Source organism: Beijerinckia indica subsp. indica ATCC 9039, assembly GCF_000019845.1.
In the GTDB taxonomy this organism is placed as follows: domain Bacteria; phylum Pseudomonadota; class Alphaproteobacteria; order Rhizobiales; family Beijerinckiaceae; genus Beijerinckia; species Beijerinckia indica.
This window is the reverse complement of the sequence record NC_010581.1, coordinates 3,930,001-4,160,686: the sequence shown is the minus strand read 5'-3', so window position 1 is coordinate 4,160,686 and position 230,686 is coordinate 3,930,001. Positions and strand designations below refer to the sequence as shown.

The window sequence follows — 230,686 nt, the reverse complement described above, 5'->3', positions numbered from 1 at the left end:
AGCAGATCCACGGCAAATGTCGAGGCGCCGAAGCGGCGCAATTGAAACAGGCCCTGCTGCGCAACGATGCAGCCAACCAGAAAATTGATCAAAGTGATGATCGGCACGCTGCGCAAGCCGATGGTCTCGATTTGATAAACGAGGGAAATGCCCCGAAAATGCTGGCGTTGGACGAAACTCTGCGCCAGCGAGGCAATGGCCTCCCCAAGAAAGCTCATGCCACGAAGGGTTTCCCGGCCGGCCTCGACAACCGTCTTGCCCGTTTCCACCAGCGGCGCGACAAAAAAGGAAGCGTTTTGACGCTTGGGCTCTGGAAAAGTCCGGAAATGGGCTTCCTGGAACAGAATGCCATATTCCGGCCGCACATGATCGAGCTCGGTCGAAACGCCCCGCTCGGAAAGATTCCGGCGGGTCCGGTCGATCAACCAGGCGCCAGCCGTATCGAGGCGCTCGACACCGGCGAGATTAAAAACCGCCTTGCGCGCCTTACCCAGCGCTTTGAGAAGATCGGCGGCGGCGCTTTCAAGGCCTTTCGACCACTCAAGCGTCCAATGTCCGGCAAGACTGAAATGCATCGCATCACCGAGCATCTCGCTTGAAAAACTAGGGTTTTGCGGCATGGCCCGATCCCGATCCTGCTCGCGGAATGACCTCGATCTCGTTCGTGGAAGCAAAATCGAGGCACCACCATCAAATCCACAGTGGAAGCCACTCTTGGATAAATTTGACGCGTTTACAAAACGTTAGAGTCGGCCCGGTTGAGCGAGACAGACTCGGGTGCTTTCCAGCGAAGCGAATTCATTCGCGTCGAGAAGAATGCTCTTTCAAAGGCAGCTTCCCCCCACGGATCAATAGATCGTGAAAGGATACGAGCCAGATCTCGACCTGAGCAAATTCGTCGGCATTTGATTAGAATCTATTTCCTATGAGGGAAAGCCCGAAAATCGACGGGCCATTTATCTCGAGCTCTGCCTTTCCTTGACGTGCATTGAAAAGTCTCACAACCTCTCCTTGTGCGGAACTGTTGTCTCCAGCTCAGAGCGCTTCCTGGCAAATAAGGCACGCCGTGCTTTTGGGCGCTTAAATGCCGGCCCCCTTTTTCTTGCGATCGACGATCCACCGACCATGAAGACCGCGTGCCGATGAAGACCGCGGGGCAAGCAAACGCCATCCGCCAGAGACCGATCATGCCCAAGGATGGCAGCAGGTGTCGGAAAAATTTTTTCGACCACCGCACGTCTCGGATACGGTGGAGATTTCGCTGAATTAGGATCGATATCGATGATCATGACCATGTTCACGCCGATCGCTGAAGAGGTCTTGAGAACACATGAACAACAACAGGGCGCGTGATTGCGAATGACAATCACGCGCCCTGTTTTTGACAAACACCGAATGAATGAAAAAACCACGCTTTGCGTGGAGAAACCGACTGCGATCAGGCTGACTTTTGCTGCATTTTCGCTATGCGACGGCGATCTTGCTGCGGCTGATAGGCAATGCGCGAATGATAAGTGCAATAGGGGCCGGTTCCCGGTGCCTTATGAGCGCCGCAGAAACGAAAGTCCGGCTGGGTCGGATCACCGATCGGCCAACGGCAGGTGGATTCCCGCAATTCGAGAATAGTCACACGTTCCGAGAGAGGAACGACGACATCCATTTTCGGAAGTGGTTCTGGAACCGGCGCCTGCGCTTCCACAGGAGCGTCCTCTATTGCGACCGCAAGGACGGTATTACCCACGACCATAGGCATGACCGGTGCCGCACAGGCTTCGATCTTTTGTGTACTATGCTGCGTTTCTTGCGCGATTTCCGGCTCCTGCACGGGCTCCTCATCTTCCGCCGTGGCGGCACCCTTGGTCCGTCCCGACAAACCGAGCCGATGCACTTTTCCGATCACGGCATTGCGCGTGAGCCCATCGGCCAGTTCGGCAGCGATCTGACTGGCGCTCAACCCTTCGAGCCAGAGCTTACGGAGAAGCTCGACCCGTTCATCGGTCCAAGACATCAAAGTCTCCTTGGATACAACTTAATTCCAAACGAACCAGCCGGAAAAGCAACCGGCTGTGCGAGGGGGCAAGATTTTTTCAGGCCACAATTTTTCAGTGCCACAAGGGGCGAACAAGGCCACGTCGCCAGAGCACCGTGATCTTGCAAAAGCGTCTCTTCATGTTCGAAACAAGCCGACGCTCGTTGTTGGCAATGCATTAAACATCAAGAAAAAATAAATCTATTGTACCAACTTCCGTTGGCCCAAACCTGCTTACGAAAATCCGCTGCCTCAGTGCCGAGGACCCGACCCGAGACAGCCGTCATACATGTTTCAACTTTTGCATATAGCTTCGACTTTTTTGACATGAACCCTTTGTCACAAAGACTTCCCCCTTCAAGGGACGGACGGCCACAGATGTGATCGCCACGCTTTGTGACAAGACGTCCATGATGAGATGCGAACGCATCTCGCCGTTGATGGTTGCAGACACAGGCCACGAGCAACGCGTTTCCTGATGTCCTATAGTAAAAAATCCTCCCATGCTTCTTTGAATATGATCATTCGGACGGATTTATTTCACGATCAAACCCTTTGATCTTGGATTTATTCCCTATGCAGCCCTTGGCTCCGATGCTTGAGAGGGGCCATGATTATCCTTCTCGCACCCCGCTCGGCCAGCTTCCAAGCCAGTCCACAAAATTCTGGAATAAGCCCCTTTAATGCCCATGCGATGAGCCATCAAGGCGAAAGATCAAGATATTCCCGTCGGTTATGACGAATATGATCTTTCAAATAATCTCTGACTATCCGCACGCTACACTAGCCGCCGAATCTCCCGCAAGGGTCCTTGGACATTCAAAGTTCTTTTCAACAGGAGGCTTGCATAAAGGTCTCACCTGCTTCGTCTATCGCCCATTCTACGCCTGTCAGCATTGCGCGGAACTGACGCGGCCACGCAAAAATTCATGGTGAAATTCGTGGCGAAAATTCATGACTTGCGCTCGGCAATCGCCGCGAGCTGCTTGCGATATTCGGGCTCGATATCCTGATCGATCGCGCTGGCGCTGGCCAGGAGGAGAGCCGCGATGAAGGGTTGATCATCCCGAGGATCGGCGAGTGCCCCCTCGATGGCTGGTACGCTGACCCTCGGACGCACCAGATTGAACCGTTGCTGCTCGATAGCGCGGCTCCATTGAGCACGCAACCAGACTGCCACGAGCGGCGTGAGTTCATGCACGAAATTCGAGGAACGCAGCCGCTGCAACAGCCTGAGGCCGATATTCCAGATATCGCGCGTATCGATCGCCTTGCCCTCGTAAAGGGTCTTCAAAAATTGCCCAACAGCATCGTCGAGCGTCACGATCGGATCGATCACCTGGATGCAATGAGCGACCGCGGAAGATCCCGGATAAAGCGGACCAAACCGTCTCGACATCTGGGCATGGAGCGCGTCGAGCCCGGGCTTGTCACCCGCCAGCGCCGCCGCAATGCAATAGGCCATGACAGTGTCATCGGCCGTGTTGCGCAGGGATTCCTCCCTGAGATCGGCTTCGGAGAGGGTCGGAATAGGCCCCTTGCCGAGACCGAGCTTATGCAGCTCCGGCAAGACTTTCAGATAGGCCGTCGCCTCGAGCCAGCCAAGAAGAGCTTGGACGAAAGCCGTCGCGTCATGCTGGGTAATCGCCGCATCGATGCGGGCTTTTCTTTGCAGAATTTCTGACATGGTGGTCGCAATATGCCGGGACAGGATTGGAGAACGTCGGATGGGATCACATCTGAACGTCTGATGCTCATCTTTCTGAAGATGCATCAGATTGGTCCCTAAGTGGGAGCCACTTTTGGGTCCGATGCTCTGGTTCGGCAATCTCTCAAGGAAAAATCATACCGTTTCAGTTGAAAAGACCCCTCGCCACAATTTTGTCAATCTCTCTTGTCGATCCCTTCATCAATCGTCCAACCCAGCCCACCCCGCAGCGGGGTTGAGCCCGGCGCCAACCTTTGCCATTATCGCTTCCATCTCGACATTTCCTCGCAAGGGTTCTCGATGATGGATGATCCCGCCACCAAGCCGATAGCCATCGGCATCCCCTGGTACACGCGCGCGGCCTATCCAGATATTCTGGAAATCATGGTCGATAGCGCGACCTTTCCGCGCGATTTCGACGAATGGCGACAGAAGGCCGAGGCCACGGAAATGCGCGTGGAAAGCGAGGGCACCGCGGCCGTCCGGGCCATGATCGATCCTGAGGAATTTCCGCATTGGTGCCATACCCATGGCTTGCGCATGGATGGCGAGGCGCGCGGTAAATTCGCGAGCCTGACGGCTTTCAACGCTGTCAAGAGCGCGCATTAAAGCCTCATCCCGAATGGGGATGTTTCGGGACAAGGCTATAAGAAAAAGAGGTCACTCGTAACACGAGCCTCGACCGCGCTTTGAAAGAAGCAACCCTATGGGCAAGGGTTGCTGTAAATTTGATGGAGGGCGTCGATCCGCTTTTCGAGATCGGCCGCGATCTTCACATGGATCGAGGCAATATCGACCTTCAACTGCTCCATCGTCGTCGCACCGATAATATTGGATGTGACGAAGGGTCGCGATGTCACGAAGGCGAGCGCCATTTGCGCGGGATCGAGGCCGAACTCCTTGGCAAGGGCCAGATAGGCGTCGATTGCCTCGGAGGCGGCGGGCTTTTCATACCGCTGGCCACGATCAAACAAGGTCGTACGCGCCCCAGGCGGGCGGGCGCCCCCCTGATATTTGCCGGTAAGATAACCTTGCGCCAAAGGGGAATAGGCCAAAAGACCCACATTCTCGCGCAAGGCCACTTCGGCCAGGCCGATCTCGAAGGTCCGGTTTATAAGATTATAGGCGTTCTGGATCGAGACGACACGCGGTCCATGCCCCGCTTCGGAGGCTTGCACGAAACGCATCGTGCCCCAGGCCGTTTCGTTGGACAAAGCGATATGACGGACCTTGCCGGTCTTGACGAGATCGCCCAGGATTTCGACGGTTTCCTCGATCGGATTTTCGAGCGGTTCCGGCACGTCCTTGAAGGTCGTCGTCTGGCCGGCGAATAAAGCCAGGGGCCGATCAGGCCAATGCAATTGATAGACATCGATATAATCGGTTTGTAACCGCCTGAGCGAACCCTCGATCGCTGCCTCGATATTTTTGCGGTCGATGCGGGTTTTCGAGCCATCCGGGCGCAGCCAGGTGGCCTCGCCACGTCCAGAGACTTTTGAGGCGAGAATGATCTTGTCGCGATTGCCGCGCGCCTTGAACCAAGTCCCGATGATGCGCTCGGTCGAGCCTTGTGTCTCGGCCTTGGGAGGGATCGAATACATTTCCGCGGTATCGAAGAAATTGATGCCTTGTTCCACCGCATAATCCATCTGCGCGTGGCCCTCGGCCTCGGTATTCTGTTGACCCCAAGTCATGGTGCCAAGGCAAATTTCCGAAACGAACAGATCCGTTCGTCCCAATCGACGTCGTTCCATCAAACAGTCTCCGATCGCGCGGCCGGACGCCTCTCGAACGCCCCGCCACGCCTCTCAGGCATGAAAAACCATCTTATCCATAGATTAAATATCTTATCACGCTGCGCAAGCCAAAAAGCCCTGCTTGATCTCATCTCCCTTCAAGTGGCGACCAATGAAGACGATGCGGCTCACGCGCTGTTCGCCAGGCTTCCACTCACGCTGCAAGTTGCCATCGAGGATCATATGGACACCCTGGAAGACAAAGCGCTTCGGTTCGTCCTTGAACGCCAGAATACCCTTGGAACGCAGGATCGAAATCCCTTCCTTCTGGACGTAATCATTGAGCCAGGGCAGGAATTTTTCCGGATCGACATCGCCCGAGATCGTCAGCGCGACGGATTGCATCTCCTCGTCATGATAATGTTTCAGCCCTCCAGCATGTTCATGATCGTGGGCATGACCATGGTCGTGGCCGTGATGGTGATCATGTTTGTGATCATGATCATGGTGATCGTGGTGATCATGCCCATGATCGTGATCATCTTCCGCATTCAAAAAATCCGGCTCGATTTCAAGAATGCGTTCAAGATCGAAGGCATTACGGCCGATGACGGCATCGAGCGACACGGCGCACTGAACCGTCTTATGCAGCTTCGCATAAGGATTGATCGCCCGGATCCGTCCTTCGACCTCGGCCAGTTCTTCCGCGCTGACAAGATCGGTCTTGTTGAGCAAGATCACGTCGGCGAAAGCAATCTGGTTCTTGGCTTCCGGTGCATCCTTCAGCCTCTGCGATAACCATTTGGCGTCGGCAACCGTCACCACCGCGTCGAGGCGCGCGGCATTTTCCACATCGGCATCGACGAAAAAAGTCTGCGCGACCGGCGCCGGATCAGCAAGGCCAGTCGTCTCCACGATGATGGCGTCGAACTTACCACGGCGTTTCATCAGCCCTTCGATGATGCGGATCAGATCGCCGCGCACCGTGCAACAGATGCAGCCATTGTTCATCTCGAACACTTCTTCGTCGGCACCAACGACGAGATCATTGTCGATGCCGATCTCACCGAATTCATTGACGATGACGGCAAATTTCTGGCCGTGATCCTCGCTAAGGATCCGGTTCAGCAAAGTGGTCTTGCCGGCTCCGAGATAGCCGGTCAGCACGGTGACAGGAATTTTTTCAGCAGGCGTCGGGTCCGCCATGCAAGCCTCCGGAAAGGGATTGGGGGAAAGAGCAGGTGGCGCACCATATCCTACCCGAGCCGCCCAATCCATTTCCTGTTTCGTCAAGCTTACGCTCGAAAGCATCGGACCCTTGAAAGGAACCCTGTTAGACGCTCCGTCTTTCTGAAAACGCATCAGATTGGTCCCAAAAGCGGGAGCCACTTTTGGGTCTGATGCCCTAGATCTTTGAAAACACGTCAGATTGATCCAAAAAGTGGATCCTCTTTCGGGTCTAAGGCTCTAAACTTGCGCAAGGACATTTGTCTGGAACCCGCTTGAAATTTCTCGTAGGAAGCCGCCCATGGCCCCGCTCTCCAAGTCTCCTCCGCCCAGCGGTCTTCTCATCACGGCTTTCGCGGTGATCCTCGCGGTCCTCGCCGCCACAGTCTTGCTCGTTCTGCCGGGGCATGACCCTCTCGGCATTGATTCAAAAATCCGTGAGTCACAACCTGCAGGCCCTCGGATTGGTGGCCCCTTCGTGTTGGAAGCCACTGACGGCCGAACCATAAGCGACAAGGATTTGCTCGGCAGACCCTATCTTCTCTTCTTCGGTTATACGCATTGCCCGGATTTCTGCCCGACGGCACTCGCCGACATGAGTGCCGTCTTCAAGGCAATGGGTGAGAAGGCGCCGGTCACAGGGGTCTTCATCACGCTCGACCCGGAACGCGACACGCCGGCGGTCCTCCGTGACTATCTGTCGAGTTTCGATCCGCGGATCATCGGCCTGACAGGCGAGAAGGACAAGATCAACGCGGTCGCCAAGGCCTTTCGCGTCTATAGCCGGCAAATCCCCGGCCCCAATGGCGATTATACGCTCGACCATACGGGGCTCGTCTATTTGATGGACCGCCGAGGCCAGTTCATCAATGCCTTTAATCTCGGACAAGATCCGCGCGCGGCGGCGGAGGAATTAAAGAAATATTTTTGAAATCAATTCTCCAATAAAAACGGCCCCGAGGATTGAACTCCCTCGGGGCCGTTTTTCTTTGCTCTCGAGGATCAGAAGAAGAAAGTCGTGCCGATCACGAAGGCATCGCTCGAGAGGCTGCCGCCCAAAGCGTTGCGCGAGATCGTATGAATATATTCGCCCTGGATATTGACCCAATCGGTCAGCTTGTAGCGGCCAAAGCCGATCCAGGACGAGTTCGAATGGACCAAGGTGCCATTGCCAAAGCCCGGCTGGTAATCGATCCAGTTCGCGTCGAGATAGCTGGCGCCATAACTGCCGCCAACGGTAAACCGGCCATCGAACGTATAGGCGGCCTGACCGTAGAAACCGGAGGAGTTTCTCTTCTGGCCGTCGATGCTGATACCATCGTAATAAAGGCCCGTGGTGCCGAGGCCGGAACCATAATAGCCATAGCCAACGAGGCTGAGGGCACCGAGATCGAACTTCAGACCGCCGTCGACGGCACTGGTGCGGATATTGGTGCCGGGCGTGAGAAAGACAGCGTCGCCGACTTCCGTCCTGTGCTGCTGCGTGAGACCGTCAACCCAGGCCGTCAGTTTCAAGTCGGGCGTCAACTGGCCCACATATTTGAGCCGCGCCTGGAAACCGGGCTGGTCATGCGCGGTCATAGTGCCAGAAAGGCCAGTGCTGTTGAATTGCTGATAGGGCGAGAAGGCACCGATCGAGAACGTGAAGCCGTAGAATTCAGGCGAGATATAGGTGACCTGTGGAATCCAGTCGGCATAGACGTAGCCAACGCCGATACGGCCGAATGTCGTATTGTGCGGGCTGGCGGTCGCCAGCAACGAACCAGAGCCGAGCAGCGTCTGGTCAAACAAAATAGCGTCAGCGCCGAAGAGACCCAGATCGCGACCGATTTTGACCGTACCAAAATCCGGCGTGCCAATCGTGCCGAAAACCTGACGCAGATCAATGCCCGGCGTACCAAGAGCAACGGCACTGCCCGCATCATTGGCATTAAAGGTGCCCGGATGCGTATTCGTGCCGCTGGTATAGAGGCCGAGGGTAAAACCGAGATCATAACCCATTTGGTGGGTGGCCAGGCTGACGACGAGAGCGCTTGGCAGAAGACCCGCTTGAATCGAACTCGCATTATTGACGTGGCTTCCAGAAGCAGCACCAGCAATGCCGCCCGCGACAACCGCATCGCCTTGAGTTTTGAAGCCATTGGTGGCGAAGAAGCTCAGATCACCGGAGAGTTTAACATCGACCTCACCGATGCGCACGCCAATACCCTTATCGAGACGCGTGACATAGCGATCGTCGGGCACGACGATAACACCTTCCTTGGTCACGACCTTGCGGCCGGGAGGCGCGGCATATTTTTGCTGTTCTTTTTGCTGCACCTCCGCCGCGTGACGGGCTTTCAGCTTGTGAAATTCGCCCTTAGTCAGCACGCCCTTGGCACGAAGCTGTTCAAGCAGTTCGTCGGTGACGTCTGCGAACGCCGGAGCGCTGGACAAGGTCGCGGCAACCAGACCGGCCAAGAAGACTGAGCGTTTATGATCCCGCCGTGAAGACGAAAAACAATCACGAAACATATTGTATATCCCCCCTCCCGTCTCAATCAGGGTCATCGGTAAAGGGCAGGCCATGCCTCTACTGAACACAGACTCTGATCAAGCTATTCTCCTGCTATAGTCAGCAAGTTCCTCGCCTTGTCGAGCCGGGGAGCGGAGATTTTCTTAGAATTGAAGCAAACGTGACAAAATTAGCACAAGCTCAGCCAAAGAGCCTGGAAGTGGAACCTTTTGGGAATCACCTTATAACTTACCAAAGACAGAGAGCCTCGAAAGTCTGCGGCGCGGACTTTCGAGGCTCTCAATTATACTTTAATGATTTAATAATCGCTTAGGCTATCCATCATCAAGAATGCCCTCGCGCGCTGGGACACTTTTCTTGATTCTCTTCGGACGACAAGCTCCCCAAAATGATGCGCTTGCCGCAGACTTTGGCCCGGCCCCCGCGGAAGACTAAAATTTCAGCACCGTGGCCGTCTTGCCGATGACGCTGACGACTTTACCGGGCTTGGCGACGGCCACGGCCCTGTCGACAGGGGGGAGACGGGCATCGAGTGGCCCACCGGCTATTTGCCAGATGGGAGGCTGCACGACACGATGGCGCAGCGTCTCAGACCCCATCAAACCGAAAAACCGGGCAATATGCGATGTGGAGGAAATGCCGACATCGAGCAGGAAGGAGCCACTGGTTTCCCGGCTATTTTCCCCTTGCACATCAAGCGGCACGCCATGCGCCATGCCATCAAGCTGATAATCCTCGACCAGGACGGCCCCCGAAGCCGCGTGCCAGCCGCGATAGGTATAGCCGTCAATGCGACCATAGCGCGGCTTGCCGGTCTCAAGCCCATGCAGATTATGCCATTGTTTAAGGATTTCCGCCGCGTTCGAAAATTTCACCGTCCGATCCGAGGTTCCGTGCCAGATCGATATCCGCGGCCATGCCCCCTTATGTTCCGAAGCCGTGCGAACGAGATCGCCCCAGACCTCGGCGTCGCGTTCCGCGCCCTCGAACATGGCGCGCAGGGCCTCATGCATATTGGTAGCCGCGCCATAGGGCAGCCCGGCAATGATGGCGCCCGCCGCGAACACCTCTGGATAGGTCGCGAGCATGATATTGGTCATCGCGCCGCCGGCCGAAAGTCCGTTGATGAAAATCCGTGACCGGTCGATTTTATGATCGACGACCGCCTTCTCGATCATCTGTCGGATCGACAGGGGCTCGCCCATATCGCGCTGCATATCGCCTGGGTCGAACCAGGAGAAGCAACTTTTGGGATTATTGGCGCGCCGCTGCTCGGGATAGACGAGCACGAACCCTTGCTGATCGGCCAGACGCGACCAACCCGTGCCATGATCATAGCCAGCGGCGGTTTGCGAACATCCGTGCAAAACAACGACCAGGGCCGGATTCGGCGGCAGGTCCTCCGGCACATGGATGAGCATGCGAAGATTGCCGGGATTTGAGCCGAAGTCCTCGATTTCCCACAAGCGGTCGAACGATTCATCGACATCGTCGCGCTGAACATCATTATTCCAGAGGTTTTCCCACTGGCGATGAAAATGTGACAAATCGAAAATGGTTTTCCCTAAGCCAACCATTCGTCTGCCTCCTCAACGAAGGCGGAACGACAGGAGGGATCCATGCGCCAAACCTTCAAATTACAAGAAAACACGATGTCGCCCGCAAGCCTCCATTGGCCAGTGGACCTCGTGCGATTGTTCCTCCCAAATGTGCTGAGTGGTCGCTCGGTGACTCGGAGCAGCCGCTCAATGGGGGAGCGATGGCTCGAACCGATCGGCCCCCAGAGCCAAATTTCCTGGCCTTCGATGGGCCGTTAGGCCCGTGATCGGCCCTTATAATGGAAATGGATGCTGCATTGCACATATCAATGCCGCACCGCGGTAACAAAATAGAGATTGGCAATTTGCCATTAATCGGAGAAAAAATCAAACAAAAGAAACCTATTGAATCAAACGGCCTTTTCTTCCTCCTCGCCAACCGCAATATTCATTCCGGACCACGGCCAAGACAAAGGGTCTTATTCAGCTTCAATTCATACAAGCCGTAAACATTAACTAAGAATTAAGATTGTTACTATATTATTGACTTGCTAAAGTATTTTCATAATGGGGAATATTAAGCAAATCTCGCGGCACGTCAAAACCCCGATAATCGTAATATGACAAAATTGTCATGCGGGTGTGTGCGTTGCACACCGCGTGCCGGACCCGATGTCCTCCTTGTGCTTTCTATCCCTTTCTGCTTGACGGCACGGGTTACGCTCCGGCAAACCCGGCCAGCGCCTGATGCACGAATCCAATCCAGCGCATCCCATCGTGCGTTTACGCATCCAAGGTCCGCACATCAAAGGTTTGCTCAAGGAGGAGGCCCCATGGCCGTTGCCGTTTCGCCGCTTGCCCCCAAAACCTATCCCGATCTTCCTCCCGTGGACGGCGTGCGTTTCGCGACCGGCGCTGCAGGCATCCGCTATCAGGGCCGTACCGATGTCCTCCTCGCCCTGTTCGACAAGGGGACAGAAGTCGCCGGCGTCTTCACCCGCTCGAAATGCCCCTCCGCACCGGTCGATTGGTGCAAGACCAAGCTCGAGGGAGGCAAGGCACGCGCGCTCGTCGTCAATTCGGGCAATGCCAATGCCTTCACCGGCAAGCTCGGAGCCGAAGCGGTCAAGACGACCGCCTCGCTCGCAGCCAAGGCGTTGGACGTGCCGCAATCGGAAATTTTCCTCGCCTCGACCGGCGTCATTGGAGAACCGCTCGACGCCAGCAAATTCGAGGGTGTTCTGGAACCCTTGCGCGATGCCGCCTCCCCCGATGGTGCCCTTGATGCCGCCCGCGCGATCATGACCACGGATACTTATCCAAAGGTCGCGGTGGCGCGAACCGAGATCGACGGGGTTCCGATTGTCATCACGGGCATTGCCAAGGGGGCTGGCATGATCGCGCCGGATATGGCGACCATGCTGTCCTTCATCTTCACCGATGCGCCGATCGACGCGCCAGTGCTGCAATCCCTGCTGACACGCGGCGTACAAGGGTCCTTCAATTCCATCACCGTCGACAGCGATACATCCACTTCCGATACTTTGCTGTTGTTCGCCACCGGTGCGGCCGCGCACCGGGGCGCCCCACGGATCAAGACCAAGGGTGATCGCAAGCTCAAACCCTTTCGCAAGGCGCTCGACGCCCTGCTGCTCGATCTCGCTCATCAAGTCGTAAAGGATGGCGAGGGCGCGCGGAAATTCGTCGAGATCGTCGTCGAAGGCGCGGCGAGCCCGGGTGCCGCCAGGAAAATTGCCCGGTCCATTGCCGATTCACCCCTCGTCAAGACGGCGATCGCCGGCGAGGATGCCAATTGGGGCCGGATCGTCATGGCGGTCGGCAAGGCCGGGGAAAAGGCCGAGCGTGACAAACTCGCCATCTGGTTCGGAGATATCCGCGTCGCTTACAAAGGCATGCGCGATCCAGCCTATGACGAGGCAGCCGTCTCACGCTTGATGCAGGCCGACAAGATCGATATTCGCGTCGATCTCGGGCTCGGCGAGGGAAGCGCCCGGCTCTGGACCTGCGACCTCACCAAAGCCTATGTCGAAATCAATGGTGATTACCGCTCGTGAGTCAGTCTCTGCTTCTCGTTGTCGCCGTGGCGCTGGTCGATCAGGATATGCGCGTGCTGATCGCCCAGCGCCCTCCCGGCAAAACCCTCGCCGGCCTTTGGGAATTTCCCGGCGGCAAGGTCGAGCCGGGAGAAAGCCCCGAGGCGGCCCTAATCCGTGAGCTCACCGAGGAATTGGGTATTACGGTCGCCGAACCTTGCCTCGCGCCCCTGACCTTCGCCAGCCACGCCTATGAGCATTTTCATCTCCTGATGCCGCTCTATATCTGCCGGCGCTGGCAAGGCTTCGTCAGCCCGCGCGAGGGGCAGACTCTGAAATGGGTCGCGCCGCGTGCACTGCGCGACTATCCCATGCCGCCCGCCGACGAGCCTCTCATTTCCGCCCTGCTCGATCTTCTGGCGTGAACCCGATGGAGGCTCAAGCCTCCATCGAAATGATCACCTTCAAGGCTTGTGTACTGGCCGCCTGACCGAAGGTTTCATAGGCATCAAGGATCTGATCCAGCGAGAAGCGGTGGGTGATCAGACGGCTCGGATCGAGCTTGTGCGATTGCACCGTTTTCAAAAGCATGGGTGTCGTCGCCGTATCGACGAGGCGCGTCGTGATCGTGACATTGTGGGACCACAGACTTTCAAGGTGTAGATCAACCTTGGATCCATGCACACCAACATTGGCAATCGTGCCGCCAGGCGCCACAATATTCTGACATAATTCAAATGTTGCAGGAATGCCGACCGCCTCGATCGCAGTATCGACACCCAGTCCCTCAGTCAGGGCCTTCACCTCGGCGGCGGCGTTACCCCCGGTACTATTGACGGTCCGCGTGGCACCAAATTGCTTGGCGAGACCCAAACGATTGTCATCGAGATCGATCATGATGATTTCGGCGGGTGAATAGAATTGCGCGGTCAGCAAAGCCGCCAGACCAACGGGGCCGGCGCCCACAATAGCAACGCTCGAGCCCGGTGCCACTTTGCCGTTCAAGACTCCGCATTCGAATCCCGTCGGCAGAATATCGCTCAACATCACCAAAGCTTCTTCATCGGCACCAGCAGGAATCCGATAGAGGCTCGTATCGGCATGCGGCACACGCACATATTCCGCCTGTGTCCCATCGATTTCATTGCCGAGAATCCAGCCTCCGGTCGTGCAATGGGAGAACATGCCCCTTCGGCAGAAGGAACATTTACCGCAAGACGAAATGCAGGAGATGAGAACCCTGTCGCCCGGCTGAAAAGCCGTGACGCCGCTCCCGACCGATTCGATGACACCGACGCCTTCATGACCAAGGACGCGGCCAGGCTTGCAGGTCGCGACATCGCCCTTGAGGATATGCAGATCTGTCCCGCAAATCGTTGTCTTCGTCACTTTGACGATGGCATCGCCTGGTTCCTTGAGCTCGGGCTTTTGGCGTTCCTCCACCAGCTTTTGTCCTGGACCACGATAGACGAGCGCTTTCATGAGTTCTCCGATGAATGATGGCTACGAACGAGTGTCTGATCAGCGCATGAAGCACATAATTTCGTGAACCTACCGGAATCCATTGTCTTGAGCCATCATGCCAATCGGATCACACGGAAACGGATTGACAAACTGGCCATTTTGCACACCACCCACGGCCGAAAACACGAAGCGCAGAATGGGGCGACCAGCCCGGGGCAAGATTTCTTCTGTAAACCAGCACTTCAATTGATGTGTGGAGAGGAACTCGATGGGCCCCGTCACCGTATTGGATCTGGTTTCCCAGCAAGCGCGCTGGTTGACGCTGCGGCAGGCGACGATTGCGCAAAATATCGCGCAGGCGAATACACCCGGCTTCAAATCGGTTGATCTTCTGCCTTTTGAACAGGTCTATAGCGAAAGCGGCCTGAGGATGACAGCCACCTCGCCCAAGCATCTCGCCGCCGATCCGAATGAAGCCGATTTGACCGCCGGGCACACGGAGGCGGGTTGGGAGACCACTCATTCCGGCAATTCCGTCAGTTTGGAACAGGAACTGATGAAAACCGGCGAAATTCACGGCGCCTATACATTGAATACAAATATAGCGCGCTCTTTCCAACAAATGTTGCTGACAGCCGTGAAGGCCTGATGATGATCGATCCTCTCAAAGCTTCCATGAAGATTGCTGGTTCCGGTCTCGAGGCGCAATCGACACGTTTGCGCGTGATTTCGGAAAATATGGCCAATTCGGAATCGACCGGTACGACAGCCGGCGCGAACCCCTATCAGCGCAAGACGGTAACATTTTCGAGTGAAATGGATCGTCTGTCCGGCCTCGATCTGGTGCAGATTAAAAGCATTGGCAAGGACACCACGCCTTTTCAACGTGAACATGACCCAGGCAATCCCGCCGCAGACGACAAAGGCTTCGTCAAACGGCCTAATGTCAACATTCTGATCGAAATGGCGGACATGCGGGAAGCCAACCGGTCTTACGAGGCTAATCTGCAAGTTCTGAAACAAGCACGCGATTTGTCGACAATGACAATCGATCTTTTGAGGAGTTGAATATGTTGCCCGCGCTTTCCTTGATTGGTCCCGTTCTCGATGGTTTGGCCTCCGTTGCAACCGACGCTGTCGGCAAGACCATCACCTCCATAAAACGGGGGCCAGCCGCTTCCAACATCACCGATTCAGGTACCGATTTCAGCGCAATTCTGTCGCAGGTCACAAATCAAGCCGTCGATAATCTCAAGACCGCGGAAGCGGCTTCGATATCCGGCCTGCAAGGCAAGGCATCCGTGCAACAGGTCGTTGAAAGCATGATGACTGCGCAACAATCCCTGCAAACGGCGATCGCGGTCCGGGACAAGGTCGTTTCAGCCTATCAATCCATCAGCCAGATGCCAATCTAGAGCGTTCTTCCCTTCGGCTGAAGCCCGCAAAGCCCTTGCTCGCGGTGCCCGATACCGAGAGTCGTCATCGGTGCTCTCGGTATCACTCTCGAACTTTCCCTTTCTCAGAGCACAACGAACGTTCGAGAATATTCCTTCGGTCGCTGTTCATGGCCATGAGGTTGAGACCTATTCTTCTCGATCGATTCCGAACTCCCTCGCAGTTGCTCCAGGACACACATCATGAAAGCACTTTCGATTGCCGCGACGGGCATGGCGGCCCAGGACCTCAACGTGCAGGTCATCGCGAATAATATCGCCAATATGAATACAACGGCCTTTAAACGTGCACGGGCTGAATTTACCGATCTTCTCTATCAGGCGGAACGCCTCCAGGGCGTAGCCAATCGTGGCCAAAGCAATATGATTCCCGAAGGTGCGCAATTAGGCTTGGGCGTCAGAACAGCTGCGATTCGTAATCTGCATGTGCAGGGCACGCTCACCAATACCGGGAACAAGCTTGACTTGGCCCTCAACGGGCGCGGCTGGTTTCAGGTCACAAGTCCGGAGGGTGAAACTTTGTATACGCGCGCCGGCGCCTTCAGCACCAATGCGACCGGACAATTGGTCACGACGGATGGTTATCTCGTCAACCCCAACATCACCATTCCAACTGATGCGACGGATGTCGCCGTCAATCAATCCGGTGTCGTTTCAGTGACTCGCAACGGCCAAACGAGCGCGCAACAAATCGGCCAGTTGACCCTGACCAATTTTGCCAATGAAGCCGGTCTGACACCGCTTGGCAGCAATCTCTATCGTCAGACTGAAGCCTCCGGCACTCCGGTGAGCGGCACTCCGGGGGATATTGGCTTTGCGACGATCAATCAAGGCTACCTCGAAACCTCCAACGTCGACCCGGTCAAGGAGATCACCGATCTGATTTCCGCCCAGCGCGCCTATGAAATGAACTCCAAAGTCATTCAAGCCGCCGATGAAATGGCAACGACGATTTCGAAGAACATGGGATAAGATCATGCACCGGAAGCCATGGTTTCTCATATCAAGCTTACGCTTTCTCCCATTGGGTGTCGCGGCGTGTTTGTCGACACTCTCTGCGGTCCATCCCGTGGAGGCTTCCGATGCGCTGGTTCTCCCCGTCCCGACCACCACGATCTATCCAGGAGATACAATCAAGGAAGCCTGGATCATCGAGCGGGAATTTGCCGCCAATTCCACTTATGCCCGAGGCAATGTTCTGACAGAACGCGCCGCCCTCGTCGGCAAAGCCGCGCGCCGCACACTTCTTCCCGGCGTCCCTATTCCCATCAATGCGCTGAGCGAACCCAAAGCGGTTTTAAACGGCGCCAAAGTGCGTATCGTCTTCATGGAAAGCGGTCTGACGATCACGGCTTTCGGCTCGGCGCTTCAATCCGGCAGTGTCGGCGACAATGTCAGCGTACGCAATCTCGATAGTGGCTTGACCGTTTCCGGGATCGTACAAGCCGACGGTTCGATACGGGTGAGCGGCAGCTGATGACAAGAAGAATATTTTCTCTCCTGGCTTGTTGCTGCTTGGCCTGCTTCTCTGTTGCACCAGCCTTCGCCAGTGTCCGCATCAAGGATATAGCGGCCTTGCAAGGGGTCCGGGACAATCAGATCATGGGCTATGGGCTCGTGGTCGGACTCCAGGGAACCGGCGACACGATGCGTAATTCCGTCTTCACGGAACAGTCGATTCAATCCATGCTGGATCGGCTCGGCGTGAATGTCCGCGGCATCAACTTGAGGACGCGGAACGTCGCTGCCGTCCTCGTCACTGCCGATCTGCCTCCCTTTGTACAACCCGGCTCACGCATCGACGTGACCGTTTCGTCTCTTGGAGATGCTTCATCCCTCCTCGGTGGCACGTTGATTTTGACGTCCCTCCTCGGCGTCGATGGGCAAACCTATGCCATGGCGCAAGGCCAGGTCGCCGTCACCGGCTTCGCAGAAACAGGCCCCGCGGCAAGCGTCGTGCAGAATGTACCGACTGCGGGCCGGATAGCCAATGGCGCCCTGATCGAACGCGAGGTGCCCGGCCAATTGCGCTCCATCGGACCTCTTGTCCTGCAATTGCGCAATCCGGATTTCGGCACGGCAGTCAAGATCACCGATGCGATCAACGCCTTTGGCGTTCATAAATATGGCCATGAACTCGCGCATGAGATCGATCAAAGATCCGTCGCCTTGAACAAGCCGGCTAATCTCGGAACCACGCGATTCATCGCTCAAATCGGTGACCTCTCGATCGAGCCGGATACACCAGCCCGTGTCGTCATCGACTCGCGCAGCGGTACCGTCGTCATAGGCCAGGATGTTCAAATATCCACTGTCGCTGTCACGCAAGGCAATCTGACCGTTCGGATCTCCAATGCGCCCGTCATTTCGCAACCTGCCCCCTTTTCGCAAGGGAAAACCGTGGTCGCTCCGATTACCGAAATTGACGCCAATCAGGGCGGCGGACCGATCTCTATCGTGCGCGGCTCCAATTTGCGGAGCCTTGTCGCCGGCCTCAATCAGATCGGCTTGAAACCCGACGGGATCATTTCGATCCTGCAGGCCATCAAATCGGCGGGGGCTCTCCAAGCCGATCTCGTGGTCCAATAGTAAGACACACTTTGCGGACAATGACCGGCAAGGCAGGCGCAAGCTTCGGCTGGCAACATACAGCAAGAGCTAGGATGGATATGATGAATCACGCGTCTGGTTTCGATCGTTTGAAAAGCGGTTTGCTTGCCGGTCTGGCTGTGACTGCAATGATAACCAGTGTCTTCGCCAATGAAGCGAAGAACGGTGATCATATCAAACCCACCGGAAAACAAAAGCTCGAAGACACTATGCCGACGCGGGAAAAATCCGAAAAGACACCTGTCTCCGACATACAAAAATTCTGTCTCAACAATATCGGAACTTTGAAGAACGCACGGCTGACGTGGCAAACCGCGAAACTCGGCGAACTCGAGACACGCTTGAAAGAGCGCATCGCGGAGCTCGACGCGAAGCGCACCGAATATCAGGAATGGATGGCAAAGCGCGAGGACGCTTTAAAGGCCGCCCAGGACAATGTTGTCGCGATCTACGCGCAAATGCGGCCGGAAGCCGCGGCGCTTCAGCTCGCGGCCATGGAGGACAGTATGGCAGCAGCCGTTCTCGCTAAACTCACATCGCGGAAAGCAAGCGCCATTTTGAACGAAATGGACGCCGGACGAGCCGCCAGGCTGGCCAATACGATCGTTGGGCCGGGGTCTTCCCCTCTTGGAAAGAAGTCCTGAAATGCCAAGCTTTCTTATCAAGAACGCCCAGGAAAATCCCCAAGACAATCTCCAGATGGCTTCGATCCCAATGGAAGCCATTCCGATAGAAGCTGTTCGTGCAGAAGTCTCGCCCGCGACCATCCAAAAAAATATTTTCTGGCGGATTGGCCTCAATGGACTTTTGCGAACAGATTCCCTGTCCACCAATCACGAGTCTGTTCCCGAGTGCCACGCCTACGGCAAGCACAAACAGTTCCAATCGATCATGACAAACGGTCGCAACGCCATCAGCGCCGGGGCAAGATCCTGCTTTTCGCTTGAGCGTCTCATTGATCAAAAGATTTCGTTACGGTTCTCCTTCGCCTTCGTCGCCCTCGGTTCAGTGGCGCTTGCGGGATGCGCGGGCGATATACGGGAACTTGGACGAGAGCCAGCCATGAGTGCACTCGGAACCGGCCTCGCTGCGCGAGTTCAACCATCGGCAACGGCCGTTTTCCAAAATGCCAGCATGACGCGGCCGCAATCGATCTGGAATGGGAGCCGAACCGATATCTTCAGTGACCCACGTGCTGCCAGAATAGGAGATGTCGTCACTGTGATGATCTTTATCAATGATCACGCGACATTTGGCAATAATACGGACCGCTCCCTCGAAGCCAAGATCAATACAGGATTCGACTACAAACTCGGCCTCAGCAATCAGACAATCCAGTTCAAGCCGACGATCACATCGGATATTCTTTCGTCGACCCAAGGCCAAGGCGCCATCGACCGTTCGGAGAAAATGCAACTTTCCGTGGCGGCCGTCGTAACGGATGTCCTTCCCAACGGGAATCTCATCATTTCAGGGTCGCAAGAAGTGCGCGTCAATTTTGAACTACGTCTCCTGAATGTAGCCGGTATCGTGAGGCCTCAAGATATCGCCAAGGATAATACAGTTTCCTATGACAAGATTGCTGAAGCCCGTATTTCCTATGGGGGACGTGGCCGCATCATGGAGGTGCAGCAGCCGGCGATCGGTCAACAAATCTATGACCGCTTCAAACCGATTTAGAGCATTAAGCTAATGAAAAAATATCGCTTTTTGGATGAATCGAGTGCGATTCAACAAGTGACCTAACGCCTGCCTCTTCACTTCCGAACGGCATGTTGCAACCGACAAATCCTTTCGTCAGTTCGATGGATACAGAATGGCTTCTCAAGACGTGCCGGCATTGCCGTCTAACCCATCATTATCGCAATCAAAACTGCACCGCTTGGGTGTGTTGGTGGGTCTGACGCTTTTCGCCGGCGCTGTCGGCGCGAGCGTCGGCTATTACCTCGTTTTGTCTATTAAAGCGAAACTGGCAGACACCATGTCGACAATTGAGAAGGAGAATAGTCCGTCGAAATTGGGCGCAAATGTCAATGCCTGGCCCTTACCTCCCATAATTGCCAATCTCGCCGATCCACCCAATTCCTGGATCCGATTGGAAACCGTCATGCTTTTCGACAGCAAAATTGTCCCAAAGCCAGAAGTGCTGTCCATGCAACTCACGACAGATGTACTCGGATATTTGAAGACCCTGTCTGTCGCGCAGCTGGCTGGTCCGAGCGGATTTCAGAATCTTCGCGACGATCTCAACGAACGCGCTCATATCCGATCGAATGGCGCCATTCAGGAACTTGTCATCCAAGCCTTGGTGATCCAGTGAAACGTCTACTTATTGTCAGCTTTCTCATCATTGCCCTGGCACCCGCTGCCTATGCACAAGTACCCGACCTGAGTACACTCGTGCCGCCCGGAAATGGAACTGTTTCGGGTCGTATCATTCAGCTTGTCGCACTTCTGACCATTCTCTCTGTGGCGCCTGGCCTTTTGGTTATGGTCACGAGTTTCACACGCTTCGCGATTGCTCTTTCGTTCCTGCGTTCAGGTCTCGGCTTGCAAAGTACTCCCGCCAATCTGGTTCTGATCAGCCTTTCGCTCTTCATGACATTTTACGTCATGTCACCCGTCTTCGAGAAAGCCTGGGACGGCGGGGTCAAGCCGATGATGGACAATCAGCTGACGGAACAAGAGGCTTTCCCCAAAATAATACAGCCTTTCAGAGAATTCATGAGTGGTCAGGTCCGTGGCAAGGATCTGAAACTCTTTACTGATTTGGCGAAGGAGAACTTTCCCTCGGTGGACCAAACGGGTTCGGAAATAGAATTGCGTATCCTGATTCCCGCATTCATGATTTCTGAGTTGAGGCGTGGATTTGAAATGGGATTTCTTATCGTTTTGCCATTTCTCGTCATCGACATGATCACATCGGCCATTACCATGTCGATGGGTATGATGATGCTGCCTCCGACAGTCATCGCACTCCCAGTCAAGGTTCTTTTCTTCATTCTTATCGATGGATGGAACATGCTCATCGGCAGCCTGGTGCGCTCATATACATAGAGCATGTCTCGTTCAATCAATCTCATGCCTGAGAGTTGAAAAAACATTTATCCAATAGATGGGTCGAGGACAGCGCTCTCGCGCTAAGAGGTTATTCCTTCGGGGTAAAGCTGCTCAGCGCGCGAGGCATTCCCTTATGACTGATGGTAGGCCGTGATCTTTGTAAAAAAAAACGCCAGTGGATCAGAAGACAAACCCTTCTTCGGATCCACTCCGCCCCATCCACCCAAGGCAAGAAGAAAAGACATCCCGTTCAAGGCATCATGGGCGGCACATAGGCAAGCGTATAGCTCAAGAGCCAGAGCAGAAAGACCACCACCGGCAAATGGACGGCAAGCTGGAGAAAGGTAAAACCGACGATGTCGCGTGCCTGCAGTCCTAATACGCCCAGAAGGGGAAGCATCCAGAAGGGATTGATGAGATTGGGCAAGGCCTCACCCGCATTATAGGCCTGCACCGCCCAACCGAGATGGGCCTTGAGATTGACCGCGGCCTGCATGACATAGGGCGCCTCGACCAGCCATTTTCCCCCACCTGAGGGCATGAAAAAGCCGAGCACCGCGGAATAGATACCAACCAGCGGCGCGAAAGTTTCACGGGTCGCCACACTCACAAAGATCGTTGTGAGATGATCGGTCAGTGTCAGGCCGCCAGCCCCCTTGGCGCGGGAGATCAGAAAAGCGATGGCGCTATAGATCGGAAATTGGATCAACACGCCGGCGGTCGCCGGAACCGCCTTGGCCACGACAATCAGAAAGCGCTTTGGCCTCCAGTTCAGCAACATACCGAACAAGAGGAACATCAGATTATAGGAATTGAGATCGGAAATGCCCCGCAAAGCCCCTTTGTGGGCAAATTCATTCACCACCCAGATCATGCCGACGGCGAAGACAAACAAAGTAAGGATCGGGCTATATTCAAGCCATTCCCCCGGCCGCGACCGTGGCGGCAGAATGATGGCGTCGCCATGCGCATCGACACCCATATCCGCCGCTGTCTTCGTCCGTTCACCCAAAGGCGCGGAGAAATAGCAGATCAGGATCGAGGACACGGCAATGGCCCCGAGCATGAGCATGGACTGCCAGAGAAAGATCGTCTGACTGAAAGGCAGCACGCCACTGATCTTGAGCAGGGCCTCCGGCATGCTGGCGGGATTGGCTTGTAATTGCGCCGCCGAAGAACTGATCCCCAAAGCCCATACAGCACCAAGGCCCAGATAAGCAGCCGCGCTCGCCGCCCGATAGTCGAAACGCAAATCCTCGCGTCGGGCCAATGTGCGCACCAGCAAAGCGCAGAATACCGTGCTGAACGCCCAATGCACCAGCGATGTTGTAATCGCGACGATGGCGACAAAGACAATGGTCCCGCGAGCACTTTGCGGAAAGCGGGCCAAGGCTTCGATCAACCAGCTCGCTGCCGGCGAGCGCGCGACACAATAACCTCCGATCACCAGCATCGCCATTTGCATGGTGAAGGGAATCAGCCCCCAAAAGCCATCGCCAAACGATTGCGCCACAGCCTCGATTGGCGTTCCATTGGCCAGGGCGCAAAGCGCGACAATGATCAGCGCCAGCAAAGCGAAAACATAGGCATCGGGAAACCAGCGTTCCGACCAGGCCGTGACGCGGATCGCCACTTTCTCCAGCCAGCCTTCGCGCACCTTCATATCAGGATAAGTCTTCTGCCCCATGGTTCTTCCCCCGCGCCCGCCATCGAGATCGTCGGCAGGTTTTCTCATTGTTTAGCGTGGGCGGAAGCGGCGCGCATTCTTGTCGAAAGAGGGGGTCAGGTCGGCTCCCCTGCACGGCGGTGAATAGCTGGGGGCATGTCACCCTCATTCCGATTCAAAGAGCCACGTCCTGGCCTGGCCGCGAGGCAGGCAGAAAGCGTTTTCGCTTGTGAGAGGCGCGAAGGACGAGGACAGTCAAATGATCCTCTTGACCGGGTTTGGAGGTGACCCGAAAACCGCTTCAGCGCCGGAGCGCGGCAAGGACTGAAGCGCTGGCACGTCCATTGGGTGCGAGGCCGTGGCGTTGCTGGAAATCGCTGATCGCCTGGCGGCTCTTGGTGCCGATCACGCCATCGGCTTTACCATCGAGATCATAACCCTGCCGCATGAGAAGCGCTTGAACCTCCCTCCGCTCGGCACGGGAGAGACCCGGATCATCCGTCGGCCAGGCGGCGACGAGACCCGGCCGACCACGCAGGCGATTCGACAGAAGTGCAATGGCCAGAGCATAGGATTCGGCGGCATTATAGGAATAGATCGCCTCGAAATTGCGCGTCACTAGAAAAGCGGGCCCGGTAGGTCCGGCCGGCAGCAAGAGACCCGCCGGAGTGGCGCCGCTCAGAGGCGCTCCATCCATGCGCCGCAAGCCGCGCGCTGCCCAAGTAGCGAGCGGCTCCTTGCGGGTCCGGCCGGAAGGCCCGGCATAATGAGGAGGCAGGAGCACTTCGTAGCCCCATTCGAGCCCCGGCGTCCAACCACCTTTGCGCAAATAAGCAGCAGTCGATCCGAGGGCATCGGGCACGGAATTGATCAGATCGCGGCGCCCGTCACCGTCAAGGTCGACAGCGGTTCGCAAAAAGGTGGAGGGCATGAATTGCGTATGACCGAAAGCACCCGCCCAGGAACCATTGAATTGGCTGGGTTCGATGTCACCATTCTGGACGATTTTCAGGGCGGCCAGTAATTCGCTCCGAAAATAGGACTGGCGTGGCCCGGCGCAGGAGAGCGTGGTGAGCGAGCGTATGACAGGGCGCGTCCCAAATCCCCGCCCGAAATCCGATTCGACACCCCAAACGGCAGCGATGACCGCCCGGTCGACGCTGAACCGTTGCTCTGCCGTCGCAAAGGCCTGAGCATGACGTTGCATCATTGAACGACCATCATCGACCCTCTCCTGATCGACGAGGCCCGAAAGATAATCCCAGATCGGTGTCTTGAATTCAGGCTGATTAGTGGAAAGCGGGATGATTTCGGGATCGAACTGCACGCTGTCCAGCGTGCGCGCGAGCGTCGCGGACGTGGTTCCCTGGGCCTGCGCATTCGCTCGTAAGGACGCCACACAAGTCTCGAATTCGGCACCCGCTGCTTGCCCTTGTCCCTGTGTCAGCACGATGCCGAGGGCGAGCAGGAGCCAGGCCTTCTCAAACCCTGCCTTTGCTGCTGGCCACCGAGGCCGAAAGCGGGCGATATTTTGCACGTGCATCACGCGATTTTTGTGCATCTGAGATCCAGGTCGTCAAATCCGCCGGGCACCAGCATCCTCATCCCCTCGCCAGACCATCCCCTTGCCAGACAAGGAGATTCCCGACCTTAAGCCGCGAGCAATCTTTGGACTTCGTTGACGAGATCACGCAAATGAAACGGCTTGGAGAGAACCTTGGCCTGTTTCGGCGCGTGATTGTCGGGATTGAGGGCGACAGCCGCGAAACCCGTAATGAACATGACCTTGATATCCGGATCGAGTTCCGTGGCCCGTTTGGCCAGTTCAATCCCGTCCATCTCGGGCATCACAATATCGGTCAGGAGTAATTCAAAAGGCTCCTCACGCAGCCGATTATAGGCCGCGAGCCCATTGTCATGCGGAGACACTTCGAAGCCGGCATTTTCAAGCGCCTTGGTGAGGAAACGGCGCATGTCGTTGTCGTCCTCGGCGAGCAAAATTTTACAATGATCGGAGAGTAGAATGTCGTTCATGGTGGGGCCTCACAAGTGCCTCATCTGAACAAAGCCTGGTAAAAATCCAATGAAGATTCCGGCCTTTTTGCCTCGGTATCTCGCAGAAAGCCGTGTTTCGCTCGGCTCATGCTTTCTCCCTGGCATCTGATTGGACGCATTTTCAAAGATCCGTTGCCTCGGACATGATGCGCGTCGCCATCCATTGGTCCTCGCGCTCGCTTGAACATGCCCGGAAAAGACCGATATTTGCTTCCAACCCAGATAAGGACCCAAATGAGGGACCGGCCGGTTTGGAAAGCAATCGCTATATTGAGTGGACAGAGAGCGACACGCCTGCGACAGTATGAAGATGGCGGGATGACGCAATACTTACCTCTTTCAACCAGGATTGCGGCCAAATCACGGAGCTTGAAAGCGTCTTGAAGGAAAAGGCATGACGTCGGACGATCCTGGCAAGGACACGACAAAAATCCAGCACGGGGAGGAGGCGCGAGATCTCGATTTCAACCCGCCTTTTGAGGTCCTGGAGCCTGAGACGCTGACGTGTCCACTGGTGTTTTCCTCACCGCATTCTGGATCTCTTTACCCACGCCGCTTCCTCGTATCGGCTCGGCTCGATGCCTTGACCCTGCGTCGTTCCGAGGATGTGCATGTCGATGCTTTGTTCCGCGGCGTGGCGGGGCTTGGCGCGCCTTTGATCCGGGCCCATTTTCCGCGCGCCTTTCTGGACGTTAATCGCGAGCCCTATGAGCTCGATCCCAAAATGTTCGACGGCAAGTTGCCCGTTTTCTCCAATACGAGATCATTGCGGGTCGCCGCTGGGCTCGGCACGATCGCCCGTGTGGTCGGTGAAGCGCAGGAAATCTATTTGGGACGCTTGCCCGTCGAAGAAGCCATGTGGCGGATCGACCGTCTCTATAAGCCTTATCATCGCGCTTTGCGGGCACTGCTCGAACGCGCCGAAAAAACCTTCGGCGTTGCGCTTCTGGTCGATTGCCATTCCATGCCTTCGAACACGCAGGCGGGCCTCGGACAAAGCGAGAGTCGCGGCCCCGCGAGCCGCCCCGGAAACCGGCCGGATTTTGTGCTCGGCGACCGCTATGGGACGAGCTGCGCTGTCGATCTTGTGGAAACCGTGGAACAGGCCCTGCGACAGATGGGCTATCAGGTCCAGCGCAATAAACCCTATGCCGGTGGCTTTATCACCGAGCATTACGGCAATCCCGCCACGCATTTTCATGCCTTGCAGATCGAAGTGAGCCGCGGGCTCTACATGGACGAGAGGACCTTCGAACCAAGTCCATGTTTTGCGACTGTTGCGGAAGATCTGACCAGAATGGCGGCGGCCCTGGCGGCGGCAATCGCCGATCGTCGGCCCCAACAGGCCGCAGCGGAATAATCCACCAAAAATATTATCCTGCCCAAAAAGAAAGGAACCGCTCGTGTTGCCACAAGCGGTCCAAGTCAAGGGAGGAAACGCCCAAGGAGGGCATCGGCGGTAACATCGTTACCGCACCGCAACAATATGCATCGGCACCGCAGAAAGAGCAAGCCTTTTTGTAAAGGCGCTTGTCAGAATGCATGGGGTTCGGAGCCTTCGCCACGGGGAAGAGATTCGAAATAAATTATTTATTTCAGTATCTTAGAGAATGTAGAGGACACACGCGGCCGAGAAATGCGCAAAACTGGGCCCTGCATTGTCCTATTTGCATAGGAAACCCTTGAAAGGGATTTATGCGGAGAAGAGAGGAGCCCAAAAGAAAAAACCGCCTGTGTCGCCACAAGCGGTCCAAGTCAAGGGAGGAAACGCCCAAGGAGGGCATCGGCGGTAACATCGTTACCGCGCCGCATCGATATGCCTGTGTGCAGTGCGAAACGCAAGCGCTTTCCGAACAGCCTTGCCTTAGGTGAGCACTCTCATAAAGGCCCTAACCGGTCCCAAATGGATTTAAGAAATAAAATAAATTCAATATCTTATATCATCTCAAAAGGCCCAACGACCGAGAGATGCACGAAACAGGACCCAGGGCTGCACGATGAACATGAGAGTTAGGCGTTCGTGCAAGGGAAGCGGTGAAAAGGGAAACCGCGAAAGGGAACCCAAAAAGAAAAAACCGCTCGTGTTGCCACAAGCGGTGCAAGTCAAGGGAGGAAACGCCCAAGGAGGGCATTAGCGGCAACATCGTTACCGCACCGCAATAATATGACTGTGCAGCGCACAAAAAGCAAGTCTTTTTCAACGGGCCAAGCCTGAGGCACAGGCATGTATCTGCCTCTATTCTCTGATAGATCACATGAAAGAAATTAATAATTCCAGGTGCTTAGGCGTCGACCTGAAAGGCACGCGCTTAGAAATGCGCCGGCCGACACCCTGCATTGCGATATGCGCATGAACGAGCGAACAGGCTTGCCCACGAACGGATTGGCGCAGACGGAAGGCAAGGTCGCACAAGCGGCCCAAAAAGAAAACCGCTCGTGTTGCCACAAGCGGTGCAAGTCAAGGGAGGAAACGCCCAAGGAGGGCATTAGCAGCAACATCGTTACTGCACCGCAATAATATGACTGTGCAACGCACAAAAAGCAAGTTTTTTTCAACGGACCAAGCCTGAGCCACAGGCATGAATCTGCCTCTATCCTCCGGCAGACCATGTGAAAGAGATTAATAATTCCAGGTGCTTAGCGCATCGGCCTGAAAGGCGCATATCGAGAAATGCGTTGCACGATACCCTGCATTGCGATATTCGCATGAACGAGCAACAGCAAAAAGACTTGGCGCAGCCGGACAGACAAGGTCGCACAAGCGACCCAAAAGAAAAAACCGCTCGTGTTGCCACAAGCGGTCCAAGTCAAGGGAGGAAACGCCCAAGGAGGGCATCGGCAGCAACATCGTTGCCGCACCGCAACAATATGACTGTGCGACGCACAAAGAGCAAGCCCTTTCAGGGTTTTTCGCTGCGGCAAGACAACACAGGCCGGGAAAACAGGTTCGGTCCACGAAAATCGGCTTTTGGCGGCTACGACGAGGCTCTTTTCTCCAAAAGGCCAGCCGGAAAGATCCCTTCACCAGCGCTGAAAAGCCTTCGGGCATTTGCTATGGGTTTCGAGAGCTGCGCCGCTCGCGCTTTTTGTTCGCGCGCTCTCCGCAATGTCCGCATGGAAAGGTTGTCTTATGTCCGCCGTCGATTTTGCCGCCTTCGTCGAAAAGCTCGCCGACGCCGCCAGTGAGGCTGTGCTGCCTTTCTTTCGCACCTCTCTCGGCGCGATCGACAAGAATGCTGGCGGCCCCTTCGATCCGGTGACCGAGGCCGATCATGCCGCCGAAAGCGCGATGCGGCAGTTGATAGAGATGACTTTTCCGCGGCATGGCATCATCGGCGAGGAATTCGGCACCATCCGGGAAGATGCAGAATATGTCTGGGTCCTCGATCCGATCGATGGCACCAAAAGTTTCATCGCCGGCATGCCAATATGGGGGACGTTGATCGGGCTCCTGCACCACGGCCAGCCGATCTATGGGATGATGGCCCAGCCCTTCATCCGCGAACGTTTTGCCGGCGATGGCCAACATGCCGAGTGGCGCGGCCCCGGTATCGATCTCGCACTGATAAAACGCACCCTGCGCGCGCGCACCTGCGCTTCGCTTGCCGATGCAATCCTCATGACGACCTCTCCGCTGCTCTATGAACCCGCCAAGCTCGAAGCCTTCCGCCGGGTCGAGGCAGAGGTTCGCCTCTCGCGCTATGGCTGCGATTGCTATGCCTTCGCCATGCTGGCGGCGGGTCACGTCGATTGCGTCATCGAATCCGGCCTCAAGCCCTATGATATCGCACCCCTCGTTCCGATCATCCGTGGCGCGGGCGGCTGCGTCACGACCTGGGAGGGTGGCGAGCCAGCGCAGGGCGGCGATATCGTGGCCTCCGGTTGTGCAGCCTTGCATGATCAGGTCCTGTCTCTTCTGCGTCAGAGATCATGAGTGCGCCTGAAGAGGGACCATCCGCAAAATCAAACGGCTGTCTGGACGATGAGCGGCTCGTCCCGTGGTTTCAACACCTCTTCTGGCGAACCGAGAATGAAATGATCGAAAGCAGCCCAGAATTGTTCGCGATAGCAATCCTGTTCCATCAAGATCTCATGCTGGGCGTTCGGGATTGTCAGGCAATGACCCGTCTTGAGACGACTGGCAAACAGTTCCACCGAACGTGAATCAATGACGCGATCATCGCCAGCGACGAAGATCAGGACTGGCGTTGTAACTCTCGCGGCGAAATCGGGTTTGGCCAGCTTGTGCATCAGACGGAAGGCCGCATGTACCCAGCCAATCGTTGGCACACCCACAGCCAATTCCGGTGCCGCGGCAATCACTGAGGTAAATCGCGAGAAGCGGACCGGATCCGAGGTCAGGACATTTTTCGAGAAGGGCTCGCGGGCAGCAGCACGCGCATAGCGGAAGGGAACGCCGGCACGGCCGAAGCCGCTTTTATGAAGGAATTCAGTCAAAAACCGCATGCCGCGCGGAAAGGACAGGCGCTTGAGCGCAATCATCGGCGCACACAAAACCATGCGTGTGAAAGGAGAAGCTCCGTCATGCGCCTGATCGAGCAGAATGGTGCCTCCCATGGAATGAGCGAGCGCAAACCAGGGCTTCGGACAAAAAGGTGCGAGCACCTGCTGTTCGAAGGCATCGAGATCCTTGCGATAGGATTTGAAATCATCGACGTGACCCTTGCTGCGATTACGCAGCAAGCGTTGCGATAGACCTTGTCCGCGCCAGTCGAGAAGGGCGACCGCGAAACCACGCTTCTGGAGCGCGGCTATCGTCTCGAAATATTTCTCAATGAATTCGGCTCGCCCGCCCAAGATGGCAATGGTCCCTCGCACGCCCCGCCCCGCAGAGTCCTGAGCCGGCCAGCGGGCATAGCGAAGGACAATCCTATCGGCCGTAACAATCTCGCCGACCGTGCCACTGGGCGGAAGAGGATTTTGGTCAGTCGTGATGAATTTCAAGGGCCACCCTCTCAAATCGGCCCCCATGCAATCGATTGGATTCGGCCGCCGGGGCGTGGAGCTTGAAAGGAATTATCATTGTTTTGAATAGTTTCGTTGACAAACGAAAAGAGCGCCGGACTTCATCGAAGGCTGGCGCTCCAGAATCTGTGTGGCAGGATAAGGTGCCGAACGGTCTTACTGACCGCGATAGATCAGCGGCACCTTGGATTTTCCGGCTTCATCGAAGGTGAGCGCCGTCGTCCCCGCCGGATAGCCGTTCTGCTGCAGCAGATAGGCCATGATCTGCACATAATCGTCCTGCTCGAGACTGCCCGGATTGGTTGCCGGCATATTCTGCGAGAGAATGACGAAAATGTCGCTGACGGAGAAGCCAGCCGTTGGCGAGGCGAAGGTCGGCCCTTTCAGCGCCGGTCCCGCGCGCCCGGCCAGGGTCGGCCCGTGGCAGATCGCGCAATTCTCCGCATATTTCTCCTTGCCCTGATCAGCCTGCGCACTGGTGTAGAGCGCGGGCGGAGTGGCACCAGCGGCAGCGGGTGCCGGAGCCGTTGGTTGCGGCGCCGGGGTGGCGGGCGTTGCCGGTTGCGGGGCGGCAGGTTTGGGCGGGGTCGCCTGCGCGACGGCCTCGGCAGGTTTGCCCGCATTCGCCTTATTCGAGCTTTCTGCGACAGCGCCGCTCTTCAGATAGGGCGTGATCACGCGATCGAGTTCACCCGCGCTGGCCAAGGCGATCACGGAATCGTCAAAAGCCTTCGCCGCTGCCGCATGCGGCTCGCCGTAAAGCGCGACCAGATTGAAACGGGCATGAGCCGCATCGAGATCATGCATGTCGAAACGGGCCGTCTCGGCATGGACTGTCTGATAGCTGGCGACGGTTGGGCGCCAGACCATCGCGGCCGACACCTTGCGCGCCACCAGGGCCGCCAGAGCTTCCTCATCCGTCAGATGAACATCCGCATGAAGATTCGGATGATCGATGAAATAGAGATTGGGGGTCGTCTGATACCCCACGGCGACGGCCGTGCCTTTCGGCAATTGATCGAGCGAGGCGGCGGGACTGCCAGACGGCGTCACCAGCACGAAACCGGTGTGCCCATAGGGAGCGGTGGAAGACAATCCAGCCGGCAAAGCATGGGTTTCGGGATCGACGGGGAAACCGAGCACCAAATCACAGCGTTCGGCGAGATCGGCGAATTCATCAAGATCGAACCCATCGTCATCACCGGAACCGTCGAAATAATCGATTTTGACGGTCGCGCCCTCATGCCGCGCAACGGCACGGGCGAGCGCCGCATCCATCGCGGATGTGGGGCTCGCCTTGTCGATGCAGACAGACAGGTTCGCGGCGCTTGCTGTGCCGCCGTACCCAAGTACGGCGGCGAGAGTCGTGGTCCGCGCAAGGCGGATGAAACAGGAGAGAGAAGGCATCATGCCTGCCTTTATTTTTACTTACAATGAAAAGACGTAGAAATGGCCGCCGAGCGGGATGTTGAGAACCCGCGGATCCTTGGCCATATCGCCGCCCCAGATCGGCGTACCACCACCCCAACCGGCGTATATCCCGATATATTGCTTATCGCCGACCTTCCAGGTGCTCGGAACGCCGAGGAAGCCCGAAGTCGCCTGCGGGCTCTTCCACAGAACCTTGCCGGTCTTGGCATCGAAGGCATGGAGATAGCCATCCGCGCTGCCGGAGAAGACGACACCACCCGCGGTGGTCAAAGTGCCGTCATTCCAGGGCAGTTCGGACGGGAAGTCCCAAACCTGCTTGCCGGTATTGAGATCGATGGCCTGCACCGCGCCCCAATGGTTGGGGAAGGCCGGGTCACGCACCACCTTGAAGGATTCGCCGAGGAACGGCAGGCCCGCCCGGTAGCTGACCGCATTACCCTTCATCGTCATGCAGGTATGCATGGTCGGCACATAGGCGATCTGGGTTTTCACATCGACCGAAATCGGCCACCAGTTCTTGCCGCCGAGGAAGCTCGGGCAGGTGAAAATCTCTTTGTTGATGTCGGGGCGCTTGTCCGGGTCGGTGACCGGCTTGCCGTCCTTGAATCCGGTGACCGAAGTGGCCGTGGCGAATTTCTCGCCATAGATCAACTTGCCGTTGGTCCGGTCAATCGCATACAGCCAGCCATTGCGGCTCGCGCTGACCAGGGCCTTATAAGGCTTACCTTCATGGGTAATATCAATGAGCACCTGTTCGTTGGTGCCGTCATAGTCCCAAGTATCGTTGGGCGTATATTGATAGTGCCATTTGATATTGCCGGTGGCCGGGTCGAGTGCCAGGACGGAATCGGTATAGAGGTTATCGCCAGGACGCAATGTGGCGAGCCAGGGTCCAGGATTGCCGACGCCCCAGAACAAAGTGTCCGTGTCGGCATCATAGCTGCCGGTGAGCCAAGCGGGACCACCACCGGTTTTATAAGCGCCTTCCGGCCAGGTGTCGCCGCCGGGCTCGTTCGGAGCCGGAATGGTATGACGCCGCCACACTTCCTTGCCAGTCGAAGCATCGAGCGCCGCAATGTAGCCACGCGCGCCATATTCGCCACCGGAGACGCCGACGACAACCTTGCCCTTAAGCGCCAAGGGAGCCACCGTCATCGCATAACCAACATCCGGTTTCTCTAACTGAGTATTCCAGACGGGCTTGCCGGTCTTGGCATCGAGCGCGACGACACGATTGTCCAGCGTCGCCATATAGACATTGTCGCCATAGAGCGCGACACCGCGATTGACCACGTCGCAGCAGATGGTTTTCAGACCAACGCCCGTCAGATCATGCTTGTAAACCCACAAGGGCTTGCCGGTGCTCGCCTGGAAGGCATGCAGCTCATTCTTAGGCGTCGTGATGAAAAGGTAATCGCCATTAACAATGGCGGGAGATTCATGGCCCATGTCGAAGTCGGTCTTGTAATCCCAGACCTGCTTCAGATTGGCGACATTGCTGGTGTTGATCGTATCGAAGGGCGCATAGCCAGAGCCCGTATAATCACGCCGATACATCAGCCAGCCAGCATCCTTAGCGGCCGCGCCCAGGCGCGCGTCGGTAACCGGCGCGTAAGTCTCTTCGGCGGCAATCGCGCCTCCGGTCAGCATCAACGCAACAGCAAGGCTGGTTGAGCGCAGGAAATTGGAGCGTTTCACGGTATCTCCCTAGAATTTTCTGAGGATCAGGAATGGTAGAAGAGCGGGCTTCCACCTTACGCACTGGGGCTCCGCAACTGATATGCGTGCCATGCATGACTTGGAGACAACATCCGTCTGCTGTTCGCGGAAGCGATCATGGTTCATGATGATTGCTGGCCTCGCGTCCTTTTCACAAACAGCGTTCTTGAAAAAGACTTCCAAACGGAAAGAACAGAGCGGTTTCCACCATGGACTCAGAGTCATAATGATGGAAGCGCCCCGCGCGGGAATTTGACAGTTTCAGCCCTTCGAGGCAACCGATTTTCACTGGCGGAAAGAGGGATAAGGAGCGGTAAATCCCCCTTTTGGTCCTGTTACCAAGTGTCGCAACCGCGCGTCAAAACCGCCCGGTCCGGGGCCATTCAGCCCTCGCGGCCGTCTCCAAACGAGCTCCACGCCATGACATGAGCCCTCAACCAGAATGATCCTGTTAGGAAAAACTTGTTAATTTTCAAATGACTACGCCTTTTGCTCGATCATTCATCATGCGTTGAGAGCATACCCGGAGCAAAAAATGCGTTTTTCCAAGGGAGGAAGAGTCTGTTTGCGATCTTCCGAATCACAAAACCGCGTTTCTATGTATGCGACTAGCATCGAGAATCACAGATTCTCGATGCGTCACTTTTAAACCGTATCCACTTATCCTCATTGAACCGCGACGAGTCGCGCTTCAATGAGGGTGGGTACTAGCGGTCATAAAAACTGACCACGGCAACAGTCTCCGATTTTCGTTCCGCCTCTGAAAAAAGCGAACAAGAGAAGCGCACGATCCGCGATCCTGGGTCGGTGCGGTGGCCAGGGGCTGCATATTCAAATCGAATCATGTCCCCAAACGCATTGACCCCAAAAGTGGGTGTCACTTTTGGGGTCAATGCTCTCGGTCTCAAAGACATTGGGCGAAAACGGAGACCGTTTTCGCCCAATGTTCAAGATTCAAAAATCCAATCGACTCGAATCAAACCTGCGGTTGCGGTTCGAGCCCGGGTTCGGGGCCAGGCTTCGGCCGGCTCACGCCCGTCGTCGGCACTGTCGAGCCACGCGGGGGAACCGGTTCATCCTTCGTCTCGCGGACTGGAGCGCGACCCTGGAGAAGACCGAGGATTTCCTCGCCTGACAGGGTCTCATATTCGATCAGCCCCTTGGCGAGACATTCTAGATCGGCCCGTTTCTCGGTGATGATCCGGGTCGCCTCGGCAAGCCCCATTTCGACCAGGCGCCTGACCTCAGCGTCGATCTTCTGCGAAGTGGCTTCCGAAATATTCTGCTGACGCCCCATCGAATAGCCGAGGAAAACCTCTTCCTGGTTCTCGCCATACATCACCGCACCGAGCTCTTCCGAAAAGCCCCAGCGGGTCACCATGGCGCGGGCCAGTTTGGTCGCCTGTTCAATATCGGATTGCGCGCCCGAGGTGACCTTGTCGCGACCAAAGATGATTTCCTCGGAGACACGTCCACCCATGAGAACAGCAAGCCGCGAAAGCATCTGCTCATAGCTCATCGACAATTTGTCGCGTTCGGGCAATTGCATGACCATGCCGAGCGCACGACCGCGCGGAATGATCGTCGCCTTATGGACGGGATCAGTCGCCGGCACGTTCAAGGCGACGAGCGCATGACCGCCTTCATGATAGGCCGTCAGGGTCTTTTCCTGCTCGGTCATGACCAGCGTGCGGCGCTCCGCCCCCATCATGATCTTGTCCTTGGCGTCCTCGAATTCGACCATGGTCACGACACGCTTGCCGCGCCGGGCCGCCATCAGGGCCGCCTCATTGACGAGGTTCATGAGATCCGCACCGGAAAAGCCCGGAGTGCCGCGCGCCACGGTTTTCAGATCAACATCGGGAGAAAGCGGCACCTTGCGGATATGCACCTTGAGAATACGCTCACGGCCGACGACATCCGGATTGGGCACGACGATCTGCCGGTCGAAACGGCCGGGCCGCAGCAATGCAGGATCGAGCACGTCGGGACGATTGGTCGCAGCAATGAGAATGATGCCCTCATTGGCCTCGAACCCATCCATTTCGACGAGCAATTGATTGAGCGTCTGCTCGCGTTCATCATTGCCGCCGCCAAGGCCCGCACCACGATGCCGGCCAACGGCGTCGATCTCATCGATGAAGATGATGCAGGGCGCGTTCTTCTTGGCCTGTTCGAACATGTCGCGGACCCGGCTGGCGCCGACACCGACAAACATTTCCACGAAATCAGAACCGGAAATGGTGAAGAAGGGCACATTGGCCTCGCCGGCGATCGCCCGGGCGAGCAAGGTTTTACCCGTGCCGGGCGGGCCGACGAGGAGCACACCGCGCGGAATGCGACCGCCCAGCCGCTGGAATTTCTGCGGATCGCGCAGGAATTCAACGATTTCCTGGAGATCTTCCTTGGCCTCATCGACACCCGCGACATCCTCGAAGGTCACGCGGCCATGCGCCTCGGTCAAAAGCTTGGCCTTGGATTTGCCGAAGCCCATGGCTTTGCCGCCCGCTCCCTGCATCTGTCTGGACAGGAAGATCCACACGCCGAAAATGGCGATCAGCGGTAGACCGTTGACAAGCAGAGTCACGAGCCAATTATTGCCGTCGGACGGGGGCTTGGCCGAAATCGAGACGTTCTTTTTATAGAGCATCTGGACGAGATTGGGATCATTCGGGGCATAGGTCGCGAAGGCGCGATTGTCACTGAAATGCCCGCTGATCTCATTGCCGGCAATGGTGACCTCGCGGACATGCCCCTGGTCTACCTCGTTCAGCAATTGGCTGAAGGTAATATCCTGCGTCGCCGTTCGCTGCCCGGGATTTTGGAACAGCATGACGAGTGCCGCCACCAGCAGGATGATGATTACCCAAAGTGCGAAATTCCGGAAGTTCGGATTCATTTCGGTCCCGCGACACGCCACTCGGCTCGAAAGCTTCAGCGTCAGATGATAGAAGGAGGCACTGCTCTAAGGCAGTGCGGTCAATTCAATGTAGGCGCCGGCTGCTCCCTTGCCAAGGACCCCTGAGGGAGGAAGAAGAGCGAAGCAGGGCCGTCTCTCCCTTAAAACAGGCAAAAACCCGGCCGCGCTTCAGCCTCGCGCAAGTTTGCCGCGCGGTTTTTCGGGGCAAAGTTTCAGTTTTCCGCCTGCATCAAGATGCAGGCGGACACCGCCAAGCGTGCTTTTGAAGACCTTGCCCTGGAGCAAAGCGGCCCGCAGGAGGGTACAAAGCGCCTCCAGCCGCTCGAGACGGGGCGGCCGTTCCCGTGCCGTCAAGTCGAGGATCTCCGCTTCGATGAGACGCAGCAGAATTTCCTCAGGCTCCCGGCTGACAAGGGCGAGATCGAGTTGAACGAAGCCGGGCGCCCGCTCGGCGGGCAGACTCGCGCGCAGAGCCGCCGCGCGCTCCGCGATCACAGCCTCGGCCCGGGCGGCACGCTGGCCAAGCCGCAGTAAGGCCGCTCGATCGAGGCCAGCCGAAGCGAAACGCCGCTCCATGCGCCGCAGCCTCGCGCGGGCGAAACGGACATCCAGATTGGATGGATCGGTGAAAAACGGATGCCGGCACGTGTCACAGATCGCCAGCAATTCAGCCTTGGTCATGCCGAGCAGAGGCCGCGCATGCAGCAGTTCGCCGCGCTGGAATAGGCTTTCCATGCCCTTGAGTCCGCGTGGACCGCTGCCCCTCAGCAGGCGAAAAAGAATAGTTTCCGCCTGATCGTCGGCATGATGGGCGGTGACGAGATAATCCGCGCCAATGGTTTCGGCATGAGCGATCAAGAGGCCATAACGGGCATCACGCGCACGCTCTTGGAGCCTGGTCTTGGGCTTTTCCCCCTCCCATCGCAAAATGTGATGCGGGAGCCCGAGCCGCGCGGCCCATTCTGCTACTTGTTCAGCTTCCGCCAGAGAGTCTGGCCGCAATCCGTGATCGACGCTAGCCACGCTGAGGGGCGGCGCCTTCCATACAGCTTCGGCCCATTGCGCGGCGAGCAGCATTAAAGCGACAGAATCCGGCCCTCCCGAGACGGCCAGCAGGACCTTGCGCGCATGTTCGAGAGGGCGAAACAGATCTACGAGCGTCGCGGGCGAGATCAGACCGCCAGAACGATCGGCCATGTGATCGGCCGTGCCACGATTGGACTCTCTGTTGTCCGGCCCTTCCGGAAGGCCAGGATCACCTCGCATGAAGGGACTCACCACTTTGCCCTTTCCGGTCCCATCCTCAAATCCCGTTCTTAAAAACTCCGCGCCGCCTTTACCGCAATCGATCTCATAGAACCATTTCAACATTGCAAGCGCCGGGCTTCCCGTTCGGCGCTGGCTTTCACCTGAGGCGAAGCATTCGGATATTTACGATCGATTTCGCCAAAGGTGGCACAGGCCTGTTCCTTGGCGCCGAGCGCATTGAGTGACTGGCCAAGCCGCAGCATGGCTTCCGGCGCCCGATTCGAATTCGCATAATGCGTCGAGATTTTGAGATATTGCTCAGCCGCTTCACGCTGCCGGCCGCGCTGATAATAAGTTTCGCCGAGATAATAAATCGCGTCAGGCGTTAGGCGGCTTTTCGAATTTTTCGCCAGAAAGGCCGTGAAACTCTTTTCGGCGGCTTCATATTCCTTCTGCCGGAGATAACCGAGGGCGAGATCGTAATCTTCCTTGGTTGGATTGGCGGACGCGGAGGCGATGACGGTTCCTCCGGCGCTCACCACGGGGTCGGGACCAGCATTGCGTGGAGCCGTTGGGGACACGGTATTATCAGACCGCAGGCGACCGCCCGCCAGATCGAGCGGCGCATTGACGGTCTCTGAGGCGCGCTTTGAAGGTGGTGTCGTTCCGAGAGGACGCGGAGTTCCTGGTGCATCGGGATCGGCATCGGGATCGAAGGCATCGCCGCGGCGGCGACTGGAGCGACCGGAATTGGTGACAGGCGTCACGTCCTCGTCGCCGGCCGCCGTCTGGTTCATGGGGGAAGCGGGGCTTTCCGGCCCTTCGCCCCGTTTCTGCCCCCCCTTGAGAGCCGGCGCAACGGGCGCACCATTGCCACGCCCAGCGTTCTCCTGAAGCCGGAAGTCGACATCAGACTGGAATTTCTTCAATTGGTCCTCGAGCCGATGCGTGGAAAATTGCATCTGCTCGAGCTGACCGGTCAATTGCCTGACCTGATTCTCCAATTTGTCGATGCGCACGAGGAGGCCGGCGACATCCTGGCCAGGCGCCCGCCCATAGGCACGATCCCCGCCATCGCTAATATCTCCGGGAGGATAGCCGTAGTTTTGGGCCAGGAGATCGTCACGCGCCGATTCGCCAGAGAAAGCTGCGTTCTGCGCCCCCGCACAATTGACGCCAGCCAAAAAGATCAGGCCAAAAAGACCCGAGGAACGAAAAAGACCCGGGAAACGGGTAGATTTCCCGTTCCAGTCGCTAAAATTTCGCGAAAAACAATGTGGAAAAGGCATTTTATCGAAGATCATAGAATCGATCCAAACCTGTCACGGTGCGGTGGTCCTAGTATCGAGAATCGCAGATTCTCGATCCGTCACTTTTCAAACCGTATCCACTTGTCCTCATTGAATCGCGACGAGTCGCGCTTCAATGAGGGTGGATACGACAGCATCGGACTTTCAAATTGAATCCTGTCCGATGCTCTATCTTTCTGTAAACGCATCAGATTGGTCCCAAAAGTGGGAGCCACTTTTGGGTCTGATGCTCTAGATTAACGAGAACCGAAACGAAGAAAAACCACCACCCGCCTGAATGGTCGAGCGAGAGCCGGGCTAGTCAGGCGGGTGGTGGGAACCTGAAAACGGGGAAGACTATCAGCCTTGTGCCCGTTTCGGCACATTGAATAACGGAACCGGCGCAATAATCTGACTCTTCGGGCCTGACTCGATCCTGAACGAAGCCCCATTTTAGTCTCTATTGATAAAACGCATTTTCCTGCTTGGCCGATTTTGGTTAAGTTGGAGCATGAGGCACGCGACTGTCCCGGTCATTCATGGATTATTCAAATCTTTGAAGGCACTTATTAAAGAATGGGCTGAATGATCTCAACGCGGTCCATGGGACACTCGTGAATGCGCATCGCCACGTCCCATTTTCGCCGCTTATGATGGTCAGGAACCCCATTCGGAGCTTTGTGGGCGCAGCGGCGTTCTGCCCGCAAGAGATCTCGGGCCAAAGACCTGAGGCAAGGGAACTAGGCAAGAACCTCGGGAATGAAAGAGTTCTGGGGGAATTCGCGACACCGGCCCCAAACCACCCCATGTCTTTATCGCATTGATATGATCGAAAGGATGAATTCAGCATGGCTCGCAAGCATTTCGGGACGGATGGAATCCGTGGCCGTGCCAATGCCGCCATCACGCCCGAACTCGCCATGAAGGTCGCCCAGGCGACGGGGGTTCTGTTTCAGCGCGGCGAGCAACGCCATCGCGCGGTCATCGGCAAGGATACGCGGCTCTCGGGCTATATGATCGAATATGCGATGGTGGCAGGCTTTACGTCGGTCGGCATGGACGTGCTCCTGCTCGGTCCGATGCCGACGCCGGCCGTCGCCATGCTGACGCCATCGATGCGCGCCGATGTCGGCGTGATGATTTCCGCCTCCCACAATCCTTATGAAGATAATGGCATCAAGCTTTTCGGTCCCGATGGCTTCAAACTTTCCGACGAGATGGAAGCCGAGATCGAAGCCAAGCTCGACCGCGATGTCGCGCTCAAATTATCGAAACCCGCCGATCTCGGCCGTGCCAAAAGGGTCGAGGGCGCGCAAGCCCGCTATATCGAATTCACCAAGCGCACTCTGACGCGCTCCTTGTCTCTCGAAGGCCTGCGCATCGTCATCGATTGCGCCAATGGTGCTGGCTATAAGGTCGCGCCCGAAGCGCTCTGGGAACTCGGCGCGGAGGTTTTCGCCATCGGCACCGAGCCTGATGGCTTCAATATCAACCGTGACGTCGGTTCGACCGCTCCGGCGGCCCTCGTCAAGAAAGTGCATGAAGTCCGGGCCGACATCGGCATAGCCCTCGACGGCGACGCCGATCGCGTCATCATCGTCGATGAAAACGGCAAAGTGATCGACGGTGATCAATTGATGGCGGCGATCGCGGCGGGCTGGCAAGAAGAGGGCAGACTGGCGCGGCCGGGCATCGTCGCCACGCTCATGTCGAATCTCGGCTTGGAACGCTATCTGGAAAGCATCGGTCTCACACTGGCGCGCACCGCTGTCGGCGACAGGCATGTGCTCGAACATATGCGCGCTCACGGCTATAATCTCGGCGGCGAGCAATCCGGCCATATCATTCTTTCCGATTATTGCACGACGGGCGATGGCCTCGTCGCCGCGCTGCAAGTTTTGGCGCTTGTCAAACGGCTCGGCAAGCCGGTCAGCCAGGTGTGCCGCCGCTTCGATCCCGTGCCTCAGATCCTGAAAAACGTGCGCGTCAATGCCGCACAGTCCTTGGAACAGGATCACGTCAAACGCGTCATCGAGGAAGGCCACCGCAAGCTCGGCAAGAACGGAAGACTCGTCATTCGTCCTTCCGGCACGGAACCCGTCGTCCGCGTCATGGGCGAAGGCGACAATCGTGATCTCGTCGAAACCATCGTCGATGATATTTGCGAGGCTTTGAATGCGGCCACTCCGCTCGCGGCGGAATAACCTTGCGGCCAAAGGAAACAAGCGCCATTTTGCGACGCGGATAAACCTCGGCTTCAGGGCATCCTCCTTTCTGCTGCAGCGGAGGATGCCCTCCGTCACTTTGTTTTAATGCATAATCCTGTCTCAAAACTCCTCCTCCGAGGGTTATGCTTGATGCGAGACATGAATGGTGGCTGTGCTTTCACCCGAAGAAATTGAGCGCTATGGCCGCCATATCCTGCTTCGCGATATTGGTGGCCAGGGCCAACAGAAACTCAAGGCGGCGCGCGTCCTCGTCATCGGCGCCGGGGGGCTCGGCTCACCGCTCATTCAATATCTCGCCGCCGCCGGCCTCGGTGAAATCGGCGTGGTCGATGACGATGCCGTGTCTCTTTCAAATCTCCAGCGCCAGATTCTCCATGGGACGCCGGATCTCGGCCGCCCGAAGGTCGAAAGTGCGCAAGAGGCCGTGCGTCGATTGAACCCGCATGTGGTCCTGACCCCCTTCCCCACGCGATTGAACGGGACGAATGCGCGTGGCCTGATCGAGGCCTATGACATTGTCGCCGATGGGTCGGATAATTTCGCAACGCGCTATCTGGCGTCCGATCTCTGTTTTCATGCCAAACGCCCGCTCGTGACGGGTGCCGTCGGCGCGTTCGACGGCTCTCTAACGACCTTGCGGCCATTCGAAACCGGTCCCGACGGCCATCCGAACCCGACCTATCGCTGTCTGTTTCCCGAACCGCCGCCGGACGGCACAGTGCCGACCTGTGAAGAGGCAGGCGTGCTTGGTGCGCTCACGGGGATGCTCGGCGCGATGATGGCGCTTGAAGTGATCCGCGAGATTGTCGGCTTCGGCGAAGGCCTCGTCGGACGCCTCCTTCTGGTCGATGCCTTGCATCTGCGTTTCGAAACTTTGAATTACCGCTGGGATCCGTCCAATCCGCTGAATGGCGAGCCTCGCGCGGCGTAACGAGCGCCGAGCGAGCAGCGGCACATCTGATGGTCGTTCTCTACGACGATCGATACCAGCGTGGACCGAATGTCTTTTGATGCAGGATGGTGCATGGCTTATGCGTGATGGTGCAAGACCGATGCGGCGGCGTGGTTCACGGATCTGGTGTTCGCTCGCTTTATTGCTCTGGTTCGTCGGTCCCGTCACCGCACCCGTCCTTGCCGAACAGCCACCGCGTCTTGCGCGTGAGGGGCGGTTCCTCCCAGTCCTCGCGACGCATGGCATGGTGGTCGCGCAAGAAAGCATGGCCGCCCGCATCGGGGTGGATATTCTGCAACGGGGCGGCAATGCAGTCGATGCGGCCGTGGCGGTGGCCTTTGCCCTCGCGGTCACTTTGCCGCGCGCCGGTAATCTGGGCGGGGGCGGCTTCATGCTGGTCCATCTCGCCAAATCCGGCAAGACGATCGCGATTGATTATCGCGAAATGGCCGCGGCCGCGACCACGCCTGAAACGTTTCTGAATGCCGAAGGCCAAGCCGATCCCGAACGGTCACGTCACGGCGGGCTCGCTGTCGGCGTGCCGGGCACGGTCGCAGGCCTCGCTCTGGCGCATCGGCGCTATGGCTCCGGGCGCCTCAGCCTGGCAGAACTCGCGGCCCCCGCCATCACTCTCGCCCAAGATGGGTTCGTCGTTGGCCAGGACCTCTCAGATTCCCTTTATTATAATCTCAACGGATTGCGGCGCTGGCCATCGAGCACGCGGATTTTCCTCGACCCCGAGGGCCGGCCGTTGGAACCCGGCCAAAGGCTCGTGCAAAAGGATCTTGCCGCCACCCTGACAGCCATCGGACGCGATGGCGAGGCGGCTTTCTACCAGGGCCCGATAGCGGAAAAAATCGTGACGAGTGTCCGTAAGGCCGGGGGCGAGATGGAGCTCAAGGATCTTGCCGCCTATCGCGCGGTGGAGCGTGAGCCGGTTTCAGGCACTTATCACGGCCATAAAATCGTCTCCATGCCGCCGCCCTCCGCGGGTGGTTCTCACCTTATCGAAATCCTGAATATTCTCGAAGGGTTCTCCCTTGCCAATTACGGCCCGGATTCCGCGCGCACCATTCATCTGACCGGCGAGGCCATGCGGCGCGCCTATGCCGACCGCGCGAAATATCTCGGCGATCCTGACAGCGTCACCATTCCGCTGAACAATCTCTTGTCCAAGACCTATGCATCCCGGCTGAGAAAGGAAATCGACGCCGATCATGCGACCCCATCGGACGCACTCCAGCCGCTCGCACCCCTCCCCCATGAGAGCGACCAGACCACGCATTTTTCGGTCGTCGATGCGGAAGGCAATGCCGTTTCGAATACATATACGCTGAATTTTTCCTTTGGCCTTGGCCTTGTCGCCGAAGGCACCGGCGTCCTTCTCAACAATGAGCTCGATGATTTTGCTGCCAAACCCGGTGCGCCCAATGCCTACGGGCTTGTCGGTGGCAACGCCAATGCGCCGGGCCCACGCAAACGGCCTCTCTCTTCCATGACACCGACCATGGTCTTTGGCGAGAATGGCGCGCTCGAACTCGTCACCGGCTCGCCGGGCGGCTCGCGCATTATCACCATCGTCCTCGGTCTCATTCTCGATATGGTGGATTTCAAGATGAATATCGCGGAGGCCACCGCCATGCCGCGTGTGCATCATCAATGGCTGCCGGATCAGCTCCAGGTCGAACGCGGCCTCTCGACCGATACGATCGAAAAGCTCCAGGAGCTGGGCCATCACGTCAAGGTCATCGACGCCTGGGGCTCGGCGCAGAGCATTGCCCTTGTGCCCGGTTTCCTGATGGGCGCTGCGGATACACGTCAACGCGGTCCCTTAGCGATTGGCTATTAAGGCCAACAGCCGCAAAGAACGGTCCAACGGTCAGTTCTCGTGATCGTTGGAATAATGGTCGATATAGCGCTCGCCCAATTGAGCCAGCGGCAGGATGGTAAAGACATCGGTGGTCTTGAATTGCCAATCGATCACGGCGCCTTCGCCGAAGCGGGCTCCGGCGCGAAGATAAGCCTTGATCAAGGGTGGCAATGAAGCAAGACCACGACGCGGATCCACCGCTTCCTTGTCGAGCATAGCCATGGACAGCGCAGACGTGCCACAGGGCCGGACCTGCCATTCCGCATCGGCCAAAGCATGATGATACAGGAAGCTCAAGGGAAGAGCGAGATTTTTGGGATTGACGCTAGGCAGGCTGGCGCAGCCGATCAGGACATCCACCGCATGATGTTGCGCATAGATCCATAGACCGCGCCACAAAAGTTCGATGACCCGCTTCGAACGATAATCGGCATGCACACAGGAGCGGCCGAGTTCGAGGAACTTCTTGTCGGCATGGCGGGCCAGGAGCGGGCCAATGACGAATTCCGTCTGACTGTAGAAACCGCCATGTTTGAGAGCGATATCGGACAGCAACAGGCGATAGGTGCCAACGACCTTCGGCTTGACGCGGCCGAGACGATTGCGATGCGCGTGATCGATGACGAGCAGATGATCGCAGACTTTATCGAGCGGGCAGAAATCACGCCGTGTCAAGGCTGCGCGCGGATGCGCAATCGCGCCGCCTTCCTCATAGAACACTTTATAACGCAGGCGTTGGGCTTTCTTAATGTCACTCTGATTTCGCGCCAAGCGAATCTCAAAGGAGCCAGAGCTGCCGAGTGAAGGCGGCAAGGGGGCCGACAAACGAGAGGAATTGACGGGTAACTGTCGGACACTATCGGCCGGAGAAGAAATACCACCTTCGTTGAAAAGGCCAAGGCCGAACGCTGAACCGATGGACCACATGCGCCGACATGTCTCAAGAGGAAGCCATCATGGTTGATAAGCCTATGATGCGACGGCTTGATGACACCTGAAAGAAAATTACGAGAGGGATCGAGATCTTGTAAAATGACGCTGAAAGGGCTTGCTTTTTCGACCCATTTCCGTGTCTGTCTCGTGCGTCAACTCCGCATCTTCCTCTGTATGCAGAGGCCTTATCCCATCGGTCATCAAGAATGCCCTCGCGCACCGGTACGCTTTTTCTTTATTCTCTTCGGGTGAAAAAACTTCCCACAATGACACGCTCGCCGATGGACCATTTTTTCACGGGACGAGAGTATCGCATACGCTTTACCTTGAACATCCGGTGCTCTCACATTGTTCATTGAGCAAGGACCATGATCTTCCTCCGACTGTTCGCCCTCGTTCTTGTCCTTGTCTTCTTTTTATGCCTCGCTGTGCCGTTGCAAAGTTTGGCGCGGCGGCGCTATCCGATCGCGACGGCACGCACGACCCAAATCTTCGCGCGGCTGCTGTTGTCGATTTTGCGGATCAAGGTCATATGCAAGGGTCATAGGGAGTCGGATACGGCGCGATTGCTCGTCGCCAATCATGTATCCTGGATTGACATTCTGGCGCTGGCCAGCGTCGAATCGGCCAGTTTCGTCGGCAAACAGGAAATTGCGCGCTGGCCGCTCATCGCGACTTTCGCGAAAGTCGAACAGACCATTTTCATCAACCGGCGACGGCGGCGCTCAATCATCCCCGCCAACAAGCAGATGGCATCCTGCCTCGCCAGAGGCCGCGATGTGCTTCTCTTTCCGGAAGGCACAACCGGAGATGGTCGGGGCTTGTTAAAATTCCACAGTTCGCATTTTGCGGCGCCGGGGCTTGTTCTTACAGCCTTGACAGAACGCGAAAGCGTGCCGGTCCTGCCGCTGGCCATCCGCTATTCCACGCCCAAAGCAGCCTGGGTCGGCTCAATGAGCCTGCTTCCTCACATCTGGCTTGTCCTGAAGGAACAGTCCATCATCTGTGAACTTTTCCACGGTTCCCCGCTGCCTTACACACGCGGAACAAATCGCAAGGTCATGACGCAAAAGGCAAGAGCGATCATCGAGAACCTGCTGACCATGCCGGATGGTCCCCATGATTGAGCCGGCCTCTCTCTCTCTCCAAAGCCGCAACCGCTTTCATGATGCTATCATTGAAAAACCGGGCAGAGAGCAAAAGTCCTTCCGCTCGATACTCCCGTGAGACCAATCGCTCGACGACGATTGTCAAAGCCGATCAAACCGACGCGCCGGCGAGATCGACGTCTTAAAACAATTCACAATCGCCAGACGAAACAGAGGTCTCTCGTCGTGGCGCCGGCTCGGATGCCGCCAATGTCGCGGAAAGCTCCGCAAGCGTCACGACTTGCGCAGCAAAGTTGGGATCGATCCGCCATTGTGGTGGCATGTGGATGGCCAAACCGTTGACGAATTCCGAAAGACAAACGAGTTTCTGAGCGACATGATCGAGATTCTGAATCTCGCGCAAAAAGGCACGATCATGATGATGCCCCTTGACGAGAAGAGGACTGATCAAGATTTGAAATTGATCCATGCTCTTACTGAGATGGGTCATTTCATGACTGACGCGCGCCAGGACTTCGCCGAGTGGCAAGCTGGTCTGTTTGGCTTCCATCAGCTCCGAGGCGATCGAATCCGGTGGGAGAACATGATCATGGGCCATAGTCTGTACCCCTGAAGTAGGCTCATTCGACAAGCCCGGCTTTTTCCTGGCTGAAAAGATCAGAAAAACTCGATAGAGCCTGAATTCGACTGCGGAATTGGAGGAATGGGCTTAGTCGGCGGTAAAAGATCGTCTTGTAAAAAAACCTGCCGGGCGCGACCAGACACCGGCCAGAACTGTATGCGCCGACCACGGGTGCCACGCAAACTGCCGCCAATGATATGAATCCCCTCAACATGCAGGAAATGTTCGGCAAAACCTGCATTCAAAGAACCGATATCGGCCAAGCCCTCGCGCGTGCAGGCGCCACCGAATAATTTCGCCTCGAGCCGATGCCGCCGGCCGCCATGTTGCAGAATGCCATTAAGCAACAGTTCCATCAAATGCGCACCGTAGCGCTCGGCTTCCCCAAATTTCATAGCACCGCTCTGATCCTGAGAACTGTCCTGACCAGGCAGTAGAAAATGATTCATGCCGCCGACCAAGGCAATTGGATCACGGATACAAGCGGCGACACACGAACCAAGCACGGTTGTCAACACCACATCGGGATCGTCGGCAACGTAATATTCTCCTTGGATGACATGAATGCGCCGCTCCATTTCGAGACTCTTCGGCTCAAGATTCTTCAACCCAGGATTTTTGAGCGTCGCGGTCAAGTCAGGCACCTTACCTGTATCCAAAGGCCTGACAGCATTGCGAGACGCGTGATCGGGTCGCGTCATTTGAGCTTCCCAATCACCGCTTCGATCTGGGTCTTGAGAACCGGCACGGTGAAAGGCTTGGCGAGAAAATTATTGACTCCCGCCTGGGCCGCTCGCTCCATCAAGGCTCTGTCACCCTTGCCGGTCAGCATGATGAAAGGGATTTTGCGGGTCTGTTCATGTGCCCTCACTGCGCGCAAAAGGCCGATGCCATCGAGCTTCGGCATGTTGAAATCTGAAATGATGAGATGTGCCGGCTTGCTCGATAGATTTTTGAGTGCTTCCTCACCATTGGAAGCCATTTCAATATCCGCCATACCGAGATCCTCGAGCCCGCCACGAATAAGAAGCCGGCTGGTCAATTGATCATCGACGATGAGCACTCTCACTGCAGCGGCGAAAGGCATTTTTCTTCTCCTTCTAAATTGGTGGCGCGGAGGATTTCGGCCCTGAGTCTTGGCAGGGCGACCTGTCTCTCAACGGCGCCGATTTCGTATGCGGCCTTAGGCATGCCATAAACGAGGGAGCTGGCCTCATCCTGACCAAAGGTGCGCGCCCCACTTTGACGCATGGCGAGGAGACCTTGAGCACCATCACGGCCCATGCCGGTCAAGATCACGCCGACACTGTTGGAGCCTGCCGCCTTGGCAACGGAAGCAAACAACACATCGACCGAGGGACGATGCCCGTTCACAGGATCGGTAGGACGCAAGCGGCAGCGCCAGGGGGTTGAACCGTAAAGAGAGGTTCCAGAGATTTCGAGATGGCACAGCCCGCCGGGAGCAAGATATACGCGGCCCATTTCCAGCAGTGCGCCATCGCTAGCTTCGCAAACCTGCGGCTGGCAAAGGCGGTTCAGCCGTTCCGCGAAGCTGCGCGTAAAGCCCGCCGGCATGTGCTGGGCGATGACTGTGGGAGGGCAATTTTGCGGAAAACCGGACAGAATGGTGATCAAGGCCTCAACGCCGCCTGTCGAGGAACCGATGGCGACGAGGCGGCCACCGGGATGATAGATCTCGCGCGTCGCCGCGAAAGACTCCGGCCGGCTCAAAGGTTCGGACTGTGGCCGCTGCCGCATTGTCGCGCCAGCCGCGGCCTTGACCTTGCTCGCAAGTTCGCCGAACAGATCCACCTCACCGGAGACCGGCTTCGCGATACAATCGAAAGCACCGATTTCGAGAGCCTTGATTGTGGCCGCCGTGCCTTGCGCGGTCAGGTTCGACACCATGATCACCGGCGTCGGCCGCAATCGCATGATCTTCTCGAGAAAGTCGAGGCCGTTCATATTCGGCATTTCGACATCGAGTGTCACCACGTCAGGGTTCAAAGCTTTGATCGCCTGCCGCGCCTCAAAGGGATCTCCGGCTTCACCGACGACATCGATTTCGCGATCGCGACGCAGAACCATGCTGATCAAGCGCCGCATCGTCACGGAATCATCCACAACGAGCACACGAATCTGTCTCATGCATGGGCCTCCCGCAGCCGCCGATAGGTGGTAATGCCATCACTTGCGAAGGCTTGAGCCGCGCCGCCCGCGAGCCGTTCCGAATGACCGATATAGAGAGCGCCATCCGGTTCGAGCAAAGGCACGAAACGATCCCAGATCCGATTTTGCGTCGCCTCCTCGAAATAAATGACGACGTTGCGACAGAAGATCGCCTGGAACACACCTTTCATCGGCCAATCGCCAATCAGGTTGAGCTCACGGAAACTGACCAAGGCGCGCATGGATTCAGCGACCGCGAACGTCTTGCCCTCCTCATCATGGATCGGCGTAAACCAATGGCGGAGAGTCTTTGGCACTGAGGCGAGCGCAGCTTCGCCATAAAGGCCCCGGCGCCCCTCCGCGAGCATGGTCGGATCAATATCGGTTGCCAGGATCTTGATGTCGAAGCGCGGTGCCTCCGGTAAAAGAGCCAATATTGTCAGTGCGATGGAATAAGGCTCCTGACCATTGGAACAGGCCGCCGACCACAGCCTGACCCTCTCGCCGTGCTGAGCGTTTTCAAGAAGGCGCGGCAGAACGCGTGTCCGCAAATGATCGAAATGATGGGGCTCGCGAAAGAAACGGGTGACATTGGTCGTCAGCGCGGCCAGCATATGCTGTCGCTCGTCGAGACCATCATGATGACTGACCAAGGCACAATAATCGCGAAAACTTGTCAGGCCGAGGGCACGTAAACGTTTCGCCAGTCGGGAATAGACCAGCGTCGCCTTTGTGTCCGGCAGATAAATACCGGTGCTGGCATGCAAAATATGCGAGATCCGCTGAAAATCGTCCATGGTCAGAATGAATTCCCCATCGACAAGACCGGCGTCCCTCGTTTTGCTCCCCGAAGCTGGTGCGAGACTTGTCATGCCGCCTCCCGGTCCGGCGCCGGCAGAACCTGGTCGAGAGCAATGAGGCTGATCATCCGACCTTCAACCGCGAGCACACCTTGCACAAAGAGCTTGGCCATTTCCGAAGCGACCTCCGGAGTTGGCTGAACCAGGTCATCGGTGATCGTCAGAATGTCGAGAACGGCATCAACGAGAAGGCCGACGATCTGATGCCCGACAATCGGATGCGCAACCTGCGCGACGATGATGACATGGCGGACCGTCGGTTCGGCCGGGGGGAAACCAAGACGCGCGGCAAGATCGACAATCGGCAGAACGGCGCCACGCAGATTGATCACGCCACGCACGAAATTCGGCGATTGCGGCAAGGCGGTCGCCGGTGTCCAGCCACGGATCTCGCGCACGGACATGATATCGACACAAAATTCCTGCGCACCGATGCGGAAGGCGATGAGTTCCCGTGAATTGGTCTCGTTGCTCTTGATGTCAGTCATGGCCCCTATCCTCATATGATCGCGCGATCATCCCTTCCGAAGGGAGGTTCAGTATGTCGCCGCAAGGCTGTGTTCCGGTGCGGCTTTGAAACAATTCCCGTTCTGATTGCTTTCCAAAATCCCCTGTGGACCGTCCTGAAACACATCCGTCCGGGCGCTCGTGACGATCGATTCGACATCCAGAATGAGGGCGACACGGCCATCACCGAGAATGGTCGCAGCGGCAATGCCCGGCACATGACGATAATTGGCCTCGAGGCTTTTGATGACGACCTGGCGCTGGCCTTGAATGGCATCGACCAGAAGGGCATTGCGCACACCGCCCTCCGTCTCGACGAGGATGACGACGCTGGCCAGGGGATCAGCGGGGACACGGCGATAGGCAAGTTCACGCCCGACATCGATCAAGGGCGTGAATTGATCACGGATGGCGATTACCCGGGCGGCGCCACCAAACCCATGCACATCGGTGGATTTGGGCTGCAAGGTCTCCACTATGGCGGTGAGCGGCACGACCAAAGTTTGGTCCGCAACGGAGACCACCATGCCATCGAGCACGGCAAGCGTTAGCGGCAGGCTCATGGTGAAGGTCGATCCCTGGCCCGGCCGCGAACTGATCGAGATGCGTCCGCCGAGCGCTTGGATCGAGCGGCGCACCACATCCATGCCGACGCCTCGCCCGGAAATGTCGGAAATCGTCGCCGCCGTCGAAAAGCCTGGCAGGAAAATCAGATTGTCGATTTCATCATCAGTCAAAGTGACATCGGCAGAAATCAATCCCTTATCGATGGCGATCTGCTTGACGCGCGGACGGTTGATGCCGGCCCCATCGTCAGCGATCTCGATCACGATCCGCCCCGACCGGTGCAAGGCGCAAAGATGAACGGTCCCTTCTTCCGGCTTACCGGCCGCCAGCCGTTTTTCCGGAGTCTCGAGACCATGATCGATCGCATTACGGATCATGTGGGTCAGAGGATCGGTGAGCCTTTCGATCACGGTTTTATCGACTTCGGTATTTTCTCCCTCCGTCACAAGTCGGACCGACTTGCCGGTCATAGCGGCGACTTCCCGAACCAGGCGCGGCATGCGCTGAAATACGGATTTCACCGGCTGTGCCCGGATCGCCATCACGCTGTCCTGGATCTCACGGGTCAATTGTTCGAGTTCATCGAGGCCCGTCGCAATATTGGTGGCGCGGGCGAGCCCCGCCTCGGTCACACTTTGCGCAAGCATGGCCTGATTGATGACAAGTTCCCCGACAAGATCGATGAGACGATCGACACGATCGAGATCGACGCGGATCGTGGCGGGCGAGAGACCGGCGGTGGTGTTGCTCTCGCGTCGCTCCTGTTCGCGCCGCTCAGGCTGGATCACGCCTTGATCCGATTCTGAAACGGGTTCAGCATGAACGATCTGAGCCTTCTTTTGTTTATCGGATATATCCTGATGGGCATCAGCGGCGGCGAGATCAGGGCTCGTCACATCCGCATACACTTCACTTTTCGCAGCGGGGGTAGCGCATGACTCGATCGTCAGATCGCAATCCCATTCCACGAATTCGAAGATCCCACGCACAGCAGCTTCATCGTGCTGGGTGAGCAGAGTGATGGTGAAGGTGAGGTAGGCGCCCTCGGGATCAAGTTCACTCAGCAGAGGCAGATCGCTGGCATCGCAGACGACTTCCATTTCGCCGAGTTCCTTGAGACCGCGCAAGAGCAGTGCGGTTTCATTCGCCTTGGCATAGAGATCCGGCTTGGGCTTGAAACGAATTGTAAAGAGCGTTTCAGCCGGCTCGTTCTGGAAATCGTCGAAGTCGAGATCATCGAGACACGCCTGAACCGGCTGGAAGGAAAAACCCGCCTGTCCGTCATCGTCATCATTCGTTTCGGCAGAGACACCCTCCGCTTGACCATGGGTGAGAGCCGCAAGATCCTCGATGATTGCCTGCGAACGGCCAGCATCGACCGTGCCGCCGTCGCGCGCCGCGCGCACGAGATCAGCAAGCATATCGGCGGCGCGCAGCAGCGTTTTGAGGACATCTGCGTTCGGCGCCAGCACGCCCGCTCTCAAATCATCGAGCGTGGTCTCGAAGACATGCGAGAAGCGCACAAGATCATCGAGACTGAAAGCGCCCGCGCCACCCTTGATGGAATGAACAGCGCGAAAGACCGCATTCACCGTTTCGGGATCCTTGTCTCCGTCCTGGATTGCCAGCAGTCCATTCTCCAATTCCGCGAGTTGCTCCTCGCATTCTTGGAAAAAGGTCTGCTTGATCGCCATCATCGCATCCATGCCAGGACCTCCTCTCCCCACTCTCGTCAACAGTCGTCTATCTGACTCTTGGAACAAGCCAAGATATTGTCTATATATTTGAAAATAATATTCTTTTAGAAATGGCCAACGAGGCACTCCCGGCGACCTGTTCTATCATGCAGCGACGCGTCGGATCGCATCGACAAGCTTGACCGGATCGAAAGGCTTCACGATCCAGCCGGTGGCGCCGGCACGGCGCGCGCGGTCTTTTTTCTCGGCATCGCTTTCCGTCGTGAGGACGAGGATCGGCACGGCGCGGTGGCGGGCATCCCCACGTACCCCCTTGATGAAACCGAAACCGTCCAGACGCGGCATGTTGATATCGGTCACGATGACATCAGGGATTTCCTGGGCGAGGACCTCGAGCCCCTTCTCGCCATCCTCGGCCTGGAGAACCCTGTAGCCCGCGTCCAGCAAAGTCAGGAGTAGCATGTCGCGCATAGTGCGTGAATCATCGACGGTGAGGACAGTCTTGGTCATGCGGATAGATCCTTATCGAGAAGAACCGCATCCCTCCGCGCAGCATCCACGGAAGCAGGCTCTAAAAGAGCGGCCGGCCGTATGCCGAGGAGTTCGACCGCTTCCAGGAAATCGGGCGAAGGATTGCGGATAGAGAGGGGAATTTCATCGGCCTGCCATGTCGCGACGGCGGACAATAGGACTTGCAGGCATTGACCGCCGATACGTTGCACCTTGGCAGCGTCAATGATGAGGTCCCTTCCCCGACACCCAAGCAGTTCGCTCGCCAAGGGCGTCGCGGCCCTCAGATCAAGGATAGCCGGCAGGTCGATGGTCGCGCTGAGCGCGGAGTCTAAGGGATGATCCATCTCGATGAGATCCTTCCTGGGAGTTTCTCGGCACGATTCTCGGGCTTGAAAGACAAGTGTGCGAATCGGTGGGCATCATCAGAATTCTTCCCAGCCTTCATCGCTCGGCAGGCTTTCGCCGAGCTTGAGCGCTGTTGCCTCGAAAGTCGGGCGTAGAAGGCCTCGTCCCGCCGGCTTCGGCGCGGACGGTCCCGAGGAGGCCCCTGGGGAGGGTGGCGGGCTTGTCAGTGCCGCTCTAGCCTTTGACCGTCCGGTCTCGAGACGCGAACCGTCGGCAAGATCGCGACGGGCTGGATTTCGCTTTGCATCACCCTCCACCGAGCTTGCGGAATCACCGATGCGGAAGCGCGTGATGAGTCGGGAAAGCTCCTCGCCATCATCAGTCAGAGCATGAGCGGCGGCAGTGGTCTCCTCCACCATGGCGGCGTTCTGTTGCGTCACTTGATCCATCTGGTTGATGGCGGTGTTGACCTGATGCAGGCCGGTCGCCTGCTCCTGGGCGCTGGCGGCGATCTCCGAGACGATCCGGTTGATCTCGCTGACCTGGGCCACGATGCGGTCGAGCGCCTTGCCGGTCTCCCCGACCAGATCGACGCCCTGATTGACCTGTGTGCTCGAAGCCTGGATCAGGGTCTTGATTTCCTTGGCAGCCTCGGCCGAACGCTGGGCCAAGGCGCGGACTTCCGAGGCGACGACGGCGAAACCGCGCCCCGCTTCACCGGCTCTAGCCGCCTCGACACCGGCATTGAGGGCAAGGAGATTGGTCTGAAAGGCGATTTCATCGATGACGCCGATGATCTGGCCGATCTGGGCGGAGGATTGTTCTATGCCGCCCATGGCCTTGATCGCTTCGGCGACAACGGCGCCGCTCTTGTCGGCATCGGCCTTGGCTGTGGAGACGACATCGCGGGCATGGGTCGCGCCCTCGGCGGTTTTCTTCACGGTGGCGGTGATTTCATCGAGAGCGGCGGCCGTCTCTTCCAGGCTGGCCGCCTGCTGCTCGGTGCGCCGTGACAGATCATCGGTGGCGCTTGAAATCTCACTCGTGCCGGAGCGGATCGCGTCCCCTTTGGCCCTGACGGTCGTGAGCGTCGCATTGAGCGTGGCAACAGCCTGGTTGAAATCCGTGCGCAGGATCTCCGCGTTCCCGCCAAAAGGCTCCTCCAGCCGTGAGAGAAGATTCCCCTCGGCCAATTGTTTCAAACCATGGCCAAGGGCTTCAATGACGATCTGCTGCGCCCGATGCGCTTCTTCCTCGATCGCGGCGCGTTTCTGGCGGTCCTGTTCGACGCGATCACGCGCCGCCTTGGCCTCGGCATTTAAGCGATCGTTCTCGATCATGCCGCGCTTGAAAACCTCCACAGCCTCCGCCATGCGGCCAAGTTCGTCGCATCGGTCGAGGCAGGGGATCTCTCCAGCGAGCTGCCCATCGGCCAACCGCCGCATGACTTGCGTCAGACTCTCGATCGGTTTGGCAATCACCCGCGCCAGCCAATGACCGATGAGCACGGAGAGCGTCAGGCAGCCGACAGCACCGATGATCAAGGTCGTGCGAGCCGTGGTCAGGGCATAATCCTGCGCCGCCTGCGCCTTGTCCGATTCCTTGTCGATCACCTGCCGCGCTTGGGTGAGAGTGGTTCGGACATTCGCCATAAGATCGACACTATGCGGCAGATTCACCAGCGCGATGGCCTTTTCATAGGTCGCTGGATCATGGCCAAGCGCGATTTCGGGATCACCGACCTCCTCTCGCCAGGCACGGCCCGCAGTCTCCAATTGATCAATGACTTGCTGAATGGCGGGGAAATCAGCGCTATTGGATTTGGCTTTGGCCATTATATCGGCGAAGGTCCGTGTTGCTTCCTGATAGAAGGGAAGCCGGTCCTCGCGATGGTTCAGAAGATAGCCACGTGCCGTCTGCGACTGATAATAGACAGCGCTGCCGCCACGATCGATATCGGCGACCAGGCCAGAAAGCCGGTTATTGAGCCGCGAGGCCTGGTCGAGTCCGTAAAGGGCATTGAAGAGAATGCCGCTGATCAACAAGACGGCGGCGAGAATGCCGGCAAAGCCCAGCAGAAATTTCTGGGCAAGAGGAAGTTTCTTGAACACCGGAAGACCTCGGAATGAAATGATTCCTTTTCGTGACGATGGAAGGCGCCACGGAGATCTTTGTATCGCAAATAAAGATTGACGAAGTACTCTATTATATTCAAGTATTTAATTGAATTATATTAAATTTCTATCTAATAAAAGCCTTCGTTACTTCTGTACAATCGCCGTTTGAGCCGAAGGAGAAGACGAATACAATCGGGCACAGAATAACGCTCTTGCCGATAGGCGACTCTGAAAAAGCGAAAATTCAAGAACGGAAGCAAAGTCACGATCCGCGACCCTCGGTATAAGAGCTCAAACCGCTCAATTCCCCTCAACAACCTCCCGCCCCGACAAAAGCACGGCGATCCAGCGACTCGAAGGATAAGAATCACAAATGGTAAGACAGGCGATCATGATCGGAACGCCGATGACGGTTCCGGGCAAGCCCCAGAGAAAGCTCCAGAAAAACACCGCGAAGACGACAAAAAACGGGGAAATGGCGAGCGCCTTGCCCGTAAACAAAGGCTCGAGATAGCTGCCGATCAGAAACTGAATGGCGGTGATCGTCATCAAAACCAGCAGGGCCGTCTCCAAGGATCCCGTCTGTGCCAAGGCAAAGAGAGTTGGCAGGATGGTGGCGACCAAAGGCCCGATAAAGGGAATATAGTTCAAGGCAAAGGACATGACGCCCCAGGCGGCGGAGAGTTCGAGCCCGACGGCAAAGGCAAAGCCCCAAATCAAGAGGCCCGTCAACAGACTCGCCAAGCTCCGCATCAGCATATAGCGGCGCCATTTGGCACCAATCGCGCCACAAGCGGCGACCAGCCGGCTGCCCCATTGACTCCCTTCATTGCGCACATCAAGGGACTGGAGATTTTTTCTGAACGCATCGGCCTCGAGCAGGCCCATGGCCAGGAAGATGAAGACAAGAAGAGTGAAACCGGCGAGACTATTCGCCCTGACTACGATCCCCTGAAAGACGCGGATCAACCAGACGACATTGAATCGTTCGGCAATCGTGCCGATAACAAAAATATCGTGGTCCTCAAGCCATCTCGCTCCAAAACTGTAGAGATCCTGTAAACGGCCCTGATTCTGGACAAGCCAATGAGTGATCTGTCCTCCTCCCCAGGTAATGAGGGAGGTGAAGGTGATCACGACCGTGAATGTCATGAAAATCGTGACGATGAGCGCGAGGCCACGCGGCAGGATTTTCCGAAGAGCCTGATCGAGCGGCCAGACAATAGCCATGATCAAAAGCGCGAAAGCCATAGGCCCGAACACAGCCGCGGCAAAAAAGAGGGCGGAAACCATCAGGAACAGGCTGAGGAGGGCGCAAGCGGCGCGGATGATGCTGTTGTCCATCACAACTCTCTGATTTGGACCCGTCATCCTGACACCCGTGTCAATGGACGGCTTGAAAAAGCATGATTGCCGCCGCAAGCTAGCGTGCCGATTCGGCATCCATGCAAGAGGAAAGTTTCCAATGTCCGATCTCGTCGTCATTGTCTATCCGACTGAGGAAAAGGCGGAGGAGGTGCGCAAGCGTCTGTTCGCTCTGCAGCAGGAATATCTGATCAAGCTCGGCGACGCGGTGATCGCCACCAAATCTCCCGAGGGAGAAGTCAAGCTGCACCAGACTGTCAATACGACGGCGGCCGGCGCGGTCTCGGGCAGTCTCTGGGGTTTGCTGATCGGTGTGCTGTTTCTCAATCCGCTGCTCGGCGCAGCGCTTGGAGCGGCAGGCGGCGCCGTGGGGGGCGCCTTGACCGATATCGGCATCAATGACGAGTTCATGAAGAAACTCGCCGAAAGCATACAGCCCGGCAGCGCGGCTCTCTTCGTCCTCATCGAGGAGATGACCACGGATAAAGTGCTCGCGCAGATCAAGGATTACGGCGGCACCGTACTGCAGACCTCTTTCGATGAAACGAAGGAACAGGCTCTGCGCAATGCGCTTGCGAGCGCGGCGACGACGCCGATTCCGCCAGCACCACAGGGTTGATTGGCTTCGTCGGATATCGAGAAAACATAGGCTGATTGGTTCCAGCCAAAAGGTGAGTGCGCCTTTGGCTCAGCAAGACGAGCACTCGCCTTGTTTCAAAGTCGGGCCTTGCCCTTTTCATGGAAAGCTCCTTGTTTTTTCAAGGAGCTTTCTGCTTTTTCAAATCCAATTCAGAACTTGGGGACGCTGATCAGCCGAGCGTCGTCGCCATGGCCGGATCACTGATGCTGTCCTTTCCAGTCTCCAGACGGCCGGCGAAACGCCTTTCGAAATTATTATCGCCCACGACCGTAAAATCATACCAATTGCTTGTCCGGGCCAGCGATCGAAACTCTTCAGCCATCCCATAGACCGGCACTTGGAGCGGACTCTGCTCTTGCGGATTTAAATGATCGACGAGCGTGATCTTGGCCCCATAAAAACCGTCCCTGGCCACCTTGATACGCACGCCGCCGTTCTTGGCATCATAGTGCAAGAACACTTTCGGCTCGGGTTTTTCACCAAGCTTGGGCGCCGTGCCCTTGAACGTCCGCACGAAACCATTGGGACCATAGACCCAGAGATCGTAATGTCCGGCATCGCTCGCCAGTGTATCCCAGAAATCGTCGGTGAGCGTTTTCCCCGCTTCCACAGTATAGCGACGCGGAATGCGATCGAGGTGGAGCTTGTCATAGACGTGAAAGACCGCGCCTTGCTGACCGGTGTTATGAAAGGAGAGGTGAAGCTTGCGGTTCCCGACGATATCGCCCCGCACATCCAATTCATAAGGAAGCGCCCGCGAATAGCGCCAGCCGCCCTCCTGATAGAGAGGCTGTGGCGTGGCCGGGGCGTTCGCAATCGGCAAGGTTATTGATTTGGCCTCGATCTGCGCATAATTGCTCATGTCGGGCAGAGCCGGAAAAGCCGCATCGTTTGGATGAACGAAATCAAACGCGGACGTCATATCACCGGAGACAGAGCGATGCCACGGACTGATCGCCGGGATCTCGATGTTGAATCGCTTTTCAAGGAATTGGCCGATCGAAGTATGACAAAAGACTTGTGAATTCACCCAGCCGCCTCGGCTCCAGGGCGATACCACATACATCGGCACGCGAGGACCATGGCCCCATGGTCTCACATTGCCGCTGATCGTATCCCGCGCATCGAGATATTGGGCCTTGTCATCGATGAAATACATACCGGCCACATCCAATGTGGCCTTGCCAGCCAACGTTCCGTCGAGATTATACGAGGGAACAGCCGGCGCCGGTATGTGATCGAACAGGCCGTCATTTTCGTCGAAGGTCAGGAAAAAGACGGTTTCACTCCAGACCGCTGGATTGGAGGTCAACGCCTCCAGAACTTGTTGCGTGAAATCGCCGCCATGGGCCGGGCTCGACGGCGCCCCGGGATGTTCGGACTGCCATTGCGAAGGCAGGACCCAGGACACTGCTGGCAGCGTGCCGTTTTTCACATCGTTGGCCAGATCGGCGAGGGACCAAAGCGACATGCCGTTCTTGTAGATCGAAGACCCGGGAGCGGCCGTCCGGAAGCTTTCGAAGGCAAGGCAGCCATTCATCGCGCCGGTCCAATTGTTGTTGGGATCCTGGTAGATCCGCCAACTGATGCCAGCCTGTTCGAGCACTTCGGGAATCGTCGGCCATTTGAAGGCCGAACCGGCATAGGTATAACCGGGTGTGGGCCAGTGGCCCTTGATCCAGCAGCGCAGATTATTCGGCTCGGAATCGGCGTCAGTACTGTTCACGCCTTTCGCGCGTAAATCCGGGTTGAAGTTCGATCCGGACCAGAAAGCGATGCGATTGGGGTCGGTGCCAGTGGCGACCGAACAATGGTAACCATCGCAGATGGTGAAGGCTTCCGCGAGGGCATATTGGAACGGGATCTCGTTACGAGTGTAATATCCCATCGAATATTGATTCTTGAACACCGGCCAGAAGCCGTATTTGCCCTGGTTCCAGGCCGCTTGTGTATTGGAAAAACTATGCGGCGTGCTCGGGATCAAGGCCGCATTCATCGTGTTCTGATCAAGATGATAAGGCGTGATCTCACGCGTGCCGTCCGACTCGTACCAGACAGGCTTGCCACTTGCGAGCGGGATCGGGAATCGATCGCCGAAGCCGCGAACACCGCGCATCGTCCCGAAATAATGATCGAAAGAGCGGTTCTCTTGCATCAGGATGACAATATGTTTGACATCCTTGATCGTGCCCGTTTTCACCGATGCGGGAATGGCAAGCGCCTTCCGAATGCTCAGCGGCAAAGGTGACAAAGCCGCTGTGCCGGCGGCAAGTCGCACGAAGTCACGACGAGTGGGTTGATCCACGGATAGAGTCCTTGTCTGTCGATGAACAGGCTGTTTGTCAGCCGAGGCAGTCCGTGAACAAGGAGCGTGAAACGCCACCCTTGTTCACTGCTGAGCTTGCGTTAGCCCATTTCTGTGACAGGACTGTATAGTTCCGAAAATTCGCGCCCGATTTCCATCAAGGGAGAACAATGTGTTCATCAGGCCATGCATGACAAACACATGAGACCGCGTACACGTTTAGGTTGTTGATCGCGATAAACTGTACAGACTATTTCGAACACCAAAGACTGCAATCCAACCATTGGATATTCTAATGCTTACGGGATTCACGATAGATCGCTTCCGATATAGGTGATCGAAGGTGTTTATGGGATTGCAGATCGGTGGCGATTGAATACTGTGTTTCAGCCTGCGAGGCAGGAAGAGTGGAATGATAGCCTCGGGAATATCCTCTCATACCAAGTGTCGCGAAGTGCGACTGTTGGTGCCTTTCTGGAATTTTCGCCTTTTCAGGGCTAAGCCGAAAATTCCAGAATGTCCCAAGGCGAGTCCCTCATTCCGGAATCGTTTTCGCCGGAAGGGATAAAAGAAAACGATTTCGGAGCACGAGGTTCATTCTTTAATGAGACTTGGTATCAATGGAAGACCCCCTCATTCTGAGGCATGTGGTGGTGGCTAAAACTCCTGCACGGCCTTGATCAGCGCTTGCGCCTCCGCCGAATCCCATTGCGCAGGCCCCGCCATTGTCGCAATCTCGCAGCCGTCCTTACCGACCAGCATCGTCGTCGGCAGGCCCAAAACCTTGCCGGCCTGACGCAATGTCTGAAAAATCTCGGCCTTGGAATCGGCATAGCGGGTCAGGCTCTTCACGCCGATCTCATCGAGAAAGGCATTGGGTTTATCGAGCCTCGCCGTATCAATATTGACCGCCACGACTTCGAAATTGGGAGAGCCAAGCTGGGCCTGAAGGCGATCGAGAGCCGGCATTTCCTGACGGCAGGGGACGCACCAGGTGGCCCAAAGGTTCAAAAGCAGGGTTTTGCCGGCAAAATCCTCCAGGCTCGCGTCGCTGCCATCCGGCCTGTGGAAGCTGATCTTCGACACAGGCTTTGGAGCCTCCGACAGGATCAGCGCCGCCACTTCTCCATGGATAAGCGGCTTGATCCGCTCCGCCGCCTTGCGGCTGGCGAGACAAGCCTGCTCATCCGCGATGTTTTCCACGGCTTTCTTGCCGCCGGGGGATCTGATCTCGTATAGGGAGATCGCCCCGAGCGCCAGGAGGCACAGCAGCATCAAGGGCAAGGCATAACGGCGCCGGCGGGTTTTCAATGCCGCTGGTTCAAGATTTTCTGTCATTGTGAGAGTCGATCCTGTCCACAAGCCTCTCCCGCCCTTCTTCAGTAGCGATACCAAGAGCTTGATCCAATGAGCAATCAGATGTGGGGCGGCCGTTTCGCGAGCGGCCCCGACGCCATCATGGAAGAAATCAACGCCTCGATCGATTTCGATCGCAAGTTGGCCCTGCAGGATATAGCAGGCTCCAAGGCGCATGTCGCCATGCTGGCTGCGACCGGGATCGTCAGTGCAGCCGATGCCCAAACGATCGACAAGGGCTCGATGCGATCCGCGCCGAGATCGAGGGCGGCACTTTCGTCTTCTCCCGCGCGCTCGAAGATATTCACATGAATATCGAGGCGCGGCTCGCGACGCTCATCGGACCGACGGCAGGGCGGCTGCATACCGCCCGCTCGCGCAATGATCAGGTCGCGGTCGATTTCCGCCTTTGGGTGCGTGATACGATCGATGCACTCGATGCACAGATGCATGACCTGCAACAGGCTTTGGCCGAGAAAGCTTTGGCGCATGCAGGCAGCGTCATGCCGGGCTTCACCCATCTGCAATCGGCACAGCCGGTGACGTTCGGCCATCATCTCCTGGCCTATGTGGAAATGCTCGGGCGCGATCGCTCTCGCCTTCGCGATGCACGCGCCCGCCTCAATGAATGCCCCCTTGGCGCGGCGGCGCTCGCCGGCACGTCCTTCCCGATCGACCGGCACCAGACCGCCAAGACACTCGGTTTCGACCGGCCAACCGCCAATTCGCTCGATAGTGTGTCCGACCGTGATTTCGTGCTGGAAACGCTCGGCGCCGCCTCGATCTGCGCCATGCATCTCTCGCGTCTCGCCGAGGAAATCGTGCTCTGGGCGACGCCGCAATTCGGTTTCGCGGCACTGTCGGATAAATTCTCGACCGGCTCCTCGATCATGCCGCAAAAGCGCAATCCCGATGCAGCCGAACTGGTGCGCGGCAAGGCGGGCCGCGTCATCGGCGCTCTAACGGCCCTCCTCATCGTCATGAAAGGCCTGCCGCTCACCTATTCCAAGGATATGCAGGAAGACAAGGAAGGCACTTTCGACGCCTTGCAAAGCCTGTCTCTGTGTCTGGCCGCCATGACCGGCATGGTGCGCGATCTCAATCCCGATCTCGCTCGCATGCGAGCCGCCGCCGGGGCGGGTTTCGCCACGGCGACCGATCTCGCCGATTGGCTGGTGCGTGCCCTGGGCCTGCCGTTTCGCGAGGCGCATCATGTGACCGGACGCATTGTCGCGCTCGCCGCCGCCAAAAGCGTCGGCCTGGAAGATCTGAGCCTCGCCGAAATGCAAAGCGTCGAATCGCGCATCAATGCGGATATTTTTGACGTGCTCGGCGTCGAGAAATCGGTGCAGAGCCGTAAAAGCTACGGCGGCACGGCACCGGATAATGTCGCGCACCAGGCTCAGGCCTGGCTCGACCTTTTAGCCAAATCCCCGGCCAAACCCGAAGCCTGATGCCCGGGAAACGGCCGGATCTGGAACCCGACGCGCTACGAGCCTTGGCCTTGCGCTATCTCGGCCGTTACGCGGTGAGCGCGCAAGGGCTCGCCGCCTATCTCAAGCGCAAAATCCGCCAGATCGAGACACAGGCGGCGCGGGAGGACCCGAGCTACGAAAAGCTCGATCCGGCTCTCCTGTCAGCAAGGCTCGCGCAAGTCATCGAGCGTATGAAGGAGGTGCAACTCCTCGACGATAAAACCTTTGCCCAGGCGCGCGTCACGGCCCTGCAGAGCAAGGGATTTTCACGCCGGCGGATCGAGGCCGATCTCGCCAGCAAGGGCTTGCGTGACGAGGCCACCACCGAAACGCTCGACGCGCTCGATCCCCTGGAACAGGCGCGGCTTTTCGCGAGGCGCAAAAGGCTGTTTCCTCGCCCAGGCGAGATGCCGGAAAAGGCCGCGAAACGCCGCGATAAAGCGCTCGCGGCCTTGTTGCGGCAGGGGTTTCCCTACCAGATCGCCCGGCAGGTCCTTCTGGAAGGGGAGTAGAGCCCGACCAGGCAATGCACCTGAAGGCGTGAGGCAGAACTGGTGCTGCTTGAAGACGATGCCTGAAGCGAGGCGAAAATTCTCGTCGGCACGATCGGGGATCATGAACTCGTCGATCCGACCCTCTCCAACGAACGCCTACTCTACCACCTATTTCATGAGCGCGGTGTGAAGGTGTTCACGCCTCACGAACGCCAGGACAGGGTCAGCGACAATGGCAAGATCGGCGTGACGTGCGAGTTTTGTTCGACGTTTCGGGGCTTCGAGCCGGAAAAGCTTGAGACGCCCTCGCCTGAGGATTGATCAGATCCTACTCAAACTCTACCTAGCTTGCATCACGCTTATTTCACCGCATGATTTGGTCGTAGTGATCATTGGTTCAATTGTATTTTGGAACGGCTCGTCGCCACCGATTCGGCTATATCGACATTTCTTAGGGTCCGTTTCGAAAGTGCTCGTAACCCAAGGCAAGGCGTAAAAATAGAGGAGCCAAATCGGAAAGTCTCCTCTGGAAACCGATATCTGCATATATCGGTTTGCCGCCCTCAGGGTATGGTTGAACGGATTTCGAAACAGCCTCTTAGGAAAGAAAATCACGACTTCCATTACAATTATGGACCACATTCGATCAGCACAGCAATGGATTTTGCTCGCTCCGCGAGATCGGCCGATTGCAAAAACTGTCCTGCACTCCCAGTTGAGTAGTCCACTCCATTGGCATCAAGTAAATTCGTCAACACGCTTGTCTTGATTGCGAAATTTACATTCTGAGGGACGTCTTTAGTAATCGCAGCGACGTTTATGGCATCCAGCTTTGCTACCACCACGCCCACAATGTTTCCACTTTGATCGAGCACGGGACCACCACTATTACCCGGCTGAACTGGGGCAGATATCTGCAGATAGCGCGTATCATCTCCAAGACCTGCAAGAGCAGAAACAATACCAACAGAAAAATTCCCACTCGTTGCAAGTAGCCCGATTAAAGGAAAACCAAATACAGCAACGTTCTCGCCGATCCGCACACCAACTCTGAGTGGAACCAACGTATTAGGTCGCAAGTCACTTTTCAACAACGCGAGATCATTTGCCGAATCTTGGGTCAAGATTCGAGCAGATATCTTTGGCGACAACCCCGACGTTATCTGCACATCCTTGCAACCGTTAACGACATGAGCGTTGGTAACTATATAGCCTCTCGGCGATACAAAGAATCCAGTACCTGACGAGCCATTTTTGTCAGCGTCCGAATTCTTCGCTTCCGGCAACCTCGCAGGTGGAGACGTTACGGCATTTGGCAGTTTCTGTAGGTTTTGTATTTCGTGCTGCGCACGGTTGACCTCTTGGTCGCCCGGCTCCAATCGCGCAAATAGGCTTAAATCAGCTGTAGCCGCCGCATAATCACCAAGCATCTTATAAGCAAGACCTCGTTCGCGTAACGCGATCGCGTTATTTGCATCCATATCGATGGCATGAGTAAAATCCGCCACGGCTTCATGAGTTTTTTTAGCCGCCACAAACATCTTGCCACGATCAACGAAAAGACCACCATCTTTAGGAGCAAGAGATATTGCTGTTGTGAAATCTGCCTCTGCAAGATCATATTGCTCCAAATCAGTGAGCAACAAACCTCGACTACGGTAAACGAATGAATATGTGGGAGCTAGACGAACTGCTTCCGTTGCATCCTTCATAGCTTCTTTCAATAGTCTCAGTGCTTTGTAAGCGTATTGACGATTGTCATAATAACCAGCGATCTTTGGATTTAGTCTAATGACAGCGGTAAAATCATCCGCTGCCTCCGCAAACCGTTTTAGATCCATGTAAGCGAGCCCTCGCCGGTTGAAAGCCCGTTCCAGAATTTTTGGATCAGTTGTGTGCGAAATCACGAAAGAGCAATAGTCTATCTTTTCGGAAGAAACCTTCGATTTCCCACACTCGGCTATAGAAACCTTCAAATTGCCGGTACTTGCTAACGACGACACAGCGACATCAGTCGTTCGATCCAAATTTTGGATATTTTCTAAATAAAAATTGTACAATGAACCTTTTCGTCGATTATAAACATCACATCTTATGTAATGAAATTTAGTAGCTGGCTTGTTCATTTGGAAATGGCATTCTCCCTCCATTCCGTAATCTGCAATCTCAGCTTGGTTTTTTTGATTAATACGTATAGTATCTATACTTAGATAATAATTCTCTAAGTTTGGCTGCCGATCTTTTCCTCCAGAAACAGAAAATACTGTATTTTCATATGAAAATGAAACTATAGAACGTCCATTCGACAGCTGAGAGTAAATGACCTTTTGGTCACACGGGAAAAAACCTTTAATCAATTGGAATCGGCATGTTCCAGAGAATACTACAAGATTCTTAATCCCGGTTTCTTGCCCTCTAACTTGCGACCAAGGAAAAAGAGTATTTAAAGCGATTGCGAGGTATATTATAATACGCATAGTATTTTACCAATATGATGACGCACAAAGATATAAAGTATCAGGCATGCGAATCGGATCGGATGCTCTAGCCTCTTGAATGAAACGGGTCGATAATCCTGACTTGGTTTTGGATCACCATCCCATCCTGCATGTCCTCCGACCAAAGCGTGTCGCAATCGTTCTGGAGCGCTGAGGCAGCGATCATGGCGTCATAAGTCGAGAGATTGTAGCGCTCGGCGAGGGCGAGGCCTGTTTCATGCGTTTCAAGGGTCATAGGATGGACCTGCAGCAAATCGCGAATCATCGAAAGAAACGCACGGGTCTCCGCCCATGACAGACACATTTTTCGCCGGGCAACATTCGTGATTTCGTTCAGGACTTGCACACTGATCATGCCGCCTTCATTGATGACCTTCTCCGCCTGATCCGCTTTTACAGGATCGCCCGATGCGAGGTAGAGCAAGACATTCGTATCGAAGAAGCTACCGGGCATTCGCCTCATCCCGATCAAACTTGAAATCGGGAGGAAGACGCCCGCGGAAGGCCCGAAGACGCCGCAGCAATTCCTCTCGGCCGGGTTTGCGCGTCACGGCAAATTCTCGCGCATCGGCAATATGGATTTCGATCTCATCCCCCTCTTTCAACGCCAGGGCTTCGACGAGCGCGGCGGGAAGGCGAACGGCGAGGCTATTGCCCCATTTCGCGACCTGCATGATTTCTCTCCTTGGATCTACTTGGAGATCAATGTAGATCAAGAAAGATCTTAATCAAGAGAGGCCTTTAACGCCGGATGAGCATCGAAGAAGGTTCCAAAGAAAAGAGCGCCCCGAAAGGGCGCTCTTGGCTATGTCTTCAATTCTGAATTCTCAAATATGGATCGAGCGCTTATCCACCCCGAGCGCTGCTTCCTTCACGGCTTCCGACAAGGTCGGATGCGCATGGCAGGTGCGGGCGAGGTCTTCCGCTGAGCCGCCGAATTCCATCAGGACGCAAGCCTCGCCGATCAATTCGCCGGCGACGGGTCCGATGATATGGACGCCGAGCACCTGGTCGGTCTTGGCATCGGCGAGGATTTTCACAAAGCCGTTAGTCTGACGCATGGCGCGCGCGCGGCCATTGGCGGTGAAGGGGAATTTGCCGACATTATAGGTGATCCCCTTGGCCTTCAGATCCTCTTCCGTCTGACCAACCGCCGCGATTTCCGGCGACGTATAAACCACGCCCGGAATGACATTGTAATTCACATGGCCATGCTGACCGGCCAGAATTTCGGCAACCGCAATGCCTTCATCCTCGGCCTTGTGAGCGAGCATCGGACCGCGCACGACATCACCGATCGCGTAGATGCCGGGAACATTGGTCGCGAAATGATCGTCGATGACGACACGGCCGCGATCGAGCGTGACGCCCACCTGATCGAGGCCAAGGCCATCGGTGACTGGGCGCCGGCCGATGGAGACCAGAACCTTATCGACTTCCAGCACGATTTTCTCGCCGCCAGCCGCCGGTTCGATCGTCACCTTGGCGCTGCCGCCAGATTGTTCGACCCCGAGAACCTTATGGCCGAGCTTGAAGGTAAAGCCCTGCTTTTCGAAAATGCGCTGGGCTTGTTTGGCGACCTCGCCATCCATGCCGGGCAGGATACGATCCAAAAACTCAACCACGGTCACCTTGGCCCCGAGGCGCGACCAGACGGAACCCAGTTCAAGGCCGATGACGCCCGCGCCGACGACGACCAGATTTTGGGGAACCGCGGGAAGGGCGAGCGCGCCGGTCGAGGACACCACGACTTGCTCATCAATTGTGACGCCCGGCAGCGGCGTGACCTCGGAACCGGTGGCGATGACAATGTTCTTGGTCTCGATGTCCTGAGTCGAGCCGTCCTCGGCCTTGACCTGGACTTTGCCGGGCGCCGTGATCGTGCCGAGGCCGATAAAACTGTCGATCTTGTTCTTCTTGAACAGATAGGCGACGCCGTTGACATTGGCACCGACCGTATCGTCCTTGTGTTTCATCATGGCCGGAAGATCGAGGGTCGGTTTGCCAACCACGACGCCGAAACTTGCGAGTTCGTGCGCCGCTTCCTCGAATTTTTCCGAGGCGTAGAGCAAGGCCTTGGAGGGAATACAACCAATATTGAGGCAGGTGCCTCCAAAGGTCTTGCGCTTTTCGACGACGGCCACCTTGAGGCCGAGCTGCGCCGCACGGATCGCACAGACATAGCCGCCTGGGCCCGTGCCGATGACGACAAGATCGTAAGACATCCCGCTACTCATGGCTGGATCATGCTCATCCTGTGAGGAAGACTCATCCTTCACTTCGGGGCGATGATCGGTTTCAGGGAGAAAGGCGGAGAAAAAGCCCAGGAACGGCCTCATCCCCGCTAGGAAATGATTGAAAAGGGATGAGGGAGACAAAGCCTGAGGGATCGTTTCTTCTTGATCCGTCTTGGGCGGTTCCGTCTCCTTCATGATTTGCCGATCCCGATCAGAGATCGAGAACCAGGCGGGCCGGATCTTCCAGCTCTTCCTTGACGCGGACGAGGAAGGTCACGGCTTCCTTGCCGTCGACGATACGGTGATCATAGGACAGAGCCAGATACATCATCGGCCGGATCTCGATCTTGCCGCCGACGACCATCGGCCGGTCCTGGATCTTGTGCATGCCGAGAATGCCCGACTGCGGCGCATTCAGGATCGGCGTCGACATCAGGGAGCCGTAAATGCCGCCATTGGTGATCGTGAACGTGCCGCCTTGCATTTCCTCGATCTTCAACTGACCGTCGCGCGCCCTTTTGCCATAACCCGCGATCGTCTTTTCGATGCCGGCGATGCTCAATTGATCAGCGTCACGCACGACAGGCACGACGAGACCCTTATCGGTGCCAACCGCAATGCCAAGGTGGTAATAGTTCTTGTAGATGAGATCGGTACCATCGATCTCGGCATTGACGGCCGGAATATCCTTCAAGGCCGCGACGCAAGCCTTCACGAAAAAGCCCATGAAGCCGAGCTTGGTGCCGTGCTTCTTTTCAAAAATATCCTTGTATTTCGCGCGCAGGGCCATGACCTCGGTCATGTCGACCTCGTTGAAGGTCGTGAGCATGGCGGCGGTATTCTGCGCATCTTTCAAGCGGCGCGCGATGGTCTGGCGCAGCTTGGTCATGCGCACCCGTTCTTCACGCGCACCATCTTCCTGCGGCGCGGGCGCACGGGCGATAACCGGGGCCGGAGCCGCAGCAGGCGCCGCGCCCTTGGCGACATAATCGAGCACATCGCCTTTCAGCACCTGGCCGCGTTTGCCGGAGCCATCGATCGCCTGCGTATCGACATGGGCATCGGCCGCAACTTTGGCGGCGGCGGGTGACGGCGGCAGACCCGCACTCGGGGCCGGAGCAGGCGCGGCGGCAGGAGTGGGAGCAGGTGCAAGAGCAGCAGGCTTGGCCGCGGCCGGCGCGGCGCCAGCGCCGCTTTCGACGATCTGTCCGAGCAGGGCACCGACGCCAACCGTGTCGCCATCCTTGGCAACGATCTCACCGAGCACGCCAGCGGCTGGCGCATTGACTTCGAGCGTGACTTTATCGGTTTCGAGTTCGACCAGCGGCTCGTCCGCCTTGACGGCATCGCCCGCCTTCTTGAACCATTTACCGATCGTCGCCTCGGTCACAGATTCTCCCAAAGTGGGGACGCGGATTTCAGTTGTCATAGGATCACGCTTGCCGCCGTGCGGCCTCCTCTTCAAATCAAATCAATCGTCATCGAAATGGCGAAATGGGTTCTCACAGCATGACGGCTAGTATCGAGAATCACGGATTCTCGATAAGCCCCTTTTTAAACCGTATCCACTTGTCCTTATTGAACCGCGACGAGTCGCGCTTCAATAAGGGTGGATACTAGCGCCATCATGCTGCTCACGTTTTATCGAATCTGAGCCTCAGGCCCCGTAGACCTCGTCCATGAAGGCTTTGATCTGCGCCAGATGTTTCGACATGAGGCCGGTCGCCGTCGCGGCGGAAGCCGGCCGGCCGGCATAACGCGGCCGCGTCGCCTTGCCACCGCTTTGTCCGAGCACCCATTCGATATAGGGTTCGACAAAGGTCCAGCCTCCCATGTTCTTGGGCTCTTCCTGACACCACACCACATCAGCTTTCTTGAAGCGCGACAGCGTGTTGACCAAAGCCTTCAACGGGAAGGGATAGAGCTGTTCGACACGCAACAGATAGACGTCATCGACGCCCCGCTGCTCGCGTTCCTCGAAGAGGTCGTAATAGACCTTGCCCGAGCATAGGACGACGCGACGGATCTTGTCGTCCTTGACGAGCTTGATCTTCTCGGCCTTGCCCTGCTCGGCATCGTCGAGCAGCAGGCGGTGGAAGCTCGAACCCGTCTGCAATTCCTCCAGCGTCGAAACCGCACGCTTATGGCGCAGCAGCGATTTCGGTGTCATGAGGATCAGAGGTTTGCGGATGTCGCGCTTCAATTGCCGGCGCAGGATGTGGAAATAATTGGCCGGCGTCGTGCAATTGGCGACCTGCATATTATCCTCGGCGCAGAGCTGCAGATAGCGCTCGAGCCTGGCCGAGGAATGTTCCGGTCCCTGGCCCTCATAGCCATGCGGCAGCAGGCAGACGAGACCCGACATGCGCAGCCATTTGCGCTCGCCCGAGGAAATGAACTGGTCGAACAGGACCTGTGCGCCATTGGCGAAATCGCCGAACTGGGCTTCCCAGAGGACGAGCGCATTGGGCTCGGCCAGGGAATAGCCATATTCGAATCCGAGCACGGCTTCTTCCGAAAGCATCGAATTGATGACTTCGTAATTGGCCTGCTCGTCGCGGATCTGGTTCAACGGCACATAGCGCGCCTCCGTCTCCTGATCGGTCAGCACGGAATGGCGCTGCGAGAACGTGCCGCGTTCCGAATCCTGGCCCGACAGACGCACCGGATGGCCTTCATCGACAAGGGTTCCGAAGGCAAGCGCTTCGCCCATCGCCCAATCGATGCCCGTCCCCGTCTCGATCATCTTGCGGCGATTATCGATCAAGCGACCGATCGTCTTATGCAGATGGAAGCTCTCCGGTATCGTGGTCAGGCGCTCGCCGATCTCCTTCAAGCGCGTGATATCGACACCGGTGCGGCCGCGCCGATCATCCTCGCCATCGACCGCCGGCTTCAGGCCAGCCCAGCGGCCGTCGAGCCAATCGGCCTTGTTCGGCTTATAGGCTTGGCCCGCCTCGAACTCCGCCTCAAGACGCTGACGCCAATCGTTCTTCAGCTTTTCGACCTCGCCATCGGTCACGAGACCCTCGGCGATGAGCTTTCCGGCATAGAGTTCGAGCGTCGTCTTGTGAGAGCGAATCTCCTTATACATGACCGGCTGGGTGAAGCCCGGCTCGTCGCCCTCGTTATGACCGAAGCGGCGATAGCAGAACATGTCGATGACGACCGGCTTATGGAATTTCTGCCGGAATTCGATCGCGATCTTGGCGGCATAGACCACAGCCTCAGGATCATCGCCATTGACGTGGATGATCGGCGCTTCGATCATTTTCGCGACGTCGGACGGATAGGGCGACGAACGCGAGAAGCGCGGATAGGTCGTGAAACCGATCTGGTTGTTGATGATGAAATGCACCGAGCCACCGGTGCGGTGACCCTTGAGGCCGGACAGGCCGAAACATTCGGCAATGACGCCCTGACCCGCGAAAGCCGCATCGCCATGGATGAGGAGCGGCAGGATCTGGTTGCGCTCCACCACATCGTTCCATTGATCCTGCTTGGCGCGGACCTTACCGAGCACCACCGGATCGACGATTTCGAGATGCGACGGATTGGCGGTCAGCGACAGATGGACCTTGTTATTGTCGAAGTCGCGATCGGAAGAGGCGCCAAGATGATATTTGACGTCGCCCGAACCTTCGACATCGTCGGGCTTGAACGAACCGCCCTTGAATTCATGGAAGATCGCGCGATGCGGCTTGCCCATGACCTGCGACAGGACATTGAGACGGCCACGATGGGCCATGCCGAGAACGATTTCCTTGACGCCGAGCGCACCGCCCCGCTTGATGATTTGTTCCAGCGCCGGCACCATGGCCTCGCCGCCATCGAGGCCGAAACGCTTGGTGCCGGTATATTTCACATCGAGGAATTTCTCGAAGCCTTCAGCCTCGACGAGCTTCTGCAGGATCGCCCTTTTGCCTTCCTGCGTGAAGCTGATCTCCTTGCCGGGGCCTTCGATGCGTTCCTGCAGCCAGGCCTTTTCGCTGGGATCGGAAATATGCATGAATTCGAAGCCGATCGTGTCGCAATAGGTGCGGCGCAGGATCGGCAGCATTTCATTGATGGAGGCGAATTCGAGACCAAGCACATTATCAATGAAGATCTTGCGATCGTAATCGGCCTCCGTGAAACCATAGGTCGCCGGATGCAATTCCTCATGATCCTTCGGCGGCGCAAGGCCCAGGGGATCGAGATTGGCATGCAAATGGCCGCGCATACGGTAGGCGCGGATCATCATCAAGGCGCGCACTGAATCACGGGTCGCGCGTTCGAGATCGGCGCCCGAGACCGTCTGCCCTTTTGCTTCGGCTTTCGCCTCACCCTTGGCCTTGAGCTTATCGCCGATCGCCTTTTCGGTCAGCGCCCAATTACCGTCGAGCGCGGAGACCAGTTCGCCATTGGCGGTGATCGGCCAATTCGGCTTTTTCCAAGCCGGACCTTCAGCGCTGATCTGGACCGATCGGCGCTCATCGTTCATGCCCGAGAAGAATTCGCGCCATTCCGGATCGACCGAGGCCGGGTTTTGTAGATAAGATTCATAAAGATGATCGACATAGGTCGCATTGCCGCCATAGAGAAAAGCGGTTTGCGCAAAAGCCTGGTTGGGGGAGGAGCGGCCGGTGCCGCCGCTGCCGGCACCCGTGCCTGTTGCATCTTCATCCTGGCGTGCCATCATCATCTCCTGCAAGTTATTGCAATCGCCCTCGATCTCGCGCCGCGTCTCTTTCCCGAGATAGGCACACCCGAACGCTCGGGCCAGGGTGATTGCGCGTGTTTCAGCAATGATCCTTCGTCATCATTCGGTGATCCCTGCATGGGCCTCGCAACTAAGGTCACGCCCATGAAGCGACTTAACCTTTGCGTCGCACGATCGCGACTTGCGCCAACCTCGGATCAAAAAACCCAGAAATCACGTCTGGCGACAGCTACAGACATGATCTCGGCTCGTGCGGAATGCCGCAAGGCAAAAGCCTTGAACGACCCTCCGCATTAGAATGGTGATCCCGTCCGTCCGGCTTGCCTTGACCGTCACCTTTCACCGTCAAGGCAAACCCGCCAGACTGTACCGTGGCTGCGGCATGAATGCAGAGCATCAAAACCCTGAACACATGCTGACCACGGGCACGGATCTCCGCGCTTCCTCCATTTCACTTTTTCCAGCTGTGCCTCTGGCACCGCTGGTTCAACCCATCCTCTTCATTCAAAGAACATGGCTTGCAAATCGGACACGAAAGCGATGCCTTGAATTCTTACAAGAGCATCAAGGTGCGCATTCATATCCACATACATATACACAATCAGTTCATCGACAAGAACCACTTTAATGAATACTGTAGGCGCTATGCCCGCACAAGCTCGGCCAGTGTATGACCGATCCGCGCTGGCGAGGGCGAAACCTTGATACCGGCGGCTTCCATGGCAGCGACCTTGTCCTCCGCAGCCCCCTTGCCACCCGAAATAATGGCACCTGCATGTCCCATACGACGGCCGGGCGGCGCTGTGCGCCCCGCAATGAAGCCGACCATGGGTTTCTTGCGGCCACGACGGGCCTCGTCAGCCAGGAACTGAGCGGCGTCTTCCTCGCCCGAACCGCCGATCTCGCCGATCATGACGATCGAATGCGTCTTCTCGTCGGCCAGAAACAGTTCCAGAATGTCGATGAAATCGCTTCCCTTGACAGGATCACCGCCGATGCCGACGGCAGTCGTCTGGCCAAGCCCTTCGCGCGTGGTCTGAAACACCGCTTCATAGGTCAAAGTGCCAGAGCGTGAGACAATGCCGACCGAACCGACCGAGAAAATATTCGCGGGCATGATGCCGATCTTGCTGGCACCCGCGGTGACAATCCCAGGGCAATTGGGACCGATCAGCCGCGATTTCGAACCGCTGAGCGCACGCTTGACCTTGACCATGTCAAGGACCGGTATGCCCTCGGTGATGCAGATGATCAGCGGGATCTCAGCATCGATCGCCTCGAGAATCGCATCCGCCGCGCCAGGCGGCGGCACATAGATCACGCTTGCCTCGCAGCCTGTCGCCTGCTTCGCCTGCAGCACGGTTTCGAAAACCGGCAGACCGAGATGCGTCCGACCGCCCTTGCCCGGCGCCACGCCGCCGAGCATTCTCGTGCCAAAGGCCAGGGCCTGTTCGGAATGAAAGGTGCCGTTCCTGCCAGTGAAACCTTGGCAGATCACCCCTGTTTCCTTGTCGATGAGGATCGCCATCAGACTGTTCCTTTTCCGACTGCTGCGACGATCTTCTGCGCGGCGTCGTCGAGGTCATCGGCTGGTATGACATCGAGACCGGAGCGCTCTAAAAGCACTTTGCCGAGGTCGACATTGGTCCCTTCAAGCCGCACCACGAGCGGCACTTTGAGACCCACTTCCTTGACGGCGCCAATAATGCCCTCGGCAATGACATCGCATTTCATGATGCCGCCAAAAATATTGACGAGAATCCCTTTGACCTGAGGATCGGCGGTGATGATCTTGAACGCGTGAATGACTTTTTCCTTGCTGGCGCCGCCGCCAACATCGAGGAAATTCGCCGGATTGCCGCCATAGAGCTTGATGATATCCATCGTCGCCATGGCGAGACCCGCGCCGTTCACCATGCAGCCGATCGTGCCATCGAGGGCGATATAGGCGAGATCGAATTTCGAGGCCTCGATCTCCTTAGGATCTTCCTCGTTTTCATCACGCAGCGCGACAATATCTGGATGTTTGTAGAGTGCGTTCGGATCGAAGGAGACCTTCGCGTCGAGACAAAGAAGGCGCCCCTCCTTGGTCAGCACCAGCGGATTGACCTCGAGCATCGCCATGTCCTTGGCGACGAAGGCTTTGTAGAGAGAGGTGGTGATCTGCGTGATTTGCGCCGCCTGATCACCGCCAAGGCCCAAAGCCACAGCGGCAGCGCGGCCATGGTGTGGCTCGATGCCAGTCACGGGATCGATCGAAAAACTCACGATCTTGTCGGGAGTTTTATGGGCGACCTCCTCGATGTCCATGCCACCTTCCGTGGACACCACGAAAGAAATTCTGCTCGTGGAGCGATCAACAAGCAGAGACAGATAGAACTCACGGGCAATGTCGCAGCCATCCTCGATATAGAGGCGCTGGACCTTGCGTCCAGCAGGCCCGGTCTGAACCGTGACGAGCGTGCGATCAAACATGGCTTCGGCTGCCTGCTTGACTTCGGCAAGGCTGCGCGCCAAACGCACGCCGCCTTTCTCGCCAGCTTCGGGTTCCTTGAAATGCCCCTTGCCACGCCCACCGGCGTGAATCTGTGCCTTGATGACATAGACGGGTCCCGGCAGGGCACGGGCCGCGGCTTCCGCCTCACCGGGCGTCAACACCGGGGCTCCATGCGAAACCGGCGCCCCGAAATCCCGCAAAATTGCTTTGGCCTGATATTCGTGAATGTTCATGCAGGCACTTATGAGGTTGGCCGAAGCCATCGGCGAAGAGTGTCAAACGCCGGCGGCATCCGGCGCGTGGATCACATCAACTCAAAAGCGGCGGCTCTTATGGGCCGTACCCCACTCCTGAAACGCACCCTAAACCACCGGACTGACCTGAAGCTGACCCGATGGCTTGGTGATTTCCACTCGAGCAGAGCGGAAATCACCTTTGCTTATTCCATGACGTCGATCTGAGACGTCACTTCGGAAAGTTCGGAGACTTTTCGAAGAGCCTCAGGCGAAAGCCGGATTGATGGTTTTGCAAGCCTCGACGAGGCCCTGCACGGAGGCGACGGATTTCTTGAACAATTCCTTCTCGGCATCATCGAGCGTGATCTCGACGACTTTCTCGACACCATTGGCGCCGATCACCACCGGCACACCGACATAGAGCTTGTCGACGCCATATTCGCCATTGAGCTGGGCCGCGACCGGCAAGACCCGGCGCTTGTCCTTAAGATAGGACTCAGCCATGGCAATAGCGGAAGCCGCCGGCGCGTAGAAGGCCGATCCCGTCTTGAGCAGATTGACGATCTCACCGCCGCCGCCACGGGTGCGCTTGACAATGGCGTCGAGCTTTTCCTGCGTGGTCCAGCCGATCTTCACGAGGTCGGGCAGGGGAATGCCGGCAACCGTCGAATAGCGCAGCAGAGGCACCATATCGTCGCCATGGCCGCCAAGCACGAAGGCGGTCACATCCTCAACGGAAACCTTGAATTCGTCGGACAGGAAATAGCGGAAACGGGCGGAATCGAGCACGCCAGCCATGCCGACGACTTTCTGCGGCGGAAGGCCGGAGGCTTTCTGCAGCGCCCAGACCATGGCGTCGAGCGGATTGGTGATGCAGATCACGAAAGCATCCTTGGCGTAGGTCTTGATGCCCGCGCCCACCGATTCCATGACCTTGAGATTAATGCCGAGCAGATCGTCGCGGCTCATGCCCGGCTTGCGCGGCACACCAGCCGTGACGATCACGACATCGGCGCCTTCGATTGCCGAATAATCATTGGCACCGCTCAAATGCGCGTTGAAACCGTCGACCGGGGCTGATTCCGCCAAATCCAGGGCCTTGCCCTGAGGCGTGCCCTCGGCAATGTCGAATAAAACAATGTCGCCCAGTTCCTTGAGACCGGCCAGATGAGCCAGGGTGCCGCCGATCTGTCCGGCTCCAATCAAAGCGATCTTGTTACGCGCCATAATTATCCGTCCTTGCTTCGCCGCCGACGTTAGGGCCGGGGCTTCTCGCGGCCTCGCTTATCCTCCCCAATGGCCCTGTCAAGCCATTGGTCGATCACCAATCCACGGAGCGGAGCCCAATCAGGCCCGAGTCTAGCCCCTGGAGTCCAAACTTTTGGAGTCGTGCCCTCTAACGGAATGCCGACTTGGTCGGTGAAGATGTCACCGGCCGCTCATCGGCCGGGAACGAAGCGTGGACATGCTTGTGCCGAAGCTGTTTTTCAATTGCAAGCCACCCGAAAGTCTGAAAACCGTGGCCAGGCTCAAGTCTGTCTCGGCCCGTTCCTCGATTTCGCCTATAAAATCCATACTTTTCATATCGCTGACAAAATCGGCTAAGCGTATTTCGCCCCGAAAAATCGCCTTTTTCTTGGGTTTCTATTTACAAAATTTGTAGCTTGTCATCGCAAACGGAAACGTGATGCCGGCCCGCGCACCGGTACCCGGACGCATCAATAACGGCCTTGTGTCAAGGCGCCCTGTACCAGATCGAGGAGGGTCTGCATCCGCGCCTCCACGCCGGCCCGCGATTCTTCGGCATCGAGCACAATCCCGGCAGGCGACAGAAAACGATATAATGCGTCGAGGACCAGCGCTTTCGCCTTTTTCATATCGGTAATGGCGAACAGACCGCCACTCGCGCCTTCTTCCAAGGTGCGCTGGATCTCGAGTCGGCAGCGGTTGCGATGTTTGCGCGCGATGGGCGCATTCTTGTCATTGGCAGCGAGAAACAGATCGAACAAGGGCGCGTCATTTTCAAGCTTGGCGCGATAAGCCCGATGAATCGCAAAGAGAAGGCGTTCCAGCTTGTCGAAAGCCGGATCAGGCGCATCGGCGATCATGCGCAGGCCCGCTTCAAGAGGTTTTAGCCAAGCGGCGGTAATTTCCTCGATCAAGGCCTCTTTCGAGGGATAATAGCGATAGATATTGGCGTGCGACATGCCGGCTTCCTCGGCGATGCGCGTCACCGTCATCCGGGCAAGACCATGCCGGCGAATATGCTCGGCCGCTATGTCGAGAATGCGGACATCGGTAGTCGGCACTGTCTGGGGTGGCTGGCGAGGGCGCATCGAGATCCGGGCACGGCGGGTTCTGCAGGGATGGTTCGGGTGCAACCATCAGGTCATGCAAAATCCTGCTTGTCGAGAGGCAGCACCCTATCCAGGCGCCCCCGCGACCCTATGCATCAGGTTTCGACCAGTCCCGTCGAGACACCGGAGGCCTGCGAATCGATCGTGCCATGCGGCAAGGCAAGATAGGAAGACGATTGCATTTCGATCAACCGCGAGACGGTTCGGTCGAATTCGAAAGCCTCGGTTCCCCGCTCGGCAAAATAAAGGTCGATGGGCTGCGCCGCCGCCGAGGCGATCAGTTTCACATGCTGATCATAAAGCGCATCGATCAACAGGATAAAGCGCTTGGCGCTGTTGCGCCGATCCGATGCAATGATCGGAATCCGATCAATGAGCACGCTATGGAAATTCGTCGCAATGGCGAGAAAGTCGGTGCTCCCGAGCGGCGCATCGCAAAGATCGGTAAAATCGAAGCGCGCCACATGGGCCTTGGCCTGCGGCACGCGAAGGCTGCGGCCGAGCAATTCAAGCGAGATCGGATCGCCCTGCTCGACACCCGTCAGAGCCTTGAAGGCTTTCGTCATGGCAAGGTCAGCGCGCGCATCGGCGGGCACATAATAGACAGGCTGGCCTTGCAGTTTTTCGAGCCGGTAATCGGTGCGCGCAACGAGACGCACCGGTTCCATCCTCTCCTCGATCAACCGAATGAAGGGCAGGAAAAGGGCCCGGTTGAGTCCATTGGTATAGAGATCACCCGGCGCGACATTGGAGGTTGCGACAATCACCACGCCACGGGCGAACAAGGCCTCGAACAGGCGCCCGAGGATCATCGCATCGGCAATATCGGTGACGGTGAATTCATCGAAACACAGCAAGGCGGTCGTCTCCGCCACGACTTGCGCCACGGGCTCGATCGGATCATCACCCTTAACGAGACCCTTTTTCAGATCCTGTCGCCAGGCATGGATACGGGCGTGGATGCCGGCCATGAATTCGTTGAAATGCAAGCGATGTTTGTGCTCGACGGCGACCGTCTCGAAGAACAGATCCATGATCATGGTTTTGCCGCGCCCGACCGGCCCCCAAACATAGAGGCCGCGCGGCCCGGGCGTCGGTTTCTTGCCCAGAAGCCAGCCAAGCGGCGTCGAACGCCGGGGCAAGCGATAGCCTTCGAGCCTTTCCCGCAAATCATCGAGTCTGCCGAGCACTTCCACCTGCGCCGGGTCAGGTTCGAGAAAGCCTTGTGCGATTTTATCCTTGTAACGGTCGAGAAGAAGGGCGGACACAAAACCTCCCGGGTCATTTTGTCGAAAACCTTGGCACCTTTTCACCTTGGCGCTTTTTTCGCCTTAGCGTTTTTCAAGGAGAAGGGATAAAGGCCGCGCTCGAAGTTGGAAACTGCCATAATTTTGGAATGGAATCGCCTGCCATAGTATCCACCCTCATTGAAGGCGACTTGTCGCGCTTCAATGAGGGCTAGTGGATAAGTTTGAAAAGTGACGTATCGAGAATCCGTGATTCTCGATACCCGTGCATTTTGATGCGAGCGCCAGCTTGCGGCCCGAAAAGAGAGCCCAAAAGGAGAGAAGGTGAGCATCCGGCACTATTCCTGCTTAGCGCTACGTCAGGCGAGACACGAAGAGATCGCAGGGTCATCACCGGAAGCTTGGCTCTATATTTATGCAACCGGTTTATCGTGGGGCCAGCGACTCTGACGGCGAAAGCGAGGGGATTTTATCGGTATGATGTCGCAGGTGCGCTGTCATGCCGAAATTTGGCCCGAAACTCATGGTCGAAAGACAAGCGGCGGCTCGGCGATGTTTGGCGATTTCTGGTTTGATGCCCTAGCCTTGAATGCCCGGGTGAAATCATTAACCATTCGGTGGGATGCTGCCTATTCGGCGGGACCAGCAGGCCGAACCTTGGTGTCTCACCCGATCGGTGACGATTTGTCACGGAAGAAGACCTTCCCTTAAGGGAAGACAAAGCGGACATTCCGCTGACGATCCGTATGCCCGCGCAAAAGGGGATGCCTCGTTTGAGGATCGACCGGCGGCGCGAAAGACTATCTGCCATTGGGCCTCCATCCGGTTTGCGCCAATGGCTTCAAAGCCACGCAACAAATCGCATCGGGAAAGGTTCGCCAATGAGAGGTGGAAAGGGTGTCACGGTTGGAGTGCTCCTGGCCATGGCTTGTGTTCTGACACTCGCCGGATCGCCCAGACTTCGGGCCGCGCCTTTTCTGCAAAAAGATCTTACGCATTTCCAATCGGCACCAATCGTTCCGGTCGTGGTTTTCGGTCGCAACAGCCGCCGCAGCGTGGATGATTTCGCCGCCGATTATCGGCTCGATGCTGATCATCTGCGCCGTGATTTCGTGTCTTCCGGCTTGATCGAATGCGGGCAAGCCCATGGCGCCGGTCAGCTCACCTTGACCAATGATGTGGTGACGACGGCAGCTCATGTCCTCTTCGACGAGCACGGCCGGCCGCGCGCCAAAAACTGCTCTTTCATCATCGAAATGGACGGTAAGCCGGTCAGTGTGCCGATCAATCTCAAATCCGTCGTCGCTGGTTCCAAGGACCCCTATTCCATCGCCGCGGTGCATGATTGGGCCGTCGCCCGTCTCGCTTATCCCATCGAAGGTGCCGTTCCGTTCAGCCTTGCCGAAACCGTTCACGACAATGAGCCCGTCGAATTCGTGGCGCGCGGCCATATCGATTGGGGAGACGGACACCGCCTGTCGATGGAAAAATGCCACCTTCACGATCAGCTCTCGATCGGCAGCGAGGGAACGCGTGAATTTTCCTTTGATTGCGAAACGGGCGACGGGGCCTCGGGAGGCGCGGTCGTCACCACCGCCGACAAGCCGGTCATCGGTGCCATTCTGGTCGGGTGGCGCAGCGATAAGCCGTTCCATTCAGCCCCCTTCTCAAACACGCATTATAATTTTGCTGTCTCGATAGAGGGCGCCTTCAAACAGGCTGTCATCAATGCCGCGACGCATCCGGCGACCGCCGTGGCGACAACGAACCATCCGGCCAAGCTCGCCGCACGGGCAAAATAGAGCATAACCAAAATGCCCCTGCTGGGTTGGATATGGGAGCGCGCCATGGCGCCCCATAAATCGCGTCATCTTTCAGAAACGCGACAAAAGGTCATTTGCCCCAGCGACGAGGATGCAGTAAATTTCTTTACTTGACAGCGTGGCTCCTTCAAAAGCCTTGAAAAGCTTGATGCCGAGCGGTGCCTTTGTCGAGACAGCCTGGTGTTCGGGAGACACACCAGGTCTCTGCAATGTTAGAAGCCTCATACCTTCGCTTTCATGAACCTGTTGCCTTCGGCATTCGCCAATGCCGGAGTTAAACCCATGGATAATTCGGCGTTCTTGATAGGCAGGGACGCAAAACCCGGGAATTGAATTCTTGTCGTCGCCTTTCGCTCATGTCCAGCAATTGCCCCGCGATCCCGTCCTCGGCATTACCGAGGCTTTTGTGGCGGACTCGTCGCCGCGAAAGGTCAATCTCGGAGTCGGTGTCTATCTCGACGAGAACGGTCACGTTCCGCTTCTCGATTGCGTGCAGCAAGCCGAGGAAGAATTGCTGCGCCGCAAGGGACCGCACAGCTATGTGCCAATCGACGGAATCGCGGCTTTCGATAATGCCGTCGCCAGCTTGATCTTCAGCGGAGAGCGTCCCTCGCTCGACGAGCGGCTGGTCACCGTCCAGGCGCTCGGCGGCACTGGCGCGCTCAAGCTCGGTGCCGATTTTCTGCGCACCACCAATCCCTCCGCGCGCATCTGGATCAGCGATCCAAGCTGGGAAAATCATCGCGCTCTCTTCTCCGCCGCCGGCTTCGAGGTCGAAACCTATCCTTATTATCGCGCCGATGGCGGCCTTGATTTCGCTGGCCTGATTCAGACCCTGTCATCTTTGCCGAGCGGCGACATCCTGCTTCTGCACGCCTGCTGCCATAATCCAACCGGGCTCGATCTCGAGCCGTACCAATGGGCGGAGATTCAAGCCCTTGCCGCTGAGCGCGGCGTCATTCCCTTCCTCGATGCGGCCTATCTCGGCTTTGCCGACGGCCTCGACGCAGATCGCGTGGCGATCGATACATTCGCGCAAGCTGGCCTGCCGTTTCTGGTCTCCTTTTCCTTCTCGAAATCCTTGTCGCTCTATGGCGAACGCGTCGGTGCCCTTGCCGTCGTGACCGGCGGCGCCGCCGAGCGCGGGCCAGTTCTCAGCCAGATCAAGCGGATCGCGCGCACCACTTATTCGAGCCCGCCAAGCCATGGCGGCGCTACCGTTGCCACGATCCTGAATGAGCCGGGCCTTACTGCTCTCTGGCACGATGAATTGGCCCTGATGCGCGATCGCATTAAAGCCATGCGCGAGGGACTGGCGGAGCGTCTGCGCGTCCAGGTCCCTGATCGCGATTTCAGCTTCATCACGCGCCAGCGCGGCATGTTTTCTTATTCGGGCCTGTCGAAGGAAGCGGTCGAGATGTTGCGCAGCCGTTTCTCGATCTATGCGCTGGACAGCGGTCGCATCTGCGTTGCCGCTCTCAATAAGGCCAATCTCGATATTGTGGCGGAAGCCATTGCCACCGTTCTGCGCGAAAGCGGAGAACAGAGCCTGGTAGCCTGAGAAAATAGGCCCGAGGTGCGGGAAATAAATTCTGCACCCGGGCACAAAATGGCATAAAAAACGCATGTGCTAAGCTAGGATAGAGCTTATCCAGCTTGGCACATGCGAAAAGCCAGACCATCGACCCTAAAAGGGAGTGCCGCTTTCAGGGGGAATCCGATGGCGTTTGCTGAAATTTAGAGCATTTGCCCGAAAATGTATCTTTGGGCATAAGATATAATTTTGATGAGCAATAAAGAGCCCGGCCTCATTCGGTCCGATCACGCTGCTATTCTTGGGGAAAAAGCGGTAGGTTAGGCGGCGATCGTGGAAGAACGGCCAACGCCAAGGCTCTGCATGAAAGCAGTGATCGCCTGAGTGCGGCGGTCGCAACCGAGTTTTTCTAAAATGGCCGAGACATGGCTCTTGACGGTGCCCTCGGTCAGACCAAGTTCCCAGGCAATCTGCTTATTGAGCAGGCCTCTCGTCATCAATTCGAGAATTTCGAATTGGCGATTCGAAAGGCGACCGAGGCCCGCGGCATGCGGAGCGGCATTGAGAGATTTGGAAATGGAGCGGCGGCCTGCCAGAAGATCGCCGGCCATGTCGATAAAGGCCTGCGGTTCAGCATCGGGATGGATGACGCCAGAGACACCCCGTGTCTCGAGCAGGCGGGTGCCGGTCTGATCCGGAGAAGCAACGATCGCCACGGCGATCCCGCGATTGTGAAGATGGGGCTGGTGCGCGGAATCAGCTTCTTTTTCCAGCACAGTCCAGGTGGTGATGTCGCAAATGACGATATCGCCAGAAGTAGCCTGACCGAGGCTGTCGTTTTCAGCATGCGACATGCTGAAAATGGCATGACCAGCCAAGGGCATGGCCTTGCTGAGGATGGTCTCGATAGCGAGGCGCATCAGCGGCACGCTATGAACAATGAAAATCTTTCCTTTGGGGAGAGGTTTGGACACGAGTGGGAGACCCGGTTTCTCGATTGACTGCAATGTCACGGAAGCAGGATTCATGGTGACCTCCATCGAACGACTAATGTCGTTAGGTAGGCTTTACAAAAAACCAGGGGATGAATCCCTAAAAAAAGGGCCGATTTGCAAATTGCTTGCAAATGACCTTCGCAATGTTACAAATGCGAAATGCGTCAAAAATTTTTTGCCGGAACCCAGATCCGACGCCTCAGGGAGGCTCACGCCCTGACTCAAGGCGCCTTTGCCGAGCGTCTTGGGATCTCGCCTAGTTATTTGAATCAGATTGAAAATAACCAGCGTCCCCTTTCCGCCTCTGTCCTGCTCAGTCTCGCTCAATCCTTTTCCGTCGATCTCAGCGAATTTGCGCAGGAAGATACCGATCGCCTCATCGGCGATCTCAAGGAAGCCCTGGCCGATCCGCTCTTTTCAGGACTGACGCCCAGTGGTCAGGATCTGAAGATGATCGCTGGCAATGCGTCCTGGTTCGCACATGCCTTTCTCCAATTGCATACGGCTTTTCGCCGCACCAATGAACGCATGCAGACGATGGACGATGAGGACATCCTCCATCGGCCGGCGGGCACGGCCTCGGATTCCGGCATGCTCTTGCCTTACGAGGAAGTCCGGGATTTCTTCCATTATCGCGGCAATTACATCGATGTGCTCGATGTCGCGGCTGAGCGAATCGCCGAGGAAGAACTCGGCATCGGCGAGGGGACGAAAGTCAACGAACTCGCGGATTATCTCTTGCGCCGCCATGCCGTGCGCGTCGAATGCGAAAAGGTCGAGCCGACCTCGCGCTTCATGCGCCGCTATGATCGCGTCGGCCGCGTGCTCTCGATCCGGGATGGTCTCGATCCGACGAGCCGGGCGTTTTTGATTGCGCATCAGATCGCCCATCTTGAGGAAGGCGATACATTCGAGGCGATCATCGCCGAGGCCGGTTTCCGGGCGAGCGGCGCGGCCGGCATCACCAGGATCGCGCTTGCCAATTATTTCGCCGGCGCCTTGATCATGCCTTATGAGCGTTTCCTGAATGCGGCGCGTTCGACACGTTATGATGTCGAACGCCTCTGCTTGATGTTCGGTGCGAGTTTCGAACAGATCGGCCATCGTCTGTCCACCCTGCAAAGGCCGAATGCGCGCGGTGTCCCTTTCTATTTCGTGCGCATCGATCGGGCGGGAAATATTCTGAAACGTCATTCATCGACGCGTTTCCAATTTGCTCGTTTCGGTGGCACCTGTCCTTTATGGAATGTGCATGAGGCATTCGAAATGCCGAACCGCACCTTGGTCCAGATCGCCGAAATGCCGGATGGCGTGCGCTATTTGTGTGTCGCCCGTTCAGCCACCAAATCGGTTGGCAGCCATCTCGCGCAACCCCGTCATTACGCGCTCGGCATTGGATGCGAGATCAGCTATGCGCATGATGTTGTCTATTCCGACGCCATCGATCTAAAAACCACTCCGGTCGCCAAGATCGGTGTCAGTTGCCGTATCTGCGAACGCACCGATTGTCCGCAACGGGCAGCGCCGCCGATCGATCGCGGCCTTCTCGTCGATCCGGACCGCCGCGATTTCGTTCCTTTCCGGTTTACATGAATCCCTTCCCGGCCTCTCCCATCCGCAGTCTGTTTATTCTCGGCGGCGCACGCTCCGGCAAGAGTTTTTACGCACAAAGACTGGCAGAAACCTCCGGCTTGCGGCCGGTGATGATCGCCACGGCCGAGGCCCATGATGCGGAAATGGCCGAACGCATAGCCCGCCACAAGAGTGAACGCGGTCCCCTCTGGGGGCTTGTCGAAACGCCTCTCGCTCTGTGTGAAACCCTTGAGCAGAACGCCCATCCCGCCTCCATTCTGCTCGTGGATTGCGCGACGCTCTGGCTCAGCAATCTGTTTTTCCATGAAGCCGAAATCGACACAGCCGTTGCCAATCTCACGGCCACGATTCTCAAACTGTCAGGCCCCTTGATCATTGTCTCCAATGAGGTCGGCCAGGGCATTGTCCCGGACAATGCCCTGGCGCGAAAGTTTCGTGATGCGCAAGGCCGGCTCAATCAGGCTCTTGCGCAAGTCTGCGAGGGTGTCGTCCTGGTCAGCGCTGGACTGCCGCTTACACTCAAACCCGCTCCCCAACCCGCACCTCTCTGGCGCTTTTGAGAAGGCGGAAACCTTATGTTTGATCACACCTAAAATAATAACAAGCTCACCATCATTTCAGTAATCAGCAGCAATTCATAATGTGAAGGTCCGGCTTACCTGGAGCACATCCATTGCGGTACAAAGCCGTCATCCCTGCAATTCAATGGTTCTGTTCGGGGCGAGGGTTTTCAGAAATGCCTCGTCATGGCTGACCACCAGCACCGCACCATCATAGGCTGTCAGTGCGGCCTCCAGCGCCGCGATGCCGTCCAGATCAAGATGATTGGTTGGCTCGTCTAGGATCAGTAGCATGGGGGCAGGTGTGGCCCCGAGGGCGCAGGCGAGACCCGCGCGCAGACGCTCGCCCCCGCTCAGATTGCCCGCCCGGTGCAAGGCATCCGCCGCGCGGAAACCGAAACGGGCAAGTGCCGCATGGGCCATATGCGCATCCGCTGAGGTGTTCAGGCGCAGAAAATTCTCGCGCAAGGACTGAGCGGGATCAAGCAGCTCCACATGCTGATCCAGCAAGGCAGAGGGGACCATGAGGTCCACCCCGCCGCGTTGCGGGGTCAGCTGGCCGGTGATCAGCCTGAGAAGCGTCGTCTTGCCGCTGCCGTTCGGCCCGGCGATGACAACACGCTCAGGGCCGATGATGGTCAGCGACAGATCGCGGATGATGGGGCGGTCGGCATCATATCCCCCGGTCACATTGTCGAGCCGCAGCACTACCTTGCCGGGCGACAGGCCGGTCGGGGGAATATCCATGTGCAGGGGATGCAGAACCTCAATCTTCTCGCGGGCAGCAGAAAACATTTCCTCTGCGGCCTCGCGCCTTGCATCGCGCAAACGGGCGTTTGCGCCGCCCGATGCCTCGGCCCGGCCCTTGGTTGCATCCATCAGAATCTTGGGCTGATCGCCTTTCGCCCTCGCCTTGTGCCCGGCGCTGTCCCTGCGTGCCTTGCGCTCGGCGGCCTGCTGCGCGCGACGGGCAATCTCGGCACGAACCTTTTCCGCATGGGCAAGATTGCGTTGAGCCGCGTCCAGTTCAGTGTCCTTCCAGTGCCGGAAGGCGCTGTAATTCCCCCCATATCTGGTCACGCCAAGCGGGGTCAGTTCTACGATGGCGTCCATTTCCTCCAGCATCTCGCGATCATGGCTGACGATGATCGCCCCAGCCTTCCAGCCCTGGATCAGGTCAATCACGGCCTGACGCCCGGCGCGGTCGAGATTGTTCGTCGGCTCGTCGAGCAGCAGGAAATCCGGCTCGCCAAAGATTAGCGCCGCAAGGGCGGCGCGGGTGCGCTGCCCACCGGAAAGAGTTGCCAGCGAGGTCTGCAGATCAGCCGACAGGCCACAGCGCAGCAAGGCAGCCTCGATCCGCGCGGGCAATGTCCAGTCCGCTTCGACCAATTCATCGGCATCGGCAAGACCGGCTTCTGCCCGATCAAGCAGATCGAGTGCAGGCTGCACTCCGAACAGATCGGAAATGGTGTCGCCGGGGCGTTCCATCGCCTCCTGCCGCATCATCGCAATCGACCCGGCGACCTGCATTTGGCCCGGAACCGGGTTCAGGTCGCCCGCGATCAGACGCAGAAGAGTGGTCTTCCCGGTTCCATTACGTCCGACAATGCCGGTGCGTTCGGAGCCGAAACTCAGGTTCAGGTCGGTGAAAAGCGGGGTGCCGTCAGTCGTGGACCACGACAGATTGGAAAAGGAAACAGATGCAGGCATGGGGCAGAACGTCTCGCAGCGATACCGAAGGGGTGAAGGCGGCGAAGTTCAGGTCCATGTCGAAAGCATCTCCTTTTATCGGATCAGGTCTGACTCAAAATAGGGGGCTTTCGCAGAGCTTGCAAGGTCCGATGCGAATGACGGGTAAGGTCTCGTCGCGACCGAGCAGGAACGTGGAGACACGATCGGTACAGGTAATTGCCGCCTGTCAACATTGCGCAGCTTCTTCGGCTTCGTCCCAGGCTGGGAACCTACGGCTATCGCGCAATGCATTGAATCCTGCATGTGTCGACAAAGAAAGTACCGATCCGTGCGCCATGCTACATCGTGCTCGTGAAGGTGTTCCTTCCCATTATGCACTGCTGCTGATTACCAATAGTGTTTGCGCATAGATAATCGTCATTAAAAGACCCGCGGTGATCACGAACACACGGATCATACGCGCCGGAAGAATACGAATGAGACGACCACCCGCATAGCCACCCAGCAAGGCTCCCGTCAGCATACAGAGTGTTTCCGGCCATCGAGAGCAAAGCCGTCAGGACAATGCCGAGCCCCGCCCCGAAGAAACTGCCATAAAGGGAGGCGCTGGCAAGCGCCGCGAAATCTCCGATGGGAGAAGGTCTTGTTCTGCCGTTTCGTTTATGCGTCCATGATTGGATCTGCGGGGCAAAGGCGAACAGACATGTCGCGAGACCGATAAGGCCCGGGATCGGCAAGACGAAAAGCCGTTCGGGAAGCGCGAGCACCAGCAAGGCGCCCAGGGCCCCTCCAATGATGGCGATCATCAAGGAGAGAATGACAGACTGATCGAAGGGCCGCAATTTTGTCCAGTCCGCCAGTGCCGCGAGCAAATGTCCCGGAGCAATAGCGACCGCATTGGAGGCATTTGCAACGACGGGAGGCAATCCAGCCGCCAGCATGGCCGGGAATGTCAAGAGAGTCGCTCCGCCAGCAATCGCATTGACAAGACCGCCCAACAGCCCCGCGACAAACAAGAGAATAATGATCGTCCAATCCATGGGTATCCAGACCTCGTGGAGGACTATTGGATGCCCATGGAAACAATGTCTGGAACGTTTGTGATCATCGCATGCTTTTGCGATAGGCGTTGGGAGTGGTGCCGAAGGCACACCGAAAATGCCGGCCGAAATGGCTCTGATCCGAGAAATTCAGCTCTGCCGCCAATCCAGCGATTGAATCGCCGCGCTGGAGGCACCAGCGGGCAATATTCAAACGCTCTATGAGACGGGCGGCATGAGGCGGCATTCCGAAATCGCGGGTGCGGGAATAATGAGGCCTTGTTCGGCAAAGACCGTATAGTGCTTGCCTCTGATTTGAAAAGCGCGTGCGCCGGAAAGGACAATCGTCACCTGGGTCTGTGCATGAAAATGCCTCTTGAGTTTTGGAGCGGACAGTCCGCTCCAAAATCCAAACTCGGTGATGATCTCAGCATGATCCAACCAATAGGACCACGCGTTCTGTCGTCCGATGGACATACGTGCTGGTCACGCCTCTCGATCTCGCATCAGTGCGTATTGGCCGTCACAGTCGAGGGTTCAACGGTAAATTCCACGGCATCGATGATTGCGAGGCCAGCCATGGTCATCAAGGACACATGGAAGGGCACGACGACATGCGCCTTTTCAACCGGCGCCAGCCAAGCCTCGATCTCGCGGTTATTGGCCATGAAACGGGTCGATTGCGAGTCAAGCTTGTGGCCGGCGATGGGATGATAGCGGGCGGTACAGACCGCGACCGGGCCGGAGTAACCCTTTGCCGCGACCTCGCGCGTACCGGCATAGGACAAAGCGACATCATAACGGACATAGCCGTCATAAATACGCAAGGTCCGATTGCATGCCGCCGGTCCGACCAGAGGCTGATTGTTGGGCACCGCCATGATCAGGGCGCTGGTGGGATCGAGAATATTGCGCTTCAAGGCCTCGGTCACCGGAACGCGACCCTCCCAATCCTCAAAAGGCGGAGAAATATCCACGGCCTTGACGGTACCCGACTGCAAGCGCATGCGTACGGTCCGGGTTTCCTGTTCGTTACCGCTCGTCGTTGCATAGGACGATGGCAAAATCGCGCCGCGATGCAAATTGCCCGCGGAAGCGAAGGCCAATTTGACATTGGAAACCATAGCGGCCACGCCGGTCAGCCGTGCATTGAGATCGATCTGGTAGTGCGAGGGCTCGACATGACCGGTCGCCACGGCATCCCCGATCTCAAGGCCGATGAGGCTGACGGAATAATGCGCGCGGATCATATCCGCCCTGGCCGGAGCCAGCGTGGATCCAAGGGTGATCGCGCCGAGCCCCAGCGCCAGCAAAGCGTGGCGCAAGAAGCCCGCCTCGCGACAAGGCATTTTGGAGAAGCGCTTGCACCGCAAGGCGCGTCCTCGGCTTGGAAAAGACCAATGAACCATTGCGCAACCGCCGTTGAACCTATCGGAACCTAGCTTTCTGAGCGGCGAATTGGCCTCTTTCAAGGCCGTAATCAATGCCGCCAGGGCATCAAATCATCCAAAAAACAAGTCCGTTTTTGGATGATTTGATGCATTAATAAAGACTTAAAGCATCGCATGCCTCCGCATCAACGAGCGATGCGGCACGCCGTTTTCCTGTCGAAAAGGACATAAGCTTTTTGGCAGGAAAATGCATAAACTTAAACATAAGGCGCATGGCGGCTCTTCGAAAGGGCCCCGTTCTGGCGCCGATTCCTTCACCTTTATCATGTCAGCCATAAAAGACGATTAAGGTTGACGAAACCTTAACCACCGGCGCCCCTGGGAACAGGCTCTGGCTGTCCTTTCGCTTTCACGGAAAATGCTTCAGATTGAGCTTCAGAATAGTCTGAGACACGAAAGCGTCACTCGGACGAAGGTTTTGGCCTCGAGGCCAACCGCATTAGCCAGTATCAGTTTCGGAAGGAAAAGCCATGGCCGCCATTCCCTATCAAACAGCCCTGATCGTCGGCGCCGGCAGCGGGTTGAGCGCCGCCTTGGCGAGGCTCTTTGTTTCCAAAGGCCTGAAACTCGGCCTTGTCGCACGTGATACGGATAAGCTTAAAGACCTGGCGGGTCAAACCGGAGCCAAGCTTTTTCGGTGCGACGCAACCAATCCCGCGGGTGTCGAAAAGCTTTTCACGGAGGTCGACCAGCAATTAGGGGGAGCTGATGTCGTCATCTACAATGTCGCTGGCCGTGTGCGCGGTTCGCTGGTCGATCTCGACCCGAAGGATGTCGCCTTCGCGCTGAATGCCGGGGCCTTCGGCGGTTTTCTCGTCGCGCAACAAGCGCTCAAACGTATGCTCGTCAAACAGCAAGGCGCACTTTTCTTCACCGGCGCAACGGCCAGCATCAAGGGTAATGCCCAATCGGCACCTTTCGCCATGGGCAAATTTGCCCTACGTGCCTTGGCCCAAAGCGCGGCGCGCGAATTCCAGCCACAGAATATCCACGTCGCTCATTTCATCATTGATGGCGCGATCCGTCCTGCAAACGTGCCGGTGTCGCCTGGCCAGCGCGAGGATATGATCGACCCGGATGCGATCGCGCAGATCTATTTCGATTTTCTCGCCCAGCCGCGTGGCGCCTGGAGCTTCGAAGTCGACCTACGCACCTTCATCGAGAAATTCTGAGTTCGGGGTCCAGAATCTGCCCATTTTCGAACTCGATGAGTGCGTGAATAATTTCGTGCCTGTTCCCCAATCATGCTGAATGAGATTACAGGCCTTACAGCCCACACGAGCCTCTGATACCGATCAAGTCATATGATAAAGCGTCTAGTTAAAAACGCAGCCTTTTTTAGATAAATTAGATGCGTTCATAAAGACTTGCAGCATCGCCAATCCGGATGAATGAGCGATGCTGGAGAGCTGGATGCGTGAGCAGATGTGAATGCATACAGCACCATTATATGTCTTCGATTATGATGTAGGCGACACGCTTTCAATTTCTCCCATGACGCTCCCTGACTATGATTCATAGCCAGGGAGAGACAGGGTGATATCGAAATGAAAACTTTTGCGGCAGGAAGCGAACCGGAACAAGCCACATCCATGTCGTGGGAGTTGACCTGCGATTCTTTGAAACCCTTCCCGATTTAATTGCTGTCTACCTCATGACAGCCGATTGGTACGCCCCAGCCCTTGGACTCGGACTTTCTCACTACGGGCTTTCGCCTTCCTTTGAATCGGATATCCGCAAACTTTTGGGCCTTCCGCTTTGCGCCTGACTAACGTCAATTAAATCCATCAAGGTTTTATGTTCTAGCAAGCATTCCTCCCGCCGCTGTGCCTGCTCCAGCCCATCCATGCTGCGACGGAAACGATATTGCTCACACAAAACATTTTCAGCCTGAATACGTTGTCGTTCTGCGAGAATGTCCTTGTGGTGTCCGATATTCTGGAGACTGGCAAGGAGCATTTTTGAATAGGCCACAGAGCCCGCATGACCTTCTTGAAGCAGATCGATGATCCGACGATTTTTTTCTTCGACGGCTTGGACCGCTTGATCAATTTCGTATTTTTTCCATTCCGCGAGGCGCAATAAATTGTGCCTGATCCGTGCGATACGCCGGGCCTTGGCTAAAGGAACATCCATGATCCTATCCTCTGATCAACCAGGCTCGGAACCCGAACATGAAGAGTTCGAACAATTGCGTTGATGTGGCGAAGAACAGAAAAAGGCCTCCGATCAATACGAAAGGCATAGTAATAAAATAGATCGGAATTTGCGGAATCATCTTATTGATCAGACCCACAGCGAGATTAACGATAATTGAGAAAATGATGAACGGCCCCGCAAGCCGGAAAGACAGAAAAAAAGCTTTAGATAGACTATCGGCGACTTGAACAAGATCAAGGCGCGCATTGAAATGATCGATAACCGGCACTGCCTTGTAGGAACCGACCAAACCCCGCAAAATTTCCCAATGCAGGTCCATGATGAACAATAAGACTGTTGCACTCAGCGTGACGAGTGCACTGAGTACGGGCAACGGTTCTTCTTCGTTCACGGGGGCGCCAAGCACATTGGTCATGCCAATCATCATAGCCATGGCATTCGCCGTAGTCTCGAGAGCCGCAAAGAATATTCGCGCTGAAAAGCCGATGAAAAAACCCATCAGACTTTCCGATATCATCAGATGCGCAAGAAGAAGCGGTGTCTCATCACGGAGAGCCGGGCGGACCTCCTCCGCCAGGAACGGAGTAAGCGTCAAAGTCAAAGCGAGAGCCAAGGCAAGGCGAACCTTGAGGGGAATACGGGGGCTTGAAAAGCCCGGCAGCAGCATCACACAGAAGCCGATACGACAAAACAAAATGGTCACGAACAAAACGAGATGCGAAGGCGAAAAGGTCACGAAATCGTCCCGAGAACCTTGATGTCGAGGCCACGAGCAAGCTCGAGATGGGAAAGCACGGGCAGATTAGCAAAGAGCCGTTCGATGACGAGCCTCACATAGGGGCGTGATTCAGGTGTGGCCACGAGCGCAAATTGCTCCCCTTTATCGAGATGATCCCGGATGGCACGTGTCGCCTCCTTGCTGAATTGCTCGACCATGGCGGGATCGAGATCAAATTCGACGACTTCACCCTTGCCATCCCGCTTCAAGCTTTGATGGAAAGCGAGGTCCCAGCGTTGGCCAAGACGCATGATTTTTAACACGCCATTTTCACTCAAATCGCCGCAAATCTGTTGCGCGATCCGCATACGAACATGTTCAACCACCTGCTCGGAACGTCGCACATGCGGTGCGATTTCGGCAACGGCCTCTAGAATAAGCGGAAGATTACGGATGGAGATACGTTCCGCGAGCAAAAGCTTCAAGACCGCCTGCAGACCTGAATAAGAGATTTGCGACGGGCAGAGATCATCAATCAAGCGCTTGTAATCAGGCCCCAGCTGATCCAAAAGCGCGCGCATGTCTTTGTAAGACAAAAGCTGAGACAGATTGCTGCGGATCACTTCGCTGAGATGCGTCAACAACACAGACATGATGTCGACTGGAACAAAATTTTCCTTTCTCACCTCATTGGTAAAAGCTTGCGAGATCCAAAGCGCTTTCATGCCGAATGCGGGCTCACGAGTCTCTTCGAAGGGTAGATCGGGCCTACGACCATCACCGATAACGACAAGCATATCCCCAAGTTTCAATTCATAGGTCGCGACGATCGTCCCATGAATCTTGATCTGATAGGATTTCGCAGGAATCGAGAGACTATCAGACAATTTGATATCAGGAACGATGAACCCATATTGCTTGGCGAATTTGCGTCGCATTTTGGCGACACGATGAGAAAGCTCATTATGCGTTTCGAGCAATTTTGTCGCCAATTGCTTGCCAAGACAGAGTTCGATTTCCGCAGATCTCAGCGATTCCTTGACAGAATTCTTGGCTTCTTTCTCAGCCTGCCGCTCCGCAGCCTCACGTTTGGCCTTCTCTCTTTTTTCGGCCTCGGCGATCCTTTTCGGAATCGTGTTGGCGGTCACCACAAAAACAGCCGCAAGCAGCAAAAACGGCACCATTGGCAGGCCAGGAATGACGGCCAGGAGAACCATCAACAAAGCCGCCACATAAAGCGCGCGGGGATATTTGATGAGCTGATCGAGAACCGTTTGCTCCGCCGTCCCCCTGGTTCCCCCCTTCGAGACGAGTAGCGCCGCCGCCAATGAAACGATCAGCGAAGGAATCTGGGAGACAAGCCCGTCACCCACGGACAGTTTCGTGAAGACATCGGAAGCCTGACTGAGCGGCATATCGTGCCGCGTGACACCAATGACAATGCCACCAAAAATATTTACCGCCAAAATGATAAGGCCTGCGATGGCATCGCCGCGCACAAATTTGGAAGCACCATCCATCGAACCAAAAAAGGAACTCTCTTCCTCAAGTTCCCGGCGCCGCACTTGGGCTTGTTTTTCGTCGATCAATCCAGCTGAAAGATCGGCATCAATCGCCATTTGCTTGCCCGGAATGGCATCCAGCGTAAAGCGCGCGCCGACTTCCGCGATGCGAGTCGCGCCTTTCGTGATCACCACGAAATTGACCGTCATCAGAATCGCAAAGACAATCAGCCCGATGACGAAGTCACCGCTCATGACCAGTTTCGAGAAACCGCCGATAATATAACCTGCGGCAGTCGTCCCTTCCGAACCATGCGACAAAATCAGCCGCGTCGTCGCAATATTGAGAGCGAGCCGCAAGAGAGTCGCGACAAGAAGAATAGTGGGGAAGGCGGAGAAATCCAATGGCCGTTGGATCCATAACGCGACCATCAGGATGAGGACGGAGAGCGCGATAGAAAAAGCCAGGCCCAGATCAATGAAAAAAGCAGGGATAGGAAGGAAGAAAACAGACAGGATAGCGATAATGCCCGCGGCAAATCCTATATCACGGACATTTTTGCCATTCGCTTCGCCGGGCATACTCAATGAAGCATCGACCATGATCAATCCCCAGACGTAACCCCTCTGATTGCGCCTACTTTCGACACTCTAAAGTGCGAAACTTGCCTCAACATGACCTTGCTCGACAGAAAGCTTACGATTGGTATCAGCTCTACACCTCCTTTCATTTTCTCCCGGTTGGACACGTCGCGACGAATACCATCCCTATAATAAGCCGAGGAGCCCCTTTCTGAAGGTAAGCTCGGAACAAGCTAGGACCGTTACTTTCACAATTACCGACTTCAAACGACAGGCTAGAACCGCAATTCATTCTTTGTTGGAACTGGCCGGAAGCGATGTCGAGATGTTGTTGGAACTTCTGGTTCTAGTTTGCAGACGAGGTTCACCATGTCTATTCAGCCGCCTTCCGACATCGTTCTCGACGTTGCTAATGCAGCGGGCCCGATTTCGCCGATAATGGCGCGCGAAAGACTGGGCTCCACCGATGGGTCGTCTTCCACGAATGACGTTCATTTTTCACACATATTGGATGGGGTCGGCTCATCGGAACCCCCATCACATTCATTGCCCCTTTTCCTTCCCAAACCGCGTCTGGAGACGCCTTCGCCCAATACACGGACAAAAGTCTTCAAGGATTTGGAAACTGTGCTGCTCCGCAATTTTGTCGAGGCGATGCTACCGAAAAATACAGAAGATGTATTCGGTCATGGCACAGCGGGCAACATCTGGAAATCTATGATGGCCGATCAGCTTTCAAAGGAAATCGGCAAACGTCTTGATCTCGGAATTGGTAAGGTTGCTGCGACCCGGATGAATTATGCCGGGATGTTTCATTCTTCCCCTGTAGACGACTCTCCATTTTTTAAAGCTGTAGATATTGGATCGTCGAAAACTTGAGACATAAGTGCACCTTGATTGTCTTCCAAGGCGAAGGAAAATGGTATGCGTAATGGTATTATCATGGCTGAGACCAGGATCGATCCTGGCCAAGCCGATCCACATCACTTGGACGATAAACCGCAACAATTTCTGTTTGACGCACTCGTGAACGCCATCGATCGACTCGAGACGATTGTGATGCAGGAGACAAAGATTTTGCGCGAGAATTGCGCGATCAGCCTGCAGGATTTCAATCACCAAAAGACTCAAGGCCTACTCGAACTTCGGCGTGTCATTCGTGGCTTGGAAGGAACACGTTTTGAAACGGAGATCCAGGAACGATTCGCTCATTTGCGCGCTGTCCTTGATTACAATCTGCAAGCCTTGAAGAATCACCTCACGGCGATTGAAGGCATTACGGAAACAATCATCGAAACAGTAAAATCATACGAATCGGATGGAACATATTCCGCCCTCAATATACTTGACAGGCAACAACGATGCTGAGGCTCTTTCTATGCTGCATATGGATCTGCATCGTCACATCCGTCGCCTTTTATGTCGGTAGTACCTGGAGCCTCAGCCGGGCATTACATCCGCAGACACAAGAAATGTCTGGTCATATCGAATCGAAAACGACAGCAAATATCAACGTGCCAATGATCCAAAGCGGAGAATTGGTTGGTTATATCGTGACCAATTTTATTTATAATATTGATCAATCCGATATGAAAAAACTGAACATTTCACCCGAGGTTTTCATTTTAGACGAGGCTTTCCACATCCTCTTTTCGCAGGACATAGACTTTAACCATCTGGAAAAATACCAGATTTCTGCTCTGAAGGAGAGGATCAAGGAGCGCGTCAATCAACGGCTCGGCGGCGATTTCATCAAGGATATCCTCATCAAAGAATTTAACTACATTCCAAAAAGAGAGATCCCTCAGTAACCGCCTGCTGTCCGATGGCCTACCCGAAAACATCAATTTTCGAGATTCACCAAGTGATCGCCGTGGCAAGAACCATATCGATATTGCAGCGACCATCATGCTTCCACTTCCACGGCTTACATCTTTGATGCGCAATCAGGCGGATGTGATTATTGAACCATACGCCGATCGGTACATGTGCTTTTTCAAATTCCATTCAGCCGAAGTCTCATTGGAGGCAGGCCAGAAGAGATATCATTGTCGTGAATAGTCGCTCATCTTTTGATTGTCTGCATCTTCAACCGTCCTTTCCGTGACTTTCATCGTAAAGAATTGTTCCATGACGATAAAAAAATATCTGTTCTTGTCTCCATCCGATCTGGGCTTGACGGTGGCAGGGCTTCTTTTTGCCGTGAGTTCCGTGGCGTTCGCCGCTATCATGATTGCGAAGGAAGTTGGACACCCTCTGTTTTACGGCGTAGACCATCTCATGCTTTTTGCACAGCCGTTCCGTTCCACAGATCACGAGCGGATGATCATGATCGAAAAGCCATCTGTCGATTTCCAAATGACAGGAGCCATCGATTCCTTTTCGCGGATGCAGCCTACTCACCCACAAAAGGAGCAGGAAAGTACGATGTCCCTTACTGGCACCGATAGCCCTTATCGGTTGCAAGTCGCAAGTGACGGCGTGGTCTATATAGAAAACGGCAGCGAGAAAATTATTGCGAGAGAAGGTGTCTTCGTGCCTGGGCAGGGACGCATCCTCCTCGTGGAGAAACGTGCGGGCCATTGGATCGTCGTGACGACACAAGGCGTTTTGCTCGAAGCGGCTTCTTGAAGGCCGATCCGTGTACATGATCACCATTGGGGTCTTTACCGAGCACTCGTGTTTTTTCATCGGCAGAACGTTGAAATGGTGTCGTTTCCGTTTCCGTGGTTTCGTTCACCATCGCTCCCATGAAAGTCATGGCTCATGAGAAGCGCCTGTACGAAAATTTGTCTTGCCTTGGCCTATGAGAAGCGCTCGTCTGGATTACAGGGCGAATTTAGCTGGTGCGTTTGACAACCACCCCGCCCTCAAAAACGGGGAGGAGGATCTTGGCAATGCAACTCGGATTTTTAGGTCTTGGCCATATGGGCCTAGCCATCGCTTCGAACCTTTTGGCCGCCGGTCATCATGTCCGAGCCTGGAACCGCTCACAGGAACCCTTGGCTCGCTTGCAGGCAAAGGGCGCTGAAATCGTCAAGGAGCCCGTCGACGCCCTGCAGGGCGATGCCCTGTTTTCGATGTTGGCGAATGACGACGCCGTCCGTTCCGTGCTCATAGATTCGGGTGCGCTCGCCCAAGCGCGCAAGGGGCTGATTCACGTCAATATGGCGACGATCTCGGTGGCCCTCGCCGAGGAACTGGCCGTGCTCCACGATAGACTCGGCCTTGCTTATGTCGCAGCCCCCGTTTTCGGCCGTCCGGAGGCCGCTGCTTCCGCCAAGCTGCATATTGTCGTTGCCGGCGCACCGAGCCCTGTCGCTTCCATCGAGCCGGTACTGGCCGCCCTCGGTCAGAAAATCTGGCCCGTGGGCAGCGAGCCGAAAGCGGCCAATATTGTGAAAATCGCCGGTAATTTCATGATCGCATCGATGATCGAGACGATCGGCGAGGCTGCGGCCCTGGTCCAGGGCCATGGGGTGACGGCAGCCGATTTTCTCGACGTCATGACCAATAGTCTCTTTGCCGCTCCGGCCTATAAAACCTATGGCGATTTGATCGCGAGGGCTCAATTCGAGCCAGCCGGGTTCAAACTCACTCTAGGCCTCAAGGATGTTCGCCTGGCCTTGGCTGCGGGAGAAGCCGCCCATGTCCCCTTGCCGCTAGGGAGTCTGCTGCGAGATAATTTCCTCGATTGCATCGCGCATGGCGAAAGCGACAAGGACTGGTCGGCGCTTGCGGGCGTCGCCGCCCGGCGCGCGGGCCTTGATGAGCGTGACGAAAAGCGCCCCATTGCCTAGGACCGGCCAAAAAGCCTATAAGACCGACGGCATATTCATCCGACACCCCTGGAGGCGTGGTGTGCCGCTTCTTCTCAAAATCTAACGCCAACATGATCGGCCCGCGCTAACGCTGCGCCGATCAAGACATTTAAAGGATATCCTATGGCCGAGCGTAAAACTCTCGCGGCCACGGTTCGCGGTGGGACAGGCAAGGGGGCCGCCCGCAGCATTCGCCGTGAAGGCCGCATTCCGGGTGTGATCTATGGCGGTGGTGATGCGCCCGAGCCCATCACGCTGGATTATCGTGAATTAAACAAATTGATCTATGCTGGGCACTTTCTCACGACGATTTTCGATATCGAGGTCGAAGGAGCCAAGCAGAGGGTCGTTCCGCGCGATTATCAGCTCGATCCGGTCAAGGGCCAGCCGCTGCATGTCGATTTCCTGCGCCTGAAGCCTGGAGCGACCCTGAAAGTATCGGTGCCGATCCATTTCATCAACGCCGATATCTGCCCCGGCCTCAAAAAGGGCGGCACCTTGAATATCGTGCGCCATGCGATCGAATTGAAGGTCCCGGCCGATGCCATGCCGGATGTGCTGACCGCCGATCTGCATGCGCTGGAAATCGCCGAATCGATGCATGTCTCCGCGATTACGCTTCCCGAAGGCTGCTCGCTCGTCGCCACTGACCGTGATTTCACGATCGCGACCATTGTTCCGCCGGTCGTGATCGCCGAAGAGGCGCCCGCCGCGGCAGCCGGTAAGGGCAAGGGTGGCAAAGGCAAGGCGGCCGCTCCAGCCGCAGCAGCAGCTCCCAAGAAGAAATAATCGGCGATTATCGCAGATCAGATTATGGCAGGTCGAACAGGTCTACCCTATCGGCCTGCCTTTAAAATCAAGGATTGCTAGATCCACATAGACTTCGCCCTTGTCACGGCCCTGTCATGCGGTCTGGCCAAAAGCGGTTCCTGACCAAGACTGGTTCGGCTTTTGCTTTTTTCCTCGTGGATTCGCGGGCCTGTTGCGTATCCTCTCGTTCCTTCACCTGCATCGCCCGATGAGTTTTCATTGGAACATGCTTTTATCGGGCAGGCCGCCATGCTTCTTTTCGTCGGCCTTGGCAATCCCGGCAAGGCCTATAGCGCCAACCGGCACAATATCGGCTTCATGGCCATTGATGCCATAGCTCGGGAATATGGAGCGCCGGCTTTTCGTGCGCGTTTCCAAGGTCTCACCAGCGAAATCACTCTCTCTGGCGAAAAAATCGTCTTGCTGAAGCCAGAGACCTATATGAACGAATCCGGACGCTCGGTCAGCGACGCTGTGCATTTCTATAAGATCGACGCGAGCAGGGTCATCGTCTTTCACGATGAGCTCGATCTCGCGCCCGGCAAGGTCCGAGTCAAAAAAGGCGGCGGGAATGCTGGCCATAATGGGCTGAAATCCATCACGCAGCATATCACCAATGATTACCGGCGCGTGCGCATCGGCATTGGACATCCGGGCATCAAGGACATGGTTCGCCATTATGTCCTTGGCGATTTCTCCAAAACTGAATCGGCCTGGGTCGAAACCCTTTGCCTTTCAATCGCGGTGAATGCCCCATTGCTTGCCAAGGGCGAGGATGAAAATTTTCAGAATAAAATTTTCCATGCGATGGAAACTGCGGGCCTCGCCAAGGATGGCTTGTTCTGACCGGATCCGTGAGTCATGTTTTAAGCCTTTATAAAAACATTAACTTATCGGAAATAGCATCCGCTTTCGGTTGACCCGATGGTCTTGATCGGCCGCTTTCATTCCTAAAAACTGTAGTTCTTTTATACTATCCTTGACCTTTCCAGAGATTTTCCCAAAATTCGCCATGAACCATGAGGATGGGGTGACCTCGAGCGAAAATGGCTTTCTTATCGTGTGAAGAAAATGCGATATTTGCAGAAAGTAGAGAACGGTTTCATAATTATATTGAAATAGGGAAGCATTTTGTTCCCCAACCCGCCAGATAAGCGATTGTTGAAATCGAGCTTGATGGACGTTGAACAGCCGTTCAGAAAAATAGCTCTAGGTCTTTGACATTCAGCAAATAGCCTTGCAGCAAATAGCCTCGCCAAAAGTCTGACTGTGCGTGAAGCTCAATCGAAGGATGATTCATGTTCCCGAAGCCCGTGCCTTTCCTGCAGACCAACACTTACGCCTATGAATCTTCCCCCATGGTCAAGCCCACCGGCTTTCGCGAATATGACGCGCGTTGGCTCTTCGAGAAGGAGATCAACCTCATGGGTGTCCAGGCCCTGGGGCTTGGCCTTGGAACCTTGCTGGCCGAAATGGGCGTCAAACCGGAAGTCGTCACGGGTCATGATTTCCGCTCCTATTCCGCTTCGATCAAGCTCGCCATGGTGACCGGGCTGATGGCGGCCGGTGTGCGCGTGCATGATATCGGCCTCGCTCTTTCGCCCATGGCCTATTTCGCGCAATTCGATCTCGACGTTCCGGCCGTCGCCATGGTGACGGCCTCCCATAATGATAATGGTTGGACCGGCGTGAAAATGGGCGCGCAGCGGCCGGTCACCTTCGGTCCCGATGAAATGGGCCGACTCAAGGAGATCGTGCTTTCAGGCAGCTACCGCTATGCCGATGGCGGCTCCTATCGTTTTGTCGAGGATTTCCCTTCCCATTATATCAATGATCTGACTAATCGTGCGCCGATCAAGCGCAAGCTCAAGGTCGTCGTCGCTTGCGGCAATGGCACTGCCGGCGCCTTCGCGCCTAAAATCATCGAAAAGCTCGGCTGCGAAGTCGTTCCCCTCGATACCGATCTCGATTTCAATTTCCCGCATTACAATCCCAATCCCGAAGACCTGCACATGCTGCACGCCATGGCGGACAAGGTGCGTGAGAGCGGCGCCGATCTCGGCCTCGGCTTTGACGGCGACGGCGACCGTTGCGGCGTCGTCGATAATCACGGCGAGGAAATTTTTGCCGACAAGATCGGTGTCATGCTCGCCCGCGATCTCTCGAAATTGCATCCCGGCGCGACCTTCGTCGTCGATGTCAAATCGACGGGCCTGTTCGCCACCGATCCGGATTTGCTGAAACAAAACGTCAAAGCCGATTATTGGAAGACTGGCCATTCCTATATCAAGCGCCGAGTGACTGATCTGAAGGCGCTCGCCGGCTTCGAGAAATCTGGCCATTTCTTCTTCAACGCGCCGGTTGGACGCGGTTATGACGATGGACTCGTCACGGCGATCCATATTCTCGACATGCTCGACCGCAATCCTGATAAGTCCATGGCCGAGCTCTATGAGGCCCTGCCGAAAACCTGGGGTTCGCCAACCATGTCGCCCCATTGCGACGACGAAAAGAAATATGGCGTCGTGGACAAGGTCGTCGAACGGTTCAAGGCCATGCAGGCTAAAGGTGAAACGCTGACGGGCCAGAAAATCCGCGATCTCGTGACGGTCAATGGCGTCCGCGTTACGACAGAGGATGGAACCTGGGGCCTAGTCCGCGCTTCATCCAACAAGCCGGAATTGGTGGTCGTTGTCGAAAGCCCCGCCTCGGAAGCCAGAATGCGGGAAATGTTCGCCGCCGTGGACGGTGTTTTGCGGGAAAACCCCGAAGTTGGCGCCTATAACCAAACCATCTGATATTAATGGAAACCAGAGTCTTCCCCATGAACTCATGGGGAAGACTCTATGCTTATCGATCAAGCCATGGCCGATGTCGAAATAGCGATCCGGGTCACACCCAAGGCCTCCGCCAATCGCATTGTGGTGGAAACCGCGCCCGACGGGAGCGAGCGTCTGCGCATCTATGTCACGACGGTACCCGAGAATGGCAAAGCCAATCGCGATGTCTTGCGTCTTCTCGCAAAACATCTCGATATCCCGCCGTCCAGTCTGGAAATTATTCGCGGATCCACAGGACGGGATAAAATCGTGCGATTTTCGCGCGATTAAACCATTAGCGCCTTAATCGTCATAATCGATATAGGCAAAAGCCGCATCACGCGGTGTCCCCTCGAGCACACCCCCTTCACGACCGGGCTGCCAGAAAATCACCTCCTCGATCTTGCGAGCGAGAGCGAAATCCTTTTCGGTTATGCCCCTGGGCGAATGGGTCGAAAGCGCGATCTCTATTCCCGCATAAGTCATCTTGATTTCAGGATGGTGCCAGGCGGCCTCGCAAAGATGGCCGACCGTATTGACCACCATTAAGGTCGCCTTCCAGCCGCTGGTTTTGTAGCGGCGGCGGATTGCTCCCTCTGCAAAGAACCAGAAGGGCAGATCCTTGAGCTTCTCTTCGATCTCGGCGGGTTGATAAATATGGTCACGGACCAGCTCGGTCATCTGTTTCCCCCATCGTTTTCCCCAGTGGTGGTGCACCGGTACACAAGAGCATCAGATCGAGCATCCTGAACTTCAGCCACCGCCCTTGCCACTTGTCGTCTCGCTCATCGCCGTCTCGCTCAAGGTGAGCAAGGGGCGGCTGGCGCGTGTTCCCACCGGTCGCTTGCGGATGATTTCAATCCCCACAGAGGCCATCTCGATCACATCGAGTTTTTCGACCCGAACGCGGGCGCGGAAAACTCTTTGGTGCTGCAAAAGGGCTGCGGCAAGCTCTTCCGCGAGGGTCTCGATCACGCTCACATGGCCGCGCGCCAAAAGGAGCCGGACTGCATCAATGATGAGATCATAGGAAAAGACATCGCGTATCGTATCAGCATGATGCGTGATGCGTTGCACGGCGAGATCGACATTGATGCGAACCCTTTGCGCGGCCTTCTGTTCCACCGCGTAAGCGCCGACCGACATAGGCAGGATGAGATCATGGACGAAGACGTGATCAGTCTCGCCGCCCTGCACATCCTCGTCCTCGGACATTTTGCGCCCGGCGAGACGCCAATCCACTTTGCCCGTTTCGGCAATCATCTCATCCTCGCCCGAGATTGATGGTTCGCGTGGAAAGTTTTTTCGTGGAATCAAGGCTCGCACCAAGGCCAGCGCTTCGGGATCGAGGACACCCTGGCGTCGATGCTCGCGACGCAAAGCGCCCCGGAACGACAGAAAGCTGGGCTCAAGGACTAAAAGCCGGGCAATATCCGGAGTTTCAAGCGCTCCAGCAAAACCTGCCGAAAGGCCAGCGGCCTGGCAGGCTTGCACGAATTCATGCAAGGCCACGATGCCATCATGTTTGAGGAGATGCGCGCGGTTAGGCTCCGCGGAATCGAGCATGGCGCCTGCAAAATTTTCAGCAACAAGTCCGGCGAGATCATCGGGCCGCCAGCCGTGCTCACTCAGGAACACCGCAAAAATCCGCGCGTCCGGCACGTGTGACGCGAGACCAGCACACCAGCGATTTTCTTTCCACGGGACAAACAATCGACCGATACCGCTTTGCACCGCTTGGCATGCGCGCGCCAGCATGTCGGGCGCGTCCCCTTCACCAGGGCTCAGCATCAGACCCAAACGATCGGGCCCAAAGCGCTTGGCGAGGGGGCCAAGCAAGCCGGGCTCGACGATACGCCAATCCTCGATAAGGCAGAGATCGGCGCCCGCCGCGAAAGCGCGCTCGATTTCTTCCAGGCTGATGACGCTTGCTTGCATCGCGGTCATTGGACAGGTCTCATAAATCCGCACGAGCGAGCAGAACAGCCACGCGGTACCGGTGCTTTTTTAAGAATCGAAAGCGTCGGCCTCAGGCCGTGACCGCAACCAGCTTTTCTTCAGAGGGTACGATTTCCTCTCGAAAACGGCGCACGATCTCGTGTCCCATGGACCGATCAAGGCAAGCGATTTTCAATCCCAGAGCACCGATCGGCACGGCCCTCGCCAGATCCGCAAGCTTGCGGCGGCAGGTTTCTGGCGAGCCGATAATCGCATGAGTCAGGACATTGTCGAGAGAAACCGGACTGCTGGCTTGGCCCGGCCGGGCATAGTCCCGCATACGCGTAAAGAATCGTTCGAGCGCCGGCACAGCCCTCTTCATCGCTTCCTCATCCGTATCGGCCACGCAGACATTGCGCAAGATGACGAGATCGGGTGTCTCTCCAACACCCGATGCACGATAGGTCGAGAGCAAAGTATTGATCATCGGTGCAGACCAGGCATGGCCCGCCATCAGGCCAAAGCCGCAACGGCCCGCATCTTCCACCGTGTCAATCGAGGCCGAGGCAATCCAGACCGGCAAGGCTTCCTGGCGCGGGCGCGGATAAATCGTCAAATCCTCGACGGAAAACCAGCGACCTTTGAAGGTGACATTTTTTTCCCGCAACAAGGCCATGAGCAGCTCCGTTGCTTCATGAGCTCGCGCGCCGGCTTCCTCGGGGGGAACGCCGAAATGCTGATATTGCGCCGGAAAGGGCCCACCCCGTGCCAGCCCTATATTGAGCCGACCCTTGGCCAGGAGATCAAGCGTGGCAATATCCTCAGCAAGCCGGATGGGATGATGGAGGGGCGTTAGCACCGCCGCCGAGCCGACCCGGATCGTCCGGGTAATACCGAGAAAATAGCCTATCAGGGGTAGGATCGAGGCCGATTGGGTGAAGGAATTGAAATGATGTTCCGACACCCAGAGCTCTTCAAGGCCGCAGGCTTCCGCATGAAGAGCCAGTTCGGCCTGAGCCTCGAAGGCCGCAAAACCTTCGCCTTCCTCCTGTTCGAGATTGGCAAACAGACCGAGCCGCATGACTTCACATCTCCTCAACCGCCGATCGGTGTAATGATAAACGCGGCCGAGAAAAGCACGATCCCGGAAAGGGGGCAACTTTCCGGGATCGGAGATTTTGAAACCGATGCAGTCCTGAAGTCAGGACGCCGCAAGAACCGGTGTCTTGGACACGAAATAGGCATTGACCGAAAGGCAGAACTCCTTCCAGGCCGCCGCTATATCGCGCAGGATGGCTTGCAGATAATCCTTCGAGGGTTTGTCCTCGCCAGGGAAATTCGACAGGGCGCAGGAAGTACGATTGTATTGAATCACCGCATCCAGCAGGAATTGGATGAAGCCGTCGAAGCTCTTCAAGATCTGCGGGGTGAGATCGGAACGGCCCTTTTCGACCATGACCCCCTGCATGTCGAAGGGGATTTGTTCGAGCTGGAACAGAGCCTCGCTGAACACTTGTTCCACGGTGGCGACCATGGCGCGCTGCGTCACGATTTCCTTGTCCGGGCTCGCCATGAGCTTGTTGAGCGTCAGGCGATAGGTTTCAAGGACACTGTTTTGCCGTCCGGCGACCCATTGGGCGAATTGCGCGACACTCTCCACGTTGGAAATCCCTTCCTTGCCGGGTTGCAGAGGTACAACGACCGTGGGCGCGAAACGGCCAACGTCGCGGGCGAGACGGCGGGCGGAATCGAGCGCGCCTTCCATATAGCCGCCGGCATAAGTCGCGGTTTCCGAGCCGCCGAGGAACAATTTGCCGTCCCATAGAACTTGGCGCAGGAACGGATTGCCATAATGGGGATGATCATCCGGCCGGATCTGGTCATGGCGGGTCGCGGTAAATTCCTCGGCCGCCCAATCCTGATAATGCTGTTCGCCATGTTCGTATTCGGGTCCAAACACCTGGCCCATTTGATTGCCCATGAGCATGGGCAGACCAGCCTTGAACGAGGCCCGCAAAGCCGGAGCCAAAGCCAGAAAGCCACCCAATGCGGCACGCGTGCCGGTTGCATCGCAGGCGTCGAAAATTTCGCCGAACACAGCCTGTTCATGGGTGACGAAGGCATTGCCTGATTGGCCTGCCTCACGCCAGCCGGGTTTGTCATAAGCTATGACACCCTTCGCCTCGCCGGCCATCCAGGTATAGGTATCCTGCATGGCGGCGACGAGATTTTCATCAAGGCTCGGCTCGAACCGGACATGTTCCTCGACAATGCGCGGGGGCAAGGCGAGCACCACACGGCGCGCCTCGATGATATTGACGGTTTCGCCGACGCGAAAATGCAATTCGACATGATCACCGCGATCGATGACCACGGTTAAAGCCTGGCCAAGATGGATCGTATCGGCGGGGATTTTGGCGGCGAGCGCTTCGATGACGGAAGCCATGCCGCCCTCGACACGGCGGGCGCCGCCATGGACGCTTTCCACCTCGGTCGGTACCGCTTTCTTGTCATGATCATGAAGGCGCAGGACCGAGCCGGAATCATTTTGCGGAAAGGTGATGAGCCCGAGATCGGCGACGAGTTTGGTCATACCGGGCTGAGTATCCGGCCAATACCAGGTGGGGCCGAGATCGAGCCGCATGCCCGCTTTTTCGGACGGGACAGAAAGAACGCGCCCGCCAAGCCTCGGGCGCGCCTCATAAAGAGCAAAAGACCGTCCCTGCGCTTGCAGGGCCACGGCAAGCGAGAGACCGCATAGACCGCCGCCGACGATGACCGTCTCCAGCATGGGCTTTCTCCAAAAGCTCGAGAAAATAAATCGGAAGTTCCGACTTGCTAGCACGGGACTAGCAATTCCCGCGCCCAAATCCCATGCCGGATACCGGGTCCAGAGACGAGCAGATTAACGCTGCGGGACGATGATCAGGCGTTCGACGGGATTGCCTTCGACAAAATGCGACTGGACGATCTCATCGATATCCTCAGGCTTTTCGGGATGGTACCAGATGCCTTCGGGATAGACGACCATCAGGGGGCCAGCTTGGCAAAAGCTCAAGCAGCCGGTCATGGTCATGCTGACGCCGGGCAATTGCTTGGCTTCGAGCTTTTGGCCGAGCCTCTCCCATAAGGGCTGGGCACCACGTTCCATGCAGCTGCCACGCGGATGGCCGGCCGGCCGCTTCGTCGAGCAGGTAAAGATATGGTATTTGAAGACTTGCGGGACTTCGAGGGTCATCAATCCGTTCCGGTAGGTTGATCGGTCGAATGGGCACCGGGTTTTAAACCCAATGTTTTCCAAGCTCAAACTCGATTAGAACCATTCAAATCCCGTGCCGCTCAAGCTAACCGGCGAGCTCAACGCTTGACCGGGACCAACCAATTATAGCCGGCACCAATCGCCATGAGCACGCTAGTGCCAAGGAAAACGGCGCGCATTCCGATATGGCCACCGACAAAACCACCCAGCAGAGGTCCGACGACCTGGCCGGCATAATGCGCCGACGTCGAATAGCCGAGCGCCGTGCCGACGATCTTTTCGGGAACATTGTGACGGATGACGGCAACGATGCAGGGCAACAGGCCACCAAGCGAAAGCCCCATCAAAAAGCGCAAGAACACGAGTTGCCAACCGGCCGTAACGAAAGCCTGCGGGATGAGCAGAAAAGACGAAACGGCCAAGGCGCCGATAAGAACGCTCCGGTGCCCGATGCGGTCAGCAAGCTTGCCAAGGCGAGAAGCCGAGAGAATGCTGCCGAAAGCCGCTGCTGACATGACGATTCCCGCAACGAGCGTGACCCTGCTTTGACCTCCACCAGCTGGGCAACATAAACGGTGATGATCGGCTCGATGGACATATTGGCAACCATCAGGATCAATCCCGTCATCAGCATAGCGAGGATCGGCCGCTTGTTGGGGATGGCTGACCAACTGGCTCGCGTTTCCGTTTTCTTTGCTTCCGCCGGACGCTTCTCCTCCTTGATCAGGAAAGCCGTCGCGAGAAAGGCAAGAAAGATCACGCAGCCAGCCAGCCAAAAAGTCTCCCGAATGCCGATGAGAGGCGGCAGGCTGCCACCGATCAGGGGGCCGACAATATTGCCCGCCATAATACCGGAAGATACCATGCCGATGGCCCAGCCCGTGCGGTCTTTCGGTGTCTGTGCCGCGACGAGGATCATCGAACCCGAGGAATAGCCGCCGGCTAATCCCGTCAGCAGCCGTAGCGCGACTAATTGCCAGACACTATCGACCATGCCGGTCAACGACATGACGATGGCCATGCCAAAACTCGCACGGACCAGCATGAGTTTGCGCCCATAAGCGTCGCCAAACTGACCCCAAAGCGGCGCGACCAGCGCCGCCGTGAAGAAAGTGGCGCCATAGGCAATGCCCGACCGTTGCACGATGGCTGCCTGGTCCCTGACACCGAGCTGTTCCACATAAAGTGGCAACAATGGCAGGAGCAGAGTCATGGCCACAATGGTGGAAAACGAGCCGAGAAGACAGATGGCGAGATTTCTTCTCCAGTGGGCCGATCCAGACTCCGCCGGATGAATGCTCGCTCTCGCCATATTTTAACCGCCGATATCCGCCTCGATCAAAGCCCGCAATTCCGGCGTCACCTCAGGCGTTTTGCCAAACCAGAGACGGAAGCCCGGCACTGCCTGATGCAGCAGCATGCCAAGACCGCCAACACGGCGCAGGCCGCGCAAACGCGCTTGCCGCAAGAGATCGGTTTCTAGCGGCACATAGACGATATCATCCACGATCGCCTTGGCCGGCAAAGGCGAAAGGTCGATGACAAGCGGCTCCTGTCCCGCCATCCCGAGCGACGTCGCATTGACAAGAAGATCGGCCGTTTTCAAGACATCAGGCAGATCCGCATAGGAATGGCAGGTAATGCGTCCACCACCTTGCATTGCAATCTCTTCGCTGCGTGCCAGCGTGCGATTGACGAGGGCGATTTCCCCCGCACCGCGCCGCAACAGTGCGAAGACCAGGGCCCGCGCAGCACCACCAGCACCGATAATGACGGCTTTTCCCAAATCCTTGTCCCAAGCCGGGACTTCCTGATCGAGGGCGCCGAGAAAACCTTCGCCATCGGTATTATGGCCATGCAATCGGCCATCGCGCAGAAACAGCGTATTGACAGCACCTAATTGCCGCGCTTCCTCGCTCACCTCATCGCAAAGCGCGAAGGCTGTTTCCTTATGCGGCAAGGTCACATTAGCGCCAACGAAACCCTTGCCGCCCAGGTCCCGCAGAAAATCGGCCAGATGCTCCGGTGCTACCTCAATTTTTTCATAAGAGCCGGCAATGCCATAGCGTTGCAGCCAATAATTATGGATCAGGGGCGATCTTGAATGTTTGATCGGATAACCGATCACGCAGACCTTCGGGCCCGGATTGTCTTGTGGCAAAAGATTCATCCCAGAAGGCTGCCTTCATCGCGCAAGAAAGCGAGAAGAGGGATTAAGGGGAGACCCAGAATCGTCGACTGATCGCCCTCGATCTCTTCAAAAAGGTGAACACCCAGATGTTCGAGCTGATAGGCGCCGACGCTGGAAAGCGCATTGGTGCCCGCCGCTTCGATATAGGCCTTGATAAAGACGGGTGAGAGCACACGCATGCGCATCCGCGCAACGGGAACGCCTTCAAACAAAACCCGGCCTCCCCGCGTGACACAGAGCGCCGCGTGCAATTCATGCGTCTTTCCGGAAAAGCGTGCGAGATGATCAGCCGCCTCGTCGAGATCGCGTGGCTTGCTGAAAAGCGCGCCTTCGAGACTGAGAACCTGATCGGCGCCAATCACCAGATGATCCGGCCGGCGCGCGCCGATCGCCAAGGCCTTGGCCCTGGCAAGATGCGCAGCAATGTCGGCAGCCTGCCCGCCTTGGCGACGCAGGGGGTCCTCGACGGCGCGTTCGTCGATCGACGCGTCGAGGCATTCGAAAGGCAAACCCGTCGCAGTCAGCAAATCTCGCCGCGCCTGGCTTTTGGAGGCAAGGACCAGCGGCAGGGGGTTGCGCCACAAATGTTTGGCCGGCGCATCCGCCTGGACCATGATCACCTCACTGAATTTCAGGGCTGGATTTTCAGGAGGCCGCTTCAGCAGCCCTTTTTTGGCGATGGACTTTATAAAGGTCGATGATCGCCGCCGCCGTTTCCTCGATCGACCGGCGCGTGACATCGATCATGGGCCAGCCATTCTGAGCGAAAAGCTTGCGCGATTGCGCCACTTCATCAGCCACGGCCAGTCGATCCACATAGGCGGAATCAGGCGTCGCGTTCAAGGATAAAAGCCGGTTCTCGCGGATCTGCACGATCCGCTCGGGCGAGGCGAAAAGACCGACAACAAGCGGAGCCTTCAACTTGGTCACCGAGCGCGGCAAAGGCATGTTGGGGACGAGCGGAATATTCGCCGTCTTGATACCGCGGTTGGCGAGATAGATGCTGGTCGGCGTTTTAGAACTCCGGCTGACGCCCAAAAGCACGACATCCGCGTCCTCATAATTTTCCGGCAGCATGCCATCATCATGCATGAGGGTGAAATTCAAGGCGTCGATGCGGCGGAAATAATCGGCATTGAGAATATGCTGAGCGCCCGGACGCGGTGTCGAGGCGGTTCCGAGATAGGATTGAAACAGACTCATGATCGGTTGCAGCACCGAGAGGCAAGGCATGCCCAGCGCATGACAGGCCTCGTCAAGCACCTGGGTCAATTCCTGATCGACCAAAGTGAACAGGACAATGCCAGGAGAAGTCTCTATCTCGCTGATGGCCTTATCGAGCTGAGCCCGGGTCCGGACCAGAGGATACATATGTTCGATCGAGGTAATGCCTTGATATTGCGCCGTTACCGCATGGCTCACGGCGATCAGGGTCTCGCCCGTCGAATCCGAGACGAGATGCAGATGAAAAAAGCTGCGTCCCTTGACAGTATCGCTCACGCCGTCCCTTTCCGAAATCCGCCTTGAAATTCGTCTTAAACTTACATTCCATCCCAGCGAATCTTTTAACGAAACCGGCGCCAGCAAAGCAATGCATCCCTGCTTGACAGTCGACCCATGGTTCAAAAAGATTCGGACCGCCTTTTCTGTCGCCAATATTTCATAATTTATTGATAATCTTTAATCGTCAGATGGACGGCTGAGACACAGCCGCATCGGTCGGCAGATATTTCTCGTCTTTTAAGAAAAAAGTAAGGATTGGGGATTACTCTGCATAAGAGTGGATAAGGACCGCCCTCAGCGGGTCGCGGCTGAATTCATCCTCCCTGTCCGGTTTTGAGCGCCAGATTTTCTCCACATTCGTCTTCCTGGGTCTTCCCGCCACGGGCTCCTATGTGAATTGCGGCAAGATCGAGTCTTCCTGTGGATAGACAGCACGCATTGCTCGCGAGCGTCCCCTTAAATTCCTCGCTTTTTTGGAAATCCTCCCTCGGCTCTTTGCGCCTGTGGGTTTGGGGGATAAAAGCATCGGGACGCGAACCCGTGTGCACAGTCGCGAATGAACCCAATTCCCTCCCTAAAAGAAGATAAAAACCCAAATTCAAAGATTCTTTGAATTATTTTGAGGAATATCCTTTTGAAGCCTGCGGACACTTGTCCTTCTCCCTCGACGGGCAAACCCTTGCTCGATGTCTGTCAGGGAAAAATCTTTTCAAAGCCACCCGTATGGCTCATGCGCCAGGCCGGACGTTACCTTCCCGAATATCAGGCGATCCGGGCGCAATCGGCGTCCTTTCTTGATTTCTGCTATAATCCTCTCGCCGCCAGCGAGGCGACCTTGCAGCCGATCCGCCGCTTCGGCTTCGATGCAGCGATCTTGTTCAGCGATATTCTGGTGATTCCCGATGCGCTCGGCCAAAAGGTGCGCTTCGAACAGGGTGAAGGTCCCCGCCTCGAACCGATCGCCACGCTCGACGATTTTCTCCGCTTACGGGAAACCATCGATCTCAACCTGCTCGCGCCGGTATTCGAAACCGTGGACCGCGTCGCGAAGGCCTTGCCTCCTGCTACGGCCTTGATTGGATTTTGCGGCGCGCCTTGGACGGTCGCGAGCTATATGATCGCCGGACGGGGCACACCCGATCAGGCGCCGGCGCGGCTCTTTGCCTATCACCACCGTGACCTGTTCCAGCGCCTGATTGATCGTCTCGTTGCAGCGAGCGTGGATTATCTCAGCCGGCAGTTCGAGGCTGGTGTCGAAATTGTCCAGATTTTCGATTCTTGGGCGGGCGTCCTCCCACAATCGGAATATGAGGCCTGGTGCCTTGAGCCCATTCGCGCCATTGTAGAGGGAGTGCGTCAACGCTATCCTGGCGCGAAAATCATCGGTTTCCCGCGTGGGATCGGCAGCAGGCTGGAAAGTTTCGCGAAAATAACCGGGGTCGATGTGCTGGGCCTCGACACCAGCGCGGAACTGACCTTTGCGGCCGGGCTCGATCCGCGGCTCGTCTTTCAGGGCAATCTTGATCCGCTTGCTTTGCTGGCCGGCGGCGAGGCGCTGGAACGAGGCGTCGCAGCGATTTTATCCGACCTGCAGGGGCGGCCATTCATTTTCAACTTGGGTCATGGCATTCTCCCCACGACTCCCATTGCCCATGTGGAACGGCTGGTCGCGCTGCTGCGGGCATGATATCGGGCTGGTTTTCCGTTTGGACGGATCCGAACGAAGGACTTTTACCCTGGAGAAGGCATGGATAATCCCTACCTCTGGATCAAAACCCTGCATGTCCTGGCCATTATTTCCTGGATGGCGGGTCTCCTCTATCTCCCGCGGCTCTTCGTCTATCACGCCGAGAGCCGGGAAGGATCGAGCGAGGATCTGACGTTCAAGATCATGGAACGCCGGTTGATGCGAGGGATCATGCTGCCGGCCATGCTGGTCGCCTGGGCGAGCGGTCTCATCCTCGCCTGGCAAGGCAATTTCTTTCAATCCGGCTGGTTGCACGGTAAACTTGCCTTTGTTATTCTCCTGACAGCGATACACGGATATCTGGCGCGAATCCGGCGGGAATTCGCTCGCGGCGACAATAAGCATTCTTCTCGTTTCTACCGCATGATTAACGAGGTCCCGACGGTCTTGATGATCGGCATCGTTTTTTTGGTCATTACTAAGCCATTTTGATCCCGCACTCTTATACTACACATCCGCAGGTGGGAATTTTTTCAAAAGAATCAGATTGTTGTAAAAGATGATGAATGATTGGGCTGGATTCGATTTGAACCTCTGAAGCCTAAAAAAATTTCGCTGCATGGATCTTTTTGCCTTTCTAGTAGTTTTGCTTTGTCAAAACAATCCAATTGCGATAGACTGCAACTCCTTCCTTTCAGGTCAAAGCCTCGCCTTTCGGGTCGTAACCTCGGCTCGGACTTCTGAAATGTTCAGGCCGATCCAGGCAGACCGGGCTTGCAGCTTTGGGCTTGCCGATGTTTCGGCATAGGCTTCGCTCCCTGAGCGAACTCGACCCTTCCCCTTCTCTTCCCGGATTTTCCTCAACACAGGATCTCCCTTTCTCCCAAGGACTTCATCCCGATGCGGGAAATCAAGCTGCAAGACTTGAAACTCAAGTCGCCGACCGAATTATTGGCCTTTGCCGAGGAACACGAGGTGGAAAACGCCTCGATCATGCGCAAACAGGAATTGATGTTTGCGATCCTCAAACAATTGGCGAGCCGTGAGGTCGAGATCATCGGCGAGGGCGTCATCGAGGTCCTGCAGGACGGCTTTGGCTTTCTGCGTTCGCCGGAAGCCAATTATCTCGCGGGTCCCGACGATATTTATGTCTCTCCCTCGCAAATACGGCGCTTTGGCCTGCGCACCGGTGACACCGTCGAGGGGTTGATCCGCAGCCCCAAGGAAGGCGAACGTTATTTTGCGCTGCTCAAGGTCAATACGATCAATTTCGAGGACCCGGAGAAAATCCGCCACAAGGTCCATTTCGACAATCTGACGCCGCTCTATCCTGATGAAAGGCTGAAGCTCGAAATCGATGATCCGACCAAGAAGGATCTTTCGGCGCGCGTCATCGATATTGTCGCGCCAATCGGCAAGGGCCAGCGCGCTTTGATCGTTGCCCCGCCACGCACCGGTAAAACCGTGCTGTTGCAGAATATCGCGCAATCCGTGACCGCCAATCATCCCGAATGCTATCTGATCGTTCTGCTGATCGATGAAAGGCCGGAAGAAGTCACCGATATGCAGCGTTCGGTGAAGGGCGAGGTCATTTCCTCCACCTTTGACGAGCCGGCGGTGCGCCATGTTCAGGTCGCCGAAATGGTGATCGAAAAAGCCAAAAGATTGGTGGAGCATGGCCGCGACGTGGTGATCCTTCTGGATTCCATCACGCGTTTGGGTCGCGCTTATAATACGGTCGTGCCGTCATCGGGCAAGGTTCTGACCGGCGGTGTTGACGCCAATGCCTTGCAACGTCCGAAACGGTTTTTTGGTGCCGCCCGTAATATCGAGGAAGGCGGTTCGCTGACCATTATCGCGACGGCCCTGATCGATACGGGTTCGCGCATGGATGAAGTGATTTTCGAGGAATTCAAAGGAACCGGCAATTCGGAAATTATCCTCGACCGCAAGGTGGCCGACAAACGCGTGTTCCCGGCGATCGATATCACGCGCTCCGGCACCCGCAAGGAAGAGCTGCTGGTGCCAACCGATGTTTTGAAGAAAATGTATGTATTGCGGCGTATCCTCAACCCAATGGGTACGGTCGATGGCATCGAGTTCCTGCTCGGCAAATTGCGCGAGACCCCAAAGGGCAATGCTACTTTCTTCGAGGCCATGAATACATAAGCATGGATCTGGGCATGATCTCCAAAAGGCCGGGCCTTTTGGAGATCATCCTATTTCATTGCGAGCGGCGTGAGAAGGAAACCGCGTAAGAACTGTCGCGGATGCCGATCATTGGATCGTCGGAAACGTCGATGCCTTCCGTCACTTGCCCGGGCAGGTACAGCAGGGCTTTTTCCGCCGTCGCGCTGTCAGGCACAATCTTCTCGATGGTGATTGTGCCAAGATCGATGATTTTGCGGTCGTCTGGCCAAGGTTTGCTCGGATCCTTGGTGTCATCGCCTTGGGCAGCAAGCTGCGCCTTTAGATGGAAAAGGGCCGGTGTTTTCGCGAGCCGTTCGGTAAGTTCCGTTTTCAGAAAATCCGGTGCGCGTTTTGCGGCCTCTTCTGCCGATAGATGAGCGAGTTTGTCGGGAACGAGCTGATAGCGAACCGCCTGTGTCTTTCCTTTTGCATCGGTGAAGATAAAGGCATTGATACCAAAATAATGTTCCTCGGCAAAACTCGCGGGCGTCGCGAGTGTTGCGTTGGCAGCGGCGACGCTCGGATGACTAGCTGCGAAACGTTCCAGGGCGGTTGGCTTAGCGGCATCAGGCGGGCTTGCGGCTATGGCTTGCAGGAGTGTCAGAAAATCCTCGGCCGTGCCGATGGGGAAGAATTTAAAGGATACGAGGACCATATCGGTCTCGCTGCCATCCGGCAGGTGATATTTGATGGCTGCGCCATGGGGATTGGCGTTGGGCGAGCCGTCCGGAATGAGGGGGACGCCGGTCGCATCCGAAAATCGGAGTGTGACGGGGATGCTCTCTCCCTTAAACAAAATCGCTTTGCTGATCCCCGCCGCTTCCGGCGAAGGTTTGAAGACGCCCTGCGTGACAAGGCCCTTGGCATGATTGGCGCGCAGGCCCGGATGCTTGCCGAATAAGGTATTCATGGCATCGATTAGTTTCGTTTCGATGCCTGCTTCCTCGGCCGCGACTCTATTCATGCCGTTTGCGCAAAACCCTGTTCCCAAAACCAAGGCTGCGATCATCAGCTTATATTTCATTGGGATAACCCTATTGTCATGATCAAGGCGAATTACCAAAATCACCAATATTTCACGCTAAAAAGGGGATCATGGCAAGAGGAGCAGACAGTACAGAGATTGGTTGCTTCCGGTTATCATCTATTATTATTGTTTTGATATTTTGTGGCAGATGATTTTCACTTTCCCATCATTACGGGAAAGGCTTGCGGATAGACTCGATCGATATCCAGCGTCATGTGTTAGAAAAATACAGTTACCTCTATCAATTGGAGCGGTGCATGATTGGGCGACAGATCGCAATTGGTTTTGGTATCGCCATTGTTCTTCCCTTGTTGATTTTTTATGGTGTGAGGACGTTTAGCCCGCCGCCGAAATACCAAGATTATGTGACGAACATCCCCTTGAAGCCGGATGCCACCACCGCTGAGCGTCAAGCTGATGCGGAAAAAATGCAGGCGGAGCAAAAGGCTTTAAGCGAGGCGAAATCACGCTTCGCGTTACACTTGTTCTATGCTTCGGCATTGCTCGGCTATCTTGCTGTCCTGACGGGTGGATTGATGGCGGTCTCACCTGTTGGGACCGGGCTGATCTTCGGCGGCATTTTTTCGATCATCCATGGCTATTGGAATTATTGGGATTACATCGCTGATTGGGAAAGATTTGCATCGCTTTTATTAGCCGCCGCGATTCTTCTGTTCATCGCCTACCGAAAAATACCGAAGCCGAGCAATGGCCATTAGAGGAGCGGACGCTCGAGCGGTTCCCATCTCATGCTATAAAGACTTGAAAATACTTAATATTAATAAAAGTAGCTCGTTTTTTGGATCTGATGCTCCGGAGGCGATCAAAAGCATTCTGATTCCCTATGGTTTCGTGGCGAACGAAGAGCCGGTCAATGGCGTTTCAAACCCGGACTTTCGCGCGAACCGCGTTCACTTGAGGAATGATATTTGGTAGAGGACAGGCCGATGATCATCAATTTTCCGGAGATCGATCCGGCTGATCGCGCGGTTGGATTGCGGGTCCGCAAATGGCGCGAAAAACGGGGAATGAGCCTCGCTGAATTGGCGGCGGCCCTGCATTTGACGCGTTCAGAAATGATACGAGCCGAAGACGGACGCGCGCATTTGAGCGCCACCCAGCTTTATGCGGCAACGCTTCACCTGCATATTCCCATGCGGCTGCTCTTCGAAGATTATGAAATGCGCTGATCCACCAACCTGAGAAATGGCCCTCGCCGGGATTTGGGGAATTTTCTCGCCCCTAGTATCGAGAATCATAAATTCTCGATACGTCATTTTTAAACTGTAGCCACTTGTCCTCATTGAAGCGTGAGGAGTCGCGCTTCAATGAGGGTGGATACTAGCTGCCGCGTTGATGCTCAAGCATCAAAGTTGTAAAGGGAAAAAACCCATGCATTGGGCGAGGGTAGCGATTTCATGATTCTTGTTCGGTCAGTCATCTTCAATATCATCTTTTATCTGGCTCTCGTCGCGCTTTCCCTGACCGGCCTGCCCTGCCTTCTTCAGGATCGTTTAGCGGCCCAGAATCTTGGCCGGCGTTGGGGACGCGTTTCCCGATGGCTGCTCGAAAAGATCTGCCGAACAAAAGTGGAATTCCGCGGTCTCGACCATATTCCGCAAGGCGCCTGCATTATCGCCAGCAAGCATCAATCGCTGCTCGAGACCATGATGCTGCCGCTCCACTCGAAGGATTTTAGTTATATTCTCAAGCGCGAATTGATGTTCCTGCCATTTTTCGGCTGGTATTTGCGCAAGGCTGGCCAGATTGGCATCAATCGAGCGAAGGGAAGCGCCGCGCTCACCGATCTTACCCGTCAGGCCTCAAAGGTTCTCGCGGAGGGCCGCCAGATCTTCATCTTTCCCGAGGGCACGCGGCGGCCGCCCGGCGCAGCGCCGAACTATAAGGCCGGCGTCGCTTTTCTCTATGCCGCGAGTAATGTTCCCTGCGTTCCCGTCGCGGTGAATACAGGGCTTTTCTGGCCTCGCCGCCGCTTTCTGCGTCGTCCGGGTACGGTCGTCATCGAATATCTCGAGCCAATAGAGCCGGGTCTCGAAAAAAGGGCCTTCATGCAGCTTCTTGAAACCCGGATCGAGACCGCGACCAATCGGCTGATGGAAGAAGCCATGCGGAACGACCCCACCGTGCGGCAGGGGCTCGTCTCGAATGCGCCGGATGTGCCGCAAGAACCTGTGTCCAAGCTCGCTGGTTGACAGAACGAATCATTTGTTCTAGTTATGTTCTCGTTCCTTGAACGGGAGGCGGCCGCGATGCGGGTGGTTCACCCTTTATCTCTTTCCATCCTTAGAGGGCGCGGTGCTGCTGACGCCGGCTTGATCGAGGTTGGCGCCCTTGGTTTTGAGAACGGGCCCAGAAAGAGAACATCGGCTTCGTCCTGGACGAAATCCGAGAACAGATCGGAAACTTTCCCTTCACCTCGGGCTCGCCTCGGTTCTTTGACCAATGCGCCGCTGGGCGCGCTCGCCGGCGGGACCTTGGCATCCCATTTTCATGGTTGGAAAGGCTTATCCGGACAGCGTTATGTCTGTTCGATTTTCCCTATTGTCCAGGATGACCCTCTCGGTGGTCTGCCGGATTTTTCCGTTGGAATAGCCTTGGCCGCCCGCCGTGGCGAAACAGGCCATTATCGGCTCGTGCGCATTTTCGAATTCGGCTGGCGAGACGAGATTTTTCTCGGGCATTCGCGCGATATCGAGATGTCCCTCGCGCAAGGGGCCGATGAATGGCATATCCATCTCCTTGCGGGCGGCGTCCAGGAGCGCCGTGCGACTATTGCCGATCTTGGTGGGCTCATGCGAGCCATTTGATTATTTCATGAAAAATGCTTGACGAGCCATTCGAGATAATCATCTCGAATGTCGAGCGCCCGCAGGTGACTGAGGGTATTTTGCACATAATCCGGATTATCGCCGGAAACCCCCCGGCCCTGAAGGATGAGGCGCAAGGCCTCCTCGCGCTCGAGGCGTCCCGCATATTGGGTATGGCTGGGGTCGGCGGCATAGGCGAGGGTTGAGACGCGGCGACCATCCGCCAGCAGGGCGCGCAGACGAATTTCCCGATAGACGCTGGTCACCTGCTCGCGTTCTCGCAAATAGGCGAGGGTCGCATCCGCCTGATCTGCTGCGATGCGAAAGGCTATGCCCTTGCAGGAGCCACCATGATCGAGGCCGAGCACCAGCCCTGGGCGTTCCTGCGTCCCACGGTGGACGTGCGAATAGACGCAAAGGGCGCGGTGATAGCCATGCACATGAGCGACCGCCTGCTCATCAAAGGCAAAGCCTGGCCGCCACATCAGCGAGCCATAGCCAAAAACCCAAAAATCAGAATCCGCCATCGCTCGAGACTTCGTTTTGCCGGGCGCCGATGCTACATCATCGGGTCAGGATGCTCCGCATTTTTTAGAAGAATCGACTGGTTTCTCCACAAGGAGGCGGGAGATTCGCCAACGCATCAGAGCCAAAGCGGAGATGAGTTTGGGATCAATCCGATGCGTTCTCAATGCTTTTGCGAGAAATGGGGCGGATAGATTTTGGACGTTTCGTCGAAAGACCGATCACAGGCGGATCGGGAGGAGAAGAAAGCCCTCGAAAAATGGAGGGTTTTGTCGCGTTGGCTTTTGGTCCTGCCGTTTGCTCTCGTCGGCTTGGCGGGGCTCGGCGCCTGGGGCTTTTGGTCCCATATGGCTCGCGAAACCGAGAGTTTTCTCGATCTCTGGCAGGAACAGGAAGAGGCGGTCGGCCGCCACTGGACCTGTCCCGATCGCCGGCTGACTGGTTTTCCCTTTGAGATCATTGTCAGTTGCGCCAAACCGCATTTTCGAGGCGAGATCAATGGTCGTCTTTTTGAAGGCGATCTCGGTGGTTTCCGGGCCGAGGCCGCGCTCGTTTCGCCAAATCGGATTATCGCCCATATGCAGCCGCCTTTTTCCGGGGCGACCCGGGACAAGGCCTTCGAGGTCACCTTGCAATGGAAGGATCTGACTGTCGAACTCGACAGCGAGCAGGACGTCTTCAATCGGAGCCAAGTCGATATTGTTGATCTTGACCTGCACGGACAGGCTTTGGGTTTTGGCCCCCTGGAAGCGCGGGTCGAGCGGATCGAAACCAAGGTTCAGGCCCTGCCAGACCGTCCCGATCAGGCCTATGATTTCCATGTTGCCTTGCACGCGGCGGCCATTCCGGCGCTCGATAGCTTTCTCGGCAATAGCGAAAAGGCGGATCTCGGCGCCGATGGAACCGTGACGAGGCTGCGCTTTAACGCCGATGGTTTGCTCGTCGATCAGATCGAGGCCTGGCGGCAGGCCGGCGGTAGCATTACCCTCGCCAGGGCTTGGCTCACCAAGGGGGCCATTCGAGCCGGACTGGACGGCACGCTCGGGCTTGATCCGTCGCACCGTCCGACGGGTCGGCTGCAGGCGCGGTTGAATGGGCTCGAGGAGCTTCTGCGATCCTATGGCGTCAATCCGGGCCTTGTTCAGGCGGGCTCTCTGTTGAGCGGCCTTTTCGGAGGAAACGCCAAGCCTGAAGCGCAAGATGACCAAGCGACCGGCTTGCGTCTGCCGGTGCGCATTTCTGAGGGCTCTTTGTATATCGGTCCCGTGCGCACGCCAGTGTCTTGGCCACCGCTCTATTGAGCTTGTTTCATTCTCACGAATGATACTTTTTTGAGAAGGCGGTTAAAAAGCCACGCTGGTGTGAATGCCGAAAATGAGTTCGTCGCCGATCTTGGCGCCGGTCAGAGGATTGGGGACACCACCGCCCGGATTCCAGACATATTGGATATCGGGTTGCACGATCAGCCAGGGTGCGACCTGCGCCTGATAGGTGATTTCGAGACGATGTTCGGCGCCGCGGATGGGATAAGATCCCCCGGATGCGTCGAGCATGTCCCAATCGAAGCCGCGCGCGCGAGTGCTGATTTGGCCCATGCCCCAACCGACACCAAATGTATCATTGTCGCGTCCCTCGAAGGGGGCTTTCAGGGTCAGGCCGGCATCGACCCCGACGGTGACGACATTGCGGTCGCCGCCATTGCCCGTTGCGCGTATAAAGAGGCCGAGCGCGGTGGGAGAATAGTGTGACGGACGCCAAAGCATCTGATCCATGATGCCGTAAAGCATCCAATTGCCCTTGTGCGGCATCGGTTCGCCATTGCTGTCAGGCGAGGCCAGTGGAACGCCCTGGGTGTCATAGCGCTGATCGAGAAACGAGGCGGTATCATAGAAGCCGCCCAGTCGATAGATGCCGGGCAGACCGCCAACGAAACTGGAAAGGCCGCCTGCCTTTGAGGGGTCATCGATATCTTGCGAATTGACCGCGAATTGGACTTCGCCGATCAGAAAGGCGCCTGTGTTCAGATTGAAATTATTGCCAGCAGGATGAACGGTCTGGTTCGAAGGATCAAACGCATTGCGGAAGGCATGACCGGAGGGATTGTCGTTGGTCGCGGCAAACATCAGCGTCAATTGTTCGTCCGGTCGATAGCGCAATCGGATACCAGGCGCGGCCAGTGGCCAGGAAGGCCCACCGGAATAAAGGATAATCGAGGGAGCGAGCGGCCAGCCAAAGGACGCATTCAAAAACAGCGAGGCATATTGGCTGATGATGAATTCACTATCGAGATCGATCTGGCCGATTTTGACATCCAGCCGGTGATCGAGGAAAGCCTGCTGATACCATAATTCGAACAAACGCGTCGAAAGCGACGCCTCGAAACCACTGGTAGGATTCAAGACACCGAGATGGGTCGAGATGGTGAAAGGCTGACCGTGAATTTGCAGGCCGCTGACGTTAAATAGACCGTCCTCCAAGCCAATGCTCTTGCTGAGATCGGCGGTGAGGGTCATCGACGTGACGCCGTTATAAGCCGCTTTTCGACGGATGCCTCCGGTCGCATTGCCCCAGAGCTCGTCGATTTCGTTGATCGATAAAGTGACGCCGTATTTGCCGAGCCAGGATCGCAGACCGAAGGCGTCGCCTAACAAACTATTGCGCGTATCCAGTCCGCCGTCATTGGGTGATGTGCTCATGGAGAGCGTGACGGTCGCGGTACTGATTTGGCTGACCTCAGGACCCGATCCGCCGAGAATCTCCTGATTTTCCTCGAGTTGAAACGCCTCGTTTGTTTGAGCCTCGGCCTCCGTGCGAACAAAAGCAAAAATAAAGACAAGACAGAGGACGAAGGTCTTTTCATGGAACAGCATGAGAGAGAACTTGAAAGGATAGCCAAGATGCCATGACAGGGCCGAAATACACGCAAAGCTTGCAACAGCAAGCCGCATTATTAAAAAGTAATTTAATATAGATTCCCTATAAATCAATAAATTAATTTAATGCAGATCTATTTTTGAATAAACATACATGAATAAATAAGGTTTGTTTATTCCATTGCCGGATCCAAGAACAATAATTCTGGAACCGTTTGAAGCCTTGGCTCCTATCTGCTTTGCGGAAAAAAATCATGGGATCGAGGCTCTTCGAATCGCGCACTGATTCCGCCAACACGTGATTTTCCGTGCTGTTCGTTTGGTGTGATCTGCCTCGCTGAAATGTCTCTTCCGAGAGGATTTTGAAGGGGCGAACACGTGAACCTTCTCCACATCGCGGGAAAGAGAGGATTTTCAGCATCATCCAGGCTTGGTCCGATTTGAACGAATAAGATAGGGACTAGTATACGAAAGCTCCACACAAGGTCTTTGACGTCTATTCAAGTGGAATAACGCGGAGAGTGTGGATGAGCTTATATAGTGCTTTGACAGCAAGCGTATCCGGAATGGCGGCGCAGTCGAACAAATTGTCGGCGGTGTCTGACAATATCGCTAACAGTAACACGACGGGTTACAAGCAGGCTGACACCGAATTCGAAACCCTTGTCAATGGTCTCAACAAAACAAGTTACGATGCCGGCGGTGTCAAAACGACTATCCGTTACAATATTTCGAGCCAAGGCCAGTTGACGAGTACCTCCTCCGCGACAGATCTCGGTATTCAAGGAAACGGCTTCTTTGTCGTGACCGACGACAGCGGCACGAAATATCTGACCCGGGCAGGTTCCTTCACCAAAAACGCCGATGGCACATTGAGCAATACGGCGGGCTATAAGCTGATGGGATATAATCTCACATCAGGCTCGGCTTCTTCCGCCGATGGCCTTGGGGGTTTGGAAGTTGTGGATTTGACATCGGCGGGCTTGCAAGCCGCTCCATCCACATCGGGGACTCTTGCCGTCAATTTGCCCTCGAATGGGAATGCGATCACAACGGCTTTGCCGAGTGCCAATAGCGCCACCTCGACCTATAATTCAAAAACCTCTCTCGTCACCTATGACAATCTCGGCAATGCGGTGACATTGGATATGTATTTTGCCAAGACCGGCACAAACAGCTGGGAAATGTCGATCTATAATGCTGCCGATGCGGCCGCAGGTGGTGGTTTTCCCTATGCAACCAGTGCTTTGAGTACGCAAACCCTGACTTTCAGTCCGAGCGATGGAAGTTTGACCACACCCACTTCGGCCTCTTTCACGATTCCGAATGGTCAGGCCTTTACGCTGGATCTTTCGCAAACCACGCAATTGGCGGCGGGTTTCTCGGTTTCCGCGCAGAATGCCAATGGCAATGCCCCGAGCGGTTTGAAGAGTATCAGCATCGGGACTGATGGCGTCCTGTCGAAGGTCTATCAAAACGGCACGACGGTTGCCGCTTATAAGATCCCACTCGCGACTGTCGCGAGCGTCGACAACCTCATGGTCGGCACCGGCAATGTTTACGAAGCAAATGGAGATTCGGGATCGATCATTATCGGCGATGCGGGAACTAACGGGCTCGGTTCGATCCAGTCCTCGCAATTGGAATCCTCGAATGTCGATCTTGCCGCGCAGCTGACGGATATGATCGTGGCTCAGCGCGGTTATGAAGCCAATTCCAAGGTTTTTGAAACCGGATCCACTTTGCTGACGGAACTCGTCAATCTCGTCAAATAGAGCTTGCCGTTGTGACCTTTTAAAGAAAGTCGATTGTCATGAGCCTGACTTCCGCAATGGGTGTTACACAATCGGCGCTGTCTGCATTCAGTGCCGAGACATCGGTCACCTCGCGTAATATAGCGGGGGCGAATAGCACCGGTCTTTATTCTCGTAAATCGATCGATGTCGTCAGTTCCAACAATAGCGGGGTCGAGGTTCTGTCCGTGACTCGGGCGCAGAATCAGGCTCTCTTCGGTGATTTGCTGGGCTCGACGGCTGTGAGCGCAAAGCAGGATGCGCTATCATCGGGGCTTGATGCTCTCTATCAAACGATTGGCGATACAACCGACTCTATTTCACCGGCGGCGCTTCTAAGCAATCTGCAAAATTCCTTGCAGACACTTGCCGCTTCGCCAAGTGACATGGTTCAGGCGCAAGATGTCGTCGGTAAAGCGCAAGCTTTGACGGACGGATTGAACAATGCGTCTTCAACTGTCCAATCGGTTCGTCAGCAAGCCGACGGTAATATGGCGAGCTCGGTATCGACGATCAATTCCCTGCTGGGGCAATTTCAAACGCTCAATACGCAAATCGTCAGCGGGGGCAAGAGTGGCGCCGATGTGACAGATCTGCTGGATTCGCGGGATAATATTCTGCAACAATTGTCGCACCAAGTCGGTATTACGACGACATCGAATTCCGACAATAGTATGTCGATTTTTACCGATAGCGGTGTCACCTTATTTCAAGACAAAGCCAGGACGGTAACTTTCGTACCAACGACGACTTACGTGGCCGGCACTATCGGCAATAGTGTAATGGTCGATGGCGTGCCGATTACCGGCAAATCCTCACCCATGCCGATACAATCGGGGAAATTGGCAGGTCTTGCTGATTTGCGCGATAATGTCACAACGACCTATCAGGCTCAACTGGATGGGATCGCGGGGACTCTTATCAACGCATTTGCCGAAAGCGATCAATCCGGTGCGACACCACCGGCTGCAAGTCAGCCGGGTTTGTTTACCTATTCGGGAGCGCCCGCTCTCCCTTCCAGCCTGAATATGACAGGATTGGCCGCCGGCATCAGGGTTAATTCCAACGTCGATCCTAAGCAGGGTGGGAATCTGACCTTGCTTCGAGACGGCGGCATTTCCGATCCAGCCAGCACGACCTACACGTATAATACGACTGGCGCGGCAAGTTATGTCGGGCGACTGAACGGAATGCTTGCGGCCTTCGATCAGACGCAGAGTTTTTCGAATGCTGCGAATCTGTCGACCAGCAGTAGTCTAACCGATTTTTCGACAGCCTCAGCCGCTTGGCTGAATGGTCAGCGTCAAAGCGCCTCCACGGCAAGTGATTACCAAAAGACCGTGGTCAGTTCCGTGACGAGCGCATTGTCCAATGCGACCGGGGTTAGCCTCGACACGGAAATGTCGAAAATGCTGGATTTGGAGCAATCCTATTCGGCCTCGGCGAAGTTAATGTCGACCATCAATACGATGTTTCAATCCCTTTTGACTGCTGTGGGGTGATCGTGTGAGCCAGAATTCAATTTCAACCTATTCGCTCTCCAGCAGTCTGATACAGACGATTCAGGCGAGCCAGGCAAAGCTTTCGAAGACGCAGATCGAAATTTCGACCGGCCGTTATGCTGATGTCGGTCTTGCCCTGGGGTCTGGGACCGCAGCGGGAATTTCGCTCCGCCAGCAAGAAAATGTTCTGAAGACCATCACGACAACAAATGGAATTGCGTCAACGCGGCTTGACACGACGCAAAGTGTTTTGTCGTCAATCGGGGCCAATGCGCAGTCTTTTCTGGAATCCCTTTTGGGCGCGACCTCGGCGACGGGTGACCCCGCTGTTTTGCAAGCATCTGCGCAAGTCAATCTCCAATCGCTGACTGCTAGTTTGAACACGACCTTGAACGGCGATTATCTTTTTGGCGGCGTCAATTCAGGTCAACAGCCGATCACCGATTATTCGACACCCGGTTCATCAAACGGAAACGCGTTGGATCAGGCTTTTCAAACAACCTTCGGCATATCGCAATCAGACAGCGCTGTTAGTTCGATTACAGCCAGTAATATGCAGAATTTCCTTGATTCCTCATTTGCCAATCTCTTCCAAGGGAGCAATTGGAGCACCAATTGGTCACAGGCCAGTGACACCGTTCTGACAACACAGATTAACGATCACCAGACCGCCAACACATCCGTCAGTGCTAATGAAAAAGCCTTCAAGGAATTGTTCTCGGCCTATACGATGATCGGACAGTTGGGGACAGCCAATCTCAATTCATCGGCTTTTAAAACAGTGGTCAATCAGGCAGTAACGACCGTCAAAAGTGCCATCAGCGATTTGACGAATATTCAAGGTGGTGTTGGATTGGTGCAAAACCAAATCGTGAATGCGAATGATACGATGTCGCTTCGAATGAATTATTTGACGTCGCAAGTAAACACACTTGAAAGCGTCGATCCGGCGGAAGCCTCGACACGGATGACGGCGCTGCAGACCCAGATTGAAACGGCTTATTCATTGACGTCTCAACTTCATAAGCTGAGCCTGGTCAATTATTTGTAATTCAAGATTAAGTTGGGTGGCGATGTATCAAATTTCCTACGCAGAAAATCTTCAGGATAATAGCACGGCCTGCCGTGATCGAGAACGGCTTGCCATGGATCATGCCCTCGACTTGCTGGAAAATGCGAGAAACAAGGGTGCTAGCTCCATCGCCTGTATCGAGGCCTTGAGTTATCTATGCCGCTTGTGGACTCTTTTGATGGAAGATCTCGCCAACCCGGACAATGATCTCCCAGAGGTCTTGCGAGCGGATTTGTTGTCGGTCGGCATCTGGATCCTCAAGGAAACAGATGCCATTCAAAAAGGCACCTCGGACAATTTGGTTGGTCTCATTGAGATTTGCACATTGATCAGAGACGGTTTGAAGTGAGGTTTGCCTTATGCATATTTCACTTCGATCTGGCGAAAAAATATACATCAATGGCGCGGTCTTGCGGGCCGATCGGAAAGTGTCCATCGAAATTCTGAACGATGCGACTTTTCTCATGGAAACGCATGTCATGAATGTCGATGAAGCGACCACGCCTTTACGGCAGCTTTATTTCATCATTCAAATCATGCTTATGAATCCGACAGATACAGATGCGGCGATCGAAATGTTTCAATCGGCCGTGGTCAAGACAATTGATGTTCTTGATGAGCCTGTTCTTGTCGCTGGTCTATACACGATCAAAAATCTGGTTGAAACCAATAGAATTTTCGATGCGCTCAAGGCAACGCGTTCCCTTTTTCCCGTCGAGGCATCGATCATAAGCGGTGTATCGCCGGTTCAAGCGGCGTGAATGACGGAGCGATAAGTATCGTAACACCTCTTTATTGAAGAATGGATCAAGGACAATAACATGGTTTCTTCTATCGCGAGTTCCTCGCCTGTTTCTTCTTCCACTGCGTCCTCGGCGGCATCGAGCTCTGGCACCAATGCATCCCCCCCGGCCACGGTCGACTATTCTTCTTTTTTGCAGCTCTTGGTCGCCGAACTTAAAAATCAGGATCCAACGAGTCCGACCGATCCTACTCAATATATGAGTCAGCTTGCTTCCTTCTCCTCGGTCGAACAGCAGGTTCAAACCAATTCGAAGCTCGATTCCTTGCTGACGGCGTCAAGCCTCGGGCAAGCCGAGACTGTTATTGGAAAGACGATCACTTCGGCGGATGGTTCGATCAGTGGAAAAGTCCAGTCGGTGACGGTCTCATCGGGAACGGCGACGGCTACATTGGATAATGGCGGTCAGGTGAAGCTCGCTGACGGCATATCGATTGGTTCGTGATGAATGAAGCAGATGCCCTGGAACTCATTCGCTCTGCGATCTGGACGATGCTGGTCGTGGCTGGGCCGGCGGTGGCGGCGGCGATGGCCATCGGCTTGATCATTGCCTTGTTTCAAGCCTTGACGCAGATACAGGAAATGACCCTGACGTTCGTGCCGAAGATCGTCGTCATGTTCCTGATCTTAATGTTGGCTGCGCCTTTCATGGGCAGCCAGATTTATTCATTTACCGAGCGGATCTATGCTCGGATTCAATATGGCTATTGAACTTTACATCGGAGGGTGGGCAAGCCTTCGCCGTCAATCCAGAGGCATGACGTCATTCTCGTGCATTTTTGATTCAGTTGAATCAAAAATGCTCTCGCCTTCATTGTTTCGACGCGTAATCCTATCCCAAAAGCTTCCGGCTTTGGTGGAATATAGCTCTCATGTGATGTGCTGATAAAGACTTGCAGCATAATTCTGCGTCCGCGTTAACGAACGGTGCTGTAGAGCATAATCATCGAACGGTCCCGGTATTTGGGACAAGGATTATGCGTTAAACGAGAAATAGAGAGAGCTTTTTCATAACTCTTAGAGCATCAGACCCAAAAGTGGCTCCCCCTTTGGGACCATCTGATGCTCTTTCAGAAAGAGAGAGCATCGGACAGGATTCAATTTGAAAGCCATCCGATGCTCTGGAAACATGAAAAAGCCCCAGAGCCTGTCTCGCTCATCAAAGGAAGAGACAGGCTCCAGTGCAATGGCAATCAGGCCGCGTTTTCCTGCAGCATGGCAGTAAAGCGATCGCTGGCGATCCGGAAAGTTCCGCGACCGCCGGCAAGAGGGCGATAGTCCGCGGGAAATTTCTTGCAGAGCCGGTCGAACCAATCCTGCGGTTCGAGATTAAGCGGCCGCTGGTTGATCGTGTTGACGCGGCCAGTGGGGTAGAAGCGAACGTCAATGATCACTTCGCCTTCCGAGCCCGAGCCATAAGCGGTTACAATGTTTTCCTTTTCCGTCACGCTATTGTCCTGCTTGGCCATGAATAAATAATCTCCTTGATGACTTGCCACAGAAATCAGCTCACGATCCGATCTTCTCTTTTCGAACAAACGGTCGATCGGCCCATGAGATTACGGGTCGAGGATAAGTGAAACAGGAATGAAGGAACGGGTCCTGGACGGACACTCATCTACAGATGAGTTGATGCTTGTTAGAAACCTGTAAACATAATCTCAAGGCCTAAGTCAATGCATCGCATTCAAGATCCTCAATGTTTCTCTATCCCCATGGCATTCGATTGAATGCCCTCGAACACACTCGCTTCAATGGTTTTTCCTGATCCGATGAAACGGTGGGCAGGAGCTCTTTGAGGTGACATCGGAAAGCGATATCACGTCCAGAATCCGCAGCATTATATTTAACCAACAGCAGTGCCCGCTTTGAGTTAAAATATAATGTATTATCAATGATCTAGAGCAAGTGCGCTAGGTCATGTCAATTGTGTTTTCTCTATACGAAACGCGTTGGCTTTATGTGGAAATGCTGTTTCTGTATTCCGGCAACATATGATGCTATCAGCATGATAGCATCGCGTGAAAAGAGCCGATCATGCCAGTCCTTGTCGGGGCGAGCTGACCAGAAACATAGGTTTCTCTTTTGAGGGTCTATCGCTCTAGGAAAAACGGCCACCTTTCCGTGATGATAGACGCATCAACTTATACCGACGGTCATAACAAATGACCTTTAGACCGCTCTTGAATTTTCGCTCTCGCTTTGAAAAAGCGAAAACTCAAGAAAGGAACCAAAGGCCGTGAAGAACGACCTTTGGTATTATTAAAAAGTGCGATCCGCATGGCAAAGACCATGGGGCAACACTTCAAATGAGATGTAGAGATAGAAAAGACCCACTTGAAGTGGATCGATCCGTCTTTGAGGATCATGATAATCCAGCGGACAGACGGATGTTTAAAAGCGTAAAACGGCAATGATCATGATTCGATCTGTGATCGATCATGGACTCTTCAATGCACGAGAAGTCCTTGTGTCGGCTGTTTAAGATGAAGACCACCACCGGATGGCAAACCAATGTAAGGCCGGATTGACCGACTGAAAGCTTCAAGATCCGCGCGCCGCTTAGCAAGGCTCGGGTCCATCGGTTTCAGGATCAGGCTATAGGGCTGGAGCGTGGCTTCGATCTGCAAAACTTTGTCTCGAACTTCCTCGATTGTTCCAATCAATGAATCCTCGATCAGCCGATCGAGTTTGAACCAGTGAGTCCATTCAGGCTGCATGCTGGCCGTCGAAATTTGCATACGTTCGACGAAAGGTCGCAGAAAGCGAGCCCCTTCCTCAAGAGCCTGAGTACGCGTGGGTGCGACATGGTAGAAGCGGATAAGAACCAGCCTCGGATCACCCGTTCCCGCAGTGTCAAGGTACTGGTGCCGCGAAGATTGAATAATGTCAAGGGGGAAAGGCGGGCCTGCCATAATTCCGTAATCTTGTTCGGCCGCCAGTTTGATCATTTCGGGTGAGGATGTGGCGATGAAGGTGGGAATGGGTGTTTGCAGGGGCTTGGGGGTGAGGCGCACGTCCTCCACGTTGAAATAGTGCCCCGTGAAATTCACCCCATCCTCGGTCAGAAGTTTCTGGATCAGGGCGAGTGCCTCTTTGGTCCTTGCATGGCTTTCTTCCCGCTTGACGTTGAAAAGTTTGTTTTGCAGGGGAAAAGGACCGCCCTTCGCGACGCCGAAATTGAACCGTCCGCCGGAGAGGAGATCGAGCGTCGCGACATCCTCTGCGACATGAAGGGGATTGCGAAACGGGAGCAGGAGAGCCGCTGACCCGAGCCGGATCTGGACCGTGCGCGCGGCGAGATAGGTCAGAATGGAGAGGCAAGACGGACTGGCGGCATCGGGATTGAAATGATGCTCGGCCACCCAGGCCTCATCAAAGCCCAGGGCTTCAGCGAGTTGAACCAGTGTGGTTTGATCAGCGTAAGCTGATGCGTAATCGCGTTCGGGATTTTCGTAGGTGCAAAAAAGACCGGTTCGCATCCTGATTCTCCACGCCCTGGGCCTCGATGCCCTAGCTCGATACCAAGGCGTGGAGGAATTGGGCCATTCAGCGACGCGCCTTAAGGCAAGGATCGCAAGGTGCGCTGCTGTCTCTCTCTTCGTATGTCCGAAAGCTATATAAAAAAATATACTTTTATATAAAAATGCCAGAAGGGGATGTCAATGCGTAGATGGCTGAAAGCCTTTCGCATTTTGCTTGAGCCAGTGTCCAGACGATGCCAACGACCATGGCCAGGTCGAGGAAAATCCCTCGTCATGCTGGCCTTAGGGGATAAAGCTTCTTCTCCGAACTGAAACCATGATATGCCGCCCGCGCTTCCATTCGATCGTGCTCGCCGAAGGACGATGGATCAAATCAGGGTGTCGATCTCAGTGAGTGTTCGAGACCGTGATACTCATCTCCTACGTCACGCCCGAGACCGGGGACCCTGCGTTTGAGTGTTAGCGCGCATCGCTTTCCTATCGAGTCCATTCATGACTGCGACTTATCGTTCCATCGCGCTCGATCTTAGCGGGCTGAAATGTCCTTTGCCGGTTTTGCGGACACGCAAGGCGCTGCGCCGCCTCAACCCTGGCGATGTGCTGATCGTCACCTGCACGGATCCCTTGGCTGGGATCGACATTCCGCATTTGCTGCGGGAGACGGGAGATGCACTGGTGCGCCAGACGGCCAGCGAACATGCCTTGATCTTCGAGATCCGCAAAAATGTGTCGATGACTGGTGCGGGCACCGAAACCGCCCCGCCCTTCAAGTCGGAATGCGAACCGTTGCCCTGAGGCCGCCGAGCGGGCTGTCGCTCAGGGTAATATCTCCGCCCTGCGAGCGGGCGACATCGCGCGCGATGGCGAGGCCGAGCCCGGTGCCGCCCTGATCCTGATTGCGGGATTCATCGAGCCGGAAGAAGGGCCGAAACACATCCTCGCGGGCGGCATGGGGAATGCCCGGACCGTTGTCGTCGACATGGATCGTCAGGAAGCGTGGATCTCGCGTGGCCTCGATGCGGATCTTTTCGGCATGCAGGCGGGCGTTGGTGACGAGATTGGCGAGGCAGCGTTTGAACGCATCGGCGCGCACGGACACGGAAGAATCGTCGCCTGAAAATTGGACATCGACCCGCGCGCCATGGCGTTCCGCGTCGAGGCGGAGCTCGTCCAGAAAATCGCGTATGTCGATCTGCGAGGCGCATTCGCCGGCATCTCCCCTGGCGAAGGCGAGATAGGCCTCGAGCATGCGCTGCATTTCCTCGACATCCTTCTCGAGGTCGCGTGATTCGTCGCTGTCTGGCATCAAGGCGAGCGACAATTTGAAGCGCGTCAGAATGGTGCGCAGATCGTGGCTCACACCATTCAGCATGGCGGTGCGCGTTTCGACCGCGCGCTCGATCCGGCGGCGCATTTCTATGAAGGCATAGCCTGCTTGCCGCACCTCGCGCGCGCCTTGCGGCCGAAATTCGGGCTCGCGTCCCTTGCCGAAAGCCTCAGCGGCATGGGCGAGCGAGAGAATGGGGCTGATCTGATTGCGCAGGAAAGCGATGGCGAGAAGAATGAGAACCAGCGAGGTGCCGACCATCCAGAGCAGGAAAATATGCGAATTCGAGGCATAGGCGGCGTTACGGAAGGCCACGATCCGGAGCACAGAATCATCCAGCGCTATGCGGATCTCGATGAAATTGGAGCGCCCGACCGTATCAAGCCAGAAAGGCCGCCCGATCTGCCGCCGAATCTCATTCGAAAGGGCGATATCGACGATCTCGAAAAAGGGTTTCGGCAAAGCAGGTGGCAAAGGGCCTTTGGGCAGGAATTCAATATCCATCCGCAGCCGGTCCTGGGCGATACGGGCGAGTTCCGCATCGGCCGTGCCGCCAGGCGAGGCCTTATGCAGGTCGATGAGCGCCGCTATATCCTGCGTCAGTGCGGTCGAGAGCCTCGTCGTGACCAGCTGCCAATGCCGCTCCATGAAGACATAGCTCAAAACGCATTGCAAAATCACCATCGGCGCGATGACGATGAGGAGTGAGCGTGCATAAAGCCCTCGCGGCATCAGCAGGGCGGCGCGGCGGCCGAAGCGTTGTAGGAGGGACAGGGGTGTATCGACGACGGCCGATCGGACCAGGCTCACGCAACTATCCCTTCAAGCGGCCGCTTCCCGTAGATCCGCGCCAAAATTGCTCCCGATCGGTCCCGCCAAGCGGCGGCTCTTTCCATCATCGATCGACCAGCAGGCGATAGCCTGCGCCGCGCGCCGTCTGCAAATGCAGAGGATTGGCGAGATCCCGCTCGATCTTGCGTCGCAGGCGATTAACCTGGACATCGACCGTGCGCTCATTGCCGCCGATGCCGAGCCCCGCGAGAGCCTCACGGCTGACGATTTCGCCGGCATTTTCGGCGAGCAGCCGCAGCATGTCGCGTTCGCGCTCGGTCAGCCGGACGATCTCGCCCCCCTGCTGCAATTCGCCGCGCTCGAGATCAAAGGTGAAATCGCCGAAACGGACTTGCGTCACGGGACCCGAGACGGCGCGTGGCTGGGCGCGGCGCAGAATGGAGGCGATGCGCAGCGCCAATTCGCGCGGCTCATAGGGTTTGCCGAGATAATCGTCGCTGCCGGCCTCAAAGCCCCGGACGCGATCTTCCGGCTCGGTGCAGGCGGTCAGCATCAGGACGGGGACATGCGCGAGATCGGACGGTTGCGCGCGCAGCCGCGTCAGGAGGTCAAATCCGTTCTCGCCCGGCATCATGGCATCGAGCACGATGAGATCGAAGGCGAAATTCCGTAGGGATGCGGTGGCTTCCTCCGCATTGCCGGCCGTCGTCACGCGATAGCCTTGATCGGCCAGAAAACGCGCCAGAAGCGCCCGGATCCGCCGATCGTCATCGACGATGAGAAGATGCGCCGCGTCATCGGCGGGTACGGCCGGGCTTGCCTGGCTGGCTGGCGTGCTTGCCGGCGGGGTCGCGGGCTGGCTCGCTGGGCCGGAAGGCGTGGTCTCGGGGGTGGTCGAAGCCGTGTTCGAGGGTTGAAGCGTCATCCTGGCTCCCTCCTTTGACAGAGCAATCGGCAAGCTTTTCGACTCTTTTATGATAGATCGATGGCGATGAAAAACATCTCGACTATAGTCTTGCGGCGCGCGCGGCGCGACCCTTGGGATAAGATCTTCGGATCGAGCCGAAACGGGCAGCCCGCTCATCTCTTTTTCCTCATGGGGTGGGCCGATTGCGGTCAAGGCACATCCTTTCTTGCGCTTGTTGACAGAATTGGCGAAGATAGATAGGCCACGATTGCGCTGGGTTCCGGCGGTCGATGCCGGATCTTTGCTTGTCTATTATGATTTCAAGCGTTCCGGGCCGGTTTTTCAACGAGCAGGCTTTTTGTGAAGCCGCCGCCTCCTTTGGAAGCGGACGGAGTCTGAAAGCCCTTTCTCTTCTCGAGCGAAAATCAGGCGGGTCTTTCGATCCCCTTCTGGTGGATCGGACCATCCCGCGAAATCTCTCGAGTGTCGAGCAAGGATTTCGGAGGCGATCGTCGGCCAGGCATGCCACGCCCAATTGCCGCGTGGCTTTCCCATCTCTAGTCATAAAGAGAGGATTTCCCTCGATGTCAGCATTGCCATTCGACCAACGTGATGGATACATCTGGATGAATGGTCGGATCGTAGCCTGGGCCGATGCCAAGCTGCATGTTCTGTCGCATGGTTTGCATTATGCCTCCTGCGTCTTCGAGGGCGAGCGGGCTTATGAAGGCCGTATTTTCAAATCGCGCGAACATTCCGAACGGTTCCGCGCCTCCGCTCAAGTCCTTGATTTCGAACTGCCCTATTCGGTGGCAGAACTCGACGCGGCGAAACAACTCGTCGTTGACAAGAACAATTTCCAGAATTGCTATGTGCGGCCGGTCGCCTGGCGTGGCAGTGAAATGATGGCGGTAGCTGCCCAGAATTCGACCATCAATGTCGCCATTGCCGCCTGGGATTGGCCGAGCATGTTCGACATGGAAACCAAAATGAAGGGCATCCGGCTCGATATCGCTGATTATCGCCGCCCTGATCCGCAGACCGCGCCCTGCCATGCGAAGGCAGCCGGTCTCTACATGATTTGTACAATCTCAAAACATCGGGCCGAACGGCGCGGCTATGCCGATGCGATGATGCTCGATTGGCAGGGCCGCGTCGCGGAATGCACGGGCGCCAATCTGTTCTTCACCCAGAAGGGCGCTCTGCACACGCCGATCGCGGATTGTTTCCTCAACGGCATCACGCGCCAGACGGTCATCGAACTCGCCAAGAGGCGTGGTCTCGAAGTGGTGGAACGGCGTATCATGCCGGATGAACTGTCCGGTTTCGACGAATGTTTTGTCTGCGGCACCGGTGCCGAAGTGACACCAGTTTCCGAGATCGGTCCCTATCGTTTCACGCCTGGTGTGATTTCGCGCGCCCTGATCGAGGATTACAGCCTGGAAGTCCGGCCGCGCCAGCAGGCCGCCTGAGACCTTCTTGTAAGGGTCTCTCAGTTAATCGATTGGCGATGGCGGACCCGCCGTCGCCGATGCGTGACCTGCACCGATGCAATCCGCGCTTATGAAATGGAGTGCATCTCAAGCCTAGGCTTTGGCACTGAGATCCCAGAGGTTGGGCAGGGTTTTGTTGGAATAGCCCGAGATGAAGGGTTTGCGCTGGCCATTTTCGGCATAGACCGATCGATGCACGGCGCCAATATTCGCCCCATAGATATGGATGCTGATCGACACCTGATCGGCATGGGCGTTGCTGACCTTGTGGATATCGCCGATTCCCGGGGAGACAGCCTCCACCTGGCCCGGCTGCAAAAGCACCGCGTCACCCTGGGGTGTTGGTACCCCGCTCGCGTCGAGCCCATAGTACTGGGCATATTCGCCGCCGCGCAACATGCCGATCAGCCCCCAGACCGTGTGGTTGTGAATGGGCGTGCTCTGCCCAGGCCCCCAGACGAAGCTCACGATTGAAAAACGCTCACCCGAATCGGCATGCAGCAAAAATTGCTGGTAGCGGTCAGGATTGGGAACGGCATAGGCCTCGGGCAGCCAATCGTCGCGCGAGACGAGCTTTTGCAGCAAGGCGCTACCCTCCGCCACGATCTGAGCTTCATCGGGCCGCTTGTCCAAAAGATGGGAAAAGGCGATCACGAATTCCCGCAAGGGCGTGATATCAAAAGCCCCATCGTTTCGGAGATCCGAAGTGGCTCCCGCATGGATTTTCAGGGCCGCCTCGGTTTGAGGAGGGGCGGATAGGGCACTCATGGTTTCATCCTTGTGGCTCAAAGACATGCTAAAAATATATAAATAAAATAGACTTAATGTAAATATAGCCAAAGATCCCGTTTTGCCTTAGCGAACGGGCTGGGGAGCGGACAATGCCGGAGAAAATGTCATTGCCGACAAATTGTCCGATTCTTTCAAGCCGCTTTTCAAATGTTCCCGGCATCATTCGGGCAGGAGATTGGAGAAGGGTCCAACGATCGCCTTACGACCGTTGGCATGAACGGCATGATGGGGACGGGTCATGAGTGCGATGATGATCGGAACGCAAACGAAATACATTGGCGGCGGTTCGCTCGCATCCCTGACCGTTAGTCCTTTTTTGCCTGAACTCTTTTCCATTTTCGTGGTGATCCTGTCCGCCGCCCTTCTCATCTTCTGTGCACTGGTGGCCCTGGTCGTCGAATATTTTTTCCGGAAAACGTCCGAAAACTCCTTGGAACGTGTCGACGCGATCAACTTGTTCGACGAGGCGAGCGTCGCGGGCGATGATGAGGATCTGGTGACGATCTCGGCCAAGACCCGGCACGGTCTCTTCAACGAATTGACGGAACATTTCTACGATCTGGATGAAGACGTGACCTTCACGGCGACCAAGCGGGAGATCCGGCACGTGCGCGACCTGTTGAATATTCGTCGCGGCGCGACCGACCGGACCGTGCTCGAAAAGAAACTGCGCGCCTTCATCCGGATGAATGCTCCAGCGCGTGTTCCGCAGGGCGATCGCGAAAATGCAAGGCGGCGGATTCAGATTGCCAAAATGCTGATCAAGAACATTCTGGAGGGCATGCCCGCCGCGCTCGTTCTTTCGTCGCATCCAGAAGGAGCGTTCGCCGCTACCGCTTGAACCGGCTCTGTGAGCCAACACATCCCAATGACACCACCTGTCAATTGGGAATATTGACCTCTCCGGCACTGAAGGTGATCAATGCGCTTGCGGGCGGAGTGTCCACGATCGGCGGGACATTGGCGAGGGTGATCGATGGTGCACCATCCCCGCGTGGAATCGTATGCACCACTTGACTCGGCGGCAATGCCTTTCCATGCAGCAAGTGATCATACATGAGATCCATCGCTTGAATGAAATAGCGATGCAGGGGGATGAACATCGCATTATAGCCAGCGAACTGATTGAAGCTGTCGAGGTGATGCGCGTTCGTCACTTCGTAATAATGCAGCGGACTGATTGATCCCTCGACCACATTATTGAGTCCGAAATAGGCGCGCGAGGCGAAATTCGGCGGCAGGATGCCATCGCTCCGGCCAGTCACGAAGACTGCGGGGGTCCGATGCAAATTGCCCGAGGCGATGATCTGTTCGACGCCTTCGTTGATCCGGTGCGCCCCAACGCTCTGCGGGCCGAAAAGTTTTGTCCCCGAGGCTGCATCTTTCCCGGTCGCAAGCGAGCGCAAGCAGAGCGCCCCATCGAGATTTTGAGCCGGTGTCGAAACCCGGTCCTCTCGGGGTCCGTCTGGTGCGGCATCATTGATCAGGTTGATGCCGGCGGTTGGTGGAATGCCATTGCTGGTGCCGAAGATCGCGGCTTCGGCACTGGGCGCAAGCGATCCTGGGACGCCGGAGGCTGAAGCGCCGAAACTGTAATTGCAGAGATGATCGGCCACGCTGAAGCGGCCATAGGCATTGGCATAAGTCACCGAGATGGACTGTGGGACAAAGGCAAACCAATATCCAGGCTGCACCAGATTCTGCTCCGGCAAAATGCCGAAGTCGTTGATGATTTTCTGCGCCTCATTGGCCTGGTCAGCAAGGGTGGAGCCTGCGAGCAGTCCTTTGGTGTGGAGATCGGCGCATCGTTGCGTGCTTGGCGCTGCATTGAGCGGCGCGGCCGCATTGGCCGCCGCGAGATTGGCGCAGCCCTGAAACACATTGACCAGCGTGATGTAATCGATAAGAGGGCGGCTATGTGCTTGCAGCGGTGGCCGTCCGCTCTGCACGATTGAAAATTTGGAGCTGAATTCCGGGTTGACGTTGGGTTCTCCCACCGCAAGACCATCGATGAGATGCTCATCGTCTTGTTCCACGGCCCGCACCGAAGCGCCGCCGCCGTTCGAGACGCTCGACGCGATCACAAGGGTATTCCGTTTGGAAATCTCCGCGCCGCGCTGGCCGAACTTCTTGTTGAGCACGGAGAAGGCGAATTTGATGGATTGGAGCACGTTCCTGCCCCAATCCTTTTCCGGATTCTTCTGCGAATGCGCATGCTTGAAGGCGAAGCGATTGGGATAAGCGGCATTGAAAGCCGCGCGTTCGCGCCTCGTGAGAGTCGCCGTGAAATTCGAATCATCGCCAGCGACAGCTGCATCTTGGCGTTCGCCACGGATCAGGTTCACCGTGTTGTTCTGAAGATCATGGGCCCCGGTTCCGCTTCCCTTATCCGTATAGGCGACGGCGCAACCATGTTTGAGCCCCCATTCGCCCGCGGTTGCTATGGCGCCGTAGACACCGCGCGAGCCTGAGGATGGTGCGGTAATGATGCAGCCCTTCGCGGGGTCGTAACTGTCTGGCACCTGCACCATCATGGTGACGTGGCCATGGCCGTCATCGCCCCTGTCGAAAGTGATATATTCGTCGCCGGCAATCAGCCCTTCGCCGTTTGTTACGGTCCCGTCCGCTGTCACGTTGGGTCCATAGAGCGAGCCATAGCCGCCGCCTGGCGTGGGATCGATCAGAGCCCGATAGTTGCTGTAGATCGCCAGCCGCCGCAATTCTTCGGGCATCGGATGGAGCGGATCTGTAAACGCCGGAGGGGTGGTACTGCCAAGCCCTGATTTTCCAAGCCCAGCGGTCAGCAAATCATTGGTGACGCCATCGTAATGCGTCTGAAAGACAGGCTCCTCATCCGTCCAGGCTTCCACCATGACCGTTGAGACGAGTAACGTCGCCAATGATGCCGACATCGAAAATGTGGCCGTGATCCAAGCGTTCCTGTTCATTGTTTCCTCCCGTTTACATCCAGTTTTTGGCTGCAACCGGGGATTGTCAAGTAAGATGAAGCCTGTCCGGGCGAGGTCTTTCTCCGCAAGGTTGGAGTCTGTCCAGGGTTTCATTTGAACCCCATGCACGGGCTGATTTAAGCTTTTCCGGTTTCGTTGACGTGCAAGTGATTCTCTGTCTCCAACGCCGGGCCTTCCACGCCCTGTTTTGAAACGGGATTTTCAAAGAGGTCGCGAAAATTTCAGCGGTTCCAGCGGGCATTCTGGCCGTTGGGTATAAGAGAGGCAGTGACCCAAACCCTGCCGTTGGATCATCTCCCCTAGTATCGAGAATCATAGATTCTCGATACGTCACTTTAAAACCGTATCCACTTGTCCTCATTGAGCCGCGACGAGTCGCGCTTCAATGAGGGTGGATACTAGCGGGAAACAGGAGGTCGCCCATGAATTTCAAATCTCTATGCGCTGGGGCCATTGTTGCTGGCCTACTCGGCATGACATCCCTATCGCCGGCTTTTGCAATCAATCCAACGGGTACACAGAATACGCAGGCCGGTGCGCGTGGGCATAACGCGCCTTCTTCCGCTGACCCGACGCCCGGGGTCATCGCGGGTCATCCTCATGCCAATATTACGCATGGGCACCATGGCAACCGACATTCAACAGGGGGTGGCCAGAGATATCACCACCACCATCACCAGCATCATCATCGTCAACGCCATCATCTCCATCATGAACATCCGGCAAACCAGAACCCACGGATGTGACGGATCGATCGTGGCGTGCCCCGCCCTAGCCTGAAACGGCAAAAAAAATCCACCGGACTTTGCCCGGTGGATAGAAGAAACGATGAGAGTCTTGTCGAAGGGACGTTCGCTCAGGCCAGAGCCTTAATGATCGTCTCAACCACTTTCTTGGCATCGCCGAAGAGCATCATCGTGTTATCGCGGAAGAATAATTCGTTCTCGACGCCGGCATAGCCGGAGCCCATGCCGCGCTTAACGAACAGAACCGTCTTGGCGCGTTCCACTTCGAGAATGGGCATGCCGTAGATCGGGGAGGCCTTGTCGGTCTTGGCCGCCGGATTGGTGATGTCATTGGCGCCGATCACGAAAGCGACGTCGGTCTGGCCGAATTCGGAATTGATGTCGTCCAGCTCGAACACTTCATCATAGGGCACATTGGCTTCTGCCAGCAGCACGTTCATATGGCCCGGCATGCGGCCCGCCACCGGATGGATCGCATAGCGGACCTCGACGCCGTCCTTTTTGAGGATATCGGCCATTTCACGCACGGCATGCTGCGCTTGCGCCACCGCCATGCCATACCCAGGCACGATAATGACATTGGCGGCATTTTTCAGGATATAGGCGGCATCCTCCGCGGAACCCTGCTTGACGGGACGCGTCTCGACCGCACCGCCGGCAACGGCCGTCTCGCCGCCGAAGCCGCCGAGAATGACCGACACGAACGACCGGTTCATGCCTTTGCACATGATATAGGACAGAATCGCGCCCGACGAGCCGACCAAAGCGCCGGTGATGATCAGAGCGAGATTACCGAGGGTGAAACCGATGCCGGCTGCGGCCCAGCCGGAATAGGAATTCAGCATCGAGACGACGACCGGCATATCGGCGCCGCCGATCGGCACGATGATGAGCAAGCCGAGCGCCAGGGAGACGAGAACGATCAAGCCGAAGACCAGATGGGATTGGCTGGCCACGAAGGCGATGACCAGCAAAACCAGCAAAGCGGTCAGGCCGATATTGATCGCATGGCGTTGTGGCAAAAGGATTGGCTTGCCGGACATGCGGCCGTCGAGCTTCAGGAAGGCGATGACCGACCCTGTAAAGGTCAGCGCGCCGATGGCCGCGCCGATCGACATTTCGACGAGGCTCGAGCCATGGATCTCGCCCGGTTGGCCGATGCCGAAAGCCTGGGGCGCGTAAAGCGCGCCGGCGGCGACCAAAACGGCGGCAAGACCGACCAAAGCGTGAAAGAAGGCGACGAGTTGCGGCATATCCGTCATGGCGACGGTGCGGGCGCGCCAGGCGCCGATCGCCCCGCCAATGCCGAGGCCGACCAGGACCAGGACCCAGGCGGTCAGACTTGCTGGCGGCCGATAGGCGAGCGTCGTGAGGATCGCGATCGCCATACCGGTCATGCCGAAGAGATTGCCGCGCCGGGAGGTTGCGGGCGAGGACAATCCGCGCAGGGCCAGGATGAAGAGAATACCCGCGATGAGATAGAGAAGGGCGGCGAGATTGGCGTTCATCGCATCATCCCTTCTTCTTATACATGGCGAGCATGCGCTCGGTGACGAGGAATCCGCCGAAAATATTCACCGAGGCGAGGATCAGGGCGATGAAGCCGAATAACCGCGCCCAGAGCGTGCCCTCACCGGGGATGCCATCCATCGTATCCGAGGCGAGATCGACGCCGACCGACAGCAAGGCGCCGACGACAATGACCGAGGAAATGGCATTGGTGACTGACATCAAGGGTGTATGCAGGGCCGGGGTGACGGCCCAGACCACAAAATAGCCGACGAATACGGCAAGGATGAAAATTGCCAGCCGGAAGACAAAGGGATCGATACCGCCGCCGGCGCCATGGGCCAGGGCGCCGAGGCTCAAGGCGATCTGGTCGGCGTAGGCCTGCGCCGACTCGGCCGCCTGGCGCGCCGCCTCGGCGGCGGCCTGAGCTCGTTCAAGCAATTGCTGGTGGGTTTCCGCCGCCATCAGCTCATACTCCTATGGGTTTAATACCAAGAGTCGGATTTCGTGGATCTCGGTCTTTATTTGCCGTCACGCCGCGGCCGGCTGGAAATTCGGATGAACCAGGGCGCCGTCCTTGGTCAGCAAGGTCGCCTTGACGAGTTCATCCTCGTCATTGATGGCAAGCGTCTTGGTTTCCTTGTCGATCAGAGTTTCGGCAAAGGCGAGGAGGTTGCGCGCATAGAGCGCCGAGGCCGTCGCGGGCTGTCGCGCTGCGACATTGAGATGACCGATGATGCGCACGCCGTTCTCGGTCACGATGGAGTTGCCGGGCTTTGACAGCGCGCAATTGCCGCCGCGTTCGACGGCGAGATCGACGATCACGGAGCCGGCCCGCATGGATTTGACCATGTCGGCGGTGATGAGAATGGGCGCCGGCCGGCCGGGAATCAGCGCCGTCGTAATGACGATATCCTGTTTGGCGATATGGCTCGCGGTGAGTTCCGCCTGTTTGGCCTGATAAGCCGCAGACATCTGCTTGGCATAGCCGCCTGCCGTCTCGGCCTGTTTGAATTCCTCGTCCTCGACGGCAATGAATTTGGCGCCGAGCGACAGGACCTGTTCCTTGGTGGCTGGCCGCACATCCGTCGCGGTCACGATGCCGCCGAGCCGGCGCGCCGTGGCAATGGCCTGGAGACCGGCGACGCCGACACCCATGATGAAGATCTTGGCGGCCGGCACCGTGCCTGCCGCTGTCATCATCATTGGAATCACGCGGCCGTAATCCTCGGCGGCGTCGATCACCGCGCGATAGCCGGCCAGATTGGCCTGGCTCGAGAGCACGTCCATGACCTGTGCGCGGGTAATGCGCGGCATGAGCTCCATGGCGAAGATACGCGCCTTGGTCGCGGCCAGCGCCTGCAAGGCGTCGATATGATCATAAGGGTCGGCGATGGCGAGAATGGCGGCGCCTTCCTTGACGCCGGCAAGATCGGCGGGATCTGGCCGGCGTACACGCAGGATGAGGTCGGCGTCACGCAAGGTTGTCGCGGTATCCGGCCCGACCGTGGCGCCCGCCGCGGCATACTCCTGATCGGCAATGCCGGATTTGGCGCCGGCCCCCGCCTGCACCACGACATCGGCGCCGAATCCAATGAATTTCTTCACGGTTTCGGGTGTGGCCGCCACCCGGGCCTCCGCCGCATCGGTCTCCGATGGAACTGCTATCCGCATGCAAGACTCCGGGATGCTTGGACTCTACCTGAAAGCATGATGCATTCATACGAATGTGCAATCAGACTTGAGTATTATGTTCTAAATTTTTGAATGTATTTTCACTTCAGCCAGATTATTGGACGCAACTCGTGCGGACAGGTCGAAGGCTCTCGGCCCGATGGGACCAAGTGCGATCGAAATACAGCACCAAGAAAGGAAATAAAGGATCGGTCCGCGGGAACCCGTGCGGGAAAGCCCGTGTATGTCCACCCTGATGTTATTGATTATTGCCGACTCGCTGCCCCAAACGCGTTTGCGCGCGTCAAATTTCCATGGGCCAGGGAGCGAATCGGAATGATGATCGGAAAAGGCTCCGATACGCTCTCCAACGGCAAAGAAGGAGAGCGAGGATGACGGACTTGGTATTCGCCGGTCTTGTCAGAGCGTGACGAGGGCCAGGACGACCAGCAGGAGGATCGAACCGACGATGGTCACCTTCACCATGCTGATGAAGCGCTGGTAGGTCCTCTCATGTTCCGGATAATCCATCGCGGGAATGCCGCCGACGGCGGGATTTGCGCTCATGGTCTGTTCCTTGAATTGGGCTATTGAAGTGGGTGGGACGTGTTCGGTGATTTGAAACGGCAGGAATCTGGTCTGATAAAAGGCTCCCTTGGCGCAAAAGGCAAGAGGACCAAGGCGGGAAAAGAGCGTGCGGGCGGCGAAATGAGGGCCGCCCGTCGGTTTGAAAAGCGTTCGATGGCGAGACATTGGGTGTCGTGGGGGCGTCGCGGGGCCGGGCCCAAAAAGCGCATTTTCCCTCACGCGAGAGGGTCTTGTTCCTCGGGAAAGGCACGGGCCAGGCGCAATTCCAGTGCGGCCACGCGAAGCGCCAGTCTATCGTTTTCGTCGCGGGCCAGGATGGCCATCTGTCGCACCGCTTCGAACTCCTCCCGGCTCACGACATCCATCGAGGCGAGCAGCCGGTCGATCTGGCCCTTGGCCATGGTTTCCACCTCGCGCCGCATGCCTTGTGCGACATCCGAGGCATCGGTCATAAGCCGCGTGAAATCATCGAAGAGCCGATTCTGGGGCATTTGTTTTTTCTCCATGGATATAGGCTAGTTTATCCCGATCGCGTGGCCGCGCCAGCCGGATTGGGAAGAACCTGTCTCGCTCGCTTGACGCATGGCGGGTGGGATAGCATCACCGCATGAATTTTTGGAACGGTGTGTCGATCCCGAATCGGGTGTAACGCTTTATCTTTCTGAAAATGCATCAAGTTCACCAAAAAGTCTGTCCATTCCTGGTCTTGATGCTGTAGGGATTTCGCATGCCCCTTATGCTCGTCTATCCGGCTATTGATCCGGTGCTGGTCTGGCTCGGCCCCTTGCCCATTCGCTGGTACGCGCTCGCCTATATCGCTGGCCTGCTGCTCGGGTGGGCCTATGCGCGCCGTCTTGCCGCCCAGCCGGTGCTCTGGGGTCGCAGAACGCCGCCGTCAGCGCTCGAGGTCGATGATCTTCTGGTCTACGCGGCCATGGGCGTCATTATCGGGGGGCGTCTCGGCTATGTCGTCTTTTACAATGCCGATTTCTATCTCGAACATCCGCTCGAAAGCTTGAGCCTCTGGAAGGGGGGCATGTCCTTTCATGGCGGGCTGATTGGCACGGCGCTGACCATCGGTCTGCTCGCCTGGCGGCGCTCTATTCCCCTCGCCGTGCTCACCGATCTGGCCGCGGCGGCGGTGCCAATCGGGCTTTGCCTTGGACGAATCGCCAATTTCATCAAGCCCGAACTCTGGGGACGTGTGGCGGATCCTGACTTCGTGCCTTTCGCCATGGTGTTTCCCGGCGCCGGTTCCCTGCCAAGGCATCCAAGTCAGCTCTATGAAGCCTTTTTCGAAGGCATTGTCCTGTTTGTGATTCTCTTCATCGCCATTCGTCTTGGCGCACTGCGCCGGCCGGGCCTCGTCACTGGTCTGTTCGCGCTGGGTTATGGCCTGGCCCGGATCGGTTGCGAATTTTTCCGCGAGCCGGATGCGCAATTGGGCTTTCTGTTCGGCGGCGCCACCATGGGCATGCTCTTGTCCCTGCCCCTGGTGCTGATTGGACTTTTCCTAGTCATCCGGGCCGCGTCCCCCAAGCTGGAGACAGCATGAACGAGGTTTTTTCCGACCCCACGCCTTTGCAGCGGCTGATTGCCGAAATGATTGAGCAGGAAGGTCCGATCAGTCTCGAACGGTTCATGGATCTCGCCCTCTATCATCCGGCCTTTGGCTATTATTGCGCGAAAATGCCGCTTGGCGCCGAGGGCGATTTCGTGACCGCCCCGGAAATCAGCCAGATGTTCGGCGAATTGATCGGTCTATGGGCGGCGGAAGTCTGGCGCACCATGGGGGCACCGGCGCGCATCGCCCTGGTCGAGTTCGGACCGGGGCGCGGTACCTTGATGGCCGACCTTTTGCGGGCGGCGCGTGCCGTGCCGGCATTTTCGGCGGCGATCGAGGTTCATCTCGTCGAAGCTAATCCGGTTCTGCGGCGTGTGCAGGAGCAAATTCTGGCGGGGACCGGCCACCCCTTGATCTGGCATGAGAGCATGGACATGTTTCTCGCGGGTGGAGAAGAGACGCCTGTCCTCTGCATCGCCAATGAATTTTTCGACTGTCTGCCCCTGCGCCAATTCATTCGCGGGCGAGCGGGCTGGCACGAACGCCTGGTCGGCCTTGCCGCTGGAGGCGGCTTCCAGTTTGGTCTTGCCGCCGAGGCGGCGCCTGAACTCACGGGCATTGCGGCTGAACCCGGGGCGGTGCTGGAAATCAATGCGGGAGCCGTTTCCGCAATGCATCGGCTTGCAACGCGCATCAGCCGCGTCAGTGGCGTCCTCTTGGCGATCGACTATGGTCATGCCGCGCCTTCTGGCCGTTTCGGCGGCGGCGAGACTTTGCAGGCGCTGCGTCATCATCGGCGCGTTGACCCTCTCGAAGCGGCAGGGGAGGCCGATTTGACGGCCCATGTCGATTTCACGCGCCTCACTGAGGCGGCGCGGGCGGGCGGCGCCGAGATTTACGGCCCCGTGACGCAAGGGGAGTTTTTGTGCCGGCTCGGCCTCGTCGAACGCGCCGAAGCTTTGGCGCGGCGTGCCAATCCGCAACAGATGGAGGCCCTTCACATGGCCGTCGCGCGCCTGGCGGGGGATGATTTTCCCTCTTCTGGCCTTGCCGGCGACCAAGGGATGAGTCTCCAAGCCGGCATGGGGACTCTGTTCAAGGTTTTGGCCGTGACCGCGCCGGGATTTCCCCTCCCACCAGGATTTTGAGGATGTTATGAGCGAAGCTTTGGCTCTGCAGGCAAAACTATTGGAAGCCTTGCCGGTCAGGCATGGATTCTTCACCCGCCAGGGCGGTGTCTCGGAGGGACTCTATGCAACGCTCAATGGCGGCGTCGGCTCGCGCGATGCCGTCGAGGCCGTGACCGAAAACCGCCGGCGCATGGCGGCATTGCTGTCCGTCGAGCCACAAAACCTGCTCGTGCCTTATCAGATCCATTCGGCCGATGCCGTCATCCTTGATGCGCCTTTCACCGAGCGGCCCCGCTGTGATGCGCTCGTGACCGCGACGCCCGGCCTGGGGCTCGGCGTGACCGGGGCCGATTGCGGCATTATCCTCTTTGCTGATGCGGAGGCCAAAGTGATTGGCGCGGCTCATGCGGGTTGGAAGGGGGCCTTGGGCGGCGTGCTGGAAGCCACGCTCGATGCCATGGAAAGCTTGGGGGGACGGCGGGACAGAACAGCGGCCGTGCTTGGGCCGACGATCGGCCCCGCAAGCTATGAAGTCGGGCCGGAATTTTTCGAGCGTTTTCTTGACTGTGCGCCCGACCACGCGCGTTTCTTTACCCCTTCCGAGAAAGAGGGGCACAAAATGTTCGATCTGCCGGGCTTTATCGGGATGCGCCTGGTGCAAGCTGGTATTGGTGCGTTTGAAAATCTCGGCCTGGATACTTATCGGGAAGAAGAGCTCTTTTATTCCTATCGCCGCTCGGTGCATCGCAACGAGCCGGATTACGGCCGGCATGTCGCGGCGATTGCGCTGGCCTGAAGCAAAGGGTCAAAGCCTGGTTGCGATATAAGTCACGCGGGCCTGATTATGGCCGATATTGCGCGGAGCGCGCCGGCCGGCAAAACCATGCGCGGCGAGCATGTCCATGATGGTGGACTCATCATAGGTCGAAAGGCCGATTTTCTGCCGCAGCCGACGATAATCGGAAAAGAAAGTGACGGCGAGACCGCGGAGGGCCGCGACGAGAAAACCCCCTTCCCGCGCGAAGCCGAGGAGCGAAGTAATATCGGTCACGGTATGGGCGCCGGGCGCGATGACATCGCCGAGGATCAATTGGCCTCCAGGCGTCAGCAGGCGGTGCCAGACATCGAGCAAGGCTTCGCATTCCTCGCGCGACATATATTGCAGCACGGAGAGACACAAAATCGCATCGATGCTTCCCGGTGCCAGGCCCGCGAGATCCGCATCGTCCAAAGCCTGGATGGAGGCGCTGCCGGCGAAACGCCGTTTAAGGCCGGCCTGAACGCTTGGCGCGGCGTCATAGAGGGAAAGCCTGCCGCAATGCGCGGCGATGCGCCGGGCTTCATAGGCCTCGCCGCAGCCATAATCGAGAAGATGCAGAGGCGGGTCCGGCAAAAGCGCGAGAAGATCATTGGCAACCCGCGCGAAATGCAATTGCTTGTGTCGCGCATTCACATAGATCGAGTGATCGTCGCGGTCCCAGAACAGACGCCAATCCATGCCGTTCTCTTCCCTGCCCGAAATTGCCCAGGGTCCGATGACGCTCAGGCCTTCGCCTGTTCCATCAGCGTGACGAAACGCTGGAAGAGATAATGACTGTCGCGCGGGCCGGGTGAGGCCTCAGGATGGTGCTGCACCGAAAAGGCAGGACGGTCGGTGAGCGCAATGCCGCAATTGGTGCCGTCGAAAAGAGAGAGATGCGTCTCGACTGCTTGTGGCGGCAAGGTTTCGATATCGACAGCGAAGCCATGGTTCATCGACACGATCTCGACCTTTCCAGTGGTCTTGTCGAGGACCGGATGATTGGCGCCGTGATGGCCTTGCCGCATTTTGTGCGTTTTGGCGCCAATCGCCAGGGCCAGGATCTGATGGCCGAGGCAAATGCCGAAGGTCGGGATTTTACGCTCCAGAAGATCCTGAATGATCGGCACCGCATATTTGGCGGTTTCGGCGGGATCGCCAGGGCCATTGGACAGGAAAATGCCGTCCGGCTCCAGGGCGGCGATCTCTTGCGCTGATGCGGTGGCCGGGACGACGGTGACCGCGCAGCCCGCCTCGGTCAAGAGCTGCAGGATCGAGCGCTTGACGCCATAATCAATGGCGACAACACGATGCCTGTTCTCGCCATTGTTGGGCTGCAAGGCACGGGCGGGAAGGATGCCGGTTGCCGTCCATTCATGCGGCTTGCTGCTTGTGACGGGCGGAACAAGATCCATTCCGTCTATGCCGTGCCAGGCCGCAGCCTTGGCTTTCAGGGCCTCGATGTCGAAAATCCCATCCGGATGATGGGCGATGACGGCATTGGGCATGCCTTTTTCGCGGATCAGCGTCGTTAGGGCGCGTGTATCGATGCCGGAAAGGCCGATGATCGAGCGTGATTTCAGCCAGGCGTCGAAATGGCTCGTCGAGCGATGATTCGAAGGATTGGTGATGGGTGCGAGAACGATCAGCCCGCGCACGCTCGCTTGCGCCTCGAAATTGGTCGTTTCGAAATCGTCTTCGTTGGTCCCGACATTGCCGATATGCGGAAAGGTGAAGGTGACGATCTGTTCAGCATAGGACGGGTCGGTCAGGATTTCCTGATAACCGGTCATCGCGGTGTTGAAGCAGACTTCGGCGACGGCCTCGCCGATGGCGCCGAAGCCCGAGCCTCGCAGGACGGTGCCGTCGGCGAGCACCAAAACGGCGGTCGCGACCGGCTTGCTCCAGCCTTTGGCTTCATCTGTCCGCAGTGGGAGGGGAGAGCTTGGCAAATCCTGCGTCATGCGCGCCTTGAAATCGGGTTTAAAGGGCTCGATCCAGAAATCCACGCGCGGACGCTCACGCCCCCGGGGCTCAGTCGCCCCCGACCCAGACCATGCGGACGGACCAGTGACGGAACGGTTGCGGAAGTGGATCTTTTCGCGTGCTCATTTCCAATGCAACTGGACGGTCGCAGCACGCGCACGTCTATATAGTGTGGAATTTTGCCAAAGGAAAAGAATTTTACGAGTCACGCCGTAACGAGAATGATAAGTTCGTAAAAATCCGACGCTTCGAAATCGCGGTTCCCTCGAGTCAAGGGCGGAAAAATGGACAATATCAAGGTGTTGGCCATCCGTGTGCTGCATGCGGCTCTACGCGGGCGTTTCGTCGGCGTTTTGTCCCCAGGCAATAGGTCTTGCATAAAAGCAAGCGCGGAGGCAGCCGACCACGCCCCTTGTATGAAGGGCATTTTAGGCACAAGTTTTCAATCGCAAGGTTATAACCACGCCCAATAGTCCTGATTCATCCTCTCGAGAGCAAGGCACATTTGCTTGAAAGCCCATCTTTCTTCCGTGCCTTTCAAGTCCTTGCTCAGGGGTTTTTGGGTTCGTCCATGGCTGAAAGCATGACATCCGTCAGTCCCGATCATATCGCGGAAGCCACGGCTCATGAACCGCGCGCGCACAAGGCTTTGCGCATCGGGCTGACGACGCGCGGGTTGCTCTTGATCATGATCTTCGTCTTCATCGGCGAAACCTTGATCTTCTTGCCAGCGCTTTCGACATGGCGCGATGGCTGGCTGCGCAATCGGCTGAGCGCCGCCTATACCGCCGCCTTGGTGCTTGATGCATCGCCGCGCGCCATGACGCCGGCCAATCTTTCGCAGGAATTGCTGGACAGTGTCGGCGCCCGCATCATCGTCCTGAAATCACACGGGACCAAGCGCATGCTCGCTGCGGCGCAATTGCCTCTGGAGGTCGACGAGACCTATGACCTGCGCCATACGGATCTCCTGACCTCCATCCGCGCGACGATGCGTGCCCTGCTTGCCCGCCCTGACCGTGTTCTGACGATCGTCGGCGACGCCCCGATGGGCGGTGACGCGATCGAGGTCACCATGGACGAAGCAAAGATGAAACGGGTGTTCTCCGATTATTCCTTGCGTGTCCTGACGATCACCCTGACGCTCTGCATCCTCGTCGGCGGCATGGCGGCGATCGCGATCCAATCCTTCATTCTCAATCCCGTGCGCCGCCTGACCGAGAGCCTTGTGGACTTCGCCCAGAACCCCGAGGACCGGTCCCGCATCATCCAGGCTTCCGGCCATAATCACGAGATCGGCCAAGCCGAGGTGGCGCTCGCCAATATGCAGGACCGGTTGGCGCGTGAGCTGAATCAGAAGAAACATCTGGCGGCTTTGGGGCTCGCCGTGGCCAAGATCAATCACGATTTGCGCAATATGCTCTTTTCCGCGCAATTGCTGTCAGACCGTCTGGGCGATGTCCCAGATCCCTTGGCGCAGCGTTTGGCGCCCAAGCTGGTCGCGACGCTCGACCGGGCGATTCGTTTTTGCCAGACGACGCTTGCCTATGGCCGCGCCGTGGATGATCCGCCGCAGCCACAACTTGTGTCCCTGCATCAAATCGTCGCCGAGGCGATCGAGACCGTCACGCTTTCGATGCCGTGCAAGGTCCGCTTCATCAATGGGGTGGAGCCAGATTTCGAGGTGGTCGCCGATGGTGAACAGATTTTCAGGGTCTTGATGAATCTGGTCCGCAACGGCGCGGAAGCTTTAACGAGTGTCGAGGCGACGCTCGGCCGTGATCCCTACATCATGGTCAAGGCGTGGCGCGAGGACAATCACGTGATGATCGATGTCGCCGATAACGGCCCAGGTGTTCCGAACCGGGCGCGGGCGGATCTCTTCGTCGCCTTCTTCAATTCGACGCGAGCAGGCGGTTCGGGTCTTGGCCTAGTGATTGCCGCCGATCTCGTGCGCGCGCATGGCGGCACGATCAGCCTTCTGCCCGATGCGATGACGGGAGGCATTGGCGCGACCTTCCGGATCGCCCTGCCAGATCTGATGGAAACCACGACCGTTCGGATGTGAAGAGGCTTCGAAACAAAAGAAGCGTACGAACCGTTCAGCTCCCTATTGCCAGAAGCCGCGCGAGCCGTTAAATGGTCACAAATCTTGAGACCTTCTCCCAAATCGTGCAAGGCACGAGGATTGAAGCAAGGCCAATCTCAAGAGGGCGCCCGTAGCTCAGCTGGATAGAGCACTAGACTACGAATCTAGGGGTCAGGAGTTCGAATCTCTTCGGGCGCGCCAAATTCTGCAGATGACTCAACTCATTGCGCATAATCACCGAACGTACGCTCTCGTATCCGGAAGAGGCGCAGCCGCGCGCAAGAGAGCGTAGAAATGGCGGCGTTCTGCGGCAGAAAAGTTCGTATCGCCGCCGGCCGAGTATAGCGAGGAGTGCGCCCCATGTCGGTCGTAGGGGCTGTATTATCGAGCACCTGAAAGCGGATGGCCGGGTAAATCAACAGCTTGTCAGGAGCGGGATGGGAAACGAACGGGCGGTTCTGGACAGAGGGTCTGGAAAGAAGCGCTTATTTGTTCGAGCGACTATGGCGTCAGTGCGTCCCGCCCTGGTGCTGCTCTGTCGTTTCCTAGGTCCTTCCTGGTTCGGCTGTTGGATCGAGCCCGCGGGGCTTGACCGTCATACGGTCCCTTCGACCGTGCCCCGTTTGGGCGAAGGAAACTGGGAACAACGAGCACGCGACGCCGCCACCGGAGAGCCGGCGGCGGCGTCGGATTATTGACGACGTTACCTGGCCCCTGCCGCAGCTTCGATGACCGCGGCAACCTCAGCGGCATGCGAGGCGAGCGAAGCGTGGCTTCCCTTGACCGTCGTCACCTTGGCCTTGATCCGCTCGGCGAAGAAAGCCTGCGCATGCGGGTCGAGAACCTGATCCTCGGAAGTGAGCACATACCAGCTCGGCTTGTCGTGCCAGGCGGTAACTTCCGTGGCTGCGTCGAACGCGGTGTGACTGATCGGCATCTGGTGGGCCGCCAAATGCTCCCCGACTTCCTTGGGCAGGTCGCCGGCCACGGCGCTGGGGAACACCGCGGGGTCGATCGTGAGGTAGCCTTTGGCGTCGGGGCGGATCGCCTTGACGCCTGGTGTGGCGGGTCCGTGCGCCGCCAGGGCGGAAACCGTCTCGCCCTTGTCCGGTGCGAAGGCTGAAACATAGACCAACGATGCCACCTTCGGGTTGTCGCCGGCTTCGCCGATCACGACACCGGCCCAGGAGTGCCCCACCAGGACCGTCGGACCGTCCTGTGCGTCAAGCACGGCGTCAGTGGCGGCCACATCGTCAGCGAGCGAGGTCAGCGGGTTCTTGACGGCAGCGACGTGGTATCCCTTGGCGGTGAGGATGGCGGCGACGCCGTCCCAGCTCGTCTCATCGACAAAGGCGCCATGAACCAGCACGATATTCTTGATGGCCTTTGCGGGCCGAGCGGTTTGGGCAAACGCCGGAACGACGCCCAGCATGGCTGTGGAGAGAACGAGGGCGGACATAAGAAGGGTTTTCATTTTGGTGCTCCATTGGCTGCGCATGAGCGCAGTTGATTTGCGTGCAGATAATCTGCAATGCTGTCGGCGGAGTTTCCGTCGGACCGGTAAAATCTGGCGTCGGCGGTAACATCCCGGTTTATCTGCATATTTCGTCTCTGAAGACCTCTTGAACTTACGGTTTGGCGACATGGAACACCATGATCGGAACCCCGCAAGACATGCTCCATCGTCCGGATTTGGGGCCATGCTCGCCTCTCGAGTCGATTTGTTGTCCCAAATGCTCGACCTCGTACGGCTACACGGGGAATTGGTGTTTTCCGCCGAGTTGAGCCACCCATGGGCGCTGCGGTTCGAGCCGGGGTCGGCCTATTTCTTCGTGGTCCTGGAAGGAAGCTTGATCGCGCAGGCGGCCGACGCTCCCCCCGTGAAGGCGGTCGCAGGCGACCTCGTCATGCTGCCGCGAGGAACCGGCCATATCCTCGGCGATGGCAGCGATGCGACTGCGGCAGACGCCGCCGACTTGATGAGAGAGCAGTTCACGGCAGAACAGCTGGGTCTTCGCCATGGCGGCAATGGCGAACAGACCAGGGTTATCGCCGGGGCATTCCATTTCGAGAGCACCGCCGTGCCATGGGTCGTCTCAGCCCTTCCGGCCGTGATCCATATTGCAAAGTCGGGCGGCCAGACTGGCGGATGGCTCGAGGGATTGGCCTATTTCATGATGATGGAAGCCCAGGTGGTGCACCCCGGCTCTTCGGTCATGATCTCGCGCCTCATCGACGTTCTGATCATCCGCGTCATCCGAACCTGGGCGCAGACCAAGAACGCCAGCGACACAGGATGGCTGGGCGCGTTGGGGGACCCCCGCATCAGCCGCGCCCTCAAGGCCATTCACGACGAACCTTTCCGCAAATGGAGCGTGGCCGACCTGGCAAACGCGGCCGGAATGTCCAGGTCCAGCTTTGCCGAAAGGTTCTCTTCCCTGGTCAAGGAAGCGCCGTTGTCCTACCAGAATCGATGGCGGCTCACCCTTGCTCACGGGCTTCTCAGCCAGGCCAATGCCCGTGTCGGCGATGTCGCCAGGCAGGTGGGTTACGACTCCGATGCGGCTTTCAGCCGAGCGTTCAAAGCTCAATTCGGGATTCCTCCCGCCGGTATTAAATCAGCAGTTTCACAGTCATAGTGCCGATATTGACCAATCGGAGGTTCTCCGCGCCGAATGGCGGCTTTGAGAAATCGCGCGGCGGCTGTCCCAGATCGGAGGGATGGGAGCGGACAGTCCGCAGTCGGCCCCATTGCAGACCTCGTTCATGGCGCGGTCGCGTAGAGCTTAAATCTTTCCCGACCGCATCGCGCCCTTGCGGCGTCGGGGTGTTTTCGCGGCACTGCGGTGCGGGGCCAGCCGGCTTAAAGGAGGGCTATCGCGTAGACATAGTTCTCATCATCACCCGGTGCGGTTGAATTTTGGCATTGGAAGGACTATTGTAGTCATAAGTGACTACTTTGTGGCGGGTTGTCCGATGCTGACCATCAATCTGAAAGACGCTAAGGCAGGCTTTTCCAGTCTTGTCGATGAAGCCATCAAGGGCGAGTTCGTGACAATCACCCGTCACGGCAAGCCTGTCGCTGCCTTGGTTTCCGTCGAAGCGGCAGAGATCGCGCGCAAGGCGATCGAGCGGAAACGCTCCGGCCTTGTCGCCTATCTCAGGACCTTTCCTGGTGGAGAGTTCGAACGTAACCGTGCACCCTCGCGGGATGTCGAGCTTTGACTGGGTTTCTTCTCGACACCAACGTCATTTCGATGCTCTCACCCTCGCGGGCCGAGGCCTCCCCAGTGTTTCTCGACTGGCTGGAACGCATGGACAACGAAGGCAGGCTGTTCCTGCCGGTTGTCACGATCCACGAGATCGAAAAGGGGATTACGCTGCTCGAGCACAAGGGAGCGATTGCAAAGGCGGCGGGCTTGAAGGTCTGGCTCGCCGGTCTGGTTTCCACTTATGACGACAAGATCATTGGCCTCGACGCCTCTGCGGCCGCGATTGCCGGACAGTTGGAGGCCAAGGCGATCTCTGCGGGACATGACCCGGGAATGGCAGACGCTGTCATCGCAGGCATTGCGAAAGCGCATGATCTCCACATTGTCACCTGCAACATGAAGCATTTCTTGCCATTCGGCATCGCGGTGTCGTTACCAGATGAGGCGGCCGGCCGCACAGGATAATGGCGGACGTTTTCAGGGGAGACGGATCACCCTGCGGCTTTCAGTGATTCTTGTTTGACTCCTTCCATTCGGTCTTGGCGCACTCACGAAGCCTTCGTCCCTTGAGAACCAAACAGCGATCAGAATCAAACAAGCATCGGCTCAGCGACCGCGGAGCCGATGCTGTCAAAACTCAGGCATTAAACTGAAGCGCGGCTCGCTCCAATGTCTGTTTTCATTCTGCAGGAAGCGGTTTGGCAAAGGGAACCGAGGGGTCCTTGTCAGTGAGCTGCTTTTCGGGATGCATCAGGAACGCGGAGAAGGTGCCGATCAACAGAAGGCCAATCGATATGTTGAAGGGCAATTTCCAATTGCCGGTCATATCGATGACGAGCCCGATCGCCAGTGGCGACACGATCGCTGCCGCGGCCGAGCCGATATTCATCAGGCCTGCCGCTGTGCCGGAGAATTTCGGCGCAATGTCCATGGGGATCGACCACATCGGGCCGATGACCAGTTCCGCGAAGAAAAAGCCCGCGGTCAGGCACAAAGTGACGATCGTCCTGTCGGTGATGACAAACAAAGGCAGCAGCGACAGGAGGGCGCCGACAAAACCCGGGACGACGACGCCGAGCCGCGCGAGACGCAGATTCCCGGTCCTGTGTAGAATGCGATCCGAGATCAAGCCGCCGAGCGTGTCACCGACGACCCCGGCAAAGAAGATGCCGAAAGCGAACAAAGCCGAATTCTGGATGTCGAGATTGAAATTGTTCTTGAAGAACAAAGGGAGCCAATTGAGATAGAGCCAGAGGCACCAGCCATAGCAGAAATAGGTGAGGGTGACCGGCCACATCTGGCGAGCCAGCGGTCCCCATGGCACCTTGGGCTTAATAGCACTTTCGGTGCGAACCGGCAGGGTTTCCAGTTCCGCTGCCTGGATATGCGGATGATCCTTGGGATCGTTGCGGAAGTACCAGACCCATGCAAGGCTCCAGATGAAGCTCAGGACGCCGAGCAGGATGAAGGATCCGCGCCAGGTCGTGGCGATCATGAGAGCCGCCACGATGGGCGGCGTCACGGCATTGCCGAGACGGGAAAAGGCATGGGTCAGCCCCTGTGCGAAGCCGCGCTTGCCGATGGGCACCCAGGATTGCATCGAGCGCGTTGCCGTCGGGAAGGTCGCGCCTTCGCCAAAGCCAAGGAGGAGACGGGCGAGGACCAGGCTGGTCAATCCGCCGGCGAACCCTGTGAGAATCGTCGCGATCGCCCAGGTCACGCCGCACCAGAACAAGGTCTGGCGCGGGCCGCAATGATCACAAATCCAGCCACCGAAAATCTGAAACAGCAGATAAGGGTAGGCGAAAGCCGAGAAGACGAAGCCGAGCTGGATATTGGTCAGCCCGAGATCTCTCTGAATTCCGCTGGCCGCTGTTCCTATATTGACGCGATCAACATAGGTCAGAAAATACATGACGCACAGGAGCGCCAGGACACCGTGCGTTGCTTTCGGTTTAAAGCCCATGCCTATCCTCCCAGCGCCTTTTTCCTTGGCGGTTCATGGAGCTTGAGTACCAAACCAAAAGTGGTGCTCACTTTTGGATAAAGTTGAGACGCATTCAAAGATCGAGAGCATCGCGCCCGATTCCGGTTTCGAGTGACGCACTCATGTTCCAAGTAACGCATTCATGGATCCGCGCTTGCGCGGACGCATACGTGTCATGCTCACGACAGTTTTCGAACGCGATCGCCGAACTCTTGTCGCCTACCCGCTTTTCGTAACGGACAGGCGACAGATGGGCGGGAGAAGCTGCTTGCGGCTTCCCGGCCGGACAAAGCGGTCCCAAAAGGAAGAAGGACGCGCGTTCGTGAGGCTCATTCGGCCGCCAGTTGCGATACGGCGGTGTTTAGATCGCCAAGGGCCTGCATCGCCGCAAGAACACCTCCGGCCTTATGCGGAACGCCCGCCGCGGCCAGACCCATTTCGACGCCGCCGAGCGTGCCGATGAGCGTGAGTTCGTTGCATTCGCCGAGATGGCCGATGCGGAACACCTTGCCAGCGAGATTGGTGAGGCCGGCGCCGAGGGACATATTGTATTTTTCGAGAACAAGGGCGCGGAACTGATCCGCGTCATGGCCCTGTGGCATGAGGATGGCGGTCAGGACCGGCGAATATTCGGCCGGTTCCAGGCAGAGAATTTCGAGCCCCCAGGCCCGCACCGCCGCGCGCGTGGCGGCGGCCAGGTGCTGATGGCGGGCAAAGACCGTGTCGAGGCCTTCCTCGAGAAGGATCTTGATCGCCTCGCGCAGGCCATAGAGCAGATTGGTGGCCGGCGTATAGGGGAAGAAGCCATTGGCGTTCGGCTTCAGCATTTCTTCCCAATCCCAGTATGAGCGCGGCATTTTATTGGTTTTCGAGGCGGCGAGCGCCTTGTCGGAAATCGCCGTGAAGCCGAGACCCGGCGGCAGCATCAGGCCTTTCTGGGAGCAGCTCACCGTGACATCGACACCCCATTCCTCATGCCGATAATCAGCGGAACCCAGCGAGGAAATCGTATCGACCATCAAAAGCGCCGGATGGTTCGCCTTATCGATCGCCTTGCGGATTTCGGCGATGCGGCTGATCACGCCGGTCGAGGTTTCATTATGGACGACCATCACCGCTTTGATCGATTTGGGTTTGTCTTCGGCCAGTTTGGCCTCGATCGCGGCCGGATCGGCGCCGTGACGCCAATCGCCGGCGAGGAAATCGACATCGAGCCCCCAGCGGCCAGCCATTTTGCGCCAAAGCGTGGCGAAATGGCCGGTTTCGACCATGAGAACCTTATCGCCCGGCGACAAAGTGTTGACGATCGCCGCTTCCCAGGCGCCGGTGCCGGAGGAAGGATAGATCACCACCGGACCGGACGTTTTGAAGATGGTCTGGCAGCCCGCGAGCACTTCACGGCCCAAAGCGCCGAATTCCGGGCCGCGATGATCGATGACTTGCATGGAAAGGGCGCGCAGGATGCGCTCAGGCACCGGGCTCGGACCGGGGATTTGCAGAAAATGGCGTCCTTGCTGCGTCGTCATGGCGTTCTCCCTCAATGCGGCCCTGTCTGGAGGAGCAGTGGATTGATGCCTCAGAATTGCATTCATTTTTTGAGATTGCAATTGGCTCAAGAGGGGGAAAGCGTCAGAGACGGGCTCGCTAGCCTGTTTCTAGAGGGGAAAGTCTGAGTAAAACACGTCGAATTTCTATCGAAAGAGAGAGTGGCCTGGTGATTTATGAGCGTTCTTGACCCTGTTACGTCTCAGCTCATCAGCTAAATTGAATTCAAAAATACGTTTATAAATGTATTTTTATAATTCAATTTTAGTGAATTGCTCGCAGTGCTGCCCAAAGCCGCTTCGAAAGGAAATGCATGATAAGGATTTTCGTGGATTCTCTCAGGAGAGCGATGGCGCTGCTTCGTCTCGCGGGAACCCTGCCCCGGCCGGGCTGAAATCGCCTGCAATGATCATCACACGATTTTGGGGAATGGCGCGCAGCAAACTTGTCAGTTGCGCAAGATATTGGTCAGCGCGGTGGGCTTTCCTGTGGCAGCGCGGTGTCCTGTATATCCTCGCCGTGTGCAAGCACGCTCGGTTGCGCCATGGGCTTGAGCCTGGACTTGCCTTTGGGTTTGAGAGCCTCGGCATTCGCCAGTTCGAGATCTGTGGAATATTCGACGGCGGCGATCTGTTTGTTGCGTAGGTGATGAAACAAGATCTCGCTGAGATCCTGCGGCGCGCGGCGGCGCAGGGCATCGAGAATGGCCTCATGCTCACGCATGGCCTCGCCCCAGCGGTCGCGGTGCCGGTCGAGATTGGCCGAATAGCGGAGCCGGCGCAGGCGGCCGACGAAAGCCGCATAGGTTGCTGCGAGCACGGAATTATGCGCGGCCTCCACGATCATGCGATGGATGTCCTGATTATATTTGAAATATTTGCTGAGGTCGCGGCGCAGGTAACAGCCATACATTTCGTGATGCGCGGCCTCGATGCGGAGAAATTCCTCCTCGGTCAGATTTTCGCAGGCCAGTCGGCCAGCCAGGGCTTCCAGCCCGCCCATCAGATCGAATAATTCGCGGATTTCCTTGACATCAAGCGGCCGCACGCGGGCCCCCCGGTTCGGCAGCAATTCAATCAAACCCTCGGACGCGAGGACCTTGAGCGCCTCGCGCAAGGGCGTCCGCGAAATGCCGAATAAGGCGCAGAGCTCCTTTTCTGGCACGCGCGCGCCTTCGGCGATCTTGCCCTCGACAATATGATCACGCAGCCTCGCAAGGACTTCCGCATGCAGGGAAGGGGAAGAGGCCGATGCGTCGGCCACGGCCTCGGGTTCCACGCCAGCCAATGTGTCCATACCCTTCGCGTTTCTCGTCCGATCAAGCCTGCAAGATCACGAAATACTCTCCATCTCTCCGTTTTAAGGGATAATTCTTGCCCGGAAAGCTTAGCTTTGGAGGTATGCTCTAACAAGCCTATGGGAATCCGCGCGCGAATTGAGAATCGTGCCTCGGTAAATGTCCTCATTCTCATATTTTACTTAATGTCGTCCAAGCAAGATTTCTGCCTCGATGGACTGTCGTTTATTCCATCACCATTGGTGAGTCACAGGCGTGGGGATGCTCTAAGTCTCTATAAACGCATCAACTTATCCAAAAGGGGTAGATGCTTCCAAGTTTGATGCTATAGGAGCATATTTCCGGCCAAAATTCCTGGCAGTCCAGGCTGATAGGTCTGCAAGCCCTTTTTCAAAGAGTTCTCCTCCGCAATGTCCGATGCCGCTCCGCGTCTTTATCTCATCACGCCCTTGCTCGACGAGGCGGAGGCCTTCGCCCCTCGCCTCAAGGCGGCGCTCGACGCCGGCGATGTCGCCTGCCTCCTGCTGCGGATCGCCGATCAAGCGCGTGGTGACGCCAAGACGATCATTCGCGCCCTCACGCCTTTGGCGCAGCAAAGGGGTGTTGCCTGTTTGATCGAGGACGACACGCAATTGGCGGCGCGCGCCGATACCGATGGCGTCCATATCGAGGCCGATCCCGAGACGCATAAGGATGTTCTCGACGCGGCGATCGCGGCCATGCAGCCGCGCCGCATCGTGGGCGTCGGGGGGCTGATGAACCGTGATGCGGCCATGATCGCCGGCGAATCCGGCGCCGATTATCTCATGTTCGGCTTGCCGGATGTCGAGGAAAAACAGGAAGACCTTCTCGAACGCATCGCCTGGTGGGCTGAAATTTTCCAGGTTCCCTGCGTCGGCCAGGCGCATCGGCTCGAAGACGTGCCGGCCCTCGTGCAAGCGGGCGCCGATTTCATTGCGCTTGGCCGTATCGTCTGGGAGGATCCGCGCGGTCCCGCTGCCGTCATTGCCGAGGCCATGGAAAAATGCACTTCGAGCCCCATGCCCGCCCGATGATGAACAGGGTCAAAAGCGGCTGCGAGCATTCTTGCAAGAGTCATTGGATGAGAAACAGGGTTTTGCCGGTGAGCCTGGCCTTCAGTCTTGCCTTGCTCAGTGCTGGAATGGATGCGCGGGCACAAGGACAAAAGGCTGGCAAGAGTGTCCCTCTCGCGCCGTCTGAGGCTCCCCTGATCTCTATGCCCTTGAGCAATCCCTTGAGCGCACCCATGGGCGCTCCTTGGGGCTCTTCCATGTTGATGCCTAAAGCGACCTCGTCACGGCAAGAGGGCGTAACGCTGGCCTCGCCCATCGATACGCCCGACAAGCCGGGCGAGGGGCGCCCTGACGGTGATCTCGCCTTTGGAGCATTTCAACGCGGCCATTACACGACGGCCCTGCGCGAGGCCATGAAGCGCATCGATGCAAATCCCAATGATGGGGCCGCCATGACTCTCATGGGCGAGCTTTATAGCCAGGGGCTGGGCGTGAGACGCGACGCGACCGAGGCGGCGCGGTGGTACAAGCTCGCCGCTGACCGGGGTGATCGGCAGGGCATATTCGCGCTCGCCAGCGCCAAAATGCGTGGGGACGGCGTGCCGGAAGACCGGCCGGGCGCCAAAATCCTCTTCACCCAGGCGGCCGAGAAAGATCATGCCGGCGCTCTCTATAATCTCGGCATTATGGCGATCGAGCATAATGGCGTCGCCTCGGATTTCGTGACGGCGGCGCGTGATTTCGAAAAATCCGCCAAGCTCGGCGATGCGGCATCGGCCTATGCCTTGGGGCTCCTCTATCGCAACGGCAATGGCGTCGAAAAGGACGAGGCCCGCGCCGCGTTCTGGATCGGCCAGGCGGCGGATAATGGCAATATCGAGGGCCAGATCGAATATGCGATCATGCTGTTCAATGGCATTGGTGTCGAAAAGAATGAGGCGGCGGCCGCCAAATATTTTCTGAAGGCTGCGGTGCAGAACAATCCCGTCGCGCAAAATCGCCTGGCGCGACTGCTGATTGCCGGCCGGGGCGTGGCGCCCAATCCCGTCGAAGCGATGAAATGGCATTTGCTGGCACGCACCGCGGGCCTCAAGGACGCATGGCTTGACGCGGAATTGAACAAATTATCGCCCGATCAGCGCAAGGCGGTTGAGGCGGCGCTGCGCCAATATGTCAGCAATTGACCCGAGCCGATGGGCTCTTTTGGTCAATAAAGAAAAGTAAACAGGATATATTGCGATGAAATGTCGCTTATTGCTTCCTGTTGCGCCTCGCGAAGAGCTTACAAATCCAGAAAAGACGTCCTGGTTCCCGGGGCCATAAGCCGCATTGATCCCCTTTGTTTTCCCCGATAGTCCAATAAGAGGTTGATTTCGCAAGGATCCAACATGGCCAGCAGGCAAAGCTGAAGGTTGGGGTCGAATGCGGAGCAATCGTCGCTCCTCGCCGTGTCATCACGCGGATAAGGACGTTCTATTCGTTTCTGGAGCTTTCCCTTTTTCAAGTGAAAAGCAAAAATTCCAGAATATTCCAACGATCACTCTTTATGGTTTTTGCTATACTATAGAGCGATAAAATATTCTCTGCTTCCTGCAATAGGAGAGGCAATCCCTATTGCCGCGTAAACTTGGAGGTGTGTCCAATATGATCAATAATCAAGCCAATACTTGGCTTGATATCGACTATATATAAAGAGAGTATGCTAATGAATTCTTGTCCGACATGCGGTCGGCCAAAGATGGATCGTGTTATTTATCTTGGCCTTCCCGGACGCCTGTGCCGCACAGAGGGATGCAATACGCTTCTCGGGCCAGCGTCTTATGCTCCCCCCGTGACCTATATCAATGCGAATGGGGAACGCGATTTTCACTTTCAGCCTTATGAAGGGTCTTATTTCAAGGGGCTGTGGCTCTGGATGAATGCGATATGGCGCAGGCAGCTTCCAGAGTTTCGGACCAAGCATGCAACGGCGCTCGCCATTGCCCATCCACTCTCCCGGCAGATAGTCGATCGGCATTGGATCAAATGCACGTTATGCTTGAAAATCCATAGAACCCTCCCAAAAATGGGGGCTCATTTCTGGATGGGATGCGCGAACCCGCCGAAAGATTTTTCCTTCCTCAAAGGGTGAATTCCGGGACTCGTCCCGCATGATCCCCGGTGAATATCAGACCCAGAAGTGCAATCCACTTTTGGGTCTGACGCCATTCTTTCCGCCTTTTGGGATTTATGCGTCAGACCTCCGGACGGTCTTGAGTCTCCTCCCGCCAGCCGAGCGCCATGAGCGCCGGCCGCATATGCGCTGGCACAGGGGCCTCGACCTTGATCGCTTCCTTGTTCTTGTAAAGCGGGATCTCGATGGCGCGGGCATGGAGATGCAGGGTTTCGCCGCCTTTGTGATCCGCCGGCCCATAGACCGGATCGCCGAGGATCGGAAATCCTTGCGCGGCGCAATGCACCCGCAATTGATGCGTGCGCCCAGTCAAGGGTTTTAAAGCCAGAAGACAATGATCCGCGGAGCGCGCCAGCACTGTCCAACGGGTCTGCGCCGGCGCGCCCTCGGGATCGACCTTCATCCACCAGCCGCGCTCGGCATCACGCCGCCCGAGCGGCAAATCAATCAGGCCTTCGTCTTCAGTCGGTCCGCCTAGGACCACGCTCCAATAGGTTTTGGCGATCTTGCCCTGCTTGAACAAAAGACCCAATTTTTCAAGCGCTTTATGATGACGGCCGAGCACCAGGCATCCCGATGTGTCGCGATCGAGCCGATGCGCCAGGGCCGGGCGGCGGGGCAGGCCGAACCGCAGATCATCAAAGAAGGCTTCGAGATTGTCGCCACCTTTCGGGCCTTTGTGGACGGGAATGCCGGCCGGCTTGTCGAGGACGAGCATCATGCCGTCCCGGTAGAGGAGCCGGGCCTGAAGATCGAAAGTGCTCATCGCCGCAAACTCACAGTGCAAAAGTTCATGGTGCAAGCATCAGGGAGGCCGGTGCGATGACATGGAAGAAACTGCCGCTGACGCGCCCGCGTCGGCTGCCAGGATGCGCCAGCTTGCCCTGCGCGTCATGCACTTCGGCGAAAGGCTCATCATGCGTCTCGCTCACGGTGGCATAATGGAATTCATGCCCGCGCAGAAGGCTCCCGGCGGCACCCAGCGCGCCATCGGCGGCAAGGCGCGCTTCCCGATAGCCGAGATGCAGGCGCCGTTTCTCGAAACTGCAGGAATGGCCGAGCAGGCCCGCCATGCGATGCGCTTTGCCCGCCGCATCGGTGAGGCTTTCGCCGAGCAGCATATAGCCGCCGCATTCGCCATGAATGCCGCGCTGCGCGAAGGACCCGAGACTAGCCAGAAAGCGCTCCGCCGCCGCCAACCGGCCGGCATGCAATTCGGGATAGCCGCCGGGCAGCCAGCAGAAATCGCAATGGTGCGGCACGGGCTCATCGGCTAGCGGCGAAAAGAAGGTGAATTCGGCACCGGCCCGCCGCCAGCCGAGCAGCAGATGCGGATAGAGAAAGGAAAAAGCTTCGTCCCGCGCGATAGCAATATTTTGCGCGGGCGGGGCCAAGGTCTGGATATGGCTGGGAATAGCGAGCGGCTGTTCCCGCGCGAGATCGAGAAGGCCAGCGAGATCGACATTGGCCGCGACAAAATCGGCGAGCGCTTCGAGCTTGCTTTCGAGATCGGGCGTCTCGCGTGCCTGGACGAGCCCAAGATGCCGCTCCGGCCAATCCATGGCCGCATCGCGCGGCAGGCTGCCGAGCACCGGCAGGCCGAGTTGCGCGATTGCCTCTGTAATCAGCACGCGATGGCGCTCGCTGGATACGTTGTTCAAGATCACGCCGCCGATCCGCACGCGCGGATCATAAGTGGCGCAGCCCTTGACGATGGCGGCCGCCGTCTGGGCCTGGCCTTTGACATCGAGTACCAGTACGACCGGCCAGCCGAAAAGAGCGGCGAGATCGGCCGAGGCACCACTGCGCCCCTCGGGCGCCACCACGCCATCGAAGAGGCCCATCGACCCTTCACAAAGAATAATGGCCTCGTCTTGGCTCGCCTCTTCCGCCAGGGCGAGGATCAGGGACGGCGGCATGGCATAAGTATCGAGATTATAGCTCTGCCGGCCGGTCGCCACTTCGTGGAAGGCGGGATCGATATAATCCGGCCCGTTCTTGGTGCCGGCGATGGCGACACCCATCTTGCGCCAGGCCCGCATCAGGCCGAGCGTGAGCATGGTCTTGCCGCTGCTCGAACGCGGCGCGGCGATGATGAGGCCTCGGGCGGAGTGGGGGTTGCTCAAAGCCGTTCCATTTCCTCTCGCATTCGACGACATACAGGCAATATAGGAAAGCAAGAGACAAGGCGATGGATGAAGGCGGTGAAAAATCCCCCTTGCGCAAGGGCTGGACGACGGGGGCCTGCGCGACGGCTGCGAGCCGGGCCGCCTATGAAGCCCTGCTGACGGGCCATTTTCCCGATCCGGTCAGCATTACCCTGCCCGGTGGCCAAACCCCGGCCTTCACTCTGGCCTTCGAGGAATGCGGTGAAGGGTTCGCCGCCGCCGGGATCATCAAGGATGCCGGCGATGATCCCGATGTGACACATGGTGCCCTGATCATCGCTCGGCTGCGGAAAGGTGTTTCCGGTTCGGGCATAAGCTTTCGCGCCGGTGAAGGCGTCGGGACGATCACGCGGCCGGGACTGCCGCTGCCGCCAGGCGAGCCCGCCATCAATCCCATGCCGCGCAAGATGATCCGCGCCGCGATCGAAGAGGCGGCGCAGCATTTCGGCGGAAGCACTGATATAGAGGTCGAGATTTCGGTGCCGGGCGGGGAAAAGCTCGCCGAGCACACATTGAACCGGCGGCTTGGCATCGTCGGCGGCCTGTCGATCCTCGGCACGACCGGCATTGTTGTGCCCTATTCCTGCTCCGCCTGGATCGATAGCATTCATCGCGGCGTGGATGTCGCGCGCGCGGCCGGCCTCGATCATATTGCCGGGGCGACAGGCTCGACCTCGGAAGCTGCGATCCAACGGCTCGACAATCTGCCGGATATGGCCCTGATCGAAATGGGTGATTTCGCCGGTGGCATGCTGAAATATCTGCGCCGCCATCCGGTGGCGAAAGTGACGATCGCCGGCGGCTTCGCCAAATTGACCAAACTCGGCCAGGGTTTTGTCGATCTCCATTCGCGCCGGGGCTCGGTGGATCTCGCCTGGCTCGCGGCGCAAGTTCCGAAGGCGAATTCCTCCCTGCATGAGGCGATCCGCGCTGCCAATAGTGCCAAGGAAGTTTACGAGATCGCGCAAAAGGCGGGGCTGGATCTCGCGGTGCCAGTAGCAGAAGCCGCTTGGCGCACGGCGGCGAAAGTGTTGCGGGGGACGGAAATCCTGCTCGATATTGCGGTTTTCGATCGTGAAGGGGGACTGCTTGCGCGGACGGATTCGCAAATCACCAATAAATTTTGAATCAAGCTCTTTTTGAGCCAATCAATAGAAAACATTCCTGTCAAGGGGTAGCGTCACATATTTTTGGGATTTATAAAAAGCTCCTACGGAATGATTCGGTACTCAGAATTATTGTATGATTGTTGAATTAAAAGCAGGGAGAAGCAAATGGCGGCTCGAAAATCCGTTTTGAAACCGGCGCCGCATCGCCCTGAATTAGAGGGGTTGGTAGCTAAATCGATCTCTGCCGGTGTGACCGATGAGCAGCTTTTGGAGCAACGCGTTAGCTTTGCTTATGGAAATGCACCATCTGGGTCACGGATTACCAAGGACTCTGCTCGCTTAGCTGCAAAAAGTATCAGAGTCACAGGAAAACAAGCATTAGCACAATAAATCAGGGGAGGAGTTTAGTTCATCACTAAACTCCTTTTTGCATGTTAGTTTTGGAACAAGAAAATCAAGAATTATTTGACCGTATTCAGGAAATGAACCTGATACGGCAATATGAACTTTTGACAAACTGCATAGAAATAGGGTTGAGTCAAGGCGGTCGAGTCTTCGACAAATACATGTTATGGGATCTAAATCATGTTGCAGTAGCGAATATATCTCAATTTGGTGGTAGATTTCGCGAAGAGCCTATTTACGTTAGTGATCACAAGCCACCCCATTTCCGTGAAGTCCCCCATCTAATGGATCAGTTTATATCAACGATACATGAGAATTGGTATAATTGGACGACCACTGAAATTGCTGCTTATGCTCTTTGGCGCTTATTGTGGATTCATCCATTCATAGAAGGGAATGGACGGACAGCACGAGCCGCATGTTATTATTTGTTATGTGTTCATTCTGGAGGGCTGATCGGTGGCCGTAAAATTGTACCAGAGCGTATAAGAGAAAACAGAACGCCTTATTACGCGGCCCTAAAGAGCGCCGATATTGCTTGGGAAGGGGGCAATCTAGATTTCTCTGCACTTGAAGAATATTTAGCGGCGCTTCTACAAGAACAGATTACAGACGAAGGGCTACCATATAATGGAGCATCAAGCGTTTGATATAATACTTCCACGCCGTAAATTGGCCTTGAACTCAATTTTAATAGTCAAAGAAACTGTCACTAATACCAAATCTCCTTGATCACGACCCGTCGTGATCAAGGAGATTTGGTAGAAAGCCGCTGCCCGCGGGGCAAGTATTGATGAGTCTCACTCATCAATACTTGGTATAAGCTCCCATGCCCCGAAACCGGCGTCGATAGTCTGGATCATAAAGCGCGCTTTCCCTGAAATGATCCGGCTCCAGTACTTTGCCCACAAGGATCAAGGCGGTGCGTTCCATCGGCGTCGATGCGGCTTGCTCTTCGATCGTCGCGAGTGTGCCGCGCAGGACCTGTTCGTCCGGCCAGGAGGCACGATAAACGAGGGCGATCGGACAATCTTGTCCATAAAAGGGTTTGAGCCTCGCCACGACATCCGCCAGCACATGAATCGAAAGATGAATGGCGAGTGTCGCGCCGGTTTGCGCAAAAATCTCCAGACGCTCATTCGGTGGCATGGAGGAGGCGCGCCCCGAAGTCCGGGTCAGAACCAGCGATTGCGCGACTTCCGGCAAGGTCAATTCGCGCGCGAGCACAGCCGAGGCGGCGGCGAAAGCTGGCACGCCGGGTGTGATCGTATAAGGGATATTGTGCTGGTCCAGACGGCGGATCTGTTCCCCGAGCGCGCTCCAGATGGAGAGATCGCCGGAATGAAGTCGCGCCACATCGAGCCCTGCCCTTGTGGCCTTGATACATTCCTCGATGATCTGGTCGAGCGTCAGCGCCGCTGTGTCGATGATTCGGGCGCCTGGCGGACAATGATCGAGCAAGGCCGGTGGCACGAGAGAGCCCGCATAGAGGCAGACGGGTGAGGCGGCGATGAGATCGCGGCCGCGCAGAGTGATGAGATCGGGCGCGCCCGGTCCCGCGCCGATGAAATGAATGGTCATGAAAGGCTTTCGGCAATGGCGCAGGTGGCAAACCCTCGCGCGATGCGCGGCAGGAGAAGATGCGAGTCTTCGCCCGCGCCGGCAAGCGCGGCGGTTTCGGCGATGGAGGGGAGATTAAATAAGGATTGAACCCGTTCCGACCGGGTTTTGGCGCGGGGCGCTGCTTTTGCGAGTGTGGCGCGATCGAGGAAAGCAAGGGGAAGCCCCAATTTCGCGGCGGCCTCGATCAGGCCCGTTTCCTCCCGTTTTTCGTCGATCGTAAAGAGGCCCGCTGGTGCGGATGTGAGAGCGGCATCGCGCAGACAGGCGTGCACCAGAAGGACGATATCATCACAGGGGCAGGTTTTTCGGCAGCCGAGGCCAATCGCGATCATGGCGCTTTCCCTTTGGTGAAGCTCCATTGAACGATGGGGAGCGCCGGCCGCCAGGTGTGAAAACCGCCAAGCCGGTCGATGCGGGAGATTGCAAGGCGGATGAGATCGCCGCCGAGCGCCTGATAATGGTGGAACAAAGTGGCTTCGGTTTCCAGTGTCACGGCGTGAACGACGAGCCTTCCCCCTTTGGGCAGGGCCGCCAGGGCCTGTTCGATGAGGCCGGGCTGGCTGGCTCCTCCGCCGATGAAGATGCCATCCGGCCGCGGCAGATTGGCGAGCGCTTCCGGGGCCTTGCCTTGCACTACAATAAGATCCGGCACACCCAGCGCCCTGGCATTGCGGCTGATGCGTTCTGCGCGATCGGCGCGGGATTCAATCGCTATCGTCTTGTTCGCCGGATCGAGCAACATCCACTCAATGCCGATCGAGCCGGAGCCCGCACCAATATCCCAGAGCAAGGCCCCGCGATGGGGCGCGAGCGCTGAAAGCGCTTCGGCCCGGATCTCGCGCTTGGTGATTTGCCCATCATGTTCGAACCAGGAATCCTCGAGGCCCGATCCGAGTGGCAGGATTTGGGCTTGGTCTTCCGCCACAATGTTCAAGGCGACAAGATTGAGCGGCGCGATGTCGCGCGGCTCGAGGGCATCGGCACGGCATTCCCAAATGTGTTCGTTCGGACCGCCCATGGCTTCGAGCACAATGATGCGCGAGGCGCCAAAACCGCGTTCGCGCAACAGTGCAGCAAGGCGCGGTGCGGTCGAGCCGTCCCAGGCGAGGCAGAGAATTTTGGCACCGGGCTGCAGTTCGGGGATGATGCGCTCGAACGGCCGGCCATGCAGAGAGATGAGGCGGCAGTCCTGGAGCGGCCAGCCAAGCCGTGCGGCGGCGAGGCTAAAGGCGGAGGGCATGGGCAGGCAGGATATTTCTTCTACGGGAAATGTCCTGGCGATGAGACTGCCGACGCCGTAAAAGAAGGGATCGCCCGAGGCGAGCACACAGACCGGCGTCCCGCGCCGGGCCTGGAGCATCGGCAAAGCATCGGTGAGCGGCGAGGGCCAGACCCTGCATTCGGCCTTGAGCGGGCCGGCCAGCGCCAGATGGCGCGCGCCGCCCAGGACGAAATGAGCATCGTTCAAAAGGTCGAGCGCCAGCGGTGAGAGGCCGGCGCGGCCGTCCTCGCCAATGCCGATCAGCGACAGCCAAGGGCGGGGCTTTTCACTCATGACGGCCAAAGCGGAAAAAACGGGGCGCGATGAAGCAAATCCTTCTCCTTGGTGGCACCAGCGAGGCCAGCGCCTTGGCCAAAATGCTCGCGAGGCGGCCGGATCTTGCCTGCCTGCTCTCCTTGGCCGGGCGGACCAGCGCGCCGGTGGCGCCGCCCATTTCCTTTCGCATCGGGGGCTTCGGTGGCATTGCGGGGCTTGTGGCTTTTCTGCGTGACCACAAGATCGACGTGCTGGTCGATGCGACGCATCCATTCGCGGCGATCATGTCCGACCATGCGCGTGTGGCGGCGCGGGAAGCAGGGGTCAAGCTCATTACCTTGACCCGCGCGCCCTGGCGGGAACAGGAGGGCGATCACTGGATTTCCGTCCCGGATATGAAGGCCGCCACGCAGGTTTTGGGACCCATTCCTCGCCGCGTCTTCCTCACCATCGGGCGCTTGCAGGTCGAGGCTTTTGTCATGGCGCCGCAGCATTTCTATTTGATCCGCACCATTGAACCGGTGGAGGATCTGCCCCTGCCCGATTATCATGTCATCCAGGATCGTGGGCCCTTCGACGCCGAACGCGAGGCCGCCTTGCTCGTAGCGGAACGGATTGATTGTCTCGTCACCAAGAACAGCGGCGGGGCGGCGACCTATGGCAAGATTCTCGCGGCGCGCCGCCTCGGTCTGCCGGTGATCATGGTCGAAAGGCCGGAGACGGAGTCCTCGGCGGCCATGGTTGTGCATGCACCGGCCGATGTTCTGGATCTGATCGATGCTCATGAGGTGACACCCATGCCGCGCGGCGTATAGACGAAAGGTTGTGTCTGCGTGCGCGCGATCAGGCGTGTCGTGCTGGAGCCGATGAGAACGAGTGTGCTCATATCGGCGCATCCGGGCTCGGCTTCAGCCAAAGTGGTGATGATAATCCGCTCATCGGGCCGGCCGACGGCGCGGGCAAAAACAATGGGTGTTTGCGCCGGTTTGTGTGTGCGCAGCAAAGTGAAGGCTTTGTATATGGCCTCCGGTCGCGCCTTCGAGGCGGGATTATAGAGCGCGATCACGAAATCACCTTCGCAAGCGGCTTTGAGCCGGCGCTCGACAAGGCTCCAGGGTTTGAGATTATCCGAAAGCGAGATCGCACAGAAATCATGGCCGAGCGGCGCGCCGACTTTAGCCGCCGCCGCCTGCATGGCGGATACGCCAGGGGCAACGTGAATATCGAGATCGGCCCATGTGGGCTCGCCCTGCTCGATGGCCTCGAAAACAGCCGCTGCCATGGCGAAAATACCCGGATCGCCACCCGAGACCACGGCGACGCTTTTGCCTTCCGCCGCCAGTTGCAAGGCGAGACGGGCACGCTCGATCTCGACGCGATTATCGCTCGCATGCAGCGTTTGGCCGGGTTTCGGCGTGATCCGGTCGAGATAGGGTTTATAGCCGATGAGATCGCTGGCCTCGGCAAGAATGGTTTCAGCTTCCGGCGTCAGCCAATCGAGGGGACCCGGGCCGAGCCCGACGATGCGCAAGGACCCATGGGGACAAGAGCTCATGGCCGGCGGCCCTGGCCAGGAATGAGGATCATCGAGAAATAGGGCGCATTCTCATCTTTTTTCTCGGTGAGCGGCTGAAAATATTCTCCCGTCATTGTCGCCTGCTCGATATAGAGCGCCTCATCGAGCCGGCCGGCCTCAATGATGGAAGCGCGGATTTTGGCGAGATTGGCGCCGATCTTGATGATGACGACGGCATCGCTCTCGCGCAGTTTTGTCGTCAGCACATCGCCCTTGAGTGTGCCGGGAAGCACGGACAAGACATCATCGCCCCAGGTCATTGGCATTTGCGCCGCGCACCAGGCCCCCGCCATGCCGCTGATGCCGGGCACGATCGTCACCGGAAAACGCTCACGCAAACGAATATGCAGATGCATGAAGGAGCCATAGAAGAGAGGATCCCCTTCACACACGAGGGCTACGTCCTGGCCCGCCGCAAGATAGGTCGCGAGGGTTTCTGCGGAGGTTTCGTAAAAGGCGCGCAGGGCCTGTGCGTAAGCCGGATCACAGAAATGGATTTCGGTGGTCAGCGGATAGAGAAGCGGCACTTCCCGCGTATGCGCTTTGAGCCAAGGTTCAAGAATGGCGCGCGCCTTGCCCGACGCACCCCGTTTGGCGAAATAGGCGATGACGGGCATTTTCTCGATGAGGCGCGCGGCCTTGACCGTGATCAGGTCGGGATCACCGGGGCCAAGGCCGAGGCCATAGAGACGGCCACAGGAAGAGTTTGTGCCGGGTTCACTCATTCGCGCGGGCTCGCCAAGGCGTTGAGGGTCGCTGCCGTCATGGCGCTGCCGCCCTTGCGGCCTGTGACCACGATGAAAGGTGCGGGGGCTTGCTCGATCAAAGCCTGTTTCGATTCCGCTGCGCCGACGAAGCCGACCGGCATGCCGATGATGCAAGCGGGTGTCGGAGCGCCCGCCGCCAGCATATCGAGAAGGTGAAACAAAGCGGTGGGCGCATTGCCGATCGCAACCACGGAGCCGGCAAGATGCGGGCGCCAGAGTTCCAGAGCCGCCGCGCTGCGTGTCGTGCCAAGTTCGTGGGCGAGCCCGGGCACACTCGCCTCGCCCAGCATGCAAAGCACGTGATTATCGGCGGGCAAACGCGCGCGGGTGACGCCATAAGCGACCATATTGGCATCACAAAGGATCGGCGCGCCGGCTTGAAGCGCCGCTCGCCCGGCTTTGGCCGCGCCGGGCGAAAAGACGATATCCTCCGCGATCTCGACCATGCCACAAGCATGGATGATGCGCACCGCAACGGGCTCTTCCTCAGGGGTGAAGCGAGCAAGATCGGCTTCGGTGCGGATCGTTGCAAAGGAACGGCGATAGATTTCCGCACCATCGCGCAAATAGTCGAGAGTGCTCAAACGCAAGCTCCTGTCGGGGTCGAAAGATAACGGGCCAGGACTTGCCGAGCTGCCTCGATCGTCAAGGCCCGCTGTTCAGGCCGGCTCTTGCTCGTCCCTTTGATGATCAGATCATAAAGGCCATTCTTTGCCACCAGAGTGAAAGGCGTGGATGTGGGATGCGCGCAGCCCTTGGCGCAGCCGGAGAGATGCAGCTCTGGCCCTGATGCGGCCTGGTGCCGAATGAGTGATGCCAGTGCGGCGGCATCACTCTGCACTGGTGTGGTCGCCTCGGCGCAGGCCGGCGCGCCGGCGCAGGCCACGACCGCGAGACGCGGATCTTCGGGATCGAGAATGAAACCGAGCCGGGATAGCGTTTTGGTGAGCTGGGCGAGCCGATCGGCGGGAAAACCGGCGAGCAAAAACAGGCGCCAGGGTGTCAGACGCAGGGCTTTCACCCCTGCCTGGTGGGCCGCTGCCGCCAAGCCTGCGAGCATGCCATGGCTCAAACGGCCAAAGGGCGCGCCCGCGCCCAAAAAAGCGAGTCCATTGCGATCGTCTGGACCGATCGGCAAGGTTTTGGGCGTGATGGAAGAAATCGGAGCCGTCAAGAATAGCCCAGCGGCTTGGGCAAAGGCTGGCGCGCCAATCTCGTCAAGGAGAGCATGCATGCGGCGCGGCGCCTCTGCAAGCGAGCCGCTCAGCATTAGAAAAGTCCGGGCCAAGGAGAGAGCGAGCGGTACGACATCCTCACTGGCGCATGAATCGAGCCTTGTGGCGCTTGCAGCCGTCCCGCCAATGCCGATCGAAAAACAGTTTGTCGCTGTTTGATAGTCGAACCGGACATCGGCCGGGCAATCCGCCAGCGAGGGAAGGCTGCCGTCATCGATCAGAAAACCGAATTTGGCCGGCAATTGATAAAGATCCGGCGCCTCTGCAAGCGCTTGCGCAAGGTTTTGGGCGAGGGGGCGGATATCGCTCGCTTCCGTCAATCCAGCGAGGGGCGAAATTTGAATATTCCGGATGGCTTCCGCTTCCGCTGTTGCATCGAGGAGGCCGAGTTGTTTCAAGCGAACCTGGATTTCCGGCACGCTCTGGGGCATTAGCCCGCGCATTTGCAGATTGCCGCGCGAGGACAATTCGATCTGGCCGTTGCCATGTTGAGCGGCGCATGTTGCGATCTCTTGCGCGGCGTCCAGCAAGAGAACATTGTTCGGTGGGCGCAGGCGCAGGAGCAGGCCGTCACCAGCCGGCATGGGACGGAGCGCGCCGGGGCACCAGCCCTTTCGGGAAGATGAAGAGGCCTTCATGCGCGCAAGTCCGCGAGACAAGCAGCATCACTGTTGCGACGGCTTTGCCAGAAGCCGCGCGCCCGCGCCGCCTCGAAACATTCGGCTAAAGCGCGCGCGGCTTCGGGATTCTCCTTGACGAGAAAAGCGCGCACTGCGGGATCGGCGCACAGGGCCTCGAACAAGCGGGAGAAAGCCTGCGGTGGCACGGCATCGCTCAGAACGGCCATGGCAAAGAGGTGATCGGCGGCGCGTGCGATTTCCGCCGCGCCGCGATAGCCGTGGCGCATCTGGCCCGAAAGCCAACGGGGATTGGTGAGGCGTCCTTGCACGATCCGGGCAAGATCCTCATGCAACGTGCGGATTTTTGGACTGTCCGGCCGTGTCGTTTCGATATGATAGAGCGCTGGCGTCTTACCCAGCATTTTCGCGGCGGCGGCGAAACCACCAGAATGATCGATCACGGCATCGGAATCGAGACAATCCTGCTCGGCTTGATCCTGGACATGCAGAAAGGCATCGGCCGCGGCGACGCGCATCTCAAAGCCCGCATCGTCCGTTCCCTGTGCGTCTATGCCACCATAGGCATGGGAGGTCGAGGCGAGGTAAAGCGCGCCGAGTTCCGCGCGAGCGAGCGTGGGATCGGCGGCGAGCGCACGGGTGAGACCAAGCCCATAGGCGCCAGGGGCGGCCCCGAAGATGCGCGCCAGCGGGCCGCTGTTCCCCTTTCCAACAAAGGGATTGAAATTTGGGTCTTCGTCGAGTCCGGCGAGCGCGGTAATGGCTTGGTCAAAAAGCGTGATTTGTGTTGGAAACACATCGCGAAACAAGCCAGAAATGCGCAAGGTGACATCAACGCGCGGGCGAGCGAGCTTCGCTTCGGGCAGGATTTCGAAACCCGTGACGCGCGCCGTGGCGAAATCCCAGATGGGCTTTGCGCCGATCAGTGCGAGTGCCTGCGCGAAATCATTGCCACCGGTGCGCATTGTGGCGCTGGCCCAGAGATCCATGACGATGGCGCGCGGCCAATCGCCATGATCTTGCACATAGCGTTCGACCACGGCTTCGGCGGCTAATTGACCGATCTCCCAGGCGGTCGGGGTCGGAACCGTGCGCGGATCGATCCCGTAGAGATTGCGGCCGGTGGGTAGAACATCAAGCCGCCCGCGCGATGGCGCACCGCCGGGGCCTGGCGGCACGAAGCGCCCATCGAGCGCCGCAAGGAGATGGCGCGCCTCCGCTGCATTGCATTGGGCCGCAAGAGTTGCGTCCATATCCTCGCGCGTCAGCCGTCCCTGCGCGAATACATGCAGGCCATCGCCGATGCGCATCTCTTTCATATCACACAAAGAGGCATCGAGTTTTTGCAAGGCCGCGCTGGGCTCCTCATGGCCGGTCAGATCGAAAGGATCGACAAAGCCGGTTTCTTGTGCGCGCCGAAGAATGGTTTGCGCGAGTTTCTTGGCCCGTTTCGGATCGAGCCATTCGGCGGCAGCATATTCATCAAGCAGGGCTTCGAGCTCGAGGGCGATGCCATGGCTGCCCGCCGCCGTCAAGGGCGGGGTCATATGGCCGAGGACAAGCGCATTGATGCGGCGCTTCGCCTGCGATGCCTCGCCCGGATTATTGACAATGAAGGGATAGATGACGGGCAGAGAGCCGGTGAGAATTTCCGGCGCGCAATCGGGCGTCAGGGCCGCGGCTTTGCCGGGCAGCCATTCGAGCGTGCCATGCGTGCCGCAATGAATGAGCGCGTGGAGTTGTTCGGTGTGCTGAAACCAGAGATAGAAGGCGATATAGGCATGGCGCGGGCTCTGCCCGGCATCGTGATAAGTGGCCTTGCGATCAAGTCCCGCGCCGCGGTCGGGCTGGACCGCCATCAACAGATGGCCGCAGCGCAGGATGGGAAAGGAAAAGGCGCCATTCTGAAACGCGGGGTCTGCCTCCGGCGCGCCCCATTGCGCTTCGACGCGCGCACAAAAGGACTTGGGCAGGGCCGCAAAGGCTTTGCGATAGAAGGCAAGATCCACCTGCATTTGCGTCTGCCCGGCGGCCAGCCTACGCAAGAGAGCGCCCGCCTCGGGCACATGGTCGATCGTATATCCATTGTCCTTGAGGAGGCCGGCAATGGTGGCAAGGCTCTGACCCGTATCAAGCCCGACAGCATGGCCCGCCTGGCCGCTTTTGCCCGGATAATCAGAGACGATACAGGCGAGCCGCCGCTCTTTCGGCTGTGTATGCCGCAAAGCCGCCCAAGCTTTGGCGAGATCGGCGACATAGGCAATGCGCGAGGGCAGAGGTGCGTGGAGGCTTGGTGTGAATTCGAGATCCGCGCGATAGGCCTGCGGCATTTTAGCGGCGATCATCCGTGTGATGAGCCGCCCATCCATTTCCGGCAGTACGACATTCATCGCAAGATCGGCGGCACTGACGCCGCGTGGATCATCGTCCCATTGCGTTTCGCTCATTGTGCCGAGCCAGGCTTGAAGCACGGGTGCATCGGCCCCGTCGAGGATGCTGGTTCCGGCATCAAGGCGCGCGGAAAAGCCGGTCGTGTTGATCACGACATCAAAGGTCTGTTCGCTGAACACGTGAGCGATGGTTTGTTTCGCGTCCTCATCCTTCAAACTGGCCACGAAGAGAGTGGTGACGGATAAGTAGCGGTCCGCGAGAGCTTGCCCCAAAGCCTCGATCGCGGCCGTATCGCCACAAAGGAGAAACGAGCGGTAGAAAAGGATCAGGACATGACCTTTTGCCTCGGGAATCGAAAAGCAGGCCTTTTCGAACCGCCCGGCCGAAGGCACGGGGACAGGTGCCGCAGAGGGCATGGAGGCCTGGAAAAACCTGTTCTCGATAAAGCCGAGCAAAGCTTGCTGATTGGCAAGACCACCATATTGGCAATAAGCCCAAAGGCGGTCGAGGTCGGCGGGCGCGAGCGTCGAAGCCTCCGCGAGCCGAGGATCGGCGCGCTCGTCTCCGGGCACGATAGCGAGCTCAAAATCATGACGGCGGGTGGCGGCCGACAATTCCTCGACGCCATAGCGCCAATAATCGAGACCGCCGAGTAGACGCACCAAGACGAAACGCGCCTTGGCGATTACGTTTTCAAGATAGAGATCAATCGAATAGGGATGTTTGAGCTGCGCCAGATTGGCGAGCCGCAGGCTGCGGGCGCCGTGTTCTTGCGTTCCAAGTCCTTCAGCAGCCCGGCTCATCAAAGCGAGATCGCTGTCCGAAAAGGAGAGAAACACCAGATCGGCCGGCGTCTGGCCGAGATCGACCGCCGCTTCGCTCGCGTCGAGACTATGGGATTCGACACGCAGCAGATGCATGGTCAGGCAACGAGCGTTTGGGTCAGGGCTTGTGTGATCGCGGCCCCATCGAGCCCTTTCTGGCCGATGACGACGAGACGGCCACGCCGCTCCTCACCCGCCCGCCACGGTCGGTCGAAGGTTTGCTGGAACCTGGCACCGACGCCCTGCACCAGGAGCCGCATCGGCTTGCCGGCAATGTCGAGAAAACCTTTGATGCGCAAAACGTCATGCCGTTCGGCCAGCGCCGCGAGGCGTTCCAGCATGGGCTCGGGCGCGGAAAGGGGCGCTATATCGATGACGAGGCTCTCGAAATCATCGTGATCATGCCCCTCTTCCGTATCGTGGTGCGAGGGGCGGGCTTCAAGATCATCCTCGGCCTTGGCGTCGAGACCGAGCAGGAGATCGGCTTCGACGCAGCCCTTTTCAATGGGCACGATTTTGACCGCACGCGGCACCAGCGCGTTGATTTCGGCGATAATATTTGCCCGCGTCTCGGAATCGATCAGATCAATCTTGTTCAGGAGAATGAGATCGGCGCAGAGCAATTGATCCTCATAGACTTCCTCAAGGGGATTATCATGCTCGATCGAAGGATCGGCGGAGCGCGCCGCGCCGAGTTTTTCCGGATCATCGGCAAAGCGCCCGGCCGCAACAGCAGCCGCGTCAACGACCGCGATGACGCCATCGACCGTGAGTTTGGAGCGGATCGCTGGCCAGTCGAAGGCCTTGACCAGAGGTTTCGGCAGAGCGAGGCCCGAGGTCTCGATGAGAATGTGATCGGGCAAGGGATCGAGTGTCAGAAGCCGTTCGATCGCGGGCAGGAAATCATCGGCAACGGTGCAGCAGATGCAGCCATTGGCGAGTTCGATGATCCGGTCCGGTTTGCACGCGGCATCACCACAATTTTGCAGGATTTCGCCATCGACGCCGACATCGCCGAATTCATTGATGAGAAGGGCGAGTTTGCGGCCGCCCGCATGCTCGATGAGATGGCGGATGAGCGTGGTCTTGCCGGCGCCGAGAAAGCCGGTGACGATGGTCGCGGGAATTTTGGAAAAACGCTGCAACAGACACCCCGGAAAAGGAGAGACGGGGTGTGAAAGCCGGCGCAATCCTGGCGAGATTGGCCACGCGACATCGCCTTGGGCCGGACCACCCCGCCGCCCCTCATCGATACGCACGGCAGGTCTCCTGGCTCGCGGATCATCGCCTCATGCCGCCTTCCCAGGATTGGTCCCAGTGGCTTTTGGCATGCAGCTCACCGCTCACAGTTGCGGGGGCAGCCAGGGCTTTGGCGGATGAGGCCGCACCCTGTTCCCTTGTGAACCCTCCAATGAGGGACCGTTGCGTGAGGGGAGCTTAGACCAAAAGCCATCAGAAAGAAAACGGTCTTGATTCAGACCTTCGAGCGAGGTCACCGCCGTTCCAGCTTCGTTCTTTACAAGCCAGGATGGCCTTTATAAACGGTGGGCAGGCCAATGGTCCGACCCTGACATTCGATCCGCGAATGTCAGGATCAGTCGGCCCACAAGTTATGGATCTGGTGGTGGAAAAATCTGACGCTTGAGAGCCAAGCGTCAGATTTTATCCATCAGGGAGCGGCCTTTCAAAGCGCTCACTTCTCACCCAAAGCGGAGCCCTGGATGGATTGGTCGCCGCAACAGGACGCGGCTCTGCGGGCGGTTGCAGCCTGGCTGAAGCGCGGCGAGCCTCAGGTGTTTCGCCTGTTCGGTTATGCCGGCACCGGCAAGACCACGCTCGCGCGCCGGATCGCCGAGGATCTCGACGAGACGGTCGCCTTTGCCGCCTATACCGGCAAGGCGGCTCTGGTTCTGCGCTCCAAGGGCTGCGAGGACGCCCGCACCATCCATAGTCTGATCTATCGCAGCCGGGGCGTTGAGGCGGAAACACCGTCCTTCGTGCTCAATGAGGAAAGCCCCGTCGCCAAGGTCGGGCTCGTCGTCATCGATGAATGTTCCATGGTCGATGAAGAATTGGGCCGCGACCTGCTCTCTTTCGGCAAACCGGTGCTGGTTCTGGGCGATCCGGCGCAATTGCCGCCGGTCAAGGGAGGTGGCTTCTTCACCGAGGGTGAACCAGACATCATGCTGACCGATGTGCATCGGCAGGCGGCGGATAATCCGATCATCCATATGTCGATGCTCATCCGCGAGGGCGGGACCCTGCCTTATGGGCGTTATGGCGAGAGCATGGTGATCGGCCGCGACGCCATTGATGCGGGGCAAGTGACCAGGGCCGATCAGGTGCTGGTCGGCCTCAACCGCACGCGGCGCGCCTATAACAAGCGTCTGCGGGAATTATTCGGCCATGCGGAGCCCATGCCGGAGGTGGGCGACAAGCTCGTCTGTCTGCGCAACGACAAGACCAAGGGTTTGTTGAACGGCGGGATCTGGATGGTCAAGGCGAATGCCGGGCTGCGCAAGAAGAAGCTGCAAATCGATGCCGTGCCCGAGGAGGATCAAACGCGCCGGCCGCTCCGGCTCTCAGTGCTTCCGGATTTCTTTGAAGGGACGGAAGAAAATTTGACCTATCAGCAGCGCCGCACCTCGGATGAATTTGATTACGGCTACGCCCTGACGGTCCACAAAGCGCAAGGCTCGCAATGGAACCGGCTCGTTTTGTTTGATGAAAGCTTCGCCTTTCGCGAGCATCGCAGCCGCTGGCTCTATACCGGGATCACGCGTGCGGCAGAACATCTGGTGATGGTGGTCTAGTATCCACCCTCATTGAAGCACGTCTCGTCGCGGTTCAATGAGGACAAGTGGATACGGTTTAAAAATCGACGTATCGAGAATCTGTGATTCTCGATACGTGTGACGATCATTGTGATGTCTGAAGACGGATACGGAACTTGTTCAAGGCCACCAGACACCACACGCCCTCGACGAGGCCGAAGGGCCAGGCGCCCTGGAGGAAGCCATAAAGGGAGCCGAGCGCGCATGCCATGGCAAAGGCAAGCGTCAGCCACGCCGCGCGTTCCTCAAAGGCATAAGTGAGAAGCATGGCTGTGACGGCGAAAAGGCCAAAGGCGGTCAGTCTGTCCATTGTGTCGTTTCAAACCGGGAATCAGGATCAGTTTGGGACCCGTTTGAGAGGCTTTCAAGGGCTAAGATGAGGACGCCTTCAGCCTCGTGACCCATTTGAGCAAGAGCCATGCTGGAGAGAACGGGCACGGTGGACTCCTGATGCAAGGCAAGGCAAAAGGAGGCCGGAGCCGATTCAAGGAGCGCCGCCCTTCATGGCCTTGACCGTCGAAAAACTCGCAATTCCGGATGTCTTGCTGATTCGCCCCAAAAAATTCGGGGATGCGCGCGGCTATTTTGCCGAAACTTATAATGCCCGCGCCTATTGCGAAGCCGGAATCGATTGCGTCTTTGTGCAAGACAATCAATCGCTGTCCGTGGAGAAGGGCACGATCCGTGGCCTGCACTTCCAGGTGCCGCCAGAGCCGCAGGCCAAATTGGTCCGCGTCTTGCGCGGCGCCATTCTCGATGTCGCGGTCGATCTGCGGCGCGGGAGCCCGCATTACGGTCAATGGTGCGGTGCGACTTTGACCGCCGAGGAAGGAGAACAGCTCTTCGTCCCACGCGGCTTCGCGCATGGCTTCTGCACGCTCATGCCCGAGACCGAAGTTGCCTATAAGGTCGATGGTTTCTATGCGCCCGGCTGCGACGCGGGCCTGCGTTATGATGATCCCGATATCAATATCCCCTGGCCGCTCGATGGGAAAGCGGCGATGATCTCGGATAAGGACGGCAAGCTCCCCTTCCTGCGTGATTTCAAGTCTCCCTTCACTTTCGAGGTGCCGGCATGATGGCGCGTTTTCTCGTGACCGGCGGTGCCGGCTTCATTGGCTCGGCCGTGGTCCGTCACCTGATCGAGGATACGCCGCACGAGGTTTGCGTCCTCGACAAGCTCACTTATGCTGGCAATCTCGATAATCTCGAACCGGTTGCCAAAAATCCGCGCTATCGTTTCAAGCAGGTGGATATTTGTGACCGGGCTGCGGTCGCGACACTCATAGCCTCCTACCAGCCCCGGATCATCATGCATCTGGCGGCGGAAAGCCATGTCGATCGCTCAATCGATGGGCCAGCGGCCTTTATCGAAACCAATCTCGTCGGCACATTCACTTTGCTCGAGGCGGCGCGTTGTTTCTGGCAAGACCTGCCGGGTGAAGAGAAAGCCGCTTTCCGCTTCCATCATGTCTCGACCGATGAAGTGTTTGGATCCCTCGGCGCGGACGGGTTTTTCCAAGAGACCACCGCTTATCAGCCGAACTCGCCCTATTCCGCCTCGAAAGCCGGCTCTGATCATCTGGTGCGCGCCTGGGGCCATACTTATGGCCTGCCGACTGTGACCTCCAATTGTTCGAATAATTACGGGCCCTATCATTTCCCCGAAAAACTGATTCCCCTGATGATCCTGAATGCGCTGGAGGGAAAGCCCCTGCCCGTCTACGGCAATGGCCAGAACATCCGTGATTGGCTCTATGTCGAGGATCATGCCCGCGCGCTCGTCGCCATAGCGCTCGCGGGCAGGCCGGGTGAAAGTTATAATGTCGGTGGCTGGAATGAGCGTGCCAATATTGATGTCGTGCAGGCGGTCTGCGCACTCGTTGATGAAATGGCGCCCGATGCAGCGATCGGTCCGCGTGAGAAACTCATCACTTTCGTCACCGACCGGCCGGGGCATGACGCACGCTATGCGATCGATGCCACCAAGATCAAACAGGATCTCGGCTGGACGCCGCGCGAAACATTCGAGACGGGCTTGCGGAAAACGGTGCGCTGGTATCTCGATCATCCAGAATGGTGGCAACGCATACGCTCAGGCCTTTATCGCGGCGAAAGACTCGGCGCTCTTGGTGGTGAGGGAGGCGCTATTGGCAAAGTCGCCTGATGCTCCGATCCTGGTCTTTGGCGCCGGCGGCCAATTGGGCCAGGAGGTTATGGCCCAAGGGTCTGCGCGCGGCCTGCCCGTTCAGGGTGTGAAGCGCGCCGAGGCCGATATTGGTGACGCCGCCGCTGTCACAGCGGCGATCGAGAGCCGCAAGCCGCGCCTGATCCTCAATGCCGCTGCCTTTACCGCCGTGGATAAGGCTGAAAGCGAACCCGAGGCCGCGCATCTTGCCAATGTCGTGGGTATTGAAATCCTCGCCAAGGCGGCCGCGCGTTTCGACGTGCCGCTCGTGCATATTTCCACCGATTATGTTTTTGACGGCTCGAAACAAGGAGCCTATGTCGAGAGTGATCCCATAAAGCCGCTTGGTGTCTATGGTGCGACCAAGGCCGAGGGCGAAGCCAGGCTGCGCGCGGCGGCGCCCAAACATATCATTTTGCGGACAGCCTGGGTGTTTGGCCCCTATGGAGCCAATTTTCTCAAAACCATGCTGCGGCTGGCGGGGGAACGCGATCTCTTGCGTGTCGTCGCCGATCAGCGCGGCTGCCCAACCGCGACGGCCGATATTGCCGCCGCTGTCTTTGCCATTGATCAAGCGCTCGATGCTCCTGCCGCCGATCTATGGGGCACCTATCATTTCGCCGGCGCGGATGCGACCACATGGCATGCATTCGCCGATGCGATCGTGGAGGCGCAGACCCGCTGGAGTGGCCGTCGTCCCAAGGTTGAGGCGATCACGACACAGGATTATCCGACGCCCGCGAAACGGCCACAGAATTCGGAACTCAACAGCGGCTTGTTTGCCGCGACTTTCGGCTATCGCGCCGCGCCTTTGGCGGAAAGGATCGCGGAAACCTTGGCAAGTCTTCGCACGGCCGCATAAAATCTGACATCTATTGCGTAGCCGTGAGGAACATATTGCCCGCAATGGGTGTTTGTTCGTAGGCGAGAGCGTGGCCGATACCAACGTGCCTTTGACGATCGGGGCCGTCGTCCACATCGGCAGCGCCAACGTAGGTCCATTGCTGGTTAGCCCCTAAAATTGAGGGCCATTCCATCAGACTTTCATGCGGTCTTGATACAGAGGGCCAGGCTCAATAATTCTCGAGTTCGATGATTTTTAAGGCATCGGAGAATCCTATGGCGTCCGCTGTTTCCTTGCAAAGTGCCCTGCGGGGCGAGACGCTGAATGTCATCGCGACAGGTTCATGGATAGGTGCCCATGCCGCGGCGCTCGAACCTTTGATCGAAGGGGTCAGGCGCGATGGGCGAGGACGGACGCTCTCTGTCGACATGCGTGGCGTGGACGAGATCGATACATTCGGAGCCTGTCTTCTTGAACGTTTGATTCAGAGCTGGAAAGCGGAAGGCAAGGAGACCACGATCACTGGCCTTTCTGATCGATTTGGCGATCTCGTCGCCGAAGTGGATCATGTCAGCCGTTCGATGAGTCAAGCGGCTGCCAAAAGAACATCTCTCGATAGTCTGAGAGCATTCGGCCGCGCGGCCATGGACCTCTGGCTCGACACTAGAAATTTTCTCGTCGTGCTGGGCAGGCTGGTAGCCGTCTTTTTGGTTGTGTTGCGCCACCCGAAAAAAATGCGGTTTACCTCTCTCGTGGCCCAACTCGATCGCGTTGGTCTTCAGGCCGTACCGATTATCTTGCTGATCACTTTCTTGATCGGCGGCATTATCGCTCAACAGGGCCTTTTCAATTTCCGGAAATTCGGCGCCGATACTTATGTCGTCGATCTTCTTGCCTTTCTTGTGCTGCGTGAATTAGGCGTCCTCATCGTCGCCATCATGGTGGCGGGTCGTTCCGGCAGTTCCTATACCGCCGAGATCGGCTCCATGAAAATGCGCGAGGAGATTGACGCTTTGCGGACAATGGGATTGGACCCCGTGGAGGTCCTTCTCTTGCCACGGGTTCTCGCGCTCGTTCTGGCCTTGCCGATGCTGACGTTTCTCGGCTTCATGGCGGCTCTTTATGGCGGGGGAGTCGTCTCCTGGATCTATGGCGGCATGAGCCCGCCAATTTTTATAGAACGTATACGGGATGCGGCTTCGCTGACTCAATTTGAGGTCGGTCTGATCAAGGCGCCGTTCATGGCTCTTGTGATCGGTGTTATTGCTTGTACCGAAGGCCTTGCCGTCCAAGGCAGTGCTGAATCCTTGGGTCTGCGGACGACATCATCCGTGGTCAAATCGATTTTTCTCATTATCGTGCTTGATGGTATCCTCGATCTGTTCTTCGCCGCGACTGGAATGTAAGTGATGGACTCTTCGAAGTCTCAGACAATCATCAATGTGCGCGACCTTGTCGTCGGCTTTGAGGACCAGACTGTCCTTGATCATCTTTCACTCGATGTGAAAAGGGGAGAAATTCTGGGTGTTGTCGGTGCCTCGGGCAGCGGTAAATCGGTTTTGCTCCGCACGATCATTGGCCTCGTTCCCAAGCGCGCCGGCCGGATTTCGATTCTCGATAATGATCGTGACGAGGCAACACCGGAGAAGATCCGCGAAATCGAACGGCACTGGGGCATCATGTTTCAGCAAGGCGCGCTCTTTTCATCGCTGACCGTACGCCAGAATGTCGAATTTCCCATGCGGGAACATTTGAACCTGTCGGACAGGCTCAGGGCTGAGGTGGCGAGAACCAAGCTTGGCATGGTCGGACTTTCCCCGGAAGATACGGAAAAATATCCTTCGGAACTTTCGGGCGGCATGACGAAGCGTGTGGCATTGGCCCGGGCTCTGGCACTCGATCCACAAATTGTGTTTCTCGATGAGCCGACCTCTGGTCTCGATCCCATCGCGGCCAGTGATTTCGATACATTGATCAAAACATTACAAAAGACACTCGGTCTCACCGTCTTCATGGTGACACATGATCTCGACAGTCTCCATACGGTCTGTAATCGGATTGCCGCGCTGTGTGATGGCAAGATGGTCGCTGAAGGGTCTTTCGACACCATGCTGGCGTCCACCCATCCTTGGGTCAAGGCTTATTTCCAAGGCACCCGCGCGCGTAATGCAACGCTGAGCGAGCCCTCTTCCGCATCGAGGCCCAATTAATGGAAACAACGGCGCGCTATCTTTGGGTTGGATTGTTCTCGCTGGCGGTCATCGCGGCGGGGTTCATCCTTTATCTCTGGTCGCATAATAGCGGCGGGCTGGCCAAGCATTCCTATTATCAGGTTCGTTTTGCGGGACCGGTCTCCGGCTTGCAGACGGGCTCCACAGTGCAATTCAATGGCATCCGCGTCGGCGAAGTCACCGCCCTGGCGCTTGATGCGCGCGACCCTTCGAGCCTCACGGCAACAATAGCCATTGCCCCCGGGACACCCGTCAGGTCGGATACAAAGATCGACATCAATTTCCAGGGATTGTTGGGAACACCCGCGATCGCCTTGAGCGGTGGGACATTGACGGCGCCTGAGCTGCATGGCTCGGAAACCCAGCCTCCTCTCCTCAGGGCCGATGCCTTAACGGGACAGGATCTTACGCAAGCCGCGCGGGCCGCGCTTCAGCACATTAACAAAATTCTCGATGATAATGCTGATTCCTTGAAAGGAACACTCGGTAATCTGAAAACCTTTACTGATGTCCTTGCCCGCAATACCGGCGATTTCGATAAAATCATTGCCGGCCTCGTCAAACTGGCGGGTGGAGGGCCGGAGGCGAAGCCAAAACCTGTCTACGATTTGACAGTGACACAGGCCACTCCCGCGCCCGCGCCGAAAGGCAAGAAGCTCGGCCAGATCGTCATCGCGGAACCGACGACCACCGTCGTCTTCGACACGCAACGCCTCTTGGCGCGCTCAAAGGATGGCGAGTTTACACCGCAAGGCGAAATGCAATGGGCGGATTCGATCCCGAAGCTCGTCCAGGAAAAGATGGTACAAAGTTTCGAGAATGAAGGGTTGATCGGCTCGGTGACCGCTCCTGTCGAGGGCGTAACCCGCCAATATCAGCTGCTGACCGATATCAGAAACTTTGCCGTCACATCGGACTCTCGTCCATCAGCCGATGTCGAACTCTCGGTCAAACTGATGAACGAGGAAGGGCATGTGATCGCCGGTAAGATTTTCCATGTCACCGTTCCGGTCGAGAGCGAGGATACGTCGAAAGTGGTTGCCGCTTTTAGTCAGGCCTTCAATCAAGCCATGACTGAACTCATTAGCTGGACAAGGCAAACGATTGCGGGGTGAGGATGTTTGACGTTGGCGCTTGCGAGGTCACGCCTTGCACAGGCCTTGCGCCATTGAGACGTGTGTTCTATAAATAAAACAATTGATCGTTTTAACGAACGGTCTCCGAAAGGCGCTTCCTCTATTCCAGCTCTTGCCTTACGGATCATAAGGGGGACAATCGGCCGATCCTGACGTGCGGATGAGTTTTGGAGACCGGCGCGGTGCCTTCGATCGGGTGGCGGAATCATGAACGACATCAAGGAGCATAAGGGAGACTCCCCGGCACGCGGTGATTTCACCGCTTTGGGCCTGCGGGCCGAAGCCGAGCCCTTGCGCCCCGGCCTTTATGTGGTGGCGACGCCAATCGGCAATCTCGCCGATATTTCGCTCCGCGCGCTTTCGACCCTCGCCGCCGCCGATGCCGTCCTTGCCGAGGATACGCGCGTCACCAAAATTCTGCTTGCCCATTACGGCATTGCGACGCCGCTCGTCGCCTATCACGAACATAATGCCGCTGTGATGCGTCCGCATCTTCTCGCTCGGCTCGAACGAGGCGCGGCCCTGGCGCTCGTGTCGGACGCGGGAACACCGTTGATTTCCGATCCTGGTTTCAAGCTCGTCGCCGAGGCTTTGGAACGGCAGATCGCCGTCACGTCGGTGCCGGGAGCCTCGGCGGTTCTCGCCGCCCTCGTCGTCGCCGGCCTGCCGACGGATCGTTTCTTTTTCGAGGGTTTTTTGCCGGTCAAATCCGGACCGCGCCGGCAACGAATCAGTGCCTTGGCCGCTGTTCCTGGCACGCTCGTCTTTTTCGAATCGCCGCGCCGGGTGGCCGAAACCCTCGCCGATCTCGCCGCCGTATTGGGCGATCGGCCTTGCGCTTTGGCGCGAGAACTCACCAAATATTTTGAAACCGTGCGGCGCGGGACCCTGAGCGAACTGGCTACGACTTTGGCCGAGGAACCGCCACCCAAGGGCGAGATCGTGCTGCTGGTCGGGGGGCCGACAGAAACAGAGGAAGCCTCCGCCGAGGATCTTGACGCACAGCTTGGCAAGGCGCTCGAAACCCTGTCGGTCAAGGATGCCGCCGCTGTCGTGGCCGCGGCGACCGGCCAGCCGCGCCGCAAGGTCTATGCGCGGGCGCTCGAACTGACGACGCGCGGCTCGTGAAATCTAGAAAAGAAGCCCGCCGACGCGCGCACCGCTTTGGCCTTTGGGCGGAATCGCTCGCCATCCTCTGGCTACGCATGCGCTTCTATCGCATTCTCGATCGTCGTTTTTTCGTCAAAGGCGGTGAAATCGACATTGTCGCGCACCGGGGCGATACGATCGCTTTTATCGAGGTCAAGGCGCGCCCGACCCTGGATGAGGCTTTGCTGGCGATTGATGCCGTCAAGCGCCGCCGCCTGTCGCTCGCGGCCCGCTATTGGCTCGCCGCCCATCCTTGGGCCGCGTCCCATGTGTTGCGCGGTGATGCACTCTGCATTGCGCCCTGGTGCTGGCCGCGCCATATACCAGCCGCCATCCCGTTGGATATCGGCTAAAACGGATGGTGCCGCGGCGCAAATTCTATCGTCCATGCGCCTAATGCGCTATGGTCTCTCCATCACGAGTCGAGATTTGGGCACGAGGCTTGATTGTGCGGGTGGCTTGGCTCCCTGGGGATGGCTCCAGCGCGACGCATGGCCGAAGAGAATCGACAGGAAACACTCTTCGCATGGAAAGGTTTGGTGATATTTCCACTCCTCTTGCTGCTCTGCCACCCCGCCGCGTCGCGGATTCCGAGCAGGGAATTTCCGCCAATCTCATCGCGGTCCTGGCCGCCGTCACCTGCGGCGAGCCGCGGGTCCTGACGATCCAGGATCAGAATGCGCTTCCCTCTGGTCCCTTCCAATTGGCGCATCGTTCCTTGCAAGCCGGCCTGCGCGCCTGGGTTGAACGCCAGACTCATCTGCCTTTGGGCTATGTCGAGCAGCTTTATACGTTCGCGGATCGGGATAGGGGCAAGGCTTCGGCCGGCGCGTCCGAACAGCCGGCCATTTCGATCAGCTATTTGGGCCTGACCCGCGAACAGCCGGCTTCGGGCGAATATGAGGCGAGCTGGCGCAGTTGGTATCTCTATTTTCCCTGGGAGGATCATCGCACCGGTGTACCGCCCATGATCGAGGAGAGCTTGCTGCCGCGCCTGGAGAGTTGGGCCATGGGCGACAGAAGCCTTGCCCAAGACCGCTGGCAAAGAATTGCCATGACCTTTGGTCTTGAGGGACGGGCCTGGAACGAGGAACTCGTCCTACAGCGTTATGAATTGCTCTATGAGGCGGGCCTCATTCCCGAAGCCTGGCGGGACGGCGCCGCTATATTGCCAACGGTCGGGGGCCGGCCGATGATTCTCGACCATCGGCGGATTCTCGCGACCGGCATCGCACGGCTCAGGGCGAAGATCAAATATCACCCAGTTGTGTTCGAACTGATGCCGGAAACTTTTACCCTGCTGCAATTGCAACGGTGCGTCGAGGCCCTGGCGGGGCGGCTGGTGCATAAGCAGAATTTTCGCCGCCTGATCGAGCAGCAGGAACTGGTCGAGGAAACCGGTGAAACCACGCCCGATACAGGTGGCAGACCGGCTAAACTCTTCCGTTTCCGGCGCGAGGTTTTGGCTGAAAGGGCAATCGTTGGGACCAAGCTCCCCATTCAGCGGGCTTGACAAATCTTATGCTCATCCCCAGCATATGGTCCTATAATACTCAAAGGGAGTATAAGGATGGGCTTGAGGATGGATATGGCCCCAGAGACGCTCGATGCGGCCCTGGATGTGACGATTTCTATGGAGCGGCAGGACGCCGCCGTGCCGGAACTGCTGTTACATGGTCTCGAATCGCCCGAGGCCCGTGATCTTCCGGCGCGTGATCTCTATGCGAAGCTCCGCCATACGATTCCCGCGTTCGAATGGCCTGTTTACGCGCAAGAGATTGACGCCATTATGACGTTGAAGGAACGGCGCAATGCCGTCGTGCTCGCGCATAATTACCAGACGCCGGATATTTACCATTGCGTCTCTGATCTCGTCGGAGACAGTCTCGCCTTGGCGCGCGAGGCGATGAACGTCGAGGCTGATGTCATTGTGCTGGCCGGCGTGCATTTCATGGCTGAGACGGCGAAACTTCTCAATCCGGAGAAAACCGTCCTTATTCCCGATCTCGGCGCCGGCTGCTCCTTGGCCGAATCAATCACGCCCGAAGATGTGCGCGCCTTGCGCCGCCGCTATCCCGGCGTGCCGATTGTCACTTATGTGAACACCTCGGCCGCCGTGAAGGCCGAATCGGACATTTGCTGCACCTCCGGCAATGCCAAGGCTGTGGTGGAATCTTTGGGCGTGCCGCGCGTCATCATGATCCCGGACGAATATCTGGCGCAGAATATTGCCGCCGAGACGGGCGTCGAGATCATCACCTGGAAAGGCCATTGCGAGGTGCATGAGCGCTTCGAGCCCGAGGATATCCGGCAATTGCGCGAGGATTATCCTGGTGTGACGGTGCTTGCTCATCCCGAATGCCCGCCCGAGGTCGTGAAGGAAGCCGATTTTTCCGGTTCGACCGCGATGATGTCGGCCTATGTCGCACGCGAGAAGCCGCAGCGCGTCGTGCTCCTGACGGAATGTTCGATGAGCGATAATGTCGCGGTCCATCACCCGGATCTCGAATTCATTCGTCCCTGCAATCTCTGCCCGCATATGAAGAAAATCACCTTGGGCAACATCCGCCATGCGCTGGAGACGATGACGCATGAAGTGACGATCGACCCGGAAGTGGCCGGGCGGGCGCGTCTTGCCGTCGAGCGCATGCTGGCCGTGAAATGACCCAGTCCCGGATGACCGAATTTCACGATGTCGGGGGCGCACCGATCATCATCGGCGGCGGCATTGCGGGGCTGATGACGGCGCTGACACTGGCGCCGCGGCCCGTCGTCCTTCTGGCCAAATCGCCGCTTGGCCATGAAGCGTCGAGCGTGCTCGCGCAGGGCGGCGTTGCCGTGAGCCTTGACGCCGATGATAGCGTCGATCTCCATCTCGCCGATACTTTGGCGGCGGGCGATGGTCTTTGCGATGCGGCGGCGGCGCGCGCCATCCTTGCCGCCGGGCCCGCCATGATCGAGGAATTGGTGCGCCTCGGCGTGCCTTTCGACCGCGATGCCAAGGGCGAACTTGCGCTCGGCCTTGAGGCTGCTCATAGCCGGAGGCGCATCGTTCATGCGGGCGGTGATTCGACGGGGCACGCGATCGTCAAAACCTTGATGGCCCGCATTCAGGCAACGCCTTCGGTCACTTTGATCGAACGGGTAGCAGCGCGCCGGATCCTCGTCGAGGATGGGGGCGTGGTTGGCGTCCTCGCCAATACGCATTGCGGTCCGGTGGTGTTTCCGACCGATAAAGTGATCATTGCAACAGGCGGCATCGGTGCCCTTTATGAATATGGGACCAATCCCGCCGGTTCTTTTGGCCAGGGGCTGGCGCTCGCTGCGCGGGCTGGTGCGATCATGGGCGATCTTGAATTCGTTCAGTTCCATCCGACCGCGCTCGATAGCGATTCATTTCCGCTGAAACTGATCAGCGAGGCGGTGCGCGGCGAAGGCGCCATCCTTGTCGATGAGCAAGGGCATCGTTTCATGAGTGGCGTGCCGGGGGGGGAACTCGCCCCGCGCGATGTCGTGGCGCGCGCCGTCTGGAAACAGATGCAGGCGGGACATAAAGTCTTTCTCGATGCGCGTGAAAAACCGGGCGTGGATTTTCCAAAGCGTTTCCCGGCCGTCACCGCCTTGTGCAAGGCCGCGGGCATCGATCCCGTGCGCCAGCCGATCCCGATCCGTCCGGCGGCGCATTATCATATGGGCGGCATCAAGGTGGATGGTTCAGGCCGCTCCTCGATCGACGGCCTTTGGGCTTGCGGCGAGGCCGCCTGCACGGGCCTCCACGGCGCCAATCGGCTGGCCAGCAATTCGCTCCTCGAAGCCGCTGTCTGCGGCCGCCGCGTTGCCGAAGATATTGCGGGCGGCAAGATCAAGGGCAAGTCACTGCTCCGGGCGCGAGCCGAGCGGCAGGCCAATGCCGTGCCGGCACCGGGGCCGAGCGATCCTGCATTGGTGCGGCCGATTGTTTCGCGCGGAATCGGCGTGTTGCGGGACGCTCAAGGCCTGCGCGAAGCCATAGCGGATCTTTATCCGCTCGCGACCGGCGAAACACCCGCCAGTGATGCGGCGACAGTCGGCCTGATGATCGCCGTTGCAGCACTTCGGCGAGAGGAAAGCCGCGGTGCACATATGCGCACGGATTTCCCCAACCACGCCTCCGAAGCCAGGCGCACGAGCCTGTGTCTTGAGGATGCTTTGGCGCAAGCGCGTGAAAATTTGCCGGAACCCGTCGTTTAATCCCAGGACCAATCCATGACGAGCGCGCCCGCTCCTATCTCCCCGCAATTACCTCGTCTCCTGGTTGAGCCCCTGGTGCGTGCCGCGCTCCTCGAAGATCTCGGCCGGGCGGGCGATATTACGAGCGATGCCATCGTCCCCGCGCATCAGCAGGCGCGCATGGCGCTCAACGCCCGCCAGCCAGGCATTGTCAGTGGACTATCCGCCGCCAAGCTCGCGTTCGAACTGATCGATCCCGCCATTGCCGTCACGGTTCATCACCCCGATGGAACGCGGATCAAGCCGGGCGACGTCATCGCCCATATTGCTGGGCCGGCACGCAGTATCCTGACCGCGGAGCGTGTGGCGCTGAATTTCCTCGGCCATTTGAGCGGGGTCGCGAGCGCGACCGCCACTTTGGTGGCCGCTGTTGCCTATACACGCGCGCAAATCGTCTGCACGCGCAAGACGACGCCGGGCCTGCGCAGCCTGGAAAAGCTGGCGGTGCGCCATGGCGGCGGCGGCAACCATCGCTTCGGCCTCGACGATGCCATGCTGATCAAGGATAATCACGTGGCTTTGGCGGGCGGCATCACGGAAGCCCTGCGGCGGGCGAAACAGGGAGCCGGCCATCTCGTGAAAATCGAGCTGGAAGTGGACACGCTCGCCCAATTGGAAGAGGCGCTCGCCGAAGGCGTCGATGCCGTCCTACTCGATAATATGACCCCCGAGCTTCTTTCCCAGGCCGTGGTCATGGTCGCGGGCCGCGCCATTACCGAAGCCTCGGGCCGAGTGACGCCGGAGACGGCGACGGCCATTGCCGAGAGTGGCGTTGATCTGATTTCGGTCGGTTGGGTGACGCATAGCGCCGCTGTTCTGGATATTGGCCTCGATTTTTGCCCGTGATACGGAAGCCAAGCCGCGCTTGCGCCTTGCCGAACGGCTGGTCTAGATCGTAAACTCCAAAGTGCAGCCTGTTTGGAATCAGGCGTTCCCGGGGCTTTGCGCCTTCGGGCCGGTAGCTCAATGGTTAGAGCCGGCCGCTCATAACGGTCTGGTTGCAGGTTCGAGTCCTGCCCGGCCCACCAGTTTTTAAATAAGCCTGTTGCGGGTGGCCTCCTCGCCTGCTCTTAAAACAACAAATCTCAGCAGTTCCCTTGCCGGCGAAACCGGGGTAAAGCGATTCGAATCGGAGCGTGGCCCTGGGTTTTTAGCGATCATCAGACCAACGCCGGCCCTCTCCGAACAAAAAAACGGACGAGGCCCCCTTGCAGACAAAGCCCGATCTCGATGAAGCCCGGCGCGTCTTGCAAGAGGTTTTTGGGTTTGCTGATTTTCGTCCGGGGCAGGCTGAGATCCTGCAAGCCGTGCTCGATGGCGACGATATTCTCGCCATCATGCCGACGGGAGCTGGCAAATCGCTCTGCTACCAATTGCCGGCTCTGCTGCGGCCGGGTTTGACGGTCGTGGTTTCGCCGCTGATCGCTCTCATGCGCGATCAGGTCGAGCAGTTGAAGCAGCGCGGCGTTCCGGCGGCGGCTTTGAATTCGACCAATAGCGGCCAGGACAATGCCATGATCGAGGCGGCCCTGCTTAAGGGTCGTTATCGCCTTGTCTATGTCGCGCCGGAGCGTTTCGTCCGCGCCGATACTTTATCCATGCTGCGGCGCGCAGGCGCCGATCTGCTCGCCATCGATGAGGCCCATTGCGTTTCGCAATGGGGGCATGATTTCCGGCCGGAATATCGTGCCTTGGGCGAAAGCCTCGTGGCGCTCGGCCGGCCGCAGATTGTCGCCGTCACCGCGACCGCCGATGGGCCGACGCGCGCTGAAATCATGGAGCGGCTGTTTCCCGCCGAACCCCGGCAGTTCATCCGCTCTTTCGACCGGCCCAATTTGCGGCTCGCCATGCAGCGCAAGCATAAGCCTGTGCAACAGATCCTGGCGATGATCGCCCGCCACAAGGGAGAGAGCGGCATTATCTATTGCGCCTCGCGCAAGGGCGTCGAGAAACTGACCGAGATCTTGAGCGCGCAAGGCATATTTGCGCTGCCCTATCATGCGGGCCTGGCGCCCGAAATCCGGGCGGCGCATCAGGATATGTTCGTGCGCCATGAGAATGTGGTCATTGTGGCGACCATCGCTTTCGGCATGGGGATCGACAAGCCGGATGTGCGCTTTGTCTGCCATGCCGATCTGCCGGGCAGTATCGAGGCCTATTATCAGGAAATCGGCCGCGCCGGCCGCGATGGCCTGCCTGCCGACACGCTGACTTTGTTCGGTGAGGCCGATATCCGTCTGCGTGAGCGCCAGATCGAGGACAACGACGCCGCGCCCGAACGCAAAAGGCTCGACCGGCGCAAATTACAGGAGCTGATCGCGCTTTGTGAGACGCCGCGTTGCCGCCGCCAGACTTTGCTCGCGGCCTTTGGCGAACAGTCTGAACCTTGCGGCAATTGTGATATTTGTGAGGGCCGCTGGCCCTTGTTCGATGGCGTTGTCGCGGCGCAAAAAGTCATGTCGGCGATTCTACGGACATCGGGCCGTTTCTTTTCCGGTCATCTCGCCCATCTGCTGATTGGCCATGCGACCGAGGCGATCAAACGCCATAGCCACGATCTTTTGCCGACTTTCGGCGTCGGGCGCGAATTCACGCTCTCGGAATGGCGCAGCATTTTCCACCAATTGCATGCCCTGAACCTGATCGAACAGGATGAGGAGGATCGCGACCGCTGGTGTTTGACGCAAGGCGGGCGAGCGGTCTTGCGGGGGGAGGCGGAACTGACTTTGCGCGGGGAAATGGCCTTGCCCACCGGGCGCAGCGCCGATATTCGCAAAAGCCTGCGCGAGATCGAAAGCGGCGCGGAGGCAGATTATGCCGATCGTGATCTCGCCCAAAAAGCATTTACCCGAGAGCCGCCGCAAATTTCTTCGGCCGATCTGACGATTCATGAAACGAGGCTGTTCGTCGCGCTGAAAGCGGAGCGCTTGTCTCTCGCTAAGGCGCAGAAACAGCCGCCTTATGTTATTTTTCATGATGCCGTATTGGTCGAAATCGCTCGGCGGGCGCCGCGCGATGAGGCCCAATTGCTGGAAATTCATGGTATTGGTCCGGCCAAGGCAGCCCGTTACGGCGAGGCCATGCTTGCTGTCGTCGCCCGTCACGAACAAGCCTGAATAGTGCAAACTCGAAGATCCAACCAAGGTCTCGCGTGTCCGAGTCTCCCTCCGGCTTTCCCCAATCGCCCTCCGGACCCTCCACGGTTCCGGCCGCCGCGTCAGCGCCGCTGACGCGCTCGGAAATTCTCTGGATTTTCTCAGGCCTCATGCTCGCCATGTTGCTGAGCTCGATGGACCAGACCATTGTCGCGACGGCCATGCCGACGATCGGCCGTGATCTTGGCGATGTCGAACATCTGCCTTGGGTCGTGACCGCTTATCTTCTGGCGGCGACCGCCGCCACGCCGCTTGGCGGTAAGCTGGCCGATATTTACGGCCGCCGCATTATCCTGCTCACCTCGCTCGGCCTGTTTCTCTTGGGGTCCATCGCCTGTGGCCTTGCGCGGTCCATGACCCTTTTGATCCTGGCGCGCGGCCTCCAGGGTCTGGGGGGCGGCGGTCTGATCTCGCTGGCGCAAACCATCATTGCCGACCTCGTCACCCCGCGCGAGCGCGCGACCTATCAGATCCATATCGCCTCGGTTTTCATGGCTTCGAGCCTTGGCGGCCCGGTGCTTGGCGGTTTTCTGGCGCAGCATGGCCATTGGTCGCTGATTTTCTGGATCAATATCCCCTTCAGCCTCGCCGCTTTGTTCATGTGCGGCAAATATTTGCGCAAGCTGCCGCGGCGCGAGCATCCTCACAAGCTCGATCTCGTCGGCGCCGTCTTGCTCCTCACCGCGACGACGAGTCTTTTGCTCGCCTTGAGTACCGGCGCGGCGCAGGGGTGGACGTCGCCCTTTGTGGCGATGCTTATCGTGCTGAGCCTTGTGAGTTGGACAAGCCTCATCTTTTGGCTGCACAGGACCGCCGAGCCCCTGATCCCGATTGCCCTGCTGCATGATAATGTCGTTGCCCGCGCCACGCTCGGGGCCTCGCTTAGCATCGGCGTCTTCATCTCCCTGTCGATCTATATGCCGCTCTATTTCGAGGCCTATCGCCATTTGAGCGCGAGCCAGTCGGGCCTTGCTCTTCTGCCGCTCATGGCCGGCACGGTCATTGGCTCGACCCTATCTGGCCGGCTCATGATCAGGGTGATCCATTATAAGCGCGTGCCGCTCGCGGGGCTTGCTATTGCCTTTAGCGCCACCTGTCTGCTCGCTGCCGAGTCGATGACCCTGCCCTTGCCCTGGCTCTCCATCATTCTGGGTCTGGTCAGCATGGGGCTCGGCCTCGTTTTGACCATTTCGACGGTTTCGGTCCAGAATGCGACGCCCCCGCATCAGCTCGGCACCGCGACGGCAGTGATGAATCTCTGTCGTCAGCTCGTCGCTGCAATCATCGTCGCGATTTTCGGCGCCATGATTCTTGGCTCGGGGCGAGGCGTGGAGAGTGTTTCGGCCGAGGGTTTGAGCCCTGACGAACAAAGGCTGCTTGGTTCCTCTTACACCTACGTCTTCATTGCCGCCGCTGGTCTTATGGCGATCGCTTTTTGCGCCTATTTGCGCATGGAGGAGCGGCCGCTGACCGGATCGCGGTCATCCGACCACCCTGCTTCTTCCTAAAGCCCGCCGCTGATGGGGCTTCTCATGCCATCGCTCATATTGTAGAGCCTGATCCGCGCAAAAGGGAGCAAGATGCATGACGCAAGCGGAGACGGCGATTCTCGAAACATTCGATATTTTGCGTTTGTTGCAATCGCTCCCGCATCGCTATCCGTTTTTGATGGTCGATCGGATCATCGAGGCGCGTGGCGACGAATCCGGCATCGGCATCAAGAATGTCAGCGTCAACGAACCGCAATTCCAGGGCCATTTCCCGGAGCGGCCGGTCATGCCCGGCGTCCTCTTGATCGAGGGCATGGCGCAGACGGCGGGCGCGCTCTGCGTCAATGCCCATGCGGGCGGCGTGAAGCCGCCGCTCGTCTATTTCATGACGATCGACAAGGCGAAATTCCGTAAGCCCGTCACGCCCGGTGACCGGGTCGAGTTCCACATGAAAAAGACCAATCGCCGCAAGGATATGTGGTGGTACAAGGGGCAGGCCTTCGTCGATGGGACTCTGGTCTGCGAGGCGGAAATCGCCGCCATGCTGGCGCCGCAGAAATCAGCGTGAGGCGGGTCGCTTTGTTATAAATGATTGTTCTTTGTGAAGAAGCGGGAGGCAAATCCGATTCCCGCGCTTGCTTCCTTGGTATAGGAAAACAGCTTAGGATTTTTGCCTTGGCCCGGGCAGACAAAAACGATAATCGAGGAGCCTGGAAACCTTTTGATTTGCCCGCCTCAGCGGCCGTGCCTGGCCAAAGCCACGATTGATTTCGCTTTTCATGAGCAAAATCAATGCTGTCCATTATATAACGACAAACAAACTGGCCCAAGTTTGCTGAAAGCGCCAAACCAGAAAATGGTACCACTTTCGAAGATCTGGAGCCTTGGACACGATTCCATTCGATTGTCCGCAGCTCTAGCCAGCCTGTGATCGGCTCTGGCCGTTCCATCCATTTTGGTCCAGCCTTGTCTGATGCTGTTTTATACAGGATGATCAGTCGGCCAGGACGGGTAATAATAGCTTGCGTAGGGGGAGTTGTCGGTGGAGCCGAACGTTCTCGATCAAACCGAACTCGTCAATCAGATTCTCGAGGTGATCGTCAGTGAGGGAATGGTCGATCGTGAGAAGGTCACGCTCGATGCCACGATCGAAAGCCTGGATCTGAAATCGATTGATATCGTCATGATTCTCACCGCGATCGAGGAAAAATTCGACGTCTATATTCCCATGGACGCGCCTTTCCACGAAGCCACTGACGTCAAAAGTCTCATTGACGCGATTGCCGCCTATATCATCAAGGAAAAGACCAAAACAGAATGAATGATCGGGGCGGAATGTTTGATTCGGGACTGAACGGCGCGGGAAATAAGGGCCAGAGGCGCGTGGTCATCACCGGTATGGGAGCGGTCTCGGCTGCTGGTGTCGGTGCTCAGGCTTTGTGGCAAGCGGCTCGCGATGGGCGCTCCTGCATCGCCGAAACCCAATTCGTCCGCCCCTATCGCGGCCGTATTCGGCGGACCGCGCAAGTGCATGATTTCGTGCCGGAAGATCATCTCGATTCCAATGTCCTGCCGATGTGTGACCCCGTCACACAATATCTCCTGGTGGCGGCCGACGAGGCCATGGCGCAGGCGGGCCTTTCACGCTCAGAGCGGCTCGGATCAAGGGCGGCGGCCATTATCGGCACGGGCGTTGGCGGCATGCATACGATCGAGAATGGCCTCCATCTCGCTCTGATCGAACAGGGTCGTCCCTATCCCCTGACTGTTCCCAAACTTATTCCGAGCTCCTGCCCCTCGCATATCAGCATTCGCTACGGCGTAATGGGTCCGAGTTTCGCGGTCGCGAGCGCTTGTTCCTCAGCCACCCAGGCGATTGGGATCGGCGCGCATATGATCCGTGCCGGTCTGGTCGATCGCGCCATTGTCGGTGGCACGGAGGATTGCCTCACCAATAGTTCCATGCTCGCCTGGGAAGCCTTGCGTGTGCTGACGCCCGATTTCTGCCGGCCTTTCTCGAAAGGGCGCAACGGCATGGTGCTCGGCGCCGGTGCGGGGGTTTTCATTCTTGAGGCCGAGGAGGTTGCTCTCGCCCGTGGTGCCCAGCCCCTGGCGGAACTTGCCGGCTATGGCACGTCGACCGATGCCAAGGATCACGTCCGTCCAGATCCGCAAGGCTGCGCTACCTCGATGACCAATGCCTTGCTGGATGCGGGCCTTGCACCGGATGATATCGATTACATCAATGCGCATGGCACCGGCACGGTCATCAACGATACCAATGAATCGGAAGCTGTCGGCATCGTGTTCGGTGATCGGAAACCGCCGATTTCTTCCAGCAAGCCGATCCATGGCCATGGGCTCGGCGCGGGTGGTGCCCTTGAATTGGTGGTAACGATCAATGCCGTGCGGGAGAATATCGCGCCGCCGACGATCAATTTCAGCGAGGCCGATGCGAAATGCCCGGTCGATGCAATCCCCAACAAGGCGCGCGCAATGCCGATCCGTGTCGCTCTCTCCAATTCCTTCGCCTTTGGCGGCATCAATGCGACGCTTGTGGTGCGGCAGGTCTAAGCAGCCTTGCGTGGCCAAAGCCACGATTGATTTTGCTTTTTTAAGCAAAATCAATGCTGCCAAGAATTTTAAGTATAAGCAAACTTTGGAAAGTTTGCTTAGGGCGGTCTGGGAGCGGTTTAGCTGTTGAGCGCATCACCTGAAAACCGGGATTTCGTGCGCCTTGATCCTTTCACGGTGCGGACCGATCGCTCCGAGGTCGAGGCTTTCGCTCGCGCGACCGGCTGGCGGGGAGCCGTCGAAACGGTGCCCTTCACTTTTCCGTTCCGCTGGCTGACGGGGCCGATCCCACGAGCCGCCATCAACCGGCTGCTCGGATCCGAAACGGCGATCCTGCCGGTGCACGAGGGGCAGACCTTTGAACGGATCCGCGATTGGCAAATGGATCGGGACTATCGTCTGACGCTCGATCTGCGGCGCGAGAATGCGCCTGATCGCCTGACCTTGCGGGCCTCCATCGCGACGCGGGAAGGCGATCCCTGTGGCACGTTGGAAACCGTGCTGCGCCTTGTCTCACGACAGGATTTGCAAGCCTGATACGGACCGTTTGATGCGATTGCCGGGCACACCGAACGATTGTGACCCATGATCTCAACGATGAGCCGATAAGCTTTTTTGAACATGATGCGTTCATCTGAATCATGGCATCATGGTTTCAATCTTTGAAAAAACTCGACCCGTAAAATTCGGCCGGGAGGTGGCGTCCATTTGAGTTCCCATGCTTTGGGGAATTAGAATTGCGCGCGCCTCATCTGCATCTCCCGCATTTTCATCTTCCTTTGCATTTTCGGGATCGGCCACTTGCGGGCAAGCCTGATCCTTCCGTGCCATTCCACTGGAAGCTCTACATCTGCGAGAGCCTGGCAACGGCGATCTTGATGATCTGCGGCATTATCTCCGTCACGCTCCTGACCGCGCCCGGCAGTCCTGTTGCTGAGCTGCTTGGGGCTCATTCTACTGTGCAAATCGCGCTATGCGGCCTGTGTTTCGGCCTTTCGGGGTCGATTGCAGCCTATACGCCCTTCGGCAAGGTCAGTGGCGCCCATCTCAATCCGTCCGTCACCCTGGCCTTTCTGCTCGCTGGCAGGATCGTCTGGCTCGATGCATTCGGCTATTTCTCCGCCCAGATCATCGGTGCGATTGAGGGGACCTTGCTGGTGTCCCTGTTCGGCGACGCCGTCGAGCCATGGGGGCAATGGGCTTATGCCGCCCATTACGCGGCGACCATTCCCAATCCTCAGGTCAGCGCCTTTATTCCGCTGCTCTCCGAAACCGGTGTGACGGCGCTTTTGATCGGCATGCTCTACTGGCTCGCCTCGCATCAGGAAATGCGCTGGCTGACGCCCTGGGCGGGTGGCCTTTTCTTTCTGGTGATGAACCCGCTGACCGCCTGGCTGTCCGGCAATAGTGTCAATCTGGCAAGGAGTTTCGCGCCCGCCGTGTTTTCAGCGGAATGGAGCGGCTTCTGGATTTATATCCTCGGCCCCTTCGCCGGTTCGGCCCTGGCCGTTTATTGCATCAAGACCGATCTGTTCGGCAAGATTCATCTTGCCGAGGCGCGGCTTATCAATTTCGGCCACAAAGGCCGCGTGCCGGATCTGACCAATCCCGAGGCCAAGAGCCCCTGACTCCGCCGAAAGGGAACACTCAAAATTCCAGCGTCTTTAGGAACAGTCTTTCTGGACGCGTTCCAGCGCTTGGCTGAGGCCGCCGAGTGAATAAATATCCGTCGTCACATGGCCTTTGATCGATGGCGCGCTGATTACGAGCTTCGAGCCCCTTTTCAGCGCCTCGATGAAAGGCGTTTCCTCGGCCGGATTTTTCACCCAGGCATTGGTGCCTTTGACGACGAGATCGAAACGTGCATTGCCGATTTCGGCCTTGGCACTGCTGCCGTCCTTCATCGGGAAGCCCATGATGATGGAGATTTCATTGCGGACATTTTCCGCCGGCCGCTGCGAGATGAAAATATAGGCCGGATCGCGTTTCAGCCCTCCCGGCTGGCGTTCCTTGGGCATCGCCAAGGCATAGCAGGTCTTGTCCTTCCCCTGAGCGAGATAGGCGCCCCACTCGCCAAAACTCGCGACAAGCATGGGTTTGCCGCTCTTTTTCGGATCGCTGCTCTTGGTGTCTTCCGTCTTGGTCTTCTCGGCATGTTTTGCGCTCACGGCCCGGGCCTCGTGCTGGAGCGCGCCATGGCTCGCGCTCATATCCTTGTGCGCAGTGGCGGAGGGCGTGCCCGATGGCACAGCGCCGAGGACCGGGAGAGGCAAGAGGGGCAGTAAAGCGAAGCAGAGAAGCAGGCTGTTGCGGTCCAGGCGCCGGGACGGGGAAGAGAAAGGATTCATGGGGTGAGGGAACTCCAAGGCCTGGTATTGATCTCTGATCTGAAAATACGACGGGATCTTGTAAAGAGCCCGATCCAGATCATCCTAGCTTTCAAGGGCGACAGGTTTCGTCAAGGGTCTCTTTATCAGGCCCAAGGTCAGGAAGAATGACCATTGGGACGCTTTCGAATTTTTGAACTCCCGAAGAAAACGAAAATTCGCGACTGGAACCAGGGGGTGCTTGAGTCGAAAGTTGGGTTACTTCCGGTATGAAATCTATTTTCGTTAAAATCATCTCAATAAAACATTAATCGAACGTCGGATCCACCATGGGTGCACGAGAACATCGGGCTCTAGCGGGGATCGTGCCGTGGAGGCCCGACGACGGTCTCAGGCGGCGATGACGACGCGTGCCGAACGATGCATGAGTGAATCCCATAAGCGGGATCTGCTTCCGGGTCTGATGGCATTATCCCGGAGTGCGCGGGCACGTTCAGATGATTCACGACGACCATCGTGGAGCGCACGAGAGTCTTGCACCGGTACATGAGGATAAAAAGGAAGGCTCAAAGACCGGAGGTTTTGGCGGCGGCGAGGATCTCGCCCGGACGCTCAAGATCGCCGCGCTGCAACAGCACGACATAGCCCGCTTGCGTATCCGTCGGCTTGGGAATTTCAAAAGTCGCTTCAGCGCCGGTCCAGTCGCCAAGTTTGTCCATGGCTTTCACGACATTTGTGTAAGTGAGGCTGCGTCCGGCATTTTCTCCGCGGCGGATTTGCACGGTACTCGTGGGTTCGACCCGGAAAAGATAGATCGAGGCCGGCGCGCCCTTGCCCGCTGTAATATCAATATGCAAGCTCGAGGCGGTTTCGCTTAAGCGGATTTTTGCGGTTTCCGCAAAGCTTCGCTCGCTAAAGCGGGTGAGGATCGTCTCGATCTCCTCGGCATTGCTGCCGACGACGGCGATCAATCCGTTGAGCACGGCTTGCGGCGTGTAAATCTGGCCGTCACCGCGCACCTCGGCATAGGCTTTCTGGCGGGCAGTGAACGCTGGCGAGGCAAACGTATCCTTCCAGCCATTATAGTCCCAATAGTCGATCGGCAGGGTTAAAACGACGAGATCGGGACGCCCCGCCAGGGACGTGAGCAGTTTATCGGCCGGCAGGCAGGAGGCGCAGCCCTGGCTCGTGAACAGTTCCACCACATTGCGCGGAGCGTCCGACGGCTGGGAGACCGCGTTGAAGGCCGCCAGACTCATGAGCATGGTCAAGCCGCAAGCGAGCATCAGGCGTGGGAGATGGGACATAAGCAGGCGAGCCCGTTCTAGTTACATTTCCTCTGCGTATCGTGGCTTTATGATTTTTTTCCTCACGGCGGTTCCCGGCTCAAGCGGGGAGCGTCGTGGAGGACCATGGTCGCAACGCACCGGCTGAGACTGCTCACGCCGCGAGCGGATAGATCCACAAATTCAAATCAGCCTTACGCGTGCTTGTTGAGCAAACTTTGCCTTGCCAAGTGAACTTGCCACAAGTGAACTTGCCAAGTGAGCCCGTAGCCAAGTGAACGCGTAGAGCGAACCTATGGAGCGAACATGGCGCCTTTCGGCTATTCCACCGCGAAAGATTAGTCCAGAACCTCCAATGGGCCAGTCAATTCGTGGTGAGGGCGGACTTGTCTAAAAGCTTTTCAGACTCTGTGCTAAGCGGTGGTCCTGGAAGGGCTTTCCTTCGTGGCCTGGACAGCTTAAAACTTAAGTGTCTTGGAGGGGTACCCCATGGTTTCGACGAGCCTTCGTTTGCGTTCCCTGCTGGCTGCCGTTCTACTTGGATTGACCGTTTCCGCCTGCGGTTACAACACGATTCCCACCCTGGAGGAGCAGGCCAAGGCGCGCTGGTCGGATGTGCAGAATCAATATCAGCGCCGCGCCGATCTCATTCCCAATCTGGTCGCCACCGTCCAAGGCTATGCGAATCAGGAAAAAGAGGTCCTGACCGCGGTCGTCGAGGCGCGAGCCAAGGCGACATCCGTGAAGATCGATGCCTCGCAATTGACCGATCCGGACAAGCTCAAGCAATTCCAGGATGCACAGAATCAATTGTCGGGCGCGCTCGGACGCCTCCTGGCGGTGACCGAAAATTATCCCGATCTGAAGTCCAATCAGAATTTCCTGGCGCTGCAATCGCAGCTTGAGGGCACGGAAAATCGCATCGCCGTGGCGCGCCGCGACTATATTGACGCCGTGCGGACCTTCAATACGGAATTGCGGACCTTCCCGACCGTGCTCTGGGCTAAAACCGTCTTCATGGGCACCAAGCCGATGGCCGAATTCGCAGCATCCGAGACGGCGCAGACCCCGCCACAAGTCAATTTCAATAAGTGATCATCCTTTAGAGCATCGGACTTTCAAATTGAACCATCTCTGATGCTCTATCTTCTTGAAAACGCATCAGATTACTCCCAAAAGTGGGAGCCACTTTTGGGTCTGATGCTCTAGAGCCCCATGGTAGCAGAATCGGGAGCATCGGATTGTCTTGAAGGCGGAAACCGCCTTTGGCTCCGTTGCTCGGGTTGGAGCCCATGCGAAACGCGGTCTGTCTCGAAACCTTCCGCCACCGGCGCGTGACCGAGTTCCGCCCACCGGCGCGCACCGCCATTGCGCTGGTTGCGGCCGCGCTCGTTTTTTTCGGCCTGATCGCCCTTGCGCTTGCCATCGATTTTCCGCCGCTCACGGGGCGGGTGGTCGATGACGCCAATATCATTCCCCCCGCGACACGTGCCTCGATCGAGACCAAGCTCCAGACGCTGGAAGACAAATCGGGCATTCAATTCGTCGTCGCGACGGTGAAATCTCTACAGGGCCAGGAGATCGAGGATTATACTAATCTCCTGTTCCGCCACTGGCAGCTCGGCGAAAAGACCAAGAACAATGGTGTTCTCCTGCTGGTCGCGCCGAACGAGCGACGCGTCCGGATCGAGCCGGGCTATGGTCTCGAGGGCACTTTAACCGACGCGCTCTCGCGGATCGTCATCGCCAATGCCATGGCGCCGCGTTTCAAGGCCGGTGATTTCGGCGGCGGCATCGAGCGTGGTGTCGACGATACAATCGCCATTCTTTCGACCGATGCGTCGGAATGGCAGAAACGCCCCGATCTGCGAACGGCCCGCAATGATACGCCGGTCGATGAAGCGACGCCCTGGCTCGCCATTCTTTTCTTCATCTTCATTCTCTTCCTGCTCACCCGCTCGGCGAGAGGGGGCAATCTCGCGTCGTTCCTGCTTGGCGTTTTGATGAGCTCCGGGCGCGGCGGGGGTGGTTTTGGGGGCGGAGGTTTCGGCGGCGGCGGAGGGTTTGGTGGCGGTGGTGGCGGCTTTTCCGGTGGGGGTGGCTCTTCAGGCGGCGGCGGCGCTTCGGGAAGCTGGTAGGAACGGTTTAAGGACAAAAAGATGGAACTGAGCGAGGCGGATCAGGACCGAATCAGCGCGGCCATCAAGGCGGCGGAACGGAAGACGAGCGGCGAAATCGTCTGCGTCCTGGCTCGGTCGTCTTCCGATTACATGCTGTACCCTGTCGCCTGGGCCGTGGTTCTTGCTCTGGTTTCGCCCTGGCTGCTCCTGGCCTTCACTCAATTTCCGGTGCAGCGGATTCTCCTCATTCAACTGGCTCTCTTCATCGTTTCCTTTCTGTTGCTCAGCGCACCGTCCTTGCGCGCTATCCTGGTGCCGCGTGGGGTGCGGCGCACCGAGGCGCATCGCGCCGCCATGGAGCAATTCATGATCCGTGGCCTTCATCGCACGGAGAACCGGGCGGCGGTTTTGATCTTCGTGTCGCTCGCCGAACATTATGCTCGCATCGTCGCCGATGATGGCATTGCCTCAAAGGTCGATCAGAAAATCTGGCAAGGCGCGGTGGATGCCGTTCTGGCAGGGGCGCGGTCCGACCGGCTTGCGGATGGTTTCGTCGAAGCCATCGAGCAATGCGGAGCGGTGCAGGCGGTGCATTTTCCGCCACACGTGCAACAGGACGTCTTGCCGAACCGGATTTTCGTGATTTAGGGTCGAAAGGACATAACCCTGTCGAGCCGGACAAAGCCGATCCGAGTTTAATATGCATTCTTATTGGGCTGTGCTCCTCATCCTCGTGCTGATCGGCCTGCCCTTGCCCCTTGCCGCGCAAACGGCCGACAGGAGTGCTCAGGATGATGCGCAAGCGGCGCGGATCGATGCCCTTTTGGCCACGCCAGGGTCGAGAAATTCCCCTCTTGAAAATTTGATCGCGACCGCTCCGGAGTTGGAGAGGCCGCTGCGGACCCCCCGCTTCACGTTCAATTCCTTGTCTCCCTTTGCGTTTAATTCCAATGCTGAATTGGCGAGACACGGGGGAACATCGACGCTGGAACTCAGCCCCACCCAGAATCTCTCCTGGGCAACGCCTGTGTTCGATCTGCCTCTGCGTCTGTCTTTGAATGCGCGTATGGAAACCGACCGATTCGCGTCATCGAGGGGAGCCGATCTCGATAAGGCTGTCGGTACGGTCCGGCTCCAATATATTAATCCGAATGATGATCAGGGTTTCGCGCCTTATTTCGTTTATGCGCCAAGAGCGGATTTTTTACCGACATTCGAGGATCGATTGGCGATCCGTCATGATTTGAATGTGGGGTTCAATCAGAGATTCAATTTTGATGAACACATGCAAAGGATCACGCCGACCCGCAACACCAGTGCATCGGCGGTCTGGTCTCTCGGATTGACAATGTTCGGTCAGCGCAGGTTTAGAACTCCGGCGCCGGCATCCTCGGCTTTTTTCATCATCCCTTCGGCGTCCTATGTCATTTCGGAAGAATGGAATGCCAGTCTGGCCGTCCAGATGCTGGGACGATGGTTCGATGCCGATGCGATGGGGTTCTCGCGTCGCGATTTTGAAGTGGAGCCCATCGGCACGCTTGAATATACCGTTCCGGCCTGGGTATTCGGCTCGCCGGAAACAGCGGCGTTTTTTGGAAGTCCCGCCCTCGATCTGCAAGGATCCTTTGTGCGAAACATCTCGAATCTGGCCGCTCGCAACTACACCCAATGGACGGGAAGCCTTGTCATCAAAACCGCCTGGCGGTTTTGATGAATAATGATCGGAGCATCTGATCTTTCTCGTTCCAAGGGGGCCGGTCAGGACCGGCGCAGAACTATCCTGCCCTCGATTTGCGGCGCTACTTGCCCCTTTAAGGCGAGATAATCCCCGACATCCTGGGCGATGAGACGGTTCCCGGAATCCGTGGTGATATCGGCGCGGCCCGCCAGCATGAGATAACCATCGCCGCCCCGCGCCAGATAATCATTGGTGGCGAGCTGATAGATGCGCTCCGGTGCAAGGGGGTCTCCGTTGATGCGGACCTGTTGCACGCGGGAACCCGGCGGACGCGTGAGATCGGCCTCGACGATGAGGCCAGAGACGTGTGGGAAACGCCCACTTGGATGTTCGGCGCGCGAAAGCCCGTTTTCGAGCGCGAGCAGCAGTCTTTTTCCCTCGATCGGCAGGACCAAAGTTTTGTTATCGAAGGGGAGTTCGGCCAGAATATCCTTGCGGGTCAGCATGCTGTCCACCGGATAGAGGCGATTGCCGCGTATGCCGCCGCCATTGATCAGCGCGGCTTCCGCGCCGGTCCGTTGCCGGATCGCATCGGCAAACAAATTGCCGATCGTGCATTCCTCGCCGCGCACGATCTGCGTGCGGCTGTCGAGCGGGGATTGCGTACGGGCGAGATCCGCGGCAAGGGTCGCGGCCAGGTTGGCGAGGAGGTGTTGGACCTTTCCCTCCATATCCGTATCGGGTTGGGTCTGGCGTGTATCGGCCACATGGAAATTCGGCCACCAGCCGAGTCCGGTCGCGTTCTTGGTAAGGTCGAGATCGACGCTCAGCACATAATTGGCATCCTGTGCCGATTCCATGAAGGCGGTGCGGCCATCGAAGTCGATGTGCAGGTCGTGATTATGGCCGCAGAGAATCAGGTCCGGTCCCTTCATGTCCATAAGAGCGCGGCCGGTGGCCCTGTCCGCATGAACGATGGCGGCGACGAAATCGGCGCCTTGGGCGCGCGCTTTACGCGTCTCGTCGGCGATTGTCGCGAGCGTCGGGCTGAAGAGCAAAGCGCCTGACTGCGAGACGGTTGGCGTTGCCTCGTAAGCCGCGCCAATCAAAGCGATGCGCATCCCCTCAAGGGTAATAGTCAGGGCATTTTCATGGCCCGGCAGGGCTGATCCATCGGCTTCCCGCAGATTGGCGGCCAGAACTGGAAAATGCGCCTCCTGCATGCGCTGGCGATAGGTATCAGGGCCGAAATCGAATTCATGATTGCCGGGCACAAAAGCGTCGAAACCGATTTCATTGAGGAGCGTGATCATATGCGCGCCGTGATCGAGACTCGATAACAGGCTCGGCGACAGCGCATCGCCTGCATGGACGCAGATGAGTTTTGCGCCTCGGGCGGCGGCGCGCGCGCGTTCGGCTTTGACCACGCTCGTGAGACGAGCGAAGCCGCCGCGTCCTTGCGCATCGGCATCGATCCGGTAAAGATCGTTGACGAGCAGGAACGTCAGCGCCGTAACATGATCCGCCGCCTTGCTGGCATGGGCGAAGAGGCTGGTGCCGGCCGCAAGGCCGGAGAGGAGGGTCTGGCGGCGGGTCAGATGGATCATCGAGGCACCTGGGGCTAAGCACTTTGGGGTTAAGCGCTTGGGGCTAAACAGCTGCGCGGGTTCTCGTTCTCGTCTTTAGCCCAGTCCAGGCCGTCTTGAAAGGACCCCCAAACCCGCCTGAAGGGACTTGAAGAAAAGCTTTCCAGCGCGTGGGGACATTCTTTATGACCTTTGGTTCCTTTCTTGAATTTTCGCTTTTTCAAAGCGAGAGCGAAAATTCAAGAGCGGGCCAACGGTCATTTATTATGACCGTTGGTATAAGGAGACGCTTATGAAGGATGAGGTCCGACTCGACGATTTTCCGTTGCATGCATCGGACAAGATCCGCTTTGGAGATACAGACAGCCTCGGTCACATCAACAATGCTGTATTCGCCACATTTCTCGAAACCGGCCGAGCCGAAATCCTTTGCGATCCTCGAGCACCGCTCGCGGCGCCTGGCACTGTTTTCGTCCTCGCCCGTCTCGTCCTCGACTTTCGGGCCGAGATCACATGGCCGGGCGAGATCCTGATCGGCACGCGGATCGCCGGGGTCGGCCGGAGTTCGATCCGGCTTGAACAGGCTTTGTTTCAGAACGAACGATGCGTCGCCACCAGCGAGACCGTCATTGTGCTGATGGATGAAATGACCCGTCGCTCCACGCCCTTGGCCTCGACAACGGTCGAATGGCTGGCGTCCCTTCTGCCCCAATCGACGGCCTCATAAGCGGGAATTGAGTGTGAGTATGAAACCCCTTGCCGCTTCTACGACGAAAGCGCGTCTGACGGACCGAATCGGTGTTCTGCTTGTCAATCTCGGAACGCCGGATGCGACCGATTACTGGTCCATGCGCCGTTATCTCCGCGAATTCCTGTCCGACCGCCGGGTGGTCGAACTGCCGCGCTGGGTCTGGTGGCCAATCCTGCATGGGATTATCCTCACCACGCGCCCGCATCGGAGCGGACGCCGCTATGCCGGGATCTGGGACAAGGAGCGTAACGAGAGCCCGCTCAAAACCATCACCCGCGCGCAAGGGGAACTCCTGGCTCGTTCGATTGGCGCCTCATCCGCGCCAGGGGACGGAAAAGCGCAAGATATCGTGATTGATTTCGCGATGCGATATGGCAATCCTTCGATCGCTTCGGGTCTCGATCGCCTGTTGCAACAGAATTGCGGCCGCATTCTTGTCGTGCCGCTCTATCCGCAATATGCAGCGGCGACCACGGCGAGCGTCGCGGATAAGGTTTTCGAGATTTTGCGGGCGCGGCGCTGGCAGCCGGCCTTGCGGATTGCACCCCCCTATTATGCCGAGCCCTTCTATATAGAAGCCTTGGCGCGTTCCGTGCGGCGCGGTCTCGCCGGGCTTGATTTCGAGCCGGACGCGATCCTTTTGTCTTTTCACGGCATTCCGAAATCCTCCGTCGACAAGGGCGATCCCTATTATGAGCATTGCCTGATCACGGCGGATTTGTTGCGGCAAGCCCTGGGTCTCGACGAGGCGCATTGCGTGACGACTTTTCAATCCCGCTTCGGCCGCGCCGAATGGATCGGACCCGCGACCGATGCGACGGTGAAAGCTTTGGCCGCGCGAGGTGTCAAAAAACTGGCTGTCGTCATGCCAGGTTTTGCCGCCGATTGCCTGGAAACAATCGAGGAAGTGGGCGGGGAGATCCGCGCCTTATTCCTGGGCGCGGGGGGCGAGGATTATGCCGCGCTCCCCTGCCTCAACGCGAGCGAGGAGGGCATGGAGGTTATTGCCCGGCTGGTTCGGCGTGAATTGCAAGGCTGGCTGACCTCAACAGATTAGTCACGTCCCGCGATTGCCAGCACGCTGGCGTCCCTCGCTCACCCAGGTCAGGATGAACGCGCTCAACAGCACGGCAAGCCCGAGGAAGCCAATGGCCAAAGGCGCGATGCCGATACCTTTCACTTCGCTCGAACCCGTTCGTTTCACCGCCGTATAATCACTGCCGCCATAGACCAGGCCTTCGCGCATCGAGATGACGCGCGGCAAGCTGATTTGGCCCTCCCCGCCAGCACCAATGCGGCGCACCGTGCCACCCGTCGCGGTGACGATCGGCGCGAGCTTTTCGGTTGTCGAAATGACGTCCTGGAACTCGCGCGGATTTTCCGGGCCGACATTGGCGAGGATCGACAAAGTGCCGTCCGTTATCCGGTAGAGACCCAGTTCCTCGGTGCGCAGGCTTGCCCGCGAAAGGCCGGGCGTGGCGGGCGTCAAGGGCAGGATCACCTGTTTGCCGGATGGCATGGTGACGGTGACGTTCGCACCTTTGTCCTTGGGGAGGTCCTTGAGACTCTGGCGTTCGATTTGGAGCGAACCGCCCTGGACCGAGGCCCGCAAAGCCTCTTCCTCAAGTTCCGGTTCCTTCATCAGCCAATGGGCGAGGCGGCGCAACAGATCCTGATAGGGACCACCGCCCTCGTAGCCGCGCGCCCAAAGCCACATTTGATCACTGAGGAGAAGGCCCACCCTCCCCTTCCCTTCGCGTGAGAGAACGAGCAGCGGTTTATGATTGGCTCCCGACAGGACATTGGTCCCCCGGGTGACTTCCGCATTGATCTGGCGGAACCAGGGGCTCCAATCGGCAGGGCGGGGATTTTTAGATCCCTTGTCTTGGTTTTTACCTTGGTCTTGCTTTTTGTCCTGTTGCGCGATCTGCTCGGGGGCAGGCGCGCCGGGCAGGTCGCGCGTGACCGGATGTCTCTCGCCGATGGCGCTGATTGCAGCACGGAACGGCCGTTCGGTGACGTCGCCGTCAGGCCGCGCAGGGGTGATGCGTCCGAGCGGAGAGTAATAGAGCCCTTCTGGCCGTGCGAAATCAGGCCCCGCCGCGATCAACAGGGCGCCGCCGTCACGCACATAGCGCACAATATTGTCGAGATAGACCGTCGGCAGCACGCTCTGATTCGAATAGCGGTCGAAGACGATCAGATCGAAATCATTGATCTTGCGGCCGAACAGATCACTGGTCGGGAAGGCGATCAGGGACAGTTCGTTGATCGGCGTCCCATCCTGCTTGTCCGGCGGGCGCAGGATGGTGAAATGGACGAGATCCACATTGGCATCGGATTTCAGGAGATTGCGCCACATGCGCTCGCCCGCGTGCGGCTCGCCCGAGACAAGCAGGACCTTCAGCTTGTCGCGCACGCCCTCGATCGTCAGCACCGCCTTATTGTTGATGGTGGTCAATTCATCGGGCAGGGCATCGACCTCGAGCTCCACCACATTCGGGCCGCCATGTTCGATGCGGACCGGCACCTGGAGCTTTTCGCCGGGGCGCGCACGCAGGGTCGCTACGGGATCGCCGTCGCGCCGCACCCGCAGCACCACGGGGTCGTGGCCTTGCGGCGTGTCGATCACTTTGACCTCGATCGTCTGATCCTTGCCGACAAGGCCGAAGCGGGGCGCCTCGACCAATTCCACGCGGCGGTCGCGTTCGCCCTCATGGCCGGTGATCAAGGCATGCAGGGGGGCCTTGAAGCCGAGCGTCGCCGGGTCGGAGGGAATGTCATGGACGATGCCATCGGTGATCATGAAAACCGCACCGATGCGCTCGGCGGGCACATCGACGAGACCTGCGTTGAGCGCTGCAAACAGGCGCGTGCCATCATTATTGTCGTCTTGGCCGCCCACATGGTCCCCGGCCTCGATGAAACGGGTCTCGATATTGCCGAGACTGTTCAATCGCTGCGCCAGTGCAACACGCGCGGCATCCGTCTGGGCCATTCTTTCGCCAAGCGTCTGGCTGCCGCTGCGATCGACGACCACCGCCACGACATCCTTCAGGCTTTCCCGGTCCTCTCGCACCAGGGAGGGATCGCATAAAGCGAGGAGCACGAGCGCAAGGCCGAGGCCGCGCAGAAAGGCGCCGCGTCGGCGCGCGGCAAGCCAAAGACCAAACACCGCCAAGGCCAGCACGGCGCTCAGGGCGAGCACGGGCCAAGGCAGGAGCGGCGTAAAGGAGAGGTTGAGATCGCTCATGGACGCATCAATGGATATGAATGGTCAGCAAGAATGACCCTTTTTGATATGGTCAGGATCGCGGGTTCTAGAAGCCATGCTAGGCGAGTTGGCAAGCGGGCACAAACCTCTTCTCCCCTTCTGCTTCGCCGGGATCTTGATCCAAGGGTTGTGAGTCAATCGAGCGCTTCGATGGCTGGCTGCATCGTTCCGAGAAGGCTCACAATGAAAAGAATCACAAAGCCCAAGATCTGCTCCCCTATGACATGACGACGGAGTCTTTTGAGCCAGAGGATCCTCGCCTCACTTTCGCGTGTCTGAAGCAGGGAAGGGAGTAACCAGAAACGGTTCAAAACCGCGAGCGTCAATGTTGCGCCAAAGAAGCCCAATTTCACCAGCAAAAGCTGGCCATAATGGGTCCCAACCAGGCGCGATAAGGAGCCGACCAGGAACCAGCTATTGACCAGGCCTGACGCGACGAGCAGCGAAACCGCCCCGTAGCCCATGCCTGAAAACCGCAGGAGGATGTCCTCAATATCAACGCCGTGGGTTTTTTCATGCGACGTCTCAACGGCCGAAATTTCCGTGGTCAAAGCAAATCCGAGTGGCAAAAGCCCTCCAAGCCAGGCGCCGGCGGCGAGAAGATGCACGCCATTGGCGCCCCAATGGATAGAACTCGCTATTCCGTCATCGGCTTGTGCATGACCCACCGCCGTCAAAGTCACGAGCAAAATTGCGGAGAGGACAGCGGCCGCTGCCTCACGATGCGAACTCTCCGGGGGAACGAAAGGCGTTCGGATCACCCCCAGAAGGAGGATGGCCATCACCATGCGCGCCAGCCAGACACCGCCATAATCCATATCGGTGAAGACGGACCATAAAATGTCTTGATCGAAAATCCCGGCCGGGGTGCCACTCATGGTGGCGATTGTGCAGACAAACAATAAAATCCCGCTCACAAGCACGGCGATCGCGGCAGCAAAACGGGTCGTATCAAAAAAGCGAAGCAGAAATTTCGGCCCTTGACCCTTTGGCGTGGCATAGAAGGGAAACAGCGACGCCCCAAAGAGCACGATCGAGGCTGTATAATGCAACAGACGAGAAGCGATGAGGGCCGCTTCGAGCATCACTGTTCAATCGTAAAGGAAAAATGCCCGTGGGCGAGGTGCGTGTCCGCGCCGACGGCGTGCCATTCGACCTCATAACGTCCAGGCGGCAAAGACGTGTGAAGCGGAATGATGAGATGCGTCTTGTCGTCGGCATCGATCACAGGCGTATCGGTCGCAATCACCTGTCCGGTTGAATCCTTGAGGTCGATTCCCGATAATTTTGCGACGACCTTTTCCGTGAAGCTCAGATGGATCTCCTTGGGAGAGTCCTTTGTGATTCCATCAACCGCGGGCACAGCGGTCTTGAGAGCAGGATGGGCATAGGCAACCGTGCCAAAGAGGCCAGCGAGGATGCACAGCAAGGCTTTTGTTGCCATTCGCACCATTGCATCATCTCCCGCTGACTTGAAAAGAGAGTGCTTAAAAAGAGAGTGAAGGAAGTTCGTTGCTCATCCCGGCTATCAACTTCTCTCACTGAAGCGTTCGAAACAAGCTTCAACGCGATTCCCAAAAATCCGGCCAGGCTTGAGCGAGTCGGCCGCCAATCCGCACCGGCGCGATGCGTGTTGCAAGCCCTTGCGCATCGGTCTCGACGGCAACGCCGCAGAGAGTGGCTGAACCGCCCGCCGGCTCCATGCGGGAGCCGGGCAGCTTGGTCGCGAAACGGCGCATCGGCTCGGCCTTGTCCATGCCGATGACGGAATCATAATCGCCCGTCATGCCGGCATCCGTCAAATAGGCTGTGCCATGCGGCAGGATCTGATGGTCGGCGGTGGGCACATGCGTATGCGTGCCGACGACCAGGGAGACCCGGCCATCGACCGAATGGGCGAAGGCCTGTTTCTCGCTCGTGGCCTCGGCGTGAAAATCGATGATCGCCGCATCGCAGACCATGCCCAAGGGGCAGGCGGAGAGTTCCCGCTCGATCGCGGCAAAGGGATCATCGAGTGCATCCATGAAGATGCGGCCGAGGAGATTGACGACCAGCACCCTCTGGCCCTTGTCGGTCTCGATGAGATTGGCGCCACCGCCGGGCGTGCCGCTTGGATAGTTCAACGGCCGGATCAGGCGCGGTTGTCGGGTGATGAAGACGAGAGCCTCGCGCTGATCGAAAGCATGATTGCCAAGCGTGATGCAATCGGCACCAGCATCGAGGAAATCGGTGCAGATGCCCTCTGTGATGCCGAAACCGCCGGCGGCATTCTCGCCATTAATCACAACGCAATCGAGCGCCCAGGCCGCCTTGAGCTTGGGGAGTTCCTGGAGAATGGCGGCGCGGCCGGCGCGGCCGACGACATCACCGATGAAGAGAAGACGCATGGTGGATCCAGATGGCGGGATCGGAGGCGATTCCGTTTGCTTGTTCGGGACTTTAATCCGTGAAGGGGCGCGAGGATAGGCAAGCGATCAAACCCTGCTCGGTCAGGAGATAATCGAGTTTCTGGTCATGGGCTTCCGCCGGTACCGCCTCGAAAATCTGGCAGGAGAAGGCGATGCCTATGGCACAAATAGGTCGCTGGGACCGCAAGGCGGCGAGGGTCAAATCATAAAAGCCCGCGCCATAACCGATTCTGTTGCCGGCCCGATCGGCGGCGGCGAGCGGCACGAAGAGGAGATCGGGAAAAACCTCGGGCGCTGTCGCGGGCGGCTCGGTGATGCCCATTTTGCCCTTGGCAACAGGGTCGCCCGGGCGCCAGAGGCGAAAGGTGAGGGGGGTGCCGCGCTTGCCGGTGACAGGCAGGGCCGTGGCAAAACCCGCCTGAGCGAGCATCTGCAGCAAGGGGGAGGTCGCGACCTCGTCGCCGATCGCGGCATAGGCGCCGATGATTTCGGCCCGATGGTCTTTGGCGAGTTGCGGGCCTGTTTCAGCAAGCACGGCCGCGAAAGCCCGCGCGGTTTCGGCCGGAACAATTGCACGCCGGGCGAGCGCCATAGCGCGTAAATCCGCTTTGGCGGGCAAAACACTCATGCAAGACCGCAAAGAAAAAGAGACGGGCCACGATGGCCGTGGGATATCGATCCCGGGAACCTACTAAGTAGGTGGGCGCCGTGTGGTCGAGCCCACGGGCAAGACCAGGGACAGCTCCCTTTGAGATCGATAAGGCCCCGGGAATACAGATCCAACACGCACCCCGCAGCACCGCTTCGCCAATGTAGGTGAGGTTTTGCGAAATTGCCAGTCTTGTTCAGGGCCAGACGCGGTTTCTTCTTCAGCCCGGTTGGCGCACGGCCTCGGGACTGGTTGTGCTGGCTCGGGGAAGGGCTTCGTTCGTGGCCGCGCCGTCGGGACGTTCGGCGGCATTGAGCTTTGTCGCCACGCGCTCGATCCGTTCGGCAAGGCCGTTGAGCGAATGGGCCAGATGATCGGTCCATTCCGCCTCGCCACGCGTTTGCGCCGCGACCCGTGCTTCGGCGAGGGCATGTTCGGCCGCAAGATCGGCCAGTTTGCGTTGCGCCTCGAGCAATTCGTCAGCGAGTGTGATCGCCGCCATGACCGTCAGGCGTTGGTCGCCGATTTCGCCGAATGTACCGCGTAACTGGTCGATCTTGTCGTCGACCTGACGGGCCAAGCCTCGCAAATGGGTTTCTTCCCCCTCGCCGCAGGCAATTCGATAGACTCGGCCAGCGATTGTTACCGACACTTGCGCCATTGGGGCTTTACTCCGTGGACCTTATACCAAAGGTCGTGAAGAACGGCCTTTGGTTCCTTTCTTGAATTTTCGCTTTTTCAAAGCGAGAGCGAAAATTCAAGAGCGGTCCAACGGTCATTCATTATGACCGTTGGTATTACGCGTGGATTTTACACTCGCTCGGGCGGCGTGGCGCCGCCGGGCGCCACGAGGCGCTCGGATGGCGAGGTGTCTGCATGCGCAGCCTCGCCATGCGAAGCCGCAACCTGCAAAGTCTCAACCTGCAAAGCCTCAAGGGTCGGCGTTTCGACGGAGGACATCTCATCGGACGAAATGACCGTGGCTTCCGTCCGGGCGAGAATCGTCTGCAATGAAGTCCCGACGCTTTGCAAGCGTTGCGAGACCTCCGCCTGGGCATTGGCGAGCGCTTCGTTGCGTGCAAGTGCTTGATCGAGCTCGACCGCCAGGCGGGAGCGATCGTCTTGCATCAGGCGTAATTCGGCGGCTATATCGCCGCGCGCTTGATCCTGCCGCAACCGCCGCTCGCTTGCCGCCTCCAGGCGGTCCAGGATGGCCTCGATCCGTTTCAAACTTTCGGCAAGTTCTTCCGATAGGTGCATGAGGCCGGTTGTCCTTCGTGTCCGATTGATTCCAAAAGGGCGCGTGCTCGGGGGCGTCACGATTCTAGAGCGATATGTGTTCAGGGGGAATCACCCGAACTCATGAATGTGCTCTTGATCACCGTACCGGACTCGCGACCTCAACTCTCGTCCAAGCTAAAGGACGGTTTGGGCGATATCGGGGCCTGCCGCGCCATGCTCTTCAATGTTCTTTTCGGATGAGCTTTTTGGACGGTCTTTCCCGGATCATGTGATGGTCTTTGCGGCAAGGGAGGGAGACGCGGCGGACCCTAAAGGCTGCTCCCCCAATCGACATAAGATCACGAACTATTCTGAAAGAGATCACTTTTAGGTGGGATATTCAAGGAGGACTCCCGATCGGCGCAGGTTTTGGCACGACCGGCTGCTCATGAGACCTTGCGTCACGTTGACAGTAAAATCCACCAATGAAATGGAACCAATAGGGTATTGATGTCGATTTCGATCATGCCTTGGCGATGCATGTCCCGGCAATGAGGGATTTTGCTCCGCAAGGGTCTGCCAGCGGGAGAATTTTCTCGCTCGCGCTTTGGGAAACGGCTCTGTATAAGATGTAAACGCCGCCCGGTTCCCAGGAGAATTCTGAATATTTCATTTGTTCTGAATAATTAAAAAGCCTCATTTGTTCAGGATAGTTTCAGCTTCCTCGGATTGACGTAAAGGTCGAAGGCCGTGTGGTCGGCCTGAGAATGACATTTTATCGTAATATACGATAAGACTTGTTGTGAAACGTGTAGAATTTCTCGTCAAATGCTTGACGACTTGCTTGCGGGCACGTCATAAAAAGCAAAATGCGGCTCGCAATGGGCCGGTTCTTGTGGAAAGGAGCTTATCGGATGGCGGTTAAAGTCGCGATCAATGGATTCGGTCGCATCGGGCGGAATGTCTTGCGGGCCATTGCCGAATCCGGTCGTAAAGACATCGAAGTTGTCGCCATCAATGATCTCGGCCCCGTCGAAACCAACGCCCATCTGCTGCGCTTCGATTCCGTGCATGGCCGTTTTCCGGGCGAGGTCAAGGTCGATGGCGATACGATCGATATCGGTTTCGGGCCGATCAAGGTCACGGCGGTTCGTGATCCGCATGAATTGCCGCATGCCGCGCTGGGGATTGATGTTGCCCTCGAATGTACCGGCATTTTCACCGCCCGCGACAAGGCGGCCGCGCATTTGAAGGCAGGCGCCAAGCGCGTGCTGGTTTCGGCCCCCGCCGACAATGCCGATCTCACCGTGGTCTATGGCGTCAATCACGACAAGCTGACCAAGGATCACCTCGTCGTTTCCAACGCCTCCTGCACCACCAATTGCCTCGCGCCCGTCGCCAAGGTTCTGAATGAGGCGGTCGGCATCGAGCACGGCTTCATGACCACCGTGCATTCCTATACGGGCGATCAGCCGACGCTCGACACGATGCATAAGGACCTTTACCGCGCCCGCGCCGCTGCTTTGTCGATGATTCCCACCACGACCGGTGCCGCCAAGGCTGTCGGGCTCGTCTTGCCGGAACTCAATGGCAAGCTCGCCGGCTCGTCTGTCCGCGTTCCGACCCCCAATGTTTCTGTCGTCGATTTCACCTTCGTCGCCAAACGGCCGACCACGGCGGAAGAGATCAATGCCGCGATAAAACAGGCCGCCACCCAGCATTTGAAGGGCATTCTTGGCTTCACCGAAAGCCCTAATGTCTCAATCGATTTCAACCATGATCCGCATTCCTCGGTCTTCCATATGGATCAGACCAAGGTTCTGGAAGGCACCTTCGTGCGTATCCTCTCCTGGTATGACAACGAATGGGGCTTTTCCAACCGGATGAGTGATACCGCTGTCGCAATCGGGAAGCTTATATGACCAGAACCGTGCCAGCCTCGCCTTTCCCCACCCTCGACGATGTCGTCGTCACCGGCAAGCGCGTCCTCGTGCGGGTCGATCTCAACGTTCCGATGGATAATGGCATCATCACCGATGCCACGCGCATCGACCGTATCCTGCCCAATATCAAGGAAATCTCGCAGAAGGGCGGCAAGGTCATCCTGTTGTCCCATCTCGGCCGGCCGAAGAATGGGCCGGAGGCCAAAACGTCGCTGAAACCGGTTGCCGTGGAGCTCGAACGGCACCTTGGCCGCTATGTCGCCTTCGCCTCTGATTGCGTCGGCGATGTCGCCAAAAGCGCTGCCTCCGCCCTCAAGGAGGGGGATATCCTGCTCCTCGAAAATACGCGTTTCCACCCGCAGGAAACCAAGAACGACCCGGCTTTTGTTGATGCGCTCGCTGAACTCGGCGATATTTATGTCAATGATGCCTTTTCGACCGCGCATCGTGCACATGCGACAACGGAAGGTCTGGCGCATAAACTGCCCGCTTATGCTGGCCGCACCATGCAGCTGGAGCTCGACATGTTGACCAGCATGCTGGCGCATCCGGAACGGCCGCTCGCGGCCATCGTCGGTGGGGCCAAGGTTTCGACTAAGCTTGAATTGCTCGGCAATCTCATGCGCCGCGTCGAATATTTGTTCATCGGCGGCGGCATGGCCAATACATTCCTGGCCGCCAGCGGCAAGCCGATCGGCAAATCACTTTGCGAGATGGATCTTGCCGATGTCGCACGCAAGATCATGGCCGATGCCGAGGCGGCGCATTGCCAGCTTGTCCTGCCGGTCGATGCGATCGTCGCCCCCAAGCTGGAGGCCAATATTCCGACCCGGGCCATCGATATCGATGCCATTACCGAAAACGAGATGATCCTCGACATCGGCCCGCGCTCGATTTCGAAAATCGTCACCCTGCTGGGCTCCGCCCGCACCCTGGTCTGGAACGGCCCGGTCGGTGCCTTCGAAGTGCCGCCCTTCCATGTTGGCACGATGGCGATCGCCAAAGTGGCTGCCCAGCTCACCAAGGTTTCGGCGCTGGAAACCATTGCCGGCGGTGGCGATACGATCGCCGCCCTGAACCAGGCCGGCGCCTATGACGATTTCACCTATGTCTCGACAGCCGGAGGCGCCTTCCTCGAATGGCTCGAAGGCAAGCTTCTGCCGGGCGTCGAGGCCCTGCGCGGCTCGCAGGATTTCACCCTTTAAAAAGAGCCTTCTGATGCAGCCGCATCAGAAGGCTTTCTATTTTGTTTAAATGCGTAACCCTCATCCCCAAAGTTTCCAGCTTTTGGGGTGCGCCCGAGCACATCAAACCCAAAAGGGGCGCCTCTTTTTGGATGATTTGATGTGATCATAAAGGCTTGCAGCACCGCTCCTGAATCCACATTCACACGTGCTGCAAGACATTGCGATAGGGTTCGCGTGTGTCTCAAATTTCAAGTTTCGGTAAATCCGTCAGGATTTGCCGCGCGGCAATGCCGTTTCGTCATAATGGCCGATCGCAACAGAGGATGTGAGGGATGAGCAAGGATCAACTGGCGAGCGTCGCCATCGCCATGACCGCCAAGGGCAAAGGGTTGCTCGCGGCCGATGAAAGCACCAGCACGATCAAGAAAAGGTTTGATGCGATCGGCGTGGAATCCACCGCCGACAGCCGCCGTGACTATCGTGAATTGATGTTTCGCACCGATGAGGCGATGCGCGATTATATTTCCGGCGTGATCCTCTATGATGAAACCATCCGCCAGAACGCCAAGGATGGCACGCCGCTCGTCAAATTGATCGAGGCGGCGGGTTCGATCCCGGGTATCAAGGTGGATTCCGGCGCCAAGCCTTTCCCCAATTTCCCCGGCGAAACCATCACCGAAGGCCTCGACGGGCTCGCTGTCCGCCTCAAGGAATATTATGACCTTGGTGCGCGCTTCGCCAAATGGCGCGCGGTTATCGATATTGCCGAGGGCGTGCCGACCTATGGCTCGATCCGGGCCAATGCGCATGCGCTCGCCCGCTATGCGGCTCTCTGCCAGGAAGCCAATATCGTTCCGATCGTCGAGCCGGAAGTGCTGATGGATGGCAATCACTCGATCGAGCGCTGCTATGAAGTCACCGAACTGGTCCTGAAGACCGTTTTCGAGGAACTCTACCTCAATCGTGTCTTCCTCGAAGGCATTGTGTTGAAGCCTAATATGGTGGTGCCCGGCAAATTGGCGCCGCGTCAGGCGAGCCCCGAGGAAGTGGCCGAGCAGACCCTGCGCCTGTTCCGCAATGCCGTGCCTTTGGCGGTTCCTGGTATCGCCTTCCTCTCCGGCGGCCAGTCCGATGTGGAAGCGACCGCCAATCTCGACGCGATCAACCGGATCGGTCCGACGCCCTGGGCGATCACCTTCTCCTATGGTCGCGCCTTGCAGGCGGCTCCGCAAAAGGCTTGGGGCGGTAAGGTGGAGAATGTTCCCGCCGCGCAAAAGGCTTTCACGCATCGCGCTCGCATGAATTATCTGGCGGCGCTCGGCCAATGGTCCGATACGCAGGAAAGAGCGGTCGCCTGATAGGAGCCTTTCAGGCCAAGCAAACGAATGAGCTCTTTGTGATCGGATTTGCATCCGGCGCAAAGGGCTTTGGTTTTCAGGATTCAGCCGGAAAGGCCGCCGCGATCAGTTCGCTCGTGTAATCCATCCTCGGTCGTGTGAGAATCTCCTCCGCTGGACCGCTTTCCACCAAATGGCCCATCCGCATGACGCCGATCGTGTCGGCCATGGCGCGCACGGCGCCGAAATCATGGCTGATGAAGAGATAGGTCAGGCCATGGCTTGCCTGCAAAAGGCTGAGCAATTCCAGGATCTCCGCTTGCACGGAGCGGTCGAGCGCGGACGTCGGTTCATCGAGCAGCAAAAGTTTCGGCCGCAGAATCATGGCTCGGGCGATGGCGATGCGTTGACGCTGTCCGCCGGAACATTCGGCAGGGAACCTGTGGCGAAGAGCGGGGTCGAGTTTGACCTCCTGCAGGGCAAAAGCCGCGCGCGCATCCAGGGCTTGTGCGTTCAAACCCGGCTCATGAATACGGAGGCCTTCGGTGATGATGGCACCGATGCGCATGCGTGGCGACAAGGCCTGATAGGGATCTTGAAAGACGATCTGCATCGCATGGCGGAAGGGCCGCAGGGCGCGGGGTTGGAGGGCGACGAGATCGCGCCCCTCGAATAGAATCGAGCCCGAGGCCGGCACCAGCCGCAACAAAGCCCGAGCCAGGGTCGATTTGCCTGAACCCGATTCTCCGACGAGCCCAAAAGTCTCGCCCTGTCGCAAGGTGAGATTCACATGATCGACGGCGGTGAAATCTTTTTCACGCGGTCGAAAAAGACCAAAAGAGGGCAAGCCGAGCGTGCCGCGCCGCTTGAAACGCACAGTAAGATCTCGGGCCTCGAGAAGATTTTTGGCTTCGAGAGGATGTGGCCGCAAGCGGGGGCGCGGCGCCGCGCCGAGCAGCAGGCGCGTATAAGCCTCACGCGGATGGTGAATGATCTCCCGGGCGGGACCGCTTTCGACGATTCTCCCCTGATGCATGACATGGACGCTATCGGCGATGCGCCGCACCAGGCCGAGATCATGGCTGATGAATAAGAGCGCCATGCCAAGTCTTTGCTTCAAGTCCTCGATGAGATCGAGAATGCGGGCGGCGAGCGTCACGTCGAGCGCCGTCGTTGGTTCGTCGGCGATGAGCACCGCGGGTTCGCAAGCAATCGCCATGGCAATGGCGACACGTTGGCGCTGACCACCCGATAATTCATGCGGATAGGCCTTTACGCGCCGCTGGGGGTCGGGAATGCCCACTTGGTCGAGCAATTCGCAGGCGCGGGTCAAAGCGGCGCGGCGGCTGAGACCGAGATGATGGCGCAGGATCACACCGATCTGCGCGCCGACCGGAAACAGCGGATCGAGCGCCGACATAGGCTCTTGGAAAATCAGCGCGATGCGCCGTCCACGCAGGCGATTGAGCGCCAGCTCAGAAAGCGAGAGCAGATCCTGGCCCTCAAAGAGGATTTGCCCGGAAACCTTGGCCGGCTCTGGCAGAAGCCGCAAGGCTGCCAGCGCTGTCTGGCTTTTGCCCGAACCCGATTCGCCGACTAGGGCAGCGGTCTCGCCCGGGTGCAACGACAAGGTCAGATCGCGCACGATGGCCTGCCCGCCATAGCTGATCGAAAGATCGCGAAAAGCGAGCAGGGGCTTGTCTGTCTGCCCAGATGCGGTTGCTGGCGCCATCACCGCCGTCATCGTGAAGTCTCGAAGAGATCGCGCCAGCCCGCGCCAAGCTGATGCAGCGCGGCGAGGGTCAGGCCGAGAAACAGAGATGGAAAGACCAGCAAATGCGCGGCGCTCTGGATGGTGCGGGCGCCATCGGCGATCAATACGCCCCAGCTCGTCAAGGGTTCCTGCACGCCAAGGCCGAGGAAGGACACAAAGCTTTCGAGCAGAATGACGCGCGGCACCAGCACGGCCATATAGGCCATGATCGGTCCCAGCGCATTGGGCAGAATGTGATGCCAAAGAATGGCGGGCACCGAGGCGCCCAGCGCTTCGGCGGCCAGTACGTAATCGCGTTGTTTCAGGCTGAGCGTTTCCGCGCGCACGATGCGGGCCATATCGAGCCATTCGACGGCACCGATGGCGATGAGGATCAGCAGGAAGCCGCGGCCAAGAACCATGGTCAGGACGATGACCAGGAAGATGAAAGGCAGCGCATAGACGATCTCGACAAGCCGCATCATTAATGCACCAGTAGCGCCGCCGAGATAACCGGCCAAGGCGCCAAAGGCGACCCCGATGATCAGAGCGACAAATGAGGCGAGCAGGCCGACGGCGAGAGAAATCCGGCCGGCGACGAGCACACGGGTCAGAAGATCACGGCCATTGGCATCGGTGCCGAACAGAAAATAGCTGTGGCGCAGGGGCGTCTCGAGGGTGATTTCCCGGCCCGCATCCGTTTGTTCCAGAAGGCGCGCCGGCCCGAAGAGATCCGACCGCGCAAAGCCGCGCAGCACACGTTCGTCGATCGGCTTGTCGCTGGCGAATGTGACGCGCGCTGACTCTCTTTCAAGAGTGGAATGCGCGAGCCGCAGCCGCAAGGAATGAGCAATATCCGCAAGCGCCGTTTCGGCCTCGGCCTCAGTGGGATGCGCGGCCAGGGAGGGGGGCAGCAGCAGATAATCGCGATAGACCTGATCATGGGCATGTGGCGAGAGCCAGGGACCGATGAGGCAGGCGAGCGTCATCACGGCCAGAAAGACGAGGCTGGCTCGTTGCGGGAGGGAGAATGTTTTGGAGGACGCCATTTCATTCATGGCTGATGCGCGGGTCAAGCCAAGCGGCGATGAGATCGGCGAGGAGATTGAAGCCGACGACGAGACAAGCGACGATGATCACCGCGCCCATCACGACCGTATAATCACGCCCCAGTGCGGCATCGACGAAATAGCGGCCCATGCCGGGCAGGCCAAAAATCGTTTCGACGACCATGGAGCCGGTGAGCACATTGGCGGCGGCAAGGCCAAGATAGGCGACGACCGGCACCAAGGCGCCGCGCAAAGCATGGCCGTAAATCGTCTTGGCCGGCAGGCCGAAAGCCCGCAAGGTGCGAATATGCGGCTCCGCGAGATGATCGCGCATGGCCGCGCGCGTGAGACCAGCAATCGCGGCAGTGAGGGGCAGGGAAAGGGTTAGGACGGGCAGGATTTGATGGCGCCAAGCGCCCTCCTCCCAGCCGCCGACCGGCAGGATTTTGAGGTCGAGGCCGAAAGCAAGCTGCAGGAGTGGCGCCACGACAAAGGGCGGGATGACGAGAGCGAGCAGCATGAAGACGCCGGCAAACCGCGCCACGAGGGTCCGAGGACCCGCCGCCGCAATAAGCCCGAGCGGCAGGCCCAACCCGAAGGCGAGAATGAGCGCCGCACCGCCAAGCCGCAAGGACACCGGGAGCGCCTTGGCGAAGAGTTCGTTGACGGTGAAATCACGCCAATGCAGACTCGGGCCGAAATCGCCCCTCATCAGGCTTTCAAGATAAAGCATGAACTGGTTCGGGAGGGACAAGTCGAGGCGATAGATCCGCCGCAGATTGGCGGCGATCGCTGGATCGAGCGCACGCTCGCCGTCAAAGGGGCCGCCCGGTGCGAGCCGCATGAGAAAGAACGACAAAGCGGCGATGATCAGAAGGGTAGGGATCGCGGCCAGAAGCCTGTTCAGCACGAAACGGATCATGGCGCGATCGATATATAACGGCCACGATGCACATCGAGCGCATTGGTGTGCCAGCCGCGCAGTTTCGGAGAGATCAGATTTTTTGATTTGAAGATGAGCAGCGGCACATAGGGACCCTCGGCGAGCAGTAAGGCCTCCGCCTGGTGCAAAAGCGCGGTGCGCCGCGTTGCATCATCCTCTTGAGCGGCATCGCGCATCAATGAATCATAGGTCTCGTTGCTGAAGCTCGAAATATTGAGACCCTTGTTGCCGCTTTCGGCGAGAAACAGGAAATTTTCCGCATCTGGAAAATCGGCGAACCAGCCGTAACGGAGAACATTGAAGGGCCGGCGCTCATGCATGAAGGCATAATGGCTGGTTGCGTCACTGGCGACAAGCGTGGTCTCGACGCCAATCTGTTTCCACATATCGGCGACGGCGACGGCCGTGGCGCGGTGGTTTTCCGAAATATTATAGCGAATCTCGACGGTGAGCGTCTTGCCGCTCGGCCCAAAACCCGCCTCGGCCAGGAGCTTTTTGGCCTCATCTTCCCGCTCGATGGGCGTTTTATCCTTGAAGGCGAGTTCGGCCGGCGTGCCGTAGGATTCAATGCCGGGCGGGACGAAACTATAGCCCGGCTCCATCGTGCCGCCCCAGATTCGTTCGGCGAGAAAATCGCGGTCGATCACCATCGAGAGAGCCTTGCGCACGCGAATATCATCGAAGGGCGGGCGCCGCGTGTCGAGTGCGTAATAGTAAGTGCCGAGATTAGGGGCGAGCTTGAATTGGTCGCCCAGTGTTCGGCGCACGAAGCGGATCTGATCGACGGGCACATCGCTATAGGACTGGATTTCGCCGGCCAGGAACCGGCGCAAAGCGGCCGAACGATCTTCCAGCGGATAGAAAATCTCTTTGTCGAGCCCGATGCGCGCCGCATCGTAATGATGCGGGTTCTTGACAAGGACGAGACGATCGTTGGGCGAGAATTCCGCCAGCATGAAGGGGCCATTGGTGACAAGATGGCCAGGATGCACGAAATCGCTGCCATAGGTTTCAATCGAACGGCGGTGGAGAGGTTTCGCCGTCACATGCGTGAGTTGCGCGAGCAGATAGGGAACCGGCTCATCGAGCGTGATTTCGAGACGATCGTCAGCGGGCGCCTGCACACCGAGCGCTTCCACCGGCAATTGCCCTTTATTGACCTTTTCCGCATTTTTCAGCGTATAGAGAATATTGGCATAAGGCGCCCCGGTCTTGGGATCCATAAGGCGGCGAAAGGCATAGACGAAATCTTGTGCCGTCACTTTGTCGCCGTTCGACCATTGCGCATCGGGGCGCAAATGAAAGCGATAGACGCGCCGATCCTCACTCACGCACCAGTGCGAAGCAACACCCGGTTGCAGGCGCCCTTCCGCATCGAGAATGACCAGCCCTTCGTAAAGCTCGGCGAGGACATGGCCCTCGATGACCGTGGTCGCCTTGTGGGGATCCAGTGAGCCCGGATCGCCGAGTTCGCCGCGCTGCCAAATTTGCGCGGTCGTGGCGGGCTCGGCCTGAATCGGCGGAGGAAAGGGGACGATCAACCCGGCAAGAAGCAGCAGCTTGATGAGAAGCCGTCTGGCTAATGTGCGGCCATGCGTCCCGAAGCTTTGTGCTTGCTGTATTGATACGTTCATTGCATCATAGGCGCTGGGTGCACGACTGAAGCGCCTGGTCCGTGGCGCTCGATCGGTGTCACGGACCAGGAAATTTGCACATGCGTCGTGTTGGTGGTAGCCCTGAATGAATTCGTCATGTTTGCACCGGCTGCGCGAAGAAACTCACGCGATGGCCACCTTGTGGCTTGCCACGGGAATCTGGGCCCGGACCTTGGCGGCCAGCGCGGGATCGATTCGCGCGGAGACGAAGCCCACCCCGTCCGAGGCTTTGGCGATGACATGGCCCCAGGGATCGACGATCAGGGAATGGCCATAGGATTGGCGGGTTTCCTTGCCGATCGAATGGGGGCCGGTCTGCGCAGGGGCGCAGACATAGGCTTGTGTTTCGATCGCGCGGGCGCGCAGCAAAACCTCCCAATGATCCTTGCCGGTCTGCATGGTGAAGGCGGCGGGCACGACGATCATGGTCGCGCCTTTGGCGACAAGGGCCTGATAGAGATCGGGAAAACGGATATCATAGCAGATAGAGCAGCCGACGATCATATCCTCGCAAGGATAGGTGGCGATTGCATCGCCCGGCTTGAAGGAATTGCTCTCGCGATAGGCCGTGCCGTCGGGGGCCGTAATGTCGAACATATGGATCTTGCGATAGCGCGCGATCTCCTGACCGGTGCGGTCGAAGACCACGGTCGTGTTGTGCAGCCGATCCTCGCCCGGAATTTTTTCGAGAATCGATCCAGCATGGATGAAAATCCCGTGGCGCCGGGCAAGATCCTGCATGGTTTTATAGGCTGAACCATCCGGCAAGGTCTCGGCAGCGGCCAATTTGTCGGCGCGGGTGCCACCAATGAAATCAAACACCTCGGGCAAAGCCACCCAGTCGGGACGTTCCAGAGCTACGGCGGATTCGATCAATTCGGCCGCGGTTTTGAGATTGGCGGCTTTGTCGCCGATCGTGTTCATCTGGATGAGAGAGAGTTTCACGGCGTTTAATTCCCTTGTCTTCCACGATTCGCGGCAAGGCCATTTGGGGCTTTGAAGCCGTCTCGAGAGCCTGGCTCTGCCCAGATTAAGCATCAAGAGCGCGAGATACTATCCTTTTCGCGGAGCCCAATGCGGCGAGAAGGGCAAACCACGCCGATTCTCTGCATGAGGATTATCGAACCAAGTCTGCGACAGAGGCGTTTATGTGCATCCCTTTGCGCCATCATATGATTGATTAGCACTGGCTTTTAAGGGGAGCAGGCCGAAAACAGTCTCTCGCGTTGAGGCGGGAGGAGAGCCCCGCCTGCTCGAACGGAGCGCTGCCGGTTCCGCCAGAAATCCTCCTCTCTTCCTGCCAGGAGCCAGGCTAAAGCTTCCTAGGGCCTGAGTAACAAGTTGTATTTATGGGGTAATTCCTATCGTGTCTCTTTTTTGAAGAAATTTCATTGACAGTCGGAACGGGGGAGTTCTATAAGGCGTTCATCGACGGCGCCGCTGAAATGAGTGGCTGACGCGAGACACTTTTCCTGATTTTATCGGGTTTAGGCTGCCCTGGCTGAGAGGCTGGGTGGTTTGGTGTCTTTGGGTTAGGGAGTTTTTGCTTCCGCTGTTTTGGACTACGCTGTTTGACAATTGAATCGGAAGAAAGAGAAACGTGGTCGGCGGGATCCTTGCGGTTCGTCTCTGAGAGGGGACGGACGTCTAGAGAACTCTGGCGGTCACGGAACAAGTTCATCGTGTTTTGAGCTGAGAAGCTTGAGACGGATGTGCTTGGGACTCGTCGAATAGAGTAGTGACCAGCCGGCATTGAATTCTCGATTTAACTTGAGAGTTTGATCCTGGCTCAGAACGAACGCTGGCGGCAGGCCTAACACATGCAAGTCGAACGCTGTAGCAATACGGAGTGGCAGACGGGTGAGTAACACGTGGGAACATACCCTTTGGTTCGGAATAACTCAGGGAAACTTGGGCTAATACCGGATACGCCCTACGGGGGAAAGATTTATTGCCGAAGGATTGGCCCGCGTCTGATTAGCTAGTTGGTGAGGTAATGGCTCACCAAGGCGACGATCAGTAGCTGGTCTGAGAGGATGATCAGCCACATTGGGACTGAGACACGGCCCAAACTCCTACGGGAGGCAGCAGTGGGGAATATTGGACAATGGGCGCAAGCCTGATCCAGCCATGCCGCGTGAGTGATGAAGGCCTTAGGGTTGTAAAGCTCTTTTACCTGGGAAGATAATGACGGTACCAGGAGAATAAGCCCCGGCTAACTTCGTGCCAGCAGCCGCGGTAATACGAAGGGGGCTAGCGTTGTTCGGATTTACTGGGCGTAAAGCGCACGTAGGCGGATCTTTAAGTCAGGGGTGAAATCCCAAGGCTCAACCTTGGAACTGCCTTTGATACTGGGGATCTCGAGTCCGGGAGAGGTGAGTGGAACTGCGAGTGTAGAGGTGAAATTCGTAGATATTCGCAAGAACACCAGTGGCGAAGGCGGCTCACTGGCCCGGTACTGACGCTGAGGTGCGAAAGCGTGGGGAGCAAACAGGATTAGATACCCTGGTAGTCCACGCCGTAAACGATGGATGCTAGCCGTTAGGCAGCTTGCTGCTTAGTGGCGCAGTTAACGCTTTAAGCATCCCGCCTGGGGAGTACGGTCGCAAGATTAAAACTCAAAGGAATTGACGGGGGCCCGCACAAGCGGTGGAGCATGTGGTTTAATTCGAAGCAACGCGCAGAACCTTACCAACCTTTGACATGTCTCGTTTGGTTACCAGAGATGGTTTCCTTCAGTTAGGCTGGCGAGAACACAGGTGCTGCATGGCTGTCGTCAGCTCGTGTCGTGAGATGTTGGGTTAAGTCCCGCAACGAGCGCAACCCACGCCCTTAGTTGCCATCATTCAGTTGGGCACTCTAGGGGGACTGCCGGTGATAAGCCGAGAGGAAGGTGTGGATGACGTCAAGTCCTCATGGCCCTTACGGGTTGGGCTACACACGTGCTACAATGGCGGTGACAATGGGATGCGAAGGGGCGACCCTCAGCAAATCTCAAAAAGCCGTCTCAGTTCGGATTGTACTCTGCAACTCGAGTGCATGAAGTTGGAATCGCTAGTAATCGTAGATCAGAACGCTACGGTGAATACGTTCCCGGGCCTTGTACACACCGCCCGTCACACCATGGGAGTTGGTTCTACCCGAAGGCGTTTTGCTAACCGCAAGGGGGCAGGCGACCACGGTAGGGTCAGCGACTGGGGTGAAGTCGTAACAAGGTAGCCGTAGGGGAACCTGCGGCTGGATCACCTCCTTTCTAAGGATGATCCTTCAGGATTGGGATTTTCCCCATTCTATCGGATCACTTGGAACATATGGCTAGTCAGGCCAACTTCGCGGGATTTCGCCGCCTTCGTTTCTCTTTCTTCCTGGACGAGCCCGCGCTACCTGCTTTGAATTCATAAATCTTATGGGTTTGGCAGCTAGTGTGTTCAACGGTTCGGGCTTGTAGCTCAGTTGGTTAGAGCGCGCGCTTGATAAGCGTGAGGTCGGAAGTTCAAGTCTTCCCAGGCCCACCATTATAAGCAGCCTCAAACGCCGGCGTGGGCCTCCGCCCACTTGGCTTACGCGCATCAGGCGCGGCGGCCTTTGGCCTTGCGGCGCTTTGCGCCGAAGCTCAAGCTACTTAGGCCTGAGGCAAGGTATAAGGGGCCATAGCTCAGTTGGGAGAGCGCGTGCTTTGCAAGCATGAGGTCGTCGGTTCGATCCCGTCTGGCTCCACCAGATGGGTGTATTGCCGTCGGCTTTAACTGCTTTACGCGCTTGGCTCTTTGATCTGGTTCGTCCGATTTGACCGTTTCGCGGCTTCTACGAGAAGTACGCGGGTTGTCTTACATTGTGAAAAGGAAACATATCCGATTATGGCATCGGGTTTTGGCTCACTGGGTTTTGCTCAAGGGGTCTGGACTTGGATGACATAAGCGCTTCAGTCAGTGAACGGTGCGACCGCACGTTCTCGGATATGTTTGAAGCAAACTGGTCTTTTATGATCATGCCTTTTTTGAGTTAGGTTTTCGTGCCGTCAGGCACGGCGGCCATTCGGCCTTTGGCGCGTTGCGCTGGAGGGTGAGACTCGGGAAAAGACCGCGCCGAGCGGTGGGCATTGATAATGAGAGCGATCAAGTGTCTTAAGGGTATCCGGTGGATGCCTTGGCGCTGAGAGGCGATGAAGGACGTGGTACGCTGCGATAAGTCATGGGGAGCTGCGAACAAGCTTTGATCCGTGAATTTCCGAATGGGGAAACCCACCTTCGATATCTGTAATTTTGAGTTCTGTTTGGGAGCAATTCTTAGGAGCGATCCTTGGGGTTGATTTTGGGCAGGGTTCGAAATTGCAGATATCAGATGAAGGTATTTGTTCCTGAATCCATAGGGAACAAAAGCAAACCTGGGGAACTGAAACATCTAAGTACCCAGAGGAAAGGACATCAACGAGACTCCGTTAGTAGTGGCGAGCGAACGCGGACCAGGCCAGTGCTTTTGTTTTTCTAACTGGAACCGATTGGAAACTCGGGCCTCAGTGGGTGATAGCCCCGTACGGATTTCGAGAAACAAAAGACTTGAGTAGGGCGGGACACGTGAAATCCTGTCTGAACATGGGGAGACCACTCTCCAAGCCTAAGTACTCCTCAGCGACCGATAGCGAACCAGTACCGTGAGGGAAAGGTGAAAAGCACCCCGACGAGGGGAGTGAAATAGTCCCTGAAACCGGATACCTACAAACAGTAGGAGGGCGAAAGCCTAACTGCGTACCTTTTGTATAATGGGTCAGCGACTTAATCTGACGTGCAAGCTTAAGCCGGTAGGTGTAGGCGCAGCGAAAGCGAGTCTGAATAGGGCGTTCAGTTCGTCGGATTAGACCCGAAACCTAGTGATCTAGCCATGAGCAGGTTGAAGGTGCGGTAACACGCACTGGAGGACCGAACGGGTGTCTGTTGAAAAAGACTCCGATGACTTGTGGTTAGGGGTGAAAGGCCAACCAAACTGGGAAATAGCTGGTTCTCCGCGAAATCTATTTAGGTAGAGCCTCGTATGAATACTCCAGGGGGTAGAGCACTGGATGGGCTAGGGGGGTACACAACCTTACCAAACCTAACCAAACTCCGAATACCTGGAAGTACTGTACGGGAGACACACGGCGGGTGCTAACGTCCGTCGTGAAGAGGGAAACAACCCAGACCAACAGCTAAGGCCCCCAATTCGTGGCTAAGTGGGAAAGGATGTGGAAATCCCAAAACAACCAGGAGGTTGGCTTAGAAGCAGCCATCCTTTAAAGAAAGCGTAACAGCTCACTGGTCTAAATAAGGGTTTCTGCGCCGAAGATGTACCGGGGCTCAAGCCACGAGCCGAAGCTTTGGGTGTGCGCAAGCACGCGGTAGCGG

General features: G+C 57.4%; 208 protein-coding genes, 4 tRNA genes, 2 rRNA genes, 1 other RNA gene, 3 pseudogenes and 1 riboswitch (2 of these 219 running past the window's edge). Of the genes and pseudogenes, 108 read left to right on the top strand and 110 right to left on the bottom strand.

Annotation, left to right across the window (positions count from 1 at the left end; translation table 11 throughout):
- Window positions 1–620, bottom strand: partial view of an ABC transporter permease gene (locus BIND_RS18650; RefSeq protein ID WP_012386568.1) — the 5' portion only. The gene continues 514 nt to the left of window position 1, outside the view; the window shows 620 of its 1,134 coding nt (coding positions 1–620); its start codon is at window positions 618–620; the stop codon falls past the left edge of the window.
- Between the two features lie 577 nt (window positions 621–1,197).
- Between BIND_RS18650 and BIND_RS21715 the strand changes: the two genes are divergently transcribed.
- Window positions 1,198–1,353, top strand: a complete 156-nt coding sequence (locus tag BIND_RS21715; protein ID WP_158304406.1) for a hypothetical protein — start codon at window positions 1,198–1,200, stop codon at window positions 1,351–1,353.
- A gap of 85 nt (window positions 1,354–1,438) precedes the next feature.
- On the opposite strand, the gene BIND_RS18645 is transcribed toward BIND_RS21715, so the two are convergent.
- Together BIND_RS18645 and BIND_RS18640 are read right to left on the bottom strand one after the other, a co-directional pair.
- Window positions 1,439–2,008 carry a GcrA family cell cycle regulator gene (locus BIND_RS18645; protein WP_012386567.1) on the bottom strand — a complete coding sequence of 190 codons (570 nt, stop codon included), beginning with the start codon at window positions 2,006–2,008 and terminating at the stop codon, window positions 1,439–1,441.
- Between the two features lie 973 nt (window positions 2,009–2,981).
- Complete coding sequence (locus BIND_RS18640; RefSeq protein ID WP_041779057.1) at window positions 2,982–3,716, bottom strand: hypothetical protein; 735 nt, start codon at window positions 3,714–3,716, stop codon at window positions 2,982–2,984.
- A gap of 321 nt (window positions 3,717–4,037) precedes the next feature.
- Here BIND_RS18640 and BIND_RS18635 point away from each other — a divergent pair, with 321 nt between their 5' ends.
- Window positions 4,038–4,346: a hypothetical protein gene (locus BIND_RS18635; protein ID WP_012386565.1), complete on the top strand. Its 309-nt coding sequence runs from the start codon at window positions 4,038–4,040 to the stop codon at window positions 4,344–4,346.
- A gap of 95 nt (window positions 4,347–4,441) precedes the next feature.
- Here the strand turns inward: BIND_RS18635 and BIND_RS18630 are convergent, their stop codons facing one another.
- Both BIND_RS18630 and BIND_RS18625 read right to left on the bottom strand, forming a co-directional pair.
- Complete coding sequence (locus tag BIND_RS18630) at window positions 4,442–5,491, bottom strand: NADP(H)-dependent aldo-keto reductase (protein WP_012386564.1); 1,050 nt, start codon at window positions 5,489–5,491, stop codon at window positions 4,442–4,444.
- Between the two features lie 96 nt (window positions 5,492–5,587).
- Entirely contained in the window at window positions 5,588–6,679 is a 1,092-nt protein-coding gene (locus BIND_RS18625) for a CobW family GTP-binding protein (RefSeq protein WP_012386563.1), read from the bottom strand.
- 322 nt (window positions 6,680–7,001) lie between these two features.
- Here BIND_RS18625 and BIND_RS18620 point away from each other — a divergent pair, with 322 nt between their 5' ends.
- Window positions 7,002–7,631, top strand: coding sequence for an SCO family protein (locus tag BIND_RS18620; protein ID WP_012386562.1), 630 nt, complete (start codon window positions 7,002–7,004; stop codon window positions 7,629–7,631).
- A 71-nt stretch (window positions 7,632–7,702) separates the two neighbouring features.
- On the opposite strand, the gene BIND_RS18615 is transcribed toward BIND_RS18620, so the two are convergent.
- Together BIND_RS18615 and BIND_RS18610 are read right to left on the bottom strand one after the other, a co-directional pair.
- On the bottom strand, window positions 7,703–9,160 hold the full coding sequence (locus tag BIND_RS18615; protein ID WP_041779055.1) for a porin family protein: 1,458 nt from the start codon (window positions 9,158–9,160) through the stop codon (window positions 7,703–7,705).
- Between the two features lie 486 nt (window positions 9,161–9,646).
- Window positions 9,647–10,792: an extracellular catalytic domain type 1 short-chain-length polyhydroxyalkanoate depolymerase gene (locus tag BIND_RS18610; RefSeq protein ID WP_012386560.1), complete on the bottom strand. Its 1,146-nt coding sequence runs from the start codon at window positions 10,790–10,792 to the stop codon at window positions 9,647–9,649.
- A 794-nt stretch (window positions 10,793–11,586) separates the two neighbouring features.
- Between BIND_RS18610 and argJ the strand changes: the two genes are divergently transcribed.
- On the top strand, window positions 11,587–12,828 hold the full coding sequence (argJ, locus tag BIND_RS18605; protein WP_012386559.1) for a bifunctional glutamate N-acetyltransferase/amino-acid acetyltransferase ArgJ: 1,242 nt from the start codon (window positions 11,587–11,589) through the stop codon (window positions 12,826–12,828).
- On the top strand, window positions 12,825–13,232 hold the full coding sequence (locus BIND_RS18600; protein WP_012386558.1) for a (deoxy)nucleoside triphosphate pyrophosphohydrolase: 408 nt from the start codon (window positions 12,825–12,827) through the stop codon (window positions 13,230–13,232). The genes argJ and BIND_RS18600 overlap by 4 nt, the downstream gene beginning before the upstream one ends.
- A gap of 13 nt (window positions 13,233–13,245) precedes the next feature.
- Here BIND_RS18600 and BIND_RS18595 read toward each other — a convergent pair whose 3' ends face one another.
- Window positions 13,246–14,289 (bottom strand): zinc-dependent alcohol dehydrogenase family protein, encoded by a 1,044-nt coding sequence (locus tag BIND_RS18595; RefSeq protein ID WP_012386557.1) that lies wholly within the window; start codon window positions 14,287–14,289, stop codon window positions 13,246–13,248.
- A gap of 250 nt (window positions 14,290–14,539) precedes the next feature.
- Here BIND_RS18595 and flgB point away from each other — a divergent pair, with 250 nt between their 5' ends.
- The 10 genes from flgB to fliP all read left to right on the top strand — a co-directional run bounded on the left by flgB (window position 14,540) and on the right by fliP (window position 21,392).
- Window positions 14,540–14,920: a flagellar basal body rod protein FlgB gene (flgB, locus tag BIND_RS18590; protein WP_012386556.1), complete on the top strand. Its 381-nt coding sequence runs from the start codon at window positions 14,540–14,542 to the stop codon at window positions 14,918–14,920.
- Window positions 14,921–14,922: 2 nt separating this feature from the next.
- Window positions 14,923–15,339 (top strand): flagellar basal body rod protein FlgC, encoded by a 417-nt coding sequence (gene flgC, locus BIND_RS18585; protein WP_012386555.1) that lies wholly within the window; start codon window positions 14,923–14,925, stop codon window positions 15,337–15,339.
- Between the two features lie 2 nt (window positions 15,340–15,341).
- The gene (gene fliE / locus BIND_RS18580) at window positions 15,342–15,686 is read left to right on the top strand and encodes a flagellar hook-basal body complex protein FliE (protein WP_012386554.1); all 345 of its coding nucleotides are present in this window, start codon (window positions 15,342–15,344) and stop codon (window positions 15,684–15,686) included.
- 222 nt (window positions 15,687–15,908) lie between these two features.
- Window positions 15,909–16,697: a flagellar basal-body rod protein FlgG gene (flgG, locus tag BIND_RS18575; protein WP_012386553.1), complete on the top strand. Its 789-nt coding sequence runs from the start codon at window positions 15,909–15,911 to the stop codon at window positions 16,695–16,697.
- A 70-nt stretch (window positions 16,698–16,767) separates the two neighbouring features.
- Window positions 16,768–17,202 (top strand): flagellar basal body P-ring formation chaperone FlgA, encoded by a 435-nt coding sequence (gene flgA, locus BIND_RS18570; protein ID WP_244395921.1) that lies wholly within the window; start codon window positions 16,768–16,770, stop codon window positions 17,200–17,202.
- On the top strand, window positions 17,202–18,314 hold the full coding sequence (gene flgI / locus BIND_RS18565; RefSeq protein ID WP_012386551.1) for a flagellar basal body P-ring protein FlgI: 1,113 nt from the start codon (window positions 17,202–17,204) through the stop codon (window positions 18,312–18,314). Before flgA ends, flgI begins: the two co-directional genes overlap by 1 nt.
- A gap of 80 nt (window positions 18,315–18,394) precedes the next feature.
- A complete protein-coding gene (locus BIND_RS18560) occupies window positions 18,395–18,979 on the top strand; it encodes a MotE family protein (protein WP_012386550.1) in 585 nt (194 codons plus the stop codon).
- A 1-nt stretch (window position 18,980) separates the two neighbouring features.
- Window positions 18,981–20,015: a flagellar basal body L-ring protein FlgH gene (gene flgH, locus BIND_RS18555; protein ID WP_012386549.1), complete on the top strand. Its 1,035-nt coding sequence runs from the start codon at window positions 18,981–18,983 to the stop codon at window positions 20,013–20,015.
- 151 nt (window positions 20,016–20,166) lie between these two features.
- Complete coding sequence (locus BIND_RS18550; protein WP_158304405.1) at window positions 20,167–20,655, top strand: flagellar basal body-associated FliL family protein; 489 nt, start codon at window positions 20,167–20,169, stop codon at window positions 20,653–20,655.
- A gap of 11 nt (window positions 20,656–20,666) precedes the next feature.
- A complete protein-coding gene (fliP, locus tag BIND_RS18545) occupies window positions 20,667–21,392 on the top strand; it encodes a flagellar type III secretion system pore protein FliP (RefSeq protein ID WP_425277060.1) in 726 nt (241 codons plus the stop codon).
- A gap of 253 nt (window positions 21,393–21,645) precedes the next feature.
- Here fliP and BIND_RS18540 read toward each other — a convergent pair whose 3' ends face one another.
- From BIND_RS18540 to cpdR, 3 genes are all read right to left on the bottom strand, one after another.
- A complete protein-coding gene (locus BIND_RS18540) occupies window positions 21,646–23,082 on the bottom strand; it encodes a short-chain fatty acid transporter (RefSeq protein WP_012386546.1) in 1,437 nt (478 codons plus the stop codon).
- Window positions 23,083–23,362: 280 nt separating this feature from the next.
- Window positions 23,363–24,622, bottom strand: coding sequence for a lytic murein transglycosylase (locus BIND_RS18535; RefSeq protein WP_012386545.1), 1,260 nt, complete (start codon window positions 24,620–24,622; stop codon window positions 23,363–23,365).
- A gap of 89 nt (window positions 24,623–24,711) precedes the next feature.
- Window positions 24,712–25,095: a cell cycle two-component system response regulator CpdR gene (gene cpdR, locus BIND_RS18530; RefSeq protein WP_012386544.1), complete on the bottom strand. Its 384-nt coding sequence runs from the start codon at window positions 25,093–25,095 to the stop codon at window positions 24,712–24,714.
- A 415-nt stretch (window positions 25,096–25,510) separates the two neighbouring features.
- On the opposite strand from cpdR, the gene BIND_RS18525 reads away from it, so the two are divergent.
- Window positions 25,511–26,476 (top strand): N-formylglutamate amidohydrolase, encoded by a 966-nt coding sequence (locus tag BIND_RS18525; RefSeq protein ID WP_012386543.1) that lies wholly within the window; start codon window positions 25,511–25,513, stop codon window positions 26,474–26,476.
- A 1,770-nt stretch (window positions 26,477–28,246) separates the two neighbouring features.
- Window positions 28,247–29,050: a histidinol-phosphatase gene (gene hisN / locus BIND_RS18520; protein WP_012386542.1), complete on the top strand. Its 804-nt coding sequence runs from the start codon at window positions 28,247–28,249 to the stop codon at window positions 29,048–29,050.
- Window positions 29,051–29,079: 29 nt separating this feature from the next.
- On the opposite strand, the gene BIND_RS18515 is transcribed toward hisN, so the two are convergent.
- The 6 genes from BIND_RS18515 to ybgF form a co-directional block, all read right to left on the bottom strand.
- Window positions 29,080–30,081 carry an alpha/beta fold hydrolase gene (locus BIND_RS18515; RefSeq protein WP_012386541.1) on the bottom strand — a complete coding sequence of 334 codons (1,002 nt, stop codon included), beginning with the start codon at window positions 30,079–30,081 and terminating at the stop codon, window positions 29,080–29,082.
- Between the two features lie 177 nt (window positions 30,082–30,258).
- Window positions 30,259–31,512: a c-type cytochrome gene (locus BIND_RS18510; protein ID WP_012386540.1), complete on the bottom strand. Its 1,254-nt coding sequence runs from the start codon at window positions 31,510–31,512 to the stop codon at window positions 30,259–30,261.
- 18 nt (window positions 31,513–31,530) lie between these two features.
- Window positions 31,531–33,231, bottom strand: coding sequence for a methanol/ethanol family PQQ-dependent dehydrogenase (locus tag BIND_RS18505; RefSeq protein WP_012386539.1), 1,701 nt, complete (start codon window positions 33,229–33,231; stop codon window positions 31,531–31,533).
- A 997-nt stretch (window positions 33,232–34,228) separates the two neighbouring features.
- Complete coding sequence (ftsH, locus tag BIND_RS18495) at window positions 34,229–36,151, bottom strand: ATP-dependent zinc metalloprotease FtsH (protein WP_012386538.1); 1,923 nt, start codon at window positions 36,149–36,151, stop codon at window positions 34,229–34,231.
- Between the two features lie 189 nt (window positions 36,152–36,340).
- A complete protein-coding gene (tilS, locus tag BIND_RS18490) occupies window positions 36,341–37,543 on the bottom strand; it encodes a tRNA lysidine(34) synthetase TilS (RefSeq protein WP_012386537.1) in 1,203 nt (400 codons plus the stop codon).
- Window positions 37,537–38,724: a tol-pal system protein YbgF gene (gene ybgF / locus BIND_RS18485; protein ID WP_012386536.1), complete on the bottom strand. Its 1,188-nt coding sequence runs from the start codon at window positions 38,722–38,724 to the stop codon at window positions 37,537–37,539. Before ybgF ends, tilS begins: the two co-directional genes overlap by 7 nt.
- 833 nt (window positions 38,725–39,557) lie before the next feature.
- On the opposite strand from ybgF, the gene glmM reads away from it, so the two are divergent.
- From glmM to ggt, 3 genes are all read left to right on the top strand, one after another.
- Window positions 39,558–40,913 (top strand): phosphoglucosamine mutase, encoded by a 1,356-nt coding sequence (gene glmM, locus BIND_RS18480; RefSeq protein WP_012386535.1) that lies wholly within the window; start codon window positions 39,558–39,560, stop codon window positions 40,911–40,913.
- Window positions 40,914–41,079: 166 nt separating this feature from the next.
- Complete coding sequence (locus BIND_RS18475) at window positions 41,080–41,868, top strand: HesA/MoeB/ThiF family protein (RefSeq protein WP_012386534.1); 789 nt, start codon at window positions 41,080–41,082, stop codon at window positions 41,866–41,868.
- A 100-nt stretch (window positions 41,869–41,968) separates the two neighbouring features.
- On the top strand, window positions 41,969–43,738 hold the full coding sequence (ggt, locus tag BIND_RS18470) for a gamma-glutamyltransferase (RefSeq protein ID WP_012386533.1): 1,770 nt from the start codon (window positions 41,969–41,971) through the stop codon (window positions 43,736–43,738).
- 30 nt (window positions 43,739–43,768) lie between these two features.
- Here ggt and olsB read toward each other — a convergent pair whose 3' ends face one another.
- Entirely contained in the window at window positions 43,769–44,686 is a 918-nt protein-coding gene (olsB, locus tag BIND_RS18465) for a l-ornithine N(alpha)-acyltransferase (RefSeq protein ID WP_012386532.1), read from the bottom strand.
- A gap of 374 nt (window positions 44,687–45,060) precedes the next feature.
- Here olsB and BIND_RS18460 point away from each other — a divergent pair, with 374 nt between their 5' ends.
- Window positions 45,061–45,819, top strand: a complete 759-nt coding sequence (locus tag BIND_RS18460) for a lysophospholipid acyltransferase family protein (RefSeq protein WP_012386531.1) — start codon at window positions 45,061–45,063, stop codon at window positions 45,817–45,819.
- A gap of 163 nt (window positions 45,820–45,982) precedes the next feature.
- Here the strand turns inward: BIND_RS18460 and BIND_RS18455 are convergent, their stop codons facing one another.
- From BIND_RS18455 to BIND_RS18405, 11 genes are all read right to left on the bottom strand, one after another.
- The gene (locus tag BIND_RS18455) at window positions 45,983–46,399 is read right to left on the bottom strand and encodes a hypothetical protein (protein WP_012386530.1); all 417 of its coding nucleotides are present in this window, start codon (window positions 46,397–46,399) and stop codon (window positions 45,983–45,985) included.
- Between the two features lie 59 nt (window positions 46,400–46,458).
- Window positions 46,459–47,001, bottom strand: a complete 543-nt coding sequence (locus tag BIND_RS18450; RefSeq protein ID WP_012386529.1) for a chemotaxis protein CheD — start codon at window positions 46,999–47,001, stop codon at window positions 46,459–46,461.
- A 119-nt stretch (window positions 47,002–47,120) separates the two neighbouring features.
- Complete coding sequence (locus BIND_RS18445) at window positions 47,121–47,510, bottom strand: response regulator (RefSeq protein WP_012386528.1); 390 nt, start codon at window positions 47,508–47,510, stop codon at window positions 47,121–47,123.
- Window positions 47,489–48,571: a protein-glutamate methylesterase/protein-glutamine glutaminase gene (locus BIND_RS18440; protein ID WP_012386527.1), complete on the bottom strand. Its 1,083-nt coding sequence runs from the start codon at window positions 48,569–48,571 to the stop codon at window positions 47,489–47,491. The genes BIND_RS18445 and BIND_RS18440 overlap by 22 nt, the downstream gene beginning before the upstream one ends.
- Window positions 48,568–49,464 carry a CheR family methyltransferase gene (locus BIND_RS18435; RefSeq protein ID WP_012386526.1) on the bottom strand — a complete coding sequence of 299 codons (897 nt, stop codon included), beginning with the start codon at window positions 49,462–49,464 and terminating at the stop codon, window positions 48,568–48,570. Before BIND_RS18435 ends, BIND_RS18440 begins: the two co-directional genes overlap by 4 nt.
- Window positions 49,461–49,940: a chemotaxis protein CheW gene (locus tag BIND_RS18430; RefSeq protein ID WP_012386525.1), complete on the bottom strand. Its 480-nt coding sequence runs from the start codon at window positions 49,938–49,940 to the stop codon at window positions 49,461–49,463. Before BIND_RS18430 ends, BIND_RS18435 begins: the two co-directional genes overlap by 4 nt.
- Before the next feature lie 48 nt (window positions 49,941–49,988).
- Complete coding sequence (locus BIND_RS18425; protein WP_012386524.1) at window positions 49,989–52,232, bottom strand: chemotaxis protein CheA; 2,244 nt, start codon at window positions 52,230–52,232, stop codon at window positions 49,989–49,991.
- Between the two features lie 135 nt (window positions 52,233–52,367).
- On the bottom strand, window positions 52,368–52,733 hold the full coding sequence (locus BIND_RS18420; RefSeq protein WP_012386523.1) for a response regulator: 366 nt from the start codon (window positions 52,731–52,733) through the stop codon (window positions 52,368–52,370).
- A complete protein-coding gene (locus tag BIND_RS18415; protein ID WP_012386522.1) occupies window positions 52,730–53,080 on the bottom strand; it encodes an STAS domain-containing protein in 351 nt (116 codons plus the stop codon). Before BIND_RS18415 ends, BIND_RS18420 begins: the two co-directional genes overlap by 4 nt.
- Before the next feature lie 78 nt (window positions 53,081–53,158).
- Complete coding sequence (locus BIND_RS18410; protein ID WP_012386521.1) at window positions 53,159–55,192, bottom strand: methyl-accepting chemotaxis protein; 2,034 nt, start codon at window positions 55,190–55,192, stop codon at window positions 53,159–53,161.
- A 306-nt stretch (window positions 55,193–55,498) separates the two neighbouring features.
- Window positions 55,499–56,542, bottom strand: coding sequence for an AI-2E family transporter (locus BIND_RS18405; RefSeq protein WP_012386520.1), 1,044 nt, complete (start codon window positions 56,540–56,542; stop codon window positions 55,499–55,501).
- 121 nt (window positions 56,543–56,663) lie between these two features.
- Here BIND_RS18405 and BIND_RS18400 point away from each other — a divergent pair, with 121 nt between their 5' ends.
- Window positions 56,664–57,182, top strand: a complete 519-nt coding sequence (locus BIND_RS18400; RefSeq protein WP_012386519.1) for a DUF1269 domain-containing protein — start codon at window positions 56,664–56,666, stop codon at window positions 57,180–57,182.
- 190 nt (window positions 57,183–57,372) lie between these two features.
- On the opposite strand, the gene BIND_RS18395 is transcribed toward BIND_RS18400, so the two are convergent.
- Both BIND_RS18395 and tlpA read right to left on the bottom strand, forming a co-directional pair.
- The gene (locus tag BIND_RS18395) at window positions 57,373–59,508 is read right to left on the bottom strand and encodes a phosphocholine-specific phospholipase C (RefSeq protein ID WP_012386518.1); all 2,136 of its coding nucleotides are present in this window, start codon (window positions 59,506–59,508) and stop codon (window positions 57,373–57,375) included.
- Between the two features lie 657 nt (window positions 59,509–60,165).
- The gene (tlpA, locus tag BIND_RS18390; protein ID WP_012386517.1) at window positions 60,166–60,846 is read right to left on the bottom strand and encodes a thiol:disulfide interchange protein TlpA; all 681 of its coding nucleotides are present in this window, start codon (window positions 60,844–60,846) and stop codon (window positions 60,166–60,168) included.
- Between the two features lie 69 nt (window positions 60,847–60,915).
- Here tlpA and argH point away from each other — a divergent pair.
- The 3 genes and pseudogenes from argH to BIND_RS22395 form a co-directional block, all read left to right on the top strand.
- A pseudogene (gene argH, locus BIND_RS18385) lies at window positions 60,916–62,318 on the top strand (argininosuccinate lyase).
- Window positions 62,318–62,851, top strand: a complete 534-nt coding sequence (locus BIND_RS18380) for a regulatory protein RecX (protein WP_012386516.1) — start codon at window positions 62,318–62,320, stop codon at window positions 62,849–62,851. The pseudogene argH and the gene BIND_RS18380 overlap by 1 nt, the downstream one beginning before the upstream one ends.
- A gap of 66 nt (window positions 62,852–62,917) precedes the next feature.
- Window positions 62,918–63,154, top strand: a pseudogene (locus tag BIND_RS22395) (Hsp33 family molecular chaperone); the annotation flags it as partial.
- Between the two features lie 308 nt (window positions 63,155–63,462).
- On the opposite strand, the gene BIND_RS20320 reads toward BIND_RS22395, so the two are convergent.
- The 11 genes from BIND_RS20320 to zapE form a co-directional block, all read right to left on the bottom strand.
- Window positions 63,463–65,310: a trypsin-like peptidase domain-containing protein gene (locus tag BIND_RS20320; RefSeq protein ID WP_081433802.1), complete on the bottom strand. Its 1,848-nt coding sequence runs from the start codon at window positions 65,308–65,310 to the stop codon at window positions 63,463–63,465.
- Between the two features lie 67 nt (window positions 65,311–65,377).
- Window positions 65,378–65,785 carry a PIN domain-containing protein gene (locus BIND_RS18365; protein WP_012386514.1) on the bottom strand — a complete coding sequence of 136 codons (408 nt, stop codon included), beginning with the start codon at window positions 65,783–65,785 and terminating at the stop codon, window positions 65,378–65,380.
- Window positions 65,775–66,005, bottom strand: a complete 231-nt coding sequence (locus BIND_RS18360; protein ID WP_012386513.1) for an AbrB/MazE/SpoVT family DNA-binding domain-containing protein — start codon at window positions 66,003–66,005, stop codon at window positions 65,775–65,777. The genes BIND_RS18365 and BIND_RS18360 overlap by 11 nt, the downstream gene beginning before the upstream one ends.
- A 153-nt stretch (window positions 66,006–66,158) precedes the next feature.
- On the bottom strand, window positions 66,159–67,556 hold the full coding sequence (gene lpdA / locus BIND_RS18355; protein ID WP_041779041.1) for a dihydrolipoyl dehydrogenase: 1,398 nt from the start codon (window positions 67,554–67,556) through the stop codon (window positions 66,159–66,161).
- 223 nt (window positions 67,557–67,779) lie between these two features.
- Window positions 67,780–68,997 (bottom strand): 2-oxoglutarate dehydrogenase complex dihydrolipoyllysine-residue succinyltransferase, encoded by a 1,218-nt coding sequence (gene odhB, locus BIND_RS18350; protein WP_012386511.1) that lies wholly within the window; start codon window positions 68,995–68,997, stop codon window positions 67,780–67,782.
- Window positions 68,998–69,225: 228 nt separating this feature from the next.
- The gene (locus BIND_RS18345) at window positions 69,226–72,246 is read right to left on the bottom strand and encodes a 2-oxoglutarate dehydrogenase E1 component (RefSeq protein WP_012386510.1); all 3,021 of its coding nucleotides are present in this window, start codon (window positions 72,244–72,246) and stop codon (window positions 69,226–69,228) included.
- A gap of 667 nt (window positions 72,247–72,913) precedes the next feature.
- Window positions 72,914–73,798, bottom strand: a complete 885-nt coding sequence (gene sucD, locus BIND_RS18340) for a succinate--CoA ligase subunit alpha (RefSeq protein WP_012386509.1) — start codon at window positions 73,796–73,798, stop codon at window positions 72,914–72,916.
- Window positions 73,798–75,000: an ADP-forming succinate--CoA ligase subunit beta gene (sucC, locus tag BIND_RS18335; protein WP_041779040.1), complete on the bottom strand. Its 1,203-nt coding sequence runs from the start codon at window positions 74,998–75,000 to the stop codon at window positions 73,798–73,800. Before sucC ends, sucD begins: the two co-directional genes overlap by 1 nt.
- 267 nt (window positions 75,001–75,267) lie before the next feature.
- Window positions 75,268–76,230: a malate dehydrogenase gene (mdh, locus tag BIND_RS18330; protein ID WP_012386507.1), complete on the bottom strand. Its 963-nt coding sequence runs from the start codon at window positions 76,228–76,230 to the stop codon at window positions 75,268–75,270.
- A 491-nt stretch (window positions 76,231–76,721) separates the two neighbouring features.
- Complete coding sequence (locus BIND_RS18320; protein ID WP_012386506.1) at window positions 76,722–77,339, bottom strand: TetR/AcrR family transcriptional regulator; 618 nt, start codon at window positions 77,337–77,339, stop codon at window positions 76,722–76,724.
- Window positions 77,340–77,455: 116 nt separating this feature from the next.
- A complete protein-coding gene (zapE, locus tag BIND_RS18315) occupies window positions 77,456–78,628 on the bottom strand; it encodes a cell division protein ZapE (protein ID WP_012386505.1) in 1,173 nt (390 codons plus the stop codon).
- A gap of 456 nt (window positions 78,629–79,084) precedes the next feature.
- Here zapE and BIND_RS18310 point away from each other — a divergent pair, with 456 nt between their 5' ends.
- From BIND_RS18310 to BIND_RS18300, 3 genes are all read left to right on the top strand, one after another.
- Window positions 79,085–79,318, top strand: coding sequence for a hypothetical protein (locus tag BIND_RS18310; protein WP_041778223.1), 234 nt, complete (start codon window positions 79,085–79,087; stop codon window positions 79,316–79,318).
- Window positions 79,319–79,488: 170 nt separating this feature from the next.
- Window positions 79,489–80,409 carry a trypsin-like serine peptidase gene (locus BIND_RS18305; RefSeq protein ID WP_012386504.1) on the top strand — a complete coding sequence of 307 codons (921 nt, stop codon included), beginning with the start codon at window positions 79,489–79,491 and terminating at the stop codon, window positions 80,407–80,409.
- 358 nt (window positions 80,410–80,767) lie between these two features.
- Window positions 80,768–81,991: an amino acid aminotransferase gene (locus BIND_RS18300; RefSeq protein ID WP_012386503.1), complete on the top strand. Its 1,224-nt coding sequence runs from the start codon at window positions 80,768–80,770 to the stop codon at window positions 81,989–81,991.
- Window positions 81,992–82,284: 293 nt separating this feature from the next.
- Here BIND_RS18300 and BIND_RS20315 read toward each other — a convergent pair whose 3' ends face one another.
- Complete coding sequence (locus BIND_RS20315) at window positions 82,285–82,992, bottom strand: helix-turn-helix transcriptional regulator (protein WP_012386502.1); 708 nt, start codon at window positions 82,990–82,992, stop codon at window positions 82,285–82,287.
- A 126-nt stretch (window positions 82,993–83,118) separates the two neighbouring features.
- On the opposite strand from BIND_RS20315, the gene BIND_RS18290 reads away from it, so the two are divergent.
- Together BIND_RS18290 and cobU are read left to right on the top strand one after the other, a co-directional pair.
- The gene (locus BIND_RS18290; protein WP_012386501.1) at window positions 83,119–84,552 is read left to right on the top strand and encodes a helix-turn-helix domain-containing protein; all 1,434 of its coding nucleotides are present in this window, start codon (window positions 83,119–83,121) and stop codon (window positions 84,550–84,552) included.
- On the top strand, window positions 84,549–85,112 hold the full coding sequence (cobU, locus tag BIND_RS18285; protein ID WP_012386500.1) for a bifunctional adenosylcobinamide kinase/adenosylcobinamide-phosphate guanylyltransferase: 564 nt from the start codon (window positions 84,549–84,551) through the stop codon (window positions 85,110–85,112). Before BIND_RS18290 ends, cobU begins: the two co-directional genes overlap by 4 nt.
- 129 nt (window positions 85,113–85,241) lie before the next feature.
- Here cobU and BIND_RS18280 read toward each other — a convergent pair whose 3' ends face one another.
- From BIND_RS18280 to BIND_RS18260, 4 genes are all read right to left on the bottom strand, one after another.
- Window positions 85,242–86,825 (bottom strand): ABC-F family ATP-binding cassette domain-containing protein, encoded by a 1,584-nt coding sequence (locus tag BIND_RS18280; protein ID WP_012386499.1) that lies wholly within the window; start codon window positions 86,823–86,825, stop codon window positions 85,242–85,244.
- Window positions 86,826–87,145: 320 nt separating this feature from the next.
- Entirely contained in the window at window positions 87,146–87,847 is a 702-nt protein-coding gene (locus BIND_RS18275) for a sulfite exporter TauE/SafE family protein (protein WP_012386498.1), read from the bottom strand.
- Between the two features lie 64 nt (window positions 87,848–87,911).
- On the bottom strand, window positions 87,912–88,253 hold the full coding sequence (locus BIND_RS22220) for a helix-turn-helix domain-containing protein (RefSeq protein WP_280109986.1): 342 nt from the start codon (window positions 88,251–88,253) through the stop codon (window positions 87,912–87,914).
- Between the two features lie 100 nt (window positions 88,254–88,353).
- The gene (locus BIND_RS18260) at window positions 88,354–89,172 is read right to left on the bottom strand and encodes a DUF3108 domain-containing protein (protein WP_244395920.1); all 819 of its coding nucleotides are present in this window, start codon (window positions 89,170–89,172) and stop codon (window positions 88,354–88,356) included.
- A gap of 596 nt (window positions 89,173–89,768) precedes the next feature.
- On the opposite strand from BIND_RS18260, the gene BIND_RS18255 reads away from it, so the two are divergent.
- Window positions 89,769–90,470 carry an SDR family NAD(P)-dependent oxidoreductase gene (locus BIND_RS18255; protein WP_012386495.1) on the top strand — a complete coding sequence of 234 codons (702 nt, stop codon included), beginning with the start codon at window positions 89,769–89,771 and terminating at the stop codon, window positions 90,468–90,470.
- 529 nt (window positions 90,471–90,999) lie between these two features.
- Here BIND_RS18255 and BIND_RS18250 read toward each other — a convergent pair.
- The 3 genes from BIND_RS18250 to flhA are packed head-to-tail and all read right to left on the bottom strand — an operon-like array spanning window position 91,000 to window position 94,281.
- A complete protein-coding gene (locus tag BIND_RS18250; protein WP_012386494.1) occupies window positions 91,000–91,434 on the bottom strand; it encodes a hypothetical protein in 435 nt (144 codons plus the stop codon).
- A 4-nt stretch (window positions 91,435–91,438) separates the two neighbouring features.
- Window positions 91,439–92,194 carry a flagellar biosynthetic protein FliR gene (locus BIND_RS18245; protein WP_012386493.1) on the bottom strand — a complete coding sequence of 252 codons (756 nt, stop codon included), beginning with the start codon at window positions 92,192–92,194 and terminating at the stop codon, window positions 91,439–91,441.
- Window positions 92,191–94,281, bottom strand: coding sequence for a flagellar biosynthesis protein FlhA (gene flhA / locus BIND_RS18240; RefSeq protein WP_012386492.1), 2,091 nt, complete (start codon window positions 94,279–94,281; stop codon window positions 92,191–92,193). The genes BIND_RS18245 and flhA overlap by 4 nt, the downstream gene beginning before the upstream one ends.
- A 348-nt stretch (window positions 94,282–94,629) precedes the next feature.
- Between flhA and BIND_RS18235 the strand changes: the two genes are divergently transcribed.
- From BIND_RS18235 to BIND_RS18225, 3 genes are read left to right on the top strand one after another with little or no spacing between them, the layout of a single operon-like run.
- Complete coding sequence (locus tag BIND_RS18235; protein ID WP_012386491.1) at window positions 94,630–95,139, top strand: rod-binding protein; 510 nt, start codon at window positions 94,630–94,632, stop codon at window positions 95,137–95,139.
- 45 nt (window positions 95,140–95,184) lie between these two features.
- Window positions 95,185–95,628 (top strand): hypothetical protein, encoded by a 444-nt coding sequence (locus tag BIND_RS18230; RefSeq protein ID WP_012386490.1) that lies wholly within the window; start codon window positions 95,185–95,187, stop codon window positions 95,626–95,628.
- Window positions 95,622–96,071 (top strand): hypothetical protein, encoded by a 450-nt coding sequence (locus BIND_RS18225; protein ID WP_012386489.1) that lies wholly within the window; start codon window positions 95,622–95,624, stop codon window positions 96,069–96,071. The genes BIND_RS18230 and BIND_RS18225 overlap by 7 nt, the downstream gene beginning before the upstream one ends.
- A 46-nt stretch (window positions 96,072–96,117) precedes the next feature.
- Here the strand turns inward: BIND_RS18225 and BIND_RS21710 are convergent, their stop codons facing one another.
- Window positions 96,118–96,267, bottom strand: a complete 150-nt coding sequence (locus BIND_RS21710) for a hypothetical protein (RefSeq protein WP_158304404.1) — start codon at window positions 96,265–96,267, stop codon at window positions 96,118–96,120.
- Window positions 96,268–96,390: 123 nt separating this feature from the next.
- On the opposite strand from BIND_RS21710, the gene BIND_RS18220 reads away from it, so the two are divergent.
- The 6 genes from BIND_RS18220 (at window position 96,391) to BIND_RS18195 (ending at window position 102,001) form a co-directional block, all read left to right on the top strand.
- Entirely contained in the window at window positions 96,391–96,891 is a 501-nt protein-coding gene (locus tag BIND_RS18220) for a hypothetical protein (RefSeq protein ID WP_012386488.1), read from the top strand.
- 221 nt (window positions 96,892–97,112) lie between these two features.
- Window positions 97,113–98,060, top strand: coding sequence for an NAD(P)-dependent oxidoreductase (locus BIND_RS18215; protein ID WP_280110017.1), 948 nt, complete (start codon window positions 97,113–97,115; stop codon window positions 98,058–98,060).
- A 144-nt stretch (window positions 98,061–98,204) separates the two neighbouring features.
- Complete coding sequence (locus tag BIND_RS18210; RefSeq protein WP_012386486.1) at window positions 98,205–98,870, top strand: 50S ribosomal protein L25/general stress protein Ctc; 666 nt, start codon at window positions 98,205–98,207, stop codon at window positions 98,868–98,870.
- A gap of 270 nt (window positions 98,871–99,140) precedes the next feature.
- Window positions 99,141–99,737, top strand: a complete 597-nt coding sequence (pth, locus tag BIND_RS18205) for an aminoacyl-tRNA hydrolase (protein ID WP_012386485.1) — start codon at window positions 99,141–99,143, stop codon at window positions 99,735–99,737.
- A gap of 452 nt (window positions 99,738–100,189) precedes the next feature.
- Window positions 100,190–101,689, top strand: a complete 1,500-nt coding sequence (locus BIND_RS18200; protein WP_012386484.1) for a phosphomannomutase/phosphoglucomutase — start codon at window positions 100,190–100,192, stop codon at window positions 101,687–101,689.
- A 48-nt stretch (window positions 101,690–101,737) separates the two neighbouring features.
- Window positions 101,738–102,001: a DUF167 domain-containing protein gene (locus BIND_RS18195; RefSeq protein ID WP_012386483.1), complete on the top strand. Its 264-nt coding sequence runs from the start codon at window positions 101,738–101,740 to the stop codon at window positions 101,999–102,001.
- Window positions 102,002–102,013: 12 nt separating this feature from the next.
- Here the strand turns inward: BIND_RS18195 and BIND_RS18190 are convergent, their stop codons facing one another.
- The 10 genes and pseudogenes from BIND_RS18190 to BIND_RS18150 all read right to left on the bottom strand — a co-directional run bounded on the left by BIND_RS18190 (window position 102,014) and on the right by BIND_RS18150 (window position 110,598).
- Entirely contained in the window at window positions 102,014–102,391 is a 378-nt protein-coding gene (locus BIND_RS18190) for a 4a-hydroxytetrahydrobiopterin dehydratase (protein WP_012386482.1), read from the bottom strand.
- A 72-nt stretch (window positions 102,392–102,463) separates the two neighbouring features.
- A complete protein-coding gene (locus tag BIND_RS18185; protein WP_012386481.1) occupies window positions 102,464–103,657 on the bottom strand; it encodes a dihydroneopterin aldolase in 1,194 nt (397 codons plus the stop codon).
- Window positions 103,658–103,739: 82 nt separating this feature from the next.
- A complete protein-coding gene (locus tag BIND_RS18180; RefSeq protein WP_012386480.1) occupies window positions 103,740–104,729 on the bottom strand; it encodes an LLM class flavin-dependent oxidoreductase in 990 nt (329 codons plus the stop codon).
- Between the two features lie 120 nt (window positions 104,730–104,849).
- Window positions 104,850–106,439, bottom strand: coding sequence for a flavin monoamine oxidase family protein (locus BIND_RS18175; protein WP_012386479.1), 1,590 nt, complete (start codon window positions 106,437–106,439; stop codon window positions 104,850–104,852).
- A gap of 114 nt (window positions 106,440–106,553) precedes the next feature.
- Window positions 106,554–106,886, bottom strand: coding sequence for a (2Fe-2S) ferredoxin domain-containing protein (locus BIND_RS18170; protein WP_012386478.1), 333 nt, complete (start codon window positions 106,884–106,886; stop codon window positions 106,554–106,556).
- 119 nt (window positions 106,887–107,005) lie between these two features.
- Complete coding sequence (locus tag BIND_RS22075) at window positions 107,006–107,422, bottom strand: MFS transporter (RefSeq protein WP_244395919.1); 417 nt, start codon at window positions 107,420–107,422, stop codon at window positions 107,006–107,008.
- Window positions 107,416–108,120: pseudogene (locus BIND_RS22070) on the bottom strand (MFS transporter); the annotation flags it as partial. The pseudogene BIND_RS22070 and the gene BIND_RS22075, both read right to left, overlap by 7 nt.
- Before the next feature lie 102 nt (window positions 108,121–108,222).
- Window positions 108,223–109,077: a shikimate dehydrogenase gene (locus BIND_RS18160; RefSeq protein WP_012386477.1), complete on the bottom strand. Its 855-nt coding sequence runs from the start codon at window positions 109,075–109,077 to the stop codon at window positions 108,223–108,225.
- Window positions 109,074–109,712 (bottom strand): Maf family protein, encoded by a 639-nt coding sequence (locus BIND_RS18155; RefSeq protein ID WP_012386476.1) that lies wholly within the window; start codon window positions 109,710–109,712, stop codon window positions 109,074–109,076. Before BIND_RS18155 ends, BIND_RS18160 begins: the two co-directional genes overlap by 4 nt.
- Window positions 109,713–109,743: 31 nt before the next feature.
- A complete protein-coding gene (locus BIND_RS18150; RefSeq protein WP_012386475.1) occupies window positions 109,744–110,598 on the bottom strand; it encodes a pyruvate, water dikinase regulatory protein in 855 nt (284 codons plus the stop codon).
- A gap of 637 nt (window positions 110,599–111,235) precedes the next feature.
- Between BIND_RS18150 and hemE the strand changes: the two genes are divergently transcribed.
- The 3 genes from hemE to rho all read left to right on the top strand — a co-directional run bounded on the left by hemE (window position 111,236) and on the right by rho (window position 114,457).
- Window positions 111,236–112,288: a uroporphyrinogen decarboxylase gene (gene hemE, locus BIND_RS18145; RefSeq protein ID WP_012386474.1), complete on the top strand. Its 1,053-nt coding sequence runs from the start codon at window positions 111,236–111,238 to the stop codon at window positions 112,286–112,288.
- Window positions 112,289–112,348: 60 nt separating this feature from the next.
- Complete coding sequence (gene hemJ, locus BIND_RS18140; protein WP_012386473.1) at window positions 112,349–112,780, top strand: protoporphyrinogen oxidase HemJ; 432 nt, start codon at window positions 112,349–112,351, stop codon at window positions 112,778–112,780.
- Between the two features lie 408 nt (window positions 112,781–113,188).
- On the top strand, window positions 113,189–114,457 hold the full coding sequence (rho, locus tag BIND_RS18135) for a transcription termination factor Rho (RefSeq protein WP_012386472.1): 1,269 nt from the start codon (window positions 113,189–113,191) through the stop codon (window positions 114,455–114,457).
- Window positions 114,458–114,512: 55 nt separating this feature from the next.
- Here the strand turns inward: rho and BIND_RS18130 are convergent, their stop codons facing one another.
- Window positions 114,513–115,502, bottom strand: coding sequence for a catalase family peroxidase (locus tag BIND_RS18130; protein ID WP_012386471.1), 990 nt, complete (start codon window positions 115,500–115,502; stop codon window positions 114,513–114,515).
- 185 nt (window positions 115,503–115,687) lie between these two features.
- On the opposite strand from BIND_RS18130, the gene BIND_RS18125 reads away from it, so the two are divergent.
- The 4 genes from BIND_RS18125 to BIND_RS18105 all read left to right on the top strand — a co-directional run bounded on the left by BIND_RS18125 (window position 115,688) and on the right by BIND_RS18105 (window position 118,333).
- The gene (locus BIND_RS18125) at window positions 115,688–116,224 is read left to right on the top strand and encodes a hypothetical protein (RefSeq protein ID WP_148210688.1); all 537 of its coding nucleotides are present in this window, start codon (window positions 115,688–115,690) and stop codon (window positions 116,222–116,224) included.
- Between the two features lie 228 nt (window positions 116,225–116,452).
- Window positions 116,453–116,695 carry a helix-turn-helix domain-containing protein gene (locus BIND_RS18115; protein WP_012386468.1) on the top strand — a complete coding sequence of 81 codons (243 nt, stop codon included), beginning with the start codon at window positions 116,453–116,455 and terminating at the stop codon, window positions 116,693–116,695.
- 228 nt (window positions 116,696–116,923) lie between these two features.
- A complete protein-coding gene (locus BIND_RS18110; protein WP_012386467.1) occupies window positions 116,924–117,718 on the top strand; it encodes a lysophospholipid acyltransferase family protein in 795 nt (264 codons plus the stop codon).
- Between the two features lie 243 nt (window positions 117,719–117,961).
- Window positions 117,962–118,333 (top strand): hypothetical protein, encoded by a 372-nt coding sequence (locus BIND_RS18105; protein WP_041778220.1) that lies wholly within the window; start codon window positions 117,962–117,964, stop codon window positions 118,331–118,333.
- A 5-nt stretch (window positions 118,334–118,338) separates the two neighbouring features.
- Here BIND_RS18105 and BIND_RS18100 read toward each other — a convergent pair whose 3' ends face one another.
- The gene (locus tag BIND_RS18100; protein ID WP_012386465.1) at window positions 118,339–118,860 is read right to left on the bottom strand and encodes a gamma-glutamylcyclotransferase; all 522 of its coding nucleotides are present in this window, start codon (window positions 118,858–118,860) and stop codon (window positions 118,339–118,341) included.
- 267 nt (window positions 118,861–119,127) lie between these two features.
- Here BIND_RS18100 and BIND_RS18095 point away from each other — a divergent pair, with 267 nt between their 5' ends.
- Entirely contained in the window at window positions 119,128–120,159 is a 1,032-nt protein-coding gene (locus tag BIND_RS18095; RefSeq protein ID WP_012386464.1) for a DUF2125 domain-containing protein, read from the top strand.
- 42 nt (window positions 120,160–120,201) lie between these two features.
- On the opposite strand, the gene BIND_RS18090 is transcribed toward BIND_RS18095, so the two are convergent.
- Entirely contained in the window at window positions 120,202–121,728 is a 1,527-nt protein-coding gene (locus BIND_RS18090; RefSeq protein WP_244395918.1) for a carbohydrate porin, read from the bottom strand.
- A 530-nt stretch (window positions 121,729–122,258) separates the two neighbouring features.
- Here BIND_RS18090 and BIND_RS18085 point away from each other — a divergent pair.
- From BIND_RS18085 to fliQ, 7 genes are all read left to right on the top strand, one after another.
- Complete coding sequence (locus BIND_RS18085; RefSeq protein WP_012386462.1) at window positions 122,259–123,506, top strand: flagellar hook protein FlgE; 1,248 nt, start codon at window positions 122,259–122,261, stop codon at window positions 123,504–123,506.
- 38 nt (window positions 123,507–123,544) lie between these two features.
- Window positions 123,545–125,026: a flagellar hook-associated protein FlgK gene (gene flgK / locus BIND_RS18080; protein WP_012386461.1), complete on the top strand. Its 1,482-nt coding sequence runs from the start codon at window positions 123,545–123,547 to the stop codon at window positions 125,024–125,026.
- A gap of 4 nt (window positions 125,027–125,030) precedes the next feature.
- Window positions 125,031–126,077: a flagellar hook-associated family protein gene (locus tag BIND_RS18075; protein ID WP_012386460.1), complete on the top strand. Its 1,047-nt coding sequence runs from the start codon at window positions 125,031–125,033 to the stop codon at window positions 126,075–126,077.
- Window positions 126,078–126,099: 22 nt separating this feature from the next.
- Window positions 126,100–126,447: a flagellar biosynthesis regulator FlaF gene (gene flaF / locus BIND_RS18070; RefSeq protein ID WP_041778218.1), complete on the top strand. Its 348-nt coding sequence runs from the start codon at window positions 126,100–126,102 to the stop codon at window positions 126,445–126,447.
- A 10-nt stretch (window positions 126,448–126,457) separates the two neighbouring features.
- Window positions 126,458–126,859, top strand: coding sequence for a flagellar biosynthesis repressor FlbT (gene flbT / locus BIND_RS18065; RefSeq protein ID WP_012386458.1), 402 nt, complete (start codon window positions 126,458–126,460; stop codon window positions 126,857–126,859).
- 72 nt (window positions 126,860–126,931) lie between these two features.
- Complete coding sequence (gene flgD, locus BIND_RS18060) at window positions 126,932–127,345, top strand: flagellar hook assembly protein FlgD (protein WP_193345344.1); 414 nt, start codon at window positions 126,932–126,934, stop codon at window positions 127,343–127,345.
- Complete coding sequence (gene fliQ, locus BIND_RS18055) at window positions 127,345–127,611, top strand: flagellar biosynthesis protein FliQ (RefSeq protein WP_012386456.1); 267 nt, start codon at window positions 127,345–127,347, stop codon at window positions 127,609–127,611. The genes flgD and fliQ overlap by 1 nt, the downstream gene beginning before the upstream one ends.
- A 482-nt stretch (window positions 127,612–128,093) precedes the next feature.
- Here fliQ and BIND_RS18050 read toward each other — a convergent pair whose 3' ends face one another.
- Together BIND_RS18050 and BIND_RS18045 are read right to left on the bottom strand one after the other, a co-directional pair.
- Entirely contained in the window at window positions 128,094–128,369 is a 276-nt protein-coding gene (locus BIND_RS18050; RefSeq protein ID WP_012386455.1) for a hypothetical protein, read from the bottom strand.
- A gap of 981 nt (window positions 128,370–129,350) precedes the next feature.
- Window positions 129,351–130,382 carry an LLM class flavin-dependent oxidoreductase gene (locus BIND_RS18045; protein WP_012386454.1) on the bottom strand — a complete coding sequence of 344 codons (1,032 nt, stop codon included), beginning with the start codon at window positions 130,380–130,382 and terminating at the stop codon, window positions 129,351–129,353.
- 495 nt (window positions 130,383–130,877) lie between these two features.
- Here BIND_RS18045 and BIND_RS18040 point away from each other — a divergent pair, with 495 nt between their 5' ends.
- Complete coding sequence (locus BIND_RS18040; RefSeq protein WP_012386453.1) at window positions 130,878–131,180, top strand: sulfurtransferase TusA family protein; 303 nt, start codon at window positions 130,878–130,880, stop codon at window positions 131,178–131,180.
- Here the strand turns inward: BIND_RS18040 and BIND_RS18035 are convergent.
- Window positions 131,152–132,522, bottom strand: coding sequence for an ATP-binding protein (locus BIND_RS18035; protein ID WP_012386452.1), 1,371 nt, complete (start codon window positions 132,520–132,522; stop codon window positions 131,152–131,154). The two genes, BIND_RS18040 and BIND_RS18035, sit on opposite strands and share 29 nt — an antisense overlap.
- Window positions 132,523–132,607: 85 nt before the next feature.
- The gene (locus tag BIND_RS18030) at window positions 132,608–133,429 is read right to left on the bottom strand and encodes a response regulator transcription factor (RefSeq protein WP_012386451.1); all 822 of its coding nucleotides are present in this window, start codon (window positions 133,427–133,429) and stop codon (window positions 132,608–132,610) included.
- A 566-nt stretch (window positions 133,430–133,995) separates the two neighbouring features.
- Between BIND_RS18030 and BIND_RS18020 the strand changes: the two genes are divergently transcribed.
- Entirely contained in the window at window positions 133,996–134,883 is an 888-nt protein-coding gene (locus tag BIND_RS18020) for a branched-chain amino acid aminotransferase (protein WP_012386450.1), read from the top strand.
- Window positions 134,884–134,997: 114 nt separating this feature from the next.
- Here BIND_RS18020 and BIND_RS18015 read toward each other — a convergent pair whose 3' ends face one another.
- Window positions 134,998–135,672 (bottom strand): cysteine dioxygenase family protein, encoded by a 675-nt coding sequence (locus BIND_RS18015; protein ID WP_012386449.1) that lies wholly within the window; start codon window positions 135,670–135,672, stop codon window positions 134,998–135,000.
- Window positions 135,673–135,934: 262 nt separating this feature from the next.
- Between BIND_RS18015 and BIND_RS18010 the strand changes: the two genes are divergently transcribed.
- Entirely contained in the window at window positions 135,935–136,537 is a 603-nt protein-coding gene (locus BIND_RS18010; protein ID WP_012386448.1) for a hypothetical protein, read from the top strand.
- A 40-nt stretch (window positions 136,538–136,577) separates the two neighbouring features.
- Here BIND_RS18010 and BIND_RS18005 read toward each other — a convergent pair whose 3' ends face one another.
- Complete coding sequence (locus BIND_RS18005; RefSeq protein WP_012386447.1) at window positions 136,578–138,644, bottom strand: 3-hydroxybutyrate oligomer hydrolase family protein; 2,067 nt, start codon at window positions 138,642–138,644, stop codon at window positions 136,578–136,580.
- Between the two features lie 645 nt (window positions 138,645–139,289).
- Between BIND_RS18005 and BIND_RS21705 the strand changes: the two genes are divergently transcribed.
- Window positions 139,290–139,445: a hypothetical protein gene (locus tag BIND_RS21705; RefSeq protein ID WP_158304403.1), complete on the top strand. Its 156-nt coding sequence runs from the start codon at window positions 139,290–139,292 to the stop codon at window positions 139,443–139,445.
- Between the two features lie 76 nt (window positions 139,446–139,521).
- On the opposite strand, the gene BIND_RS18000 is transcribed toward BIND_RS21705, so the two are convergent.
- The 5 genes from BIND_RS18000 to BIND_RS17980 all read right to left on the bottom strand — a co-directional run bounded on the left by BIND_RS18000 (window position 139,522) and on the right by BIND_RS17980 (window position 143,673).
- Window positions 139,522–140,919, bottom strand: a complete 1,398-nt coding sequence (locus BIND_RS18000; RefSeq protein WP_012386445.1) for an NAD(P)(+) transhydrogenase (Re/Si-specific) subunit beta — start codon at window positions 140,917–140,919, stop codon at window positions 139,522–139,524.
- Between the two features lie 4 nt (window positions 140,920–140,923).
- Entirely contained in the window at window positions 140,924–141,385 is a 462-nt protein-coding gene (locus tag BIND_RS17995) for a proton-translocating transhydrogenase family protein (protein ID WP_012386444.1), read from the bottom strand.
- A gap of 66 nt (window positions 141,386–141,451) precedes the next feature.
- Window positions 141,452–142,594 carry a Re/Si-specific NAD(P)(+) transhydrogenase subunit alpha gene (locus BIND_RS17990; RefSeq protein WP_012386443.1) on the bottom strand — a complete coding sequence of 381 codons (1,143 nt, stop codon included), beginning with the start codon at window positions 142,592–142,594 and terminating at the stop codon, window positions 141,452–141,454.
- A 420-nt stretch (window positions 142,595–143,014) separates the two neighbouring features.
- Entirely contained in the window at window positions 143,015–143,161 is a 147-nt protein-coding gene (locus tag BIND_RS21480; RefSeq protein WP_148210687.1) for an aa3-type cytochrome c oxidase subunit IV, read from the bottom strand.
- A gap of 236 nt (window positions 143,162–143,397) precedes the next feature.
- The gene (locus tag BIND_RS17980) at window positions 143,398–143,673 is read right to left on the bottom strand and encodes an accessory factor UbiK family protein (protein ID WP_012386441.1); all 276 of its coding nucleotides are present in this window, start codon (window positions 143,671–143,673) and stop codon (window positions 143,398–143,400) included.
- A gap of 236 nt (window positions 143,674–143,909) precedes the next feature.
- Here BIND_RS17980 and lgt point away from each other — a divergent pair, with 236 nt between their 5' ends.
- The 3 genes from lgt to pgeF are packed head-to-tail and all read left to right on the top strand — an operon-like array spanning window position 143,910 to window position 146,672.
- On the top strand, window positions 143,910–144,737 hold the full coding sequence (lgt, locus tag BIND_RS17975) for a prolipoprotein diacylglyceryl transferase (RefSeq protein ID WP_012386440.1): 828 nt from the start codon (window positions 143,910–143,912) through the stop codon (window positions 144,735–144,737).
- Window positions 144,734–145,894, top strand: coding sequence for a class I SAM-dependent methyltransferase (locus BIND_RS17970; RefSeq protein ID WP_012386439.1), 1,161 nt, complete (start codon window positions 144,734–144,736; stop codon window positions 145,892–145,894). Before lgt ends, BIND_RS17970 begins: the two co-directional genes overlap by 4 nt.
- 7 nt (window positions 145,895–145,901) lie before the next feature.
- Window positions 145,902–146,672, top strand: coding sequence for a peptidoglycan editing factor PgeF (gene pgeF, locus BIND_RS17965; protein ID WP_012386438.1), 771 nt, complete (start codon window positions 145,902–145,904; stop codon window positions 146,670–146,672).
- Window positions 146,673–146,681: 9 nt separating this feature from the next.
- Here the strand turns inward: pgeF and BIND_RS17960 are convergent, their stop codons facing one another.
- Both BIND_RS17960 and carA read right to left on the bottom strand, forming a co-directional pair.
- Complete coding sequence (locus BIND_RS17960) at window positions 146,682–147,374, bottom strand: class I SAM-dependent methyltransferase (RefSeq protein WP_012386437.1); 693 nt, start codon at window positions 147,372–147,374, stop codon at window positions 146,682–146,684.
- A 44-nt stretch (window positions 147,375–147,418) separates the two neighbouring features.
- On the bottom strand, window positions 147,419–148,639 hold the full coding sequence (gene carA / locus BIND_RS17955) for a glutamine-hydrolyzing carbamoyl-phosphate synthase small subunit (RefSeq protein WP_050764220.1): 1,221 nt from the start codon (window positions 148,637–148,639) through the stop codon (window positions 147,419–147,421).
- Between the two features lie 605 nt (window positions 148,640–149,244).
- On the opposite strand from carA, the gene BIND_RS17945 reads away from it, so the two are divergent.
- The 3 genes from BIND_RS17945 to BIND_RS21475 all read left to right on the top strand — a co-directional run bounded on the left by BIND_RS17945 (window position 149,245) and on the right by BIND_RS21475 (window position 151,448).
- Entirely contained in the window at window positions 149,245–150,729 is a 1,485-nt protein-coding gene (locus BIND_RS17945) for a sensor histidine kinase (RefSeq protein WP_148210686.1), read from the top strand.
- 145 nt (window positions 150,730–150,874) lie between these two features.
- A tRNA-Arg gene (locus BIND_RS17940) sits at window positions 150,875–150,951 on the top strand.
- A gap of 302 nt (window positions 150,952–151,253) precedes the next feature.
- Window positions 151,254–151,448, top strand: a complete 195-nt coding sequence (locus BIND_RS21475; RefSeq protein WP_148210685.1) for a hypothetical protein — start codon at window positions 151,254–151,256, stop codon at window positions 151,446–151,448.
- Window positions 151,449–151,453: 5 nt separating this feature from the next.
- On the opposite strand, the gene BIND_RS17935 is transcribed toward BIND_RS21475, so the two are convergent.
- Complete coding sequence (locus BIND_RS17935; RefSeq protein ID WP_012386434.1) at window positions 151,454–152,224, bottom strand: alpha/beta hydrolase; 771 nt, start codon at window positions 152,222–152,224, stop codon at window positions 151,454–151,456.
- Window positions 152,225–152,450: 226 nt separating this feature from the next.
- On the opposite strand from BIND_RS17935, the gene BIND_RS17930 reads away from it, so the two are divergent.
- The 3 genes from BIND_RS17930 to BIND_RS17920 all read left to right on the top strand — a co-directional run bounded on the left by BIND_RS17930 (window position 152,451) and on the right by BIND_RS17920 (window position 154,427).
- Entirely contained in the window at window positions 152,451–153,389 is a 939-nt protein-coding gene (locus BIND_RS17930; protein WP_012386433.1) for an AraC family transcriptional regulator, read from the top strand.
- A gap of 337 nt (window positions 153,390–153,726) precedes the next feature.
- Window positions 153,727–153,975 (top strand): type II toxin-antitoxin system Phd/YefM family antitoxin, encoded by a 249-nt coding sequence (locus BIND_RS17925; protein ID WP_012386432.1) that lies wholly within the window; start codon window positions 153,727–153,729, stop codon window positions 153,973–153,975.
- Entirely contained in the window at window positions 153,972–154,427 is a 456-nt protein-coding gene (locus BIND_RS17920; protein WP_012386431.1) for a type II toxin-antitoxin system VapC family toxin, read from the top strand. Before BIND_RS17925 ends, BIND_RS17920 begins: the two co-directional genes overlap by 4 nt.
- A 214-nt stretch (window positions 154,428–154,641) precedes the next feature.
- Here BIND_RS17920 and BIND_RS17915 read toward each other — a convergent pair whose 3' ends face one another.
- The 3 genes from BIND_RS17915 to BIND_RS17905 all read right to left on the bottom strand — a co-directional run bounded on the left by BIND_RS17915 (window position 154,642) and on the right by BIND_RS17905 (window position 158,790).
- A complete protein-coding gene (locus BIND_RS17915; RefSeq protein ID WP_012386430.1) occupies window positions 154,642–155,928 on the bottom strand; it encodes an MFS transporter in 1,287 nt (428 codons plus the stop codon).
- A 350-nt stretch (window positions 155,929–156,278) separates the two neighbouring features.
- On the bottom strand, window positions 156,279–157,475 hold the full coding sequence (locus tag BIND_RS17910; RefSeq protein WP_012386429.1) for a pyridoxal-phosphate-dependent aminotransferase family protein: 1,197 nt from the start codon (window positions 157,473–157,475) through the stop codon (window positions 156,279–156,281).
- Window positions 157,476–157,962: 487 nt separating this feature from the next.
- Window positions 157,963–158,790 (bottom strand): GntR family transcriptional regulator, encoded by an 828-nt coding sequence (locus tag BIND_RS17905; RefSeq protein ID WP_012386428.1) that lies wholly within the window; start codon window positions 158,788–158,790, stop codon window positions 157,963–157,965.
- A 411-nt stretch (window positions 158,791–159,201) separates the two neighbouring features.
- On the opposite strand from BIND_RS17905, the gene BIND_RS17900 reads away from it, so the two are divergent.
- Both BIND_RS17900 and BIND_RS17895 read left to right on the top strand, forming a co-directional pair.
- A complete protein-coding gene (locus BIND_RS17900; protein ID WP_012386427.1) occupies window positions 159,202–159,846 on the top strand; it encodes a thiamine phosphate synthase in 645 nt (214 codons plus the stop codon).
- 47 nt (window positions 159,847–159,893) lie between these two features.
- Window positions 159,894–161,009: a tetratricopeptide repeat protein gene (locus BIND_RS17895; protein WP_244395917.1), complete on the top strand. Its 1,116-nt coding sequence runs from the start codon at window positions 159,894–159,896 to the stop codon at window positions 161,007–161,009.
- Between the two features lie 1,050 nt (window positions 161,010–162,059).
- Here BIND_RS17895 and BIND_RS17885 read toward each other — a convergent pair.
- Together BIND_RS17885 and BIND_RS17880 are read right to left on the bottom strand one after the other, a co-directional pair.
- A complete protein-coding gene (locus BIND_RS17885) occupies window positions 162,060–162,764 on the bottom strand; it encodes an RluA family pseudouridine synthase (RefSeq protein WP_012386424.1) in 705 nt (234 codons plus the stop codon).
- A gap of 25 nt (window positions 162,765–162,789) precedes the next feature.
- Window positions 162,790–164,157 (bottom strand): cobyrinic acid a,c-diamide synthase CobB, encoded by a 1,368-nt coding sequence (locus BIND_RS17880; protein ID WP_050764218.1) that lies wholly within the window; start codon window positions 164,155–164,157, stop codon window positions 162,790–162,792.
- 32 nt (window positions 164,158–164,189) lie between these two features.
- Here BIND_RS17880 and BIND_RS17875 point away from each other — a divergent pair, with 32 nt between their 5' ends.
- The 3 genes from BIND_RS17875 (at window position 164,190) to BIND_RS17870 (ending at window position 166,330) form a co-directional block, all read left to right on the top strand.
- Window positions 164,190–165,293, top strand: a complete 1,104-nt coding sequence (locus tag BIND_RS17875; protein WP_012386422.1) for a cobalt-precorrin-5B (C(1))-methyltransferase — start codon at window positions 164,190–164,192, stop codon at window positions 165,291–165,293.
- Window positions 165,294–165,440: 147 nt separating this feature from the next.
- Window positions 165,441–165,665 (top strand): hypothetical protein, encoded by a 225-nt coding sequence (locus tag BIND_RS21470; protein WP_148210684.1) that lies wholly within the window; start codon window positions 165,441–165,443, stop codon window positions 165,663–165,665.
- 41 nt (window positions 165,666–165,706) lie between these two features.
- Window positions 165,707–166,330, top strand: a complete 624-nt coding sequence (locus BIND_RS17870; protein WP_012386421.1) for a Fic family protein — start codon at window positions 165,707–165,709, stop codon at window positions 166,328–166,330.
- Between the two features lie 157 nt (window positions 166,331–166,487).
- Here BIND_RS17870 and cobM read toward each other — a convergent pair whose 3' ends face one another.
- Genes cobM through BIND_RS17855 form a run of 3 tightly spaced genes read right to left on the bottom strand, consistent with a single transcriptional unit; the run spans window position 166,488 to window position 168,858 of the window.
- Window positions 166,488–167,261 carry a precorrin-4 C(11)-methyltransferase gene (gene cobM, locus BIND_RS17865; RefSeq protein ID WP_012386420.1) on the bottom strand — a complete coding sequence of 258 codons (774 nt, stop codon included), beginning with the start codon at window positions 167,259–167,261 and terminating at the stop codon, window positions 166,488–166,490.
- The gene (locus BIND_RS17860; RefSeq protein ID WP_012386419.1) at window positions 167,258–167,635 is read right to left on the bottom strand and encodes a cobalamin biosynthesis protein; all 378 of its coding nucleotides are present in this window, start codon (window positions 167,633–167,635) and stop codon (window positions 167,258–167,260) included. The genes cobM and BIND_RS17860 overlap by 4 nt, the downstream gene beginning before the upstream one ends.
- Window positions 167,632–168,858, bottom strand: a complete 1,227-nt coding sequence (locus BIND_RS17855; RefSeq protein WP_012386418.1) for a bifunctional cobalt-precorrin-7 (C(5))-methyltransferase/cobalt-precorrin-6B (C(15))-methyltransferase — start codon at window positions 168,856–168,858, stop codon at window positions 167,632–167,634. The genes BIND_RS17860 and BIND_RS17855 overlap by 4 nt, the downstream gene beginning before the upstream one ends.
- A gap of 29 nt (window positions 168,859–168,887) precedes the next feature.
- On the opposite strand from BIND_RS17855, the gene BIND_RS17850 reads away from it, so the two are divergent.
- Window positions 168,888–169,655: a cobalt-precorrin-6A reductase gene (locus tag BIND_RS17850; protein WP_012386417.1), complete on the top strand. Its 768-nt coding sequence runs from the start codon at window positions 168,888–168,890 to the stop codon at window positions 169,653–169,655.
- Here BIND_RS17850 and cobJ read toward each other — a convergent pair.
- From cobJ to cobW, 6 genes are read right to left on the bottom strand one after another with little or no spacing between them, the layout of a single operon-like run.
- A complete protein-coding gene (gene cobJ, locus BIND_RS17845) occupies window positions 169,622–170,395 on the bottom strand; it encodes a precorrin-3B C(17)-methyltransferase (protein WP_012386416.1) in 774 nt (257 codons plus the stop codon). The genes BIND_RS17850 and cobJ overlap by 34 nt on opposite strands.
- Window positions 170,392–171,141, bottom strand: a complete 750-nt coding sequence (locus tag BIND_RS17840; protein ID WP_012386415.1) for a precorrin-2 C(20)-methyltransferase — start codon at window positions 171,139–171,141, stop codon at window positions 170,392–170,394. Before BIND_RS17840 ends, cobJ begins: the two co-directional genes overlap by 4 nt.
- The gene (locus tag BIND_RS17835) at window positions 171,138–171,767 is read right to left on the bottom strand and encodes a precorrin-8X methylmutase (protein ID WP_012386414.1); all 630 of its coding nucleotides are present in this window, start codon (window positions 171,765–171,767) and stop codon (window positions 171,138–171,140) included. Before BIND_RS17835 ends, BIND_RS17840 begins: the two co-directional genes overlap by 4 nt.
- Window positions 171,764–173,056: a precorrin-3B synthase gene (gene cobG / locus BIND_RS20310; protein ID WP_012386413.1), complete on the bottom strand. Its 1,293-nt coding sequence runs from the start codon at window positions 173,054–173,056 to the stop codon at window positions 171,764–171,766. The genes BIND_RS17835 and cobG overlap by 4 nt, the downstream gene beginning before the upstream one ends.
- Entirely contained in the window at window positions 173,053–176,367 is a 3,315-nt protein-coding gene (cobN, locus tag BIND_RS17825) for a cobaltochelatase subunit CobN (protein WP_012386412.1), read from the bottom strand. The genes cobG and cobN overlap by 4 nt, the downstream gene beginning before the upstream one ends.
- 2 nt (window positions 176,368–176,369) lie before the next feature.
- Window positions 176,370–177,416: a cobalamin biosynthesis protein CobW gene (cobW, locus tag BIND_RS17820; protein ID WP_012386411.1), complete on the bottom strand. Its 1,047-nt coding sequence runs from the start codon at window positions 177,414–177,416 to the stop codon at window positions 176,370–176,372.
- A 97-nt stretch (window positions 177,417–177,513) separates the two neighbouring features.
- Window positions 177,514–177,711, bottom strand: a riboswitch (cobalamin riboswitch).
- Window positions 177,712–177,992: 281 nt separating this feature from the next.
- Here cobW and BIND_RS17815 point away from each other — a divergent pair.
- Window positions 177,993–179,084 carry an ATP-dependent DNA helicase gene (locus BIND_RS17815; protein WP_012386410.1) on the top strand — a complete coding sequence of 364 codons (1,092 nt, stop codon included), beginning with the start codon at window positions 177,993–177,995 and terminating at the stop codon, window positions 179,082–179,084.
- A gap of 106 nt (window positions 179,085–179,190) precedes the next feature.
- Here the strand turns inward: BIND_RS17815 and BIND_RS17810 are convergent, their stop codons facing one another.
- Complete coding sequence (locus BIND_RS17810; RefSeq protein WP_012386409.1) at window positions 179,191–179,415, bottom strand: hypothetical protein; 225 nt, start codon at window positions 179,413–179,415, stop codon at window positions 179,191–179,193.
- 193 nt (window positions 179,416–179,608) lie between these two features.
- On the opposite strand from BIND_RS17810, the gene rfbC reads away from it, so the two are divergent.
- From rfbC to BIND_RS17710, 20 genes are all read left to right on the top strand, one after another.
- Window positions 179,609–180,184 carry a dTDP-4-dehydrorhamnose 3,5-epimerase gene (gene rfbC, locus BIND_RS17805; RefSeq protein WP_012386408.1) on the top strand — a complete coding sequence of 192 codons (576 nt, stop codon included), beginning with the start codon at window positions 179,609–179,611 and terminating at the stop codon, window positions 180,182–180,184.
- Complete coding sequence (gene rfbB, locus BIND_RS17800; protein WP_012386407.1) at window positions 180,181–181,272, top strand: dTDP-glucose 4,6-dehydratase; 1,092 nt, start codon at window positions 180,181–180,183, stop codon at window positions 181,270–181,272. The genes rfbC and rfbB overlap by 4 nt, the downstream gene beginning before the upstream one ends.
- Window positions 181,256–182,155, top strand: coding sequence for a dTDP-4-dehydrorhamnose reductase (gene rfbD, locus BIND_RS17795; RefSeq protein ID WP_012386406.1), 900 nt, complete (start codon window positions 181,256–181,258; stop codon window positions 182,153–182,155). Before rfbB ends, rfbD begins: the two co-directional genes overlap by 17 nt.
- 257 nt (window positions 182,156–182,412) lie before the next feature.
- The gene (locus BIND_RS17790) at window positions 182,413–183,543 is read left to right on the top strand and encodes an MlaE family lipid ABC transporter permease subunit (protein ID WP_012386405.1); all 1,131 of its coding nucleotides are present in this window, start codon (window positions 182,413–182,415) and stop codon (window positions 183,541–183,543) included.
- A 3-nt stretch (window positions 183,544–183,546) separates the two neighbouring features.
- Window positions 183,547–184,347 (top strand): ABC transporter ATP-binding protein, encoded by an 801-nt coding sequence (locus tag BIND_RS17785; RefSeq protein ID WP_012386404.1) that lies wholly within the window; start codon window positions 183,547–183,549, stop codon window positions 184,345–184,347.
- Complete coding sequence (locus BIND_RS17780; protein WP_012386403.1) at window positions 184,347–185,483, top strand: ABC-type transport auxiliary lipoprotein family protein; 1,137 nt, start codon at window positions 184,347–184,349, stop codon at window positions 185,481–185,483. The genes BIND_RS17785 and BIND_RS17780 overlap by 1 nt, the downstream gene beginning before the upstream one ends.
- A 228-nt stretch (window positions 185,484–185,711) precedes the next feature.
- The gene (gene rsmI / locus BIND_RS17775) at window positions 185,712–186,632 is read left to right on the top strand and encodes a 16S rRNA (cytidine(1402)-2'-O)-methyltransferase (RefSeq protein ID WP_012386402.1); all 921 of its coding nucleotides are present in this window, start codon (window positions 185,712–185,714) and stop codon (window positions 186,630–186,632) included.
- Entirely contained in the window at window positions 186,629–187,006 is a 378-nt protein-coding gene (locus tag BIND_RS17770) for a YraN family protein (RefSeq protein ID WP_012386401.1), read from the top strand. Before rsmI ends, BIND_RS17770 begins: the two co-directional genes overlap by 4 nt.
- A gap of 173 nt (window positions 187,007–187,179) precedes the next feature.
- Complete coding sequence (locus BIND_RS17765) at window positions 187,180–188,166, top strand: NUDIX hydrolase (protein WP_012386400.1); 987 nt, start codon at window positions 187,180–187,182, stop codon at window positions 188,164–188,166.
- Between the two features lie 69 nt (window positions 188,167–188,235).
- On the top strand, window positions 188,236–189,318 hold the full coding sequence (gene nadA, locus BIND_RS17760; RefSeq protein ID WP_244395916.1) for a quinolinate synthase NadA: 1,083 nt from the start codon (window positions 188,236–188,238) through the stop codon (window positions 189,316–189,318).
- The gene (locus BIND_RS17755; RefSeq protein ID WP_012386398.1) at window positions 189,315–190,883 is read left to right on the top strand and encodes an L-aspartate oxidase; all 1,569 of its coding nucleotides are present in this window, start codon (window positions 189,315–189,317) and stop codon (window positions 190,881–190,883) included. The genes nadA and BIND_RS17755 overlap by 4 nt, the downstream gene beginning before the upstream one ends.
- A 15-nt stretch (window positions 190,884–190,898) precedes the next feature.
- Window positions 190,899–191,768 carry a carboxylating nicotinate-nucleotide diphosphorylase gene (gene nadC, locus BIND_RS17750; protein WP_012386397.1) on the top strand — a complete coding sequence of 290 codons (870 nt, stop codon included), beginning with the start codon at window positions 190,899–190,901 and terminating at the stop codon, window positions 191,766–191,768.
- 106 nt (window positions 191,769–191,874) lie between these two features.
- A tRNA-Ile gene (locus BIND_RS17745) sits at window positions 191,875–191,950 on the top strand.
- A 180-nt stretch (window positions 191,951–192,130) separates the two neighbouring features.
- Window positions 192,131–194,038, top strand: a complete 1,908-nt coding sequence (gene recQ / locus BIND_RS17740; RefSeq protein WP_012386396.1) for a DNA helicase RecQ — start codon at window positions 192,131–192,133, stop codon at window positions 194,036–194,038.
- Between the two features lie 35 nt (window positions 194,039–194,073).
- A complete protein-coding gene (locus BIND_RS17735) occupies window positions 194,074–195,585 on the top strand; it encodes an MFS transporter (RefSeq protein WP_012386395.1) in 1,512 nt (503 codons plus the stop codon).
- 76 nt (window positions 195,586–195,661) lie between these two features.
- Window positions 195,662–196,135, top strand: a complete 474-nt coding sequence (fabZ, locus tag BIND_RS17730; protein ID WP_012386394.1) for a 3-hydroxyacyl-ACP dehydratase FabZ — start codon at window positions 195,662–195,664, stop codon at window positions 196,133–196,135.
- A 474-nt stretch (window positions 196,136–196,609) separates the two neighbouring features.
- A complete protein-coding gene (locus BIND_RS17725) occupies window positions 196,610–196,888 on the top strand; it encodes an acyl carrier protein (RefSeq protein WP_012386393.1) in 279 nt (92 codons plus the stop codon).
- Between the two features lie 14 nt (window positions 196,889–196,902).
- Complete coding sequence (locus tag BIND_RS17720; RefSeq protein ID WP_041779014.1) at window positions 196,903–198,141, top strand: beta-ketoacyl-[acyl-carrier-protein] synthase family protein; 1,239 nt, start codon at window positions 196,903–196,905, stop codon at window positions 198,139–198,141.
- A gap of 126 nt (window positions 198,142–198,267) precedes the next feature.
- Window positions 198,268–198,678, top strand: a complete 411-nt coding sequence (locus BIND_RS17715) for a hypothetical protein (protein WP_012386391.1) — start codon at window positions 198,268–198,270, stop codon at window positions 198,676–198,678.
- A 200-nt stretch (window positions 198,679–198,878) separates the two neighbouring features.
- Entirely contained in the window at window positions 198,879–199,769 is an 891-nt protein-coding gene (locus BIND_RS17710; RefSeq protein WP_012386390.1) for an MIP/aquaporin family protein, read from the top strand.
- A 36-nt stretch (window positions 199,770–199,805) separates the two neighbouring features.
- Here the strand turns inward: BIND_RS17710 and BIND_RS20305 are convergent, their stop codons facing one another.
- On the bottom strand, window positions 199,806–200,489 hold the full coding sequence (locus BIND_RS20305) for an invasion associated locus B family protein (RefSeq protein ID WP_012386389.1): 684 nt from the start codon (window positions 200,487–200,489) through the stop codon (window positions 199,806–199,808).
- Window positions 200,490–201,034: 545 nt separating this feature from the next.
- A complete protein-coding gene (locus BIND_RS17700; RefSeq protein ID WP_012386388.1) occupies window positions 201,035–201,775 on the bottom strand; it encodes a DUF1223 domain-containing protein in 741 nt (246 codons plus the stop codon).
- Window positions 201,776–202,243: 468 nt separating this feature from the next.
- Between BIND_RS17700 and BIND_RS17695 the strand changes: the two genes are divergently transcribed.
- The 4 genes from BIND_RS17695 to BIND_RS17680 all read left to right on the top strand — a co-directional run bounded on the left by BIND_RS17695 (window position 202,244) and on the right by BIND_RS17680 (window position 205,585).
- Window positions 202,244–202,849, top strand: coding sequence for a LemA family protein (locus BIND_RS17695; RefSeq protein ID WP_012386387.1), 606 nt, complete (start codon window positions 202,244–202,246; stop codon window positions 202,847–202,849).
- Between the two features lie 170 nt (window positions 202,850–203,019).
- Window positions 203,020–203,892, top strand: a complete 873-nt coding sequence (locus tag BIND_RS17690) for a TPM domain-containing protein (RefSeq protein ID WP_012386386.1) — start codon at window positions 203,020–203,022, stop codon at window positions 203,890–203,892.
- Window positions 203,893–203,913: 21 nt separating this feature from the next.
- Window positions 203,914–204,522: a TPM domain-containing protein gene (locus BIND_RS17685; RefSeq protein ID WP_012386385.1), complete on the top strand. Its 609-nt coding sequence runs from the start codon at window positions 203,914–203,916 to the stop codon at window positions 204,520–204,522.
- A gap of 52 nt (window positions 204,523–204,574) precedes the next feature.
- A complete protein-coding gene (locus BIND_RS17680) occupies window positions 204,575–205,585 on the top strand; it encodes a hypothetical protein (RefSeq protein WP_012386384.1) in 1,011 nt (336 codons plus the stop codon).
- A 47-nt stretch (window positions 205,586–205,632) separates the two neighbouring features.
- Here BIND_RS17680 and BIND_RS17675 read toward each other — a convergent pair whose 3' ends face one another.
- On the bottom strand, window positions 205,633–207,159 hold the full coding sequence (locus tag BIND_RS17675; RefSeq protein WP_012386383.1) for a bifunctional metallophosphatase/5'-nucleotidase: 1,527 nt from the start codon (window positions 207,157–207,159) through the stop codon (window positions 205,633–205,635).
- 271 nt (window positions 207,160–207,430) lie between these two features.
- Between BIND_RS17675 and BIND_RS17670 the strand changes: the two genes are divergently transcribed.
- Entirely contained in the window at window positions 207,431–207,865 is a 435-nt protein-coding gene (locus BIND_RS17670; RefSeq protein ID WP_012386382.1) for an acyl-CoA thioesterase, read from the top strand.
- Window positions 207,866–207,884: 19 nt separating this feature from the next.
- Window positions 207,885–208,946 (top strand): ferrochelatase, encoded by a 1,062-nt coding sequence (gene hemH, locus BIND_RS17665; RefSeq protein ID WP_012386381.1) that lies wholly within the window; start codon window positions 207,885–207,887, stop codon window positions 208,944–208,946.
- Here hemH and BIND_RS17660 read toward each other — a convergent pair whose 3' ends face one another.
- The 8 genes from BIND_RS17660 to BIND_RS20895 all read right to left on the bottom strand — a co-directional run bounded on the left by BIND_RS17660 (window position 208,947) and on the right by BIND_RS20895 (window position 215,480).
- Window positions 208,947–211,142, bottom strand: coding sequence for a membrane protein (locus tag BIND_RS17660; RefSeq protein ID WP_012386380.1), 2,196 nt, complete (start codon window positions 211,140–211,142; stop codon window positions 208,947–208,949). It lies immediately after the preceding gene.
- A 155-nt stretch (window positions 211,143–211,297) separates the two neighbouring features.
- Complete coding sequence (copD, locus tag BIND_RS17655; protein WP_012386379.1) at window positions 211,298–212,248, bottom strand: copper homeostasis membrane protein CopD; 951 nt, start codon at window positions 212,246–212,248, stop codon at window positions 211,298–211,300.
- The gene (gene copC / locus BIND_RS17650; protein ID WP_012386378.1) at window positions 212,248–212,616 is read right to left on the bottom strand and encodes a copper homeostasis periplasmic binding protein CopC; all 369 of its coding nucleotides are present in this window, start codon (window positions 212,614–212,616) and stop codon (window positions 212,248–212,250) included. Before copC ends, copD begins: the two co-directional genes overlap by 1 nt.
- A 109-nt stretch (window positions 212,617–212,725) precedes the next feature.
- Window positions 212,726–213,550 carry a TIGR00282 family metallophosphoesterase gene (locus BIND_RS17645; protein ID WP_012386377.1) on the bottom strand — a complete coding sequence of 275 codons (825 nt, stop codon included), beginning with the start codon at window positions 213,548–213,550 and terminating at the stop codon, window positions 212,726–212,728.
- A gap of 52 nt (window positions 213,551–213,602) precedes the next feature.
- Window positions 213,603–214,199 (bottom strand): 5-formyltetrahydrofolate cyclo-ligase, encoded by a 597-nt coding sequence (locus BIND_RS17640; RefSeq protein WP_041778210.1) that lies wholly within the window; start codon window positions 214,197–214,199, stop codon window positions 213,603–213,605.
- Window positions 214,200–214,219: 20 nt separating this feature from the next.
- Window positions 214,220–214,374: non-coding RNA, 6S RNA (gene ssrS / locus BIND_RS22390), on the bottom strand.
- A 66-nt stretch (window positions 214,375–214,440) separates the two neighbouring features.
- Entirely contained in the window at window positions 214,441–214,881 is a 441-nt protein-coding gene (locus BIND_RS17635; protein WP_012386375.1) for a cell division protein ZapA, read from the bottom strand.
- A gap of 149 nt (window positions 214,882–215,030) precedes the next feature.
- Window positions 215,031–215,480 carry a DUF4164 domain-containing protein gene (locus BIND_RS20895; protein ID WP_012386374.1) on the bottom strand — a complete coding sequence of 150 codons (450 nt, stop codon included), beginning with the start codon at window positions 215,478–215,480 and terminating at the stop codon, window positions 215,031–215,033.
- A gap of 875 nt (window positions 215,481–216,355) precedes the next feature.
- Between BIND_RS20895 and gap the strand changes: the two genes are divergently transcribed.
- Window positions 216,356–217,363 carry a type I glyceraldehyde-3-phosphate dehydrogenase gene (gap, locus tag BIND_RS17625; RefSeq protein WP_012386373.1) on the top strand — a complete coding sequence of 336 codons (1,008 nt, stop codon included), beginning with the start codon at window positions 216,356–216,358 and terminating at the stop codon, window positions 217,361–217,363.
- Complete coding sequence (locus BIND_RS17620) at window positions 217,360–218,589, top strand: phosphoglycerate kinase (RefSeq protein WP_012386372.1); 1,230 nt, start codon at window positions 217,360–217,362, stop codon at window positions 218,587–218,589. Before gap ends, BIND_RS17620 begins: the two co-directional genes overlap by 4 nt.
- Here the strand turns inward: BIND_RS17620 and BIND_RS21700 are convergent.
- Window positions 218,586–218,753 carry a hypothetical protein gene (locus tag BIND_RS21700; protein ID WP_158304402.1) on the bottom strand — a complete coding sequence of 56 codons (168 nt, stop codon included), beginning with the start codon at window positions 218,751–218,753 and terminating at the stop codon, window positions 218,586–218,588. The genes BIND_RS17620 and BIND_RS21700 overlap by 4 nt on opposite strands.
- A gap of 150 nt (window positions 218,754–218,903) precedes the next feature.
- Here BIND_RS21700 and BIND_RS17615 point away from each other — a divergent pair, with 150 nt between their 5' ends.
- Complete coding sequence (locus tag BIND_RS17615; protein ID WP_012386371.1) at window positions 218,904–219,929, top strand: class I fructose-bisphosphate aldolase; 1,026 nt, start codon at window positions 218,904–218,906, stop codon at window positions 219,927–219,929.
- Between the two features lie 76 nt (window positions 219,930–220,005).
- Here BIND_RS17615 and BIND_RS17610 read toward each other — a convergent pair whose 3' ends face one another.
- The 5 genes from BIND_RS17610 to BIND_RS17590 all read right to left on the bottom strand — a co-directional run bounded on the left by BIND_RS17610 (window position 220,006) and on the right by BIND_RS17590 (window position 226,253).
- Complete coding sequence (locus tag BIND_RS17610; RefSeq protein WP_012386370.1) at window positions 220,006–221,652, bottom strand: ABC transporter ATP-binding protein; 1,647 nt, start codon at window positions 221,650–221,652, stop codon at window positions 220,006–220,008.
- The gene (locus BIND_RS17605) at window positions 221,649–222,710 is read right to left on the bottom strand and encodes an ABC transporter permease (RefSeq protein ID WP_012386369.1); all 1,062 of its coding nucleotides are present in this window, start codon (window positions 222,708–222,710) and stop codon (window positions 221,649–221,651) included. Before BIND_RS17605 ends, BIND_RS17610 begins: the two co-directional genes overlap by 4 nt.
- A 1-nt stretch (window position 222,711) precedes the next feature.
- Entirely contained in the window at window positions 222,712–223,632 is a 921-nt protein-coding gene (locus tag BIND_RS17600) for an ABC transporter permease (RefSeq protein WP_012386368.1), read from the bottom strand.
- Entirely contained in the window at window positions 223,629–225,287 is a 1,659-nt protein-coding gene (locus BIND_RS17595) for a peptide ABC transporter substrate-binding protein (protein WP_012386367.1), read from the bottom strand. The genes BIND_RS17600 and BIND_RS17595 overlap by 4 nt, the downstream gene beginning before the upstream one ends.
- 144 nt (window positions 225,288–225,431) lie before the next feature.
- A complete protein-coding gene (locus BIND_RS17590; protein WP_012386366.1) occupies window positions 225,432–226,253 on the bottom strand; it encodes a carbon-nitrogen hydrolase family protein in 822 nt (273 codons plus the stop codon).
- 821 nt (window positions 226,254–227,074) lie between these two features.
- Between BIND_RS17590 and BIND_RS17585 the strand changes: the two genes are divergently transcribed.
- The 4 genes from BIND_RS17585 to BIND_RS17570 form a co-directional block, all read left to right on the top strand.
- Window positions 227,075–228,561: ribosomal RNA gene (locus tag BIND_RS17585) — 16S ribosomal RNA — on the top strand.
- Window positions 228,562–228,746: 185 nt separating this feature from the next.
- Window positions 228,747–228,823: transfer RNA gene (locus BIND_RS17580), tRNA-Ile, on the top strand.
- A gap of 129 nt (window positions 228,824–228,952) precedes the next feature.
- A tRNA-Ala gene (locus BIND_RS17575) sits at window positions 228,953–229,028 on the top strand.
- 393 nt (window positions 229,029–229,421) lie between these two features.
- Window positions 229,422–230,686 (top strand): 23S ribosomal RNA (locus tag BIND_RS17570); it runs 1,565 nt beyond the window's last position.
- Together the 16S and 23S rRNA genes with 2 tRNA genes alongside form the textbook arrangement of a ribosomal RNA operon.

Excerpts from the sequence above, each read along its gene's own strand:
- hisN (WP_012386542.1), top strand. The coding sequence starts at position 28,247 with ATGTCCGCCGTCGATTTTGCCGCCTTCGTCGAAAAGCTCGCCGACGCC.
- rho (WP_012386472.1), top strand. The coding sequence starts at position 113,189 with ATGCGGGAAATCAAGCTGCAAGACTTGAAACTCAAGTCGCCGACCGAA.
- BIND_RS21710 (WP_158304404.1), bottom strand. The coding sequence starts at position 96,267 with ATGGAATTTGAAAAAGCACATGTACCGATCGGCGTATGGTTCAATAAT.
- BIND_RS18185 (WP_012386481.1), bottom strand. The coding sequence starts at position 103,657 with ATGACCGCGATGCAAGCAAGCGTCATCAGCCTGGAAGAAATCGAGCGC.
- BIND_RS17640 (WP_041778210.1), bottom strand. The coding sequence starts at position 214,199 with ATGAGTGTTTTGCCCGCCAAAGCGGATTTACGCGCTATGGCGCTCGCC.
- BIND_RS18630 (WP_012386564.1), bottom strand. The coding sequence starts at position 5,491 with ATGGAACGACGTCGATTGGGACGAACGGATCTGTTCGTTTCGGAAATT.
- BIND_RS18345 (WP_012386510.1), bottom strand. The coding sequence starts at position 72,246 with ATGGCACGCCAGGATGAAGATGCAACAGGCACGGGTGCCGGCAGCGGC.
- BIND_RS18230 (WP_012386490.1), top strand. The coding sequence starts at position 95,185 with ATGCGTAATGGTATTATCATGGCTGAGACCAGGATCGATCCTGGCCAA.
- rsmI (WP_012386402.1), top strand. The coding sequence starts at position 185,712 with ATGAACGACATCAAGGAGCATAAGGGAGACTCCCCGGCACGCGGTGAT.
- BIND_RS18320 (WP_012386506.1), bottom strand. The coding sequence starts at position 77,339 with ATGCGCCCTCGCCAGCCACCCCAGACAGTGCCGACTACCGATGTCCGC.
- BIND_RS18250 (WP_012386494.1), bottom strand. The coding sequence starts at position 91,434 with ATGGATGTTCCTTTAGCCAAGGCCCGGCGTATCGCACGGATCAGGCAC.
- BIND_RS18430 (WP_012386525.1), bottom strand. The coding sequence starts at position 49,940 with ATGACTGACATCAAGAGCAACGAGACCAATTCACGGGAACTCATCGCC.
- BIND_RS18010 (WP_012386448.1), top strand. The coding sequence starts at position 135,935 with ATGAGTGCGATGATGATCGGAACGCAAACGAAATACATTGGCGGCGGT.
- BIND_RS18640 (WP_041779057.1), bottom strand. The coding sequence starts at position 3,716 with ATGTCAGAAATTCTGCAAAGAAAAGCCCGCATCGATGCGGCGATTACC.
- BIND_RS20320 (WP_081433802.1), bottom strand. The coding sequence starts at position 65,310 with ATGCGTATTATAATATACCTCGCAATCGCTTTAAATACTCTTTTTCCT.
- BIND_RS17785 (WP_012386404.1), top strand. The coding sequence starts at position 183,547 with ATGGACTCTTCGAAGTCTCAGACAATCATCAATGTGCGCGACCTTGTC.
- BIND_RS17860 (WP_012386419.1), bottom strand. The coding sequence starts at position 167,635 with ATGATCGCGATTGGCCTCGGCTGCCGAAAAACCTGCCCCTGTGATGAT.
- rfbB (WP_012386407.1), top strand. The coding sequence starts at position 180,181 with ATGATGGCGCGTTTTCTCGTGACCGGCGGTGCCGGCTTCATTGGCTCG.
- nadC (WP_012386397.1), top strand. The coding sequence starts at position 190,899 with ATGACGAGCGCGCCCGCTCCTATCTCCCCGCAATTACCTCGTCTCCTG.
- BIND_RS17755 (WP_012386398.1), top strand. The coding sequence starts at position 189,315 with ATGACCCAGTCCCGGATGACCGAATTTCACGATGTCGGGGGCGCACCG.
- BIND_RS18595 (WP_012386557.1), bottom strand. The coding sequence starts at position 14,289 with ATGAAAGCGCTCGTCTATCGTGGTCCAGGACAAAAGCTGGTGGAGGAA.
- flbT (WP_012386458.1), top strand. The coding sequence starts at position 126,458 with ATGCATATTTCACTTCGATCTGGCGAAAAAATATACATCAATGGCGCG.
- olsB (WP_012386532.1), bottom strand. The coding sequence starts at position 44,686 with ATGTGGTCCATCGGTTCAGCGTTCGGCCTTGGCCTTTTCAACGAAGGT.
- BIND_RS18200 (WP_012386484.1), top strand. The coding sequence starts at position 100,190 with ATGTTCCCGAAGCCCGTGCCTTTCCTGCAGACCAACACTTACGCCTAT.
- lgt (WP_012386440.1), top strand. The coding sequence starts at position 143,910 with ATGCCCCTTATGCTCGTCTATCCGGCTATTGATCCGGTGCTGGTCTGG.
- BIND_RS18220 (WP_012386488.1), top strand. The coding sequence starts at position 96,391 with ATGACGATAAAAAAATATCTGTTCTTGTCTCCATCCGATCTGGGCTTG.
- BIND_RS18455 (WP_012386530.1), bottom strand. The coding sequence starts at position 46,399 with ATGGCCCATGATCATGTTCTCCCACCGGATTCGATCGCCTCGGAGCTG.
- BIND_RS18090 (WP_244395918.1), bottom strand. The coding sequence starts at position 121,728 with ATGCTGTTCCATGAAAAGACCTTCGTCCTCTGTCTTGTCTTTATTTTT.
- fliE (WP_012386554.1), top strand. The coding sequence starts at position 15,342 with ATGTTGCCCGCGCTTTCCTTGATTGGTCCCGTTCTCGATGGTTTGGCC.
- BIND_RS18085 (WP_012386462.1), top strand. The coding sequence starts at position 122,259 with ATGAGCTTATATAGTGCTTTGACAGCAAGCGTATCCGGAATGGCGGCG.
- BIND_RS18425 (WP_012386524.1), bottom strand. The coding sequence starts at position 52,232 with ATGGATGCGATGATGGCGATCAAGCAGACCTTTTTCCAAGAATGCGAG.
- BIND_RS17875 (WP_012386422.1), top strand. The coding sequence starts at position 164,190 with ATGGATGAAGGCGGTGAAAAATCCCCCTTGCGCAAGGGCTGGACGACG.
- BIND_RS17895 (WP_244395917.1), top strand. The coding sequence starts at position 159,894 with ATGAGAAACAGGGTTTTGCCGGTGAGCCTGGCCTTCAGTCTTGCCTTG.
- BIND_RS17980 (WP_012386441.1), bottom strand. The coding sequence starts at position 143,673 with ATGCCCCAGAATCGGCTCTTCGATGATTTCACGCGGCTTATGACCGAT.
- BIND_RS18110 (WP_012386467.1), top strand. The coding sequence starts at position 116,924 with ATGATTCTTGTTCGGTCAGTCATCTTCAATATCATCTTTTATCTGGCT.
- BIND_RS18275 (WP_012386498.1), bottom strand. The coding sequence starts at position 87,847 with ATGGATTGGACGATCATTATTCTCTTGTTTGTCGCGGGGCTGTTGGGC.
- BIND_RS20895 (WP_012386374.1), bottom strand. The coding sequence starts at position 215,480 with ATGCACCTATCGGAAGAACTTGCCGAAAGTTTGAAACGGATCGAGGCC.
- BIND_RS18405 (WP_012386520.1), bottom strand. The coding sequence starts at position 56,542 with ATGGACAACAGCATCATCCGCGCCGCTTGCGCCCTCCTCAGCCTGTTC.
- ftsH (WP_012386538.1), bottom strand. The coding sequence starts at position 36,151 with ATGAATCCGAACTTCCGGAATTTCGCACTTTGGGTAATCATCATCCTG.
- BIND_RS17720 (WP_041779014.1), top strand. The coding sequence starts at position 196,903 with ATGTTTGATTCGGGACTGAACGGCGCGGGAAATAAGGGCCAGAGGCGC.
- BIND_RS18510 (WP_012386540.1), bottom strand. The coding sequence starts at position 31,512 with ATGATGCCTTCTCTCTCCTGTTTCATCCGCCTTGCGCGGACCACGACT.
- BIND_RS17695 (WP_012386387.1), top strand. The coding sequence starts at position 202,244 with ATGGTTTCGACGAGCCTTCGTTTGCGTTCCCTGCTGGCTGCCGTTCTA.
- BIND_RS18420 (WP_012386523.1), bottom strand. The coding sequence starts at position 52,733 with ATGACCAAGACTGTCCTCACCGTCGATGATTCACGCACTATGCGCGAC.
- tlpA (WP_012386517.1), bottom strand. The coding sequence starts at position 60,846 with ATGACAGAAAATCTTGAACCAGCGGCATTGAAAACCCGCCGGCGCCGT.
- tilS (WP_012386537.1), bottom strand. The coding sequence starts at position 37,543 with ATGTTGAAATGGTTCTATGAGATCGATTGCGGTAAAGGCGGCGCGGAG.
- BIND_RS17925 (WP_012386432.1), top strand. The coding sequence starts at position 153,727 with ATGCTGACCATCAATCTGAAAGACGCTAAGGCAGGCTTTTCCAGTCTT.
- BIND_RS18170 (WP_012386478.1), bottom strand. The coding sequence starts at position 106,886 with ATGACCCTCGAAGTCCCGCAAGTCTTCAAATACCATATCTTTACCTGC.
- BIND_RS18645 (WP_012386567.1), bottom strand. The coding sequence starts at position 2,008 with ATGTCTTGGACCGATGAACGGGTCGAGCTTCTCCGTAAGCTCTGGCTC.
- BIND_RS18005 (WP_012386447.1), bottom strand. The coding sequence starts at position 138,644 with ATGAACAGGAACGCTTGGATCACGGCCACATTTTCGATGTCGGCATCA.
- BIND_RS21480 (WP_148210687.1), bottom strand. The coding sequence starts at position 143,161 with ATGAGCGCAAATCCCGCCGTCGGCGGCATTCCCGCGATGGATTATCCG.
- BIND_RS17900 (WP_012386427.1), top strand. The coding sequence starts at position 159,202 with ATGTCCGATGCCGCTCCGCGTCTTTATCTCATCACGCCCTTGCTCGAC.
- BIND_RS17995 (WP_012386444.1), bottom strand. The coding sequence starts at position 141,385 with ATGGCGGCGGAAACCCACCAGCAATTGCTTGAACGAGCTCAGGCCGCC.
- BIND_RS17970 (WP_012386439.1), top strand. The coding sequence starts at position 144,734 with ATGAACGAGGTTTTTTCCGACCCCACGCCTTTGCAGCGGCTGATTGCC.
- BIND_RS18540 (WP_012386546.1), bottom strand. The coding sequence starts at position 23,082 with ATGGGGCAGAAGACTTATCCTGATATGAAGGTGCGCGAAGGCTGGCTG.
- BIND_RS18100 (WP_012386465.1), bottom strand. The coding sequence starts at position 118,860 with ATGGCGGATTCTGATTTTTGGGTTTTTGGCTATGGCTCGCTGATGTGG.
- BIND_RS17610 (WP_012386370.1), bottom strand. The coding sequence starts at position 221,652 with ATGACGGCGGTGATGGCGCCAGCAACCGCATCTGGGCAGACAGACAAG.
- BIND_RS18305 (WP_012386504.1), top strand. The coding sequence starts at position 79,489 with ATGAGAGGTGGAAAGGGTGTCACGGTTGGAGTGCTCCTGGCCATGGCT.
- BIND_RS17645 (WP_012386377.1), bottom strand. The coding sequence starts at position 213,550 with ATGCGTCTTCTCTTCATCGGTGATGTCGTCGGCCGCGCCGGCCGCGCC.
- rfbC (WP_012386408.1), top strand. The coding sequence starts at position 179,609 with ATGGCCTTGACCGTCGAAAAACTCGCAATTCCGGATGTCTTGCTGATT.
- BIND_RS17790 (WP_012386405.1), top strand. The coding sequence starts at position 182,413 with ATGGCGTCCGCTGTTTCCTTGCAAAGTGCCCTGCGGGGCGAGACGCTG.
- hemJ (WP_012386473.1), top strand. The coding sequence starts at position 112,349 with ATGGATAATCCCTACCTCTGGATCAAAACCCTGCATGTCCTGGCCATT.
- BIND_RS21715 (WP_158304406.1), top strand. The coding sequence starts at position 1,198 with ATGGCAGCAGGTGTCGGAAAAATTTTTTCGACCACCGCACGTCTCGGA.
- pth (WP_012386485.1), top strand. The coding sequence starts at position 99,141 with ATGCTTCTTTTCGTCGGCCTTGGCAATCCCGGCAAGGCCTATAGCGCC.
- BIND_RS18000 (WP_012386445.1), bottom strand. The coding sequence starts at position 140,919 with ATGAACGCCAATCTCGCCGCCCTTCTCTATCTCATCGCGGGTATTCTC.
- carA (WP_050764220.1), bottom strand. The coding sequence starts at position 148,639 with ATGACGCAGGATTTGCCAAGCTCTCCCCTCCCACTGCGGACAGATGAA.
- hemH (WP_012386381.1), top strand. The coding sequence starts at position 207,885 with ATGAAACCCCTTGCCGCTTCTACGACGAAAGCGCGTCTGACGGACCGA.
- BIND_RS18255 (WP_012386495.1), top strand. The coding sequence starts at position 89,769 with ATGGCCGCCATTCCCTATCAAACAGCCCTGATCGTCGGCGCCGGCAGC.
- BIND_RS17595 (WP_012386367.1), bottom strand. The coding sequence starts at position 225,287 with ATGAACGTATCAATACAGCAAGCACAAAGCTTCGGGACGCATGGCCGC.
- BIND_RS17780 (WP_012386403.1), top strand. The coding sequence starts at position 184,347 with ATGGAAACAACGGCGCGCTATCTTTGGGTTGGATTGTTCTCGCTGGCG.
- BIND_RS18115 (WP_012386468.1), top strand. The coding sequence starts at position 116,453 with ATGATCATCAATTTTCCGGAGATCGATCCGGCTGATCGCGCGGTTGGA.
- BIND_RS17660 (WP_012386380.1), bottom strand. The coding sequence starts at position 211,142 with ATGAGCGATCTCAACCTCTCCTTTACGCCGCTCCTGCCTTGGCCCGTG.
- BIND_RS18360 (WP_012386513.1), bottom strand. The coding sequence starts at position 66,005 with ATGCAGGTCGCGAAATGGGGCAATAGCCTCGCCGTTCGCCTTCCCGCC.
- BIND_RS17635 (WP_012386375.1), bottom strand. The coding sequence starts at position 214,881 with ATGGCGCAAGTGTCGGTAACAATCGCTGGCCGAGTCTATCGAATTGCC.
- BIND_RS17930 (WP_012386433.1), top strand. The coding sequence starts at position 152,451 with ATGCTCGCCTCTCGAGTCGATTTGTTGTCCCAAATGCTCGACCTCGTA.
- BIND_RS18160 (WP_012386477.1), bottom strand. The coding sequence starts at position 109,077 with ATGAATCTTTTGCCACAAGACAATCCGGGCCCGAAGGTCTGCGTGATC.
- BIND_RS18365 (WP_012386514.1), bottom strand. The coding sequence starts at position 65,785 with ATGCCCGGTAGCTTCTTCGATACGAATGTCTTGCTCTACCTCGCATCG.
- flgK (WP_012386461.1), top strand. The coding sequence starts at position 123,545 with ATGAGCCTGACTTCCGCAATGGGTGTTACACAATCGGCGCTGTCTGCA.
- BIND_RS17815 (WP_012386410.1), top strand. The coding sequence starts at position 177,993 with ATGGATTGGTCGCCGCAACAGGACGCGGCTCTGCGGGCGGTTGCAGCC.
- BIND_RS18235 (WP_012386491.1), top strand. The coding sequence starts at position 94,630 with ATGTCTATTCAGCCGCCTTCCGACATCGTTCTCGACGTTGCTAATGCA.
- BIND_RS18190 (WP_012386482.1), bottom strand. The coding sequence starts at position 102,391 with ATGACCGAGCTGGTCCGTGACCATATTTATCAACCCGCCGAGATCGAA.
- flgB (WP_012386556.1), top strand. The coding sequence starts at position 14,540 with ATGGGCCCCGTCACCGTATTGGATCTGGTTTCCCAGCAAGCGCGCTGG.
- ggt (WP_012386533.1), top strand. The coding sequence starts at position 41,969 with ATGCGTGATGGTGCAAGACCGATGCGGCGGCGTGGTTCACGGATCTGG.
- BIND_RS18015 (WP_012386449.1), bottom strand. The coding sequence starts at position 135,672 with ATGAGTGCCCTATCCGCCCCTCCTCAAACCGAGGCGGCCCTGAAAATC.
- flhA (WP_012386492.1), bottom strand. The coding sequence starts at position 94,281 with ATGGTCGATGCTTCATTGAGTATGCCCGGCGAAGCGAATGGCAAAAAT.
- BIND_RS18435 (WP_012386526.1), bottom strand. The coding sequence starts at position 49,464 with ATGACAAGTCTCGCACCAGCTTCGGGGAGCAAAACGAGGGACGCCGGT.
- BIND_RS18460 (WP_012386531.1), top strand. The coding sequence starts at position 45,061 with ATGATCTTCCTCCGACTGTTCGCCCTCGTTCTTGTCCTTGTCTTCTTT.
- BIND_RS17960 (WP_012386437.1), bottom strand. The coding sequence starts at position 147,374 with ATGGATTGGCGTCTGTTCTGGGACCGCGACGATCACTCGATCTATGTG.
- BIND_RS18475 (WP_012386534.1), top strand. The coding sequence starts at position 41,080 with ATGGTGGCTGTGCTTTCACCCGAAGAAATTGAGCGCTATGGCCGCCAT.
- BIND_RS17620 (WP_012386372.1), top strand. The coding sequence starts at position 217,360 with ATGACCAGAACCGTGCCAGCCTCGCCTTTCCCCACCCTCGACGATGTC.
- BIND_RS17905 (WP_012386428.1), bottom strand. The coding sequence starts at position 158,790 with ATGGACACATTGGCTGGCGTGGAACCCGAGGCCGTGGCCGACGCATCG.
- BIND_RS18625 (WP_012386563.1), bottom strand. The coding sequence starts at position 6,679 with ATGGCGGACCCGACGCCTGCTGAAAAAATTCCTGTCACCGTGCTGACC.
- BIND_RS18290 (WP_012386501.1), top strand. The coding sequence starts at position 83,119 with ATGCGTCAAAAATTTTTTGCCGGAACCCAGATCCGACGCCTCAGGGAG.
- BIND_RS17850 (WP_012386417.1), top strand. The coding sequence starts at position 168,888 with ATGAAGCAAATCCTTCTCCTTGGTGGCACCAGCGAGGCCAGCGCCTTG.
- sucD (WP_012386509.1), bottom strand. The coding sequence starts at position 73,798 with ATGGCGATCCTCATCGACAAGGAAACAGGGGTGATCTGCCAAGGTTTC.
- BIND_RS18400 (WP_012386519.1), top strand. The coding sequence starts at position 56,664 with ATGTCCGATCTCGTCGTCATTGTCTATCCGACTGAGGAAAAGGCGGAG.
- BIND_RS18155 (WP_012386476.1), bottom strand. The coding sequence starts at position 109,712 with ATGGTCCAGGCGGATGCGCCGGCCAAACATTTGTGGCGCAACCCCCTG.
- BIND_RS21475 (WP_148210685.1), top strand. The coding sequence starts at position 151,254 with ATGGCGTCAGTGCGTCCCGCCCTGGTGCTGCTCTGTCGTTTCCTAGGT.
- BIND_RS17675 (WP_012386383.1), bottom strand. The coding sequence starts at position 207,159 with ATGATCCATCTGACCCGCCGCCAGACCCTCCTCTCCGGCCTTGCGGCC.
- BIND_RS21705 (WP_158304403.1), top strand. The coding sequence starts at position 139,290 with ATGGCAACCGACATTCAACAGGGGGTGGCCAGAGATATCACCACCACC.
- BIND_RS17915 (WP_012386430.1), bottom strand. The coding sequence starts at position 155,928 with ATGGGCTTTAAACCGAAAGCAACGCACGGTGTCCTGGCGCTCCTGTGC.
- BIND_RS18040 (WP_012386453.1), top strand. The coding sequence starts at position 130,878 with ATGACTGCGACTTATCGTTCCATCGCGCTCGATCTTAGCGGGCTGAAA.
- cpdR (WP_012386544.1), bottom strand. The coding sequence starts at position 25,095 with ATGAACGACATTCTACTCTCCGATCATTGTAAAATTTTGCTCGCCGAG.
- BIND_RS18415 (WP_012386522.1), bottom strand. The coding sequence starts at position 53,080 with ATGGATCATCCCTTAGACTCCGCGCTCAGCGCGACCATCGACCTGCCG.
- BIND_RS18045 (WP_012386454.1), bottom strand. The coding sequence starts at position 130,382 with ATGCGAACCGGTCTTTTTTGCACCTACGAAAATCCCGAACGCGATTAC.
- flgC (WP_012386555.1), top strand. The coding sequence starts at position 14,923 with ATGATCGATCCTCTCAAAGCTTCCATGAAGATTGCTGGTTCCGGTCTC.
- BIND_RS17810 (WP_012386409.1), bottom strand. The coding sequence starts at position 179,415 with ATGGACAGACTGACCGCCTTTGGCCTTTTCGCCGTCACAGCCATGCTT.
- BIND_RS17910 (WP_012386429.1), bottom strand. The coding sequence starts at position 157,475 with ATGACGACGCAGCAAGGACGCCATTTTCTGCAAATCCCCGGTCCGAGC.
- BIND_RS17605 (WP_012386369.1), bottom strand. The coding sequence starts at position 222,710 with ATGGCGTCCTCCAAAACATTCTCCCTCCCGCAACGAGCCAGCCTCGTC.
- BIND_RS17670 (WP_012386382.1), top strand. The coding sequence starts at position 207,431 with ATGAAGGATGAGGTCCGACTCGACGATTTTCCGTTGCATGCATCGGAC.
- lpdA (WP_041779041.1), bottom strand. The coding sequence starts at position 67,556 with ATGTCTTACGATCTTGTCGTCATCGGCACGGGCCCAGGCGGCTATGTC.
- BIND_RS17855 (WP_012386418.1), bottom strand. The coding sequence starts at position 168,858 with ATGAGTGAAAAGCCCCGCCCTTGGCTGTCGCTGATCGGCATTGGCGAG.
- BIND_RS17945 (WP_148210686.1), top strand. The coding sequence starts at position 149,245 with ATGACATCCGTCAGTCCCGATCATATCGCGGAAGCCACGGCTCATGAA.
- flaF (WP_041778218.1), top strand. The coding sequence starts at position 126,100 with ATGTATCAAATTTCCTACGCAGAAAATCTTCAGGATAATAGCACGGCC.
- fabZ (WP_012386394.1), top strand. The coding sequence starts at position 195,662 with ATGACGCAAGCGGAGACGGCGATTCTCGAAACATTCGATATTTTGCGT.
- cobG (WP_012386413.1), bottom strand. The coding sequence starts at position 173,056 with ATGAAGGCCTCTTCATCTTCCCGAAAGGGCTGGTGCCCCGGCGCGCTC.
- BIND_RS17885 (WP_012386424.1), bottom strand. The coding sequence starts at position 162,764 with ATGAGCACTTTCGATCTTCAGGCCCGGCTCCTCTACCGGGACGGCATG.
- BIND_RS17990 (WP_012386443.1), bottom strand. The coding sequence starts at position 142,594 with ATGCGGATAGCAGTTCCATCGGAGACCGATGCGGCGGAGGCCCGGGTG.
- BIND_RS20315 (WP_012386502.1), bottom strand. The coding sequence starts at position 82,992 with ATGAATCCTGCTTCCGTGACATTGCAGTCAATCGAGAAACCGGGTCTC.
- BIND_RS17935 (WP_012386434.1), bottom strand. The coding sequence starts at position 152,224 with ATGAAAACCCTTCTTATGTCCGCCCTCGTTCTCTCCACAGCCATGCTG.
- BIND_RS18225 (WP_012386489.1), top strand. The coding sequence starts at position 95,622 with ATGCTGAGGCTCTTTCTATGCTGCATATGGATCTGCATCGTCACATCC.
- BIND_RS18380 (WP_012386516.1), top strand. The coding sequence starts at position 62,318 with ATGCCCGGGAAACGGCCGGATCTGGAACCCGACGCGCTACGAGCCTTG.
- BIND_RS18635 (WP_012386565.1), top strand. The coding sequence starts at position 4,038 with ATGATGGATGATCCCGCCACCAAGCCGATAGCCATCGGCATCCCCTGG.
- BIND_RS17880 (WP_050764218.1), bottom strand. The coding sequence starts at position 164,157 with ATGTCGTCGAATGCGAGAGGAAATGGAACGGCTTTGAGCAACCCCCAC.
- flgG (WP_012386553.1), top strand. The coding sequence starts at position 15,909 with ATGAAAGCACTTTCGATTGCCGCGACGGGCATGGCGGCCCAGGACCTC.
- BIND_RS18180 (WP_012386480.1), bottom strand. The coding sequence starts at position 104,729 with ATGCGGCTCGGTCTGTTTGCCAATCTCGAACAGGAGGAAGGCGAAGGT.
- cobU (WP_012386500.1), top strand. The coding sequence starts at position 84,549 with ATGAATCCCTTCCCGGCCTCTCCCATCCGCAGTCTGTTTATTCTCGGC.
- flgH (WP_012386549.1), top strand. The coding sequence starts at position 18,981 with ATGCCAAGCTTTCTTATCAAGAACGCCCAGGAAAATCCCCAAGACAAT.
- odhB (WP_012386511.1), bottom strand. The coding sequence starts at position 68,997 with ATGACAACTGAAATCCGCGTCCCCACTTTGGGAGAATCTGTGACCGAG.
- sucC (WP_041779040.1), bottom strand. The coding sequence starts at position 75,000 with ATGAACATTCACGAATATCAGGCCAAAGCAATTTTGCGGGATTTCGGG.
- BIND_RS18020 (WP_012386450.1), top strand. The coding sequence starts at position 133,996 with ATGTCAGCATTGCCATTCGACCAACGTGATGGATACATCTGGATGAAT.
- BIND_RS21470 (WP_148210684.1), top strand. The coding sequence starts at position 165,441 with ATGGCGGCTCGAAAATCCGTTTTGAAACCGGCGCCGCATCGCCCTGAA.
- fliQ (WP_012386456.1), top strand. The coding sequence starts at position 127,345 with ATGAATGAAGCAGATGCCCTGGAACTCATTCGCTCTGCGATCTGGACG.
- argJ (WP_012386559.1), top strand. The coding sequence starts at position 11,587 with ATGGCCGTTGCCGTTTCGCCGCTTGCCCCCAAAACCTATCCCGATCTT.
- BIND_RS18535 (WP_012386545.1), bottom strand. The coding sequence starts at position 24,622 with ATGCACAAAAATCGCGTGATGCACGTGCAAAATATCGCCCGCTTTCGG.
- BIND_RS18050 (WP_012386455.1), bottom strand. The coding sequence starts at position 128,369 with ATGGCCAAGCAGGACAATAGCGTGACGGAAAAGGAAAACATTGTAACC.
- cobJ (WP_012386416.1), bottom strand. The coding sequence starts at position 170,395 with ATGAGCTCTTGTCCCCATGGGTCCTTGCGCATCGTCGGGCTCGGCCCG.
- BIND_RS17685 (WP_012386385.1), top strand. The coding sequence starts at position 203,914 with ATGGAACTGAGCGAGGCGGATCAGGACCGAATCAGCGCGGCCATCAAG.
- BIND_RS18525 (WP_012386543.1), top strand. The coding sequence starts at position 25,511 with ATGACGTCGGACGATCCTGGCAAGGACACGACAAAAATCCAGCACGGG.
- BIND_RS18310 (WP_041778223.1), top strand. The coding sequence starts at position 79,085 with ATGATGTCGCAGGTGCGCTGTCATGCCGAAATTTGGCCCGAAACTCAT.
- BIND_RS18450 (WP_012386529.1), bottom strand. The coding sequence starts at position 47,001 with ATGGAGCGGCGCATTCATGTCATCCAAGGAGAATATTACGTTGCCGAC.
- BIND_RS18280 (WP_012386499.1), bottom strand. The coding sequence starts at position 86,825 with ATGCCTGCATCTGTTTCCTTTTCCAATCTGTCGTGGTCCACGACTGAC.
- copC (WP_012386378.1), bottom strand. The coding sequence starts at position 212,616 with ATGGTGCGAATGGCAACAAAAGCCTTGCTGTGCATCCTCGCTGGCCTC.
- cobN (WP_012386412.1), bottom strand. The coding sequence starts at position 176,367 with ATGCATCTGCTGCGTGTCGAATCCCATAGTCTCGACGCGAGCGAAGCG.
- flgI (WP_012386551.1), top strand. The coding sequence starts at position 17,202 with ATGACAAGAAGAATATTTTCTCTCCTGGCTTGTTGCTGCTTGGCCTGC.
- BIND_RS17840 (WP_012386415.1), bottom strand. The coding sequence starts at position 171,141 with ATGAGTGAACCCGGCACAAACTCTTCCTGTGGCCGTCTCTATGGCCTC.
- ybgF (WP_012386536.1), bottom strand. The coding sequence starts at position 38,724 with ATGATCTTCGATAAAATGCCTTTTCCACATTGTTTTTCGCGAAATTTT.
- BIND_RS18175 (WP_012386479.1), bottom strand. The coding sequence starts at position 106,439 with ATGCTGGAGACGGTCATCGTCGGCGGCGGTCTATGCGGTCTCTCGCTT.
- BIND_RS18195 (WP_012386483.1), top strand. The coding sequence starts at position 101,738 with ATGCTTATCGATCAAGCCATGGCCGATGTCGAAATAGCGATCCGGGTC.
- BIND_RS17615 (WP_012386371.1), top strand. The coding sequence starts at position 218,904 with ATGAGCAAGGATCAACTGGCGAGCGTCGCCATCGCCATGACCGCCAAG.
- BIND_RS18440 (WP_012386527.1), bottom strand. The coding sequence starts at position 48,571 with ATGAGACAGATTCGTGTGCTCGTTGTGGATGATTCCGTGACGATGCGG.
- BIND_RS18030 (WP_012386451.1), bottom strand. The coding sequence starts at position 133,429 with ATGACGCTTCAACCCTCGAACACGGCTTCGACCACCCCCGAGACCACG.
- nadA (WP_244395916.1), top strand. The coding sequence starts at position 188,236 with ATGGATATGGCCCCAGAGACGCTCGATGCGGCCCTGGATGTGACGATT.
- BIND_RS18445 (WP_012386528.1), bottom strand. The coding sequence starts at position 47,510 with ATGCCTTTCGCCGCTGCAGTGAGAGTGCTCATCGTCGATGATCAATTG.
- BIND_RS17700 (WP_012386388.1), bottom strand. The coding sequence starts at position 201,775 with ATGTCCCATCTCCCACGCCTGATGCTCGCTTGCGGCTTGACCATGCTC.
- BIND_RS17600 (WP_012386368.1), bottom strand. The coding sequence starts at position 223,632 with ATGATCCGTTTCGTGCTGAACAGGCTTCTGGCCGCGATCCCTACCCTT.
- BIND_RS17765 (WP_012386400.1), top strand. The coding sequence starts at position 187,180 with ATGGAAAGGTTTGGTGATATTTCCACTCCTCTTGCTGCTCTGCCACCC.
- BIND_RS18130 (WP_012386471.1), bottom strand. The coding sequence starts at position 115,502 with ATGAAATATAAGCTGATGATCGCAGCCTTGGTTTTGGGAACAGGGTTT.
- copD (WP_012386379.1), bottom strand. The coding sequence starts at position 212,248 with ATGCTCGAAGCGGCCCTCATCGCTTCTCGTCTGTTGCATTATACAGCC.
- BIND_RS17870 (WP_012386421.1), top strand. The coding sequence starts at position 165,707 with ATGTTAGTTTTGGAACAAGAAAATCAAGAATTATTTGACCGTATTCAG.
- mdh (WP_012386507.1), bottom strand. The coding sequence starts at position 76,230 with ATGGCGCGTAACAAGATCGCTTTGATTGGAGCCGGACAGATCGGCGGC.
- BIND_RS18610 (WP_012386560.1), bottom strand. The coding sequence starts at position 10,792 with ATGGTTGGCTTAGGGAAAACCATTTTCGATTTGTCACATTTTCATCGC.
- glmM (WP_012386535.1), top strand. The coding sequence starts at position 39,558 with ATGGCTCGCAAGCATTTCGGGACGGATGGAATCCGTGGCCGTGCCAAT.
- BIND_RS20305 (WP_012386389.1), bottom strand. The coding sequence starts at position 200,489 with ATGAATCCTTTCTCTTCCCCGTCCCGGCGCCTGGACCGCAACAGCCTG.
- BIND_RS18620 (WP_012386562.1), top strand. The coding sequence starts at position 7,002 with ATGGCCCCGCTCTCCAAGTCTCCTCCGCCCAGCGGTCTTCTCATCACG.
- BIND_RS17680 (WP_012386384.1), top strand. The coding sequence starts at position 204,575 with ATGCATTCTTATTGGGCTGTGCTCCTCATCCTCGTGCTGATCGGCCTG.
- BIND_RS18210 (WP_012386486.1), top strand. The coding sequence starts at position 98,205 with ATGGCCGAGCGTAAAACTCTCGCGGCCACGGTTCGCGGTGGGACAGGC.
- BIND_RS18560 (WP_012386550.1), top strand. The coding sequence starts at position 18,395 with ATGATGAATCACGCGTCTGGTTTCGATCGTTTGAAAAGCGGTTTGCTT.
- pgeF (WP_012386438.1), top strand. The coding sequence starts at position 145,902 with ATGAGCGAAGCTTTGGCTCTGCAGGCAAAACTATTGGAAGCCTTGCCG.
- cobM (WP_012386420.1), bottom strand. The coding sequence starts at position 167,261 with ATGACCATTCATTTCATCGGCGCGGGACCGGGCGCGCCCGATCTCATC.
- BIND_RS22075 (WP_244395919.1), bottom strand. The coding sequence starts at position 107,422 with ATGTCAGCAGCGGCTTTCGGCAGCATTCTCTCGGCTTCTCGCCTTGGC.
- gap (WP_012386373.1), top strand. The coding sequence starts at position 216,356 with ATGGCGGTTAAAGTCGCGATCAATGGATTCGGTCGCATCGGGCGGAAT.